Genomic DNA, 230,686 nt, shown 5'->3' on the forward strand with positions numbered 1-230,686 from the left:
GTCTGAAGATCATTCCAGTAGTGGATCAATTCTACTGTTTCTTTTAATCACGGTTATTCAATTCAGCTTGTGTTTTGAGCTTAGCAAACTTTATTATTATACTCTTAGTTGTACTTTTGATCTATTCTTAAATACAATAAAAACGCATTGTTGTTCCTGGCGTAATTTTTTTATTGATATCTAAACTACTCGCTTATATTTGACTTTCTTAAAGACATCTAATTATGATTGCGATAACCAATAGCCAGTTTTTTAATGAGGATCTGTTAATACAGGGTCAAACTATTTTTATTGAAGACGGAAAAATCAAACGAATCTCGAATGAGGTCGTACCAGAGGGATATAAAATTATTGATGCTGCAGGAGATTATGTGAGTCCTGGTTTTATAGATCTTCAGATTTATGGTAGTGGGGGCAACCTGTTTTCTGCTTATCCGACTGCTGATACATTAAAACAAATGGATGAGGACTTGATGACTAAGGGCACCACCGGCTTTTTAGCATGTGTGGCAACGAATAGTCCAGAGATAGTTTATCAATGTCTGGATGCAGCAAAGGCTTACCGTAATCAGGCCAATGGTTTTTTAGGACTCCATTTGGAAGGACCTTATATCAATCCTAAGCGTAGAGGCGCACATATTGAAAAATATATATATAAAGCGACGCTGGATGAAGTCAAACATCTTTTGGATTATGCGGATGGGACAGTTAAAATGATGACGATAGCAGCTGAATTACAAGATGAGGAAGTAATCAATTATCTGGTTGACCAGGGAATAGTACTTTCGTTGGGACATAGTGATGCCGATTTTAAACAGGCTATGGACGCTTATAACAATGGATTTAAGACAACGACCCATTTGTTCAATGCAATGCCGTCGATTCACCACAGGGCGCCTAATCTGCCTGTAGCAGCCATGAATCATCCAACTGCTATGGCAAGTATTATTGCGGATGGTTGCCATGTGGATTTTGAAGTGCTGAAGATGACATATAAAGCGATGAAAGACCGGTTGTTCTTAATTACTGATGCCGTAACTGCATGTGGTATCGGACCTTATCAACATGAATTGAGAGGGGATAAATTTGTGACCACAGATGGTACGCTGTCAGGTTCAAATATCACTCTTTTAGAAGCGGTTCAAAATTGTATAAACCATTGCGATATTCCATTAGTAGAAGCCCTAAAACTCGCCTCAAAAAATCCAGCACTATTAATGGGTATTTTATCTAAAAAAGGGGCTCTAGATGTTGGTAATGATGCTGATTTAGTGTTTTTATCTCCCGAGCTGCAGCTAAAGAAAGTTTTTGTAAAGGGTTTACACATTTGAACCCTGATTAATTAAAACAAATAGTTATTTTTGGACTCATGAAGTATAAACGGATTCTGCTGAAATTAAGTGGCGAGTCGCTGATGGGCGATAAACAATATGGTATTGATAATGAGCGTGTTAGACAGTACGCTGAAGACATTAAAGCGGTACATGATGAAGGCCTTGAAATAGCTATAGTTATTGGAGGGGGTAATATTTTTAGAGGTTTAAGTGCCGAAAAGTCTGGCATGGACCGTGCACAAGCTGATTATATGGGTATGTTGGCTACCGTAATCAACAGTATGGCTCTGCAAGATGCATTGGAAAAAGTTGGACTGAAAACCCGATTGCTTACTGCTATTAAAATGGAGCAAATTTGTGAACCATTTATTCGTAGAAGAGCAGTGCGTCACCTTGAAAAAGGTCGCGTGGTGATCTTTGGTGCTGGTACAGGTAACCCTTATTTCACAACTGATTCAGCAGCTGCTTTAAGAGCCATCGAAATTAAAGCTGATGTGGTTCTCAAAGGAACAAGAGTGGATGGTATTTATACTGCAGATCCTGAAAAAGATCCGACCGCAATTAAATACGAAAAGATCTCTTTCAAAGAAGTTTACGATAAAGGTCTAAACGTAATGGATATGACTGCCTTCACCCTGTGTGAAGAAAATGAACTTCCGATTATCGTTTTTGATATGAATAAAACAGGTAATTTCATGAAAATTGCCAAGGGAGAAGAGATTGGGACACTAGTTAAAGCCTGATTCTAATAAATTTTATATTTTTGGTTAAATTTTACAAAACATGAATGACCTCATAAAGAAACAACTACAAGATGCTCAGGCAAACATGGACAAGGCTATTGACCATTGTGAAGCTGAATTAACAAAAATTCGTGCAGGAAAAGCTTCTGCAGGAATGTTAGACGGCATATTTGTAGATTACTATGGTAGTGCGACTGGTTTATCTCAAGTGGCAAGTATCAATACGCCAGATGCACGTACGATACTGGTTCAGCCTTGGGAAAAAAATATGTTAGTTCCTATTGAACGTGCGATCATGGAAGCAAACATTGGTATCAATCCTCAGAATGATGGTGTGGTGATCCGCTTAGTTGTTCCTCCACTTACTGAAGAGCGTAGAAGAGATCTTGTTAAAAAGGTAAAAGAAGAAGCTGAACGTGGAAAAATTACCATTCGTAATATTCGTAAAGATGCTAACGAGAAAATTAAAAAGTTAAAAGCTGAAAGCGTTTCTGATGATGAAATCAAAACCGGAGAAGGCGAAGTGCAAAAAATAACTGACGCATATATTATTAAAGTTGATAAGCATGCAGAAGCAAAAGAAAAAGATATCATGACTGTTTAAGTCCTGATTTATAATTTACTTGTAATTTAAAGGGAATGGAGCCAATGCTTCATTCCCTTTATTTATTTTTGGCTAGATTTAATTAAATGAAATTACTACTCGAATATTTACGTGCTCATAAATGGGTGGTTGTATTGGCGCTTTTATTGGCCGCAATCAACATTGGGTTTTCCTTATTGGACCCATATATTACCGGACGAATTGTTGACGAATTCATTCAAAAGAAAGATGTATTGAATAGAAGTGAATTTGTCTGGGGAGTGCTTGGCCTAGTGGGGCTAAGTGTAGGAGCTGCTATGGTTTCAAGAATTGCAAAGAATTTTCAGGATTACTTTACTAGTATCATCGTTCAAAAAGTTGGCGCAAGTATGTATGCAGATGGATTAAAGCATTCGCTTGAATTACCTTATCAGGTATTTGAAGATCAACGAAGCGGAGAAACACTTGGTATTTTACAAAAGGTGAGACTTGATTCTGAGAAATTTATCACGGCCTTTATTAGTATTCTCTTTGTCAGTTTAATTGGAATGGTATTCGTAATCGTGTATTCAGTAACGGTAAGCTATAAAGTAACACTGGTCTATTTTTCTGCAATTCCCATCATTAGCTTTGTGAGCTGGTATCTAAGCAGGAAAATTAAAACGATTCAAAGAACGATAGTAGCAGAGACAACAGCTTTAGCAGGCTCTACAACTGAATCTCTAAGGAATATTGAATTAGTGAAAAGTTTAGGTCTGGCCAATCAGGAGATTGAAAGACTGAATAAAACCACCTATAAGATTTTAGGCTTGGAATTAAGAAAGGTCAAATATGTAAGGAGTATGAGTTTTGTACAAGGAACAACAGTTAATTTTGTTCGGAGTACAATGGTGGTGGTGCTATTGATCCTCATTTTTGAAAATACCATTTCTGCGGGACAATATTTTTCCTTCCTTTTCTATTCGTTCTTTCTCTTTGGGCCTTTACAGGAACTAGGAAATGTGATCCTTTCCTGGAGAGAAGCGGAAGTCTCTCTGGGTAATTTCAAGAAGATTTTAAGTACGCCAATAGATGAAAAGCCACTAAATCCCGTTAAATTGGAGAAAATTACGAGGCTCGAATTTAAGGATGTTAATTTTAGACACCTAACCGGTAAACATAACGCCTTGAATGATATTAATTTCCATACTCATAATGGGGAGACGATCGCTTTTGTAGGGCCTTCTGGATCTGGAAAAACTACTTTGGTTAAACTTTTAGTAGGTCTTTATCAGCCAATGGAAGGGGATGTACTTTACAATAATACTTCGAGTAAAGCGATAGATCTGGACATGTTAAGAGAAAAGATTGGTTTTGTAACCCAGGATACGCAGCTGTTCTCGGGAACAATCCGGGAGAATTTACAATTCGTGAGACCAGATGCTACCGATGAGGATTGCTTAAGGGTGATGAAACAAGCAGCGTGTAACAATCTTTTGGCTCGCGCTGATAAAGGGTTAGATACAGTCATTGGTGAAGGCGGGGTGAAGGTTTCTGGTGGAGAAAAGCAACGTTTGTCTATTGCGAGAGCATTATTAAGAAGACCAGATATTCTGGTTTTTGATGAAGCAACATCTTCTTTAGATTCCCTAACAGAGGAAGAAATTACAGCAACAATCCGGGATATTTCTTTACAAACGAATCATATTACGATTTTAATAGCACACAGACTCTCTACAATTCGTCATGCAGACCGCATTTTTGTTTTGGAACGTGGCCATATCATTGAGCAGGGTAAACATGAGGACTTATTGGCTGAAACAGGATTATACTATGCCATGTGGAGACAACAGGTAGGAGAAAGAATAGAATACTAATCTCAGGTTTAAATAAATATTCGGACTAGGTTGATGGGGTTAATTTTGTTGATCATTGATGTCCTGCAATGTTAACTTCATCATTCCTTTGGTCTTTAAGTAGGTGATTCCGGCTACTAAAATGGTCATACTTCCTCCAAATACGACTGCTGGCACTGTTCTCATGAGTTTTGCTGTGAGACCAGACTCAAAAGCACCAATTTCATTAGAAGAGCCAATAAACATGCTGTTGACGGCGGATACTCTACCACGCATTTCATCTGGTGTAAGCAATTGCATAATGGTAGATCGGATAATGACACTGATGCTGTCGAAGGCTCCTTCCATGAATAAAAATAATAAGGTTAAATAGAAGTTTTTCGATAAGCCATAACAGATAATACTGGTTCCAAAACCGGTGACTGCAATTAAAAGATTACGCCATGGCTTGTTCATTGGTGAGAAGCGGGTCATGGCTAACATGGTTATAACAGCACCACTTGAAGCAGCTGCACGCATAAAACCGAGTCCTTCAGATCCTACTTTCAAGATATCATTTGCGAATACTGGGAGTAGGGCCACTGCTCCACCGAAGAAAACGGAGAAGAGGTCTAAGCTCATCGCCCCCAGCATCATTTTGTTTCTAAAGACAAAATGAACACCTTCAGTTAGACTTTTGACGATGCTTTCTTTTGGAATATAGGTAGGAGGATGAGTTTTTAAGAAAAGGATACAAACAAGTGCAATTCCAATGAATGAAAGTATGACACAGTAGGTCGTAGTAATTCCATAGAAGCCATAAATCAATCCCCCTGCAGCCGGACCTAAAATAGAGGCGGCCTGCCAGCTGGAACTGTTCCATGTACTCGAATTGGGATAAAGTCTTTTAGGGATGATTTGTGCCATTAGGGAGAAGGTTGCCGGACTGAAAAAACCTCTGGCAATCCCAATTCCAAATACCATCAGATACATAATGGGTACGATATATTGTTCCGGAACATAAACATGCATTTGTGGGATGGTTACAATCAGCATGATGAGAGAGCAAAGGAATACTCCACTAAAAATTTTGAGCAGGAGACCTCTTTTTTCTGATTTATCAGCTACATAGCCGCCATATAAGGCAATGCATATAGCAGGAATAGCCTCGCAAAGTCCGACAAGTCCAAGTGCCAGGGGATCTTTTGTGAGGTGGTAAATATGAAATCCAATAATGACCGCCTGCATTTGATAGGCAAAGGTGAAAAAGAAACGCATTCCGAGGTAAGATCGAAATTCCGGGTATCGGAGTGCAGCGTATGGGTCTGGTTTTTCGGTAAATTTATGGGCTTCCAAGAAGGTGTTTTTTTAACAAATGTATGTTATGGTATTTCAATAACATACACTTGCCAAAAAAATATTACATAATGTTGTCATAAAAAGCGCTATACGCAGCACTCATATCTTCAGCCTGATTAATCGCGGCAGAAGCGGCAATTCCAAAAATTCCAGTTGCCATTAAAGGGTCTATATCGCTTAAGCTGATGCCACCAACAGCAAGTACAGGTAAATCAATAGATTTTGCTTTTAGCGCTTGCATCGCCCTGGCATATCCTTCCACACCCAGTAAAGGCGCATTGTTAGGTTTGGTGGTCGTTGTGTAAAATGGTCCGAATCCGGCATAATCTGCTCCTTCTTCTGCTAATCTAATTAACCCCCCCAAAGTGTTGGAAGATCCCCCAATGGTGATTGCTTCTCCGAGTTGCTCCCGAAGTTTTACAAAATCAGCATCCATATCCTCTATGTGAAAGCCCTGAATGTCTGCCTTCCCATTCAGATGAATGTGATCTGTAACAATTAAGGTCGCTCCCCAATCGTCACAGATATCTGCAATTGTATTGATATCTTTCAAAAGTTCATCATCATTTTTAGTTAGACAGCGGTATTGGATCCATTTTGCGCCTGCACTACAAGCGATATTTGCTTGTTCAATATGGCTATGTTGATGGATATCATGTGTTATAAAATGTAGCTTTTCGACGAACTTCTTCATAAATGTTAGAATTTGAAATTTAGCGAAAGTAAAAAATTAGTTCCGGCCTGGGCATAATAAAAATTCTCTGTAGTGACATTGTTTTGATAAGCAGTGCTATAGGTGTATCCATTGCTTTCATATTTTTCATTGAAGATATTGTTCACCAATAATCCAAGGTTGATGTTTTTAATGCCCTTTACCTGGAAATCGTATCCTAACCTTAAGTTATTTACCCAATAGGCATCCAGTTTTCTACTGTCGTTCTGGGTATTATCCAGGTATTGTTTACCGACAAATTTGCTTTGTAAAGCCGCAGCAAATCCTTTGAAAGGTTTGTAAACAAGCTCTCCTCCAATAACAGATTTTGGGGAAAAGGAGATATCTGTGTTCTTGTAGTTTGAGGTGATTAAGGTTTCTGTACCATCATCTTCATATTGGGTTACATAATCAACGTAGTTCTGAATTTTATTTTTGCTAAATGCAGCGTTGGCATTGACCGCAAAATGTGAGCTTAGGATGTAAGAAGCATCCAGCTCAAAGCCCATTCGGTAACTTTTATCTACATTCTGACGATAAGCATCTGCGAATTCATTGATCTCTCCAGTAAAGATTAATTGGTCTTTATAGAACATCCCGTATATATTTACACCCAAATTAAGTCTGTTTTCTTTATAACGGTAACCCGCTTCCACATCATGTAGACGCTCTGCCTTTGGTGAAGGGAGGCCCACTTTAAGATTTGTGAAGTCATCACGATTCGGTTCTTTATTCGCTACACTAAATGAAGTATAAAGATTGCTTTGTTCATTTAGGAAATAGGTTGCACCAAATTTTGGATTGAAAAAGTGATAGGTGTTGTTGAAATCTAAGGATCTAAGATTTTTGTCCGTTCCGGAGATTTTATAGTTTACGCTTCTGTATTGGAGGTCGGCGAAAAGACTCAGTTGCTCAATTGGACTATAGCTTACTTTCCCATAGGTATTGAAATCATTTTTGTTTCCCTTACCATCATAGTAATGGTCTGAATTATTGCTGGTAGAAGGATATTTTGCCCAGATAACTTGTCCAAAATGTTTCCCTCTATATTCATTGTAAGCACCGCCAAATGTGAAATTCAAGTTTGATTGTGCCTTGTAATTAAACGCATAAGTAGCGCCATAAAAATCATTATCTAACCAACGACGACGAATCAAATCCGTTCGTTTTTGAACCGCACCATCTGCATTCATGGGTGGTAAACCATATTTGCTAAGTTTCTGATCCAGTTTGAACTCTTCAAAATAACCCTTTCCATCAGTGTAGTGTAGCGCTGTATTGAAAGAGAACTTATCGTTAAACTGCTTGGCATACAATGCTTGATAATGGTTTTGGGCGTAATTATCTGTCTGGTCTTTATAGGTAAATGAGTTATAAGTTCTATTTCCTGAGTTTAATAGGTGTTGTTTTTGCGCTTCGGTAAAACCCTGACGATTGCTGAAATCAATCATTCCTTGAACATCTCCTTTTAATCGTGCTTCAGGAATACCATCCCAGGCCTGGTATGTTTTTTCAGTTCCAGAGAAAACATTCAGACGAAGCAGTTCATTTTTACCGTGATAGGCACCGGAAAGATAGTATGATTTTAGATTAGAGGCTGCGCGATCGATAAAGCCATCAGACTTTATTCTGGAAAGGCGACCATCGAAACTCCATTTATTGTCAATCAGACCCGTCCCAAGTTTTATGGTGTTTTTAAGGGTATTGAATGAGCCATAAGTATTGTTTAGTTCAGCATAAGCGTCAGCTGAAGGAGCTGTGGTTTGGATATTTAAACTTCCACCAAAAGCACCAGCACCATTAGTTGAGGTTCCAACACCACGTTGAATTTGTACATTTTCTATCGAAGAAGCAAAATCCGGCATATTGACCCAAAAGATACCCTGGCTTTCACTATCGTTATATGGAATTCCATTAATAGTGACGTTGATTCTACTGGCATCGCTACCTCTGATTCGGATTCCTGTATAACCCACTCCTGCACCTGCATCTGAGGTTACAACCACACCTGGCGTATTATTTAAGATAAAGGGCAGATCTTGTCCGAAGTTATTTTCCTGAATTTCAGCTTTGCTGATGTTTTTATAGGTAGTTGCTGATTTGTCGTTCGCACGCGTGGCGTTAACAATCACTTCGTCTGCCAGAAATTCGGCTGGTTTTAAGGTGATGTTTTCTACCAGATCTCCTTTTAGTTCCAGATTTCTCTCTGTGGTTTGGAAACCGATGAAGCTCACTACAAGCGTGTAATTTCCTGCTTTAAGATTTTTTAAATGGTATTTTCCCTTACTATCCGTAGTAACACCAAAGGATTTTCCTTTTAAACGGATCGTTGCACCTGGCAGTACCTGTTGACTTGTTTCGGAAATTACTCCTGAAATACTAAACTGTGCCTTTGTTAATACAGGCAGTAACAACATAGCTAGCGCTATGGTCAATAACTTTTTCAATTTTTTGTTTTTTTAGTTAAACCACTGTAAGTAAGGGGGCACTTACAGCCCAGTTAAACTCCATAACTCCAATCCCTCCGCCGGCATTATCCGGATCAGGTGCATATATCTGTTTGTAGATATAATGGGTATGCTCTCAGCCCGTTTTTGTGTTTTTTACAAAACAAGGCACCCCTTTTTGATGGGGTAAAGGTATTGATAAAAATTGAATCTCCACTAGAGATCTCTTATTGGACGTTTTTTAGGATAGATTGATCTTCTTATTTAAGGAAGGATTCTACTGCCTTAATCGCATTATTTAATCGCTCCTTTGTTCCATTAACGACTATATAGTTTGCATTTAAGTTTTGAAGTTCCTGGTGCCATACCTGCATAAAGTGTTCCCGTTTATGGGGGAAATCACGCAGTGGATCTTCTTGCCAGGGGAGATCTATATCCATGAGCAGGTATAAGTCGTAAGTATGAAGAGGCAAGGCATTAAGTACCACTTCCGGAGTATTTCCAAAAACTTCATCACTCCAAATCTTAACCGTGATAAAAGTAGTATCACAAAACACCAGATCTTTTTCTGCGATGGCCAGAATAGACTCTTCTAAAGCCAGTTGACCATGGTACATATTTATTTCATCCTGTAAATTGCAGGCTGCTGTTAAGGCGGCACAATAGTAACGTGCGTATTCGGGTACCCAATGTGTGTGATAATGTCTGGCTAGTTGTTGAGCAATAGTTGACTTACCTGTACTTTCCGGCCCGACGATGGCGATTTTCTTAATTTGTTTGTTCACGGTACGTTTTTCTCCAGTCTATATATCCCTTGATGGCAATTGCGACCAGGAAAGCATAAAAAATGGCACTTAAATTTAGATTTTTATAAATGTATAATGGGATATAGCAAAGGTCAACCACAATCCATAGTATCCAATTTTGTAAAATTTTTCTCGTTAGCATCAGCTGAGCAACAAAACTTAGCGCAGTACAGAATCCATCTTCGTAGGGTACGTTGGTATCTGTAAAGTGATCCAGAAATAGTCCCATTATTAAGGATAAGAAAATCACGGATCCTATCGCAAGCCACCATCCTTTTGTAGATAAATTGGTCACCGGCTTATCATCAACTTGCTTTTTCTTCATCCAAAAATACCAGCCATAAAATGCCGTAAATAGGAAATAGAATTGCAAGGACATATCTCCATACATCTTAGCATCAAAAAACACCCATGCATAGGCAATTACGCTAATGATGGAAATTGGCCAACTGAGTACATTTTCTTTTGTAGCCAGGTAAATGCAAATAAATCCGGATATTACTCCTAGCCATTCCAGCCAGCTGGTATGAACAAACTGATCGGCAATTAACTGAAAAAATGAAGACTCAAGAATTAACATGAGCCAAAAGTAGTTATCCTAAAATTATTTGCAACATAAAGCGGGATGGGAAATGGGTTAATTGTTTGTTTTTGGGGAGGTGCTAAAGCTCAATGATACACGAACACTTACGTCGGTAGTTGTTTTATCTCTTAAGATATATTCCATTCTGATGCGTAAACTGGTTCCTCTCACATAATTATCCAGAAAGCGTGAATTGTCAATATCTAATACTAATCCAGTACCTATATTTTGTTGTACATCACTTCTGGAAGCAACCATAACCTCTTCACCTTTTTCATTGGCTATAAATAACTTTACAGACTTGAACATTCCTAAACTTTTACTAGCTGGATTACTGGCCTCCATTTTTGCAGAAGCAATTCTGATCTCTTTTACATAATCTGTACCATTTTGATTTCCAAAAACCTGATCAAAGCTTGTTGCTGCAGAGCTTGCTGAGATTAAAGTGTTGCTTTTTGAACCAGCAGGAATAACTACAGTTGCATTATATGGAAAGGAAGATTTTATTAGGGATTGTACTGTAGCACAGCTGGAAAGTAGCACTATTGTTGCTATTACTACAGGGAATAGTTTTTTCATTGGGTTGTACATTGTTGTCATTTGATACGGTATATTTCACATAGGAACGGCAAATGTTGTTCCAAATTGTATTATGGAGTGTTTTCAGACGTGTTTTCTCTAATTCAGAATAAGTAGTGAATTTTTTGCTGATCGGCAAATTATGATCATTGAACTTACCTATTCGAATTGAGGGGGGATTTGAATTCATCGGATACTAAATGAAAAATATGACGTTTATAATTTAGGAACAGATAGTCGGAATGTAGACTTAGGCTCCATGCTATTAAAACATTATGTTGTGCCACTTGTATTTATCATTGTAAAAATCTAAATAATTTAAATCTAAAATTGATCATAATGAAAAGGCTTAAATTGAATTTTATCATAGTGGCAGGGCTTTCAGGGGCTTTATTGGCATTTTCAGCCAGTAGAGAAGGAGGAATTCAAGGGAAAGTAAATCCGGCAGAAGGAGCGGCCCAAGTATTGGCTATTTCTGGTAGAGATACTTTACACGCAACAGTGAATAGTGGAAGTTTTGTTTTCAGCAAGGTTAAAGCTCAAAATTACACCATTATGGTGAAGGCTAACCCACCATATAAAGACACATCAATAGAGAATGTTGCGGTGGTTGATAGCGCCACAACTGATGTTGGAGAGATTAAATTACTGCAGTAATTTATAGTAAATGATTAAAAGGGCTTTAGGTTAATTTCAGAGCACCTTTTTTATTTAAACTGTTTTTTAAAAAACAGCATATTTTTAAGGATCAAAAACGTAACTTTGCATCCCGACGGAAGAGTCGGGATATTTCCCTCGCACTGCAGAGATAATCTCTAGACTATTCTGGTCTTTTAGAATGCAATTATTACCAATTTCACTTATATAACTTTAGACTTTTTAAAGCCTTATGCCTAAAGACACCTCCATACGCTCAGTATTAATTATCGGATCGGGACCTATTATCATTGGTCAAGCCTGTGAATTTGATTATTCAGGATCTCAAGCTGCCTTATCCTTAAAGGAAGAGGGAATTGAAGTTTCCATCATCAACTCTAATCCTGCAACCATCATGACCGACAAGGTGATTGGGGACCATGTGTACCTTTGGCCTTTAACGGTAGACTCGATTGAGCAAATCCTAATCGAAAGAAAAATCGATGCAGTTTTACCTACCATGGGCGGACAAACCGCTTTGAATCTTTGTAAAGAAGCAGAAGAACGTGGTGTTTGGGAAAAATATGGTGTTAGAGTGATCGGGGTCGATGTGGCCGCGATTGAGAAAACTGAAAACAGAGAATCCTTCCGTCAATTAATGATTGATATAGGTGTTGGTGTTGCACCATCGAAGATTGCAAACTCCTTCTTGGAAGGTAAAGAAGCCGCTCAGGAAATCGGTTATCCATTGGTAATTCGTCCTTCTTACACATTAGGCGGTTCAGGTGGTGGTTTTGTGCATAAGAAAGAAGAATTCGACCATGCTTTACAGCGTGGATTGGAAGCTTCTCCAACGCATGAAGTACTGGTAGAGAAAGCTGTAATTGGATGGAAAGAATATGAATTGGAATTGCTGAGAGATAGCAACGACAATGTGATCATCATTTGTTCAATTGAGAACTTTGATCCAATGGGTATCCATACCGGCGACTCGATCACTGTGGCGCCAGCAATGACATTATCAGATCGTTGTTACCAGGAAATGCGTAACCAGGCAATTAAAATGATGCGTGCCATTGGAACTTTTGCAGGAGGCTGTAATGTTCAGTTCTCTGTGAATCCTGATAATGATGATATTATTGCGATCGAAATTAACCCTAGGGTATCACGCTCTTCGGCCTTAGCGAGTAAAGCAACAGGATATCCGATCGCAAAAATCGCTTCTAAATTAGCCATCGGCTATAACTTAGATGAGATTGAAAACCAGATTACGAAAACAACTTCAGCTTACTTCGAGCCTACATTAGACTATGTAATCGTAAAAGTACCTCGTTGGAACTTTGATAAATTCAAAGGTGCTAACATGGAACTTGGATTGCAGATGAAATCAGTAGGAGAGGTAATGTCCATCGGACGTACCTTTATCGAAGCCTTACAGAAAGCTTGCCAGAGTTTAGAAATAGGTAGAGCTGGATTAGGTGCAGATGGTAAACATAACAGAAGTATCGATGAGATTATGCACGGTTTAGAGCATCCAAGCTGGAATCGTCTGTTCTTAATTAAAGATGCGATGACTATGGGCGTTCCATTGGAATCGATCCGCAAGGTGACAAAAATCGATAAATGGTTCCTTTCTCAGATTCAGGATTTAGTACATCTTGAAGTTGAGCTAAAAAGGTATTCATTGAATAACATTCCTAAAGATTTCTTCTTCACATTGAAACAAAAGGGATTCTCTGACATCCAGATTGCTTATTTATTAGGTAATGTAACGGAGGATGAGGTTTATGATCGCAGAAAAGCTTTAGGCATCAGACGCGTGTATAAAATGGTAGATACCTGTGCAGCGGAGTTCGCAGCGCAAACGCCATATTATTACTCGACATTCGAAGAGGAAAATGAATCGACCCCAACAGATAACAAGAAAGTAATTGTATTGGGTTCAGGTCCTAACCGCATCGGTCAGGGAATTGAATTTGATTACTCTTGCGTACATGGTTTGCTGGCTGCTAAAGAAAGCGGATTTGAAGCGATCATGATCAACTGTAACCCAGAGACGGTTTCTACAGATTTCAATATGGCGGATAAGTTATACTTTGAGCCAGTATTCTGGGAACATGTTCGTGAAATCATTGAACTGGAAAAACCAGTGGGTGTGATTGTTCAATTGGGTGGACAGACTGCGTTGAAAATGGCTGAAAAGCTTCATGAGAATGGAATTAAAATTATTGGTACTGCTTACAACGACATGGATGTTGCGGAAGATAGGGGCCGTTTTTCAGACTTATTAAAAGAGTTAGAAATTCCTTATCCAAAATATGGTGTTGCTGAAAATGCAGAGGAGGCGATCATTGTTGCTAAAGAAGTAGGATACCCGGTATTGGTAAGACCAAGTTATGTATTGGGTGGACAAGGCATGAGTATTGTGATCAACGACGAAGACCTAGAGAAAGCAGTAGTTAAACTATTGGGTGATCTTCCTGGGAATCGTGTATTGATTGACCATTTCCTGGATCGTGCAGAAGAAACGGAGTCAGATTCTATTTGTGATGGTGAAGATGTGCATATCGTTGGTTTAATGGAGCATATTGAGCCTGCAGGTATCCACTCTGGTGATTCAAGCGCAGTGTTGCCGCCATTCAGTTTATCTGAAAAGGTAATGAATGATATGGAAACCTACTCTAGGAAAATTGCGAAAGCATTAAACGTAATCGGTTTATTAAACATTCAGTTTGCAGTAAAAGACGAGAAAGTTTATGTAATCGAAGCGAATCCAAGGGCTTCGAGAACAGTTCCTTTCATTGCAAAGGCTTATGATGTTCCTTACATTAATATTGCTGCAAAAGTGATGTTGGGTGTGAACAAACTGAAAGATTTCACAATTGAAAGAAAATTGAAAGGGTATGCGATTAAAGAACCTGTATTCTCTTTTGATAAATTCCCTGAGGTAGTTAAGGAATTAGGTCCAGAGATGAAATCTACTGGTGAAGCGATCAGGTTTATTAAAGACCTTGAAGATCCTTACTTCAGAAAATTATACAAAGACAAATCGATGTACTTATCGAAATAAAAATAAAAAAGTCCCGAAAGGGACTTTTTTATTTTACCAGAATTTTTTTAGCAAGGCTTTTATATCTGAATATATAAAGGCTTGATCTTTTGCCAGGATAATAGGCGGAAAATAGTAAAATGAGATAAAAAACCTGTCCGAAAGGGACAGGTTGAAGAGTTGAAAAAAATAAAGCTTAGTCCAGTATGACTACTCCTTTTGCCTCAAAGGCCAGTTCTTTTTTAGGGGCGGTAATTTTTGCAACTTCTGCTGCAGATTTGTGCGCATCTTCTGCATAATGGCGTAAAGTCTCTACAGAGATGGTTTGTTTTTTTGCGATGCCATCAAGCGCTACTTTCTTACCAACGATATCCATTGGCATAAAAAAACCATAATCTTTGAATGTGATGCGCATGGCTTCACCCGTAGGTGTCTTTAGGGTCATCCAGCAGCCTTTTTTCTTGCAAACTTCTACTACTTCTCCGGTGATTTTCATCTCAGCAGTTTTTTTGTCGCCCATAGCAGATTCAATTTTCGAAACCGGAAGTAAATCGCCTGTGGTTACACCACTTCCAAAAGCTCTTCCTGGAAGGCTGCTGCTGTCCTGTGCCATAGCACAAATAGACAATACAGAAAAGCTCAAGCTTAATAATATTTTTTTCATGAGATTGAATTAAGATGTTGAATTTCTTTTACTTATCGGTAAAAATATCAAATATTTTTTGGAATAGGCGCGATAGGAAACGATACAAAGCAAAAAATCCTCGTTATCTATCGATAACGAGGATAATCATCCCTATTGTTGTTAAATCATAAATGATTAACGTCTAATCTATGGCAACTTATAGGCCGGTTTTTTAAAGGCAGGCTGGTTTTTTGTAAACATCTGAATATCAGTTGTTTTTGATGTTAATTTGAGGTTTTGCTATAAATCTGATTGAGGAATATTTTGCCCAATATGTGGAAAGTGTGTTTGTCGTTTCTACATAATGGGGAAAATAATCCATATTTACTTTGTTTTACTCCAGGCTTACTCCTGTAAACATTGTATTCTTAACCAAATAGCAATGCAAATACATCTTCAATTTTGCTGACTGGGCTAAGTTCTATTTTATATCTTTCGGTGATTAAACCTTTCAAGTTGTAGTTGGAGATAAAGATCCTTTCAAATCCCAGTTTTTCTGCCTCCGATATACGTTGTTCTATCCTGTTCACCGCTCTGATTTCTCCGGAAAGACCAACCTCTGCTGCAAAACAGATTTTAGAAGAGATAAATATATCTTCATGTGAAGAGATGATTGCGACTAAAATTGCGAGGTCAATTGCTGGATCTTCAACTTTGATCCCACCTGCAATATTCAGGAATACGTCTCTGGTACTTAACCTGAAACCACATCTTTTCTCAAGGACAGCCAACAGCATGTTCATTCTTTTGGTGTCAAAGCCATTAGAGGAGCGCTGAGGAGTTCCGTAAGCCGCTGTACTAACGAGTGCCTGGGTTTCAATTAACATCGGTCTGGCGCCTTCTAAGGTGGCAGAAATCGCAATTCCACTCAGTTCCTCATCCCTTTGTGACAATAAAATCTCTGATGGATTGGAAACCTGTCTCAACCCAGTGCTATGCATGGCATAAATACCCAGTTCAGCAGCCGCACCAAAACGGTTTTTGATGGAACGTAAAATTCGGTATACATGGTTTCTGTCGCCTTCAAACTGCAGTACAGTATCGACCATATGTTCCAGTATTTTAGGTCCGGCAATGCTGCCGTCTTTTGTGATATGGCCAATTAAGAACACGGGTGTGTCTGTTTCCTTGGCAAATCTTAAGAGCTCCGAGGTACATTCACGTACTTGTGAAACACTACCTGGCGTAGCGTCAATATGGGAAGAATGAAGGGTTTGGATGGAATCTACGATGAGTAGATCCGGTTCTAGTTCTTCAATTTGTTTGAAAATATTCTGAGTAGAAGTTTCTGTGAGGATGTAACAATGTGAGGTAGGACTGGATGTGATCCTTTCCGCTCTCATTTTGATCTGCTGTTCACTTTCTTCTCCGGAGATGTAAAGGATCTTTTTGCCAGGGATACTTAAAGCAAGCTGGAGCAGAAGCGTTGATTTTCCAATTCCGGGCTCGCCGCCAATTAAAATAACTGAACCGGCTACCAATCCGCCTCCTAACACGCGGTCCAGTTCCAGGTCTCCTGTTGAAATACGTTCTTCCATAATGGATGGAATATTATCTACTTTGTTGGGTTTATTTACCCTGGTAGTGGTTGTCGACGTTTTCCAGGCAGGTACTTTGGAGCCGGGTTTTTCGATTACTTCTTCCACAAAAGTATTCCATTCGTTACAAGATGGACATTTACCGAGCCATTTTGCTGCTTCATGTCCGCAATTCTGACAGAAATATGCTGATTTAGTTTTAGCCAATTGATTGGAGTTTTAATGAAGTACGAATTTAAGATAATTCGGAATAAGAGTGGTTTAAAAATGTCCTTAAAGCAAACAGGCCTGTTCCGGAAGGAGCAGGCCTGTTAAAAGAAATTTAACCGTGATTATAATTTAATCTCTTCGTCTTTAGACGAGATAAAATGGAATTCAGTGAGGTTATAAGAAGGAACCGCTTTGATTTTGATTCTTTGTCCGAATTTAAAGAACCATTTCCATTGTAAAGATATGAACCCTTTTTTGATGTAAGCCTCAATATAAGGGTGTACACAAAGTGTAATATTTTTTTCGTTTTGCTCCTGCAAAATATAGGTCAGATTGTTCTCGATATCATCCATCAATACAATACTTGCCTTAATTTCACCCGTACCGTCACAGGTTGGGCATTTTTCACTGGTTACGATGTTCATCTCCGGTCTAACACGCTGACGTGTGATTTGAACAAGGCCAAACTTACTTGGAGGAAGAATGGTATGTTTCGCACGATCCAGGAGCATGAGTTCCTTTAGATAATCAAACAACATCTTACGGTTTGCGGGTTTGTGCATATCGATGAAATCGATCACTACAATACCACCCATGTCGCGTAAGCGCAATTGTCTCGCAATTTCTTTCGCCGCTTCTTTATTTACCTGAAGGGCATTTTCTTCCTGGTTTTCTTTGCTTGCTGTTCTGTTTCCGCTATTTACGTCAACTACATGCAATGCTTCGGTGTGTTCTACCACGAGGTATGCGCCACCGGCCAGGTTTACTGTTTTTCCGAAAGCATTTTTAATTTGCTTTTCAATACCAAAATGTTCAAATATTGGCTCTTTATGCTTGTAGATCTTAACGATCTTCTCCATCTCAGGAGAGATTTCATGTACATAAGAACGAATGTCTTCGAACAAATTACTATCGTTTACATAAACGTTAGTGAAGTCGGTACTTAAAATGTCACGGATGAGCGTGGAAGTACGGTCCATCTCTCCCCAAACACGCTTTGAAGGTTCTGCATCGGGCAACTTTTTAATGAAGTTTTCCCATTTAGTCACAGAGTCTAAAAGGTCTTTTTGAAGTTCGGCAACGCCTTTACCTTCAGAAACCGTTCTAATGATCACTCCAAAGTTTTTAGGCTTGATACTTTCGATAATCTTTTTTAGACGATTACGTTCGGTATTGCTTTTAATCTTTTTGGAAATTGAGATGACATTAGAGAAGGGAACCAGCACAATATAGCGTCCTGCTATAGATAAGTCTGAACTTAAACGTGGTCCCTTTGTTGAAATTGGTTCTTTGGCGATTTGAACTGGTAAAACAAGATTCTTGCTGACCACTTCAGATATCTTTCCAGCTTTGTTAATGTCTCCTTCTAGCTTGAAATTATCTAATAAAGTTCCGCTAACAGAGCCATTACGCTTGATTTTAGTAAGCTTAATTAAAGATTGTACTTGTGGACCAAGGTCGAAATAATGCAAAAATGCATCCTTTTCGTAACCCACATCAACGAACGCAGCATTCAGGCCCGGCATAATTTTTTTTATGCGGCCTAAATAAATATCGCCTACGGCGTAATTGTTATTGATGTGTTCCTTATGAAGTTCTACAAGCTGTTTGTCTTCAACTAAAGCTATGGTTACTCCCGAGGGAGATGAATCTATAATGAGTTCCTTTACCAAAAGCTACAGATTTTAAGGCTATTCGCCTTATTAACACATGGACAATAAAAAAATATTGCTACCAACAATTAAGGCTACGATCAAATCCTAGCCTTAGTTGTTGAGCAAAACATGAAGAAAAATTATTTTTTCTTATGTCTGTTTTTTCTTAAACGTTTTTTGCGTTTGTGGGTAGCCATTTTATGTCTCTTTCTTTTCTTACCGCTTGGCATAATCTTTGGGTTTTAAATATTTTCGTAAATCTGTTTATTATTTTTTATTCTTTAACGCATTCACTTTATCATCGATGAATTTCGACAATGTCGCGTTTGCAGCTAATTTTTTACTTTTTTCGTAAGCTTCAATAGCTTCCGGATTTTTTCCTAGGTTCTCATAAGCCGTTCCCAAATAGAAGTAAGCTTCTGGAGAAGGCTTCATGGCAATAATGTTCTGGAACCTGGTTATTGCTTTATCAAATTGTCCCGACTTCATGGCGAAAGTACCCAAGCTCATATTTGCTTTTAAGTTCTTCGGATCTTTCTTTACAACGTCCATTAACATTGCTATCCCTGCCATTGGAGCTCCCATTCCATTAACAATGGTAATTCCCAGGCCTGTTTTAGCATCATTACTGTTGGAGTCTATTTTCACTGCATTGGTATAAGCGAGATTCGCTTTTTGCAATAATGCAGGTAGTAATACACTGTCACGGGTGTTGTCAAAAGCCTTCATAAAAGTATCTCCGGCCGACAACCAATTGTTTAATGTGGGTTCTTTGCTGGCCACGATTTCCAAATATAAGGCACTTGGAACCGTTTGCTCTAAATCATCCCATTTCTTTGCCAACAATTTAGCCTCTGCAGCTTTTTTGTCTTCAGAAGCGCTGTTGTACGCATTTTCCAGGGAAGTAATCTCAGCAGCTAAACTCGCATTGATGGTGTTTTTAGCAACAGTTGAAATCTCTTTAATGTTGATTTCCGCTGCAGCTGGAGCTTGTGCATTCATCGGAGCACCGGTAGGATTGCTACTGGTTTCATCCTTTGGTTTTACCAAGCCTTTAATATCCCTTGTAAACAAAAAGGCTACAAGCAGTACTACTGCTCCTATCAATATGGCTTGTTTAGTTCGGATATTTTTTATCATAATGAATTAAGCTTCTACGCTAACTATTTTTGAATTATTTTTCACTTTATCAACAAATACTTTTGCTGGTTTAAAGCTTGGAACGAAGTGTTCCGGGATAATAATTGCAGTGTTTTTAGAAATATTTCTTGCGGTTTTTTGTGCACGTTTTTTAACAACAAAACTACCAAAACCTCTTACATATACATTCTCTCCACCAATCATGCTGTTTTTGATGACCTTGAAAAATGCCTCAACGGTTTCTTGTACATCTACCTTTTCAATTCCTGTTTTCGTTGATATTTCTGAAATAATATCTGCCTTAGTCATATTCTCTGTTATTAATTTATAGTGTGTTATATACTTTATAAGTGTTTTGGGGTTGCAAAAGTATTGCTTTTTAATGAGATAGGAAAATAAAAGTGGATTTATTTGCAGCCGATAGTATCACCGAATTGCAAGTTTTGGTAAAAATAAATAATTAGCGTGTATTTTTGTGGTTATGAGTTTTCAGAGAGAAATCGTTAAATGGTATTCCATCCATAAAAGGGAACTTCCCTGGAGAGAGACTACCGATGCTTATGTGATTTGGTTGTCTGAAATTATTTTGCAGCAAACCCGCGTGGAGCAAGGTTTGCCCTATTTTCAGCGGTTTTTACAAAACTACCCAACGGTCAATGATTTTGCCAATGCCACAGAAGATCAGGTGCTTAAGTTGTGGCAGGGATTGGGTTATTATTCCAGAGGCAGAAACATGTTGTTTACGGCCAGGCTGATTCAGGAAAATTACGCTGGTATTTTTCCAACTAAATATGAGCAGTTAATTCTCCTGAAGGGGATTGGGGAATACACTGCTGCAGCGATTTCTTCTTTTTCGGCGAACGAATCTAGAGCGGTAGTAGATGGGAATGTTTTCCGAGTATTGTCCCGGTATTTTGGATTGGAAACTGCTATTAATAGTACCGAAGGCAAAAAGGAATTCACTGCATTGGCCAATGCGCTGATTGAAGGACAAAACCCGGCTATCTATAACCAGGCAATTATGGAGTTTGGGGCGATGATGTGTAAGCCTAAATCTCCGGATTGCAGCGTTTGTCCGATTCAGTCGGGCTGCTATGCCAAGGCTAAAAACCGTGTTCATGTACTGCCATTAAAGTTAAAAAAACTTAAAAAGAGAACCCGCTATTTCAACTATTTTGTGTGCCAGGAAGGGGATAATTTACTGGTAAAAAAACGGACTGCCGGGGATGTATGGCAGGAATTGTATGATTTTCCCTTAATAGAAACGGAAAAAAATTACCTGGAAGATCAGGAGGGTTTTCTACTGGAATTAAAAAATAACTTCGGGATAGACTGTCTGATCAGTCCAATATCTGAGCAAAAGCATTTATTGACTCACCAAACTATATATGTTCAATTTTTTGGTTTAGACAATTATATCATTAACTTTAATAAGAATACAGAAATAAAATGGGTATCCCTGGCAGAATTTGAGGAGCTGCCTCAGCCTAAAGTAATTGCAAATTTTATGAATTCCAATTCAATTAAACAGTAAAAATAGATTCCATGTCAGGTATTAACAAAGTTATTTTAGTCGGACATTTAGGCAAAGATCCTGAAGTTCGACATTTAGAAGGCGGGGTAACTGTAGCTAGCTTTCCATTGGCAACATCAGAAACCTATAACAAAGATGGTAAGCGCGTTGAGCAAACGGAATGGCATAATATTGTTTTATGGAGAGGCTTGGCGGAAGTGGCCTCCAAATATTTGCAAAAGGGGAAATTAGTCTACATTGAAGGAAAGCTGCGCACACGCTCTTTTGAAGATCGGGAAAAGGTAAAAAAATATGTGACAGAAGTAGTGGCCGAGAACTTTACGATTTTGGGTAGGAAAAGTGATTTTGAGCCTACACCGGCTACAAATGAAAATACGACACCAAAGAGTGAGACGGAATACCTGGATCCTACTGAGGTATCGGGTGACCTTCCGTTCTAAACGTAGTGATTAAATCGTTAGGCCAAAACGAGGGTATTTGCCAAGTGTTGATATAATACACTGGTTACATCAGAAATCTGAACAATGCCCTCATGAAATATGTTTAAATTTTGAGTCCGGACAGTATAAAAAATGGCTGGAAGCTTTCCTGAAAATGGGAATGCCTTCCAGCCATTTGCTATTTAAATAGCTTATTTATTCAACAGTTACAGATTTTGCTAAATTTCTTGGCTGATCTACGTTACAACCTCGCATTAGTGCAATATGGTACGATAATAATTGCAATGGAATAGTGGCTAATAAAGGTAGGAATGCTTCACTGGAATCTGGAATTTCGATGCAGTAATCCGCCATTTTCCTTACTTCTGTATCACCTTCAGTAACAATTGCGAGTACAATACCTTTTCTCGCTTTTACTTCCTGAATGTTGCTGATTACTTTCTCATAAGAGGAGTTTTTAGTCGCAATCACTACAACCGGCATTTCTTCATCAATTAAGGCGATAGGGCCATGTTTCATCTCAGCTGCAGGATAACCTTCCGCATGGATATAAGAGATCTCCTTAAGCTTTAAAGCGCCCTCAAGAGCAACAGGGAATCCGCTACCTCTTCCAAGGAACAAACAATTTCTGGAATCCTTGAATTTCGCTGCAATTTCCTTGATCAGATCATTAGAAGCTAAAGCTTTTTGAATCTTATCAGGAATACAGTCTAATTCCGTTAATAATTCTACCAATTGAGAATGGGTAATGGTGCCTTTCTGTTGAGCCATATAGAAAGCCATCAGGGTAAGAACGGTTACCTGTGCAGTAAATGCTTTTGTAGAAGCCACACCTATTTCTGGTCCGGCATGCGTATACACTCCTGCATCTGTTAATCTTGGGATAGAAGAGCCTACTACGTTACAAACGCCGAAAATGGTGGCGCCCTTTTCTTTTGCCATTTCAATTGCGGCCATCGTATCAGCGGTTTCTCCAGATTGGGAAATGGCAATTACGATGTCTTTTTCGGTGATGATCGGGTTTCTATAGCGGAACTCGGAAGCGTATTCTACTTCAACAGGGATCCTTGCATACTCCTCAATCAGGTATTCTGCCACAAGGCCAGCATGCCATGAAGTACCACAGGCTACGATAATAATGCGGTCGATATTTTTTAGTTTATCGGCATATTCTTTAATACCACCTAACTGTACAATTCCTTCATTTGGATATATTCTACCTCGCATACAATCACGGATAGAGCGGGATTGTTCAAAGATTTCTTTGAGCATAAAGTGCTCATAGCCGCCTTTTTCCAACATTTCCAGCTTTAGTTCCAATGCCTGGATGTATGGCGTTTGGATCACATTATCCAATCGTTTGATCAACAACTCATCGCGTTTTACAAGCGCCACCTCATTGTCGTTCAGGTAGATTACATTTTTAGTATATTCAATAATTGGTGTTGCATCTGAGGCAATAAAATACTCGTCTTTACCTACACCAATTACCAGTGGACTACCTTTTCTGGCGGTGATCAATTGATCTGGCTGATCTTCGTCCATTAATACAATGGCATAAGCGCCAGTTACCTCATTTAATGCCAGTCTTACCGCCTCAAAAAGGTCCGTTTTTTCATTCTTATAGATTTCTTCAACCAGGTGTACCAATACCTCAGTATCAGTATCGCTTTTAAACTCATGTCCTCTGTGGATCAGCTCCTCTTTCAGGGTAGCATAGTTTTCTATGATTCCATTATGAATGATCGACAATTTTCCACTATTGGAAGTATGAGGATGAGAATTGCGGTCGGATGGCGCACCATGTGTTGCCCATCTGGTGTGTCCGATCCCGATGGTTCCTGAAAGCACTTTTCCTGCAGAAAAATTTTCGAGTTCCTTGACCTTTCCAGCTTTCTTATAAATATTTAATCCATTCTCGTTGATGAGTGCGATTCCCGCACTGTCATAACCCCGATATTCCAATCTTTTCAGTCCTTTAAGGACGATTGGCCAAGCTTCCCGATGACCAATGTAACCAACTATTCCACACATAGATAAAATGTTTTAAAAAAATAAATCCCCCGAAATTAATGAATCTCGGGGGATATGAATATGGTTGTTGTTAAATTATTTCACTTTGGTATAGAAGATATTAAGCTTCATTCGTTTCGTTCCTACTGGCGCATCTTTCAGAGGTGGGAGTAATATGGAACGTTCTGCTGTAGTTGCGAAAGGATTCAGGTTAAATTCGGTCAGGGGGGTTGGTGCGATGAAAGTACCATAATCCTGAATTTTTCCATTAACTAAGTCCTGTACATAGCCGGTAACACTAAAAATATAACGTCTGTTGACCGAATCAAAGTATCCTCCAAATAACTGAGTGGATGTGGTTGGTCTTGTGTCGCCACCTGGGTTGGATGATGATGCTGGATCATTATCTGGAAGGTTAACCGTAAAGCCAGCTGCATTTTTTCTATATAAAACCAGTCTTTGTGCTGGTTTAAAATAAGTATCATCTTCCGGAGCAAGATAGACGATCAATTCTGCTTTGTTGATGGAAACTTTAGAACCGCCAAGCAAAGTTTTGAATCCGCTAAAATCAAAAGAAATTTTATTTTTTAAGCCGCTTAGACCCTGTACATACGTATTCTCCGGGCTAGTAGGAGCATTGTCCAATTGTGTTTTAACCGGAGTGTTCGCATAATTATGTTTTACCTCTGCTACCACTGGGCTTGTTAAATTGTCTATCGGGAAAATAGCTGAAACGGTATCTTTTGTTCCAGCTGACAATCCATCTTTCCTGTAATAGATCTGTAATTTGGCGCCATTATTCACATCTGTGTTGGTTGCAAAATTAAAGAAGGCCATTGCTCCAGCTGCAGTTGGTGTTTTCTGGGTTACGCTGACATAAAGGCCATTAAATTTGTTGATAAATAAATCATTTCTGGCGTAAACATTGGTGTCCAGGTTTACAATTTTATTCAGGATCATTGTCGGGTCCAGATTAATTCTAATCTGAGGGGCTACTGTAACTGCTGTATCGGGTTTGCCGGTTACAATATTCATCACTTTAAACTTGGTGTTCGGGTATTGCGCTTTCTCTACGCGTTGTCCTAGAACTACAGAAGTTTTTGTACCCCATGGAATAGAGGTTAAAAAGCTCGTTTGTTCGGTTAAGTCTACGGCCAGTTGTTTTACCGTGAAAGTGTACTTTTGTGTAGAATCTCCGTAAAAACTATTGGCATATGGCATTACTAACACAGCCGAATCCACTACAACATTTTTACCAAATCGGTAAGCGACAGAGGGAATATTAACTGTCATTGCTGTTCCAGCCTCGGTATCTCCAAAAACAGAATCATGCATCACACCCAAAGGATATCTTACTAACGTACTTCCTGAGACCGCTTCATCTAATTGAGTACGGGAGCTGAGGATTGTATTATCGTATAAATCTCCGGAAATGGCATCACCATCTGGGGCCAGGCCAATCGTATTGGCATCCTTACACGAAGAAAAAAGAAAAAGACCTATCAACATGGTTAATAAGTCTTGTTTTGTAAATTTCATATTTAAATTAATAATACCTGAGTTTATGCTATAGAAACCAATTCTTCATCCGAAATTTCTTCATATAAAGCATAGAAGTTTTCGAAATCCTCGGTTAAATTAAAGGCTAAAGTTGGTTTATTAGAATCTTTAACAAATTTTAACACATTTGCATCAATCTTATCATGAGCTAATACTACTGCATCTGAGTAAGTAATGGCACCCATGTGTAAGGTATTACAATCTGCATTTTCAAACATTTTAGTGTCCTCAGAGGTCATGGCATTCATCACCGCTTTCTTATGAAGATCTGCATGCAGTTTTTCTGTGAAGCAGTTCTCATAGATTGAATACACTACTTTAGCATTTTTGAAAGTAGGATCATTCTTGTAAGAAGTTTTGATGTAAGCAGGAACCAAAGAGGTCATCCAGCCGTGGCAATGCACGATGTCTGGAGCCCAGCCCAGTTTCTTAACAGTTTCCAATGCGCCTTTGCAAAAGAAGATTGTTCTTTCATCATTATCCGCATAGAATTTTTCTTCTTTGTCTCTAAAAACGTATTTGCGTTGGAAATAATCTTCGTTATCCAGGAAGTATACCTGCATACGAGCAGCTGGAATAGAGGCAACTTTAATAATTAAAGGGTTGTCATTATCATCGATGATAATGTTCATTCCTGAAAGACGTATCACTTCGTGCAATCTGTTCCTTCTTTCATTAATATTCCCGAATCTAGGCATCAAAATACGGATTTCGAATCCTTTATCCTGCATCGCCTGTGGTAGTTGACGGGTTATTTCTGAAATTTTAGTGAGTTCAAGGAAAGGCGACATCTCGTGTGTAACAATCAGTAGCTTCGTTTTGGCCATCTCCATATTCTGTAAATAAATAATTATGTTAAAGAAAAGATTATCAAGGGGCAAAGGTAAGCAAAATAATAACATTTATCAATTATATAGGCAAGATGTTTTGTTTGGAATGGATTATTAACCAACTTTGCCCTTTGAAATTTTATAGGCTAGTTTGAAAGTTATAAACACCATCGCAGCGTTAAAGTCGTTGCTTGAACCAATAAAATTGGGTCAACAGAAAATTGCTTTAGTGCCTACAATGGGTGCTTTGCACAAGGGACATGTTTCCTTAATTAAGATTGCGCAGCAGCATGCTGATGTAGTGGTTTGCAGCATTTTTGTAAATCCAACGCAGTTTACAGATCCAAAAGATCTGGAGAAATATCCCCGCCCTTTAGAACACGATATGCAAATGCTTTTAGCGGCAGGATGTGATGTGGTATTTATGCCTTCAGTAAAGGAAATGTATCCTGAGCAAGAGGAATGGCACATTGACCTGGGGCCTGCAGAGTTTTTACTGGAAGGTGAATTCAGAAAAGGGCACTATCAGGGGGTAACCCAAATCGTAAATAAACTTTTTAATGCGGTAAATCCGGACATTGCTTTCTTCGGGCAAAAGGATTTTCAGCAAGTGCTGATGATTGAAAATATGGTGGCTTATTTTAAGATGCCTGTTCAGATTGTATCCTGTCCGATTATCAGAGAGGATGATGGTTTGGCGATGAGCTCGAGGAACATCCATTTGACAGCCGAGGATCGCCAGCATGCTTTAGTATTAAGCGCTACCCTGAATTATGTAAAAGATCATTTTAATGAATTGAGTATTCCAGTGTTGCTGGAAAATGCAAAAAGTATGATCAAAGCAATTCCCGGAGTGGAGCTGGATTATTTTACCATTGCAAATGGTAAAACCCTGCTTCCTGAAGCGGATAAAAATCAAGCCGATTTAGTGGCTTTAGTAGCCGCAAAGGTGGGTCAGACCCGACTGATTGATAATATGCTGCTCAATTGACAATCCATTATTACACCCTAACTACAAATTTTCGTAACTTTGAATTATGATTATCGAGATATTAAAATCGAAAATACACCGTGTTAAAGTAACACAGGCGGAATTGAACTATGTAGGCAGCATCACCATCGATCAGGATTTGATGGATGCCGCCCAGATCATTGCCAATGAAAAGGTGCAGATCGTAAACAACAATAACGGAGAACGTTTTGAAACTTATGTGATTAAGGGCGAGCGCGGCACAGGTATTGTTTGCTTAAATGGAGCTGTAGCCAGAAAAGTGCAGGTTGGCGATATTCTGATCATCATGTCTTTTGGCTCTCTGCCAATTGAAGAAGCAAAGAAATATCACCCTGTATTGGTCTTCCCTGACGATAACAATCGCCTTTTAAAATAGCATGAAGTTATATCGTGTAAAATAATACTATGCAGCCATAGTAATCTGATCTAGAAATACTAAATTTGGCAGTACGTATATTTTTATCTATATAATTATGCTATTTCAATTAAGTGAAGAACAATTGATGATTCAACAGGCTGCAAGGGATTTTGCAGAGACTGAACTTAAGCCTGGAGTTATCGAAAGAGATGAGCACCAGAAATTCCCTGCCGAGCAAGTTAAGAAGCTGGGCGAGTTGGGATTTCTTGGAATGATGGTTTCAGAGAAATATAGCGGCAGCGGTTTAGATGCGCTGTCTTATGTCCTGGTGATGGAAGAATTGTCGAAAGTAGACGCTTCTGCCTCCGTGGTTGTTTCCGTTAACAACTCCCTGGTTTGTTACGGACTGGAATCTTATGGTTCTGACTTTCAAAAAGAGAAATACCTCAAGCCATTGGCTGCCGGAGAAAAAATCGGAGCTTTCTGTTTATCAGAACCTGAAGCCGGATCGGATGCCACCTCACAGCAAACCACTGCTGTAGATATGGGTGATTATTACTTGTTAAACGGTACGAAAAACTGGATTACGAACGGGAATACCGCATCTACCTATCTGGTGATTGCGCAAACTGACCGCTCTTTGAAGCATAAAGGAATCAATGCCTTTATTGTGGAAAAGGGAATGGAAGGTTTTACTGTAGGTCCTAAAGAAAATAAAATGGGAATTCGTGGTTCTGATACCCATTCATTAATGTTTAATGATGTTAAGGTTCCTAAAGAAAACAGAATTGGTGAAGATGGATTTGGTTTCACTTTCGCGATGAAAACCCTGGAAGGTGGTCGTATTGGTATTGCTGCTCAGGCATTAGGCATTGCAGCAGGGGCTTACGAGCTGGCTTTGGCTTATTCAAAAGAACGTAAATCATTTGGTAAATCTATTTCTGAACACCAGGCGATCGCTTTTAAACTGGCGGATATGGCTACAAGTATTGAGGCTGCGCGTATGTTGGTGTATAAGGCAGCATGGCTGAAGGACCAGGGACAACCTTATACCCTGGCAGGTTCGATGGCAAAGTTATATGCTTCGAAAGTCGCGATGGATGTCACGGTTGAAGCTGTGCAGATTCATGGCGGTTACGGTTTTGTGAAGGAATACCACGTAGAGCGGATGATGAGGGATGCTAAAATCACTCAGATCTATGAAGGGACAACGGAAATTCAAAAAATGGTCATTTCCAGAGAAATTTTAAGGTAAAATATTTTATCAACCATAAAAAACTGAGTATTCCTTTAAATAGGATTATTCAGTTTTTTTTTTGCCTTAAACAAGCCTTTAACTGCAGCTGTTTTTTTGAGTGCTGTAGAAAATATGGGTTAAAAACTGCTGTTTCAATTGTGGTTTGATCGGTAGCTCACCTTAATTTTTGTATCCCGAACTTTAGGTCGTTATAATTTTATGAAAGTTTTTTATGGGAACAAGAGATGTTTTGTGTATTTTTCCACAAATAACGCTCCCAATCATGGAAAATATCAATTCTAATCGCTCAGAAAAGAACAGTATGAAAATCAGTCTTGCAGAGGCAAAGAAAAGAATCAGCAGGTGGTTGAAAGTGCTTTCCGGTATTCCAGAGTTTAAGGAAAAACCAAATGAGATTCCCAGAGCTTTATTTATTCCTTTATCGGATATTAAAGAGTTGCTCGCTGATTATGAAAAGGCAAAGTCAGCTAAAGAATTGGTTGGCATCAGGGTTTATTTCGGGTTGAAAGAATTGATGGGCGCCAAAGAAGAGCCTGTTGGATATGAATTAGATGGGATGCTGGTTCCGGTTCTTTACGAAAGTAAGGAGAAGCCACATGTAGATGGAATTTTTCAGAATAGAAATACTGCCGACCCAGAAAAAACCAATATTTATGACTTTACGGCACCTTGCCCAAGGTATTGTGATAAGGATAGTGAATTGTATCTACCTGTTGAGTAATCACAGAATCGGTAGATGAAACATATCTATGCAACGCTAATTGTTCCGCTGGCGATTCTTATTCCAATAGCGATCGGACTTTTTAAGGGTGTTTATAAGAACGCGCCTTTAAAAACGATATTTTTCTATTTAGTCTTTGCAACGGTAATTTATCTGCTTTCCAGGATTTTAGGCCTTCATGGGATCAATAATCTTCCTTTATTACATTTTTATACGATTGTGGAATACTTATTTATACTCTGGTATTTTCGCAGCTCATTAAACGAAGAAAAAGCATCAAGGGTTATAGGTTTACTGATGGTGGTATTCCCTGTACTCAGTATTCTGGACCTTCTGCTGATCCAGGATATCTTTCAGTTTAATTCCTATCCAAGGCCTGTTGCTGCATTAATCATCATTGGATTATGTATGTATTACTTCTTTAGGTATTCGGGAAATGAAAATAAAAAGTCATGGGCAACTATACCCTTTAACTGGATTAACACTGGCTTGTTGATTTATTTTTGCAGTGGACTGATCTATTTTGCTTTTTTAAGCATCATTACCAAATATGCAAGTGCCGCCACCTATTATTTATTTGGAACCATTCATGCTACCTTAGTCTTACTGATGTATTTGTTGTTTGCAATAGGGTTTTTAAAGGTTAAGGATGAGAGATAATATTTATGTACTGCTGCTGATCAGTATGGGCGGTGTGTTCCTACTGGTCATTTCCTTTATCATCATATTTGTGCGGCATCAAAAGCGTTTGAGGAAGCAACGCGAGGAGTTGCAGCGTTCAGAACTGATGCATCAACAGGAGTTGCTAAAAACTGTAATTGTATCACAGGAAGCGGAGCGCAAAAGAATTGGTCAGGATTTACATGATGATGTAGGGACGGCTTTATCTAATTTGCGCATCACCATCGAAATGTTTAAAGAAAGTGATATGGATCGCCATGCTTTTTCAGACACCTGTAAAAAACTAATCGATAGAGCGATACAGGATACACGTCACATCTCCCATAATTTATCGCCTTCGGGAATCTCACTATATGGATTTATGGGTGCATTGGAAGAGTTGACAGAATTTATTACTTCCAGCGGGAAATTACAAATCAACCTTCATGATGAGACGGGAGATCGGATAGATGAGCTTGGTCCTGATGCCTTAATTTCTTTATATCGTGTTTTGGAAGAGCTGCTCAATAATACTTTAAAGCATGCAAATGCCAGTACCGCTGATATAATCTTTACCTTAGCAGAGAGCTGGCTTCAGATCAATTACCATGATGACGGTTCTGGTATTCCGGCAACTGTGAAAATGGGGAAGGGAATTGGCCAACAAAATATAGAAAGTAGATTGAGCATTATTGGAGCGCTGTTTAGCCTTGAATCTTCTAGTCAAACAGGGTTTAATATGATGATTAAAGTAAAGTTGAGCTCCTAATGGAATACATCCGGATAGCTATAGTTGATGATCAGAACATTTTCAGACAAAGTCTGGCCTTACTCATCCACAGCGTACCAAATTTTAAACTCCTTGCCGATTCCGGCAATGCAAATGACTTTTTAGAAAGTCTAAAAACCTTAAGCTCCTTACCCCAGGTTCTGTTACTGGACATGAATATGCCAGGTATGAATGGGATCGAACTGAATGATATTCTTCGGGTTAATTATCCGGAAATAAAAGTAGTGATCCTTTCTGTTCACGCTCAGGAGCGCCTGATTGCGAAAATGGTTGCCGCTGGAGCTTCTGCATACCTGATTAAAAATTGTGATAAGGAGGAATTGATAGCGGCCATAAATACGGTGCATCATACCGGATTCTACATCAATAAGCAAACCCTTTTAGCCATACAGAGTGCAGAAAATCAGCGATATAAGTCTACTAAAAAACTGAGTAGCATGTCTGTTGACCTGACAGATCGGGAGCTGGAGATATTGTTGCTGATTTGCAAAGAATACAGCAGTACGGAGATTGCAGAAAAGTTGTTTTTAAGCGCCAGAACTGTAGAAGGTCATCGAAATAACCTCTTGTTAAAAACCCAATGCCGCAATACCGCAGGTCTGGTATTGTACGCCGTAAAGAACCAATTGGTAGAATTAATATAGCTTCCCGGAAAACCCAGAATGAGCAGGGGAAGTGTTCCGGAAGAGATGCGGGTTCAGTAGGGGTTCAGAAAGGGTTGCCGAAGAGTTCAGTAGGAGTTGATGTAGGGTTTATCCTTCTGAACTCCTGCTGAACTCCTATTCAACCCGTACTGAACCCGGGTCGGTTTTCGATCAGTTTGTTTGTTTTTTTCGCCTTAAAATGAAGGACAGATTAGTCTTTATCGGTTCCCAGTATGGAGCCAAGTAATCCCTTGATTACTGCTACTACGATAGCCAGTAATGTTGCTGCCCAAAAACCACTGGTATTAAAGGAGCTCATCATATTGTCTACCAATAAAATCATCAGGACGGTGATGATGAAGGAAACGAGTCCTAGGGTCAGGAAGTTAATTGGGAAAGTGAAAATCCTGAGTATTGTTCCAATGGTGGCATTGGCAAGCGAAATTAGTATGGCGGCAAGCACCGCTGTCCAGTAGCTTTCTACATGTACTCCGGGAATAATTTTTGCCCCTAAAAATACGGCAAGTCCTAATAATAAAATTTCTACAATAAGCTTCATAATGTTTAATTTAGTGTCATGTTTAAATATGTTTCCAGGCCAAGCCTGATCTGTGCTGCTGTTCTTTTCTTTGCCGGATGCTCCGAAGCAAATCATAAGCCACTTTCTATAGCTTTCTCTGCAGATAGCTCAAAGATTGTATTTACACACATTGATCCCAGGGGCCTGTTGGAACTACAAGGCCTCAAAAATAGAGATTCTGTTTTAGAAGACCTGGTCTCAGTTTTACAAACACCTACTGAAAAAGATTCAATGATACGGGAAGAACCTATCCCTGGAAAGATCATGGTAACGGACACTGGCCTTGTATACAGTCCTATAACTGCTTTTGTAAAGGGAAGGTCTTATTTAGTGATTACTCATTTGAATATCCAGTTCGCCAGGCCGGAGGAAATTATTAAGGGAAAATTAAGCTATACCATCAAGCCAGAACAAAAGGTGCTGAATCGGTAACAGGAGCTCAGCTGAGGCTGAAGCCCCTGGCGTATCTTGCTGAAAAAGTTGGACATACCTACGACATAAGATCAGTTCCATTTTTATTTTGCAAATATATTTCATACCTTTGCACAGTAATAGAGGGTAAGAGGGGGCAGGAGTCCCCTCTTTTCTTTTATTAGCAAATTGGTTATGCAGGCAGAAAAAAGAGTAACAGAGTTAGTTGAAGAGAAGATTTCGGACAGACCGGAATTGTTTTTGGTAGAAGTTAAAATGCTTCCAAACAATAAGCTTATTATTCATGTTGATGGCGATGAAGGGATTAGTATCCAGGATTGTGCAGCGATCAGCAGACATGTAGGTTTTCATCTGGAAGAAGAAAATACCATTGATAAAGCTTATAATTTAGAAGTGTCCTCGCCGGGAGTTGGTGAACCACTGAAACTTACAAGACAATATGTGAAAAATATTGGCAGAGAGTTAAGTGTGAAATTAACTGGTGGAGAGATTAAAGAAGGTAAGTTGCTTTCTGTTGAAGAGAACGGCATAACCATCGAAGCGAAGGTTAAAGAAAAAGGTAAAAAGGCGACGCTGGAAGTAACCAGTATCGACTTTAGTAGTATAACAGAAACAAAGGTTTTAATTTCATTTAAATAAAAATGAGCAATATTAATTTAATCGATTCATTTCAGGAATTCAAAGAATTCAAGAACATCGACCGTCCTACAGTGATTAGCGTACTGGAAGAGGTATTTCGCAGTATGTTGCGTAAAAAATACGGTACGGATGAGAATTGTGACGTCATCGTTAACCCGGATAACGGGGATTTGGAAATCTGGCGTACTAGAAAGGTGATGGAGGATGGTTTTTCTGAAGATGATGACCTGGAGATCGAACTTGCTGAAGTAAAGCGCTTAGATCCTGATATGGAAGTTGGCGACGATTACATTGAGCAGATCACTTTAGAGAGCTTTGGACGTAGAGCAATTTTAGCGGCACGCCAGACCCTTGTATCTAAGGTATTGGAATTAGAGAAAGACGAGATCTTCAAAAAATATAAAGATAGAGTTGGTGAGATTGTAACGGGAGAAGTTTACCAGGTTTGGAAGAAAGAAACTTTAGTGCTGGATGATGAAGGCAATGAGTTGATGATGCCAAAGACGGAACAAATTCCTGCGGATTATTTCAAAAAAGGAGATACTGTTCGTGCAGTAATCCTTAAAGTAGATATGATCAATGCAACGCCAAAAATTATCATTTCAAGGATTGCCCCTGAGTTCTTACAACGTTTGTTTGAGATTGAGGTTCCTGAGATTTTTGACGGACTAATCACAATCAAGAAAATTGTTCGTGAGCCAGGAGAAAGAGCGAAAGTGGCAGTAGAGTCATATGACGACAGAATTGATCCGGTTGGTGCTTGTGTGGGTATGAAAGGTTCGAGGATACATGGTATCGTAAGAGAACTTAAGAATGAAAATATTGACGTGATTAACTTCACCAACAATATCTCATTATATATTACCAGAGCATTGAGCCCGGCAAAAATCACTTCTATTAAATTAGATGATGAAACGAAACACGCTTCGGTATATCTGAAACCAGATCAGGTTTCATTGGCAATCGGTAGAGGTGGTCATAATATTAAATTGGCTGGTAAATTAACCGGTTATGAAATCGATGTTTATCGTGAAGCAGGCGAAGAAGATGAGGATGTGGATATTGAAGAATTCTCAGACGAAATCGACAGCTGGATCATTGATGAATTAAAATCAATCGGTTGTGATACCGCAAAAAGTGTACTTTCACTTTCAGTTGATGAGTTGGTAAAACGTACCGACCTTGAAGAAGAAACTGTCAAAGAAGTGATGAGTATATTAAAATCAGAGTTTGAATAAAACGTTAACTTGAATAGGTGAAAATTATGTGGCCATTAAAAACAAATCACATACCCATGAAATAAACAAGAATAAACGTTACTTTTGTATAAGAATTAAAGAAAAAATAGGATATCAATGTCAGACGACAAACCAATAATTTTATTTAAAGCAGTTAAGGAACTTAACGTAGGCATAGCTACGGCCGTTGAGTTTTTAGAAAAGAAAGGCTTTTCTGTTGAGAATAAACCCACTACTAAGCTCTCCCGCGACATGTATAATGCGCTGTTGAAAGAGTTTCAGGGCGATAAGATCGTAAAAGAAGAAGCCAATCAGATTGTTATTGGTAAAATTCGTCGTGATGAGCCGGAAGCAGCTGAAAAAGCTGCAGAAGCACCTAGAAAAAATGTAGAATTCGAAAATGAAGGCATCTTAATTAAGAACCTTCATTCGTATACTCCTCCTGTTGAGAAAGCTAAAGAAGAAACTCCGGCAAAACCGGTGGCTCCTGTAGTGGAAAAAACAGAAGAGAAACCTGAAGAGGGAGCATTGCCGGGTGTGAAAATAGTAGGGAAAATCAATTTAGATGATTTAAACACTAAAACCCGTCCGGTAAAGAAAGACGAAGCACCAGAAGTTCCTCAGCCAGTTGCTGAAGTACCTAAAGCGGAACCAACACCAGCCCCTGCTCCAGCGGAGAAAGCACTTGTAGAAGAGAAAGCAGTTGAGAAACCAGTAGAAGCTCCAAAAGCGGAAGTGGTTAAGCCTGTGGAACAACCTAAGGTGGAAGAGACTCCAAAGCCTGTTGAGCAACCTGTTGCTAAAATAGAGCCAGAAGTAAAAGAAACTCCAAAACCAGTGGAAGCACCAAAAATAATTGAAACGCCGAAAGTAGCGGAAGCCCCGAAAGTTGAGAAAACTGATGGTGTGGAAGTTATCAAGGCACGTTCTGTAAAACTATCAGGACCAAACATCATCGGTAAAATTGTATTGCCGGTAACTCCTGATCGTAAATCATCCCCTGTTGCCTCTTCGGCCGACAGCAATGATGCAAAAAGAAAGCGTAAACGTAAAAAGACTCCAGGACATCCTGGCCAGGGAGGTCATACTTCCGGAGGAAATCAGCAGGGAACCGGGGCAGCAGGAACAGGCACAACAGCGCCTAAACCAGCTCCTACATTTACCAACAGACCTGATTTTAGAAACAATACGAATAATACGGCTAACAGGCCAAACTTCAGGAACAATAAACCAGGAGCTCCTGGAAATGGACCTAAAGAAGAGCCTACGGAAAAAGAAATCCAGGATCAGATTAAAGCTACACTTGCACGTTTAAGTGGTGCAGGTAAATCTGGTAAGTTCGCACAACGTGCTAAATTACGTCGTCAAAAACGTGATGATGTGGCACTTTCTGCTGATGAGGCAGCAATGGAACTGGAATCACAATCCAAAGTGTTAAGGGTGACGGAATTTGTTACGGCAAATGAGTTGGCTACGATGATGGATGTACCGGTAACTAAAATTATCGGAACTTGTATGAGTCTGGGAATGTTCGTATCTATTAACCAACGTTTGGATGCAGAAACATTAACCATTGTAGCGGATGAATTTGGTTATGAAATTCAATTCGTAAAACCAGATGATGAAAGCGATATTCTAATCGAAGAAGAAGATAACGAAGAAGATTTGATCCCAAGAGCACCGGTGGTGACGATCATGGGTCACGTCGATCACGGTAAAACTTCATTGCTGGATTATATCCGTAAAGCAAACGTTGTGGCTGGTGAGGCCGGTGGTATTACGCAGCACATCGGTGCGTATATGGTAACCACAGCAACAGGTAAACAAGTAACTTTCTTAGATACTCCAGGTCACGAAGCCTTTACAGCGATGCGTGCACGTGGTGCGAAAGTTGCCGATATTGCCATCATTGTGGTTGCAGCGGATGATGCAGTAATGCCTCAGACTAAAGAAGCAATTCAGCATGCTCAGGCGGCAGGCGTACCATTGGTATTTGCCTTCACCAAAATTGATAAACCGGGTGCAAACTCAGAAAAAATACGCGAGCAATTATCTACAATGAATATCCTGGTTGAGGATTGGGGCGGTAGTTTCCAATCTCAGGAGATCTCAGGTAAGAGCGGATTAAACGTAGACTTGTTATTAGAGAAGGTATTATTAGAAGCAGAAATGCTGGATCTTAAAGCCAACCCTAACAAACGTGCTACAGGTAGTGTAATTGAAGCAACACTAGATAAAGGTCGTGGTATTGTAACTACGGTTCTTGTTCAGGCAGGTACATTAAAAATCGGTGATCCGATCTTAGCGGGTAGTTATAGCGGACGTGTAAAAGCGTTGTTTAACGAGCGTGGTCAGAAAGTTGATAAAGCAGGTCCATCTGTACCAGTACAGGTATTGGGTATGCAAGGTGCACCAACTGCAGGTGATAAATTCAATGCATTGGAAAGTGAAGTTGAGGCAAGAGAAATTGCCAACAAACGTCTTCAGTTAATGCGTGAGCAGGGTCTTCGTACTCAGAAACACATTACACTGGATGAGATCGGTCGTCGTTTGGCTATCGGTAACTTTAAAGAGCTGAACCTGATTGTTAAAGGTGACGTGGATGGATCAATCGAGGCATTATCTGACTCATTATTGAAACTATCTACTGAAGAGATTCAAATCAATATCATTAGTAAAGCGGTAGGTCAGATTTCTGAATCTGATGTATTGTTAGCTTCTGCTTCTGATGCGATCATCATCGGTTTCCAGGTTCGTCCTTCGCCAGGAGCGCGTAAGCTTGCTGAGGCGGAACAAATTGACATCAGACTTTACTCGATCATCTACGATGCCATCAATGAGATTAAAGCAGCGATGGAAGGTATGTTGGCTCCGGAATTTGAAGAGAAAATCGTCGCTAACGTGGAGATTAGAGAAACCTTCAAAATCACTAAAGTGGGTACAATTGCCGGATGTATGGTATTGGATGGTACGATTACTCGTAACAGCAAGATCCGTATCGTTAGAGATGGTGTGGTAATTTACACAGGTGAGCTGGCTTCATTGAAACGTTATAAAGATGACGTGAAAGAAGTTTCAAGAGGCTACGAGTGTGGATTGAACATCCAGAACTTTAACAACATCGAAGTAGGTGATATCGTTGAAGCTTACGAACAAGTTGAAGTAAAAAGGAAGTTATAATCCTTCTTAAACATAAAAAAATCAAACCGCCACAGCCTCTGTGGCGGTTTTTTTGCGCAAAAAAATATATAAATAATAATGACTACCATTAAAGCCGGTTACCTGATTTCTTACGATTACGAGTTTGTAAAAATTTCCTTACCCAGAGTATATGATTTTGTAGATGAAATATATCTTGCCGTAGATAGGGATGGGAAAACCTGGTCTGGTGGTTCATTGGAAATCGATCCCCATTTCTGGGAATGGCTAAAAGCATTCGACAAAGACCAGAAAGTCACGATTTATAAAGACCAATTTTATCTTCCGGAGCTCACAGCGATGGAATGTGATACCAGAGAAAGAAACCTCTTAGGGAAAAGAATGGGCAAGGCTGATTGGTATCTTCAAATTGATTCCGACGAATATTTCGTGGATTTCGAAGCCTTTATAGAGAAACTCAAAGTATACCATCCAGATAAACCGACTAGTGTATGCTGCAGTGTAGTAACATTGTTCAAAGAACTGGAAACGGGTTTTTTATTTATTGATGATTCTTATGAAACCCTTAGTTTTGCGACAAATCATCCAGTATATGACCTGGCCAGAAACAATAGTTCTGGGAATGAGCAGGTACTTTGGGACAATCTAGTGCTGCATCAGAGTTGGGCAAGGACCACTAGTGAGATTCAACAAAAACTTGCTAACTGGAGTCATAAAGATGACTTTAATACCAGGAGCTTTTTTAAACTTTGGGATGCCATTGATGAAGATAATTACGGGTATCTAAGGAATTTTCATCCCCTTACCTTGGACACCTGGCCTAAGTTAAGTTTGTTTAAGGGGACAATACTTGAGGTATTGAATTCAGAGGAGTTGAAAAACTTTAAAATAAAAAAACGACCTCCGGTTAAGCAGAAGTCGTTTTTATCAAAGTTGTGGAAGAAGCTGAAATCTTAAGCTAAATTAACGGAGTTTTTCTAGCTGCCATAGGATAATTTTCCTGATTGCTGAGCGTCCATAAATATTGATACACCTTTTTTTGTAATCATTGATCAGCGCTTTTGAGAAATTAATCAGAAGGTTTGGTGTCCTGCTATTGATTGGCCTGCCAAGATGTTTGTAGATCAGCTGTTCCAGGCTACCAACAATATTTTGAGCTTGATAAGCCTTCAGTATTTTTGCCCTTGAAGCAGAAGAAAGGCGGGTTCTTGCGGCTGTATCTTCATAAAGATATTGCAATGCTTCGGCAATTTGATGCTGGTCGTTGCTGGTGACAATTCCAGTTTCATTATGGTCTATCAATTCGATTTGTGCATTGTCGCGGTCTTCAGTGCTGATGGTCACTACAGGTGTGCCTGAGGTCATCGCTTCTGCAATCACCATTCCAAAGCTTTCCCCAATGGCACTGGCCGCCAGAAAAATATCGATGGTTTTATAATAGTATAACAATTCCTGCAGGTCTGAAGTGTTCTCACATACAATGAGCTTATCAGTTATACCAATTTTTTCTGCATGGGAGATCATCTCAGGGGTTGCTCCCAGTAATAAGAAGCGGGAATGACTGATTTGCTCCGCGAATATTTTGAATGCATCCAGGCTGACCAAATCGAATTTAGCATTGTCAGCACGACCAATCCTACCTACAATAAAGAGGTCATCCAGATTTCTCTGTTTTTTGAAGGCTAATAATGCCGGTTGATCGGGTATTTGCTTGCTGAGCAAGTCCACATCAACAGGGTATGGTAGGACTTTTCTCTTTTCCTCAAATCTGTTTTTTAGTTTTCTGTCGAGTTGCATACGCCTTACCAGAATCATCTTTGAGATGAAAAGATCATAATCAATCACGTCATATGTAGTATTTTCAAAAAATCCAAACACGTTGGTCTGGATGACTAATTTAGGTTTATTTGCCTTAATTATTTCGTAAACATCTTGTTCTAAAATACCATTTCCATGCCAATGCAATACATCTGTATCTTTTATTAATTCGCCAAATTTATTGAGATCTCCATTAAGTACGGTCACGCTTATGCCTAAATCTTCAATGAGTTGTACTCTTGGACCTCCTTCCAATAGGGCAATTACGCTGACTTCAAAATGTGTTTTGTCGAGAAACTTACTATATAATTGTAGCGCATATTCCGTTCCTCCTAAGCCAAGTTGGTTTACGGCCTCTATTACCTTTATTTTATTCATGAAATTGATTATTCTATTTTATTAAAATTTGAAATCTTAGATGCTTTTATGCTCGGGATTTTTATTTGATAGTGATTGCATGTAAACATCCAGGGATTCCATTGCAGTTTTATGCCAACTGAATTTTTTAGCCTGTTCAAGACCTTTTAAGCTATATTTCCTTCTTTGTTCTGGTTCCTCAAGAAGTAGGGTGATCTTACTGGTTAAATCAGTAAGGTTGTTCCATTCAAAATAAACCCCGGCATCCTCGGCAACTTCTGGAAAAGAGCTGTGATTGGCTAGAATAACAGGGCAACCATAAGTCATTGATTCTAATACCGGAATTCCAAAACCTTCATATTCCGATGGAAATACAAAAAAAAGAGCATTTTTATAATAATTGGCTAGCTCATGATCTCTAAAGTTTTGTTGTATAACCTGCTCACTGACCTTCAGTTTCCGGATCAATTGTAATTCATCTACTGTAAATGCATTTCCACCAGCACAAAGTAAATGCGTGTTGGGATGTCGTCTTAAAGCAGGGGCAATTGCCTTCAGAAAAAAAGTGAAATTCTTGTAAAGAGACCTGTTTCCTACAAAAAGTACATACTTTTCAGGTAAATCAGGTTGAATCTTGGATTCTGGTTGCTTAGAATGGGCTAGGTAAACCACTTCAATTTTCGAAGCATCAATATGTGGATAGATCCTTAAGATGTCTTTCTTCGTGTTATTAGAAACGGCGATTATCTTCGTCGCTTTGTTTATAAGTTGCCTTTTGTTTTCGATCGTAATGAGATGATCCGAGAAATATTGGGGAAACAACTCATGTATCATGTCATGTACTGTAAGGACAAAAGGTTTATTCTTTAAGTATTCACTGAAATACGGATCGTAATAAGTTGGGATAAAAAGATTGAATTGTTGCGCTTTCAATAATTCAACAGTCTTTTCTATATTTCTTTTCTTAAGCTTTTTAGGACGAAATGCCCGTAAGATCTTACTCAATTTGATCAGGATGTGCTTTTTCTTTTGGAAACTATCTGAGAAAAATGGACTTTCCTGAAAATGAATATTATCCGTATAAAATAATGGGCACTCTACATCTATTTCACTTATTTCAGTTAGTTGAGTAAATAACTCAATGTAATATCTGGATATACCTCCAAAATTTTGTTCATTAAATATTTGCGGGTCAAAGAGTATTTTAATCATTACTTTTGTTACAATATTGGTAATCCTATGAATATTGCCTGGATGTGCAAAGCAGTTCTAGTTAAATTGGGGCAGCTTTTGCCATTGAAGATTGTAAATGTAGGAAATTTAATGCCTTTTATAACTAAAATTAAGATAAATGGGGTCTAAGGATCTGAAAATTTCTATTGTAACGATTAATTATAATAATGCAGGAGGATTGAAGGAAACGATTCAGTCTGTACTAAATCAGGACTATCCTAGGATTGAGTATATTGTGATTGATGGTGGTTCAACAGATGGCAGTAAAGAAGTTATAGCCACTTACAAAGACCAGATTCATTATTGCGTAACTGAACCTGATGAAGGGATTTATAATGCGATGAACAAAGGGATAAGGGTTGCTACCGGCGATTATTTGCTTTTTCTGAATAGTGGAGATTTTTTAATAGATAAAAATGTTATAAAAGAGGCGGAGGCATCGGGAATGACCAAGGATTTGGTTTCTGGAAATATGATTTTTCATGAGCGAAATGAAAATTGGTGTCCTCCGGAAGTGCTGACTTTTAAAACGTTTTTTGAAGGAACAATTCCTCATCCCTCAACCTTTATAAGGCGAACTCTTTTTGATCAGGTGGGTTTATATAATGAGTCTAATTCTGTAGTGTCTGACTGGGAATTTTTCCTGCTCTCTACCTGCAAATTCAATTGTTCCTACCAGCATATTGACCTGTACATTACCCGGTTTCTGTGTGATGGTTTGAGTTCAGACCCAATAAATATGGAACGTATTTTAATAGAACGTTCGAAAGTGCTAAATACACATTTTCCACTTTTTCTGGCAGATTATAAGGCTTATGTTGCACTATGTGCAGAGATGAAAAAGGTAAGTTACTTTATTAAATACCGCAGATTTGTGAAGCGCTTGTTCAAGTTTAAAAAGAATTAACTGGCGCATAGGAGAAAGATCATTTTTAGATGAAGACAAAGATTTTATTTATCACCCAAGACCTTGCTCGTACCGGGTCCGAAATGGTGTTATGGTATTTGTTAAATAATATGGACAAGAACCAATATTCCATTTATGTGTTGTGCATGAAGAAGGGAGAGTTGTTCGATTTACTTCCGGATCATATTGGAAGGGAAATTTTTTATAAAAAAAGTTCGAGCTGGTATTTAAGAGTATATCGTGGGATCTTAAAGGTTTTAGGGAAAAATGCCGTTGCCATTCAGGTTGATTGTATCATGCGCCATTTTAAAGCGGACCTTTGGTATATAAATACGATCGTTATTCCTGATGTATTTGAAGCTTCCAAAAATTACCCGGTGAAAGTGGTGACCCATATTCATGAGTTACCAGGGGCATTTTCCTTGATTAAGGGACAGGCTTTAAAAAGTGTTTTTTCTCATTCTGATGTGTGTATAGGTTGCTCTGAGATTGTATGTGAAAAAATTGGGGATTTTGGTCACCCAGATATCAGGTTGCAACATAGTTTTATAGATGTGAGCACTATTCAGGTGGATACGGATCGCGTCGTACAGATTAAGGAAAAACTGGGTATTCAGCCAGCAGATTTCGTGTGGGTGATTTCTGGGGGCACCACTTATATGAAAGGAATAGACCAGGTATTACCTATTTTGGAGCATTTTAAGGAAGAACCGGTCAAGATAATTTGGATTGGTAAGCAACTTAATACAGGGCTGGATTTTTATGTTCAACATATCGCTGAGCAAAAATATCCAGGGAAGTTGCTCTTTACAGGTGCTTTATCTGAAGATTATTATAATTATATGTCAGTAGCAAATGGCTTCTTACTATTGTCCAGGGAAGAATCTTTTTCACTGGTGCTGTTGGAAGCAGCATATTTGGGCATCCCAATCGTTGCTTTTAATGTAGGAATTGTGCCTCAATTTTTGCTTAAAGATATGGGAATTATAATTGATAACTGGAACCTGGTGGATCTTTTAGCAGGAATGAGGCGTTGCTATGAACACCCCGAATATGATGCTGCATTACTTAAAAGTAATGCATTGAGATATGATGTACACCAGCAATTGCCAAAGTTTGAGACGCTTTTAAATGAAATTGCCGGTGGTTTTTAGTTCATTTCAGGGATGTGTTTCTTCCAAAAATTGGCATCAATAATCAGCGGCGCATGACATCCGAATGGTAGTTCTCCTCTCATTTGCCTGACTGCATTTTCAGGCTCATATTCCAACGCAAACTTTAAAGCTTCTTCCCAATGAGGAATACGAAACTTACGATTTATCTTTGGAGCTTCTATAGACCAGAATACATCTTCATTGTAATTATGTGAACTAGGATTCCAGTAGGCCTTGTATAATTCTGCTTTGCATAGCTCCAATGTTTTAATTGCGGCTGAGACATTCCGCAAGGATAGTCCTCCATTTCCTACTTTGTTTGCCAACCATCCATTCTTCCTTTTTCTGGCAAGCAGTGGTTGCCAGAAATTGCGATAAAGCCAACAACGTAGAGATCTTTTCTTTAATACAGAAGTTTTATACCATGGAGCGCCTATATAATCATAGGATTGATTACACCAATAATCCAGTTCATTTTTAAAAAGATATACATCTGATTGATGAATTAGTAAATACTCAAAATCAGCAAAACGTTTGTAAAAGTCAGGAGATATCATGAGCCGGTTATAGCCTTCTATGTTCTGGAAGAAATGATTTGGGAAACGTTCTATACGTAACTTAGTCAAGTTTCCATAGGATTCATCAATGATGAGCTGCTCGGGTGCTATAAGCACTTTTTCAAATCCTTCAGTTTTTCGTAGACCATTTTCCACAAAACTAAGCTCAATAGGTTGCAGTTTCCGGTATAGCGGGATCACAACCACACATTTTTTATTGACCATTCGGGGGATTAACTTGATAAGAGATTGTGGTAAATTTCCCAATATTTTTTAGCACTATTTTTCCAGTTAAATTGCCTGGCATGAGCAATAATGGCTTCCTCAGGTTGCGTGCTTTGATGATGATGTATACCAGCATCAAATATTGCGTTCATAGAACTGGCCTCAAAGTTCTCAAAATAATAAGCAAATTCGGCTCCAATTTCAGGGAGGGAAGTTGCCTTGGAGAGAAAAACGGGCTTTCCAAAACTCATGGCCTCAATTACAGGTATACCAAAGCCTTCTGCGAGAGAGGGGAATGCAAAAGCAAAGCAATTTTTGTAATACCAATATTTATCTTCTTTACTCACAGGTCCAAGAATTTTAATCTGATCTATTACCTTATATTTGGCCGCTTCTTTCATAATCTTCTCTACATAAGCTGTATCGGTTTTACCTGCAATAATTAACTCCAGGTTTCTATTTTGAACTAGACAAGGAAGGGTATGAAAATTCTTTTTTGCATTCACAGTTCCCAAAGTAAACAAGAAAGGTTTTGATGGGACGTAAACGGGCTGTTCGTGCTTTGGGAACTCCTCCACATTACAGCCGTTATAAATAACAGTAATGGGTTTGTTGACTTTTAAATATTTAAGAATATCTTTTTTCGTAAATTCAGAAATGGCCACTATATGATCAGCCCGATCTATATTTTTCTGGTGCTTTTTTAAATAGGTAGTTTTTTTTGCCTCAGACTTTTCTTCATATAGGAAATTTAAATCATGAACAGTCAATACACACTTCAGCTTACGATTTGCAGGAGGTATATACCATGAGGTTTGATGTGTACAATGCCAGACATCAATAAGTGGATCTAATTTTGGAAATATAAATTTATGCAGGCTTTTCTGAGTTAAGAAACTAAGATTAGCCGGGAAGTGGTGCTGATCCTTTTGCTGGATGTAGATTCTCAGCTGATCGGCGTTTTTTTTTGTTTCCAGCAGGGCAATACCTAACTGCTGGCAATATTCAAATAGCCCGGTAAAGGGATATTTCATTCGCTCACAATCTAAAATGATTTCCAATGCTCTATTATTTTTTAACCGAATAATTTGACTTATAGCTCATATTGTTGATTAATTCTAGTCAGTAAAGGTTTGCATGTCTATTAATCTTCTATATAATCCATTATGACTAATCAGATCACTATGACTACCTGATTCAATGACCTTGCCATTTTCTACTACCACAATGATGTCTGCATTTTGTATGGTAGATAAGCGATGTGCGATAATTAAAGAAGTTCTGTTCTGCATCAGTTTATAGAGTGCATCCTGTACTAATTTCTCTGATTCTGTATCCAGTGCTGAAGTAGCCTCATCTAATAGCATTAATGGAGGATTTCCAAGTATTGCACGCGCTATACATAGTCTTTGTCTTTGGCCTCCTGAAAGACGAATACCGCGATCACCAATATAAGTTTCATAACCATTTTCGGTATTCATGATAAAATCATGCGCATTTGCAATTCTGGCGGCTGCCATAACCTCATCAGCGGTCGCATTGGGTTTTGCAAAAGCAATGTTATTAAAAATGGTGTCGTTAAATAAAATAGACTCCTGATTCACAAATCCCATATGGGCCCTTAGCGACTCTACTTTAATATCACGTAAGTCTATATCATCCAATAGAATTTTTCCTTCTTTTGGTTCAATAAATCTTGGGATTAAATCCATTAATGTAGATTTACCTCCACCAGATGGGCCAACCAAGGCAACCGTCTTACCTTTTGGTATTTCCAGATTAATGCGATCTAATATCAATTTATCACCATAAGCGAAAGAAACATCTTTCATGATAATAGATTTATTAAATGATTTTATCTCAATTGCGTTAGGACTATCAAGGATTTCTGGTCTTTCATCAATCAGGTCAAGCACTCTTTTTCCCGCTGCTAGACCAGTATGAATTCCACTAAATGCATCAGAAAGGGCTTTTGCAGGTCTCATGACTTGTGAAAATATAGCAATGTATGCAATAAACTCTGATGAAGTTAAGTCTGATTCTCCGGTTAAGACCAATGAGCCACCGAAGTATACAATTCCAGCTACCATCATGACACCAAGGAATTCCGAAACCGGAGATGCTAATTGTTGTCTTCTTACCATTTTTCTGGTAATATTTGAATAGGTTACATTTTCTTGATGAAATCTTTCTTTTACATATTGGGTCGCATTGAATGCTTTGATTATTTTAATTCCGGAAAGTGCTTCATCGAGATATCCCAGCATATTCGCGAAAGTTTCATGAGCCTGAGTGGCCTGCTGTCTTAGACGTTTTACAATCTTCGCAATTATTAATCCAGCAAGAGGGATAATTAGTAAAGAAAAAAGAGTCAGTTTTATGGAGATAGAGAAAAGCAGGACAATATATACAATTAGTGTTACAGGCTCTTTAAATACCACCTGTAGTGTATTAGTTACTGTAAACTGGACAACCTGGACATCAGAGGATATTTTAGAAATAATATCGCCTTTGCGTTGGTTGTTGAAATAACCCAAATGTAAATTCATCACATTGTTAAAGACCTTTTTGCGCAAGTTTAACAAGGTATGCACACGTAGGTCTTCCATGGTTTTTGCTGATAGATATCTGAAAATATTAGATAAGAATACTGAGGCAACGATGACAATACATACAAATTTTAATGCTTGTGTTGGTCCGTAATTGAGGATGTAATAATCTGTCAATTCTCTGAATTTTCCCATGATATCCCACCAGGACTGTTCTTCATTGATACTTGTTTTTGCAGCGATAACTGCAGCTTTATGATTAAATAAAGTATCTAATAAAGGGGCTAATAGGGCCAGATTTAAGGTGTTAAATAAAATATAAAGAAGTGTTGCAAAAACATACGGTATTGCAAACTTTTCTATAGGCTTTGCAAAGGATAATAACCTGAAATAGTCTTTCATTAAGAATTTAAAATTTTCCAAAGGTACATAATTACGCGGACGTTTGAAATATGACTAAAGAAGCCAGATGAAGGGTTGAATGGGCCTGATTCCCAATTTGATTCTTTATTATTCAATATAAATCTGTTTTTTTGTATCAAACCATTCTTAGTTAATGATTCACAAAGAGGAACTTCTGAAAGGAATTAAACATGGGTCTTTCATTTCTTTGGCACGGGCGCTTACTCTGGTCGAAAATGATATTGCTCCTGCTACGGAATTATTGAGGTCACTGGAGTTAAATGAAACGCCTGTAATCGGAATCACAGGGCCGCCGGGTGCAGGAAAGAGTACCCTGGTTAATGCCATCACTACTTATTTGGCAGCTCAGCATAAAAAAATTGCCATACTTGCTGTAGATCCTACCTCTCCATTTAATTTTGGGTCCTTGCTCGGGGATCGGATTCGGATGTCCCAGCATTTCAATAATCCTAATGTGTATATACGCTCTATTGCGACAAGAGGAGCTTTGGGTGGAATTTCTGCCAAAACTATTGAAATGGTAGATGTAATTAAAGCTGCCAATTTTGATCTGGTTTTCGTAGAAACAGTAGGAGTAGGGCAGTCAGAGATTGAGATTGCCGGTTTGGCAGATAAAACAATAGTGGTTTTGGTTCCAGAATCCGGAGATGAGATCCAACACATCAAATCCGGATTGATGGAGATAGCACAGGCCTTTGTGGTTAATAAAGCGGATCGGGAGGGGGCTGATACTTTTGCCAATAACCTTAAAAAATTAATGTATCAGCAGCACGAACAGATTCCGGTCTTTAAGACGGTGGCGGATAAAAATATAGGAATAGCTGAGCTTTGCCATTGGTTAATGGAGCCAATTTTGGCAAACAATGAGCGAAAACCTTTACTACTCGCAGAAAAAGCATTGAAAATCATTGAACATTATCGAATGTCGGACCTCAATAAAAACCAGTTACTGCTAGACCTTAAGGAAGCATTAAAGGCTCCGGATTTTAATATTTACAAATTTGCAGATAAATGGATTTCAGACTAGACCAGGAAATGGCTGGTCGTGTGGGTTGTATGGAAAAAAGGAATCTGAGTAGCAGCTGCCAGGACATTTTTGTCAAATTAGACAGATTTTCGCCAAAAAAAATAATAGGCGTGTATTTTTTACACTTTATACCTTTTTATAAGCATTAATCTCGTTTTTTAGACTAAAAAAACGATTATAATACTGTTTAACAGTGTGTTTTGTTTTTTTAAAACAAAATCATATCCTGATTTGTATGTTCTTATGCCGAAAAATATTGGGATCTTCTGGCCTTAGAATTACTCAATTAGTCTGGCCTCGAAACTTTGGAACGGAGTTTGTATATCTGTTGTGGGAATTTAAAAAATTGTTTAGTTTTGCTACGCAAAAAATTATACAATTAATTTGTTTAACCTTAAAAAAGAAAATTATGAATTATTCTACTTTAAAAAAGGGTCTTGCAGTCTCTTTCGTAGCATTAATGGGAGCAACAACTCTTGCTAGTGCACAAGATGCTCCAGCGACTTCTTCTTCAGCCAAGGTATTTGGTGGAAGAGCACAGTACAGATCATGGTCTATCGGTGTTAACGGTGGTGTTTTATCTCCATTTGTTGCTATCGGTGGTACTAATGATTTCAACCGTGCAGATGTAAACTTAGGTTACGGTTTGTCTTTAAGAAAACAACTAGGTCATGCATTCGGTTTAGAAGGTAACATTTTCCGTGGAAAAGTTTCTGGTACAAACAAACAAGTTGCTGGTGCTTTGCCTGCTAACATCAAAGGTTTTGAAACTGAAATGCAATATGCAGTTGACTTAAGAGGTGTTGTTAACGTTGCAACTGTAGATTTCTTACGTCGTGAGAACTCAGTAAACTTCTTCGTAACTACTGGTTACGGTTTAGTTGCTTACAACCCAATCGTTGACGGTAAAGACAACAAAGGTAAATTCGGTAAAGATGGTGATAAAGACTTCGTTAAAGAAGCTTATATTCCTGTTGGAGCTGGTGTTAAATTTAAAGTATCTGACCGTGTGTCATTTAACTTAGGTTACACTATGCACTTCATCGATGGTGATAACTTTGACGGAGTATACGCTAAAGGAACTACTAAAGATAAATTCTCTTACGGATATGCAGGTCTAGAATTCTCTCTAGGTTCTAAATCTAAACCAAACCTTGACTGGGTTAACCCATTAGCTTTAATGTATGATGAATTGAAAGATCCTTCATTACGTCAGGAAGTTGAAGCGTTAAAAACTCGTGTATCTAGCGTTGAAAAATCTGTTGAAGATTTGAAAAAAGATTCTGATGGTGACGGTGTTGCTGATCAATTCGATAAATGTCCAGGTACTCCAGCAGGAGTTGCAGTTGATGGTTCAGGCTGTCCTCTACCTAAAGTAGAAGTTGCTGTAGTTGATGCTAGCAATGTAACTGGTTTCGAAAGAATCCAATTCGAATTTAACTCTTCAGTTCTTAAAACTGATGCTTACCCTACTTTAGATAAATTATCTTCTGTATTGCGTAATGGTGGTGGTAAAGTAACTGTTAACGGTTATGCTTCAAGCGAAGGTACTGCTGCTTACAACTTAAAATTATCTAAAGATAGAGCTAACTCTGTAAAAACTTACTTAGTAAACTCTGGTGTTAGTGCTAAACAAGTAGTAACTAAAGGTTATGGTGAAGCAAATCCAATCGCTTCAAACGATACTGAAGAAGGTCGTATCCAAAACCGTCGTGTTGAAACTGCTAGAGACTAATTATCTCCAGGTAAATATTTAAAAAAGAGGGCTTCATTTTTGAAGCTCTCTTTTTTTTATGCCTACATTTGTGGACGTATGTATCTATTTAGAAAGAAAGATCCGAACCGACCAACCAATATCAACCTAAAAATCATGCACGTCATTAATGCCGTTGCAATTGCTGTCTTTGTAGCTGGACTGCTCTATAAACTGATCAGCTGGCTTTTCTAGAACAAAATAAACCTATATAATTATGAAGCAAATATTCAATACCGACGATGCACCAGCTCCTATTGGTCCTTACAGCCAGGCTGTAAAAGCAAATGGTTTCTTATTCTTATCAGGACAAATCGCTATTAATCCACAAAATGGGGAATTAACGATGTCTTCGATCTCTGAAGAAACGCATCAGGTGATGAGAAACATTAAAGCCGTATTATTAGAGGCTTCTTATACTTTTGGGGATATCGTAAAGACGACTATCTTTTTAACGGATATGGCTTTATTTGCTGAAGTGAACGAAGTTTATGGTTCTTATTTCCAGAGTAAAAGCAATTTCCCTGCACGCGAAACGGTTGCTGTTAAAGGCTTACCTAAAGGTGTAAATGTAGAGATCTCTATCATCGCTTGTAAAGGATAAGTTTTGGGAAAATCTAATCTCAGGTACTTTTTTGCCGGAATTTTATCTTTTGCCATTTGGGGGTTTTTCTCCATTCCTTTGAGAAATTTAAAGGCTTTTCCTTCCGAGGAAATCCTTTATTACCGGATTTTTACTTCCCTGGTTTTTCTATGGATGGCCATATTGGTGTTTCGAAAAAAGCAAATCAAAAAAGACCTGGATTATCTTGCCGGTTTAACTAAAAAGGAGAAGAATACCGTTGCAGTACAAATTGTAGTTTCAACTGTGCTCCTGACCTCAAATTGGTATACCTATATTTATGCGGTAAATAATGTCAGTCTTCAATCGGCAGCCTTTGCTTATATGGTCTGCCCATTGATTACTGCATTTGGAGGCTTTGTGCTCCTTAAAGAACATTTATCTCGCTTAAAGCTGATCTCTCTGGCTATCGCTCTGCTGAGTATCATCCTGCTGGCAACCGGCTCCTTTGTGGAAGTATTGTGGTCAGTTATTATTGCCTCTCTATACGCCTTTTACCTGATTATTCAGCGTAAAATGCAAAACCTGGATAAGCTGAATGTGCTGGCTTTGCAAATCGGTCTGGCAGTTATACTTATGCTCCCTTTTTATCTTTTCCAACATGGTAGTGTTCCTGATACGGCCTGGTTCTGGACCAATATCATTGTGGTAGCCGTATTTTTTACAATCATCCCACTTTTCCTAAGCCTGTACGCCTTAATTGGAATCCCTTCATCCACTTTGGGGATCATTATTTATGTAAATCCCATTATTGCCTTTAATGTGGCGATCTTCTATTTTGATGAGCATGTAGATTCCCATAAACTAATTGCTTATTTCCTACTAGTAGTCTCTGTTGTGGTATTTAATTGGAGCATCATTAAAGATATCCTTACCTTTAGGAAAAAAAACACTTAACTCTTGTTTGCTTCCAGTTTAGATACCACAATCGAATACCTTAAAGGCGTAGGGCCTAAACGTGCGGAACTCCTGCAAAAGGAATTGCGTATTTTCAGCTACGATCACTTACTCAATTATTTTCCTTTTCGTTATATCGACCGTACCAGGTTTTATAAGGTAAATGAGCTGAACAGTGAATTGCCTTATGTGCAGATTCTGGGCAGGATTACCGGAAAAGAACAGATCGGGGAAAAGCATAAGAAGAGGATTGTGGCCCGTCTGACTGACGAAACAGGTTCTATCGAGCTGGTTTGGTTTCAAAGTCTGAAATGGGTGGACGAAAACGTACAACGCGGAAAAGTGTATATTGTTTTCGGTAAGCCAACAGCCTTTAATGGAGGTTTTAGTATTTCTCATCCAGAGCTGGAAAACTATCCGAGACCAGCTACAATTACTGGGAATCTGAGGCTACAGCCAGTCTACAACTCCACTGAAAAATTAAAGAAGTTCTTTCTGGATAGTAAAGGGATTCAGAAACTTCAGATGCAGGTGATTGAACAACACCTTTCTGAAGTCAAAGAAAGTTTACCAGCTTATATTCTGGATAAATACCAGATGGTGAATAAAAAGGAAGCGCTTTTAAGTATTCATTTTCCAAGGGATGTGAAAGCTTTAAAAGCTGCGGAACGCAGACTGAAGTTCGAAGAACTGTTCTATATCCAGCTTCAGTTGTTACACAATAAACAAGTCAGGGAATGGAAGTTCAAAGGGCATCCATTCAACTCAGTAGGGGAGAGTGTGAATACTTTTTACAAGGAAATCCTTCCTTTTGAACTTACAGGGGCACAGAAGCGTGTAATTAAAGAAATTAGAACGGATACCCAACGTGGTGTTCAGATGAACCGTCTGGTGCAGGGGGATGTGGGTAGTGGAAAAACTGTTGTGGCATTGATGAGTATGTTGTTGGCTAAGGATAATGGATTTCAGGCTTGTATGATGGCGCCTACAGAGATTCTGGCCCGTCAGCATTATGAGTCTATTACTTCTCTTTTAGGGGGGCGTTTGGCGAAAGTCGGTATCCTTACGGGAAGCAGTACAAAAAAGCAACGTACAAAACTACATGAAGAGCTGGAAGCTGGAGAAATTGATATTCTGGTCGGTACTCATGCCTTGATTGAGGATAAAGTTGTATTTAAAAATCTGGCCTTAGTAGTGATTGATGAGCAACATCGCTTTGGTGTAGAGCAACGCGCCAAACTGTGGCGTAAGAATGCCATACCTCCACATATTCTGGTGATGACAGCAACACCAATTCCCCGGACATTAGCCATGACTTTATACGGAGATCTTGATGTTTCTTCAATTGATGAACTGCCGGTGGGTAGGAAGCCCATTGAAACCCGTCATTTTTTTGAAGGTCAGCGTCTGCGCATGTTTGGTTTCATGCGGGAGGAGATCGCCAAAGGCCGGCAGGTGTATGTAGTTTATCCATTGATCAAGGAAAGTGAGAAATTAGACCTTTTGAATCTGGAAGCTGGTATTGAGCAAATGAGTTATCAGTTTCCCAGACCTGATTTTCAGATTAGCATTGTTCATGGTAAAATGAAAAATGTGGAAAAGCAGTTCGAGATGCAACAGTTTATTGATGGTAAAAGTCAGATTATGGTGGCAACTACGGTCATTGAAGTGGGGGTAAATGTACCAAATGCTTCGATTATGATTATTGAAAATGCAGAGCGCTTCGGCTTGTCACAGCTACACCAGTTACGCGGACGTGTAGGTAGAGGTGCTGAACAGTCTTATTGTATTCTGATGTCTGGCAATAAACTGAGTGCTGATGGGCGCCTTCGTTTAGAGACGATGGTAAAGACAAACAATGGCTTTGAGATTTCGGAGATCGATTTGCAATTACGTGGGCCTGGAGATTTAACCGGTACACAACAAAGTGGGGTTTTGGAATTGAAATTAGCCAATCTGGCTACAGATCAGTTGATTTTACAAGAGGCAAGATCTACTGTAATGGATATACTAGCAGGAGATCCACAGCTGGAACTCCCGGAAAATAGTCTGTTGAAAACATACCTCGCTAAAAGAAGCAGAGGTATTGCTCTCGACAAAATTTCTTAAATATGCTTTAATCTTCGTCGCTACCCGGTAGTGATCCTGAACCTGAATAAGCCCCTTTTCTAATGATCGGCATACCAAGGTGTTTGTACAAGTCATCTAAATGCATAAGACTACCATTTGTAAGGTTGCCCAGGAAAATGACCACAATGTTCTTTTGTACATCACGCACATAGATATGTCTGAAGCCATGCCACCAGCCAGTATGATAGACCACCTTTCTGCCATTCTCGCCATCAAACATTCTCCATCCATAACCGTAGTTGAAATGCCCGTTGATTGGCTTGTTATGCCCCTGATAAGCTGAGTCCAGACTTGCTTTTGTCAATAGTCGGCCATTCTTCAGCGCTTTGTCGTATAATACCAAATCATGCAGGGTGCTATAAATACCTTTATCGCCAACAGGTCCATCCAGGAAATTCTGAACTACAGAATACCTCCAGGTACGATCATGCCCGACTACGTCGACCGGGATTTTAGGATATACAGTGGTAGAATACACATGGGTGTTTTTCATTCCCGCAGGTTTGAAAATGTGCTCCATCATATAGTCAGAGTATGGCTTACCAGTCACCTTTTCAATGATCGCTGCCAATACCATGTAGTTTGAATTATTGTAATGAAAACGGGTATCCGGTTTGGCATAACGGTTTGGCTTATACTCGGCAATCAGATTCATCACATCATTATTGCTCATCGCTTTTTTCTTATCCTTCCATATACCATCTGTAAAGTAAACATAATTCATCATGCCGCTACGGTGTGTAAGGAGTAACTTCACATTGATCCCTTCATAAGGGAAGTTTGGATAAAACTTCTTTACATCATCTGTTAGTTTTAACTTCCCTTGTTCTACCAATTGCATAATTGCTGTTCCGGTAAATGTTTTCGTAATGGAAGCCAGTTCAAATTCAGAATTGATCTTTAAGCTGTCGCGATGTAAGTAATCCGCCCATCCTATAGCCTTTTCATATAAAATCTTTCCATCTTTAGCCACCAGCATATTGCCATTAAAGCCATATTTTTTATGCAGGTTTTGTACAAAATCTGCAATGAACTTATCTCCTTTTGCTGGATTATAGACCAATAGCAAGCTGTCGGCCTTATCGTCTTCTGCTGTCCGCTCCTTACTCGGCTCAGAAAGCACTGCGGGTTTTTTAGAATTTGAACAAGAAAAGAATATGAAAGTGGCTACTGAAGCTGCGGCTAGAATATTACGATAATTCATGAATAATAATGGTGCTTTAAAGACCCGAAAAATAAGGAATATTAACCTTTTAAACGTAAAAGAGTTTTAAACATTATCAGTCGCTATTATTTAGCATATGAAATTGTATACATTTGTTCAAATGAGCGATTTATGCTAATTTTTTTCCTGAATCTGGGATCAGGTTTTCAGAAAATTTATTCTTTAGATGCTTTTAACTGTTTCATTTGGGTAAATTTTTCTTTACAGCGAAAGGTGATTAGAGAATAGCGCCACCATTAAATTATAAAAAACTAAATTTGTCATCACAAAAAAAACACTATGAATTTTAGAACTGAACACGATACCATGGGTGAAGTGCAGGTGCCTGCCGATAAATATTGGGGGGCTCAAACCGAACGTTCACGTAATAATTTTAAAATAGGTCCGGAAGCCTCGATGCCAAAGGAAATCATACATGCTTTTGGCTATTTGAAAAAAGCGGCAGCCTTGGCAAATACAGAATTGGGTGTATTGACCGCCGAAAAAGCAGCATTAATTGCTTCCGCCTGTGATGAAGTTATTGCAGGTACTTTAGATGAGCAGTTCCCTTTAGTGATCTGGCAAACAGGTTCTGGAACACAAAGTAATATGAATGCGAATGAAGTGATTGCCAATCGTGCTCACGTGATTAATGGTGGTACACTTGCTGACGCGATTAAGGTTTTGCACCCGAATGATGATGTGAACAAATCACAGTCTTCAAATGACACTTATCCGACGGCAATGCATATCGCTGCATATAAACAAGCGGTAGAAATTACGATTCCCGGACTGGAAAAATTACGTCAGACTTTAAGTGGAAAAGTAGCAGAATTTGGTGATATCGTTAAGACGGGGCGCACCCACTTTATGGATGCTACTCCATTGACATTGGGACAGGAATTCTCAGGATATGTACAACAAATTGACAACAGCATTAGAGCTATCAAAAATGCATTAGTGATGATCTCTGAACTTGCGCTTGGTGGTACGGCTGTAGGAACAGGTTTGAATACACCTAAAGGATATGATGTATTGGTGGCCGCTAAAATCGCTGAGCTGACCGGACTTCCTTTTGTGACTGCTCCTAATAAGTTTGAGGCTTTAGCAGCACATGACGCTATGGTGGAATTGTCTGCGGCTTACAAACGTACTGCTGTGGCATTGATGAAAATTGGTAACGATATCAGAATGCTGAGCTCTGGTCCGCGTTGTGGTATTGGTGAAATCATCATTCCTGATAATGAGCCAGGATCTTCTATTATGCCTGGGAAAGTAAATCCAACACAACCAGAAGCATTAACGATGGTGTGTGCGCAGGTAATGGGTAATGATGTAACTGTTGGTATTGGTGGTAGTAACGGTCATTTCGAACTGAATGTGTTCAAACCTGTGATTGCAGCTAATGTTTTACAGTCGGGCCGTCTGATTGGTGATGCCTGCGTTTCATTTAACGATAAATGTGCAGAAGGAATTTTACCAAACCTACCAGAAATCAAAAAACACCTGGAGAATTCTCTAATGTTGGTGACGGCTTTGAATCCTCATGTGGGCTATGAAAATGCGGCTAAAATTGCTAAAAAAGCTCATAAAGAAAACAAGACCTTACGCGCTGCTGCAATTGAATTGGGTTTACTTACTGGCGAGCAATTCGACGAGTGGGTACGTCCTGAAGATATGGTGGGCAGTTTAAAATAATTATTATAAATACCCGGATATGTGGAAATTGATGTTGTCCCTTTTATTGATTGTAGGTTTGTTTGCTGCATGTAGCAGATTGCCGAATGTACAAGGAAGAGGTGAGGCTTTTTTGCAGGGTGTTTGGAATCAGGATAGTATTGCACATAAAGATCAATTGCTGAACTATACTCAGCATAAGTTTAAATTTACCTGTGATTCATTCTATGTAGATTTAACGACTTATTCTAAGGTGAATTACTATTCTGATTCTTGTTTTAATAATGGGGTTTGGAAGGAGTATGCCAAAGGAGTTTATGAGGTTCGTAATGATAGTCTGATCCTGGAAGGCACCTATACCAAGGCCAATTATAAACAAAAGGTGACCGGTTGCTATCAGATCGGAAGATATGTGAGAAGCTTTTTTGTCAAGTCTTTTGAGCCTAATAAATTGTCTCTGGTGAATGCCAGTGATCAAAGGGAATGCAATTTGGTCTTGAAAGAAAAGATCATTTGTGAACCTAAATCATTGTAAATGAAGAGTCGGTACTAAAATCTCGCCTTAAATAAACCTGAGCGCGTTGATTACCAGAACTTGAATTCTTGCAAATAGCGTTGTAAATATGTATTTTAATAAGAAAAACGCCCTCTAAATATTAATTCTAATGAATACAAAATCGATCAAAAGATCTTTAAAAGTAGCCTTAACCGTAGCGGTTATGGCATACCTTCCTTTAAATGCAAATGCATGGGGAATGCTTGGACACCGTATTGTTGGGCAGGTAGCAGAAAGTCATCTGACTAAAAAAGCCATGAAAGGGGTAAGAAGTGTGTTAGGTACAGAAAGTTTGGCAATGGCTAGTAACTGGGGGGATTTCATTAAATCTGATACTGCGTACAATTATCTGTACAATTGGCATTTTGTTAACCTTCCAGCTGGATTGGATAAAGCAGGAGTATTTAACTTTCTGGACTCAGATCATGAGGCTAATGTTTACAATAAGACACTTGAGATGGCTGCCATCTTGAAAAATCCGGCAAGTACTCCCGATCAAAAAGTATTGGCCATGCGTATGCTGGTTCATATGGTCGGTGATTTAAACCAGCCTATGCACACTGCACGTAAGGAAGATCTTGGTGGCAATAAAGTATATCTGACCTGGTTTGGGGAGAAATCTAACTTGCATAAGGTTTGGGATGAGGCGTTAATCGGTTATCAGCAATTGAGCTATACAGAGTATGCAGATGCCATTAATCATCCGACTAAAGATCAGTTGACGACCTGGAAAAGTAATTCCTTAAAGGATTTCGTATATGGTTCTTATGAAGCCTGTAATAGAATTTATGCAGAAACTAAACCAGAATCTAAATTAAGTTATAAGTATAATTATGATTTCGCAGGACTGTTAGACATACAACTGTTAAAAGGTGGAATTTGTTTAGCCAATATTCTGAACGACATTTATAGCTAAGAGATATGAAAATATTAATGGTTTGTCTGGGCAATATTTGTCGCTCTCCTTTAGCGGAGGGGGTGATGCGTCATTTAGTGGAAGAGCAAGGCCTGGACTGGCAGATTGCTTCTGCCGGGACCGGTGATTGGCACATTAATGAGCCTGCCGATAGAAGAAGTATTGCGATTGCGAAAAAGCATGGATATGACATTTCTAAACAAAGAGCCAGGCACTTTAATGCAGATCATTTTGATGCATTCGACAAAATTCTGGTCATGGATCAGCAGAATCAAAAGGATGTATTGAGACAAGCGGATGAGGTACATCAACGCGAAAAAGTAATGCTCTTTTTGCCAGATGATCTGGAAGTAACAGATCCTTACTTTGATGATAAGTTGTTTGAACCCGTGTTTTTGCAAATTGAAGCCCGTTGTAAGCAAATCATTGAAGAGCTTAAAAAAGAATCTTAATCATTTCCCATTGACCATTATGGAATCTCCTAAACTGTTTATGTTAATGTTGGGTTGTACACCTGCAAATCGTCGGATTGAACAGCATGATATGTTCTTTTCTATTGGAACAGCTTTAAGTGGTTTGAAACAAGAAATTCTTGATTTCTGGCCTGAAGCAGGAGAGAAGATTCATGTGGATGCCTGGCGTGAAGTAAATACAGTGAATGGGTACCATGTTGAGGTGGTTCCTTCAGGTACCGTTAAAGAAAAACAGCAGAAGTTGTTTTTTATGAATCTTGGAGGGTATAAGCCGAATGAGTTTGATGAACCACATTATAAAATGTTGATCGTTGCTCCTGATATGGCAAATGCTATTCAGCAAGCAAAGCAAACTGCATTTTATAAGCATACCGGCTTTGAAGGTGCAAGCTCTCATATCGACGATAAATACGGTGTAGATGTGGATGAGGCCTTTGAGGTTGTAGATGTGCTTCCTGAATTCCTTAAGCATCATTACGAGCTTAAAATCACTTTAAAGGAAGGCCTGGTTGAGGATGAGATCCATCTGGGTTATTTTAAGTTGAGTAGGCTCTAGGCGGGAATAGAACCTAAGAAATTGAGTTAAATGAAAAAGGGAGTTTTTCTTCGAAGACTGGTGAATATTTGCGTTTCAGCAAAAATTCGCGTCTGAAAGGACAACTCCCTTTTTTGCACTGATTTTATTTATACCCCAAATTCTTTATCAAGGTAATCCGTTACTTTAACGATCGCATTGTCAATGGTATCACTTAAAATAGTGAAGAATGAACCAGGACGAGCCGTTGCCATAATGTATTTCAGACAATCATCGCCATTGTTATTGATGATGATATCCATATCAGGTTTAACCTCACGAATTCCTGTAATCAGTATATCAATCAGTTCTTGTGCTGGTCTGCCACGCAGGTATTTCTCCTGACAAATGATAATCTTATCAAACATTTGGGCCGAAATCCTGGCAATCTCTAAGTTATCGGAATCTCTTCTGTCACCTGTAGCAGAGATGACTCCGATATGAGCTGTAGCATCAACACTTTTCAAATAAGATTTGATGCCATTAAATCCGTCAGGGTTATGTGCAAAATCAACCATGATCTTAAACTCCTTGAACTTGAAAGTATTCATTCTTCCGGGGGTTTGTGCAGCCGAAGGAATGAAAGTCTGTAGCGACATTCTGATGTCTTCAATTTTATATCCCCAAAGGAATGTAGCAAGTGTTGCTGCCAACACATTCTGGATCATAAAGTCGACGCTACCGCCAAAGGTTAATGGTACATGAGTTACTTTTTCTACTCTGATTTTCCAATCCCCTTTTTTAACCGTAATGTAGCCGTTTTCATAGATGGCCGCAATACCACCTGCTTTACAATGTTCTACAATAACAGGGTTTTTCTCGTCCATACTAAAATAAGCGATGTTACAATCTGCAGCATTGGCAATTTTGATACAATACTTATTGTCAGCATTTAATACGCCCCATCCAGTTCTTTTAACAGCACCTATGATCACAGATTTTACCCTTGCCAAATCATCCAAAGTGTGGATGTCCGAAATGCCAAGATGGTCTTCCTGAATATTGGTAATGACGCCAATATCGCAATGGTTGAAGCCCAGCCCAGCTCTTAAAATTCCACCTCTGGCAGTTTCCAGAACGGCAAACTCAACAGTCGGATCCCGCAGGATGAATTCTGCACTTACTGGCCCTGTAGTATCACCTTTCATTAACATGGTATTTTGGACATAAATCCCATCTGAGGTGGTGAAACCAACCCTGGTTCCATTGCTTTTCACAATATGCGCAATCAATCTGGTGGTAGTGGTTTTGCCATTGGTTCCTGTTACCGCAATGATTGGAATTCTCGTAGATTTTCCCGGAGGATATAACATATCAATCACCGGAGCCGCTACATTTCTAGGCAAGCCTTCACTAGGTGCAAGGTGCATTCTGAAGCCAGGTGCGGCATTCACTTCTAAAACTACTCCTCCATTTTCCGTCAACGGTTGTGTTAAGTTTTCAGCCATGATATCAATACCACAGATGTCAAGTCCAATCACTCTGGAAATGCGTTCACTGATGAATACATTTTGGGGATGAACAAGGTCGGTAACATCAATTGATGTCCCTCCAGTACTTAAGTTTGCCGTAGATTTCAGGTAAACAATTTCTCCCTGGGGAGGAACACTGTCCAGTGTATAATCTTTTTTCGCTAATAAGTCGAGCGTGTCTCTGTCTACACTGATTTCAGTCAGTACATTTTCGTGTCCATAGCCTCTTCTTGGATCAAGATTTTCTTTGTCGATCAATTCCTGAATATTCAGCTGGCCGTTTCCAGTCACATGTGCAGGGACGCGCAGTGCTGCAGCTACCATTTGATGGTCGATCACCAGGATTCTGAAATCGTAACCGGTGATGAATTTTTCTATGATGACCTTTTTTGAATACTGTTGTGCATATTCAAAAGCGGCTTTTGCAGCTTCATCTGTCTTTACATTGATGGTTGCACCTTTTCCATGATTTCCATCCAAAGGTTTGAATACCATTGGGTAGCCTACCTTTTGAATTGCGTTTTCCAGATCTGCAGGATCCCAGATCGTGACTCCTTTTGCGACAGGAATCGCTGAATCCTGAAGTAAACGCTTGGTTTCGTCTTTATTGCAGGCAATGTCTACTGCTATGGAATTTGTCCTTTCGGTCATGGTTGCCCGGAAACGAACCTGATTTTTGCCATATCCCAATTGTACCAATGAGCTTTTATTTAGCCTGATCCATGGAATATCTCTTGAAATGGCTTCATCTACAATAGATCCTGTACTCGGGCCTAAACGTTCCAGTTCTCTAAGCTCACGCATCCTGTGAATGTCATGTTCCAGGTCGTAATCCTTACCAGCAATTAATGCCTCTGCAATTTTGACCGCAGCTTCAGCAGCATAAAGTCCCGCTTTTTCTTCTAAATAACTGAAAACAACATTGTAAATTCCTTCGGTTTTAGTCTGGCGTGTTCTGCCAAAGCCGGTGTCCATTCCTGCAAGTGTCTGGATCTCCAGGGCGATATGCTCAATGACATGTCCCATCCAGGTACCTTCCTCAATCCTCATGAGTAAGCCTCCAGGTTCTCCTTTTGAACAACGATGTGTATACAAACTAGGTATTAATTTTTCGATTCTTTCTCCAAATCCATCTATCAAATTGGTAGGATACTGTTCCATCTCTTCCAAGTCAAGTCGCATTTGAATTAATTTTTTTCTTTTGATAGACCATATGTTCGGTCCGCGTAGCACCTGTATGCCTAATATTTTCATTCTAGATTTGTTATTTTGTGTTGGTAGTGACCATATTATGGGGAAGTTTTCAGTTTCTTGTATAGGGTCGAACGGAGATATTAAAGTAAGGATTTTTTCCGAAAGATTAATGACGTGTCAGATTAAATCTGAGTAATATTATTTGGGCGAATTAACGGACGGATTATTGTACTAAACCCGAATGTTTATAAGGGACTAATATTGTTAAATAATTCATTGATATTGAGCATTACCCTATATATTTGAAATTTAGCAACGAAAAATTTTATAATGACTCCGAAGGGTAAACTAATAATTATAGGTGGTGCAATTAACACAGGAAGTTTTACAGAAACGACTTTCGGATTGCCTCAGAATATGAATTTCTTTGAAAGAGGAATTCTAAAGAAAATTACGACGGAATCTATAAAAGGTACAACATCTCGTTTTGAAATCCTGACCACTGCTTCTTTAATCCCTGAAAAAGTGGGCGAGGAGTATATCAAAGCATTTGCGCAATTGGATGTTCAGAATGTGGGGGTATTAAATATTACGAGCAGAGAACAGGCGAATTCGGAAGAGAATTGTGCCCGAATTAAAGCCGCTGATGTGATTGTATTTACTGGAGGTGATCAATTGCGTTTATCTTCTATTTATGGCGGGACGGCTATTCATCAGATTTTACTGGACAAATATCAGCAGGAGCCAGTGGTTATTGCAGGAACTTCGGCAGGTGCTGCAGCAAGTTCGAAAAATATGATTTACCAGGGTAGTAGCAAGGATGCTTTGCTGAAAGGCGAGGTTAAGATTACAGGAGGATTAGGTTTTATCGATGGTGTAATTGTGGATACTCATTTTGTTCAAAGAGGAAGAATTGGAAGGCTATTGTATGCCACGGCAAGTAATCCAGGTATTCTTGGAATCGGATTGGGAGAAGATACCGGATTATTTATTTCCGAAGGAAACGTGATGGAGGCTATTGGTTCTGGTATGGTGATTCTGGTAGATGGAAGAAATATGACCGATACTAACCTGACTGATGTAGTTATGGGACAGCCAGTTTCTATCAGCAACATGACTGTTCATGTCATGTGTGATGGTGACATCTATGACCTAAGTTCTCATAAATTGACTATCCATCACCCAAAGGTGCTTCCGATAGATTAACAAGAGTTCAAACCCCAAATTATTAGAATGAAAATTATTATTCATGGCGGCTTCTTTAGCGAGTCTGAAACCAACCAGGAAACAAAAAAGGCGAAGCAGGAAGCGCTATCGGCTATCATTGGCAAATCTTATACTTATTTGAATACCCATACTGCATTGGAAACCGTCGTGTATGCGGTGAGTTTACTTGAAGACGATCCGCTTTTTAATGCTGGCTTGGGTTCACAGATTCAAAGTGATGGGCAACTGAGGTTAAGTGCTTCATTAATGGATGGTAAAAGCCAAAAATTTTCTGGGCTAATCAACATTCAAAATGTCAGAAATCCAATTCAGGTTTCTGAAAAGCTTTTGGCCTATGATGACCGCGTATTGAGTGGCGAAGGTGCATTGAATTTTGCCCGGCAGCAAGGATTTGATTTTTTTGATCCGATCATCCCCCAGCGGCAACAGGAATATGAACATAAGTTAGCACAGTCTTCCCGAATTGGTACGGTAGGCTGTGTTGCTTTAGATGCAAATGGAGATCTGGCTGCGGCTACTTCTACAGGAGGTAAAGGGTTTGAGATCCCTTGTAGGGTAAGTGACTCTGCTACTGTGGCAGGAAATTTTGCCAATGAATTTGCAGGCATCTCCTGTACTGGTGTAGGAGAAGATATTGTAAGCGCCGCACTCGCAGCAAAAATTGTGACCCGGGTGACGGATGGTTTTTCCTTAAAAAATGCCTGTGATAAATCTTTTGAAGAATTGAAAGTCTTTGATGGTTTTGCGGGGGTGATTGGAATTAGTGCCACTGGAGAAATTTACCATACCGATTCCCATCCCTATATGGTTTGGGCGTCATTTGATGGTAGTTTACAGGTGTTTAACTAAATTTGTTATATCTTTACCAGATGAATAAACTCTGTTTAGTTATTCTTTTCCTGTTTTTTTCTGGAAGGGTAATGGCACAAACTAATACTTTTCTTCCTCAGGAACCACCAGTAACGAGCGGAGCCATTAATATTGTCACCTCCAGTTTGGAGGAGGCTGATGGTAATACTTATTTTGCAGAGGCGCTGAAGAATGAAAAGAGAGGTGACCTGAATGATGCCCTGAATTTATACGCAAAAGCAGCATTTGAATTCAATACTTCAAAACTTTTTGTTCGTTACGGAGAAGCTTTACTGAAACTTGGCAATGTGCATTTGATGATGAATCATTATACTGAGGCTGAGCAGGTAGTTTTGAATGTTGCTTTGAAGAATTATTCCAAAATTGGCAGTAAAACAGGTCAGATGGAATCTTATTATCAATTGGGTAGGATTTATTTTGCAGCCAATAAATTAACACAGGCTCTTTGGTTCTATACCCAACAAGGTATCATTGCCAAACAACTCAACAATAACAGTGCTTATGTAGAGTCTGTTATTGGTATTGCTCAGGTGAAAATTAAGAAAAAGGAATATAACCTTGCTTTAAGAGACCTAAATAGAGCAGAGCAATTGTTAAAAACGACTAATAACGCACAATTGAAAAGTCGGATTAGGGAAGTAAGATCGCTAATTCCCTCAAAATTAGTCGCTAAGAAATAGAAGTTAAACCTAAAAAATTATCAATGTCCTTTGTATTTTTGTATAGGTTTTTTAACTACTTTTGATAAGTTTACAGAAAAGAGACGGTAAAAATACTGTCTCTTTTCTGTTTATTCGTGATATTGGTATCATATTAGTTGTGGATTATAAAATGGATTTTAAATTATTCAAAGAAATGTTAAAAAGAACATTACTGGTCATCTTTACCGCTGCTGTACTGGCATGCCAGGCTTCCCCTAAGCCACAACCATTAGTAAAGGGCGTAACTAATATTGTGCCCGATGAACGCCAGGCATTGGTAGTTAGGGAAGTGGTTGGTCTTATTGAAAACTACAACTACAAAAAAATAAAGCTCAATGATTCTATTTCTTCTTTAATTCTTGATAAGTATATTAAGGATTTAGATCCATATAGGTATTATTTTCTAGCTTCAGATATTAAGGATTTTGAACAGTTCAGGTATTCTTTGGATGATGATTTTAGAATAGGTGATCTGAGTGCTCCTTTTTACATCTTTAATGTTTATTTGAAGAGGTATAATGAGTGGCTTAATTATACCCTTGCCCAGGTAAAGGGTAAATATAATTTTGATGAAAATGATACTTATGTATTTGACCGTGAGAAAATGCCTTGGGAAACCAGCATTACGGGCTTACAGGATATCTGGAAGAAGAAGGTGAAATATGACCTGGTGAATTTAAAAATTGCGGGTACTCCAGCGGCAAAAAATATAGAAACACTGACAAAAAGGTATGAAAATCTAAAATCTCAGACTAATAAGGTCAATAATCAGGATGTTTTTCAACTGATTATGGATGCTTTTACAGAAACTATTGACCCGCATACCAATTATTTTAATCCAATAAATGCGCAACAGTTTAATGAAGATATGGCGCGTTCTTTCGAAGGAATCGGTGCAAGACTTAAACTGGAAAATGATATTCTGAAGATTGATGAGGTAATTCCTGGAGGCCCAGCTTTCAAGAGTAAGCTGTTAAGTGCCGGGGACAGGATTGTAGGCGTAGCACAAGGGAATGGTGAATTTGAAGACATTATTGGTTGGAGAATTGACAATTCCGTTTCTAAGATCAAAGGCCCTAAAGGCACCAAAGTAAGGCTGAAAATTATTCCTGCAGGTCGGGATCTTTCTTCTAAACCTATCATTATTGAATTAATGAGAGAACGTATTGTAATGGAAGATCAGTCAGCTAAGAAAACCGTGAAAACGATCCAGTCGGAAGGAAAGCCTTATAAAATTGGTATCATTAGAGTTCCTGCTTTCTACGCAGATTTTAAAGCAGCCAATGCGGGTGATCCCAACTATAAAAGTACTACCCGTGACGTGCGACTATTGATTGATACTTTAAAAAACAAAGATAAAGTGGATGCCATTGTCATGGATTTACGTGCAAATGGTGGTGGTTCGTTAGTAGAAGCAATTGACCTGACCGGACTGTTTATCGACAAAGGCCCGGTGGTACAGGTAAGAGATACAAAAAATGAAATAGAAGTAAATGAGGATACCAATCCAGGAGTGGCTTGGGATGGCCCACTGGGTGTAATGGTGGATCGTTTGAGCGCATCAGCTTCTGAGATCTTTGCAGGTGCAATCCAGGATTATGGAAGAGGAGTAATTATGGGTACCCAAACTTATGGTAAAGGGACAGTTCAGTCTTCTATTGATCTGAACAAACTGGTAAATCCTTCTCTGTTGCAAAGAATCGCCGCTTTGGTAAATAAGGATGCGAAAGTAACCATGACGACTAAAGACGGTGCGCCAATACAATTGGGACAGATTAATCTAACAATGGCTAAGTTTTACCGTGTGAACGGTAGTAGCACCCAACATAAAGGGGTAATGCCGGATATTCAATTCCCTTCCCTTTATCCTTTAAACAAAATTGGGGAAGATACAGAACCATCTGCTTTACCATGGGATGAGGTGCCTAAATCTAATTTTTCACCTGTAGCTAATCTGGCTCCATTGAAACCGGAATTGCAGAAATTGCATGAAGAAAGAATGGCGAAATCTTTGGATTACAAAACCCTGGAACAGGATATTGCGGATATGAAAAAACGCGATGGAGAAATCTCTATCACTTTAAATGAGGCAAAACTTAAAGCAGAGCGTGATAGTCTGGAGACAAAATCATTGGATAGAATCAATAAATTAAGAGCTTCTAAAGGACTTCCTGCAGTTAAAAAAGGGGATAAGGTAAAGAAAGAAGAGAATGTTGATTTTATTGAGGACGAAAGCTTACAAATCATGGCCGACTTAATAAGGCTTACTGATCCAAAGCAGACAGAACTGGTAAAAAGAACAACTACTCCGGTTAACTAAACTTCCGGATGTATATTATAAAAAAGGGTTGTCTATATGGACAACCCTTTTTTATTGCATTTAAATCAGCTTATCCTTCTTTTTCATCTCTGTTTTTCTGAATCTGCATGGCCATCATTTCTTTCATGGTTTTATTCATGCCTTCCGTGGAACCATCAAGAAACACCACATTGCCCTCACTGTTTTCTGCAAAGTGTTTGATTGATTCTGTCCACATGGTAAATAGGATCACGGAAATATCCAGATTTGCCTGCTCCATTTCCTGAGCTGCTTTGGTCATCCCGTGCGCTACTTCTGCACGGAATAAGGCGATTCCCTGGCCTCGCAATTGTGCCGCTTCTCTTTCTGCTGCTGCGGCAATTTTAATGGCATTACCATCTGCTTCTGCACCTTTTGTTTTAGTGATCAATAAAGCCTGACCTTCATTCTCTGCGGCTGCTTTTAGGTTGTTGGAAGCCACAACTCTACTCATTGAACGCATAATCTCTTCGTCAAAAGTAATGTCATTCAGTTGGAGATCCTGTAAATGATAACCCCAGCTTTCCAATACCTGGTCGATCTGGTGTTTTACATGATCTACAATTTCATTACGCTGCGCTAAAACATTCGCCTGTCTTTGTGTCGCAACGTAGGCCCTGATTGATCCCTCAATTGTTCTAATCAATGCCTGCATCAGGTTTGTCGCGTCCACAAATTTAAAAGCGACATTCTTGATGGTTTCTTCATCATGATTCAGCACAGAATACAACAACATCGCCTTAAAATAGACATTAGCCTGATCTTGTGTCACTGCCTGAAAAGAAAGCTCTACAGAGCGGTTTTGTATCGAGATTCTGGAGTGAATGTTTTCAAATAAAGGAATTTTTAAACTTAAGCCTGGTCTTAATAATCTTCTGTATTTTCCAAAAATTGTGACTACAGCAATGGTTCCCTGCTTTACGGTTACAAAGGAACTGATCAAAATAATGAGTGTAATAAACACTATAACGTAAAAGGTATAATTCATAATGAAGCATTTTTGGTTAACATCCTGGCTTCAAGGTACGAAGAATCTTAGCTATTTTTTACGTCCAATTTTACCGTTTTCAGAGAAGTCTAATTGATGGCCGGGAAAATCAGTATCAGTAAGGGTTTTGATCTTGTCAAATGCCGCATCTTGTTTGTCGATTCTGAGGCGATTAACTTTATCCTGTTTTACGGATATTACCTCTGCCGAGATAAAGTCCCCGCTGCTATTTAGTTTGATTTGCAGCAATGGAGCAATGCCATTGGGACCCTTTAAGCTAAACATTCCGTAAGTACAGAAGTTGCCCAGGCTATAGGCGATAAATTTGTTCTTATACAGCTCTACTGCCCTGGTAACATGTGGGCCATGTCCCAATACAATGTCGGCTCCGGCATCTATCACCGCATGAGCAAACTGATATACATTGCCACGGTTTTCGGCGTAGAATATTTCATTTTTTTTAGGGACGTGTTCAAATTTAGCACCTTCAGCTCCACCATGAAAGGAAACGATCACTACATCTGCTTGTTCTTTAAGGCTTGCTACCAATTCTTTTGCGGCTATAAGGTTATTGATCGAAACTGTGTTTTCATTTGGTGCAAAAGCACAGAATGCATATTTTACACTATCTATTTCAAAAATCTGAAAAGGATGAGATTGTAAGCCTGCGTAATTAATTTGCAGGGAATCCAATATTTCCACTGTACGTTTCCGGCCTTTATTCCCAAAATCACCAACATGGTTATTGGCAATACTGAGGACATTAAACCCTGCGCTTTTAACAATCCCAGCATAACGTTCCGGCATCCTAAAAGCAAAACAACTGTTTCCTATAGTATCTTTACATTTGGAAGATTTCCCAGTATTAAGAAAGCAACCCTCCAGGTTTCCGAAAACAACATCTCCTTTTAAATAAGATTCAACATCCTGAAAACTATTTACTGCATCGTCTGTAGGAAGATTCGCTTTGTTTGGATAGGCAGAACCCAACATGATATCTCCTACGGCTGTAATGGTAATCGTGTCTTTCTTAAGTCTAGTCGGAATGGTATCTATATGAGCGATTGAAGCAGGAGGAACACTGGCACGGTTACCTTCACAGCTAAACAACAATAGGGTTGATAAACAAAGTAAGACAAGCGTAGTTAATGATTTCATGGTTAAGTGGGTATTTTTATCATAAAAAAAGTCCTCCCAGAAAAATGGAAGGACTCAATATCTTTTTGTTTATGAAGGGTTATTCCTCCAGCAGGTCATTTTTTACGGGGTCAAGAATTCTGCCGCCCTTGTAAAAATACCTTGAATAATAAGGTTCGTTTAAATTACTAATGACTACTCCACGACTTGATGAAGCATGAGCAAAACGGTTGTCGCCAAGATAAATTCCGATATGCGTAATGCTGCGGCTTTTGATCTTGAAGAATACCAGGTCTCCTTCTTTTAGTTCGTCTTTCGGTAATGGGTCTACCATGCTAAAGATGTCACGTGAATTTCGGAGTATGGTGGTGTTGAAAACTTTATCGTAAATCGCTTTTGTAAAAGCAGAACAATCAATGCCTCTTTTGGTGTTTCCACCGAATCGGTATGGAGTACCAATCCATTCATAAATGAATTTGTAAAGTTTGATGTTAGAAGTTGCATCTACTGCAACGCCCATTACCTGAGAAAAATATTGAGAGGCTAAATTATCAGGATCTTCTAATTTGTTGGTTTCTTTTGATTTTGTCTGTGCTTGTACGGCTGAGAGGCTGCACACGACAATTAGGGTAGAAAACAAAAATTTTTTTATCATACTCTTAAGTTTGGGTAATAGACACTTACACTTAAACGTACACCACTGGGGCTTATTGTCCGGTGCCAAAACTATGTATTTTACAAATGTTATCCAAATGTAAATGGTTTAAATGTAAAAGTTATCCACATTCTGTGTAACCTTAGTGTTCATTTTACAGGTATTTCTTCTATATGTTGCAATAAAAAAGTAGATTTGCTCTTGTAAATAAAAACCAATACCCAAAAATGAGTGCAGTAGAAATTAATAAAGATACCTATCTGAAGTGGTTTGAGTCGATGTTGCTGATGCGCAAGTTCGAAGAAAAAACAGGTCAACTATACGGACAACAAAAAATCCGTGGTTTTTGTCATCTATACATTGGTCAGGAAGCAGTTGTAGCGGGTGCTATTTCGGCATTAAGACCAGAAGATTCTATGATCACCGCATACCGCGATCACGCACACGCTCTTGCAAAAGGTGTAAGTGCAAACAGCATTATGGCTGAGATGTACGGTAAAGCAACAGGATGTTCAAAAGGTAAAGGTGGTTCTATGCACATGTTTAGCAAAGAGCATAACTTTTATGGTGGACACGGTATCGTTGGTGGGCAGATCCCATTGGGAGCGGGTATCGCTTTTGCTGAGAAATATAAAGGCACAAAAAATGTAAACGTTTGTTACATGGGTGATGGAGCTGTTCGTCAGGGCGCTTTGAATGAAGCTTTTAATATGGCAATGCTTTGGAAATTACCAGTGATCTTTGTTTGTGAGAATAATGGTTATGCAATGGGTACTTCTGTAGAACGTACTACAAACATGACTGATATATATAAAATAGGTTTAGGTTTTGATATGCCATGTGCACCTGTAGACGGGATGGATCCTGTAGCAGTTCACACTGCAATGGATGAAGCGGCTCAACGTGCCAGAAATGGTGATGGACCAACTTTCCTGGAGATCAGAACTTACCGCTACCGTGGTCACTCTATGTCTGACCCTGCTAAATATCGTTCTAAAGACGAATTGGAGTCTTATAAAACTAAGGATCCAATTGAGCAGGTAAGAGAAACTATTCTTAAAGAGAAGTATGCTGATCAAGCCTGGATCGAAGAGATCGAAGCAAAAGTGAAACAAATCGTTGATGATTCTGTGAAATTTGCTGAAGAGTCTCCATGGCCGGAAGCATCAGAACTATATACTGATGTATACGTACAAGAAGACTATCCATACGTAAAAGATTAATTAAGAACGCATTTCATTTAATATTATAGAATGGCTGAAGTAGTTAAAATGCCCAAAATGAGCGATACCATGACCGAAGGTGTGATGGCTAAGTGGCATAAGAAAGTTGGAGATAAAGTTAAGAGTGGCGATGTAATGGCCGAAGTGGAAACCGATAAGGCAACCATGGATCTTGAATCATATTGGGATGGTACCGTTTTATACATTGGTGTAGAAGAAGGTAAGGCTGTTCCGGTTGATGCAGTTATCGCTGTAATTGGTAAAGAAGGAGAAGACTATAAAGCGGCATTGGCAGCAGAACAAGGTGCAGAAGCACCTAAATCTGAGGCAGCGCCTGCAGCAGCTCCGGTTGAAGATAAAAAAGAAGCAAGTGCTGGTATTACTGATGCTGATCTTGAAAAGATTGGTGTAACAGTAATCAGAATGCCTTTGCTAAGTGATACGATGACTGAAGGCGTAATTGCCGAATGGCATAAAAAAGTTGGTGATAAAGTGAAGAATGATGATATCCTTGCTGATGTAGAAACCGATAAGGCAACTATGGAAGTGATGGGTTATGCAGAGGGAACTTTATTACATATTGGTGTGGAAAAAGGTGCTGCCGCGAAAGTGAATGGCATTATGGCGATTGTTGGTCCGGAAGGAACTGACATTAGCGAATTCCTTAAGCAAGGTGATGCCCCTGCAACACCTGTTGCTGATAAGAAAGCTGATGCTCCGGTAGCTGAGACTGCAGTAGCCACAGAAACTATAGCAGCTCCTGCTGAAGGTGCTGATCGCGTAAAAGCATCTCCTTTGGCAAAAAGAATTGCAAAAGACAAAGGTATTGACCTTGCTAAAGTTGCTGGTAGTGCTGATGGCGGACGTATCATTAAAAAAGACATTGAGAACTTTAAGCCAGCAGCTGCCCCTCAGGCAGTAAGTGCAGCCCCTGCAGAGAAATCGGCTTCGGTAAGCATTCCTCAGTTTATTGGTGAAGAGAAATATACAGAGAAACCAGTTACACAAATGCGTAAGGTAATCGCTAAGCGTTTATCTGAAAGTTTGTTTACTGCACCTCATTTCTACCTGACCATGTCGATTGATATGGATGGTGCAATTGCTGCACGTACCAAAATTAATGAGTATGCTCCAGTAAAAATCTCTTTCAATGATATGGTGTTAAAAGCAGTTGCGATTGCTTTAAAACAACATCCTAATGTGAACTCTTCTTGGTTAGGCGATAAAATTCGTTACAATGAACATGTGAATATTGGTGTGGCTGTGGCTGTTGAAGACGGTTTATTGGTTCCTGTAGTTCGTTTTGCAGATGGTAAATCACTATCCCACATTTCTGCGGAAGTGAAAGACTTCGCACAACGTGCTAAAGCTAAAAAATTACAACCATCGGATTGGGAAGGATCTACTTTCACTATTTCTAACTTAGGAATGTTTGGAATTGATGAATTCACTGCCATTATTAACCCACCAGACGCATGTATTCTTGCAATCGGCGGAATCTCTCAGGTTCCAGTGGTTAAAAACGGTGCTGTTGTTCCAGGAAACGTAATGAAAGTTACTTTAAGTTGTGATCACCGCGTGGTGGATGGTGCAACCGGATCTGCTTTCTTACAAACACTAAAAGCATTGTTAGAAGAACCAGTAAGACTATTGGTTTAATTAATATCTTAAATAATCTAAAAAGCTGCCTCGGCAGCTTTTTTTATGCCTGTTACTTTTTGTACTTTTGTTGCTATGTCGAATATTAAACCTTCTCTAGTTAAAGGAACCCGTGATTTTTCACCCCAGGAAATGGTCAAACGCAATCATATTTTTGATACTATAAAAACGGTATTCAAAAAATATGGCTATGCCGAAATACAAACCCCAACGATGGAAAACCTGAGTACTTTAACAGGTAAATATGGAGATGAGGGCGATAAACTGATTTTTAAGATTTTAAATAGTGGAGATTTTCTCTCCAAAGCAAAACCAGAACTATTGGTAACAGCCAATTCTCAAGCCTTAACGTCTTCAATTTCTGAAAAAGCGTTGAGATATGATTTAACTGTTCCTTTTGCACGCTATGTAGTGATGCATCAGAATGATATTTCTCTTCCTTTTAAGCGCTTTCAGATTCAACCTGTATGGAGAGCTGACCGACCGCAAAAAGGTCGCTATAGAGAGTTCTATCAGTGTGATGTAGATGTGGTAGGTTCAGATAGCTTGTTGAATGAAGCCGAATTTGTGCTGATCTATCAGGAAGCACTGAGTAACCTGGGCCTTAAAGATTTCACGATTAAATTAAACAACCGTAAAATTCTTTCTGGAATTGCAGAGATTATAGGTAAACCAGAATTGATCATAGATATGACGGTTGCCATTGATAAGCTGGATAAAATTGGCCTGGATGGCGTAAGTAAAGAGTTACTGGAACGCGGATTTACAGCAGAAGATCTGGAGAAACTGAAGCCAGTAATTTTACTGCAAGGTACTAATGAGGAGAAACTGGAGAGCTTGCGGACTGTACTGGCGGATTCGCCAACCGGAATGAATGGTATTGCAGAGATTGAAACCGTATTTAAATATTTACAAGGATTATTGCAAAGTACACCTGATTTGCGTCCGGACCTTGAATTGGATATTACGCTGGCACGTGGTTTAAACTACTATACCGGTTGTATTTTTGAAGTGAAAACGAACGAAGCAGCAATGGGAAGTATCGGCGGAGGTGGCCGTTATGACGACCTGACTGGTATGTTTGGTTTAAAAAACTTAACAGGAGTGGGGATTTCATTTGGTGCAGATCGTATTTACGATGTATTGCTGGAATTGAATCTTTTCCCTGAATCTACTGCTGCAGGAACCAAAGTGCTGATCAGTAATTTTGATGAAGCGGCAGAATTGTATGCACTTCCTATTGTACAGCAATTGCGAAATGCTGGTGTCGCGGCTGAGCTTTATCCTACGGCTGCAAAACTGAAAAAACAAATGAGTTATGCAGATGATAAAAACATCCCTTATGTAATACTGATTGGAAGTGATGAGCTGGAGAGCGGTCTGTTAACTTTAAAAGACATGCACAGTGGTGTACAAGAGAAATTAAAACTAAACGATATTATTGAAAGAATTAAAGACTAAGCCTGGCCTAGTCTTTTGACATATAAGCGGCCAGTTTAGCGCTGGCCTGCTTTCTTACTTTGTTTCTAAGGAAGGAAGTCCAACCCAATAACATTCCGGTAAAACCAAGCGATTGCCTTGACCAGGTATAGAAATTGAAGTGATCCCGGTGCTGAAGAATCTTTCCATTTTCTATGATGAACTCAGCATCAATTTGATTCAATACTTTTCGTCCGGTTGCCGAAAAGGTATAGTAGGCATCCCAATGGGCACTGCCTCCATCTTCCCAGGCCTTTACTGCGCTAAACTCTATGCGCATATCTTTTCCGCTTTGAATCAGCATAGCCCACATTGCACGTAATTCCTGAGCATTCAGATTGCTGAAAACAGGGTCGCTGAAAGTTGCCTGATCACTATAGCAATCCTGCATTCCTTTAATATCTTTGTTTTGAAAGGCCGTATAGAATTTGGTAATCAGTTCATGGTTGGCTTTCATCATTCTAAAAATTAGTAGGTTTTTCCTGCGAGGATGCCCTCGATTCTATCCAGTAAATCGTCAATATCAAAAGGTTTTGCAAGAAAACCGTTGGGTTTAAAAGCACCATGTTGGATATTGGCTTCGGTATATCTTGCTGAGATCATTAATACCGGAATCTCTGCAGTGTTGACATCAGAGCGAAGCTGCGTTAACAGTTCTCTGCCATCACCATCAGGGAGCATAATATCCATAATGACAAGGTCTGGTTTAGACTGTTCAATGTGCGTCATCATGTCTATGCTTTTGTTCAGACCGGTTACTTTATACGCTTCGCTTTGTAAGATTAGTGTGATGACATCAAGTATGGCGTGATTGTCCTCAACGACGAGTATGTTTTTGTGAATTTTAGAGCTTTTTGCCAAAATCGAGGGGGGTTGGATGTAATACAAATATATTTAACAGGATTGATTTGTTTATACAATTCTCTGTTTTTATCAACAGATTCTGGTAAAAATATTTGTCGATACATTCGAATAGCAGCCGCTGTCATGATTAAGGATGGTAATAATTACTGGCTGGACGAAAAAAGTATTTATCAATGAAACCTTTTGCCTTCTTGTGTGTCTTACTATTAAGTTTTAGGTTTTTAAAGAAGGTGCAATTGTGGCGATTGTGCCTTTTTTATTATGCTTTAAATTCTGTGATTCGTTTGGCCATACCATTAAACAGGAAGATGTGAAATGGAAACATCGCATACCAGTATAATCGACCCCATAAACCAGAAGGTCTGAATGTAGCAATCTGAGATAGAAAATATTTCCCATGAAAATCAACAATCTTAAATTCCAGCCAGGCTTCTCCAGGAACTTTCATTTCCGCATATAGCAATAAACGTTTTTTATGCTCATCCGCTAATAAGACCCTCCAAAAGTCGATCACATCTCCAGCATGTAAAAATTGATTATGGGTTCTGCCTCTTCGCGTTCCTACACCGCCCATGAGCTTATCTAAAAGTCCCCTTAAATTCCAAAGCCAGTTGGCATAATACCATCCTCTGTTCCCGCCAATGCTCCAAATATTTTGGAATACTTCCTCTGGATTTCTTTCAAAAGGCATCTTTACCTTGTATTCCAGCGTTCCATTTTGTGGAACTTTTACCTGGTCCATGAAGTTTGTGTCCAGATAACCCCGGTTAAGTGCATCTTTCCAACTGGATACAATGGAATTTTGTTCTATTTTTTCAAAAGCCAGTTCAAGAGTTTTACGATAAGGTAAGCAATCACTTGGCGGAATGAGGCCGATTTGATTTTCCTTACAGATAACTTCATTTTTCATGCTGTCTACTAAACTTCTTGCTAAAGCATAAGGCACCGAAGTAACGAGATTTAACCATAATGAGGACAAGCGGGGAGTAAGCAGCGGTAAGCTGAGGATGAAACGTCTTAGATGGCGTACTTCCGCATATTGCATCATCATCTCTTTATAACTCAGGATGTCTGGACCTCCAATGTCAAAAGTTTGATTTATAGCCTTATGATTTAACAATACACTATTTAAATGGCGAAGTACATCCCTAATTCCGATTGGCTGACATTTGGTATTGACCCATTTTGGCGCTACCATAACGGGTAGTTTTTCTGTCAGATCCCGGATTATTTCAAAAGAGGCGCTTCCTGAACCGATAATAATGGCTGCTCTTAAAATGGTATATGGAATGTCTGAGCGTTTTAATACTTGTTCGACGGCCAATCTTGAGCTTAAATGTTTCGAAAGTTCGGCATCATTAACGATACCAGTTAAGTAGATGATTTGCTGACACTGCCCTGATTTTAGGGCTTTCAGGAAGTTTGTTGCGGAGGTTTTTTCTAATTCAGAGAAGCCGTGTTCACTTGCGGACATAGAGTGGACTAGATAGTAAGCCGCTGCAATATCATTAGGAATGCCAACTAAGGTTTCTGGTTTTAGCAAATCTCCTGTGATAATTTGTACTTGATCACCAAAGTCGGATCCCTCGGTAAAGCGTCTTTTGTCGCGTACCATACAAACCACTTGATGGCCGGCGGCTAATAGAACTGGTAACAGCCTGCTGCCGATATAGCCATTTGCTCCCGTCAACAGAATTTTCATTTTAAGGTATGAGGTTGAAAAGTATCTGTGCGAACCAGTGATTTTAATTCCTGTAAAATGGTGTATAAACCAAAATTGGTACGGTTTACATAAATAAAGTGTTTTACTCCTCTGGCTTGTTTGAATTCCGGCATAGTGGCTACTTTCTCCGCATATCTGTAAAGCTGCTCAAAGAACTCAGGTTTACTGAAGTCGAAGGTTTTGCTGGTATAAGGTCTGGCAAATAACTCAATCATTTCCCGATAGGCTTTATAATAAAATTCAACCTGACTTTCCGTATCTTCCGGGTGGATCATCTCCAGCTGACGGAAAGCGGTGATGGTTTTTGCTTTGTCCTGGAGTACATCTGTAGAGATCAGAGAGAAAAACGGATAGTAGAAATCATCCGGCATTTCCTTGATACAGCCAAAATCAATGACTCCTAGTTTCTCCTCAGGGGTAATCATAAGATTTCCGGGATGGGGGTCAGCATGAACTGCCCTCAGCTCATGTTGCTGGAAATTGTAAAAATCCCATAAGGCTTGTCCTATTTTATTCCTGAGCTCTTGTGAAGGATTGGTTTTCAAAAACTCTTTGAGGTGTAAACCTTCTATCCAATCCATGGTAATGATCCGTTTTCTGGAAAGTTCCGGGTAATATTTTGGGAAGACTACATTTTGAAGATGCTGACAAGCTTCTGAAAATTCGATGGATCTTCGTACTTCCAGTTCATAATCTGTTTCTTCCAATAATCTTTCTTCGACTTCCTTAATGTAAATGTTGAGTTCCTTTTCGTTCATTCCTAAAAGACGAAAGGCGAAAGGTTTTACCAATTTGAGGTCAGAAGAGATACTGTCGCCAACACCAGGATATTGAATTTTAACCGCTAATTTTTTGCCATTAAGTTCAGCCTGATGTACCTGCCCTATAGAGGCGGCATTGCTGGAATGAAGGTTAAATTTATCATAGATTTGTTCCGGAGTTTTTCCGAAATATTTGCTGAAAGTCCTGACAATGAGTGGTCCGGAAAGAGGAGGAGCATTGTACTGCGACTGTGTAAATTTGTCGATGTAAGATTTTGGAAGGATATTCTTGTCCATACTCAACATCTGGGCAACTTTAAGTGCACTACCTTTAAGTTCGCTTAGCGATTTATAAATATCTGCTGCATTATTCTCGTTCAGCTCATCCCTGCTCAGCTCTGGATTAAACAGTTTTTTAGAATAGTGCTTGATGTAATTGCCTCCAATCTGGATTCCAGTTTTTACAAATTTCGCTGATCTCTGTCCCTTGGTAACCGGAATATGCTCTTGTTCTTTCATGAGTTTTATAATCCCATTTTTTCTTTAAAGTTTCCATTTCTGGAAAGAAATTTTCCGTACTCCAGAAGATTGTCTAAGGGGGATCGTTCAAAAAGATCGAAAGTTACATTTACTCCTTTTTCAATCACCTCATCCGTTTTTTCAAATCCGGAACTGTCGTCCGTTATCCAGAAGTTCACAATAAAGCCAAATTGAACCCATATCGCATCCTTATAGCGCTTGCTCAAAAACTTACGATTGGCAAGTTCCCCACTTTCTAATCCTTCATTGATAACGGATTCAGAAAAGTTCTCAAAAATTGGCTTCACCCCAGATAAAACCTCTGGTGTTCCAAACTTATTTCTGTGTTTTTTTAAGCTATAAATGATGAAACTTCTTTGTTTTTTTAGAACTTCTACATAGCTGTAAAAGAAGGAAAGTATTTTTTCTCGGGAGGAGTACTGATTCCAAACTTCTTGTGTTTCGATTGCAGTAATGGTTTCGAGTGTGAGCTCTACCCATAGGTTCTTTTCAATACTATCAAAAGAGGGATAGAAGTCGTAGAAATCTTCTTCAGCAATTTTTAGTTTCTTGACGAAGCTATATACTGAAGCTGGTTGTTCACCATTGAGGAGTACATAGTCAATGTATCCGTTTTTGATTTGCTGAGCAGTTGCCATTTCTTTTTATTTAATAAACGTTAAAGCGGTCTGCTTAGTTTCGCAGACCGCCTAATTTAGCTTATTATTCCATCACGGTTTTGTAATAAAAACGTATTGTGGTAAAGGAAATGTGAATAGGTTCAGGAAAATACGAATTGCTTTATAAGCCAAGTCTGTGTTTTCTCAGGGTGTCTTTTGCAATATCATATCCTGCATCGGCATGTCTGATTACACCCATAGCCGGATCATTATGTAATACACGTTTGATCCGGATTGCCGCATCTTCAGTACCATCGGCAACGATCACCATACCGGCATGGATAGAATATCCGATTCCTACGCCACCACCATGGTGTAAAGATACCCAGCTGGCACCACCGGCAGTATTGATCAGGGCATTAAGTATTGGCCAGTCGGCCACTGCATCAGAACCATCCAACATAGCTTCTGTTTCCCGGTTTGGAGAGGCTACAGATCCGGTATCCAGATGATCTCTTCCAATCACTAAAGGTGCCTTTACTTTGCCATCTGTTACCAATTTATTGAAGGCGAGACCAGCTTTTTCTCTTTCTCCCTGCCCTAACCAGCATATTCTTGCAGGTAATCCCTGGAAAGCAATGCGTTCCTGAGCCATAGTAATCCATTGTTTCAGACTTTCATTTTCCGGGAAAAGTTCCAGGATCAATTTATCTGTTTCATAGATGTCTTGTGGATCCCCGCTAAGTGCAGCCCATCGGAAAGGACCTTTTCCTTCACAAAATAGTGGACGGATATAAGCAGGAACAAAGCCCGGAAAGTCGAAAGCGTTTGTCACACCTACTTCTAATGCTCTTCCGCGAAGATTATTGCCATAATCGAAGGTGATGGCACCACGATTTTGCAGTTCCAGCATCTGACGGACATGCTTAGCCATCGTCTCGTAACTTCTTTTCACGTAATGCTCCGGATCTGTTTTACGCAGTTCATTAGCTGCTTCTACCGTTAGTCCTTCTGGGAAATAACCAATCAGTGGGTCATGTGCAGAAGTCTGATCTGTTAGCGTATCAGGCGTAATGTTACGGTCAATGAGTCGCTGTAATAAATCTACCGCATTACAAACTACACCAATCGATAGCGCTTTTCCATCCTTTTTATATTGTAATGCTTTGTCGATTGCCTTATCGATATCGTATTCAATTTCGTCAATGTACCGTGTTTCCAGGCGTTTTTGAATGCGCCATTCTTCTACATCGGCGGCCAGGCAAACCCCCTGGTTCATGGTAATCGCTAATGGTTGCGCGCCACCCATGCCTCCTAATCCTGCGGTCACATTCAATTTGCCTTTCAGGTTACTGTTGAAATGTTTGCGTGCTAAGGCAGCATAAGTTTCATAAGTTCCCTGAACGATGCCTTGAGAGCCGATATAGATCCAGGATCCTGCGGTCATCTGTCCATACATCATCAGACCTTTATCTTCCAGTTCATCAAAATGTTGTTGTGTGGCCCATTTAGGAACGAGTTGCGAATTTGAAATCAAAACCCTAGGGGCATCCTTATGTGTTGGTAAAACTCCAACAGGTTTTCCGGATTGAATTAATAAAGTTTCTGTTTCTTCTAAATTTTGAAGAGCTTTAACGATTAATGCTAGAGCTTCTTTATTTCTAGCGGCCTTCCCACGACCTCCGTAAACGATGAGCTCTTCTGGACGTTCAGCTACTTCGGGGTCAAGGTTGTTCAGGAGCATACGCAATGCAGCTTCCTGCACCCATCCTTTACAAGTCAATGTATTTCCGGTTGGGGTTTGTTTTTTACTTAAATCTAAACTTAAATCCATTATGCGGTCATGTAAGGGCAATGTTATAAAACAAATGTATGTAATTATGTGAGATTGCGTAATTTAGCACTCGAAATTGAAAAAGCGTCAGCAACATATCCATAAAATTATATCCATAACATTGCTTTGGGTATTTGCGATAGCTTTGACTCCCTTTAGCGCTTTCCATCACCATGAGGAAGAGGTAGCCTGTCAGAATGAAAAAATATGTACTCATAAATTGCATGTTGGGAGTCATGTGGAAACCTGTCTGGTATGTGCTGCACATTTCGAAAAAAATTATTTACATGAGCAGGTTCAGTTTCAGGTTTATCTGGAAAACAAACCTGTCATCAAACATTATCCTGTATTAAGCGGTTCGTATGCAGCGTTAATCAGTACATCCCTAAGAGGGCCTCCTTTCGTATAGTTTTTTCTTTTCCCCGAGGGATCATTTACATTGTTGACCATAGCAATTATGCTAAATTTTATTTTCTGATTTCAGGATTAGTTTGCATTTGGATGCTTTGTTTACAGGGGTATTGGTCCTGCATTTAATTTGCTGATACATGTTGTTGTTGCCAGGAAACACTAATTTGTTGTTCTTGTAAAGTCGTCTTAATCTTGAAGTCTACTCCTTTGTAGGCGTGGGTAAAGATGGCCTGGATGGCAATTAAAATATGGCAGTGTAATAATTTGCCTCAAAGGGATGGCTAATTGCAGCCTTATTATTCAATCTAATATTTACGAAATTGTTGGCTTCGGCCAATTTGATGGTTTGTTGATCTCATTCCATCCAAACACATATCAGCACATGAAAAAGATACATCTGGTATTTTTAGTCTTATGGTACACCTTATTTTCAAGCCCTTTATTTGCCTCTGGATTGGCAGATTTTAAAGGTAGAGTTACCGATGCGGGGGATCATGAACCCTTGGTTGGCGCTACGGTTTATATCAGCGATTTAAAAGCGGTAACGAGTACCAATGTAAATGGAGAGTTTACGTTAAAAAATATACCTTCAAAGGGGAGGTTTCTTCTTGAAGTTCGTTTTGTAGGTTATAAGACCTTTTCACAAATTGTAGACCTAAGTACAATCAATAGATTGAATATTGCGATGGAAACTTCTGCCATAGAAGGTGCGGAAGTGGTGATTACGGGATCACCTTTTAGTGCCAATAATAAAACCAATAGCTTGTCGGTAGTGACAGTAGGGAAAGATAAATTAGCTCAGGCTGCCGGTACAAACTTAGTAGATGCCATTTCAAAAGTTCCCGGAATTTCACAGGTGAGCACAGGGGGAGCAATCTCTAAGCCAACGATCCGTGGATTAGGGTACAACCGGGTGTTGACCATGGTAGATGGAGCAAGAGAAGAAGCTCAGCAATGGGGTGATGAACATGGAATTGAGGTAGATCAGTTTTCTGCTGCAAGAGTAGAAATTCTAAAAGGTCCTGCAAGTTTACTTTACGGGTCTGATGCTCTGGGTGGCGTCATCAACATTATTGATGATCTTGTGCCTCCTCCAGGGTCCTTTAATGGGAATTTTACCAGTTCCTATGCTACAAATAATGGATTAACAGCTTCTTCTTTAATGCTTCAGGGCAACGATGATGGATTCGTGTATCGTGGTCGTGCTTCCTATAAAAATGCGTATGGCTTTGCATATAAAGGTGCTGTAGTCCCAAATTCTGGTTTTAATGAGTTTAATGTGAACGGGATGCTAGGTCTGAATAAGAGCTGGGGATATTCTCATTTAACTTTTTCGCGCTTTCAGACCAATATTGGTTTAGTAGAACGTGGGCCTGATGAGCAAGGAGCGTATTTAGATGAGGATGGTAACGTAGTGAGTAAAGCTGAAGCAAGGGAACGTAGAATAGGATTGCCCTTTCAAAACATTAATCATTATAGGGCAGCATTAAATAGTAATTTCATCCTTGGTACAGGACAGCTGAAAACAACCTTTGCATTTCAGCGTAATATCAGAAAGGAATTTGAAGAAAGTACAACTGAACCGGGCTTGAATCTAAACCTGAATTCTTATACCTATGATGTGAAATACTATTTCCCGAATGCGGGTAAATGGGAGCCAGCCATTGGTGTTCAGGGTATGTACCAAAATAATCTAAATAAAGGGGATGAGTTTTTAATTCCTGATTATAATAGTAACAACATTGGTGCTTTTGTATACCTGAAACGTAACTTCGATAAAGGTGCAATCAATATTGGTGCGCGTTATGATTATAAAAAGATAAATGGAAAGGCCTTAGCCGTAGATGGGGAACCTTTATTTACTGCCTTTGACAACCAGTTTTCCAATGTGTCCGGTTCTGTAGGTTTTGCTTATGAAGTTGCCAAAAACCTGGTGCTAAAAGGAAATGCAGGTACAGGCTTCCGTGCACCAAATATTGCGGAATTGGCTGCTAATGGTCGTCATGAAGGAACATTCAGGTATGAAATTGGAAACTCAAACCTTAAACAGGAAACAAGTTTACAATTTGATCTCGGATTGGAGTATACAGCTAATGCCGTTACTTTCGGACTAAATGCATATGCGAATCGAATCTATAATTATATCTATTCAGGAAATTTCAATAACGAAGTCACTGGTATTAGTGATGGGAATGGGATGACAGAAACATTACCTGTTTATCGGTTTGTACAAACCAATGCAGACTTAATTGGGGGAGAGGCTTCAATGGATTTCCACCTGATTAAATCGCTACATTTTGAAAATTCTTTTGCCTATGTAAAAGGAACAAACCGTGCAAATGATCAGCCATTGCCTTTTATCCCTGCGGCATCTATCAATAATGAATTGCGCTTTGAACCGAATATCAAAGGCCTTGCAGGAACTTATATGAAAGTTGGTTTAACGAATGTATTGAAGCAGGCCCGTTTTGATAGTTTTGAAACTCAAACCGATGGATATACTTTATTGGACGCAGGACTTGGAACAAGCATCAATACCAAAAGAGGAAAATTGAACCTTTGGGTAACTGGTCAGAATTTACTGGATAAAAAGTATTTTAACCATTTGAGCAGGTACAAAATGGAAGGGATTTACAATACTGGAAGGAATGTGACCTTTGGTATCAGTGTGCCTTTTCTGTAACCAGGATTGATCTAAAAAGCGCCTTATCGCGAAAATATATTTCATAAGTTGCCCCAGGATTTTTAAAATCTCTGGGGCATTTTTATGAAGCGGTACTGGAAACCGGTTCTATTCTGATCACAGTCCATTGTTGAATATGACACATGAATAGGTTAATGGAATTATATATTAGGTCAATTCTGTTTTCAAGAGTTCTTCCTTTGTTCTTAAAAATGTAATAGAAGCAGCGATGTCAAGCGCTAGTAAGCGATCGGCCTCATTAAAAGAAACTACGGACCTGTAATTAGAAAGCAGATTTTCTATGGCTTTAGAAGAACGTAAAGGTTTTCTTAAATCTAGAGCTTGTGCTGCAGTGAGTAACTCAATCGCCAAAATTCTTTCCAGGTTATTCAGTACACGTAAACATTTTGTGGCTGCATTTGCACCCATACTTACGTGGTCCTCCTGACCATTGCTGGAGACGATACTGTCTACCGATGATGGGGTACATAACTGTTTGTTTTCGCTGGCAATTGATGCGGCTGTATATTGAGTAATCATTAGTCCAGAATTTAAACCTGCATTTTTCACCAGAAACGGTGGCAGACCTCTTTGTCCTGAAATCAATTGAAAAGTTCTTCTTTCAGAGATTGAGCCTAATTCCGCAAGGGCAATACAAAGGAAATCCAATGTTAAGGCCAAAGGCTGGCCATGGAAGTTTCCGGCTGAAATAATCCGGTCTTCATCAGGAAACACATTTGGGTTATCGGTAACCGAATTGATTTCTGTCTCGAATACCGACTGGATATAGTGGATGCTGTCTTTACTTGCTCCATGAACCTGAGGTACACATCGGAAAGAATAGGGATCCTGTGTTTGTTTCCCACTTCTGCCAATTAGTTCACTTCCTGCAAGCCATTTAGTAATATTGGCTGCGGTATGCAGTTGTCCGGCATGAGGACGAATCACATGGCTAAAGGTTTCAAAAGGATCAATTCTGCAATCAAAACCATCTATAGATATGGCAGCAATCGCATCTGCCCAGTTCATCAGTTTTTGTGCTTTCAATAAGCAAAAAACGCCATAAGCGCTCATAAACTGTGTTCCGTTGATTAAGGCTAATCCTTCTTTAGATTGTAGTTTTAATGCTTCCCAACCTAATTTTTCATACAGTACCGACACCGTTATTTTCTCTCCCTGATACCATACTATACCTTCGCCGATTAAAGGTAAGGAGAGGTGAGCAAGAGGTGCCAGATCACCTGAAGCACCTAATGAACCCTGGGTGTAAATCACTGGCAAAATATCGTAGTTGTAAAAGTCGACCAAACGGGAAAGGGTAGTCAATGCTATTGCAGAATGCCCATAACTTAAAGACTGAATCTTTAATAACAACATCAATTTAACTATTTCAGGTGGCACCTCCTCTCCAGTTCCACAAGCATGGGATAGGAGCAGATTGTGTTGGAGCTGGGAAAGCTTCTCTGATTCAATTTCTACATGTTGTAGGTAACCAAAACCGGTGTTTATCCCATAAATTGGACCTTCATGACGTTGTAATTTATCGTCCAGATAACTCCTGCATTTTTCAATTTTTGCAATGGCTGCGTCGGATAATTTTAGCAATTGTTTTTCGGCGATAATCCTGGAAATCTGACCCATAGTTAACCGCTCCAAACCTATTTGGTGACTGCTCATACATTTTATATTTCCCCAAAAATATAAATAATGCTTAAGTTTAGAACTTTCAGTTCCTATTATTGTTTTTTCTAAAAACCAGTTTATGTTTTATAAAAAAGTTGCTCTTTACCTGTGTTTACTTTTCAGTGGCACAGCGACTTTGGCACAACAAGCCGATACCCTTTCTATCACCTTAGAAAATGTTAAATATCCTTATGCCGTAAAATACTTCCCTATCCATACTGAAGGACAGGATTTAAATATGGCTTATATGGATGTGGCGCCATTGGGTAAGGCTAATGGTAAAACTGTGGTCTTACTTCATGGTAAAAATTTTGGGGGATACTATTGGACGAATACGATTAAAGCATTAGCCGATCGCGGATTTCGGGTAGTTGTCCCGGATCAAATTGGTTTCGGGAGATCTTCTAAAGCCTATATTCATTATAGCTTTCATCAGCTGGCACGTTGGACTAAACAATTGCTGGACACTCTAGGGATACAGAAAGCGAATATCCTGGGCCATTCTATGGGTGGAATGCTGGCTACACGCTTCGCATTAATGTTTCCGGAAAATACAGAAAAATTATTGCTGGAAAATCCGATTGGCCTGGAGGATTATCGCAATTTCATCCCTTATGTGAGTACCGATCAGCAATATCAATCGGAACTAAAAGCAACGGCAGAAAGTGTCAAAAAATACTACAAGACATCTTATTTTACGGTTTGGAAGCCTGAGTATGATGAACTGGTTCGTATTGCCGGAGGTATGACCAAAAGTGCCGATTTTCCAAGATTGGCTAGAGTGAATGCGATGACCTATACCATGATCTACGAGCAACCGGTGGTTCAGGAATTTATTAACATCCGTGTCCCTACTATTTTGTTTATCGGGAAGGAAGATAAGACCATTGTGGGGAAAGCACTATTGAGCCCGGATCAGCAAACCTTATATGGACAATACCGGTTCTTAGGTAAGCAAACTGCTGCTAAAATTCCAGGGGCAAAGATGGTAGAGTTTGAAGCCTGTGGGCACATTCCACATATAGAAGTACCCACAGAATTCAATGTGGCTTTATTGGGCAGTCTATAAAGAATGCCCTCCAGCTATGAAGGCCGGTCTGCTGCCAGATCCTGCGAAAATATCTCGGCCAGGCTTTCATATAACTCAGGGTGTTTCGACTTAAATTGCTCTGGCTTTTCAAAAAAGTATTCAGATACTACAGCAAAAAACTCTGCCTCATTGGTGATGGCATAAGGGTTAATATCCGATTTTCCTTTTTCAATTCTTTTCATTTCCTCATGAATCATCCGAACCCAGGGCATCACATATTCATGCCTCATCAGGTTTTCTGGAATACCGTCTGTTGCACCATCTGATTTATCCAGTAGATGAACAAACTCATGAATGGCTGTATTTTCCTTATCTGCGGCATTGGAAAATCCTTTGATCAGCGCGGCTCTGGATAAGATCATCTGGCCGTTCATATATCCAGAACCCACCATTCCTAAAATATTTCTTTGGCCCCCTTCATATTGGAACTCTTCATTGAAGGTATCCGGATATAAAAGGATATTCGTCAGGTTGCGATAATGCCAGTCCTCAAAGCCAAATACCGGAATCACCGCACTGGAGGCAATCAATAACTTATCAAGTACAGTTACTGGGGTACCTACGCCCTCGATATGAACCTCTGCGAGGAATGCAGAAATACGCTGCTCAAACCTTAAACGGTCCTCTACGGTGAGGTGTTGGTAATAAACGACATGCTGAAAGAGCATTTGTTTATCTTCCTCACTTAGCATCACGTAATTCCGATGACTGTCTTTCCTAAAAATAAAGTAGATCACCAATAACAAAATGGGGATCAGTATGAAAAATGCCTGCATAAGTTAAGCCTCCAAAATTTCCAATTGCGTAATTACCTGCTCTTCTGTTACAGGGTATGGCTGATTATTTACTATACTTTGATATACCGCCTCAAATAAAGGCAGGTAGCTTCCTGCTAATGCTGGGATCGTATGCGTTGTTTTTACTCCAGCCTCATCCAGTAAGTATAGTTTTCCTTCGGTTCCTGGAGCTTCAATACCATAAGCAGGATCATCTAATTTCATGCCTGCAAGTAATTGTGCTTCCTGTGCATCTGTTCTATATTTATGTAAAGAACCATTGGTTCCATTAATTATGAATGCTGGTAAAGCTTCAACAACCATCATATTAGAATGGACAAATACATTTACACTATCAGAATAACTTAAATGAATGGAGAAATAATCATCAACCTGTGTATTTATACGGTTTTTACCTAGAATTTTATGAAAAGATACGGGCTTACCGAAAATGCTAATTGCCTGATCCAATAAATGTGGACCAAGGTCGTACATTAAGCCACTTGCAGCAACTGGTTCTTCCTTAAAACTCTTTACACCAATGGTAGAACGGTATCTGTCGTAACGGAAATGTACCTCACTTAATTTACCCAGTCTACCACTTGCGATGACTTCAGCTACAGCCCTGAAATCACTATCCCATCTCCTATTTTGATAGAAAAGTACTTTTCTCCCCAGTTCTTTAGCCAATGCTAGGATTTCTTTAGCCTCTTCAGCAGTAGCCGTAAATGGCTTTTCTACCAGGATATGTTTTCCGGCCATCAATGCCTTTTTCGCATATTCGTAGTGGGTATTGTTTGGTGTATTGATGATGATCAGTTCGATTGCGTCATCATTGAGTAAATCTTCAATTGTAGTATAGCTGATGATTCCAGGGTAGTCTGCTGCCGCACTTTTCTGATTCCGCTCTGTTACAGCATGCAGTTTAAATCCGGGGTGTGCTGCTACAAAAGGGGCATGAAACACTTTGCCCGACATTCCATAGGCCATCAGACCTGTTATTATTGTTTTTTTCATAGGTATATAATTGTGCTTTCAAGTATTGAGCTGATATAGGCTAAAATAACAAAACCCTTGACTAAACCCTTAATTTTAATGTAATAAAGCGCTGGCGCTAATTTGTATCTTTGTGATATGAAACCTGCAGAAATACACGCAAAATGGAAAACTTTGCAAAAAAAGATAGCTCAGGAGTTTGATTCTGATGAACCCGATTTAAAGGTAATGCTGTTTTTAATCGGTGTGCAGGAGTTAGGCAAAGGACCTGGCAAGTATAGTAAAAGACAAAAGGAAGAACTCATGCATATTGCAACTTGCCGTTTGTTAAGTGAAATGGGCTTTTATGAACTGGAAGGATTAGACCAGGATGGATGGCCGCATTGGAAGCTCATTAAACCCGTTCCTTCATTTGCAATGATGGAGCAGGAATTGTTACTGAAGTCACTTACCGTTACTTATTTTGAAGATATCTACGGTACAGCGGAACAAGAAGCTGAATAAAAAATCTGATCACATAAAAAACCCGAAGTACAAAGTACGACGGGTTTTTATTTATAGGTAGATGTGGATGTGCTAATTATTTGCCTTGTTGTGTAGCTTGTTGTTTCAATTGATCATTTGCAACAATTACCACCTCAACTCTACGGTTGGCAGCTCTTCCAGCCTCAGTACTGTTATCAGCAATTGGCTCAGACATACCTTTTCCAATAGTAATTAAACGTGATGCCGGAACACCCTGAGAAACTGCATAAGCTTTTACTGCTGCTGCTCTTCTCTCAGAAAGGGCCATGTTATAGGCTTCTTTTCCAATGTTGTCTGTATGACCAATTACTTTAATGTCCGTTCCAGGATATTTAGTAAGAGAGGCTGCTAATGATTGGACGTTAGTTTTAGCAGCAGGAGTCAAATCAGATTTGTCGAATCCAAAAAGGATACCACTATCAAATTTCACAATAATACCTTCACCTTCACGGATAACTTCAGCATTAGGGATTGCATTTTGAATCTCTGCTGCTTGTTTATCCATTCTTTTTCCAATAAAACCACCGGCTGTACCACCAACAGCAGCACCAATGATAGCCCCAACAGCAGTGTTACCCGCCTTTTTTCCGATAATAGCACCTAGAACACCGCCCGCAGTAGCACCAATACCTGCGCCTTTTTGTGTTTTAGTTAAACTATCACAGCCCTGAAATGTCATTGCACCCATAGCTAAAGCGATACTAAATGCTGCTATTTTAAATTTTGAAGTAACCATAGTTTTATAATTTATTTTACCCAGACCGTTAATCAAACCTAGTGCCAAATTCATGTTTTGTAAAATTATTGTGTCATTAGAATAATTTATGAGACAAAGGTCAGCACGAAATCAATGAAAGCATCAAAAAATAGTTAAAAACTGACTATAATTCTGTACAATAATTTATGCTATTCTGCAAAATAAGCTTCTAATTCGCTCAATGTATTTTCTGTTTTGTGTATGTCTTTAATAATCAGTCCTTTTTCCATAAGGATGATTCTGTCACATACGTCAGTGACATGGTTCAAATCATGACTGGAAATCAAGGTCGCCATCTGACGTTCTTCTTTTAGGGAGCGAATCAGCGTTTTGAGACGAATCTGTGTGGTTGGATCAAGATTGGCGAAAGGCTCGTCCAGAATCAGGAGTTCTGGGTTCTGCATCAGCGATGCTGCAATACCTATCTTATTCTGATTTCCTTTAGAGAAGTCTCTGATATACTTGCCTTTATTTAGAATTTCACCGTTGAAGAAATCATGAAATTGCAGAAGATAATCGGATACATGCGCTGCGGTCATCTGGTGCAAACTGCCTATAAACATGAAATACTCTTCAGAGGTAAGGTAATCAATCAGAAAACCCTCATCCAGATAAGAGGCAGTATAATCTTTCCAGCTGTCATAACTGCCAACCAATTCTCCTTTGGACTTGATTTCCCCTGCTGTGGGACGAATCAGGTCTAACATCATTCTAAACATCGTGGTTTTACCTGCGCCATTGTTGCCCACAATCCCCACTGTTTCCCCAGCATTAATCTGTAAGGACTCAATATTGACTACAGTTTTGTTGCCGTAAGTCTTTTTTAAGTTTGAAATTTCTAAAATCATGATTTTTCTCTAAAGCCAGCTGCAATTTTGTATTTTCTTTTATTAAACTCTTTTGCTAAAAAATCTACCCAGAACTCACGTGTCAGGAAGGCGGCAAGGCCACACAATCCTAAGGCGAGCAGGCCCCAGTAAGGGTGACCACTCATCGAAAAGGGAAGAAAGATAAGGTATGGACTTAAAAAATAAGGTAGCCCTAATATCCACTGCGCAGCACCTACACCCTGGAAATTAAAAGTAGAACCTTTACTGAGGTCCATCGATTTATAATTTCGTGTGGCAAAGTATAGGACTAAAATGGTTCCTATTCCTATATTATAAAGATACGCGGCAAATTGTACAGCCAATATTTTCCAGCTTATAAACCCATATAAACAGGCCACCAGGGTCGTAAATGTGGAGAATAATGTGAATAACAGAAATTTCGACCGTATAAAATCTCTAACATCAATTTTATTGGCCATCAAGCCATCGAAATGTGAAGACTGCCAGCCAAACATGAATTGTCCATATATACTGATGGTGTTCCCTGTCATAAATACCGCAGCAAAAAGCATCATGGCAAGATGATCCTTGTCTAACAACTCTTTTTTATAGAAGATGAAACCATAAAACAAAAAGATCATACTCATCGTGATCGCAGATCGGCTTCTTTTATTTCTAAGAATGAGCTTAATTTCTAACGCAGCTAAAGCGCCGACCTTTCCAAAGCGATCCAGAAAAGGGTAGTCTGTACTTGTTTTAACTTCTTCAATACCGCTCAACTCTTCTGCATATAGGTTATTTCTCAGGTATCGGGCATTCCATAAGAACATCCCAACCGCCAAAAAGCTAAAGCTCAATGCGGCGAAAGGCTGATCTGTAATGAAGCTAAAAATCTGGTTTGAAATTGCTGCAATAGAAAAGACTTTAAAATACTCCAGTAAACCCAAAGTAACGATGGTTAACAATACAATTGGTACAAGCTTCAGGTGTTGTATGCTCAGCCTTTTGATATATAGAGCGGCATAATTGTTAAAGATCACCAATGAAACAATGGAAATGATGTACATCGTACCTGTAATAGGGCTATATACACTAGAGATTGCGGTTAAGCAGAAGGGGATAAACAAAAACAGGGGCAACAGATTAAATGCAGAAAACAGCGCCCTGACATTTAAAAAATTAACAAGCTTTCTTTTTGGAATCTTTAGGTGAAGGTAAGGAACAACGCTCATGGTTGGCAGATCCTGTAATTGCATCCTCATCAGAAAATCAATCGCAAAATAATAGAGGATGACGCCATTGAAAACTTCAAATACATCTTTTTTGGGGAATGCTTTTGCAATAAATACCTCCAGATTTAAACCAAGGATCAGTGCCAATGCCAGTAGATAAAGGACTACAAAACCAATCAGCAATTGTGTTGCAATTGTTCCGCCTTTATTTTTTGAGCGCCAAAAGGCTTTCCATTGATGGTCTAGGAAGGTTGAAAGCATATTAATAGTTGTATTTATTTTTCCAGTTTTGTCTTAATTTCTCCCTAAGCTTATCTTCTGCAGGATTTTTTCCCGGGTCATATAATTTAGTGCCACTTAAAGTTTCAGGGAAATATTCCTGTTCAGAAAAATTCCCTTCATACCCATGTGAGTATTTGTAGTCCTTTCCATATCCAATATTTTTCATCAATTTGGTTGGTGCATTACGGATATGTAATGGGACGGGTAAATTCCCAGTTTGTTTCACCAATGCCTGAGCTTTATTTATGGCTTCATAGGCAGCGTTACTTTTTACAGAAGAGGCCATATAGGTCACAGCCTGGGAAAGAATAATTCTAGACTCCGGATAGCCAATTACATTGACTGCCTGAAAACAGTTATTGGCCATTAATAAGGCATTAGGGTTGGCATTGCCAATGTCCTCGGCAGCAAGAATCAATAATCTTCTTGCAATAAAAGAAGGATCTTCACCACCTTCAATCATTCTGGCCAACCAATAAACAGCGGCATTTGGATCACTGCCCCGAATACTTTTAATAAATGCTGAGATAATGTCATAATGCTGCTCTCCGGCTTTGTCGTATAGCGCCAGATTTTGTTGGGCATGTTTTAAAACACTTTCATTGGTCAGCACAATTTTATCAGCACCTATACCGTTGATGGCAATTTCCAGTACATTTAATAGCTTTCTGGCATCACCGCCTGATAACCGAATCAAGGCCTCATGTTCTTTGATGGTGATGTCTTTCTCTTTCAAAACGCTGTCCTGTTTAATTGCAGTTTGCAATAAGCCGGAAAGTTCTTCTTCGTCCAGTGATTTTAAAATATAGACTTGTGAGCGTGAAAGTAAGGCGGAGATCACCTCAAAAGAGGGGTTTTCTGTGGTTGCACCGATTAAAGTAACCAGTCCTCTTTCTACGGCACCTAATAAACTATCTTGTTGTGATTTGCTGAAGCGGTGGATTTCATCAATAAAGAGAATGGGGAGGCCCATAAAACTATCTTTTAGCGCTGCTGCCCGGTCGATGACATCTCTGATGTCTTTTACCCCTGAATTGATTGCACTCAGGTTAAAAAAAGGGCGGTCTAAAGTCTGGGATATGATATAAGCAAGAGTAGTTTTTCCAACACCCGGCGGGCCCCAAAAAATCATTGATGGGAGTTGCCCGCTTTGAATGGCTTTACGCAATACGGCATCAGGACCTACTAAGTGCTGCTGACCCACATATTCATCCAGATTTTGTGGGCGCATACGCTCTGCTAAAGGAGGTAGGTTTTGCATAATTGGTAGATTTTGTTCCTATTCATTTGTCGGTGCCGTAGTATCCGACGATGTATTTGCTTTGCTCGCCGGGCTTTCTGAACCTGTTCTATTTGTCTTTGAATCATGATGATTTGAAGCCGAAGTTGCAGAAACAGATTTTTCAGGCCTTGGCTTTGGATTATTACTACCTGTAGCGACATTTACAGCATCAGACTGACTGGCTGCTGCTGTATGACGCTCAGTAGTTTGTCCTGAATTTTTTCCTTTGGGTTTTTTACCCCAGGTTTTACGCTTCGGTTTTTTTCTGTCGTACTTCTTTTCTGTTGACGAATCAACGACATCTGCCGGAACTGCTTCAAAATGTTCAGGAAGTGGCATTCTGTCAATTGTTTTATCAATCAGCTTTTCAATATTTGCAAATTTACGTTTGTCTTTTTCATTCACCAGCGTGATCGCAGTTCCGGTAGTGGCAGCTCTTGCTGTTCTTCCGATTCTGTGGATATAATCTTCCGGATCATGAGGTACATCATAATTAATGACCAGACTGATTCCTTCCACATCAATTCCTCTCGATAAAACATCCGTTCCAATCAATACCGGAACACGTTTATTCTTGAATTCCAATAAAATCGCCTCACGTTCTTTTTGTCCTAAATCGGAATGGAAAGCTTCGGCTTTAAATCCTAAGCCACGGAATACCTTACCCAGGTTCTTCACTTTTTCTTTTGTAGAGGCAAAGATCAACACACTTGGAAAGGCTGAATTTTTCATCAGTTCTGTCAGTAATTTTACCTTTTGACTGTCATGAACAAGGTAGGCCTGTTGGTTGATTCCTGCAGCAGGTTTAGAAATTGCGATGCTAATTTGTTCCGGATTGTGGAGTAAGCGGCCTGCAAGAGTTCTTATTTTAGGAGGCATCGTTGCGGAGAACAATACCGTTTGTCTTTTCTTTGGAAGGAAACTTACAATGCGCATAATGTCATCATAAAAACCCATATCCAGCATTCTATCCGCCTCATCCAATACGAGATGTTGTAACTGATCCAGTTTCAATACTCCAGAAGAAAGATGAGAGATTAAACGTCCGGGGGTGGCAATGATGATGTCTACCCCTTCGCGCATGGAGCGTTTTTGCTGCTCATAGGCGATCCCATCACCACCACCATAAACTGTTAAGGAGCTGATGTTAGTGAAATAGGAGAGTGCTTCTACCTGTAAATCTATTTGCTGAGCAAGCTCCCGTGTAGGCGCCAGGATCAAGGTGTTGTTATGACGATTTTCGGTCATGCTGATCATGTTCATGATCGGCAACAGGTAAGCACCAGTTTTTCCAGTACCTGTTTGTGCGCAGGCAATTAAGTCTTTTTTATCTAGAATTAACGGAATAGCTTCTTGTTGGATGGGTGTCGCATTGCGAAAACCCATGGCTAATAAACCCTCTAATAAATCAGGGTTAAAATTAAAATCTTTGAAATCCAATATACTTCTATGTTGTTAGTATTATCCTATAAAAGTAACCTTTTATTTATTAGTTGTCTAATGTTTTTTAGAAGGTTTAGTACTTACATGGGCTTGATTATTAATTTATAAGCCCATGTTGATTATTTTTTCTGATCAGCGTAACCGAATACTTTTTGTAATAATGGGGTTGACCTTGCACCAAGGTTGTCTCTGATTTTAAGTTCTTCCTGAGCGACCTGGATAAACATTCCGTCGATTGCTTTTTGTGCTACATAGCTGGATAGGTCTGTGTTGACAGGTTTCACCATTGGAATTTTATTGTATTGTTTGGTTGCATCACCCCAATATTTTGCGGCACCAACTTTACTTAAACTATTCGTGATCACCGGTTGAAACTTCTCCATCAGCTGTGCAGAGGTTACTCTTTTAAAATAGTTAGTTGCAGCATCCTGTTGTCCCAATAGGATATTGGTCGCATCAGCGATAGTCATTTGTTTAATCGCAGAAACAAAGATTGGTTTTGCTTCTTTTGCAGCATCTTCAGCGGCTCTGTTTAAGCTCAATACCACATTGTCGGCTAAAGAACCTAAACCAACGCTGCGTAAGGTTTTTTCTACCTTTTGTGCTTCAGGAGGGAAAAGGATTTTTACTGCTGCATTGCCCATAAATCCGTCTTTTGCAGAAAGTAAATCCGCACCTCTGCCTATTCCTAATTCCAAAGCTTCTTTAATCCCAAATCCGATTTCAGAACTGTTCGGTGTACCCGTTGTTCCAGTCACGCTATTTGATGTATTGGTGGTTGCAGGCTTTGCAGCTTCGCTCACCTTTTTTAAAATTTTACCGATTTTTGTCTGACTTTGTGCTTCGATACTGCTTAGACTGATAAAGCAGGTGGCGATCAAATAAATACTAGTTTTTTTCATTGAATTTGTTTGTGTTTTCAATACTAAGCAAATCTTTGGCCAATAAGGCAGTCGACTTTACTAATTTTAAAAACTCAGCACGGTAACCTTCTGTGTCTTTTCCTTGTGCAGCCTGGGCCAAATTAATCACCTGGTCAAAATTGGCTTCCTGCTTGAATTCCGATTGGCGTAAAAGCAGTCCAAACTCTGCCACGGCGGCAGCGAAACGGAAATTGTCACTGGCAGCACTATAGGGGAAAGTGGTATCCAATACTGCCTTTTGGAGTAGTTGACTTTTATCACCATCAGGTTGTTTATAACGAAGTTTTACCGTTAGCATTTCCGGACTTTTATTTTGGAAACGGGTACTTACATTTTCCTGGTATTTTAATGGGTCAACGGATGGGCTAAATGAGCTTTGAACCCCATAAGGGATGACTTCATAAAAGGCAGTTACCGTATGACCGGAACCCATTTCACCGGCATCTTTACGATCGTCATTAAAATCTTTATCCTCTAGTAAGCGGTTTTCATAGCCAATTAACCGATAAGCCTGTACTTTTGAAGGATTGAATTCAACCTGCAGCTTGACATCCTTTGCTACTGTAAACAGGGTGGCTCCAAATTCATTAATTAGTACTTTTCTAGCTTCGCTGATGTTATCGATATAGGCGTAATTGCCATTGCCTTTATCAGCAAGCATCTCCATTTTACTGTCTTTGTAATTGCCCATTCCATAACCAAGAACCGTTAGGAAGATTCCACTTTTTCTTTTCTCTTCAATCAATTTTTTCATTTCCTCATCACTTGAAATCCCAACATTGAAATCCCCATCTGTAGCAAGAATTACCCTGTTGTTTCCCTTAAGGATGAAGTTTTCTGCAGCTACTTTGTAAGCCAGTTCCAGGCCCTGACCACCTGCTGTAGAGCCACCTGCTTCCAGCTTGGTTAAGGCATCTTTAATGGTTGTTTTTGCAGTGCCAGGTGTAGAAGGAAGCACCAAAGCAGACCTTCCGGCATAAACCACAATGGCAACACGGTCATTTTGACGCAACTGATCTGTTAGTAATTTAAAAGATGAAATCAATAAAGGTAGTTTGTTGGCTTGAGCCATAGAACCTGAGACATCGATCAGGAAGACCAGATTGGCAGCCGGCAAACGCTCTGTTTTTATTTTTCTTGCCTGCAAAGCCATCTTTACGAGTTTGTGCTGCGGATTCCATGGCGCATTTGCGATTTCTGTTAGGATATTTACGGGGTCATTTCCTGTAGGTTGTGGATAATCGTAGTCAAAATAATTGATCATTTCCTCAATCCTAATGGCATCTTTTGGTGGTAATCCGCCATTATTCAGATAACGGCGTACATTGCTGTAACCAGCAGCATCTACATCAATTGAAAAAGTTGAAAGTGGATTTTTCAAGGGGAGCATAAAAGTGTTTTCAACGATAGAGGCGTAGCTTTCTGTATTCCAGTTTTGTGAGGAGATTTTCTTACTACCCTCTGGTATTAGGCCGTTATAATGCAGGTCGGAAGGTCTAGGATTTACCCTGCCGATCATTACCCCTGGTGTTCTACCCATCAACATAGCTGAATTGGCAATTCCAGGAAGGGCAAGGGCTTTTTTACTTTGATTCATAGTTATTTCCTTTGTCAGGACAACTATTTTCGATTTTTCCATTCCGGCAGTCAGCTGAACATTTAATATGCTTTTCTTTACAATACTGAGTCGTTGGGGGATATACCCATGACTTTCAAAACGCAATTCTAGATCCCCATTTTCTAAAAAGATCACATATTGACCATTTTTATCCGTGGTGGTCTGTTTACTCCCGGAGAGATTACTTACCAATACACCAGCGATAGGTTTTTTTATACCGATTTCGGTCACTTTTCCTTGTATTTTTTTCAAAGCAGAAGCATTAAATCCAAGAAGTACCAGTACAAAGAAAATGGGAAAGAATAGCTTTTTCATAATTTCGTTGATTTACAGAATGATGTAAGCTTTGAAGAATTTCCATACCATTATCAGAAAATATTTTTATACTTGATCGAATTATGTTCCAAATCGCAATTGAAGTTTATTAAAAATACCACTAGAATTCAGGAGCAGGACGATGCTGCTTTGATTGCTCGATATAAAATCAGCGGCGATCTGGAACCGTTGGGTCTATTGTACAATAAGTATATGCACCTGGTTTTCGGGGTCTGCCTCAACTATCTGAAGGATGAGGAACAAAGCAAAGATGCAGTAATGCAGATTTTCGAGGAACTCGTGGTTAAGCTAAAAGTTCATGATGTGCAGAACTTTAAAAGTTGGCTTCATGTATTGTCCAGGAATCATTGTCTGATGGCCATTCGTAAAAATTCCAAACATACGACAGTCTCCATTGAGGATAATTTTGTGGAAAACAGAGAATTTGTGCATCTTGATATAGATAAAACAAAGGAAGAGAAATTGACTGTGATGGAGCGGTGTATGGAAAAATTGCCGGAAGAGCAACGCATCAGTGTGCAATTATTCTACCTGGAAGAAAAGTGTTATAAAGAAGTTGCAGACCTTACCGGATATGAAATGTTGAAGGTGAAGAGTTACATCCAGAATGGAAAACGGAACTTGAAAATTTGTATAGAAAAAAATAGTGGTGAATAACGATTGGTTGGATATAGGAGTATTAGAAGATTATCTGGACGGTAAGCTGGACGCAAAAACCATGAATAAGGTGGAGCGGGAAGCTCTGGAGGATCCTTTCGTGGCCGAAGCTTTGGCCGGACTTAGTGCTTCTCCTAAGCGCTCTTTAGCATCGATTTCTTTGCTTCAAAAACAGTTGAAAGAACGGATTTCGGAACAGCAGGTAGCTAAGAAAACAAAGGTGATCACCTGGCAAAGGCTGAGTATTGCGGCAACAGCAGCAGTACTATTTATTGCAGTGAGTGTTATTTTCTGGATGAAAGAAGTGGCGCAACAAAATCAATTGGCTAAGCAGGGCAAAGCAATTGATGTCAGCATTAAGCCTGAAAACACAGCATCGGGTGTATCTGCTGCACCCAATGCCGATGTCGTTCCTCCAGCTTTGGCTGATGCAGTAAAAGGAACAATAGCACAAAATAAAAAACCAAAAACAAATGCCACTGAAAAAACTCCTGCAACTGTAGCATCCTTGTCGATTGCAGATGCCGAGCGTAAAGCGCTCATTGTAGAGGGGGCGATTCAGCGGAGCGCAAAATCCAATAGCTATGCTTCAAATGCAAAGAAGAAAGTAGCAAGGGTTAATGAAGAGGCCGGACTTTCAGAAACATTGCCTTCAAGAGTTGCAGGCGTTGAAGTCTCGAGAAGTCCTTATTCTAGTCCGATGGCAAAATCGATACAATCCGCGACGATGATAAGGCCCATGTTATCGGGGAAGGTGATTTCAGATCTGGATGGGAAACCATTGTCAGGTGCAGAAATACGTGTTCTGCCGGCAACAACAGCGGTAAATGCGCTTACAGACCAAAATGGAGAATTTAAAATACCGACCGACAGTATTTCAGAAAATTATAACATTTCGGTTAGCCACCCTGGTTTTGCGTCTAATGTAAAAGTTGCACGAATAAATGAGCCTGTAGACATTATTTTGAAAAAACAACTGATGATTGGCTCAGCCTTCTATCCAACTGGGGGCTGGGAGCAATTCAATAAGTATCTTCAGGAAAACAATCAGCTGACCAGGACACAACAGCTAGGCGCAACTCTAGATATCAGCTTTTTGATTGGAAAAGATGGAAAACCATATGATTTTAAATTCTTAAGATCAATGGGAGAAAAGTATGAGAGAGAAGCCATTAGACTGATTTCTGAAGGACCAAAATGGGAACAACCTTTAAACCCGGAAGGAAGAGTCAGAATAAGCATTAAATTTTAGATTTATTTAATGATACCGATTTAACCGACAGCGATCGGCATAAAAAAAACCGGAATCTATGTTCCGGTTTTTTTTATGGGATATACGCCCAACATGATCTGTATAACTCCCTTGCTGAGCATAGGAGTGTAAAGTTCTAAAAGAAAAGGTGAATCACGCTGTATACTAAAGCTGCAAGTGTAGCAGATACCGGAATGGTCAATACCCATGCCCACAATAAGCTCACTGTAACTCCCCAACGTACTGCGGATACTCTTTTTAGTAAGCCTACGCCAACAATAGATCCTGTGATCGTATGTGTAGTAGATACTGGAATACCAAAGTGCTCTGTGATTCCTAAAGTTACGGCACCAGCAGTTTCTGCGGCTACCCCTTCAAAAGCATTCACTTTTGTAATTTTAGAGCCCATTGTTTTCACGATTTTCCAACCACCACTCATTGTTCCTAATGCGATTGCCGCGTAACAGGAGATTGGAATCCATTCTGGCATTGAATCACCAGTTTTAAGGACGTTTGCAGCTACCATTGCTACGTAGATGATACCCATTACTTTCTGAGCATCATTACCACCGTGCGTAAAACTCAGGGCAGCAGAAGAGATTAGCTGTAATCTTTTGAACCATTTCTCTGCAACAGATGGGCGTGCATTCTTAGAAATATGGAGGATAATAATTGATATAATCACGGAGATCACCATCCCGATGACCGGAGCAAGCACTATAAAGGCTACTACTTTCAGGATTGGAGCAATGTTAATTGCTTCCATTACACCTACACCTAGGGTCGCAGCTTTTGCCATACCAGCTCCAGCAAAACCACCAATCAGGGTGTGTGAAGAACTGGAAGGAATTCCAAACCACCAGGTGAAAAGATTCCAGGTAATTGCTGCCAGTAATCCGGCAAGGATTACTTCCAGTGTGATGAAGTTTTCCACTACCGTTTTCGCGATTGTATTGGCTACTTTATGGTCAGTGAAATAAAAATATGCAGCGAAATTGAAGACCGCGGCCCATAACACTGCTTGAAAAGGTGATAATACTTTCGTGGATACAATGGTTGCAATTGAATTTGCTGCATCATGAAAGCCATTGATATAATCGAAGGCAATAGCCAGGAAGATTACAACAACCAATAAGGTAGTTACCATTTTTATTGAAGGTTTAAGCGTTCTTTACCAAAATAGATTCCAACACATTTGCTGCATCTTCACATTTATCTGTAGCCATTTCTAAGGTCTGCAGTACTTCTTTTTGTTTAATTAGCTCAATCGCATTGGTTTCAAATTCGAATAAACGTGCAATAGCAAGGTTAGTTACATAGTCCGCCTGATTTTCACCACTATTGATTCTTACACAAGCATCAGCAATTACGCGGATGTTTTTGAAACTTCTCAATTCTTTAATGGCTTTATCTAAATCGGTACACATCTCTACTAACAATTCTGCTAGCTTGATCATTGCATCACCAATGTTAACAATATTGTAAAGTTCAATGTTGCTTGCAGAAGCATGAATGTAATCTGCAATATCATCAACTGCACTTGCTAAGGCATGGATATCTTCCCTGTCGAATGGCGTAATAAAATTCTTGCTTAATTCTAAGAAGATCGAATGCGTAATGTCGTCCCCAACATGCTCTAAACGTTCTACTTCTTTAATGTATTCTTTTCTTTTTTCCAGGTCCGTTGAACTTAGTGCAAGTAATAGTGCCTCAGAAATTTTCAATACATTGCTACCTGCCTGCTCGAATAATGGCTGGAATTTTTTGTCTTTTGGCGTGAAGAACTTAAAAATGCTATTCATCTGTTATATTATATTTTGTTTTAATTGTCAGATGAAAACCTGCATAATGCCCTGGCCATCCTACTTATAAAATATGATACAAAAGTATGAGTGTAATGTTAAGTTAATGTTAAGTGTTAAGTTATTTTAAAAAAGCTTTGTCATTGTTAACCAATCTTTTCCAAAGTGAAGGCAAAAGTAGTCCCGATTTGCAAAGTACTTCTTACTGAAATGATCTGTTGATGAGCTTCTAAGATGTGTTTTACTATGGCAAGGCCGAGTCCGGTACCACCTTCCTGTCTGGATCGGTGAGAATCGATTCTGTAGAAACGTTCGAACAAACGGGGAAGGTGTTTTTCTTCAATGCCTATCCCATCATCAGTTACTTCAACCAGATATTGGTCATGAAGTTCGAAAATTTTGATGGCTGTAGAACCATTTTCCTTACCATATTTGATAGAATTTTGGATCAGGTTAATCATCACCTGGCGAATCTTCTCCCGATCGGCATTTACATAAGCAGGATGTGTATATTTATCCTTGAAGGATAAGATAATGTTCTTTGTTTTTGCCTTGTCCTCCAAACCTTCCATTACTTCTTTGGTCAGCAATACAAAATCAAATTTGGTATAATTGATCGGAATCTCTCCGGTTTCTAATTTTGAGATAGAATCCAGATCATTAATGAGATAACTTAAACGTTCTACATTGTTTTCGGCTTTTTTTAAAAACTTCAGTGCCATGTCTGGATCATCTGTTAGGCAATCCTGTAAAGTTTCGATATAACCTTGTATGGCAAATAATGGTGTTTTAAATTCATGAGAGACATTCGATAAAAATTCTCTTCTGAATTGTTCCTGTTTTTTCAGAATATCAATTTCCCTTTTTTTTGCACCTGCCCATTCTTTCACTTCATGTTCCACATCATTAATGGGGTCGCTACTTACATATTCTCCTAAAGCATCTTTTAAATCTCTTCCCAACTTTAAATTGTGGATTAGTTTATAGATCAGTACAATTTTAGAATAGATATACTTTTCCAGAAGATAGTAAAATACGATAAAGCTGGTCATAAAGGCAACACCAAAAGACACGATCATAAAATACCAGCTTTGTTGGAAGTAGAAATTTACCAAACCTATTGATAGGCCCACTGCAAATGCAGCAATTAAAACGAGGACACTTAACTTCATGCAGGCAATTTACAATTTAGATTTAAATTAAATGTTAAATCTTTCCTTCCCATTCTTTATAGAAATGATCGAGATAAACCAGCATAAAATCATGACGTTGAGTGGCAATTTCTTTTCCGGTACTCGTTTTCATGAGGTCTTTTAATTTCAAAAGTTTTTCGTAAAAATGATTGATTGTAGGGGTGGTGGCATTTTTGTATTCCTCCTTGCTCATGTGAAGGTTTGGGGCGATTTCAGGATCGTATAATACCCTGTTTTTGTAACCACCATAGGTAAATGCACGGGCAATACCAATGGCACCGATAGCATCCAATCGGTCTGCATCCTGTACAATATCGAGTTCCTTAGAGTGAAAGGTCACTGTTCCCAGGCTGGCTTTATAGCTTAGATTTCTGATAATTTCCTGGACATGGTGAATCTGCTCAGGATCAAGAGCCTGTTCCGTCAAAAAGTCTCCGGCCATTTTTGGGCCTATTTCTTCATCCCCTTGATTAAACTTAGGGTCGGCTATATCATGCAATAAAGCGGCCAGGGCCACAATTAGTTCGTCACCTTTTTCAGTTTCGTTAATGTGCTGGGCATTCTTGTACACACGTTCAATGTGAAACCAATCGTGCCCGGCTTCCGCACTTGCTAGGGTTTTTTTAACAAATGCGATGGTGTTTTCCAGGATGCTATTCATCATAATCTTGCTTTGAAGCAAAAGTATCTGAAATCATTCGGAAAAAAAATGATATGGAGAATTAACCGGAAGCCCTTAAAGCTTCTACAAATTCTGCGGGCTTAAAATAAAGTAATTGATTGGGTTTGACATCCAGGATATTTGCAATCTGGCATAAGCGCTCTACAGTCAGTTTACTATGTCCTAGTTCAATTTTACTGTAGGCATTTTGAGAGATGTGGAGTTTTGCCGCAAGATACTCCTGGGTTAAGGACTTGATTTTCCTGATCTTTTTGATGGTGGAAGGAATCTCTCTTACGTTAATTTCGAGTTGCTCATTCATGTTTGGGAAGTTTAGTTTACGTTTATTCAAAAGTATAAACGTAAACTAAACAAGAATAGATGTTAAAAAAGAAAAAAAAACAATTTTTCTCTAAATTAATTTGCCGACTCCCTAGGCTCAGCTCTTCTGGTCCCGTCATATAATTCATATTCCAGCATACGGCAATCTAGTTTACCATTGTAGAATTCGATCTTTTTAGTGGCTTTAAGGCCGATTTTTTTCGCCAGATCCGGATTTCCAGTGAAGATGTAACCAAAATAACCTTTGCAATGTTGTTTCATAAAGTCGCCTACTCTTTTATAGGTGGCTTCCAGCTGGGAATGCACACCCAGGCGCTCTCCGTATTCCGGATTGAAAACAACTACACCTTTACCACCTTCAGGAACCACAGTGTCTGCGAAGTCGCATACTTCAAAAGTAATCAGGGTATCCACGCCAGCAGTCTTGGCATTTTTACGACTCACATCTACAGCATCTTCAGAAAGATCGGTTGCGATAATTGTCAGGTCTACATTTTTAATTACCTGATCTTTCAGAATACGGCGTTCTGCAAAGAATACTTCTTCGTCATAACCCAGGATGTGCATGAAACCATAGTTCATGCGAAATAATCCCGGTCGACGGTTTGTGGCCAGTAAGGCAGCCTCAATTGCCAGTGTTCCAGATCCACACATCGGGTTCACAAATGGTGATTTTTGATCCCATTGCGTGCTCATGATTACTCCAGTCGCCAAAGCTTCCAGCATAGGTGCTTTTCCAGGGATTTTACGATACCCGTGTTTGGCCAAAGTCTCGCCAGAGGTATCAATAAAAATATCCGCCTCACTGTCTTTCCAATATAGGTGTACCACTGCTTTATTTGCATCCGATCCTGAATTTGGACGGATTCCTTTTTTGCCTTTAATGCGATCTACAATAGCATCTTTTACTTTTAAATTGGCAAAAAGAGGTGTAGTAATGGTAGGGTTATCCACATTAGAAGTTACCGAGAAATATCCTGAGAAATCAATCAGTGATTCCCATTCCATATCTACCAGTTCCCGATACAATTCTTCCGGGTTATTGGCTTTGAAGCTTTTTAAGCAATATAAAATCTGACTGGCACATCTCAGGTTTAAATTTAACTTGATACATTCAGTAAGGGTTATATTCAACTCTACTCCTGTAGGAAAATCCCTAACAATAGTGTAGCCCAGGGCTTTAACTTCTGCCTGTAGATATGGCGATAATCGCTTGTTGCAGGTTAAGATAACCTTGCTTTTTGTGTGGAAAACTTGCATAATATATTGTGCGAAGTTATCAATAAAAATATAGAGATTTGAACTTTGTACGAGAATAAAACAGTAATAGTTATGGAAATAAAAGGAAAAGTGCATGAAATTGGTGCATTACAGCAGGTGAGTGAGACTTTTAAGAAACGTGACCTGATTATAGAATACGCAGAAAATCCTACTTATCCTGAATACATCAGGTTTGAAGCTTTACAAGATAAAACAGCTTTATTCGATAGCTTAAAAACTGGTGATGATGTGGAAGTTTCTTTTAACTTACGCGGTCGTCCTTGGACTGATAAAACAGGAAAAACATCATATTTCAACAGTCTGGTAGTTTGGCGTATCAATGCCTTAACTCCAGGGGCAGCAGCATCAACACCAGCATATGCTCCACCAGCAGATTTGAACAATGCTCCAGGGGAGGAAGACGATCTTCCTTTCTAAAGAACTTTTTTAAACGATAGACAAATTGACCACGAGCCTGTCCGATTTATTCGGACAGGCTTTATTTTTATGCTTACTTTTTGAAGTTACTCAGCTTGATGACCTCTGGAGATAGTTTTCAGAGGAGGTTCGAGTTATGAGGAAATTATGGCGATTTTGTTGCAGGCTTAAGCTGGGGTTGAAAGGCATTTTAGCCCTAGCAACCCACTAGTAAGGACGTTTTAACGCCCCTTTAATACCCCTGAAAATTAAACTACTTTACCTTCACATTTGTTCTTGACGTTTACCATATTTTAGTGGCGGCTCTCTTAAATAGCAGGATGTTTTGTGAAAATTCTGCTTGTTAAAAAGTGTTAAATAAGCACATTTGTGCCCGGCCTTAGCTATTTTTGATAATTCTGTAATGAAGAAAAGAAGTCTCTGGTTAATCACCGCCTTAATGACCGTAGCTTTGCTTGGCGTGTTTGTAATGCAATTGTATTACATCAGGGAAGCATATGCTTTAAAATCTCAACTCTTTGAACAGGATGTGAGCCAGGCTTTGAATGCGGTAGTGAACAAAGTACAAAAGAGATATGCTGCAACACATCTTTTTAAAAAGGAAGATCAGCTTAAAGAAGAAAGAGAAGCAGAGTTAAGGGATAAAGCACAGATTCTGGTGGAGTTCAAAGAACAGCATAAGGCGAAAGAGGAACGCCGGAAACTGGAACAGCAGAAGAAAATTATTGAGGATCTGAATATGCAGGACAGTGTAATTCGGAACAATTACCTGAATCCAACCATCATTACCGAGAAGGCATATCTATCGATGTCCAGTACAGAGGGTGATATGAAGTCTCCTTTGCAGGTGGATATGAATTTCGGCGTCGATAAAGCAGGAAATGTGATCACGGCTAATGTGAATCAGGTTTATATTCCGGAAAAATCACAAACTTTTAAGGTGTCTACGGATAGGCTCCCGGATAGCATACGTTATCTGGCCTTTAATCCATTTAGTAAAAAACCGTTATTGATCACGTTGCCCCGGATATCTCCAGATATGATAGCGAAATTTAAGAGTGAAGATGAGATCGAAACTCAAAAATTTCAAAGGGCTTTTAAAGATTTGCTAAAGGATACAATTATCATCAAAACGAATAGCCTTAGTTACCTGGAAGATGTGGCTAAGGAAATGCGGCAGGAGAATGTTCCAATTGATGAGCGGGTGCCCAGAGATGTGCTGGATACACTGATAAAAACAGAACTCCTCAACAGAAATATTAAGCTTGATTATGATTTTTGGGTGAAACTGGCACATCAGGATTCTGTAGTTTACCGTAAAGTCTCTCAGGAAAGTATTGTACCTTCCATTTCAGGTTTGCATAAGGTGACTTTGTTTAGCGACGATATATTTAGAGATCCAGGGATGTTGTACCTGACTTTCCCCAAGGAAAATTCTTTGATATTTAGCAACCTGAGTGTGACGATGGCCTCTTCCGCGGCCTTGTTGCTGGTGCTTGTTTTTATTTTTGCCTATACCATTTATACGATCCTAAAGCAAAAGAAAATATCGGAGATGAAAACTGATTTCATCAATAACATGACCCATGAATTCAAGACGCCCGTGGCCACGATTATGATTGCCAGTGAAGCGCTGAAGGATCCGGAAATAGTGGAAGACAAAAACCGGGTGAAACGATTGGCAGGAATCATCTATGATGAAAATGTCCGTCTAGGAAATCATATTGAAAGGGTATTGAGTATTGCCAGATTGGAAAAGAAAGAACTGAAACTCGAAGAGACGCTCCTGAACATAAATGAGCTGATTCTTGTTGTGGTAGATAGTATGGACCTTCAGTTGAAAAAGAAAGGCGCAGAAATGCAATTGGACCTTTCTGCCCAACAACCTATGATATTGGCGGATGAATTGCATCTTTCGAATGTCATTTATAACCTGATTGATAACGCCAATAAATATAGTACCGGAACACCAATCATTAAGATCAGCACAAGGAATACCCATAAGCATCTGGTGATTGAAGTTGCTGACTCAGGAATTGGTATGAGTAAAGAAGAAACAAAACGTATTTTTGATCAGTTTTATAGAGTGCCCACTGGTAATTTACATGATGTTAAGGGATTTGGCCTGGGGCTAAATTACGTGCAGGATATCATAGCGCAAATGGGTGGGCAAATTAAGGTACATAGTGAGAAAGACAAAGGAACTGTATTTGAAATCATCTTATCCAAAACCGTAACTAATGAAAACGTCATAAACCTATGATCGCTTCATTCACCATAAAAAATAATATACGCTGATGAAAAAAATTCTGTTGGTAGAAGATGATCCGAACCTGGGTTTACTTTTGCAGGATTACCTGCAATTGAAAGGGAAATTTGAAGTCGTACTCTGTGTGGATGGAGAAGAAGGATTGAAGGCTTTTTCAAAGCAGGAATTTGACCTTTGCATTCTTGACGTTATGATGCCGAAAAAAGATGGTTTTACGCTGGGCAAAGAGATCAGAAAGATGAACCAGCAGGTACCCATTATCTTTGCTACGGCAAAAGCCATGATGGAGGATAAAGCTTCGGCATATGATCTTGGCGGAGATGATTACATCACAAAACCTTTTCGAATAGAAGAGTTGTTGCTGAGGATCAATGCTCTGTTGAAGCGGGTTTCTTCAAAAGAACCTGTGGATCTGGCGCCGCTGGAAACACAGTTCCAGATTGGTGACTATACATTTGATTATACAACTCAATTGATACACTATAAAGGGGAACAACAAAAGCTAAGCACTAAAGAAGCTGAATTGCTGCAGTTGTTGTGTTTAAAAAAGAATGCGGTGTTGACCAGAGAAGAGGCCTTATTGAGTATCTGGCATGACGACAATTATTTTAACGGTCGGAGTATGGATGTTTTCCTGAGTAAATTAAGGAAGTACCTTAGGGAAGACCCTAAGGTAGAAATCCTCAATGTTCATGGAAAGGGTTATAAATTACTGGTCAATTAAATGGTCAGTGCTTTGAGTATGGTTCGGGCATAACTGCCCCAATCTTTTACTATCCCATTAAGGATGTCGTAAAGTCCTTTTGTATTGAGGACTTTGCCTTTCGCAGGAGCTTTTAGTTCTGCTGCATTGACAGGCCTGTCTTTAACTGATGTGGCAAACCAGCTGATGTTTTCGTGTGGCAGGGCTACACCAAGGATCATCCCCGGTAAACCTGTGAAAGATTCCGGTCCGCCGGAAACAGGAATTTTATCCGTATAAAATGCTACCACATAAATGGAATCCATCATGATTGCATTCGCTCTTCTGCATTCGTATCCGGCAATTTCCCGGGTTTCAGAAGTGAGCTTCCAGTTGATTTTTCTCAAAGTATCGTTGACCAGGAAGGTCTCCTCAAACACCTTCTTCTGCGTAATGAAACTGCCGGAAGAAAAATCACTGAAAATGATGTTATTCTGTGTGCTGTTTGGGTCACCATCCCAAAATTCATTTGCGTTTTTCTGTACTTCCGGAAGGGGGCTGAATAGGGATTTGTCCTTAGAAAAGGCTAATGTGCTGGCCTGAGTTTTAAATTGAGGCTGATTTTTCTTGTATTGGTCATAAGCTTGTTGCATGTAAAATTCATTGTCCTTATTAATACGTTGTTTAAGCACCACATACATGTTTATTTTCTTTTCGAACTCGATCACACCATCTGTGATGAAGCGTACATTTTGGGCGTAAATGCCCGTAAAGAAGAGGAGTAAAGAAAAGGTAATTGTCGTCTTTTTCATTTGATTATTTTTTAGGTGTTGATCCGCCCATTTTGTTAAAGTCCCAAATCAGGGATAACATAAAATATCTTTTTATGGTATTATAGCGTTCTTCGGTCACGAAATTATTGTTGGCATTTCTCTCGAATCCTGTGTTTTGGTTCAATAGATCGTTGGCTGAAAGCGATAGCCTTAAATCTTCTGCCTTAAAAAATTTCTTTGAAATGCTGGCATTCCATATAAAGCGCTCAAAAGTTTGATTGAAGGTCTGGGTTTTTGCTCTGTATTGATAATTCCAATCTGTACCCATCTCTATTTTTCCAGGGAGATAAAGGTTGAAATTCATATTTGCGTTTGCGCCCCAGCCATTGTTTGTGCCTGTAGTTTGCAAGGAACTTTCACTGACCTTATAAGTTGGTCCGCCAGAAAAATAGAGGTCATATTTTTTTTCTTTGCGTTTAGCAAGGCTGATATTTGCATTGTAGTTGTTATTAGTCGTGGTGTTAAAATCGTTGTTCACCATACTATAACTGGTAGATCCGTAGAAACCTCCATTCAAGCCCATATTCAGATCCATAAATTTGATCTTTCTTTCGTAATATAGGTTTAAGCCATAATTGCTGGGTGTCTTCCCATTAAGATTGACAGGTTGGTAAGTGCTCTCTCCCTTATCATTGGTCATGCTGCTATTGGAGATGGCATTGGTAGTCAGGCCGTAATTTGCACTTAACCAGATCGACTCGTTGGTGATCACTTTATAAGAGCTATAACTCATTTCGATGTTATTTTGAAAAGAAGGCTTTAAATTTGGACTCCCCAGATTAATGTTTAATGGATCGGTATTCACTTTTACCGGTTGTAGCTGGTTAATACTGGGTTGAACGGTATTTCCATTATAGTAGACACTAAAGTTTTTTTGCTGGGACAAATTATAACGGTAGTTGGCCTGAGGACTCCAGTTAAGGAAATTCATTTTATAGGTTTCTTTGGTATATTCATTGAGTTGTTTAAAATCTACATTGGCAACTTTTGTCCCAAAGCTGAGGATAGTCTTGCCATTTTTATAGTTGAATACTGCACCTCCCTGATTAGAAATCTGATCCAAATCGAAGCTATTGCTAAATTCCTGATCCAGTTGGTTATAATTTCCCTCTCCATCTTTGTTGAAAGATTTCTTATCGGAACTTCCCTGACTCAAGTTTAAGCCATAATTGAATAAAACAGTCCATTTATCGGATAAGGGTTCTGTATATGTCGCATTGGTGTTGAATTTGGAGGAATTGGTATGACTTGTTTTTTTCTGGTCTACGAGTTTTTCATATTCAAACCCCCCTGTTTCTTTGAAGAACTGATTTTTTGAATATAAATATCCATTGTTATTGTTTTCCGAGATGTTTTGAGCCAATCTTAAAGAAAAGGTACGACCCTTTTTCTTTAATTTCTGTGTATAAAGCACACTGGCATTGAAATCTCTTTGATCTCCTTTATTGTTAAGGGATCTGCTGCTGTTGTTAACTTCAGTTCCATCCTCCCTTAAGCTGTTGGCCTTGTATTCTGTTGCGGAGCTGTTATTTTTGGTAGTTCCGTCCATTGCGATTTTTAAAGTGGCATTTGAATCCAGGTTAATGGTATAGGTCCCGTCTAATTTTTGTCGGAACAGATGTTTGTCAAAGCTTTCATCAGATTCACTATTTATAACCCTGGCATTGCTATTTCCAGTTGCCGGAATGTTTTGCTGTGTCAGGGTGTTATTGTCGCCGGTAACATCAACCATTCCTATTTTATAATTCGCATTGATGCTTTCTTTATCTTTATTCCATTTATTTGAAAAATGCGTACCACCATTTTTGGTTTTAGGAATTCCCTTACCATCATATTGACCACTAAAGGAGTCAAGACCATCATTGGCATCGTCTATATAAACACTGAATGCGCCACTATCATCGATCTGCATGTTGCTAGAACCATATTTGTTGCTATCGCCCCAGGATAATCCGGTTTTTCCAGTATTAGCGATGGTGCCATAAGCGGCAAATTTTTTCTTCCCTTTGAACACGTTGACCATTCCCTGTTCTTGGTAATATTTATCCGTAGCGGCACTGGCACCAAGTTTTCCAAAATACCCCTGCTTTTTATCTTCTTTCAGTTTGATATTGATTGTTTTTGATTTTTCTCCATCATCGATACCAGTAAATGCAGCCTGATCGCTGGTCTTATCATAAAGCTGTACCTTGTCTACCATGTCTCCACGTAGGTTCTTGGTGACCAGGGTTGGGTCATCTCCAAAGAATTCTTCTCCATCTACCAATACTTTTTTTACAGTCTGGCCCTGGGCTGTAATTTTTCCATCTTTATCAATCGAAATTCCGGGAAGCTGTTTGAGCAGATCCTCAACTTTTGAATTGGGTTGAATCACATACGCTGCAGCGTTAAATTCAGTAGTATCTCCCTTCATTTTGATCGCGTTGATCTTCCCTTTAATAATGACGTCGTTGAGTAAGGTTGATTTTAAAAGCAGATTCACCTGACCGAAATCATGTGTTCTTTTTAAGGAATCCAAGCTGAAATCCTCTACATAATCTGCATAACCAGGATAGCTAACGAGTAGGATAAACTTTCCTGCTTTTTGCGGACGTAATTTAAAGGCTCCATCTGTACCGGCCCTTGTATACTTAACAAGGGTAGAATCTTTGGCATTTAAGATGGTAATTGTACTATTGACCATTTGGTAAGTTGCGGCCGTATCGGTGATTGTGCCTTTTACTTCGTAATTACTTTGTGAAAATGAGAAAAACGGGAAATAGCTTATAAAAAATAAGAGGATCAGTTTTAGTTTCATTTGAGGTTATTTGATTAATCTAAGGTATAATTAAGTAATTAAAGATGCGTGTTGATAAATTCACGATTGTGTTAAATTATGTTAAAGAATATTAAATATTGAAGTGTTATAATTCATGCTGATGAAACTGTGAGGTTGTAAAAGGGCTTATAAATTCTTTTTTATGTGCTTGCTTTGTCATGTGTTTCGGCTGGAACTATTTATTACCTTAGTCCAGTAATTATGGGGAATTATAACAGTCTTTCTGATGGAGAATTAGTCGATTTTATCAAAGCTGATAATGAGGCCGCTTTTGTTGCGCTTTATCAGCGATATTGGGAAGGATTGTATAAATTTTGCTTTCAAATTCTTCAGGATCAGGATACTGCTAAAGATGTATTGCAAGAAGTATTTGTCTGGTTTTGGACGCATCGTCTTGAATTGAAGGTCTATTCCGTCAGGAGTTATTTGTTTGTCGCAGTAAAGCATAAGGTGGCAAATTATATTCGAAGAGACCATACCAGGAGTAATTTTTATGAAAGAATCAAAATGGAAACTGTGGATGCCGTTTTTGTGGATTCTTCATTGGAAGTGAAAGAGTTGATTGCATTTATTCGGGAGTTTACTTCAGATTTACCGGAAAAATGCCGACTGGTATTTCAATTGAGCCGAACAGAGTACCTCAATAATAAAGAGATCGCGAAACGGTTAAATATCTCAGAGAAAACAGTCGAAACCCACCTGACTACAGCATTAAACAGGTTAAGAAAGAAAATGGGCAAATCTTCTGCCTGGTTGTTGTTTCTCAGTTAATTTGTTTTTTTTCAATATGACTAAGGGATGTGCTCCTGACAGGTGCCTTATAGATATATGCCACAGATGGAAAGCGCAGATTACTTAAAATTATTAGATCGAATTGCTGATGGTTCTGCCACAGATCGGGAAATTATACAATATAATTTGTGGCTTAGCCTATTGGTAAAACAGGAATTTCTTGCTGAGGATGCTGGAATCGAAGATAAGGATAGTATCGAAAATGAAATTCTAACCAGGATCCTTGAAGAAATCCGAAAGAAGCCTGTGATGAAAACATATAAATTTTGGAAAAGAATTGGTATTGCAGCTTCCTTCGTTTTAATCGCTGGGCTATCGTTCTATACATTTAATTTTCAGACCCGTTTTGGTTCACCAAAAACAGAAATCGTTAACGATGTTCGCCCGGGGACTGAACAGGCGGTCTTGACACTTGCTGATGGGCAACAGATTGTTTTGGATGCGGCGAAGAGTGGAAAAATTGCAGAGCAGGCGGGGATTAATATCACGAAAACTTCGGATGGACAGGTGATTTATTCACTTACTGAACAAGTTGCAGGAAAGGGGGGGCTGAATCCTGATGCCTTTAATACCATTGCTACTCCAAGAGGGGGACAGTATCAGTTGCAGCTGCCAGATGGAACGCATGTTTGGTTGAATGCAGCTTCTTCTTTAAAATACCCAATTCGATTTGCTGCGAAAAATCGGGAGGTAGAAATTCAGGGTGAGGGGTATTTTGAGGTGGCTAAGGATCCTTCCAGACCTTTTAAAGTTAAGAGTGGCCATCAGGAGCTTGAAGTTTTAGGAACACATTTTAACCTCAATAGCTATAGTGATGAATCGGCTATAAAAACGACTTTATTGGAAGGTGCTGTTCGGATCAGTTCCGGATTATGGAACAAGCCCAGATTATTATCGCCCGGACAGCAGTCCATTGCCCTGAATGATGGCTGTAAGATTTTAAATGTGAATCCGGAAGAAGTGCTGGCCTGGAAAAATGGAAGTTTTGTTTTTCATGATGAACCGCTGGAAAGTATTTTAAGACAGGTAGCAAGGTGGTATGATGTAGATATCTACTATCAACGTAAGCCTGAGGACTTGATTTTTACTGGCGTTGTATCGAGAAATAAAAATATATCTGCGGTATTAAATGCCCTGGATAAGACAGGGGAAGTACATTTTAAAGTAGAAGGGAGAAAAGTTACCGTATTATAATACCAGTTAAAAAAACCTATAACCAAATCAAACCAAGTATGAATAGAAACACACCTCCTTAGGGATACGCATTGCCCTTTTTTGAAAATTTGGGAGTGCTCGTTACACCCCCAAATAATTCAGGGTTACTTCAATGTTTTGCTAAACAACTTATCAATTTAACACCTGCTATGCTTCCCTAATCTGTTGGAGGAAAGGGAAGCTACGCGTAAACCAAATCAAATGTATGAAATTTTACCATCTGTTTAGAAGTGGCAAATTAGCTGGTTCTTCTAAAACAATTCTGCGAATTATGAGGCTCACCATGATGATAATTACCACTTGTTTGCTACAAGTGAGTGCTGCCGGTTTTGCACAAAGAATCACGCTTTCTGAGAAAAACACGGCGTTAGTGAAAATTATTCAAAAAATAAGGGTTCAAAGCGGCTATGATTTTATGATCGATAGCAAGCTTTTGAATAAGGCAAAAATGGTGACTGTAAATTTACAGAACGCCACGATAGAGGAGGCAATAAAGGCCTGTTTAGCCGGCCAGGAGATCAGCTTCTCTATTGAGAATAAGATCGTATTGTTAAGCCCTAAAGAAATGTCGGTTGTGGACCGGATCCTCGATTACATCAATTCGATCAACCTGAAAGGAAAGGTTCTGGATGAAACAGGGCAGGGACTTCCCGGGGCAAGTGTCAAAGTAAAAGGGAAGCCTCAAACGGCTGTTACGGATGCAAATGGGGCATTTCTTTTGAAAAATCTGAATGAGGATGATATTTTGCAGATTTCTTATATCGGGTATGTAACTCAAGAGGTAAAAGTTTCAAAATCCACAGAAATTAGTATAAAACTGGTGCCTCAATCGTCTCAATTGGGCGAATTGGTTGTCGTAGGTTTCGGTACACAAAAGAAGGCCAATTTAATCGGATCGGTTGCACAGGTTACTGCAAAAGAGATTAATGATCGCCCGGTAAGCTCATTGTCTAATGCCTTAACCGGGATGTTACCTGGGGTAAACATTATCCAGCGTAGCGGGCAGCCAGGTTTGAGTGGTGCGAGCATCCAGGTGAGAGGAGTAGGCTCTTTTGGTGCCAGTACTGGTGCGTTTATTCTTGTAGATGGAATTCCAGTCAATTCATTTGATGATATTGATCCGAATGATGTAGAGAATATTTCCGTTTTAAAGGATGCCTCTACTGCTGCAATTTACGGTTCCAGGGCTGCGAACGGAGTAATTTTGGTTACCACGAAAACGGGTAAAAGTAGCGATGGAAAGATCAAGATTGCTTATAATGGTTATTCAGGCACGCAAAAGGCAACAGCTTATCCTGAGTTTGTCAACTCTGCAGAATATGCCACCTTAATGAATGAGGCGGTTCCGGGTGCGTATACCCCTGAACAGATTGAGAAGTATAGAAATGGTTCTGATCCGGATAATTATCCAAACGTCAACTATACAGATCTGGTTTTCAAGAAATCTACTTTTCAAACGGGTCATAATCTTTCCTTTTCAAATAGTACTCAAAACACCCAGTATATGTTGTCGCTAGGCTACCTATATCAGAATGGAATTGTGAAAAACAACGATTATAACCGTTATAACCTGCGCTTTAACATGACCAATACTTTTAGACCCAACCTGAAGTTAACCACACGTTTATCTGGGGCGCAATACCTGAATCATGAACCGGCACCACCAGCCACTTTAGATTGGGTGAATATGCTGGGCAGTATCAGCCAGGTGATCAGGGTTCCTGCTATTTATGCGAATAAACTGAGCAATGGGGATTACGGACTGGGGGTTGTGGCTAAAGGGACACCGGTTTCTTATATGGATAATGACTCCTTTTTAAAGATGAAGCAGACCGATCTATTGCTGAATACACGTCTGGATTGGGACCCGATTAAAGATCTGAAATTATCGGTTATTGCTGGCTATACGCAGTTGAACGATAATTCACAGCGTTTTCTAGCCAATCAACGTTTAAATTCAAATGTTACTTTGGGACCTGGATCCTTAACTCAAGGGAATCAACTCGATGCTTATAAAACCTTGCAGCAACTGGCAGAGTATAAAAAAACAATTAATAAACATGAATTTGGCGTGTTATTGGGGCATACCTACGAATATAAAAAGTTCTCTTCCTTTGCCGCCAACAGAACAGGATATAACAGTAACTCCCTGACCGAGCTAAATGCTGGAGATGCCAATACACAAAAGAATAGTGGTACGGCTATGGAGTATGCTTTGGATTCTTACTTCGGAAGGTTAAATTATAATTATGCGGGTAAATACCTTGCAGAAGGAACAATTAGATATGATGGTTCTTCCCGCTTTCCTGAGAATGATAAATATGCTGATTTTTCTGCAATGGCTGTAGGCTGGAGGATTTCTGAAGAGGCATTTCTAAAGGATAGGTTAAGCTGGTTAACTGATTTGAAATTGAAAGCCTCGATTGGCGTACTTGGTAATCAGAATATTCTTTTACCAGATGGCTCACAGGATTATTATCCTTACCAGGGAAAACTGAGTCCGGGGCGAAATTATCCTTTTGGAGGGGCATTGTCTTCTGGTGTTGCTTACCTGACCTTAACAGATCCTAGCATTCATTGGGAGTCTACCAGAACGAAGGATGTAGGGCTTGATGCGACTTTGTTTAAGGGGAAATTAAATTTGAGTTCGACTTATTTTGACCGCTATACTTATGACATTTTAGTGAGTCCGGGTGGCAGTGTCTCCAATGTGCTGGGCTTTGGAGTTGGCGTACAGAATTCTGGAAAACTGAGCAATAAAGGCTGGGAGTTTACTGCAGCTTATCGTGATCAGATAGGTGAACTGTCATTTAATGTCAATACGAATTTCTCCATCATCAATAATAAAGTGATCGATTTAGGTGTAGGAAATATCACACAATTAAATGGCTTAATCGGTAATGGCAGCACGCTGTTTATTGGGGCTCCGATGAACATTTATTATGGCTATGTAGCAGAAGGTTTGTTTAAAGATGCCAATGACATTGCTAATTATGCAGATCAGAAAAGTATCAATCCGAGGGTGCAGCCAGGTGATATTCGCTATAAAGATATTAGTGGACCAAATGGTGTACCTGATGGTAAAGTTGATGCAAATTATGACCGTAAGGTATTGGGTAGTAGAATCCCAAAATATAGTTATGGCATTAATCTGGGAGTAAATTACCATAATTTTGATCTTTCTGTCCTATTGCAGGGTGTGGCTAAGGTAAATGGGTATTTGAGTGACTATGCTGGTTATGCTTTCTATCAAAATGGAAATATTCAAAAATGGCAGGCTGAAGATCATTGGTCGGTAGCCAACCCTAATCCTAATGCCAAATATCCTCGCTTAGAGGCGATCACGAATCAGGGGACACCAAATACACTTACTTCTTCTTTTTGGATGTTAAACGGTAATTATCTGAAATTGAGAAACGTTCAAATTGGCTATAAGTTCGATAGTCCGCGGTTGAAAAAGGCAGGAATAGAAAATCTGAGACTTTATGCTACCGCACAAAACCCATTGGCATTTAGCAAATATCCTAAAGGCTGGGATCCGGAAATCAATACCGGAGGAAGCTATTATCCGATTCTGGCGAATTATACGCTTGGTCTAAATGTTAATTTCTAAAAGCTATTTAAAATGAAGGTTACATATCTATATAAATTTTTATTGCCGGTATTGTTGATATCGGGAACGCTAGGCTCCTGTAAAAAAGAGTTGAATAAAATACCATTGGATCAGTTCTCTACGGAGGGATTCTGGACCAGTCAGGCGAATGTGAACCTGGCATTGGCGGGAATGTACAGAGGGAATATTCAAATGTCAGCAAATCCGACGGGTGCAGAGTATTCTGCAACGGATTGGTGGTCTTATCATGGCTTATTATATACGGAGTTTGCTACAGATAATGCTTACGACAGGCGTGGTGATAATTCTGGCTTCAATACGCTGACGAATGGAACATTAACCGCAACAAATGGTTACCTGGGTAATTATTGGCAGGCGAGCTATGCCAGGATTGCCAGGTGTAATTACTTTCTGGAAAATATTGCGAAGGCAGACATTGCTCCTGCAATCATGGCCAGAATGCAGGCAGAAGCGCGTTTCATCAGAGCTTGCCAGTATTTTTACCTTTCACAGTTTTTTGGTTCGGTGCCATTGGTACAGAAGACCTTGACGATGACGGAAGCCAATACCGTGTCGAAAGCGACGAAGCAGGCCGTCCAGGATTTTGCTGAGCAGGAGTTTAAAGCCAGTGCGACCATATTGCCAAGGTATGGCCAGATGGCTGGCTCGGAGAGAGGCAGGGCTACCGCCCAGGCGGCCTTAGCTTTTCTTGGTCGTTTATATCTGGCAGAAGAAAATTGGGTTGATGCGGCTTCAACTTATCAACAAATCATTGATTTTGGGGATAATAGTATTGACCCCAATTTTGAGAGCTTGTTTAATGGGACCAACGAAACCAGCAAAGAGATCATTTTTGCTACACAGTATCAGCAGGATTTGGCTCCCAATGCCATGATGCAACACAATTATCCGGCTGTTCTTGGTGGTTTTATGCTGCATTGTCCTTTGGGAAGTTTGGTAGAATCTTATGAATTTACTGATGGTACACCATTTTCTTTTAGTGATCCAAGATATAATGCCGCAAATCCAGGACTCAACCGCGATCCGAGGTTAAAGTACACTGTGCTTTATAATGGGCAGTCTTTTAAGAATATCATCTACAATAGTAATCCTGATGCCATCAGTTCTGCTGATCAGCTGACTACTACAAAACAGGGAACCCGTACGGGATTTGCTTTAAAGAAATTTAATAGTGAAGCTTTTAGCGGGGGTGATCTACAAAATTCAGGTATTGATCTGCCAATTATCCGTTATGCAGAAGTGCTATTAGGTTATCTGGAGGCAAAACTGGAAGCCGGACAGGCTGCTGGAAATCAGGCACTGCTGGATGCAACAATTAATAAAGTGAGAGGTCGTAGTACAGTAAATATGCCTCGGGTAACGGAAACGGATCCAACAGCTTTGCGTGTTATTTTGCGTAGAGAGCGTAGAAATGAATTGGCTTTAGAGGGAATTCGTTATTGGGATTTGTTGAGGTGGAAGAATATCGGGCAGGTTTTGAATGGTGATTTTTATGGGGCTGCATTTCCCGGTGCAACGAATCTTCGTAAAAAAGGAAATGCGGTTGATCCATATAGTCGCTGGTATGTTACCTCAAAGAACTTCCGTGTTGGACAGGATGAACATTGGCCTATTCCTCAGTCGGAGCTGAGTATCAATCCGAATCTTAAGTAATTTATCATTAGCCGCCCCTTTTTGTTTTTATCTTAGGGGCTGCTTAAACTAAACACACACATGAAAAAGAACCTATTAACCTTATGTTTTATGGCTCTGGCCTGTACTGCGATTGGGCAGTCGGCCAAAAAAGTTAGGAAGAACCAACCCAATGTCATTTACATTTGTGCGGATGATCTTGGATATGGAGACCTGAGTTGTTATGGGGCAACGAAGATCAGTACACCAAATTTAGACCGCCTTGCAGCAAATGGGATACGTTTTACCGATGGTCATGCTACTTCGGCTACTTGTACACCCTCCCGTTTTGCTTTTATGACCGGTGAGTATCCATGGCGTAAAAAAGGAACCGGGATTTTGCCTGGTGATGCTGCATTGATTATTCCAACGAATAAAACCACCCTGCCGAATCTGTTTAAGAAGGCAGGATACCAAACTGGAATTGTGGGTAAATGGCATTTGGGGCTGGGTGACGCAGTCGCGAAAGACTGGAATAATGAAGTGAAACCAGGACCGAATGAAGTAGGTTTTGACTATTCTTTTATCTTTCCAGCTACCGCAGATCGTGTACCGACCATATTTTTAGAGAATCATAAAGTATTGGCCTTAGATGCTAATGATCCTATTGAAGTGAATTATGCGAAGAAAGTAGGAAATGATCCTACTGGTAAAGACCATCCAGAATTGCTGAAAATGCAGAGTTCACCAGGACAAGGACATAATCAAACTATTGTGAATGGTATTGGTCGTATTGGCTATATGAGCGGTGGTCATATGGCGAGGTGGGTAGACGAAGAAGTTTCTACTACTTTCCTAAACGTTGCACAGGGTTTTATTGATAAAAACCAACATCAGCCTTTCTTTTTATATTTTGCTTTAACTGAGCCTCATGTACCGCGCATGCCAGCAACGATGTTTAAAGGGAAAAGTGGATTAGGTTTACGTGGGGATGCAATCTTACAGTTAGACTGGACAATTGGTGAAATCATGAAACAATTAAAATTACTTGGTATTGATAAGAATACGATGATTGTATTTACCAGTGATAATGGTCCTGTACTTGATGATGGGTATCAGGATGAGGCGGTGACTAAACTCAATGGACATCGACCTGCAGGTGTATTGAGAGGTGGAAAATACAGTGCTTTGGAAGCGGGTACCAGGGTGCCATTTATTTTGAGCTGGCCTGGACAAGTAAAGCCGCAGGTTTCTTCGGCTTTAGTGAGTCAGATGGATTTAATTGCTTCTTTCTCCAAACTAATTCAACAACCGATCCCTGTGGGTGATGCTCCGGATAGTGAAAATGTTCTGGATGCATTGATGGGTAAATCTCAGCAAGGAAGAACTGTATTTGTAGAGCATGGTGCTACGCTTACTTTACTTAAAGATGGATGGAAATATATTGGTCCAAGTAAAGGTGCTGCTTTTATGCAGGATGTAGGGATTGAAACCGGAAATCTGCCTACTGCACAGCTTTACCATCTGAAGGAAGATTTAGGAGAAAAAAATAACCTGGCGGAGAAATATCCTGAAAGGGTAAAAGAAATGGCTGAGCTTCTGGAGCAGATTAAGTCAAAAAAATAATGAGGTCATGAGCCCGGTGTTTGACCGGGCTCATTTTCTATGAGCAGTTTTGCTGATTTTTACCGCGCTCTGTTTATTAGTGCTGGGCTTTGTGAATATCGTTTAACGATTGATTTTTAATCATTATTAATTAACAGCATTCTTCTTATCTTTGGGCACAACAATTTAAAGATGGTTTATTTTTAATTGATGCCTATAATATGTCTGAACAAAACCCCGCCGAACTTGCCGCTAAATTTGTAAACTATACTTCCAAACATATCTTTCTAACCGGAAAGGCCGGCACCGGAAAAACTACTTTTTTGCGTAACCTGATTGAACTGACCCATAAAAAGGCAGTAATCGCTGCGCCAACTGGTATTGCGGCGATCAATGCTGCGGGCGTTACCATTCATTCTTTGTTCCAGCTTCCTTTTGGTACCTATCTGCCAAAAGCTCCGGCTGCAGATGGCGATCATTATAACCAACAATACAATACCCCTAAATCTATTGTCCGGCATTTGAACATGACTTCCTCTAAAAGGAAGGTACTGATTGATATGGAATTGCTGATCATCGATGAGGTGAGTATGCTTCGTGCGGATTTGCTCGATGCAATAGACATGGTTTTACGTTACATTAGAAGGAACAATACCGCTAGTTTTGGAGGCGTACAGGTATTGTTCATTGGTGATTTACACCAGCTGCCACCCGTGGTGAAATCTTCAGAATGGAATCTGATGGGACAGTTTTATAACAGTGCTTATTTTTTCGATGCGCTCGCTCTGCAAAATAATCCGCCAATCTATATTGAACTGGAGAAAATCTACAGGCAGGCAGATCAGGTCTTCATCAACTTATTAAATAACCTGCGTAATAATGAGGTGACGGCTCAGGATGTAGCACTTTTGGATAAATATTATAAGGCTGATTTCAAACCAGCGGTAAATGAGAAGTACATTACGCTAACCACACATAATAACAAAGCGGACGCCTTAAATAAGGAAAGACTGGAAGAGTTGAAATCTTCTTCTTATTTGTATACCGCGAAAATCGAGAATGATTTTTCTGAGTATGCTTATCCTGCAGAGCATATCCTGGAGCTTAAAAGAGGTGCTCAGGTGATGTTTATTAAAAACGACCCAACTGGTGAACAGCGTTTTTTTAACGGTAAGATTGCAGTGGTTACTGAACTCAGGACGGACCTGATAGAAGTGCAGGCAGAGGGTACCAATGAGAAGATCATTCTTGAAAAATACACCTGGAAAAATATTAAATATACTACTGATAAGGTAACCGGAGAGATAGAAGAGGAGCTGGCAGGAACCTTTACCCAGTATCCACTGAAATTGGCCTGGGCGATAACGGTCCATAAAAGCCAGGGTTTAACTTTTGATAAAGCGATTATTGATATCGGGAGTGCATTTGCACCGGGACAGATTTATGTGGCATTATCCCGTCTTAGATCCCTGGAAGGTCTGATCCTGACTTCTAAAATTTCAGGTTCCGGCATCCGACAGGATCAAAATGTATCTTTCTTTTCAAAAACAAAAGAAAATCAGTTGAGCCTGGATCAACAAATTGTCACAGAGCGGGATGCTTTTTTGAGAACTTACCTTCTGCAATGTTTTGATCTGACCCCTTTAGATAATTATGTGTACGAGCATGTACATTCCTATACTAAGGATATTAATAAATCTGCGAAACAAAAACATGTGAAATGGGCTGGTCAACTGTTGAAAGACCTGAGTGAGGTGAAGGCAAATGCCAATAAGTTTTTAGCACAAATTCAAAGGATGTATGCTGTGGATACGCCGGAAGGAAGAACGGCATTACTGGAAAGAACCATTGCAGCTGAAAATTATTTCAATCCGATAGTCGTAGGTTTCTCTAAACGTATTTTTGAACGAATGGAGCTGGTAAAGCAAGATAAGCAGGTTACGGCTTATTTAACCGAATTACTGGAAATGGAAGCCTTGTTTTATGATCAGTATAAGAAAATAAGAAAAGCTACGGCAATGTTAAATTCCAACATTAATGGGACAGAGTTCACTAAAAAGGATGTAACCGCATTGATGAGTCAGGAAGAAAGGGCAGCTACTATGGCGAAAGTGTTTGCTGTTCCGGGTAAGCTAGACTTTACAGCTAAGAAAGCCAAAACTACAAAAGGTAAAACAGCGGCTCCGAAAGTGGAGAAAGCTCCAAAAGTTGATACCAAAGAAGTTTCTTTGGAAATGTTGAAAGCAGGAAAAACACTTGTTGAAATTGCCTCCGCGCGTAAAATGGTGATTGGCACAATTGAAGGGCACCTTGCATTTTATGTAGCTAAACATGAGGTATCGGCCAAAGACATTATCGGGAAGAAAAAACTGGATCAAATTCTGAAAGCAATTCAGGATCTAAAAACCCTCCAGATGAATCCGATTAGGGAACATCTGGGTAGGGATTATACGTTTGGTGAAATTAAAATCGGTGTTGCTGCGCATCTTGCGGATGGGGAGTATTAAGCCTCTACTTCTCCTTTGAATACCTGTACTGCCGGGCCACATAGGAATATGTTACGGAATTTTGAACCATCATAATCAAACTGGATACGCAAATCGCCTCCCAGTACTTTGATTGGAGTTTCAATATGTCCTTCCTGTTTTAAATGTTGTGCCATGGATAAGGCTACTGCGGTAACTCCTGTTCCACAGGCATAGGTTTCATCTTCTACTCCTCTTTCAAAAGTGCGGACAAAGAAATGATCACCCTGGTTTTCTACGAAATTGATATTGATTCCCTCCACTTTATAGGTGTCATTATTACGGATCGCTTTTCCTTCAGTAAATACATCCATGTCCTTTAAGCCGGTCACCTGTTGAACATAATGTGGTGAACCCGTATTTAAAATATAGGCCTCTCCATCTTTTTCAATGGTATCAATGTCGATCATTTGTAAATTTACCCAATCACCTTCAGCGGAAATTTTGGCATAATGCGGGCCATCTACTGCCAAAAATTCAGTTTCTATATCAATGATGCCCAGGTACTTGGCGAATGCAACAATGCATCTTCCTCCGTTTCCACACATACTACCCAATTTCCCGTCTGCATTGAAGTATAGCATTTCGAAATCACGTGTTTCATGGTCCTGCAATAACATTAATCCATCCGCTCCGATACCAAAACGCCTGTTACACAGGTCTAAAACCGTATTATTATCCTTATATTGGAAGGATAGATCGCGGTTGTCAATTAAAATAAAGTCATTTCCTGCACCCTGGTACTTGAAGAACTTGGTTTTCATAATGGTATGTGGTTTTTATTTTAACATTTTTTAACAGTTTTAAAGGACTGTTACTAATGCAAATATCGTTGATCTGGTATTAAATTTGACTAATCCAATAAAAAGAAAAGTTCTTAACAGGTAAAATAAATTAAATACTTCTGGCTTTTCGCCAACCGGCTAGATTGGTAGAATCAGAAGAAATGAAATTAATTAAACATACAAAAAAATAGGAGACAGATGAAAAAAATAGGATTGATAGCATTGGCCGCATTAATGGGTGGAGCGGCTGCACTAGGTGGCTATAAATTATTAGAACGTAATCAGGGAGGAAGATCCATTTCTGAACAGCAAAACGTACTTTTCGCGAATAACCCTGCGAAGATTTCTTCTACGGGCGCGGTAGATTTTGTACAGGCAGCAGCGGCAGTGTCGCCGGGCGTGGTACATATTAAGACAACTTATGGTGGAAAAACTTCCGACCAATCAGGAGGTTCCCCAATGGATATGTTTGAAGAATTCTTTGGTCGTGGTGGCCGTAGTATGCCGCGTGCACCAAGAGCGGCTTCAGGTTCTGGTGTGATTTTAACGCCAGACGGTTATATTGTAACCAATAACCACGTCGTAGAAAATGCAGATAAAATTGAAGTAATTCTTTCTGATCGCCGTAAGGTAGTAGCGAAGGTAATTGGTACTGATCCTAATACAGATCTTGCCTTGATAAAAGTGGAAGAAACTGGTTTACCAGTGGTAAAAATGGGTAATTCTGATAATGTTCAGATTGGTGAATGGGTATTGGCAGTAGGTTTCCCGTTGGACCTTCAAACTACGGTTACTGCAGGTATTGTAAGTGCAAAAGCCAGAAGTATTGGTATTCTTGCAAGACAACAAAACCAATTGACAGAACAAGAGTATGAAGAATATCGCAGAACTGGTAAAGCACCTCAGCGTGTGAACAGCAGTATTGAGTCTTTCATTCAAACTGATGCTGCAATTAACCCTGGAAACAGTGGTGGTGCTTTGGTGAATGCAAATGGTGAGTTGATTGGTATCAACGCTGCGATTGCTTCTCAAACCGGTACTAATGAAGGTTATGGTTTCGCAATTCCTGTAAACCTTGCTAAAAAGATCCTGGAAGATTTCAGAAAATATGGTACGGTGAAACGTGGCTACATTGGAGTTTCTTTCCGTCCTCTGGATGCAGACGCTGCGGAAGATCTAAAGGTAAATGAGATCAATGGTCTATATGTAATGGATGTAGTGGAGAATGGTGGTGGCGCTGCTGCGGGTATCAAAAAAGGTGATATCATTAAAAAAGTAGAAGGTCAGCCAATTTATGACTCTCCTGATTTGCAGGAAAAAATTGGGCGTATGAGTCCTGGTGATAAAATCAACCTGACCATTTTAAGAGATGGTGCCTTGAAAGATATTACCGTAACCCTTAAAGGTGAAAGCAGCGTAAGTACTCCAAAAAATGCGGCATCTGGTAAAGCTACAGGAGCAAGCATCAGTAAATTAGGTGCTACTTTTGCACCTGCTCCGGCAGCACTAAAAGCAAAATTAGGTGCTAAATCTGGAGTAGTGGTTGCTACTGTTGAGCCAGGTAAATTATTCGATTCTTTGGAAATTCCAAAAGGATTGCTGATCACTGGTGTAAATGGTAAACCGGTAAACTCTGCGAAAGATGTAGAAGCAGCATTACCTACTTCGAAAAACGGAATGACTACAATCACTGGTATAGGTGCTGATGGTCAAAATTATTCCTTCACTTTCTAAGGAATAGATTTTCATAATTGACGGAAACGGGAGGCAGTAATAACTGCTTCCCGTTTTTTTTTGCTTGCAGGGGTGCCTTTCGGGAGGAATGGAGCGGGTTTTTAAGAAATAAAGTCTAGAATGTTTCTAAATAGAAGGATTGTCGTTTTTTTATGACAATCCTTAACCAATTAATTCTTTTATTAAATACTTTTGCATGAATAGAACTAAAATACAATCAAATGGCTAGTTTCGGAAACGCTTTTTCCTCGTCTATAGGAAAAAAACTAATAATGGGTATCACCGGCCTGTTTCTTATTTCATTTCTCGCGGTTCACTGCTTTATCAATGCTTTGATCTTTGTGAATGACGGTGGCTTAACCTTCAATCTAGGGGCACATTTCATGGCCACCAACTGGTTTATCAGAGCGATGGAAGTCGTATTGATGGCTGGATTATTAGCACACATTATCCAGGGTTTACGTTTGGTATTCCAAAACCAGGCTGCACGTCCGGTAAAGTATGCGGTAGTTGATGGCGCAGCAAACAGTAAATGGTATTCAAGATCAATGGGTTTATTGGGAACTATCCTTTTAATCTTCCTGATCGTGCATTTATCTGATTTCTGGGTAGTTTCTCGTTTTACAGGAATTCCTACAGTAGATGCGGTTGGACATGAAAACCTTTTTGCGGTAATGGTAGCAAGATTTCAAACTCCATGGGTTGTGATCTTATACGTGTTGGCAATGGCTTCTCTTTGTTACCACCTATTACATGGATTTGCTTCTGCATTCCAGACTTTAGGATGGAACCATAAAAAATACACGCCACTAATAAAAGCATTTGGTGTATGGTATTCAATTATCATCTCTATCCTATTTGCGATTATGCCTGTTGCAATTTACGCAGGTTTTATTAAATAATTTTTGAACGTATATAAAGCTTAAATAAAATGGCTGAATTAAATGCAAATATACCGGAAGGCGATTTAATGGAGAAATGGACCAAATTAAGGTCCTCGATGCCATTAGTTAACCCGGCAAATAAAAGAAGCATAGAAATTATTGTAGTGGGTTCGGGTCTGGCAGGTGCTTCTGCAGCAGCAACTCTGGCTGAAATGGGCTATAAAGTGAAGTGTTTCTGCTTCCAGGATTCACCAAGAAGGGCACACTCTATCGCTGCTCAGGGTGGTATCAATGCCGCAAAAAACTATCAGAATGATGGTGACAGTACTTACCGTTTATTCTACGATACCATTAAAGGTGGTGATTACCGTGCTCGTGAAGCAAACGTTTATCGTTTAGCAGAAGTGAGTGCAAACATTATAGATCAATGTGTGGCACAAGGTGTTCCTTTGGCCAGAGAGTATGGTGGTCTTTTAGACAACCGTTCTTTTGGTGGTACACAGGTTCAAAGAACATTTTATGCTGCAGGTCAAACTGGTCAGCAATTGCTTTTAGGAGCATATAGCGCTTTAGAGCGTCAGATTGGTATGGGTAAGGTAGAAATGTTTACCCGCCATGAAATGATGGAAGTAGTAGTTATCGATGGTAAAGCACGTGGTATTATTGCCCGTAACTTGATCACTGGTGAACTGGAGCGTCATTTCGGTCATGCTGTATTGTTGGGTAGCGGTGGTTACGGTAACGTATTCTATCTTTCTACAAATGCAATGGGTAGTAACGTAACAGCTGCCTGGAAAGCGCACAAAAAAGGTGCATTCTTTGGTAACCCTTGTTACACGCAGATTCACCCTACTTGTATCCCTGTTTCTGGTGATCACCAAAGTAAATTGACCCTGATGTCTGAGTCATTGCGTAATGATGGAAGAATCTGGGTGCCTAAGAAAAAAGGTGATGATCGTTCTCCTATCGATATTCCAGAAGAAGAAAGAGATTACTACTTAGAGCGTAGATACCCTGCTTTCGGTAACCTTGTTCCTCGTGACGTAGCTTCACGAGCTGCAAAAGAGCGTTGTGATGCAGGTTACGGTGTAGGTAAATCTAAATTGGCTGTATATCTGGATTTCAAAGCAAATACAGAACGTTATGGTCGTATTGAAGCCAATAAACATAATATCCATAATCCTGATAAAGAAACCTGCATGCGCTTAGGCCGTGAGGTGATCAAGGAAAAATATGGTAACCTGTTTGATATGTACAAGCAAATCACCGGTGAAGATCCTTATGAGTTGCCAATGCGTATTTATCCTGCTGTTCACTATACCATGGGTGGACTTTGGGTAGATTACAACCTGATGACTACTGTACCAGGATTATATGCTTTAGGTGAAGCTAACTTTTCAGATCATGGTGCTAACCGTTTAGGTGCCTCTGCATTGATGCAAGGTCTTGCTGATGGTTACTTTGTGATTCCATATACTATTGGTGCTTATTTATCTAAGGAACTGGCTACAAAACCGATTCCATTGGATCACCCTGCATTTGTAGAAGCTGAAGCGAGTGTAAAAGGCATCATCGATCAGTTGTTCGCAATTAAGGGAACTAAATCTGTGGATCACTTCCATAAGAAATTAGGAAAGATCATGTGGGATAAATGCGGTATGGCCCGTAATGCTCAGGGATTGACGGAAGCAATAGCTGAAATTCAGCAGTTGCGTAAAGACTTCTGGTCAGATGTACGTGTTCCAGGTGAGGCAAATGAGTTCAATCCTGAATTAGAAAAGGCTGGTCGTGTGGCCGACTTTATCGAATTGGGTGAGTTGATGTGTATGGATGCATTGAATAGAAATGAATCTTGTGGTGGTCATTTCAGAGAAGAGTACCAGACAGAAGAAGGTGAAGCACTTCGTGATGATGTTAACTATGCTTATGTTTCAGCATGGGAATACAAAGGAGATGTAACTTTCAATCTGCATAAAGAGGAATTGAAGTTCGAAAACATCAAGGTTGCACAAAGAAGTTATAAATAGCAAGTACTAAAATCTCAATATCATGAGTACAGGAAATATGAATTTAACGCTGAAAATCTGGCGTCAGAAGAATAGCAAAACCAACGGTAAATTGGTGGATTATAAGTTGTCAGAGATTTCTCCTGATATGTCTTTCTTAGAAATGTTTGACGTGTTGAATGAGGAGTTGATTTCTAAAGGTGATGAGCCGGTAGTTTTTGATCACGATTGTAGAGAAGGTATCTGTGGTGCCTGCTCTATGTACATCAACGGTCGCCCTCACGGACCAAAAGAAGGCGTAACAACTTGTCAGTTGCACATGCGTTCATTTAAAGATGGAGATACTATCGTTGTTGAACCATGGAGAGCGAAAGCTTTTCCGGTAATCAAAGATTTAACGGTAGATCGTACTGCATTTGACCGCGTTATTGCAGCTGGAGGTTTCATTTCAGTGAATACAGGGAATGCACAGGATGCAAACAACCTTCCTATTCCAAAAGTACAGGCGGATTCGGCTTTCGAAGCAGCTGCTTGTATCGGATGTGGTGCTTGTGTGGCTACCTGTAAGAATGCTTCTGCGATGTTATTTGTTTCTGCAAAGATCTCTCAGTTAGCGCAATTGCCTCAGGGACAGCCTGAACGTTATCGCAGGGTACAAAGTATGGTGGCACAAATGGATGCCGAAGGTTTCGGTAACTGTACCAATACTGGTGCTTGTGAAGCGGAATGCCCTAAAGGAATTTCTTTAGAGAATATTGCTCGTATGAATAGAGACTTTTTATCAGCAAAATTTGTATCTGAGGAATCTATTTAATAGCTTTAAGTAACGAGACAAGGATATTAAACACGAAAGCCCGGCTATCATAGTCGGGCTTTCGTGTTTTAAAAGACAAATGAATTTAATAGTTATTGGTTTTTTTTATCTGGTTCATTTAGTTAGACTGAAGTTTATTGGAATATGGAGCTTCACACGTACAATTTTGTTTTTCTGAATACCAGGAATCCATTTTGGCGATTGTTTTAATATTCTGATTGCTTCTTCATCTGTTCCGGCTCCTAATTTTTTTTCTACTTTGATGTCAGAGAGCATCCCGTCTTTTTCTACGACGAAGGAAAGAAACACTTTGCCTTGCACATTCTTTTCCTGAGCTTCCTTAGGGTATTTGACGGTTGACCTTAAATATTTATAAAAATTGGCCATACCTCCAGGGAATGTTGGTGCTGAGTTCACAGAAACAAAATCATAAACTTTGTTGTCATTCGGGTCAATTACGACCCCGTTAAGGCTGGTTGCTTGATTTTGCGGCATTTTAGCTGCAAAGGTCATCAAAGTGATTGTATTTAGAGGTTGATAGCCTTTTAGAACAGTCAATTTAGGGTTTTTTATTGGGCTGTTGTTTCCAGATATTTTAAACAATACAGCTAAAGTATAATTGCCATTCTGGGCAGGACTAAAACTTTGATAGGTAGTCAGGATTTTTAGGATTTCGTCTTCAAAGCCCTCGCCAAGTTTATTCAGGATATTGAAGTTGTTGACCTGCCCGTTCTTCAGATTAAATTTTACCTGACTATAACCCTGGATGCCCTTTTCTGCTGCTTCCGTAGGATATCGAAGGTTTTTTCTGGCAAACTCATAGAATTTAATCCATCGGGGGTGTTTGGGGTCAATTGTTTGAGCAGGCTTTACTTTTGTATTCAGTTCATTTTTTAAGGGCAGATGTATGACTTCTTTTACAATTGCCAGAGGTTCGTTTAGTGGGATCTCTTCTGTTACTGCAATGATAGCTTCATTACTGCGGATAGTGGCAGCAGATAGCATCAGCGTGATGGCAAAAAGAGGAATAAAAAGGCCGTATTTTAGTATGGCAGTTTTGGTTGATCTTTGTTTGTGTAGCATAAATATTCTTTTTTTTATCAGTGATCTGTTAAAGAAAGTATTTGTGAGACTGTTAGGTGCAATTTTAAAGGATCTGCTCAACAATAACAGGACATATTGCTCCTTGTCTCCCTGGAATTTAGCAGCTTCCTCATCTGCCAGGTATTCATGGGTGTTTTTGATGGAAGATTTGTAACCGTAAATGACGGGGTTAAACCAGGTAAAAATGCTCAACAATTCAAAAAACAAGATATCCATACTGTGCAACTGACGAATGTGAATCTCTTCATGCTTATCTATGGTGTCAATCTCAGGAAGGCTTGGATCTATTCTTTTCCTACTGAAAAAAGAATATGCATTTCCGATGGTATTGCGCTTCAATAGTTTGGATACCATGATCAGTTTGTAGAGAAATAGTAAGCTACAAATCATTATACCTGCTAAATAAACGATCACGAGCAAACTTCCAGTGCTGAATCTTTCCTGAGCTTCGGGAGCCATGCTTACCAATGTGACGAAGTCCTGGAGCTGATCCACCCCAGCATAAATGGGCTGGGTTACCGGTTGCTTTGTAAACCACTCGAATCTCAGAAAGGGGATAGCCAATGATAAGATTCCAGACATGACCAGATAAATCCGGTTCATGGTAAAGTAGGTTTCATTTGCCAGAAACAGTTTATAAAAGCCATAGAATACCACTAAATAGATATTGGCTTGCAGGATATAATGGGCCCAACTCATCTCGGTCTGTTTTTAATTTTGTTAATCATTTTTAGAATTTCATCCACATCACTTAAGTCAAGTTTTTCTTCCTTTACAAAGAAAGAGAACATACTTTCTACAGAATTTTCAAAGTAGTTTCCCAACAGCTTTTCTGTTGCATGGCGTTTATAATCTTCTCTGCTAATCAGTGGGAAATACTGGTGGGATTTTCCGAAGGCTTCATGTCCAATAAACCCTTTCACTTCCAGAATTCTTATGATTGTAGAAACAGTATTATAAGCGGGCTTTGGTTCGGGCAAAAAGTCCATTACTTCTTTCACGAAACCTTTTTCAATCTGCCACAGAATTTGCATGATTTGTTCTTCTGCTTTTGTTAAATCTTTAATCTCCATCATGTTTTTTTTTTACCGGTTTTAATGGGTTTTAGGACCATGTCTACTCGTCAGTATTCACTATAACTAAAACCTTAGTATAAACTTAAAACTAATATCTTAGTTTTCAAAATGTTTGTAGCTATTTATTTTTATTTCAAAAAGAAAAACCTCCGTAGTGGAGGTTTTTGTACATCTAACTGATTTAATTTTTTGCTGCTTCTGGGACTTTAGGTAATTCCTTTCTTGGAATTTGCTCCTTACGTTCGGAAGTATGATATACGAATGAGGCTACAATGGTAGCTGCCCTTTTTAGATCTTCTTCGGCTAAACGATCAAAAGTATCCTGATTGCTGTGGTGTGTGCGGGTATTATAATCCATAGGATCCTGAATAAACTGAAATCCTGGAATGCCCAAAGCATCAAAAGCAAGGTGATCGGTACCTCCTGTATTGCTCAATGTCACTGTGCTCGCATTTAGATCTTGAAAAGGACTCAACCATTCTTTGAAAATAGGTGCGGCGGCAGTATTTCCTTGCGCATAAATCCCTCTGATGGCACCCGTGCCATTGTCCAGGTTATAGTATGCACTGATTTTATTCTGGTCTTTAGTCAGCTCCATGGTTTTTGGATCACCGAAATGTTTTGCTACATAACCTCTTGAGCCATATAGCCCCTGTTCTTCTGCACTCCAAAGGGCGATTCTAATGGTACGTTTAGGCTTGAAATTGATGGTTTTTAAAATACGCATTGCTTCCATCATTACTGCTGCACCGGCAGCGTTATCTGTAGCGCCGGTAGCCGAATGCCAGGAATCATAATGTCCACCTATCATTACTATTTCTTCTTTTAGTTTTCGGTCCGTGCCTGGAATTTCAGCAATGACATTATAACCCTGTGGATCCTGATCATAAAAAGAGGTTTTGATATCTGCTTCTATTTCTACTTTTTGTCCGGCGCGTAATAAGCGTAGGATGTGCAGGTAATCTTCAGAAGATATTTCCAGTTCCGGTGAAACTGCTGGAGCATCCAGAGCGTAGGAAGCACCATTACTGGTGAAGAATGTGCCGTAGCTGCCTCTTGCATAAGAAAGAATCATACCTACTTGTTCGTTTTTCATAAAGTCAGCCATCGCGGCACGAGTGGCTCTCATTTTCATCATTTGAGCCATCATGTTGTTGGCGGCGCCTGCTCGCGGAGCACGCTGTCCTGGAGTTTGCGGGCCAGCTTCCGCCATTTTGTTTAAAGTAGAATCTGTATAGCGGACAACATCCGGCTTGTAAGAAGGTGATAAAGGTTGTAAGGTAATCTGATCAAACAAAACGATCTTTCCAGCGAGTTTACCTTTATATGGAGCAAGGTCAGTAATGGTATCTGCTTTGATCAAAATAACTTCTGATTTGATTGGTCCCTTAGTTCCAGGTGTCCAGGCTTTAGGAGCTCCGATGATGGCGTGGTAATAGGGTAGGGTGGTAGCAGCATAATATTTATCAATTTGCCAGCCTTTCCCGAATGTACCCCAAGCTTCCAGGTGAACATTTTTTAGTCCCCATGAGGTAAATTGCTGCACTGCCCAGTCTTGTGCGCGTTTGAGTCCAGGTGAGTTTGATAACCTGGGGCCTGCAACATCTGTGATCTGAAAGGCAATGTCCATCACCTTTGAATTTTCAAGGCCTTCCTTGCGGATTTTCTGTATTGCTGGAAGATCTAATTTTTCCTGTGCAAACAGAGAAATACTCCAGCTGATAGCCAGCACGGTCAATGTCAGTTTTTTCATGTATATATTGTTGTTGTTGTTGTCCTGATGAATAGCTGAATTTACAGTAAAAGATAATGGCTTGTAGATTTTTCGCTAAATTATTACATCTGTCTCCGGCGATTCGGAGACGGTACTAAAACATGAAAAGGGTGGTACTAGACCTCCCTTTTCTGACTATTAACTAAACTAAAAACTATATTTTTCCCTTTCTTATGGCTATGAAGTAGCCGATCATTAGGAATGAGTTTGAATTTCTTTATTTAAAAGAAATGCTGCTTACCTGTGCAATTTCTTTTACGGAAGTACTAGCTTTAGCAGCTATTTCTTCATCTTGTGCATGACTGATGCTGGTTGCAATGGTCAACACCATCATCATGAATACTGGTACCAATAACAATAAGAAAGGTGATACATTTGCTAATCTTTTCATGATGTTTGTATTTATAGATGCAGTTTTCATAATCGTTTCGTTTTGATGAAACAAATAGAATAAAATTTAAAATACTGCTAAAATCTTTTAGACCAAGCACATATTATCCTAGATAAACGCCTATTTCGTATAGTTTTGTGATTGATTGTCCCTTTTGCCGATTTGGTAGAAAAAAAATGCCTGTTCGTCGAAAGCCAATGCTTTAAACAGAGGGAAAAATTTACTTTAGACCTATAAGTAATGGCTTGTGGAGATTCAATAGTAGGAAATGAAGCTGTTTTTATACTTTAGCTAACAAATATATTTCAATGAAAAACAAAGGCCCTCTTATTGTACACCTAATTTTTTGGTCGTTTATCTTGTTCCTTGTCGTTTTGAGTATTCTTTTCTCTAAAGAATCCCAAACGATTTATAAGATTGCCGTTAATTTTGGGTATTCTGGCCTGATTAATATTTCTATCTTTTATATCAATTATACTTTATTAATTCCCTTACTGGTTAAAGAACAGAACAAATATGGTCTGTACATGGGGGCAATTCTATTGCTAATTGTAGTGATGAGTGCGATTAAAACGGTATTGGCGAGTTTAAATTCGGATATCATTTTATTAGTAAATGATCATGGCACCAGGGAATTTGTGACACTTGGTAAATATGCGTTAGCAGCTGTTTTCACCTCAGGTTTCTTTGTTGTGGTGTCTGCTTTACTTAAATTCGGAATTGATTGGTTTGGCAATGAAAGGATTCAAAGGGATTTGGAGTCAGAAAAAAAGGAGATGGAACTTCAATTTTTAAAGTCACAATTGAACCCTCATTTTTTATTCAATTCTCTCAATAATATTTATTCCCTGGCCTATCAAAAATCAGATAAAACTGCTGATGCTATTTTGAAGCTTTCGGAAATCATGCGTTATATGATTTATGAAAGTAACGACAGTTGGGTTTCCCTCAGTAAAGAAATTGAATACCTGCATAGCTATATTGAGTTACAGAAACTAAGATTCAGAGAAGGAGCCTCAGTACAGTTCCAATTGAATGGTGAAATTGATGATCAGAAGATTGTCCCGCTCATCTTAATTTCCTTCGTGGAGAATGCCTTTAAGCACGGAGTGGCAAATGATCCAAAAGACCCGATTAAGATCAATGTGATTGCCAATCAGAAGATCTTACATTTTAGTATCACCAATAGGAAAAACCAACACAATAAAGATGAGGTAGGAGGCGTAGGCCTGAACAACGTAGAACGAAGGTTACAATTGTTATATCCTGATAGATATAAATTAAATATTGTAAATTCGGCTACACATTACACGAGTGAATTAATGCTAGATTTATGACAAAGTTAAAATGTATTGCGGTCGATGATGAACCATTGGCTCTTGATATTATAGAAGATTATGTGTCAAAAGTACCATTCTTAGAATTGGTCAAAAGAACAGAAAATGCAATTGAAGCCTTACAAATGGTCCAGGCAGGAGGGATTGACCTGGTCTTTCTGGACATTCAAATGCCGGAATTAACAGGGATTCAGTTTCTGAAAATTGCGAATGGAAAATCTAACTATATTCTGACTACCGCTTACTCTCAATATGCTTTAGAAAGTTACGACCTGAATGTTTCTGATTATCTATTGAAGCCGATTGCCTTTGATCGGTTTTATAAAGCCGTAGAGAAAGTACACAATCAACAACAGAAGAACGTGGAACAATCAGCTCCGGTACCAGTGCCTGCGCCTGTTGTGACTGCTACTCCCAATGCCCATCCGGTTCAGGATTTTATCTTTGTAAAGACGGAGCATAAAATTCAAAAGATTCAATTGGATGATATCCTTTATATAGAAGGTTTAAAAGATTATATCTCCATCTATACGAAGTCGGAAAGGGTGATTACTTTGCAGAATATGAAAAAAATGGAGGAAACACTACCTAGTAATCAGTTTATCAGGGTACATAAATCTTATATCATTTCCCTGGATAAGATTGAAAGCATTGAACGTAGCAGGATTACCATTTTCGGTAAGGTGATTCCTATTGGGGATACTTATCGCGATGAATTTTTTAGACGAATCGACAATAAGAACATTTAAAATAAGAAAAGGCTATTGACCCAGTTTATGGCGAATGGCCTTTTCTGCCTCCTGAGTTAGTGCTTCAGGATGCTTCCCTGCAGTCTCAATAGGTGATAATACCGTCCAGCGGATCTTTTCCCCAAAACTTAATGGGTAGCTACCATACTGTACCAGTTTCCATGAGTTTTCAATTGCAATAGGCACAATTAATGCGTCTGGAACTTTTTTAAGTAAGGTTGCAATTCCACCCACATGAAAGGGTTTCAGTACGCCATCTTTTGAACGTGTACCTTCAGGGAAAATCATTGCCGACCAGTTATTTTCCTTCATACGTTGGCCCATTTTTATGATTTCTCCAACGGCTTGCTTGCTGTCTTTGCGGTTGATATTGGCACCTCCACCATATTTAAGATTGAAAGAAATAGAAGGGATACCCTTGGTCAGTTCAATTTTAGAGATGAACTTGACATGGTATTTTCTTAAAAACCAGATCAGACCTGGAATGTCATACATACTTTGGTGATTTGCAATAAAGATAATAGGACGGTCTGTAGGCAATTCCTGTGTATTGATAAAGGTAATGGATGAACCTAAGAGCAAATCGCAGTAGGTGAGGCAGAAATTCAGTGCATCTACGGATGCCTTATGTGCTTTATAGCCAAAACAATGATAACAAATCCATTGTATCGGCTGAAAAATCAATAAGCACAGTAAAAATATTATATAAAAAATGGGACTAAAAATATATCCTAAGAATTTATTCATAAAGGGGTAGATGTATCGTTAAATAACAGTTTCCATGAGTAGTATTTTGGTTTTTAGAATGGCAGCAACGCTCATGCTATCGGTGATTTCTCCACTTAATACCATTTGGTAGGCAGTTTCGAAGGGGAGCTTACGGAGCTGGAGTTGTTCTGTTTCTTCTGGTTCGGCCTCTCCCATAGTCAGACCACGGGCAATATAAATGATGGCCAATTCGTCACTTACAGAATTGGATAAATGCATTCTTTGAATTTCCTCCCACTGTGTTGCAATGATGCCGGTTTCTTCTGCCAATTCGCGCTTTGCACTGTCTAGAGGATTTGAATCCAGTGCGCCTCCGCCCTCTGGAATTTCCCAGCTATAGGCTTTGATCGGAAAGCGATATTGTCCAATAAGCCAGGTGTTCAATTCATCGTCTAAAGGAAGGATTCCAATGGCGTAGTTTTTAAAATGTACTTCGCCATATATGCCTTTGCCTCCCGATGGATTGAGCACCTGGTGTTCTGTTAATCCGATCCAGTTATTTTCATAGACCTTGCGGCTTTCCAGAGTGGTCCAGGGATTGTTTTCTTCCATGGACGCAAATATACTTAAAATGACTCTTCATCGGAACGCATTTCAGATTGGTCTGGTCTTTTGGTTTTCTTAGACTTGAAATCTGTTTTTCCAAATCGGTATGAGAAGGTGAGGTTACCCATTGTACCTTGCATATAGCGTTTGAAATCAATCATAGAATTCGCAGTGCTGGTGGTCATGCTCCATGCACGGGTATTGAAAAGGTCTCTAATATTAAGACTTAAAGAAGCCTTTTTATTTTTGAAGTCGTATTTAGCACCAGCATCTACACCATACATCGCATTTCTTGTTCCTTGTGCCATTACCTGACGCGCACGGTAATCTCCTTTTACCTGTAATGTAATACCGTAAGGCAGTACAAAGTTATTTGTTAAGTTCGCATTCCAGGTAAATCCAGAGTTTTCTACAATTCCGAATGCAGGAACACCATTGATTTTACTTTGGTATAAATTGGCATTGGCGGTAAAGTTCCAGGCTTTAAAGACATCAAAACGCCCAATTAACTCTAATCCACTAGACAGTTCTTTAGTTAAGTTTTCAGGGGTAGTGATGGTAATCCCGTTTTGGTCTGGCTCTGTCCTGATTCTTTGAATCACATCATTTGTCTGACGCATGTAAGCAGTAGAAATGAAGGTGATTTTTGGCCAGAATTTACTGTAACTCAATTCGAAAGCATGGACGTCCTCTGGTTTTAAGTTTGGATTCCCCTGACGGTAGTTTAGAGGGTCGGAAACATCCAGAAATGGGTTGGTATCCCAGCCCCTCGGTCTGTTTACTCTTCTGCTATAACTTAGCTGTACTTGTTGTTCTTTTGCTAGTTTCTGTGTTAAGAAGACACTAGGATACAATCGGGTATAGGCTACTTTTCCAGGGATGTAACTCAGCTGTCCGGCTTTGCTAAATACACCTAAACGGGTATCTAGTGTTGCGTCTTCTGCTCTTAGGCCAACCTGGTACCCGAAGTTTTTCACCTGGTTCTGATAATTGGCATAAATCGCATGTACCTGATCTTTGCTGTTGAAATCATTGGTTAAATCAAGATTAGGACGATATTCTCCATCATAATTATTGAATCTTTCAGAGAAAGTACTGTTCTCTGAAATACGTATCTGGCTACGGTATCCTGCTTCCAGTTTTCCTGATTTACCAACTGGTAGGGTATAATCAGTTTGTATGTTATAATTCCTGTTGATACCACTTGCGTCGTTACGAATCAGCTCAGGAAGCTGAGTTACCGGGGTACCATTGAGGTTGTAAATCTCGGTATTGTATAGTTGTAAATTGTCGTTGGTTCCTTCAGAAAAACTCCCATTGAATGTGAGTTCTTCTCTTGGTTTTTTGAATTTATGACTATAATCAAGATTCAGGTCGTAACTACCACCCGATCCAAGGTTAGTATTTGTTCTTCTGCTCAATTCTAATGGTTGATATAGCTGGTTTAACTGATCTATCGTTAAGAATTCGCTTCTATCGTTATCCCTCAGATTAAAGCCTGCAGAGAAGCTAACTACATCTTTGTCGCTTAGGTAATAGTCTATTCCCGCTTTTGCATTGTGTCCTTTATCTAAGGAATTTGAAATGGTATTCTGATTCGCATAAGCTGTGGGGAAAGTCGAGTTCAGGTAGCTGATGTTATTATAACCGCCACCATTTCGGTTGCCATAACGGTAGCTATAGTTTCCGTAAAGGTTTACTTTACTGTTTTGAAAACTTAGACTGGTACTTGCATTGTAATTGTCCCGGTTTCCGGCGGTTAGTGCCAGATTTCCGTTTAATCCTAGTTTCTTGTTTTTCTTTAATACAATATTAATGATCCCTGACTGTCCTTCTGCATCATATTTCGCAGATGGGTTGGTAATCAACTCTACACTTTCAATAGAACTTGCCGGAATAGATTGCAGGATTTGGGCAACATTCCCTCCTGCAATCAGTGATGGTTTTCCATCAATCAGCACTTTAACACCTGTAGAGCCTCTTAGACTCACATTTCCATCTATATCAGAAGTCACAGATGGAACATTTTGCAAAAGATCAGCAGCAGAACCACCTTCACTTACGAGACTTTGGTCTACAGAGAATACTTTTTTATCTACGCCCAACTGTATGGTACTTTTTGGGGCAGTAATGGTAACCTCATTCAAAGCAGTCCCTTTAGCAGTATTCATTTTGATGGTACCCAGGTTGATGTCTTTGATGGTATTATTGATGGAGATGGAATCGCGTACCATGGTTTGATAGCCTACATAGCTCAGTTTAAAAGTATATACACCTTTGGGCAGGGCTACCAGAGACAGATTTCCGTTGATGTCAGTTTGAGCACCTTTAACCAGTGCTTTGGTTTTTCGGTTTAGGATAACGGCTGTTGCAAATGGAATGGTTTCATTGGTCTTTGCATCGACCACTTTTGCAGAAATTTTACCCTCTCCGGTAGATTGGGCATTAAGTTTTACAGTTGTAATACAAATGGTAAAGGTTAAAAATAGTACTTTGTGTAACGGATTCTTCATCGGAACTTTCTCTCTTAGTTTTGGTTTTGTTTAGGATGGACAAAGAAAAGAGGCGGAAGTTTAAAAAGGGAGTCGTAACTATTTTATTACAGCTAAAACAGGATGAATTACAGTAATATTTTTGATAACGAGGGAATCAGCTATGCTGAATACCGGGAATTGGTGAATAAGTTGCTACAAGAAGGCAAAACAACAGGCGTAGATCATAGCGAGGCGATGTTGCATTATACGAAGATGAATGTGCAGAGAATGAACAGGGTAGATAAAACCGTAACGTTAAATTCTGAGCTGCTGAAAGCTACGCAAGACCTGAAAAATCAATATCGTTTTCTGGTAATTTCTGAAGGATGGTGTGGTGATGCGGCGCAGATTGTTCCGGTTTTTAATAAAATTTCGTTAGTTAATCCGGAACATATAAGTCTTAAATTTGTGCTAAGGGATAAAAATTTACCACTCATTGATGCTCATTTAACAAATGGTGGTCGTGCAATTCCAGTATTACTGATATTGGATGAGGCTGGACATGTGATCTGCCAATGGGGGCCCAGGCCGAAAGTTTTACAGTCTTTATTATTGCAATGGAAGAAAGAAAGTACAGACATGATGCTGATTGCAGAGCAACTTCATGGTTGGTATGCTAAAGATAAAACTCAAAGTACACAGGAAGAGCTGTGCAAAATCATTCAAGAGCTCCAATAAAAAGGACCAGATTTGAATTAAGAATAGGAATAAGGGAGGTTTAGTCAACAGTAACGGTTAAACCTTCTTGTTGTAAGATTTTACGGTAAACTTCCATTTCTGTAAAAGAGCCTTCCAATACGGCACATTTCCCTTTATTGTGGACTTCATAAGCAATTTTCTCTGCTTGATTTTCTGAATAATCCAGATATTTCATCATACAATAAATGACATGATCAAAGGTGTTTATATCATCATTCCAAAGGATTAACCGATGCACGGTTTTTAAGGAGGTTAGGATCTCTTCTAATGTAAAGGTTTCTTCTTTTGTTTCTGTTGACATCTTACAAAAATAAGCTAATTTCAAAATAATGTTGTAGTTAAAGTTTATTTTGCTTAAAATTTGTATTAAATCCAAATATGATGCATCGTTCAAAAATCGCCGGAATAGGTTATTATGTGCCTAAGAATGTTTATACCAATGATGATTTGTCCCGTTTTATGGATACAAATGATGCCTGGATACAGGAAAGAACGGGAATAAAAGAACGCAGATTTGCAGACCGACTAGAGGAAACGACCACGACTATGGGAGTTGAGGCCGCAAAAATTGCGATTGAACGTGCGAAAACTACTGCACAAGACATCGATTTTGTCATCTTCGCTACTTTAAGTCCGGATTATTATTTCCCAGGTTGTGGGGTTTTACTACAACGTGAAATGAAAATGAAAGAGATTGGAGCCTTAGATGTTCGAAATCAATGTTCCGGATTTGTTTATGCGCTTTCAATTGCAGATCAGTTTATTAAAACGGGGATGTATAAGAATATTCTTGTGGTGGGTAGTGAAAAACATTCCTTTGCAATGGATTTTGAGACACGTAGCAGAAATGTCTCTGTCATTTTTGGGGATGGGGCTGGAGCTGTGGTATTACAGCCTTCCACAAAAGAAGGACAAGGCATCATGAGTACCCATTTACATAGTGATGGTGCAGATGCAGAAATTTTGGCCATGTATTATCCGGGCGCCAGTGCCAATAAATGGTTGAAGGATAAACCTGGATACCCAGATCAGGAATTAGGTGGTTTATTTATGACTACCGAACAGCTGGAAAGCGGCGCTGCCTTAGCTTATATGGATGGTCCTGCAGTTTTTAAAAAAGCTGTGGTAAAATTCCCGGAGGTAATTAAAGAGGCTTTGGAAGCAAATCATTTAAGCCCGGCAGATCTGGATATGTTGATTCCGCACCAGGCGAATTTGAGAATCAGTCAATACGTTCAGCAATTACTTGGACTGAGCGATGATAAAGTATTCAATAACATTCAAAAATATGGGAATACCACCGCGGCCTCGGTGCCGATTGCTTTATGTGAAGCCTGGGAAGCGGGGAAAATAAAAGAAGGCGACCTGGTATGCCTGGCCGCCTTTGGATCAGGTTTTACCTGGGCTAGTGCTTTAATCAGATGGTAATTTGTTTAGAAATTATCTTTTTGAAGCTAAAAGACTAACTTCCTTTAGCTGATTTTGTCATTTGAGCAAACATATCCCACATCTCATCGGGGATGGCTTCAAGACCATTAAACTGACCGGCACCCTGCAACCATTCGCCTCCATCAATACTGATGACTTCTCCATTGATATAACCGGCGAAATCACTGATTAAAAAAGCGGCGAGATTAGCCAGTTCCTGATGTTCTCCTACACGTTTTAATGGTACCCTGTTTTTAAAATCAAATTTTTCAGCCAGGTCTCCAGGTAATAGGCGATCCCAGGCTCCTTTTGTAGGAAATGGTCCCGGGGCAATGGCATTGGTTCGAATGCCATATTTACCCCATTCTACCGCCAATGAACGGGTCATCGCCAAAACACCACCTTTTGCACAAGCGGATGGAACCACATAAGCAGAACCGGTAAAGGCGTAAGTGGTAACGATATTTAACACGCTTGCAGCTTGCTTTTCCTTGATCCAGTGTTTACCAAAGGCAAGCGTACAGTTCACAGAGCCTTTGAGTACAATGTCAATTACTGTAGAAAATGCATTCGCTGAAAGACGCTCAGTTGGTGAGATAAAATTCCCTGCTGCATTGTTGAGCAAAGCATCTACGCGGCCAAAGGTTTTCAGTGTTTCGGCAAGTACATTTTCTACCTGTTCATATTCGCGGACATCACAAGCTACTGCCAGGACTTTACCCCCGGTTTCTTTTTCCATTTCCCTGGCTGTCTTTTCCAGTACATCGACTTTTCTGCTGGTGATGACCAGATTGGCACCTAATTTCAGAAAGTAGGTACCCATGGCCTTGCCAAGGCCAGTTCCACCACCAGTGATGACGATCGTTTTTCCTTTTAAGGCATCATCTCTTAACATGGGTTGATTGTACATGAGCTATTTTTTTTGAAGGTTGTCAATGATAGTTTTCAAAATATTTCTGGTAGTTGGTGCCCACCATTGCTTTAACATAATGGCGAGTGCCTCCGTTTGGTTGGCACGGCTTGCTGCAATCAGATCTTTTCTAATGTTTAGCTTACTTTGTTCCCAGGTGTTCCTTTCCATAGCCATGTATTTTCTGATCTTGCGTTCTGCTGCGGTCAGGATACTTGCCGGGTTGACCAGCTCATCTACCAGGCCGATGTTAAGGGCTTCATCCGGACTGAACAATTTTCCTTCCAGCAAGCTCCTGGTGGCTTGAGCAGTACCGATCCAAAAAGAATATAAGCTAAAAATACTAGGCGGAACAATAATTCCAACTGGTACTTCATTTAGTCCGATGATTGCTTTTCCTTCCGACATGACTCTATAGTCGCAAGCCAATGCAATGACACATCCTCCTGCGGGACTATGCCCGTTGATTGCGGCAACCAGTGGTTTGCGGAAAGCAGTAATGTTCGCAATAAAGTCCAGAAAAAGATGCCAGAAAGATTCGGCCTCTTCTTCCGAATAACCATAGAGTTCAATTAAATCTAGTCCGGCAGAAAAAAAGTTTTCTTTACCAGTAATGATTACTCCTGCGATATTGGGCTCTGATGCAATACTGTTCAGCATATCATTCAGTTCCGTAATCATTTCACGGTTTAAAGCATTAGACTTTCCGCGGTCTAATGTAATCAGGGCCAGGTGGTCTTTTATAGTGACTTTTATCGTATTCATATAGCTATTATTTTACTTCATATGTGTAAACAGTTCTTGCCAGGTGTCCCATCAGATCCATCCCTTCTAAAACGACTCTGTAGGTTCCAGGTTCATCTGTATTAAAGAACGTGAAATTTGCCTTTCCTTGTGCATTACTGAGCAACTGTGGCCCCCAATATACGGTAGATCTAAAATCAGGAGCATGGTTGGGCTCTGCAACATCGTATTTAGGGGAATAGAATTCCTTGGGAATGGTGTAGCCTTTAGGATTAATAATGATTAGCCCTGGCGTAGGACTACTGGAATAATTACCATTACCACGTTTTGTCGTGATAACCAATACACCTCCGGCACCATTAGAACCATAAATGGCTAGGTTGCCAACGGATTTAAGAACTTCAATGCTCTCAATATCAAATACATTAATGTCATCCAGATTGAAATCATCCAAACGCATGCCATCCAATACGATCGACATCGGAATTCTTCCAGCATTTCTTGTCAGATAAGCCTTCCCATTCATCACGATTAAACCTGCAACACGGCCCTGCAAACACATAGAAAGCTGTTGGCATGTCATCAGTTGCTCTGCAGTAATAACTGCATCAGCTCTGCCTGCTCCATTTAGGTTCTGAGAATTTTTGTTGACCTGTTGTTTCTGTTGGGTAATTTTCACCTCCTTTAATTGCAGTGTTTTTTGTAAAATACCACGTTTACTCTGATCGTCGAAATAGTTATTGCTTTGTTTCAGATAAGCAGACAATGCCTCATTGACATTGATCTCTATGTCGCCCGTATTTTTACTTCTGGTCACCACCTGTCCGGGTACAACATCCATTTTGATATCCAGTCTGTTTTTTCCCTTTTCGGTTCGGGCTTGTATGATGAATTTAGGATCATCCGCAAAAATCAGATTGTCGAAGTTAAACCTTCCCTGAGCATCTGTTAGAGTATCCAATGAGAAAAAGCCCGCTGCAGTAGAAAGCAGTGTCACTTTACTATTAGGGGAAGGCTTTCCTGAATAATTGGTGACTACACCGCTAAAGCCTAATGTTTTTTCAGGTTTGAACCGGATGATTGGTGGAGTATTATTGATGATATTTTTCCATGATATCCTGCGCCAACCTTGAGTTAGCATCAGGTTATCCATGTTTATGGCAACTTCTGGACCTTCTTCTATAAAATAATAATTGGGTTTTTCAATATAGCCGATCAAGTCTGAAGTGAGTAATAGGTTACTGAGGATATTACTTTCTGTTTCAGGTTCCGGTTTTACCGCATTATTATTGGTGACGGAAACCGAGAACATCCCGGCTGCCGGATTTCCATTGAATGTACTGTTGAGTTGGATGGCTACTTTCTCTCTTTTTGCATACACTGTTTTTTCGGTGCTGAGCTGTACTGTTGCACGATCTGCAGGATTGTAAATAAAAACAAGTCGTTCGGCAATAGGTTGATTACTTTCAGAAAGGAGTGTGAGTTGTAAAATACCTTCTATGAGTTGTTTTCTTGGTATGTTCACGATCGAGAGCTGCTCTGTAATTGTGACTTCGGGACTAAACAGTACATTTCCATTGTTTTGTCCAACGAGTCTTAGTTTTACAGGCCCTGTTAAGTTTTCACTCCGTATGATCTTAACTGTTAGTTTCTCCTGATCAGTATTGATTACAGTTAGGTTATACCCTGAGTTTTGTGTAATTGGGAGCGGAATTTCTTTTTCAGAGCCATCTGCAAATTTAACTTTTGCCAGATACCTGGAATTGCTTTGCGGATTAATGATGAAGTTCCCCATGCCCAGATATTTAGTCCCAAATCTGTTGATTTCTGTTCCATTCGGATCAAGGATAATACCGCTGATGTTTTCCCCGAGACCGGAAGAATTCACTGCTTTTACCCCAATTTTAGTCGGCAAGCCTTCTATCAGGTTCCCGCTTTCTGGAAAAAATTGAACATCAACAGATCTTGAAGTTGCTTTGATCGGAATTTCACGGGTTACTTTCCTGTCTTCGGGTAATGCAATCGTAGCAATAATTCTTCCCGTTTTACTAATGTCAGGTAAGTTGTTTATGAAATCAAGTGAAATTTCTCCTTCATTGTTCGTGGTCGCTTTACCTTTAAGTAAACTTTTGGTATCCACTTGGACCTCATATCTGACCTCATTTCCCGCATAAGGTTTTCCTTGTTTATCCTTGAAGGTAATGTTCGCTGCAATCTTTTCTCGGTTGCCTTCTTTACTGTAGTGGTACTGTGTATTGGTAAATACCTGGTTGGTCCAGGAATAACCTATCTTAATGGTCTTGTCGAAGAAGAATTCCGGACCCGTATTTCTCATCCACTGGGTGTAGGCACGTATTCTGTAATTCCCCTCTGTTAAGGTATCTGGAAGGCTAAAATTACCCCAGGTGGCCCCCCCCATAACCGGCAACTTTAACTGTTGTTTTACAGAGTCCCTTTCATTGATGAGTTCTACATATAATATTTTACTGATGTCGGAGGGCTCCTGAGTTGTGCTGTTGTAGAGGTAGGCTTTGAACCAAATGTTATCCCCTATGGCGTAATAAGGCTTGTCCAGATGAAGGTGGACTTTCTCCTGAGGATACTTTTCATTGAAATCCTTCATTCTTTGGAGGAGTGATTCAAAATTATCATCAGTTAGTACTCCTGAGACAAAAGCGAAAAAGACGCTGGTAATTAACAAAAGAGGATAAAGCAATTTACGTTTCATAATTATCAGCATAAACAAACAATAAAGCCTCAATATACAAATATTGAGGCTTAAAGTAAATTTAAAAGAAAGTAAACTAAGGGCTTAGAACTCGTTTTTCCACATCATGCTCTCCACTGGTTTAGTGGTCTTATTGTTATATTTTGCATCTCCTTTACTATTGTACATCGTTTCAATTTCCCCATCTACACCAAAATAGATCAATTGACCAATTGGCATTCCTGCATAAATTCTTACCGGTTGGGCGCAGGAAATCTCCAGTGTCCAGGTATTGCAGAAACCAACGTCACCTTTTCCTGCGGTAGCATGGATGTCGATACCTAAACGGCCTGTACTGGATTTGCCCTCCAGGAATGGAACATGGGCATGTGTTTCTGTATATTCTAGTGTGACTCCGAGGTAAAGTGTACCTGGTTGGAGCACAAATCCATCTTTCGGAATTTCAAAATTTTCAATTTTATTGTGCGCTTTTGCATCCAGCACTCTATCTGTATAAGTAGCCAGGTATTTGCCTAAATGTACGTCGTAAGAGTTTGTACCCAGACATTCGGGCTTAAAAGGTTCAATTATGATGGTACCCTTCTCAATTTCTTCGAGAATTCGTTTGTCGGAAAGTATCATTTTATCAAGTATTGGGCTAAATTATGATTAATTTAAGATACTTTTGCATAGTTTTCTAAAATAGAGATGCCCGTAGTTTTTAATAAAAATATTGACGAGAATACCATACTTGCCGTGTGGAAAATCGAAGAGACCGAAGAGCAGCTGCTTTCCGGCCTACAATTGAAACAGCATGAGCTGGATTTTATTTCCTCTTTAAGCAACGGGAAACGCCTGCTGCACTGGTTGAGTACCCGCGTATTGCTGAGAACCATGCTGAATACTTCTGAGTATATTGATTGTCAGATGGATGAGCATGGGAAGCCCTTTTTGCCAAACCTTGATTACCATATTTCGCTGAGTCATTCTTATGATTATGCAGCAGTAATTATAGGTAAAAACAGAAAAGTTGGTGTAGATATTGAATTGATCAAACATAAGATCAAAGGGATCAGGCATAAATTTCTATCTGATATTGAATTGGCTCAGAAGCAAATTGGGGATAACATCAATGGACTATATGTATGCTGGTGCGCTAAAGAAGCCATCTATAAATGGAATGGTAGAAAAGGTCTTGAGTTTAAGCAGGACATTTACATCAAGCCTTTCAAATTAAAAAATGAAGGTAGTCTGAATGCATTGGTTACACTTCCAGAAGGAATGAAAGAACTAACCGTCAACTATTTTAAAACGGTTGATGGCTATATGCTGGGCTATGTAGTCGCTTAATTTTCAAAAGATGAATAAGAAAGTACAATTCATAGATTGGGGACTGACTGATTATCAGGAAGCCTGGGAAAAGCAAGAGCGGATTTTTAATGAGACGATTGCGATTAAAACCGATAACAGGAATAATAATACGCAACTGGAGACACCGAATTACCTGGTTTTTGTAGAACACCCGCATGTGTATACACTGGGGAAAAGTGGTCACCCGGAAAATTTATTACTGGATGAGAAGGGTTTAAAAGATAAAAACGCTACTTATTATAAAATAAACCGGGGTGGCGACATCACTTATCACGGCCCTGGACAAATCGTTGGATATCCTATTCTTGATCTCGACAATTTCTTTACAGATATTCATCTTTATTTACGTACTCTCGAAGACGCGATCATATTGACGCTTAAAGACTATGGAATTGAGGCTGGCCGATCACCAGGTTTTACTGGAGTATGGTTAGAACCTGATACGGATAAAGCCCGTAAAATATGCGCCATGGGAGTGAGGTGTAGCCGTTGGGTAACCATGCATGGTTTTGCTTTCAATGTGAATGCAGACCTCAATTACTTCAAAAATATTGTTCCTTGTGGCATCGATGACAAGGATGTGACTTCCATGCAACGTGAGCTTGGCAGGGCTTTAGATCTGGATGAAGTTAAAGGTAAACTGAAAAATCATATTGCCAGGCTCTTTCAAATGGAGCTGTTTTAATTTTCCTATTGTTGTTCTTTTTTGTTTTATTTGTTGTAAATATTATATTTATTGTAAAAAACAAATTATGGATTATAACAGCTCTCCCTCTAATATTTTTGGAGGTTTCATGGTAGCATTCTTGCTATTTGGTCTTTTCCTGGTTTTGATGAACATCATCGGCATGTGGAAAATTTTTGTTAAAGCAGGGAAACCCGGTTGGGCTTCACTGATTCCAATCTACAATTCAATTGTGCTGATTGAGATTGTAGGTAAACCAACCATTTGGATCCTTTGGTTGTTAATCCCTTGTACTGCTCCAATTTTTGGAATATGGCTAATGAACCTGTTGAGTAAAAGTTTTGGTAAAGATGAAGGCTTTACCGTAGGCTTGGTCTTATTATCTTTCATCTTCGTTCCAATCTTAGGATTTGGTGGTGCTAAATATTTAGGGCCTTCTGCCGCAGAAGCGCAAAGGTTTAATGGAATGAATGATCCATTTGGCAACAGTAATCCCTTTAATCCACCTCCAACTACACCTCAGGCCTAATTGTTCAGATTATTGATATATTTGCGATCCGCCTGGCCTTTGTATATGGTACAGGCGGATCGCTTTTTTATTCCCTGTCCAATTAAATATCTCACCGGAATAGATTGCCCTGGATGTGGCTTTCAAAGGTCTGTATTGGCTTTACTCAAGGGAAATTTGCAGGATAGTTTTCTGCTTTACCCTCCAACAATACCTCTTATACTAACTTTTAGCATTGCATTGCCTGTGCATTACTATTACAAAGGGAATTCAGACAAACTGATTAAAATACTCTACCTGTTTACAGGAACAATTATCCTGATCAACTACGGTTATAAATTGTTTAACGGACATCTGCATTAATTAGGTTTTCGTAAATGATAATTATGAAAAGCTTCCTGTTATCTCTATCATTATTGGTATTATTGGCCTGCGAAAAAAATACTGCAAAAACCATGAAGCCAACAGATACCCTGACTTATTTAGCCATCGGCGATTCTTATACCATTGGAGAAGCTGTTCCTTTGTCTGCTAGTTTCCCTCATCAGTTGTGCCATCTTTTAAATGCCAAAGGGCTAGGCATAGCGACGCCCAGGATTATTGCGAAAACAGGCTGGACAAGCGCTGAATTACAAGAGGGGATACGATCGTCTGGAGTAAAGGAGCATTTTGATCTTGTTACCTTGCTGATTGGGGTGAACAATCAATATCGTGGAGAATCGGAAAGCAAGTACCGTGAGGAATTCAGGAATTTATTGGAAAGGGCCATACAATTTGCCGCTGGTAAAAAGGCACATGTGTTTGTCATCTCCATCCCAGATTGGGGAGCAACGCCTTATGGTCAGCAAAGTGGTAGGGATACTGAAGTTATTACAGCCGAAATAAATGCTTTTAATGCCATCAACAAAGAAGAAACGCTAGCTCAGGGAATCAGCTATACAGACATTACTCCTGCTTCAGGACTTGCAAAATCTGATGGATCTTTAGTTGCCTCCGATGGATTACATCCTTCAGCGAAAATGTATCTGGAATGGGCGGTTCAGCTGGAACCAAAAGTATTAAAGGGCCTGAAATAGATAAAGCCCTTTAATAAAATTCAGAGGAATTTAACACTCCGGTAAACTGATTGGAATATTAGTGGCTAAACCACCATCCGAGGTCTCTTTATATTTCGAGTTCATATCTAATGCAGTTTCCCACATGGTATTGACAACTGCATCTAAACTTACCTTTGCCTTATCAGGATTACTCTGCAATGCCAGCTGACTTGCAGTAATGGCTTTAATTGCACCCATGGTATTCCTTTCAATACATGGAATTTGCACAAGGCCACCAATAGGATCACAGGTTAAACCTAAATGATGCTCCATGGCAATTTCTGCGGCCATTAATACCTGACGTTGAGAACCTCCTAAACATTCTGTTAATGCTGCGGCAGCCATTGCGGATGATACACCGATTTCTGCCTGACAACCACCCATCGCTGCTGAAATGGTAGCTCCTTTTTTGAAAATACTACCGATCTCTGAAGCACATGCAATAAATTGTGTGATTTTTTCTTCTGTAAAGCCATCACAGAAGGCAATATAATATTGGAGCACCGCCGGAATTACACCTGCTGCACCATTGGTTGGTGCAGTAACTACGCGGCCGAAGGATGCATTTTCCTCATTTACAGCCAGGGCAAAACAGCTCACCCAATCCAGAATATAATTGAAGCCGTTTCCTCCATCTCTGATGGCTGTCATCCAGCTTTCATAATTTGTATAAGTATGATTTCCAACCAGTCGTTTGTTCAGGGCACAGGCTCTTCTCGCTACATTGAGTCCGCCGGGTAGGAAACCTGCAGTATGACAACCTCTATAAGTACAGTCTTTCATAACATTGAAATGCTGCATGATGCCTTTTCTGGTTTCTGCTTCAGTTCGCCAGGATAGCTCATTCTCCATCACCACTTCAGAAACTTTTAACCCGGTAGTCAGGCACCAGTGTAAAAGATCTGCGGCTTTCTCCACCGGGAAGGGAAGATCTACCTGTTCTTTATCACTGCCACTTTCTCCTTCTTTCACCACAAAACCTCCGCCTATAGAGTAATAGGTTTCAGAGATCGCTTTTCCAGTATTTAAGAAGGCTTGGAAAGTAACTGCATTGGGATGGAAAGGAAGGCTTTCAAAGAAAAGGAAAACCAGGTCTTCCTCGTAATCGAAACTGATGTTTTTTTCCCCATTCAAGCTCAGTACTTTATAGGTCTTGATTTCTTCAACGGTTGAATCAATGGCATTCACATCAAATGTAACGGGATCTGCACCATTTAAGCCTAATAAGATGGCAACATCAGTCCCATGTCCTTTTCCTGTTTTAGCGAGCGAACCGTACAATAAAATCTTAATCTGATCAACCTGATTCAGCAGGTCTTTCTGTTTTAATAATGCTGTAAATTGTTGTGCAGCCCTCCATGGGCCTAATGTATGTGAGCTGGATGGTCCAACACCTATCTTAAAAATATCAAAAACTGAGATCTGTTCCCTTTGCATCTTACAAAGCTAATATAGTTCCGGGACATTTTAAGCTATTAGTTGGAGGCTTTGGACTATTAATTCTGCACTGAAAGGATTTTATTGAGGATATGCGAATTAAAAATCAAATGCGATGATCTTTTTATCCTGTAACATCTGGTCTACAAATCGTTTGTGATTTTTCGGACTGCCTATCGCTATCCAGGTTCCACTAATTGTTCCATTGGCCAACTCCTGTTTCCCCCTGCTTAGTCTCAATCCAGAGCCCCTAAGCTCTTCTTCGTATTTTTCCAGACTTTCATTCTCATATTTTTTAACGATGCGGTACACGCGCTTTGTAAAGCGTTGTTCTACCATTTCCTCCAAAAAAGGAAAAACCAGTAGTGCAGCAAGTACGATAAGTGTTACTCCGGTAGCCTGTTCATAGTAGCCTGCGCCGGTGGCCATGCCGATTGCCGCAACGATCCAGATCACACAGGCGGTAGTCAGTCCTTTTACCTGGTTCTCCTCTTTAAAGATAACCCCGGCTCCTAGAAAACCAATCCCTGTGACAATATTAGACGCAATACGGTCGTGACTTGTAAGTCCGATTTTTATCGATAAAATCGTGAAAAGAGTAGAACCCAATCCAATCATGATCATTGTCTTTAATCCCGCCTGCTTACTTCTGAGTTCTCTTTCTGCTCCAATCAGTCCGCATAAAAGTGTGGCGAGTAAAAACTTGTTTACCTCTGTTTGCGTCAGGAAATGACTGCTTTCTAAAATGTTGTTCATAGCTTGTTCTCAGTTAAAGATAGCAAAGGTTCCGCATATAAAGCAAAAAGCCTCAGAATCGAAATTCTGAGGCTTTTAAAAGGTTTATTGGGATTGAAATTACATCATTCCACCCATACCACCACCACCCATTGGAGGCATACCTGCACCAGCAGGAGCATCTTCAGGATCATCAGCCAATACGCATTCTGTTGTTAACAACATAGCTGCGATAGAAGCTGCGTTTTCTAATGCAACACGACCTACTTTAGTTGGATCGATTACACCAGCAGCGATTAAGTTTTCATATACATCAGTACGAGCATTGTAACCGAAGTCAGCAATACCTTCTTTTACTTTTTGTACTACGATTGAACCTTCGATACCTGCATTCTGACAGATTTGACGTAATGGCTCCTCGATTGCACGTTTAACGATTGCAATACCAGTAGTTTCATCATCATTCACACCTTTCATGCCTTCTAAGGCCTCGATAGCACGGATGAAAGCAACACCACCACCTGCAACGATACCTTCTTCTACAGCTGCACGAGTTGCATGTAAAGCATCATCAACACGGTCTTTTTTCTCTTTCATTTCAACTTCAGAAGCTGCACCAACATAAAGAACTGCAACACCGCCAGCTAATTTAGCCAAACGCTCTTGTAGTTTTTCTTTATCGTAATCAGATGTAGTAGTCTCGATTTGAGATTTAATCTGATTAACGCGAGCTTTGATGTCTTCAGACTGACCTGAACCATTGATGATCGTAGTATTGTCTTTATCAACAACAACTTTCTCAGCAGTACCAAGGTAAGTAAGGTCAGCGTTTTCTAATTTATAACCTCTTTCTTCAGAGATAACAGTACCACCAGTCAAGATAGCGATGTCTTCTAACATTGCTTTTCTACGGTCACCGAAACCTGGAGCTTTAACAGCAACAACTTTCAGAGATCCACGGATCTTGTTTACTACCAATGTAGCCAATGCTTCGCCATCTAAGTCTTCAGCAATGATCAATAATGGTTTACCTGTTTGTACTTGTTTTTCTAATACCGGCAACAATTCTTTCATGTTGCTGATTTTTTTGTCGTAGATTAAAATATAAGGGTTTTCTAATTCCGCTTCCATTTTATCTGCGTTAGTTACAAAGTATGGAGATAAGTAACCACGATCAAACTGCATACCTTCTACTGTTTTTACTTCAGTTTCAGTACCTTTTGCTTCTTCTACAGTGATGACACCATCTTTACCTACTTTACCCATTGCCTCAGCAATTAGTGAACCGATCACTTCATCATTGTTTGCTGAAATAGAAGCAACTTGTTTGATTTTGTTATTGTCTTCACCTACAGTTTGAGACTGTGATTTTAAGTTCGCAACGATTGCAGTAACTGCTTTGTCAATACCGCGTTTCAAATCCATTGGATTTGCACCAGCAGCAACGTTTTTAATACCTGCAGTTACAATTGCCTGTGCCAATACAGTTGCAGTAGTTGTTCCATCACCTGCGATATCTGCAGTTTTAGAAGCAACTTCTTTCACCATCTGAGCACCCATATTTTCAATAGGATCTTTTAATTCAATCTCTTTTGCTACAGTAACACCATCTTTAGTAATCGCTGGTGAACCGAATTTTTTGTCAATAATTACGTTACGTCCTTTTGGACCTAGAGTTACTTTTACCGCATTAGCCAAAATGTCAACACCTCTTTTCAGGGCGTCACGGGCTTCTACATTATATCTTACTTGCTTTGCCATTTTAAAATATTGTTATTAATGATTGATTGTAATAAGGTTGAATAGGTTAATTCAACGACTAAAGAATTGCGTATAGATCAGACTCACGCATAATAAGATACTCTTTACCTTCAAAAGTAATTTCAGTACCACCGTATTTACCATATAATACCACGTCACCAGCTTTAACGCTCAATGGGATTAAGTTACCAGTCGCCTCGGCATATTTACCAGGACCTACTGCAACTACTGTTCCTTGCTGAGGTTTTTCTTTAGCTGTATCAGGGATATAGATACCCGAAGCTGTTTTTTCTTCGGCAGGAGCAGCTTCAATCACTACTCTATCTGCAATGGGTTTAATGTTTAAAGCCATAACTTATTCTTGTTTTTAATTTTAAAATTAATGTAAAAGTATTACGTGCGCCAGGTATATCAGTTTTTATGCCAAGCAGGTTTTGCTTGCCAAATTTACACGGCATTGTCAGCTAATAGATTAGACGAAACTATTTTCGTGTCAGAGTGGCAGAATTGTGTATTAAGGAAAAAAAAATGAAAGCATAAAAAAAGTCCGATATCGAGATACCGGACTTTGAATATTTTTTTGAAATCTCTTATTTCTTTACAGAATCAGTAGGAGTGGTTGCTGGAGCTGTAGTAGCCGGAGCAGATGATCCTAGTGGAGATGGTGTTGGTGTTTTGTCCAAATGTTCCTGGATTTTAGAATCCACAGCTGCTGCTGATCCACCTGTTTTTGCAATGGTAGTAATGGATAAAGTAAGCACTACGATTAATGCTAATAATACCCAGGTACCTTTTTCAAGAACATCACCAGTACGTTGAACGCCAAACATGTTGCTGCCTGATCCACCTGTTGCAAGGCCACCACCTTTAGGATTTTGTATCAAAACAAATAGCGCTAAGGCAATGCAGACAATGATTAATAAAATAATTAAAAATAGCATAATCGGTTATATGGTTAAATTTTCTTTTCTATGGATTGGATAAGGTCGGCAAAGTAACGGCTTTTTTCTGGAAACTTCAAACTTAATTTTTCATAAGTCTCTATGGCCTTGTCGTAAAGCATTTGCTCAATGTAGATCTTGGCCAGGGTTTCTGATACAAGGTCATTACGATCTTCAGCACTCTTCTTGGCCTTATTTTCTGTATTGAGGTGTTCTGCTTTCGGAGGACTGATCTGCGGGTCATTTTTAAGGAAGCTATCGATAATATCGGTTCCTTTATGAGTGACATCTCCAGGAACATATTCCGCTGCGGGCTCGTCGGCAAGTGGACTCTGTAAATGAAAGATATGCTCTACATACTGTTGCTGTAATTCGTTGGAATTACCCTCTAAATTATCTTTTGGCTGTTCAGCTTCTTCTACTGATTCTGTTTTTGGAGCAAGTTTAGGCGTAGTATAAGGCTGAAAGATCTGTTGGTATTCTTTTCGGGTTTTATGTAACCACCATAAAAAGGTAAATGGTAACTGATCGTCGTCGTATTTGCTGACTACTACCGGATCTTCCTGTTTTGCAATTTCTTTTTGCAATGCGGCAAGACGTTCCTCCTCTTTCAAAACAGCCTCAGGAACGGGCTCCGGACTAAAGTTATCCTGGAAAGCGAAAAAGTCTGTAGACACAATATTCTCCAGTACAAAGTCGTCGGTTTCAGCAGGCATTGGATCTTCCATTAACAGATTGGTTTCCTCTGATTCGGCAGGCACCTCATCCAGAACAATCTCATCCAGGGTATCTGCCTGATGATTGAGCAGGTCAAAAGCAGGAGATAAGACAACGTTGAAATCGGCGCGGACTAAATAACCTGGTTCATGGAGAAACTGATGTAGCAATTGACCATTGGTATACAATGCGGTAGTAGCAAGTGTATCTTCTCTTTCTGCGCTATCCATATTGGCTTTTGCCAATAATAAATGCAAAGGTTGAAAATAAGGGTACTTCAAGATCAGATCTTTGAGCATAGCCGCATGATCGGGTCTTACCTTTTCAGGTTCCGCTAATAATACTTCCAGTTCTTGTCTCATATCTAGTTCCTGCTCCACGTTGCTAAGTTAACAATTGAATTTTCAAATTCTACCAATTTGCAAATGCACGGTCAAAAATATCCTGTGAAATCAGATCGATCACTTTTTTATTGAGTGCTGGCTCTTGTGCAGCAAAACTGCCACCTGAAGTTGGGAAATCAATGAAACGTTCAATTGGCTCCTCAAAGCTCAGTTTGGGATTCAGGTTGTTCGTGTATTTTACATTCACACGAATGGTCATTCTATTAAGTGGTGAAGTGTTCCCCACACCACGATTATTCGCGTCGATTATCGTGGTTGGACGAATGTCGTAGTTGGTAATACTTCCAGAAAATACCGCATTGGGATCATTGGTAGTAATGTTCAAACTACTCTGGTTACGAATCATATTCTTTAATGTTTCCGTCATATTAGTCGCCATACTCGGCACCACTAATGTCGCGTTGTTTTCAAAAAAGAGTACATTAACAGTCTTCATCTCCGGTGGGATAGATGCTCCGTTAAATTTAATGGAACAGGAATTAAAAATAACCACCACCAGCAGCAACAATATTTTTTTCATTGGATTAATTTAAATTCAGTTCTTTGATCTTTCTATATAAAGTACGTTCGGAAATTCCAAGTTCCTGTGCTGCAAACTTGCGCTTTCCCTTGTGTTTCTTTAACGCTTTCTTGATCAGGTCAGATTCTTTATCTATGAGCGACAAAGATTCTTCTACTTCTTCAGCTTCTTGTGTATAATTATAGTCCAAAGGGGCATTTTGAACTGGCTTTTTAATCGTAAAAGTAGGTTCATTTACCGTTTGGTCTACCTCCTGGTACAGCTGATTGATATAATGAGTATTATCGGCAATGACATGAGAAGTATTTCCTCCGCTTTGAATGATCTCAGCAACGAGTTTCTTCAACTCCATCATGTCTTTTTTCATATCAAAAAGCACTTTGTAAAGAATGTCCCGCTCAGTATAGTCTTCCTTGGTACTGCCATTGATGGCCATAGGTAAATTACTGGCACTTTCATTTGGAATATAATTCAGCAGGGCTGCTGCGGTTACATTACGCTCCTTTTCCAATACACAGATTTGTTCGGCAATATTTTTCAGTTGTCTAACATTCCCTGGCCAGCTATAATTGCTGAGCATTTGTATGGCATCCGGTTCCAGCTGAATTCCCGGACTTCTGTATTTATCACTGAAATCCGCAGAAAATTTTCTGAATAAAAGGTAAATATCCTCTTTACGCTCATGCAAAGCAGGAATGCGCAAAGGCACGGTATTCAGGCGGTAATATAAATCCTCACGGAATTTACCAGATTTAACCCGGTTGTAAACATCAACGTTTGTAGCTGCAATAATTCTGACATCTGTTTTCTGTACTTTAGAAGAACCTACACGCAGGTATTCGCCGCTTTCCAGAATCCTCAACAAACGGGCCTGAGTACCTAATGGCAATTCAGCTACCTCATCTAAGAATATCGTTCCTCCATTGGCCACCTCAAAATATCCCTTACGGGCTTCATGAGCTCCGGTAAATGAACCTTTCTCATGTCCGAAAAGTTCTGAATCTATCGTCCCTTCCGGGATGGCTCCACAGTTAACCGCAATAAATGCACCGTGTTTACGGGTACTCATTTGATGAATGATATGAGAGAAAACCTCCTTACCACTACCACTTTCTCCGGTAATTAATACAGACATGTCTGTTGGCGCAACTTGTCTGGCGATATCTATTGCCCGGTTCAATAGCGGAGAGCCGCCAATGATGCCGAACCGGTTTTTAATGTCTTGTATGTCCAAAGTTATTTGTCTTTATTGATTAAACAATTTCTGGTGTTTCAACAACGGTTCCTAATAAGGTAGCCGATGTACAACGGTCAATATAAACATTAACGTATGTTCCAGCTTTCACACCTGGTGTTGCAGGGAAAACTACCATGGCATTCTGGTCATTCCTTCCACAGAAGTCAAGATCAGATTTTTTTGAGGTACCCTCCACTAAAATTCTAACAGTTTTTCCAACAAATTGTTGTAAGCGCATTAAAGAAGTAGCCTGTGCTTTCAGTAATATTTCTGCTAACCTGCGTTTTTTTACTGGTTCAGGAATGTCATCTTCCAGTTTTCTTGCAGCAAGTGTCCCTGGTCTTTCGGAATAAGAGAAGGTAAATGCAGAGTCATAACCTACATAATCCATAATGCTTAACGTTTCCTGATGTTCTTCTTCTGTTTCTGTACAGAAGCCTGCAATGATATCTGAAGAGATGGCACAGCCAGGAATAATGCGTCTGATGGCGTCAATCCTATTGATGTACCATTCCCTGGTATAAGTTCTGTTCATTAATTCCAAAACCCTGCTACTGCCCGATTGAACAGGCAAGTGGATATAATTACAGATGTTATCGTATTTGGCGATGGTATACAATACCTCGTCAGTAATGTCTTTAGGGTGTGAGGTAGAAAATCTGATCCTTAATTCAGGGCTGATCAACGCTACCTTTTCCATTAATTGAGCAAAGTTTACTTCAATTGCAGCAGTTTCTGCTGCATCAGTACCTTTCCATTTGTAAGAATCTACATTCTGTCCAAGTAAAGTCACTTCTCTATATCCTTTATCGAACAAGTCCTGTGCCTCGATAAGAATGGAATGCGGATCTCTGCTTCTCTCGCGTCCTCTGGTAAATGGAACGACACAGAAAGAACACATATTGTCACAGCCACGCATGATCGAAATAAATGCAGTAATGCCATTGCTGTTCAACCTCACCGGACTGATGTCTGCGTAAGTTTCCTCTCTGGACAACAATACATTGATGGCCTTTTGCCCATCTTCCACCTGATTGATCAGCTGAGGAAGGTCACGGTAAGCATCAGGGCCAACCACCATATCCACTAATTTCTCTTCTTCCAGGAATTTTGATTTTAACCGTTCTGCCATACAACCTAAAACGCCAACCACCAATTTAGGGTTTCTGCGTTTTTCCGCACCAAACTGCGACAGTCTGTTGCGGACTCTTTGTTCCGCGTTTTCACGGATAGAGCAGGTATTGATAAATACGACATCTGCTTCATGATAATCACCTGTGGTTTCGAAACCCTGATCTTTTAAAATCGAAGCAACGATCTCACTATCTGCGAAATTCATCTGACAGCCATAGCTTTCAATGTACAACTTCCGGCCATTAAGGACCTCTGGTGCATCAATAACTAAAGCCTCGCCCTGGCGCTCTTCATCGTGTGTCTTATCTGTAAGCTGTAAATCAATCATAAATGGTTAACATTTTTCTGGGTTTCAAAAATACACAATTAAATTCAGAAATGACAAAGTGGCAGGGTCTTAAAGACAAAGAAAATTTTTGAAAATCTTTTCAGAAAGGTATAGGACCTTTTTCATGATTGGTTGTCATTGAGGTAAAAATGACTAAAATCCCCGTAATATATGTTCAAAAGCCTCTTCGCAAAAAGTCCTAAACAATTATATGGCTGGTTCGGTGATTATGCGAACTGGTTCGAAGTAGTCGAAAAAACCAGCGGATATGACGCAGAACTGATCCTCGAAAAAACAAAAACAGCCATCCTTAAAGTGAAAAACGGGGAAGCAGTGTATGAAAGAGACTCAGTAAACTTTAGTGAAAAACAATACCCATTTCCTTTAATCTCTTTTTTATTACATAGCGCAGCAATACATAAAAAACCACTTCATGTGCTGGATTTCGGAGGCTCATTAGGAAGTACCTATTTCCAGATCAGGGAGTTTTTAACACCGGAAATTTGTGCCAGCTGGAATGTCGTAGAACAGGGGCATTATGTAAACTGTGGAAAAGAACATTTTGAAGATGAATTGCTCAAATTCCACCACAGCATAGCAGATTGCCAGAAAGAGCAGGCGATCGACCTGGTCATCCTGTCTTCCGTAACACAATACCTGGAAAAACCTCATGAGTTTTTAAAGGAACTTGCAGCCTATCAATTTCCTTTTTTACTGTTCGATCGTACCGCCTTTCATTATGGTAAACAGGATCGGCTGACTTTACAAATTGTACCACCGGAAATATATGAGGCTTCCTATCCTTCCTGGTTCTTTAATCAGGATCGGTTTTTAAACCATTTCCAGGATCATTATCAACTCATCGCCGAGTTCAGCTCTTATGTAAAAGGTGAAGAAACGATGCAGATCAATGGCCAGGAACTGGGATACGACAAAGGCTTTTACTTTCAAAACCTATCAGTTTATGCTTAAATTCTGTACACTTTTTAATACCACGTATCTATCCCGTGGTTTGGCGATGTATCGTTCTCTGGAACAATGTTGTCCTGATTTTCATTTGTATATTTTCGCGTTTGATGCACATTGCTACGAAGCACTTTCGAAAATGGCGCTTCCAAAAGCAAGTATCATCTCCCTGCAGGAATTTGAAAATGAAGATTTATTAAGGATAAAACCGACCCGTACAGCCCAGGAATATTGCTGGACTGCCGCCTCAAGTACAATTAAGCATTGTATTGAGCATTTTAATCTGGACCATTGTACCTATGTGGATGCAGATCTGCTCTTTTTTAGTAACCCGGAGATTTTAATCGACGAAATGGGCAATAAATCAGTGTTGATTACAGAACATCGATATACCCCTTGCTACGACCAATCCAGTACTAGTGGAATTTATTGTGTACAATTTATGACATTTAAAAATACTCAGGAAGGGATGGAAGTTTTGAACTGGTGGGTTTCTGCCTGTTTAGAATGGTGTTATTCCAGAGCGGAAGATGGTAAATTTGGAGATCAGAAATACCTGGACGACTGGACGACACGTTTTTCATGTGTACACGTTTGTCAGCATCTGGGAGCAGGAGTTGCCCCCTGGAATATTCAACAATACAAATTTAAGCAGAAGTCAGGGAAATCGACCGGAAAAGTGCTTATTGACCAACAGGATTTCGATCTGGTATTTTATCATTACCATGGTTTTAATTACTCTTCAAAAAATAGCTATTTGATTGCACCAGCTGGTTATCAACTGGATCGGGATCAGATCAAACATATTTATCGGCCCTATGTTCAGGCACTTTCCCAGGCGGAAAAACAAATTGAAAAGAGTGACAATGGACTCATCCCTTACCATATCAGTAATGAACTAGTCTGGGTAAAGAAAGTTTTAGGACGGTTTCTGGTATTTTCTTTGCGTGGTTATTATAAGAATTTCTACACCAAAAGATCTTTTCAATATGGTTTTATATATTAATAAATAGTATCTGCTGCGATCTTCAATAATTTAGTATTTTAGTTGCCTTCTAAAATACAAATATGTGGGATGTTAAAGGTCAGGGATTTACATGGTTCAAAATAGGGGTGTTGTGGACGGTGTTGACTTTCGGAGGATGTAAAAAGGAATCCGAAGGTAGCCAGAAGATTAAACCTCCTGTTAGATCCTATGCAGTTACTGCTAGAATAGATAAAAAGGAGCCAAATACGGATTCAAAGGGTACTGCGATGTTGAAAGGGGCATACGATGAGGGGAGCAAAATGCTGAGCTATTCTCTGAAATATGAAAATCTGCTACCTACCGAAATCAGCCTGAGAACAGGGACGAAAGGTTCAAAAGGAACCCTTGTCCAGGTAATCAAGATACCTGAAGGAGCTAACCAAGCAGCCCCCCTGACGGGCACAATTGTTTTAACGCCACTTCAGGAGCGATACCTGCTGAAAGGATATTGGTTTGTAGCGATGAACACCCTGGAACGGTCGCCGGAGATTTCAGGGATTCTTACCTTGAAACAAATTTAAGGGGGGATCATGAGTATTAAACCTATATATGCCGCTCCTGAGGAGGATTTGTTGCTGATGAATGCGATCAGGAATAAAGATAAAAAAGTGTTTGAAGCCTTTTATAAAAAGTATTATCGGCAGCTGTTTATCCTTGCCTTCAGATATGTAGGAAAAACAGAGGCCGCGGAGGAAATTGTGCATGATCTGTTTATTAATATTTGGAACAAAGCAGCTCAGTTAAATATTCAGTATGCGATGAAAAGTTATTTATTCAGGTCAATTGTAAATGCCTCCCTTAATTTTCTAAAAAGGGAAAAGCAGAATGCGGCAAAACAATTGAGCTATCTTAATCTTCAACATTCTGAAGATTCCGAAGAGGATCGCCGGCATGAGGAAGAGGTATTATTGAAAAACCTGGAGGACGCTTTGGCATTGTTGCCACCTAAATGCAAAGAGGTAATGTACCTGAGTAGATTTGGTAAATTAAAACAACAGGAAATTGCAGATCAGATGAACATTTCTTTAAAGACTGTTAAAAATCATTTGACCTATGGTTTTCAGAAATTAAGGGAACAACTCGGGCAGTCCGGGGCAATCCTGATGTTGCTACTTAAAATGATTTTAAAATAAAACGCCCTTATGAAAAATTCTGAAACCAATGAATCGTTTATATTTTCCCTGATTATTGAAGATCTGGAAGAAACCATTAGTGCCGAAAATAAGGTCATCCTGGATCAGTGGAGGCAAGATGCGGAGGCAAATGAAAAGCTCTATATGGAATTTCGTAGCGTGCAGATTAATCTGGATAAACTGGTAGAGCGACACGATATTGATGCACATCATTCCTGGAACATGTTAGATCAGAAACTGGATCAGCAGGTTTTTCCATTGGATGAGGCCCGGTCAGGTGAAAGTACAGAGGGCAAAGATGAGCAGCCCCTGAAAGTCAGAAAGAACAACTCAATGCCCTATTTCTGGATGAAAATGGCAGCAATGTTATTGATTTTATCGACACTGGGATACGGTTATTTCTTCTGGAAAAATAAAGATATTGTGATCAATACCGGAACAGCATTACTGACCAATGTGGTGCTTCCAGATGGAACAGATCTGAACCTCAATGCGGGGACCAGTATCAGCTATAGTAAAAATAACTTCCTGACAGACCGTAAATTGGTGCTGATCAATGGAGAAGCATTTGTTAAGGTAGCCCCCAACCAGAAGTCACAGTTTAGAGTGGAAATGGGCGGAGTGGAGGCAAAAGACATTGGAACACGCTTTAATATCAGTAGAAATGAACAGCAGTCGACGGTCATCGTAGAAGAAGGAGAAGTGGAGTTCAAAGAAGCTGGGACGACAAGGAAAGTAAATCTGACTGCCGGGAAACTGGGTATTTATGACCATAAAAATCAAACCTTGATGGCTCTGGATAATCCCGATCTGAATTATAAAGCATGGCTGGATAAAAACTTTGTTTTTACAGAAGTTCCACTAAAGGAGGTGGTACAGAAAATGGAAAAAGTGTATCAGGCTAAGATTGAGATAGTAGGAGATGGTTTAAAAGAAAGAAAACTAACGGCGAAATTACAATATCAAAACCTCGACAGTGCACTTGCTGTAGTCTCCGCTTCTTTAGACTGTAAGCTGTCGCAGTCAGATGGTAAATTCCTTTTATCTGAAAAATAATGACCTTCTTTTTTCGGATCTTTTGCATCTGTTTCTTATTTATAGCCGGAACATCAATTGCTTTTGCACAGCATAAAACCATTTTAGATCATCAGGTCAGTATACGCCGGCCAGCCGATTCCCTGATCAAAGTGCTGCACCTATTGGAAGAAAAGACAAAATGTAGCTTTGCTTTTGATCCTGATTTATTACGGAATAAAAGAACGGCTCCCCTGAATTTCTTACAAACTCCATTGTCGGAGGTGCTAAGCCAGCTCCTTTTTGGAACCCATCTGGGCTTTAAACTCGTTGGAAATGACATTGTAATTAGTCCCTTAAAAGAGAAGAAATGGACCATCAGTGGCCATGTTCGTGATCAGGCAAGTGGAGAGGAGTTGATCGGTGCTACAGTATATATTCCCGAAATTGGACAGGGTGTAAATACCAATCAATACGGTTTCTACTCTTTATTTATCACGGAGGGAATTCATAAATTAATGGTCTCAAATACGGGTTTTCAAACAAGAGAAGAAAATATTCGCTTAGACCAGGATTTATCACTCAATCTGGAGCTTACACTGAAGACCAATCGTTTGGAGGAAGTGGAAATCCAATCCAATCCCGTTACCCCAAATCCTATTCTATTGAATGAACTGAATCTTGGGCCGAGCCAGTTGAATAGTTCTGTTTATTATGCAGGAGAAACAGATGTTGTTAAAAAACTGCAAATGCAGAATGGCATCAAATCTTTGTCGGAAGGCAGCTCTGGAATGTTCATTAGAGGAGGAAATTCTGATCAGAACCTGATTTTACTCGACGAAGCCATCGTATATAACCCCTCACATTTATATGGATTGGTCTCCGTTTTTAATCCGGATGTGGTGAATAACGTCCAGGTATACAAAGACTATATTCCTGCAAATTTTGGCGGGCGCCTTTCTGCTGTTGTAGTCAACCGTATGACAGAAGGTAACAATAAAGAGTACCATTTAACCGGAGGACTCAATTTTCTTGCGGCACGTATTGCTGCAGAAGGCCCCATCGTAAAGGATAAAGGCTCTTTTATCTTTGCTTTCAGGAGAAGTTTGCTGGATGTGTTTCGAAGTAATTTTAAACTGTTTAATCCTAATTCTGTTTATTACGACATCAACGCAAAGGCGAATTATAAACTCAATCAGAACAACACTATTTTCTATTCCATCTATGCCGGAAAGGATAGGTTGCTTTCTGAAAATGCTTATACCAACAATTGGGGAAACCTGACTTCCACCTTTCGATGGAACCATATCTTTAACTCCACGATCTTCCAGAATGTATCTTTAATCTATAGCAATTACAATAATGTACTGGATCTAAATGCAGATACCTTATCCCAAAAAACACAGTGGCAAACCCAGGTGAAAGACATTACCATAAAAGCAGATTATACCTACTACCTGAATCCGCAGAATCAGATTAAATTTGGAGGTTCTGGAATCTATCATATGTTCAATCCAGGACAGGTAAAGCAATCCCCAAATGATGAATTTAATATTCCTGAAGATAGAAGTCTGGAAGGAGCGTTGTATTATTCCCAAAACCTTAATCTAAGTTCAGATTTTGAACTGGATTATGGCCTTCGCCTAAGTTTGTTTAAGAATAATGAAGTACGCAATAATGTATTTGATTCGCAAGGAAACAGGATAAAGACAAAAGAGGTTAAATTGTTTGTCAATCCAGAGCCACGTATTAATCTTAGTTATCTTCCAACTGCAGACCAGCGTTATTTTTTCAGCTATAACCGGAATTATCAATACCTGCAGCTGATTCAGAATAGTACGCTGGCCTTTTCATCTCTCGAACCCTGGATCCCAGCCTCAAAAACGATAAAACCGCAGCATTCAGATTACTTCTCCCTGGGATACCGGTACATCCCTGGTCCCTGGATCTGGTCGGCCAATGCCTATTATAAATTTATGGACCACCAGCTGGAGCTGATTGATCATGCGCAGATCATCAAGAATCCAGAGGTGAGAAAACAGTTGAAATCCGGGACGGCCAGGGCTTATGGTCTGGAGCTGGAGTTGACGAAAAAAGAAGGTCAGTTTTCTGGAACTATTGCTTATAGTTATTCCAGGGTATTCCGGAAAATAGCAGAACTCAATTTCGGAAAGGAGTTTGTTGCTAATTATGACATTCCTCATGAGCTGAAAATCACGGCTAAATATGACCTGAATAAACGCTTGTCTTTTCAGGGATTCTTTATCTACTCAACGGGTAGGCCACTAACTCTTCCTGTCGGTTATTATCAGCATGATGGTTTAAATGTGCCAATTTTTGAAGATAGAAATACCAGTAGGTTTCCTGTGTTTCATCGGATGGATGTTTCCGCACAATATCAGTTCCGTACTAAAATGCCAGGACAAAGATTCCTTTCCAGCGTTCTTTCAGTAGGTATTTATAACCTTTATAACCGTAAGAATCCTTTGTATTATCATTTGAATTCCTCTTCCTTTGAAACAAAAAAGAGTAGTATCGAATATAGTTTAGGATTTTATCCATGGATCGCCTATAGTTTCAAAATCTAAGATGAAAAGAGCTCATTATATCATAGCTGTATTGGTTTTACTTCTATTTTCCAGCTGTAAAAAGACGTTGGATGACCGCTTTCTAAACCCTAAGCGCCAGTACGACCTTTCTGTGGAAGGAGGTTTCAATACGCGCAGCACTACCCAGTATATCCGCTTATCTAAGCCAGCTTTAAGCGCAGAAGAAGAACCTAAGCCTATTTCCAAGGCAGTCGTTACCGTTAATGATGGTAAATCGGACATGATTTTTAAAGAATCTGCTACCCCTGGTGTCTATACAACAAGCAATAGGAATGGACCCAACTTTAATGCTGCCTATACACTTAAAGTAGTCTACGATGGACAAACCTATACTGCCGTGGATACCTTAAGGCAGGTGGTCAATATTGTCGATGATTTTTTACCGCTCTCTACCACGTCTCTTGGAAATGGTGTTTATAGGCTGACCATTCCAAAACATACTTTCGGCTACCTCAATCCCAATAAATGGTTGATTTCCTATAAGAATATTCCTATATGGAACCCCGGAAAGTTCGACCAGTCGAAGTATTATAGCTATACCCATTTCCTGGGTTCACCCAATTCTTTGTACCCACTAAATAACCTGAAAAGGACTTATGACCTGGGCAAGGACGATGAAATCATCATTATGAAACTCTCCCTTTCCGAACGTTATGCCAAATATCTATATGACGTGTTTATGGAAACAGATTGGAGTGGATTGTTTTCTGCAGTTCCAGTCAATGCCGTCGGAAATGTGACCGGGAATGCACAAGGCTATTTCTATGCAATTGATGTGGTGGATGGAAAATATAAAGCCAGTGAACTTTAATTCCAGGGATTATGGCCTCGATATTGCAGTACTTCTGTAAAGATACTGCATATGGAACAGGAAAAGTCAGGAAACAAAAGATGGTGGAAATGGTTGCTTGGTAGTTTGATCTTTTTTCTTTTTCTGCTTGGCGGGACCGTAATTTACCTCCATGCAAAATGGAAACCTGTGATTGCTGAAAAGCTAAAAGCAGGAATTCTGGAAGGATCCGGGGGACTATACACCCTGAATTTTAAAGACATTCATCTTCAGTTGTTCAGTGGTACGGCCTCAATTGATGAAATGAGCCTGTCTCCAGATACAGCGGTATTTAATCAGCTCAAATTACAAGGAAAAGCACCGATCCATTTGTTTCAATTAAAAGTTAAAAAGCTTCAGGTGAATCATCTCGGATTAGTCAAAGCTTATTTTAAGAAAACCATCCATATCAACAGCATCGTTCTGGATCAGCCTTCCATCAATATGATCCACTACAAACTGAAAAAGAAAATAAAGGACTCAACAAATAGCAAAACCGTTTATCAGCTATTATCTAAAAGTTTAAGATCCCTTGACATTGATGCCATCCGTATTGTAAATGCCGATTTTGATTATATCGATGCCGCCAGTCAGCAACCTTTACACCGGATTAAAAAGCTGAACTTAAACATAAAAGACCTCCTCATAGATTCCCTTTCGCAATTTGATACTACCCGCTTCCTGTATACAAAGGACATTTCTTTTGAGGTCAATGGCTACCAGGCCAAAGATAAAATGTACTTTAAAAAGCTGGATACCATTACCGGATCATTGGTCAACAGGAATGTCCTGCTCAAAGGTTTTAAAATGATTCCAAGATATCCTGATTTAAAATTTAGCAGGATGCATGCTTATGGAAAGGATCGATACAACCTGGACTTTGATCAAATCAGTCTGAGGGGCGTCGATTTTCCAGGCTTCCTTGATGAGGGAACCTTTCATGCAAAGAAGATCAGCATAGGCCCGGCAAAGCTGGGAATCTTCCTCAACAGGGAACTTCCTCCTCCTCCAAATCTTAATAAAGGAAAGAATTTCCCGCATTTGGCTTTAAGAAGATTGAACCTTCCTGTAATTGTTGATACCTTGAAAATTGACAATATTGACCTGGCCTATACCGAATACAATCCCATCAGCCAGCAAAAAGGAACCATCTATTTTCAGAATCTGCAAGGTCAGGTGCTTCATGTCAGCAACGATTCATTAACTGTGCTAAAAAACAAGTACGCGATCGCCAACCTGAGCGCTCTTGTGATGAAGAAGTCCAGGATTGACATCAAAATTGATTTCAATCTGACTGACCCTAATGGTGCCTTTCATTATTCAGGAGGAGTGGCAGCGATGGACCTGACCGACCTAAACGTCATTTCCAAACCATTGGGATTGATTGAAATTGAGTCCGGGAAAATGCAAAAAGTAGATTTTGATATCCAGGCGAATACCCATGGCTCAAAAGGAAAGGTTCATTTTTACTATAGCGATTTGAAAGTAAAACTGCTCAAAGAAGGGGAGGATGGTGCTCCGGCAAAGAAAAAAGGATTGTTGTCCTTTCTGGCCAATAAGCTCCTGATTGTAGATGCGAATCCTTTAAAAGGGGAGGCGCCAAGAACTGGAATTGTAACTTTTGAACGCTCTCCTGCCGCTTCTTTCTTTAATTTACTTTGGAAAGGGGTGTTTGTCGGAATGAGAGAAACTGTCGGTTTAGGGATTGTTCCGGTTAAAACTCCGGAAAAAGCAATGGAAGTCATTAAGGATAAGAAAGAAGAACGTAAAGAGAAAAGAGCGAAACGGGAGCAGAAAAGAGCAGAACGAAGGAAAAACAAGACATAAAAAAAGTATATTAGGATATCAGGTTCCCGCCTATGATTGAAAATTTACGAAAGCATAAGAAATTATTACTCCGGATAGGCCTTGGCTTGTTGCTGCTGGTGTTGATCATGAGTCTGGCATCCAGATATCTTGCTTACAAGTTTAAGCCAGTAGTTAAAGCGCAAATAAAAGAGTTGGTATTGAAGACTACAGATAGCTTGTACCACATAGAGTTTTCAGGAATCCGAATGAATTTATTGACGGCAAATGCTTCCCTGACAGGGGTTAAAGTAGTTCCTGATCAGCGGATCTTTAAAAAACTGATCGCCTTAAAGAAAGCACCCAATAACATCTATCACCTGGAGCTGGATAAGTTGGAAATCCGGAATTTCCACCTGTATACTTTCCTTAGGGAGCGAAAGCTGGACATTACTGAGCTTCGCCTGGATCACCCGGATGTAGTAATGTTGAACCAGCAATTTGATTTCAATGAGGATAAACCGCCAATGCCCAATTCCTCAGCTTTTGATTACATTTCCCCATACCTGAAAGAGCTTGCCATCCATACCATCAATTTTAATGATATCAGCTTTAAATACATCAATAATAATGCTGAGAAACCACAAGAGGCCTCAGTGAAAAACCTGAACATCACACTCAAAGATTACCTGATAGATCCGCATTCTTCTGTAGATAAGACCAGATTATACCTGTTGAAGGAGGTCATCATTAAATTGAATAATTACACTTATGCTACGCCAGATAGCTTGTACCATATCCGTTTGAATCAGCTCGACTTTTCCTCTTCCACTGGTAAATTGAATATCCAGAGTCTGGGTGTTGTTCCAAGGTATACCGAAATGGAATTTGGGAAATCATTGGGTTATGCAAAAGATCGCTACCAGATTCAAATGAGTGATTTAAAACTCGAGGGGATTAACCTCCCTTTATACATCCTGAAGCAGGAATTGTTTGCCCGGGAAATGACCATCGCCAACGGTTCCATTAAAGTGTTTAACAATAAAGCGCTCCCTGAATTGATTCGGGAAAGGACCGGTCGATTCCCACATCAGTTGCTACAAAGGGTTAATGGAAAGTTAAATATTCAAAAACTCAACTTAAGTAATGTTGATATCAGCTATTCGGAATATGATAATGACAGTCAGCAAAAGGGAACAATTACTTTCGAGAATACCGCAGGAAGTTTTAACAATGTCACCAACATGCCAAAGGATAAGGCTAAGAACCCTTGGATGACAGCCGATCTGACGACTTACCTGATGGGCAGGGGAAGGCTGGATGTTGGATTTAAATTTAATCTGGAGGCTAAAGATGGTGCTTTTTCCTATTCCGGTATGTTGGGAAATATGGACGGACGTGCTTTAAACCGGATTACCCGGCCATTAGGTATGATTGCCATCAAAAGTGGGGAAGTTAAGCGGATGGAATTCCATATTGATGCGAACGATCAGGTCGCAAAGGGCTTGATGAAGTTTGAATACAATGACCTTTCGGTGAACTTATTGAAAAAGGAGAAAGGAGAGAATCGATTGGTGAGGCAGGGCTGGATGTCTTTCCTGGCCAATGCCATTATTCTGAATCCGAATAATCCGAGCAAGGAAGGACAACTGGTAACTGCAAAAATCCAGGAAAAACGTGCCAAGGAGGGTTCCTTTTTTCATTTCATTTGGAAATCATTATTTCAGGGGATCAAGTACAGCGTAGGCGTTACAGAAGAGAAAGAGCAGAAGATTAAAACGCAGATCGCCAGGTTTGAACAGATCAAGCATGATCGTGAAGCCAGACAAGCCAGAAGGGAAAAGAGACGATTGCTAAAAGAGCGCTTAAAAAGAGAAAGGCTAAAAAACAAGAAAAACCACTAAGGCCTGTGCCTGAAATTCCACCAAATGGGATTGAAAAAGCCGGCGACAGGCCGGGAATTGCCTGCCGCCAGCAATAGATTTAACCTGACTAGTTGACTTTTAACATCTTTTGAGCAAGATCTTCCCAGCGATAATATTGAAAAGTTTTGTCGTCACTCATGGCTACAAACAGACCATGTTGAAAGTCTTTGTTTAATGGAGCTGAATAAAGCTCAGAACCATCACTATTGTTGGTGGATACAGGTATACTGGTCAGTAATACGTGGTTGTGCGGTCCTGATTTACCCTCCCTGTTAAACACCTGGAAATGATTTGCTGCCTGATCAGATACCAGGATATAACCAGTAGAATCGGTGGTCTTGTAAATACTGATGCCTTCATTATCCTCTTTAAATCCGGTTTTACCGAATAAAGCCAGTTCTTCATTCCCCTTTGCAGGATCTGCATAGTATTTTCTGATGCCAAACTGCTCATCAGAATAATAAATATACCCCATCTCATTGTCTACCGCAATGGACTCAATTTCTTTCTTACCGCTATATTTCCCGAATTTTCTCTTTAAGCTGGCTTTTAATTTTCCTGTGCCATCATCTTCCAGTAAGTATTGCCATAAATAACCATCAGCCGGACCAGTTTTACGGCCAACAACCGCGTAAATTTGTCCTTTGGGATCTGTATACATGGCAATCCCCATCAGGTCGCGGTACATTTCCTGATTTTCTCCTTCAAACATCGGTAAACCGCCATTGTCAATTGCTTTCATATCTGGTAAAGAGAATACACGCAGCTGATGTGTCATTCTTTCTGTAGTCACCGCAATATCTACCTTTTTTCCTCCAAGATTCAATCCATAGGCTACATCCACGTTGTTCGGTCTTTTTAAGCCTTTTACTACCTTGTCTTTGATGATTTTTCCTTGTAAATCAAATACATAAAGGCCCCCGTTTTCGTCTTTATCAGTCCCAATGACCAAGGATTGCGAGGAATCCGCAGGGTTTATCCAAATCGCGGGGTCATCTGAATCAAACTGAACGGGCTCAGAGGTATATAATGGTTTAACCGCTGCGGGATCTTTTTGTACAGTGGAACAGGAAACATGTAGTGTGAGTAATAAAGCAGAAACAGAAAGGATAAAGTTAGGTTTGTTCATTTTTTGTGAATATTTATAAATAAAGGTCTGAAAATTAATTGTTGCCATAGGCACCGATAAAGCTGGAAGGAATTGGTGAAGCATATAAATTCCCATTGATGTTTAGTCCGGCAGCATGGTGACGGAAAAATTCGGTTTTACCTTTGCCAATCGCCGGAGAACCAGTTGCCAGGTGAAAATTCCATGCCATATTGAAGTCTGGGTTGTCTACAGGGTTGGTTACCGGATAATTTAAGAATTTTGGATCATTTAATCCTGCTGTTTTTCCTATGATATCATCAGTACCCGCAATAATGTCTTTTGAAGGTTGGAACTGATCTGTTGTCAATTGGCTCTGACCATAGTACAGGTTATTCCCAACCAGCGAACGGGCATCTTCGGGGTTTTTAGTATCTCTTTTAATTCCAAATCGGGTATTGGCGAATAAGTTGTTAAATAAGTTGACCCTTACCGTAGCTTCTACCCAAATCGAGCCGCCTTTTGCGGTTGGTCTGCGCCAGCCAGTATTGATAAATGTATTGTTATAGGCCACTACAAATGTCTGTGGATTTCGGTCACCGCTGTTCGAGAGTTTCAGGGCATTGGTATTGGTACTGTACACCAGATTGTAGGCTAGATCTGCCAGACAGCCCGATTTTATGTTGATGGCTTCACCACCAGTCAGTCCGGTGGTATAGAATTGATTGTGAGAAAAAATGATTTTTCCACCTTCAATATAGGTACAATCTTCCTGCAGATTTCTGAAAATACTGTTGCTCACCACCAGTTTTCCATTGACATTGGAGAACCAGATGGCCGGTAAATTCTCTCCGCTTTTTGCCTTGTAAAGGCTCATTTTTACAGAAGTAGAGGCGGCAGTAGTTGTGGAACCTGCATATTCAATCACGGTGTGGTTCAACAATAGCTCCGAACAACTAGGGGCAGCCAGAATACCTCCCCATAATCTGCCAAACTTATTTTTTTCCGTTCTCAGTTCTTCTGCAATGCTGAATTTAATAGGGAATTCTGCTGTGCCTTCCGCATATAGGTTTCCTTTGACGATGATTTCAGGCTTGGCCAATGTATCCATAATGACGGTTACGCCTTCCTCGATGGTCAGTGATTGCCCCTCAGGAATGATAATATCCCCCTTAATGATTTGCGTACTTCCTTTTTTCCAAATGCCGGAAACCTCCCCAATGGCAGAACCATTTCCAGTGTCTGGATCTACATCACTATTGGCTTTTTTACAGCTGCCAAGCCCAAGTAATAATACCGTGAGGCCCATTAATATTTTTGTTGCTTTCATTTTATCGGTCTGTTATGAAATGTTCAAATGTCTGGTTGAATTGAGTTTATAACTTATAGCGTACACCTAGTAAATAAGTTTGTTTGTAATGGTCGTTACGGATCAGGGTTTTTCCATCATATTCCGTTCCGGTGCTGCCATTGGCTTCCGTATTTGTGCCTTTAATGAATAATTTCAAAGGGGTGTTCAAGAGATTTCCTGCTTTCACAAAAACACTCAGGTTATTCTTAAACTTCTTTTCCGCTGAAGCATCCATTTGTATAAATCCTTGTTGCCATAAATCGTTGTCCAGGAACTGGGAAACAGTATTGATTCTTGGACCGGTATAAGACGCCGCTAATTGTCCATCCCAATCACTTTTGCTGTCTTTATAAAGAAGGGATAGGTTGGCAATGTGTGCAGATTGTCCAAATAAAGGTCTGGTTTGGTCGACTAAGATGGGTTGTAAATCGCCATTTTCATCGCGCATTCTTGAAGTTTTCGGGGTGGTAATCCTGGAATGGGTGTAAGTGTAATTGGCTTTAAAACCGAACTTATGGATAAACTTGATGTAATCTAGTTCCAAGCCGTAGTTCTTTGCATTACCAAAATTCCCTGGCGTGTAATAAGTATCCTGCGGACGGATGGGATCTGGCTGGAAACTATATTCTATTGGATTTTTGATGTTTTTATAGAACACACCTACCAATAACTGGTCGCTGCTGTTTGGGAACAATTCATAGCGAAGGTCCAGATTGTCAGCGATCGCACGTTTCAGATCCGGATTTCCCCTTTCCTTATAATCATCCTGAACCACCCCGATTCCCGGTACCAGTTCATAGAAACCTGGTCGGTTTAAAGATCGGAAATAAGAGGCGCGTAAGGCCTGATGGTTACTCAATTGATATTTTAAATTCATGCTTGGCAACAGGTCTGTGTAGACTTGTTTGCCATTTGGGCGTGGCTGTGCACCAGGGAACAGCATCATATAACTTTGATCGGTATGTTCCATGCGCAAACCGCCAATTACCTGTAAATCTTTTAGCCTAAAGTTGAACATTCCATAGGCTGCCCCTAATTTTTCTGCAGCATCGTAAGTCAGTGCATTGTCTACGGCTCCTGTCGGATTTTTAACCGTCCAGGCTACTTCTGTGTAGTTGTTAAAATCCCGTCCAAACAGGGCGTTGGGATTGGAGGCTGTTAAGGTATACTGGTTGAAGAAACTACTGCGTTGTTTATCCCGGTACATTCCTCCGGCAGTAAACAGTACATTTATCCCGCCAATGGCTTGTGTATAGTCAATGTCGAGGTAACCTGCTTTATCTTCTTCTGTACTGCGTTCCCAACGGCGGGTAAGTGCATCACCGATTGCGGGAACAAAAGTGCGGCGATCTACAAAATTTTCACGAAGGCCTAAAACATTGATGTTGGTTTGGTCTGGAACTTCATTTTTTGCTGCGGAATAAACTGCCGACCAGCGAACTTTTAATTTTTCCGGGATCAACTGGTGATCACCTTGTAGTGTGGTATTGTAAATCTGCTGTTCAGTAAAACGGGAGCGGGTAGCATAATTGAGCTTCGCATTTCCCTTTTCAGGATCATACTCGCTGCTGAAATCAGTGAATTTAGCATCCCGTATCTGATAGCTGTTCAGGTCAACATAAGCGTTGTATAAACTCAGTTTATGGTTTTTATTGAAAGTATAATCCAGTTTTGCATGTGCACCATAACGTTTTTGCTGTTCTGAATACTGCCTTTCCTCCCTGCCCATAATCGTACCTACTTTATTTGCGGCAGCCACTACACTGGAATTGTAAAAGGTACTGTTGCTCCCTCTGTAGGTGTTTTGGTAACTTCCAGCGAGTAAAACGCCTAGTTTATTGTCGAGAAAACGTTGTCCTATGGATAAACCGCCTACCACATTTGGGGCAGGGTGTTTTGTTTGGTAATCCAGCATACTGGTTGGGAAATCCAGTGGATTTGCTTTATAATTTTTTCCATATTGTTCATATGGAGATTTGCGATTGATATCGCTATGGTCAAAAGAGGTAAATTCACGGTCTATAAAGAGCTGGCTATAACCTGTTGCCAGATTGGCGTTGATCTTTAATTTGTTAGGTGCATCTTTCATTACCATGTTGATCGCCCCACCAATGGCATCCCCCTCCATATTTGGTGTCAGTGTTTTAAAAACTTCCAGTCTATCCAGCAGTTCAGCCGGGAAGATATCCAGTGGTACATAACGGTATTTATTATCCGGACTAGGGATTTTGATGCCATTCACCAGGGTGTAATTGTATCGTTTATCCATACCACGGAGAATTGCATATTGCCCATCTCCACTATTACTCCTTTCAACGGATACACCAGATACACGCTGAATCACATTGGCTACACTGAGGTCCGGGGAGATCTCCATGGCTCTTCCAGAAACGACATTGACTAGCTGCAGGGCTTTTTGCTCGATTCTTCTGGCCATTTTTTCTGAAGATCCATCTCCTTTTGCAGAAACCATTACTTCATTTAACTCGCCGGCATGGGTTTCCGATAAGTAGATTTTCAATACAGGATTATCTTCTTTAAGAATCAATACCTGTTTAAAGAAGCTTTTGTACATCAGGTAAGATACCTTTAAGGTATAAGTACCAGCTGCAGGGTGTTTAATTTCGAATGATCCATCCAGGCCGGTTAGAACCGCCTGATTTGTCTTTTCCAGCTGCACGGATGCACCTACCATTGCTTCCCCTGTTTTCTGGTCGTAAACATAACCCTTCAAACTGGTCGCATGTGCAACAGTAATGCTAAATAGTAGGGAAAAAAGAACGGGTAATATTGTCTTCATTTTCTGATTAATTTTGTTGAGGTGCTTTGTTTTGATTGCTGAACTGTTCGTTTTAACCAGGTCATTTCTTCGCCCTGGGATTTTTATCTCTATTCATTTTTTTAATGTTCCACAAAATTGAATGCTGGATAGGAAGGCAGGAAATTATGACCGTAAACAAAATGTATACAGCGTTACAAGGTAGGGATACAAAACGCGTACAGCGTGAACATAGATTTGGTAACTCACTGGTAATTAGTTGTTTTTGTGTAACCAGAATCGCCATTACCATTTGATTAGCGTAATGTTAACAAATTGTTAATCACTGGCTTTTCGATGAAATCCATTATAAAGTCTGAATAAAATTGCCCAGATTTTCTCCTTGTGGAAGGTTCAGTTTTTTCCTTAAGCGGTACCTCGCTACACGCAAACTGTCCTGGGAAATGCCAAAAAGTATGGCCATGTCTTTTGAGCTCAGGTTCATTTTGATCAGGGCCACCAGACGAATGTCGTTGGCGGTAAGCTCATCACAATGTGCTTTCAAATGGTCGAAAAATGTTTGGTGAATCTGTTCAAACATCCGGCTGAAATCTTTCCAGTGCTGGTCCTGGTTGATGTTCTGGTTGACCTTCTGAATCAGTTGTTGTAAAGCTTTTTTCTGATCTCTTTTGTCATCTTTCACCAGGGCTTCGATGGTACTGCGGAGTTCTTCTAAAAACTGATTACTTTGGATGGCATGGAGTGTGGTGCTGGTGAGTTCCTTGCTTTTTAGTTCTAAAGCATCCTTGATCGCCTCGTTCTGTGTTTCAAATAAGCGTTGATTTTGTTCATTGAGTTGTTGCTCATTTCGGATCTTCAGGCGTTGTCTGCTGATGATACTCGCCGCCAGACACAGGAGCAATAGGATGATGAGGATCGTGGCAACAAGCAGCATCCTATCTGCCGATTTTTCTTGTTCAAACTGAGCAATCGCGTCATCTTTTTGCTGGATTTCAAATAAGGTCTGAAGTAAAGCGAGTTGTTTGTTGTTGTCCTCTGCAAAGATTTTAAGAAAGATTTCGCGGCCCAATTCGCTATAATGATAAGCACTGTCATAGCGTTTCATCAAGTCAAAAGTTTTAGAAAGATCACGGTAGGCACTGCTCAACTGATATTGATCATTCATGTCTTTTGCCATGTTTTCCGCTTGTCTCGTGTAGTTTAATGCTTCAGAATATCGCCCGGTCTTGCGGTAAACATCACCGATATTATTGATGATTTCGATCTCTGCATGTGGTTTTTTTTCCCTTGCATTTCCTTCCAGTGCCAGGGTATAATATTTTAAGCCTGAATCTAATTCGAGCTTGTCTTCATAAATGCTTCCAATGTTTTCAAAGATCTTCGCGATCCCGCTCTGGTTTTTCTGTTTATGGTATCCCGCTAAAGCCAGTTGTTGATACTTCATCGCCCTGGCATAGTCAAGCGTTTTCTCATAAGTCTGGCCAATCAGTCCATAAGAATCAGCAATCCCTTTCTGATCCCCCAATTGCTGATACAATTTTAAGGCCTCCTGATATTTTTCTAAAGCAATGCGGTATTGCCGGGCATAATAATATGTTTCCCCGATTTTATTCAGGTTTCCTGCGAGAAGTGCTAAAGCATTTTCCTGGCGGAATAGCTGGTCTGCTTTATAGTAATAACTGATGGCCTGGGTATAGGCGGCCTGGAAATAAAACAAGGCTCCGATCTGTTGATAACACAAGCCTGCAGTTAGAAAATCCTCCTTTTCGACGGCGGTTTTTAAGGTCTTTTTGATTTTCAGAAATGCGGCATCCGGAGCTTTCCGGATCAGGGTGTCAATTGGATGGGAACTGGGTTTCTGGACTTCATCAGCAGAGCCTGGAAGGGTATAAAATAAGGCAAGACCTATGGATATGGCGATGAGCTTTCGGTTGGGTAATTTAGCTGGTGATTTCACAGCTTAAAATTACCGGGGAGATGTTAAGTCATTGTTAAATCAGCCATCAAGTTCATAGAGTTTATGGTTTACGATCAGCTTACACTTTTCCGGCAATAAAATCGCCAGATCTTCCAATATTTTTTGGTCCTCAGCATAATAGCTGATAAACAATTGTTTTAGATCTTTAAATACCCCTGCTGCTACCAATGCATTAGGGCTAATGGAAGTTCCTCCCAGATGAAGCAACTCAAGCCCTTTAATCTGATACAAATCGGGGACACAGCCATCATCTATCCCTAGACATTCTTTGAGGCGTAGCTCAGTCAGGTAATCCAGCTTACTGAGCAGTCTGATCCCCTCGTTGGTAATGTCCGTTCCATCTAAATCCAATTGATAAATGCTCAAAACGGCGCTGATCATTCTCTCAATCCCTTCATCATCCGCATGATAATACCTGAAATTCACCCTTTGTAGGTGTAATGGTACCTCATTCAGATGTGCGGGCACATTAAAGAAAAAGAAATCATTCCAAAACTGTTCTTCTTTAAGTTTCTCGGCTTTTTTTCTCCTCATGTTGCGGATGCTTTTAGGTGTTCTGCGCTTTATAAAAATAATAAAAAAACTGGACTAAAAATGAAAGGCCCTGGATGTTTCCACATCCAGGGCCTTGGTGATTTTGCGTTTGCAATTTTATGAAAATAGTGCTTTTACAAGTCTTAGTTCAATAAATCTGCAGGAACAGGCTTCTCTAATAAATGATCATAATAGAAACGAATTCTTTCTGCTTTATCATGAGGGGTTTTTACACCACCCCAGCCATGACGGCCACCCGGATAAATCATCAATTCAAAATGCTTATTGGCATCCTGTAATTTGTCTACCAGCTGAATCGTGTTCTGCATATGTACATTGTCGTCCATATCGCCATGCATGATGCGCAATAAGCCTTTATAATTGTTGACATAAGTCAGCACAGAGCCGTTTTTATAACCTTGCGGATTTTCCTGTGGGGTATCCATAAAACGTTCCGTATAATGACTGTCGTACAATTCCCAGCTTGTTACCGGGGCACCTGCAATTCCAAAATCGAAATCATTGGCACCCATAGTTAAGGCCATACAAGTCATGTAACCACCATAACTATGACCAGTGATCAACAGTTTTTTATTGTCTACATAAGATTTTGCTTTTAGCCATCTCGCTGCAGTGGTATAATCTTTCATCTCCCATTTACCCAGGTTACGGTGCATTAAAGCCACACCTTCTTTTCCGAACTGACCGGAAGCGCGGTGATCTACAGCGATCTGGATGATGCCTTCTTTAGACCAGTATTGAGGGGCTGTGCCTTTCCAGGTATTGGTTACTGTACCTGCATTCGGACCGCCATAAATGCTCATCACCACCGGATATTTTTTGTTGACATCAAAATCTGTTGGATAAGTGATGACAGCTGGCAACTGGTAACCATCTTCTGTAGGAATGCTGATCATCTCCGTTTTACCAAAGTTGTATTGTGCGAAATCTGCAGATTTACTATCCGCTAATTCCTTGATTATTTTTCCATTATTGTCTAATAAAGTTCTTTTTGGAGGAGTGCTTACATTAGAATACGTGGTAATGAAGTAACGTCCATTTGGAGAAAGTTGTACCTGGTGATTGTAATCGCCAAAAGTCAGTCTTTTTAAGTTTTTACCATTGTAATCTACGCGGTAAAAATCAGAACGTGTAGAAGCCTCTTTGCGGGCATTGAAATAAACCACCTTGTTTTTTTCGTCTACATGAACCAGACTGGTCACCTGCCACTTACCAGAAGTGATCGGATTGATCAGTTTTCCGGCTAGGGTGTATAGGTAAAAGTGTGCCCATCCGGTTTTATCACTTTTCAGGATATAGTGTTTTTTATCCTGTAGGTATTCAATACGGCCATCATAATCCAGGTCTACCCATGAAGATTGTTTCTCATCATAAATTTCCTTTTTCTTTCCTGTAGCTGGGTTTACGGAATAGAATTTCAGGTTATCCTGACCACGGTTCATCCATTGTACCATCAGGTTGCTGCCATCATAGCTCCAGTATGGTGTACCGAAATACTGATCGTCTTTTTCATTGAAATCTGCCCAGGTAATGGCACCACCATTAACTGGCACAAAGCCTATTTTTACTTCCGGGTTGGCATCACCAGCCTTAGGATATCTTGTTTTTTCCACATAACCATGTTGACCAGTGGAACCATTAATTGGAAACATTGGAACTTTGGTGTCATCGAAATGCATGAATGCAATATTTTTGCTGTCTGGCGACCACCAGAAGGCTTTGTAATTGGTAGCGCGGCCCAGGATTTCTTCATAGTATACCCATGAAGACCAACCATTATAGATCACATCAGTACCATCAGTGGTATATCTGGTTTCTTTTCCTGTTTCTACATCAAGGGCGTATAGGTCATTATCGCGGGTAAAAGCGATGTATTTACCGTCCGGAGATAGGGTAGGGTTCTTTTCTTCGGCTTTAGTATTGGTCAGTTGTTTTGCAGTTTCTTTTCCATATTGGATGAATACATCATTGTTTCTGATGTTTACATTGACACTGCTTTTTGGAGCGGGGGTATATGGAGTTCTCTCTCCTGTTTTTATATCTACAGTATATAATTTACGATCCTTGGCATCCATCTCAATATAGTGGTTGTCGTCCGACCAGCCATTTACCATATTCATTGCTTTGGTTAGCGATGGCTGGCCTCCTAAGGTTTGTTGCTGGCTCAACCTTTTCAGCTGTGCTTGTACCGTATAGCTGAAGCAAAATGATGCCGCTAAACTGAGAAGTACTGTTTTTTTCATTTTGAATAATTGATTTTTAATGGTTAAGAATGATCATCAACACCTGCATGGCCATTTGTCAGTAGCCTGCTGATGCTGGTTTCATTTATTTATAATTGTGTGTTTCGTTGAGGAGGTTAAACCTAATAAAAAAAAGGCGCCCTGGTTCAAAGGCGCCTCACAAAAATTATTTACAGCATTGTGCTGTAAACTTACAAGATGAAATTCCATCCGAATTCATCCGGAGCAAGTCCGTAACGGATGTCATTTAATGTTTTTGCAATACCAGCAGATACGGTACGTGTAGAGGGATCTGTTAAGGTATACAATTTGCCTTCGTAACCGATTTCACCGATTGGCGTTACTGTAGCGGCAGTACCAGCTGCAAAAGCATCTGTTAAACGGCCGTTTTCAATGCCTTCAATAATTTCTTTTACGCTGACACGTCTTTCTTCTACTTCAATACCTGCGTGTTTAGCCAGTTTGATAATGGTATCACGTGTAACACCATCCAGAACTGTACTTCTTACCGAAGGAGTAACCAGTTTACCATCGATCACAAAGATCAGGTTTGCGGTTCCGGCTTCTTCGATAAATTCATGAGATACCGCATCAGTCCAGATCAATTGATCGAAACCTTCTTTTGTAGCCTCAGCAAATGGGAATAAAGAACGGGCATAGTTACCTGCAGTTTTTGCAAAGCCTACACCACCTTCATCCGCACGCGTATATTCAGTTTCAATTTTTACTTTTAAAGCTTTACTGTAGTAAGGACCTGTTGGGGTCGTTAATAAACAGAAAGTATATTTATCAGATGCTCTTACACCCAGGTAAGGATCTGTCGCAAACATCACCGGACGAATGTATAGAGAGTAACCATCCTGATTAGGAACCCAGTTTTTGTCGATTTCAATCAGCGCTGCAATACCTTTCATGAAGACATCCTCGTCAATCGCTGGCATCGCCATGCGTGCCGCTGATTTGTTAAAACGCTCAAAATTTTTGTCTGCTCTGAAAACACTCACTGTATCGTCTGGCTGACGGTAAGCTTTCATGCCTTCAAAAATCGCCTGTCCATAGTGAAGGGCAGAAATTGCAGGGCTCATAGGAATTGGGCCATAAGGAAGAACCTGTAGGTTTTTCCATGCGCCATCTTCATATTCGGCAATAAACATGTGGTCGGAAAACACCTTTCCGAAGGGAAGTTGTGAAAAGTCTGTTACAGTTAATCTGCTTTGTTCAGTTTTCGTGATGGTTATATCCAGTGTCTCGTTCATTTCAATTCGTATTTCTACAGGCAAATCTACTAAAAAATGGCCTGCTTACATCTTTTATTTGTATTTAAAAAAGGGCTTATTTGGTGTTTTAAGTACACTAAGTGCCCCCTGATCTTCAGCTTATCCCTTCAGGTCTTTCAACACATTGATGACCCATCCTTTTCCCCATTCTTCCATTTGAGCTTCCGTCCATAGGAAGGGGTAGAAGATTCTCTTTTGAAAGCGCGGAGGCAGGTATTTCTGCCAGTTTGTACCACCGGTAGCGGCAATATCTACTGGATCTCTTTCCAGGTAACGTACGGCTGATTTATAATGAGAAAGTGGCCATTCCACATTCACAAACAGATCCAGCTTTCTCAGTTCATCTTCCAAGGCACTGACATCAGCTCCCTGAGCTTTCAATTGATGGTATAGTGCAGAAAAATTACTGTCTTGTCTGTCTTTCACCAGTTGCAGGAACTGAGCCGCATACTTGTGGATGAATTGTTTTAAAGTCAGCGTTTGTTGACCAGTCGCCAATTCTGTAGCACCGGCTTTCCAGTAAATATTTTCGAACTGTTCTTCTACTGAAGCATTTTTCAATTCTTCTCTTTTGTCTTTCTCCACCAGGCTGATAAAATCTGTTGCACAGATTTCAATCATGCGGTATTGACCGGATTGAAAGCCACTGGCAGGAAGCAATGACATCCGGAATTTAAGAAACTGTTCTTTCTCCATGCCGTTCACCATGACTTCAAAAGAAGAAACCAGGGCGGTAAAATAGGCATTGATTCTTTTTACCCGATCCGTAAAGAAGGTAACGGTCAGTGTTTCTTTGGCCGCCGCAATCTGACTGAATTCATGTAAACAAAGCTTAAAATACAACTCTGTAATCTGGTGATACATGATGAAAATTTCTTCGTCCGGGAAGGAAGTCTTAGGATGCTGCAAACTGAGCAGGGTATCCAGGTGAATGTAATCCCAATAGGTTAAGAAATCTGCATATAACAAGCCATCCAGATAGGCCGACATATCCTGGCCCATTGCTGTGTATTTTTCCTGCAGCTTGTCCAGTTTGTCTTTAATTTGTGGGGTAAGTTCCATTATTTAATTTCTAGTACAATACCCTGAACTTGATGGTATGTTCAATTTTTTTCAGGGATTTAAAAAGTTGTTTGTCGTATTCCGCATTGATATCGGTGATCACATAACCGATATCCGGATTGGTCATCAGAAACTGTCCGACAATATTAATGTCGTGTTTTGCGAAAACGGTATTGATCTTTGCCATAATTCCAGGAACGTTATGGTGTATATGGATCAGACGGTGTGATTTCTCAATTCTTGGCAATTGCAGATTCGGGAAGTTATTGCTCAAATGTGTGGTTCCGGTATTCATAAAATCAATCATTCGCTTAGGAATGAAAGTCAGGTTTCTCGGGTTCGATTTTAAATCGTCAAACACCACCACACCTTGTTTGGTACATGCCGTCAGGTCGATTTTATTCTTAGCCTGTCCCAGGTAACCAATGGTTTTTAATTTTACCGCCCGGTTCAATTGATCCAGACTCAGTTTCTCGCCATCGGCCAGTAACAACATATGAACATCGGCCACATATTTCTCTTCAAATGAAGCTTTATGACGGATTGAAAAGCCATCCTTTTTCAGCAGAGCGATACTTTCTGTATTTACCGCTCCAATCACCAGGCATAAGATCCTGTTCTTCGGATAGGAAATTGCTCTTGGCAGGTTGTTGACGTATAAAAACTCGTCGAAGCTAGGGGTCACGTGATCCGCCTTTTTGACGATACTCTCTCTGGAGATGTTTTCTGTGAAGGCATAAAACTTTTTGATCAGTCCACTTTCCCTCAATTGAAAATCAGAGTAACCATCTCCAATGCCATAAAGGTTCCCTTCCAGGTTCAGCTGCTGCATTAATTTCACTTTACCCCCCTCCTCACTTAAAGGATTGGAATGGTCGTAATCTATAATTTTGCCATCGCCAGTGGTGACAAAGGTATTGGCATAAATATTTTCTTTTTTAATGTGATACTGGCTCACCACGGGGGTGATAAATTCTTTAAAACCACCAGAAACGATCAATACTTCATCTGCATGTTTCTTGAAAAAATCTGCATTGCGGGAGAAAGAAGCCGAGACTTTTTTCTTTAAATGTCTGATCAGTTGCTTCAAATGCTCGTCTGTAGCTTCTAATAGTTTCACACGCTGCGCTAAGCTCTCGCCGAAGGAGAGTTTGCCTTCCATCGCCAGATTGGTATAATCCTCAATCTTTTTGAAGATGGCTTCTTTTTCAGGATGCTTTTTCAGGGAGATACGGGCCAGCTCATCCAATGCCTCTACCTGGGTAAAGGTGCTGTCGAAATCAATGATGTAAATGTTCTTCTGGTTCATAGTTTTAATGAAGTGAAACCTGTTTCAGTGCCTGACAAGTTTCTGCCACGCTTTGGTTCAGGGGCTTAAAGGTTATTCCAATCGTATCAATTATCTTTTTATTGCTGTATAAACTTTCATTCAGGCTACTTCTGGCAGCGTCACTGGTTAAGGCAGCAGGCTTTCCCGTAAATAGGGAAGCCAGTTTTGCAGCCCTCCAGGCGATGCCCAGCATCCATGGTTTGGCCTCTTTTGAAGGTGCTTTTACACCGAAACCCTTAGCGATCTCAGCAAAAAAACGCTGATAATTATAATTTTCCGCTGAGATGGTAAAGCGCTCCTCGCTGATGTTTGTGTTCATTAAAGCGATCATGCTTTTGGCTACATCCTGCACATCTACCAGCCCTGTAGCGCCTTTGGTATAATAGGAAAGGCCATCTCTGACCAGTTTAAAAATCGCACCGCTACCTTCAAATCCGGCAGCGCCACCAATGATGACAGATGGATTTACAATCACCGCTTCCAGTCCTTCCGCAATTCCACGCCAGACTTCCATTTCTCCCTCATATTTGGAAATGGCATAACTATGCGCCTTTGAATCGTATTCCCAGAAGTCTTTTTCAGTAATGAGCGCGCCTTTTTTTGCATTTCCTAAAGCGGCAACAGAGCTGACATGTAAAAGTCTGGCCTGATGCTCCACACAAAGATTCACCACATTACTGGTGCCCTCAATGTTAACTTTCAATAATTTTGCCTTGTCTTTTGGGTCAAAAGAAACCATTGCTGCACAATGATACACCTGAGTAATGCCTTCAAAAGCATCCTCCAGTGCAGAAAAATCGTTCAGGTCTGCAATTACCCAGCTGATCAGGGTATTGTCTTTCAGGAGGACAGGAACCACAGAATGTTCACGTTTAATCGCTCTGAGCTTAATTCCTTGTCCTGTAAGTTGATGTATCAATTCTGCCCCTAAAAATCCAGTAGCACCGGTAACCAATATCATTTCATTATTTTTAGGATGTTCATTAAAATATGATCTCAAAAATAGATATTTGACAGATACATTTATAATAGAATATGTCATTATCAGATTTTTTCTCCCCGGTTAACCCAGACAAATTTGCTCCGAAACAAGGATTCTATGCCAGTCAGTTAGGTTTACGGGTAGGTTTTTACAGGGATAAATTTCCGGAACTTGGAGAAAATCAATACGATATTGCCATTTTTGGCGTACAAGATGACCGTGCTGCGGTGAATAATGAGGGCTGTGGATTGGCGCCAGACTATTTCAGAGCTCAGTTTTATTCCTTACATGAAGGGGCTTTCGACAGCAGGATCATTGATCTTGGGAACATCAAACCCGGCGCTACTATTGCCGATACTTATGTGGCGCTAAAAATGGCGGTAGGGGAACTGATCAAACTCAACATTATTCCGGTAATTATTGGCGGCGGCCAGGACCTTACCTATGCACAATACCTGGCTTATGAAAGTCTGGAGCAAAAGGTGGATTTGGTAGTAGTAGACAGTAAATTCGACCTGGATGAAGAGGATCAGGAAGGCCTGGCTGCAAAATCAGATACTTATTTGAATAAAATCCTGTTGCATCAGCCCAATTACCTTTTCAATTTCAGTAATGTAGGCTATCAGACCTATTTCGTGAATCAGGACAGTCTGAAAGTCATGAGTAAGTTATACTTTGATGCCCACCGCTTAGGAGAATTTACCGACGACATTACCTTGACGGAGCCTATTATCCGCAATGCAAACATGATCAGTTTTGATATTGGGGCCATCAGGTCTTCTGATGCCGGGGCGAATGCCAATGCCGGGCCAAACGGGTTTTATGGTGAACAGGCCTGCCGGATTACCCGTTATGCAGGAATGAGTGATAAGCTGACTTCCATCGGTTTTTATGAGTTTAATCCGGCATTCGATCATAATGGTCAAACCGCTTTATTACTGGCACAAATGGTCTGGTATTTTGTAGAAGGCTTTTATAATCGTAAAAAAGATTTCCCATTGACCCCAAAATCGCAGTACCTGATTTACCGTGCCAGCCTGAATGATGGTTCGGGGGATATGCTGTTTGTGAAAAGTAAAAAATCAGATCGCTGGTGGATGCAAGTGCCTTACCCATCGGGGATTACCAAGAATGAACGTTACCATCTGGTACCTTGCAGATATGATGACTATACCATGGCAGTTAACGGGGAAATGCCTGATTTATGGTGGCGAACCTATCAGAAACTATTGTAATTTTATATAAATTCTCGCGTTATTCTGTACAGGCTTCCTTATATTTGAAATATAGAGGCTGTAAAAGCTTTGTTTTCGCTGAAATGCGTATAGATAATTTAAACTAACGAAAATCCATATTAAATGAAAAGAACACTAATCGCTGCAGCGTGCTTATTGCCAATAGCAGCAATGTCGCAAGGCAAATTTACCGTCCAGGGTAAAGTAGGAAATTTAAATGCACCTGCAAAAGCATATATTGCTTACAGAGCAGGCTCAGAGCAAAAAACTGATTCGGCAGCGATTGTAGGTGGAAAATTCAGTTTTCAAGGCGAAGTTGCGGGAGTTTCTCAGGCACAGATCAGAATTAAGCACGACAATGCAGTGGCAGATCCTGCTAAACGTGTAGCAGCAGATGTAATCTCTTTTTATTTAGAGCCAAATGTTCAAATTACTGCCCCTAAAGACTCTATCAAATATGCAACGGTTAAAGGTGGTAAATTGAATGCAGATAACGATAAATACAAAGCACTAACGAAAGCTGTTAATGCAAAAGGTGCTGCTTTGATGGCAGAATACCGTAGCAAATCGGAACAAGAGCGTAAAGATGAGACTTACATGAAAACGGTATACGCCCGTGATGAAGCAATTCAGAAAGAACTTGAAGCCATCAATAATACATATATCGCTGCTAACCCGGATTCTTATGTTGCTTTAGTTGCTTTCCGTTCTGGATTGAGTGATATTGATCCCTCGGTTGTAGAACCTCAGTTCAATAAATTCTCAGCTGCCGTTAAAGGTACTGATTTAGGTAAAAGCATTGCCGGTATGATTGCTTCTGCGAAAAATACTCAGGTAGGTCAGCAGGCAATGGATTTCACGCAAAATGATGTGAATGATAAACCAGTGAAATTATCTGATTTCAAAGGTAAATATGTATTGCTTGACTTCTGGGCATCATGGTGCGGACCTTGTCGCCAGGAAAACCCGAACGTTGTAGCTGCCTTTAATAAATATAAAGACAAAAACTTTACCGTTCTTGGTGTTTCTTTGGACCAGCCTGGTAAAAAAGAAGCTTGGTTAAAAGCGATTGAAAAAGACGGTTTAACCTGGACAAACGTTTCTGATTTAAACTTCTGGAATAACGCTGCAGCTAAAATGTATGGTATCCAGTCTATTCCAGCAAACTTCCTGATTGACCCAACAGGAAAAATTATTGCTAAAAATGTGAGAGGAGAAGAATTGCAGTCTAAACTGGCTGAAATTCTAGCTGACGCAAAAACTAAATAGTTTTACTGTTTAGACCTCATTTTAATTTTATATACCTACGAAAGGCTGCTCATTGGGCAGCCTTTCGTAGGTATAAGCATTTACATTAAACATCAGACTTTCGCAATTATTCCATTCAGCCTATGCCTGAATATGGTAGTCTACTGCTCCGCTACTTCAGTATAAGGGGGGATTAGTACTTCCTTAAAGCAGGGTTGCCGGGGCCTTATCCGGCATTATAGCCCAGCAATCCCAGTTATTGCCCATGATGCTCCTTTTTATTCTGCAGCTCATTATCAGCTCTCTTTATGCGCTTCTCTTTAGAATAATTACTAAATTTTTTAGGTATAAAACTACTTATTTTACCTGCCTTTTTTAGGTTAATTTATTGATGTTGTGGTATTTGGGTGTTTTGTGGGCTGAGGCTTGTGTTGTTTGATGATTTAATATTGTGCATTTTAGATGATATAAACACTAAAAATTATGGCAGTATTAAAAAAGGGCCCTCATGGATGGTCAACCGGTAAACTCGGTGATGTAGTCTCTTATATGTTGCGTGGGCAATATGTTCAACGAACGATTGGGAAGCCAGGAAAACCAAGTCTGAAGCAACAGGAAAATCACCAGAAAATGGCGGTTACGACCCATTTTTTGCGTAACCTGAAAGATTATCTGAACAATGGATTTGATCTGGAAGCACGTGGAACGGTTAGAAACCAGCATAATCTGGCAGTTTCACACATCAAGAAAAACGCATTGAAAGGGACCTATCCCAATATCAGCATAGATTATGCTAAAGTACAGCTCAGCAAAGGCAATTTAGCGATTCCAAAGGATCTTCGAATGGAGAAAAAGGAAGGTGGTTTACAAATCAGTTGGAATTCTTTGAAATATGATGGGGAGGGGGCGCAATATGACGATTGCCTGCAGCTGGCAATTTGTTTTCCAAAAACCGGGCGTAAGAAGTTAGAATTGAATTTTTCTAAAAGGGAACAGGGCACTGCCTTTCTGGAACTGCAGCCTGAGCAATTGGAGCAATCTATGGAAGTTTACCTGTTTCTAAGGGCTTCAAACCATGATTCTGTTTCTGATACCATCTATCTGGGTAACCTGAATGGGAGCTATGAAAATCCGAAAATCAAAGCCCTAAAAGAAAAGGAGGAGCCAGAAGAGTTGAAGTTGAAGAGTCGGTTGGAGCAGATCAGTGCAAAATATCACGCGCAATTGAAGCTGGATAGGAGGGAGAGAATGCCAGATAAGTCCTTTCGCTCTCTTGAAAAGGAATACCAGGTTCTAGCGGAAAATTGGCGCTTACGTCAAGAGAAACCAGGTTAATCTTTGCATATTTTTTAATTGCCGACTAGTATAATTATTCTAATTTTGGTTGTCGTTTTATTTTAACGATTTGAAACCAAAATTAACCTATGCGCATTCGCTTTATACTAACTTTTGCTGTGCTGTTAACAGCCATTACGACTACCTATGCCCAAAATTTAGAAGGAAACTTAAACTTTCATGGTTTTGCCGACAATAGGGAGTACGCGAAATCTAATCGCTATTCTGAAACTATTTTTGGGATGAGGGTAGCGCCTGAAGTTGGTTTGCTTATGGATAGCACCCATAGGATCAGGATTGGTTTTAATGCACTTCATGAATTTGGTTCCTCTAAATTCACGACGAATATCGCGCCAGTGGCTTATTATCAGTACATGAAGAAGAATTGGAATTATTATTTGGGGGCATTCTCCAGAGAAGGACTGATTTCCGATTTTCCTCGTGCGATATTAAACGATACGCTAAATTATTACCGTCCAAATATCGAAGGGATGTTGCTGAAATATGAAAATGAAAATTGGAAACAAATCATTTTTATTGACTGGACCGGTAAACAAACGGCCACAAATAGGGAAAAGTTTATTTTTGGTTTCTCAGGTAGGTATAAAAAGGACCTGTTCTTTGTTTCACATCATGCGATGATGTTACATTATGCCTTGCCTGCCGTTTCTAATCCTGATATCCACATCGAAGACAATGGAGCGGCCACTGTAAAAGTAGGATTGGATTTGTCTAAGAAGACTTTTCTTGATTCCCTGACGCTGAGTGCCGGCGGACTGGTTTCTCTGGAACGTATGCGTACAGTTGGTGGTTGGAAAGCTCCAAAGGGACTGCTGCTGGAAATGAGTTTGGAATACCATAAATTCGGAATCGTTAATTCCTTTTATAAAGGAGAGGGCCATCACCTGATTATGGGAGATAAGTTTTATACAGCCAAAACCTATAATAGAATGGACCTGACCTGGCGTCCGATTGTCTATAAAAATCTGGAAGCAAAACTGGCTTTATCCTTCCATTTCGTGGATGGGGTAATTGATAGCCAACAGGCTTTTTCTTTGAGGTACAATCTTTTTGGGACTAAAGCCCTGAAGAAGAAATAAGTCAAATTCATGTCGCAGTAGTAAAACTAATTAAATTTTTGTAGATTGACGGCTTTTTTTGATAAAAAATAAATTAGATTTGAGTCTATAAATGAGCCGTGTTCCTTGTTTAAAATTTAATTAACGTAAAAAATAATGAAAAAATTACTACTCTCATGTATGTTGCTTACTGCGGCCATCTCGGCTTCTGCACAAAACAATCCGATTAAAATCGGCCTGAAAGCAGGTTTTAATGTTCCAACCTTTACTACCGGAGAAGGCTTAAATGGTGTAAAGCCAAATCCTTCTTTCTATATCGGAGGTACCCTGGATTTTCCTGTAAATGAAGGTTTTTCTTTGCAGTCCGGACTGACTTTTTCAGGTAAAGGAGGAAAACCAGAACGGATATGGATTGGTGGTTCTCGTGTGGATGTGGACGCCAGAACAAGATTGTGGTATCTTGAAGTGCCTGTAAATGCGGTTTTCTATTTTCCTGCTGGCAGGGCTAAGCTATTCCTTGGTGGAGGACCATATTATGGTTATGCACTTAGTGGAAGGGATAAAACTACGCTAACTTTTACATCTGAGGAGGGTATCCAAACTAAAAAGTCAACTTCCAATGATATCGGGTTTGGTAAAGATGGTTCAATGAAGCGTAGTGACTTCGGCCTTAACTTTTTAGCAGGCTACCAGTTGACCTCAGGATTAAACATCCATGCAGGTTATGGTCTGGGTTTGACAGGTATCGCTCGAGATTCAGATTTTATACGCAAAAATAGGGTATGGTCTGTTGGTGTAGGTTTTTCTTTCTAAGCTGATTCCAAAAAATAATTAAGAAAAAACCGGTTTGTTCTCTGAATAAGCCGTTTTTTGGTTTTTATGAATCTTGTTTTTGGTTTAAATAACTGAATATGAGTTGTGTGCGAGGGTGTTTTTATGATTTTTTTTAAAAATACATGGAGTTTTTCAGCTCTTATTGTAAGAATTGAGTTAAATTAGGTAAGTAAAGGAGTTGTCTATCTTACTTAGAACTTAATTAATGTAAAAAAATAATGAAAAAATTAGCACTCTCCTGTCTGATGCTTGGGGCAAGCCTATCTGCTTCTGCACAAAACAGCCCAGTTAAATTCAGCATTAAAGCAGGTGTTACCATCCCCACCATCTCTGGTATTGGAGAGGGATCTGATGAAGTAAAGCCAAATCCCTCTTTCTATTTCGGAGCTACAGTAGATTACCCTCTGACTGAAATTTTCTCTCTGCAATCCGGACTAACCTTTTCAGGTAAAGGTGGAAAAGGCGATGCAAAATTGATCACAACTGGTTGGCCTTCGGATTTCAATAGGAAAACAAGATTATGGTACCTGGAAATTCCGGTAAATGCGGTCCTTTATCTTCCGGCGGGTAATGGAAAGGTGTTTCTTGCTGGAGGTCCATATTTTGGTTATGCAATGAGCGGAAAAAATAAAATTGGAGGAACTTCTTCTGCCCCAGATTATAATAATGATGGAAAACTATCCACGTCTATCGTGTCTTTTACAGAAGATGTTAAATTTGGTAAAGATGGCTCAGTGAAGCGTAGTGATTTCGGACTCAACTTTCTGGCAGGTTATGAATTGAACTCAGGATTAAATATCCAGGCAGGTTATGGTTTAGGGCTGACAGGGATTTTTGAGCATGTTTACACAAAGAATAAAAACCGGGTAATTTCTGTTGGTATAGGCTTCTCTTTCTAAACTAATCTCTAATAAACATCCATAAAAAAAGGGGCTTGTTCAAAGAACAAGCCCCTTTTTTTTGTCATCAGCTTTCTGAAACTTACATTAAGTCGAAACCAATGTCTTCCCTGAAATATTTGCCATCAAAGTAAATGCGTGCTGCATCACCTGTAGCGCATTGCAATGCTTCAAACTGGCTGTCTTGTAAACTTGTTACCGCAAGTACTCTACCACCATTTGTTTTCACAATACCACCTTCTAAAGCTGTTCCTGCATGGAATACAATCGAATTACGTACGTTTTCAATACCAGTAATGGTTTTTCCCTTTTCGTAATCACCAGGGTAGCCACCTGCAACAATCATTACCGTTGCTGCATGCTTAGGGCTGATGCTTAATTTATAGTCTTTTAATTTCTTTTTACTGGTTGCCATGAACAGTTCTACCAGGTCATTTTCAATTCTTGGGATCACACTTTCCGTCTCCGGATCGCCCATTCTGCAATTGTACTCAATTATTAATGGCTCATCGCCTACTTTGAATAAACCAAAGAAGATAAAGCCGGTATAATCAATTTTGTCTTTCTTTAAACCATTGATCGTAGGGATGATGATTTTCTGCTCAACCTTGCTCAGGAAGGCTTCGTCTGCGAAAGGTACAGGAGATACCGAACCCATACCACCTGTATTCAGGCCCGTGTCTGCTTGTCCGATACGCTTATAGTCTTTGGCTTCTGGAAGGATTACATAGTTCTCCCCATCAGTCAATACAAAAACAGAAAGCTCTATACCAGTCAGGAATTCCTCTACTACCACAGTACTTCCGGCATTACCGAATTTACCACCCAGCATCAATTTTAACTCAGCCTGGGCTTCTTCAATTGTGTCCAGGATTAACACACCTTTTCCTGCAGCTAAACCATCTGCTTTTAACACAATTGGAAGGGCATGAGTAGATAAATAGGTCAATCCTTCTTCCAGATTTTCATTGCTGAAAGATCTTGATCCCGGAGTTGGAATGCCATGGCGTGCCATGAATTGCTTGGAAAAATCTTTACTTCCTTCCAGAATCGCACCTTCTTTTTTAGGGCCGATTACCGGGATATGCGACAGTTCCGCATCTTTCGCAAAGAAATCATGAATGCCATTTACCAGAGGTTCTTCCGGGCCAACTACTAAAAGTTCGATGGCTTCTTTTAATGCAAAAGCTTTTACAGCTTCAAAATCATTAGGATTCAGGCTGATATTTTTCCCGTAAGCACCGGTACCACCGTTGCCTGGTGCAATAAACAGTTGAGAACATTGAGAAGATTGGCTCATTTTCCAGGCTAATGCACTTTCTCTGCCGCCAGAACCTAATAGTAAGATATTCATCTATATATGATTTGTTGTTTGAATGATGAGGTGGATCGGGTACCTGCCCGCTTCGTACTGGCAAATATACCGCTTTAGCTAAATTATCACAGTTTAACTTGAATATTAAAATGAAAGTGGATTAACCATTGTCTGAAAAAGTAGTCAGGTTTCGCCCCAGAAGGGATTTTGGGCTGGATCGGGCAGTGGTTATGAAAAATTTTCCCTAAAAATATTCCTTTTACCGAACACCTGAAACTGTGCATTGTTTATCCTTTGTTGTCGAATTTGGATATCTGATTGTTGCCTAGTGCTTTACTGGACATTGTAAAGGTGTTTTACGATTTATCAAAGATTTTTAAATAAAATTGCGATGCTAAAGCAAAGTACAGGATATTTTGTAATTTTAGCGCCCGACGACTGCCATTCTGACTCATTGTCTGTAATGGCTTGGTTGTTGTAAATCGTACCTTTTTCAATTAGTAATAAACAATAAACACAAACATAAAAGATGTTAGGATTTTTAACCAAAGTATTTGGAAGCAAATCGGAAAGAGATATCAAGGCATTACAGCCTATCGTTATCAAAATCAACGAAGAGTATTCGAAGCTTTCTGTACTGAGCAATGACGAATTGCGTAACAAAACGGTTTATTTTAAAGATGTTATTGCACAGGCTTTAGCGGATATTGATGGTAAAATCGACGGCTTAAAAGCTGATGCTGAAAGTCAGGATTTGTCATTGGCGGCAAAAACAGCTTTATATGATCAGATCGATGAGTTGACTAAAGAGCGTGATAAAGAATTAGAAGTAGTATTATTAAATATATTACCACAGGCATTTGCAGTGGTGAAAGAAACTTCAAGACGTTTCTCAGAAAATGAGCGTTTAGAGGTGACTGCTAGTCAGCACGACAGAGATTATGCGGTGCGCAGAAGTAATGTGGTGATTGAAGGCGATAAAGCTTTCTGGGCAAACACATGGGATGCAGCCGGAACACAGGTGAAATGGAACATGGTGCATTACGATGTTCAGTTGATCGGTGGTATGGTATTACACAGTGGTAAAATCTCGGAGATGGCTACGGGTGAGGGTAAGACCCTGGTAAGTACATTGCCTGCTTATCTGAATGCACTTGCTGGTAAAGGAGTTCACATTGTAACCGTGAATGATTACCTGGCACGTCGTGACTCGGAGTGGAATGGTCCATTGTTTGAATTCCATGGAATTAAAGTGGATTGTATTGATAAGCATGAGCCGAACTCTCAGGAACGTCGTGATGCTTACCTTGCAGACATTACTTATGGTACCAATAACGAGTTCGGTTTTGACTACCTGCGTGACAATATGTCGCAGACTCCAGATCAGTTGGTACAACGCAAATTGCATTTCGCAATGGTGGATGAGGTCGATTCAGTTTTAATTGATGATGCCCGTACTCCTTTGATCATCTCTGGTCCGGTTCCTTTTGGTGATCAGCATGAATTCCATGAGTTGAAACCAAGGATCGAAAGATTGGTCGCAGCTCAAAGAGAGTATGTCACCAAAGCGCTAAATGAAGCTAAGAAATTAATTAATGATGGTAAAGCCGGAACTGAAGAAGGTGAAGGTGGTTTAGCGCTTTTACGTGCACACCGTGGTTTACCTAAAAATAAAGCATTGATCAAGTTTTTAAGTGAGGGTAGTGTAAAGCAAACCTTATTGAAAACTGAAAATCATTACATGGCTGATCAGTCGAAGAACATGCCGAAAGTAGATTCGGAATTGTACTTCTATATTGATGAGAAAAACAACCAGGTAGAACTTACAGAAAAAGGGATTGAGCTGATCACCAAATCAGGTGAAGATGCACATTTCTTCGTATTGCCTGATGTAGGTACGGAGATCGCTGAGATTGAAAAATCTAACCTGAGTAATGAAGAGAAAATTGCACAGAAGGATGCCCTGATGCGTGATTACTCGATTAAGGCAGAAAGAATTCACTCGGTAAACCAATTGTTGAAAGCTTATACTTTGTTTGAGATTGATGTAGAATACATCATCGATGAAGGAAAGATCAAAATTGTAGATGAGCAAACTGGTCGTATCATGGATGGTCGTCGTTATTCTGACGGTTTACACCAGGCGATTGAAGCAAAAGAAAATGTGAAAGTAGAAGATGCTTCACAAACTTATGCTACGGTTACGCTTCAAAACTTCTTCCGTATGTACCATAAACTTTGTGGTATGACAGGTACAGCAACTACAGAAGCTGGTGAGTTCTGGTCGATCTATAAACTGGATGTAGTGGAAATTCCTACCAACAGAGTGATTTCAAGAATTGACCACCAGGATTATGTTTACCGTACAGTTCGTGAAAAATACAATGCAGTAGCAGAAGAGATCGTTAAATTAACTCAGGCAGGCCGTCCGGTATTGGTGGGTACTACCTCAGTTGAGATTTCTGAATTGCTGAGCAGAATGCTGAAACTTCGCGGAATTAAACACAATGTGTTGAACGCGAAGATGCACCAGAGAGAGGCAGATATTGTAGCTGAAGCTGGTCAGGCCGGACAGGTAACAATTGCAACCAACATGGCTGGTCGTGGTACGGATATTAAACTAGGTGCAGGTGTGAAAGAAGCTGGTGGTTTGGCCATCGTAGGTACAGAGCGTCATGAGTCCCGTCGTGTAGACAGACAGTTGCGTGGACGTGCTGGTCGTCAGGGTGATCCAGGTTCATCTCAGTTCTTTGTATCTCTTGAAGATAACTTAATGAGGTTATTCGGTTCTGAAAGAATCTCTAACATCATGGTGAAAATGGGTATCGAAGATGGTGAAGTGATTCAGCATTCAATGATCACCAAATCTATTGAGCGTGCACAGAAGAAAGTAGAAGAAAATAACTTTGGTATCCGTAAGCGTTTATTGGAGTATGATGATGTGATGAATTCACAACGTACGGTAATTTATGCGAAACGTAGAAATGCATTGTTCGGTGAGCGTTTAGACGTAGACATGAACAACATGACTTTTGACGTTGCAGAAGATATCGTTACAGAATATAAAGAAGAAGGAAATTACGAAGGTTTCAAACTGGAAGTGATCAAAAACTTCTCTGCGGATACTTCAATTGATGAAGCAGAATTCAGCTCGAGAAATATACACCACCTAACGGATAAATTGTTTGAAGAGGTAACGGCATTCTATGCCAGAAAATCTGAAGGCATTATCCAGCAGGCAATGCCGGTATTGAACCAGGTATATCAGGAACGCGGCGAGCATATTGAGCAGATCATTGTTCCTTTCACAGATGGTATACGTAGCATCCAGGTGCCGGTAGGCTTGAAAAAAGCAATCGACAACAATGGTCGCGAGGTAACTAAATCATTCGAAAAAACAATTGTACTTGCCCTGATCGATGAATCATGGAAAGAGCATTTGCGTGAAATGGATGAATTGAAACAATCGGTTCAAAATGCGGTGTATGAGCAAAAAGATCCATTGATCATTTATAAAATGGAAGCCTTTAACTTGTTTAAAAACATGTTGAATGCGGTAAATAAAGAAGTAGTGAGTTTCTTATATAAAGGTGGTATTCCAATCGAAACCGATCCTAATGACGTTAGAGAAGCTCAGGCGCCAAGACAAGCTCCTAGCAAATTGAAAATGTCGAAACCGGATTTCGAAATTTCAGCAGGCAATGAGCCGATGACTATGGAAGATACACGCGAAGCAGCACCACAACAGCCAATCCGTAAAGAAGTAACGGTAGGCAGAAATGACATGTGCCCTTGTGGAAGTGGTAAGAAATTCAAAAACTGCCACGGCGCAGGATTGTAATTTGTAATACACATTTAGAATGCCGATTTTTGTAAAAAAAATTCGGCATTCTTTTTTTTAAGCCCTTTCATGAAGATATTATTCACCAGTATATTTTGTTGTTTATCCATCGCCCTTTTTGCACAACGTAAAGGAGAGGTGGTAGTGGTTAAGGATCCCATGATTGATAGCCTGATTGCAAAGCGGATCGCTTTGTACATGAAGTCTGCTGGTTCCCAGGCCGGAACTCCGGTTAAGCCTGGATCAGCTATTGTCAGCCAGATGGGATATCGCGTACAGATATTCTATGGTTCCGACAGACGTCAGGTATTTGCGGAACAAGCCCGGTTTAAATCGGCATACCCGAATCTAAATACCTATATTACCTATAAAGAACCCAATTATTATTTGCGTGTTGGTGATTTTAGAACCCGCCTGGAAGCCCAGCGGCTATTAAATGAACTGAGACCAATGTTCCCAACCCTATTTATTTTTAGGGAGAAAATAAATGCACCTAACCTAGATTATAGCAATGACAATGAAAGATAAGATCCAAACCCTTGCGCTTGATATTTTTGATCAGGTGAGAGGCTACCGTCAGCATTTACATGCCAATCCTGAACTTTCCTTTAAGGAGTTTGAAACTTCAGCCTATATTAAAAGTCACCTGGAAGAATGGGGAATCCCTTATACCGAGATGGCCAATACAGGGGTAGTTGGATTGATTACTGGTGGGATTCCATCGGATAAGGTCGTCGCTTTGCGTGCGGATATGGATGCATTGCCTATCATTGAGGAAAATGATAAACCTTATGCTTCAAAAAATCCAGGTGTGATGCATGCCTGCGGTCATGACGTACACAGTTCTTCATTATTGGGAACCGCTTATATTCTGAATAGCCTCAAAGCGGAATTTGCCGGAACCATCAAATTGATCTTCCAGCCTGGAGAAGAAGTATTGCCAGGTGGTGCAAGTATCATGATCAAAGAAGGGGTATTGGATAATCCTAAGCCACAGGCGATCCTTGGACAGCATGTGATGCCTTTGATTGATGCCGGTAAGGTTGGTTTCCGCTCGGGCATTTATATGGCTTCTACAGATGAATTGTATGTGACTGTGCATGGCAAAGGTGGCCATGGTGCACAACCACATCAGAATATAGATCCGGTAGTGATCGCTTCGCATATCATCATCGCTTTACAACAAATTGTGAGCAGAAATGCAGATCCACGCTTGCCTTCTGTACTTTCTTTTGGAAAGGTACAGGCCAATGGTGCTACGAATATCATTCCTAATGAGGTGAAACTGGAAGGTACGTTCAGAACACTAAATGAAGACTGGCGCAGGGAAGCCAAAAAACTAATGAAAAAAATGGCTGAAGGTATCGCTGAAAGTATGGGTGGCAGTTGTGATTTTAATATCATGGATGGTTATCCATACCTGATCAATGAGCCGGAATTGAGTGATCATGCCCGTGCACATGCAGAAGATTATTTAGGGAAAGAGAATGTGCTGGAACTGGACATCTGGATGGCTGCGGAAGATTTCGCCTATTATTCCCAGGTAACGGACGCCTGTTTCTACAGGTTAGGGACCGGAAATAAGGAAAAAGGCACGAGTTATTCTGTACATACGCCAAACTTTGATATTGATGAAGATGCCTTGAAATTGTCTACGGGCTTAATGGCTTACCTGGCCTTAAAGCAACTGGGTAATTAATGAGGAAATTACTTTTATTAACGGTTTTTACCTTGTTTTTTGCGAGGAGCTTTAGTCAGGAAATTCCCCGATTTAACCCGGATACGATTAAAACGATCCAGTTGGATTCAGCGGTGAGCATCGTGTCGCAAAAATTTGGCGTGGAGACATTTATCAATGCCATTATTACTGACAATAGCTTTTATCAGGCTTTTAGGAATATGAAGAAATATGCTTTTCTCGCTGAAAACAGGATTTATACCTATGATAAAAAGAATAAAGTAAACGGTAGGATTTACCGAAAAATCAGGCATAACCCGAAGGGGCCGGTCAAAATGGAATACCTGGTCAGACAAGATACCGGAAAAGTCTACAAGAAAAACGGTAAATACCAGTTGTACACCATAGAAATGTTTGATTACATTTTTATGAATGCTTATCAGTCGGAATTTGTGGCTGAAGGACCAATGACCACCGGTAAAGGTGCCGAGAGTAATGAGTCTTATAAAGATAAATTGAAGACTTTGATTTTTGCGCCTGGCAGACCAATTAAAGGCTTGCCGTTTATTGGCAGTAAAACGCAGATTTTTACCGCTAATATGCGCCAGTATTACGATTATAGCTATGCTAGCGGAACTTATCTGGATTCTATTCCAGTGTACCGTTTCAAGGTTACAGTGAAGCCGGATTTAAGTAATGGCACCAAAGATGGCCTGATGATTAAGGAGCTGACTACTATTTTTGATCAGCGGACTTTTGAGATTCTTGGTCGTTATGTAGACATGAAATACAGCAATATGCTGTTTGATTTTAATGTACAGATGAATATTGAGATGAGTTATTTTGGAGGAGAGAAATTGCCCACAAAAATTACTTATCAGGGGAATTGGGATTATCCTTTTAAGAAGGAAGAACGGGCGAGTTTTCTGATTGTTCATAAGGACTACCAGATTGCCAGATAGGTTTCCGAATTTAAAAATATATTTGATAGACAAATGCTGCTATTATGAGAAAAATCAGGTTCATCGTTATTGCTTTTGGGCTTCTTATCGCCACATCGCATTCAAATGCACAGGTACTGAGCAGTAAACAGCTGGATAGCTTAGTGGAGAAGACACTGACTACCTTTAATGTCCCGGGGATTGCGCTTGCCATTGTAAAAGATGGGAAAGTGATTCATTCCAAAGGATATGGGCTCCGTTCTTTGAACACAAAAGAACCGGTCAACGAAAACACCTTTTTTGGAATTGCCTCTAACAGTAAGGCTTTTACAGCAGCAGGATTGGCAATTTTAGTGGACGAAGGAAAACTAAAATGGGAAGATAAAGTCGTAGATCTGATTCCTGGATTTAAACTGTATAATCCTTACGTGACCCAGGAATTTACGGTTAGGGATTTGTTGACGCATCGGAGTGGTTTGGGCCTGGGTGCAGGGGACCTCATGATTTTTCCGGATTCAAATCGGGTAACTAAAGCGGAACTGATTCATAATATGCGTTATCTGAAACCTGTCTCGGGATTCAGAACAAAATTTGATTACGATAATCTGCTGTATATTGTTGCCGGTGAAGTACTGGCAAAAGTATCTGGCATGAGTTGGGATGACTTTATAGAAAAAAGAATCATGCGTCCGATCGGAATGAGCGGAAGTGCTGCGGGATATCCAGCTTTGAAGGACAAGATGAATTCGATTGATGCGCATAGTTCGATTGATGGAAAATTAAGGGTGATCAGTAAAGCTTTTCCAGAGATTTCCAATGCAGCAGGTGGCATCTGGTCTAATGTGACTGAGATGAGTAAATGGGCAATCCTGCAGATGAACGATGGAAAATATGGACAGAACCTGGAGAAGCAATTGTTTAGTCCGGAAGTCCATCGCGAAATGTGGAGTCCGCAAACGATTATTGAAGGTGCTCCTTTTAACAGTTATGGACTTGGATGGTTTCTCAGTTCAGTGAATGGAAAATTGCAGGTTTCGCATACCGGTGGTTTGAGTGGGATTGTCACTCAGGTAACTTTAATCCCTGAGCTGAAACTGGGTATTATTGTGCTGACCAATCAGGAGAGTGGTTATGCTTTCTCTTCGATTACGAACACGATTAAAGACGGATATTTTGGCATCAAAGGAAAAGATAGAATCGCTGTTTATAAATCAGATTTTCTGGCGGATGAGGCAGAAGCTAAAAAGGTCACTGATCAGGTTTGGGCGGCAATTGCAACAGAACAGCTGAAACATTCCGGGAAAATTGACCTGAGCATTTATGAAGGATCTTTTACGGACCCCTGGTTTGGTGAGGTGATCATTAAAAAACAAAATGGTAAAGCCTGGTTCCAATCTGTCAATTCTCCAAAACTTAGTGGCGAAATGCTGCCTTATAAAGGAAATGCCTTTGTGGTTAAATGGACGGACAGGAGTATGCATGCAGATGCTTTTGCGATTTTCTCCTTAGATAAAGAGGGAAAGGCATCTGGAATGAAGATGGAAGCTCTGTCTCCTTTAACTGATTTTAGTTATGATTTTCAGGATCTTGATTTTTCCCGTTCCACTAAAAAATAATGTTCATGAAAAATATCCAAAAATTAGTTTGCTTACCAGTGGCCATGTTGCTGCTTATTGTTTTTACCGCAATGAATGTGAAGCCTAAAAAGATTATTTTCTTTGGTGACTCGATTACCCAGCAGGGCGTAGCACCAGGAGGTTATGTAGACCTGATCCGTAAATCCCTTGACCCTACGAAATATGAGGTGATTGGTGCTGGAATTGGTGGGAATAAGGTCTACGATTTATACCTCAGGATGGAGGAAGATGTGCTGGCAAAAAAACCGGATCTGGTGGTGATTTACATTGGTGTAAATGATGTATGGCATAAACAGTCGATGCATACCGGAACGGATTATGATAAGTTCATTTCTTTTTATCAGGCATTGATCAATAAGATCCAGGCCGCCGGAGCAAAGGTAGTGCTATGCACACCCGCGGTGATTGGGGAGAAGAAAAATAACGCCAATGAAATGGATGCCGATCTGGATAAATATTCAGGAGCGATCAGGGATTTGGCAACGAAAAATAAACTGCCCTTATGTGATTTGAGGACGCTTTTTAAAAACTATTCGGAGAAAAACAATAGCTCAGATGTAGCCAAAGGAATTTTAACAACTGATGGTGTACATTTGAACGATAAAGGGAATCAGACCCTTGCAGAAGTATTAATCCCTTTTCTGAAATAGTACAGGGATTTACAGGAGATGAGTGTAAGCGATAAATAAAAATATTAAAGAATGATTAATCAGGATACCATTAGCAAAATCATGGAAACCGTCCGCATTGAGGAAGTGGTTGGTGATTTTGTGTCTTTAAAAAAACGTGGTACCAGTTTGATAGGGAATTGCCCTTTTCACAATGAGAAAACACCTTCTTTCCACGTTTCAGTGGCAAAAGGGATTTACAAATGTTTCGGTTGTGGTAAAGGTGGTGATTCGGTCCATTTTATCATGGACCATGAGAAGTATTCCTATCCGGAAGCCTTAAAGTTTCTGGCTCAGAAATACAACATTGAGGTGGAGGAGACGGTACAGTCCCCACAAAATATCGAAGCCCAGAATGCCCGCGAAAGCTTATATATTGTTTCGGAATTTGCGGCAAATTTCTTTGCCAATGAACTGTGGACAGGGGATCAGGGCAGAGCCATTGGTCTGAGTTATTTCAAGGAAAGGGGCTTCAGGGAAGATATTGTCAGGAAGTTTCAACTGGGTTATTCCCCGGATGTCTGGGATGCGCTGATTCAGCATGCGGTTGCAGCTGGGCATAAAGAAGAATACCTGGAGAAAACGGGCTTGTCGATCAGAAATGATAAGGGCAAGTTGTATGATCGTTTCAGGGGGAGGGTGATGTTCCCGATCCATAATTTCACTGGTCGGATTATCGGTTTTGGTGGCAGAACACTGAAGACCGATAAAAATGTTCCCAAATACGTCAATTCACCGGAAAGTGAGATCTATCATAAGTCGAATGTCCTGTATGGTTTATTTCAGGCCAAAAAAGCGATCAGAGATGCCGATAACTGTTATCTGGTGGAAGGATATGCGGATGTGCTTGCTGCACATCAGGCGGGAATAGAAAATGTGGTGGCCTCTTCGGGTACTTCATTGACGACAGAACAGATTCGTTTGATCGGTCGCTTTACAGAAAATGTGACCATTCTTTATGATGGGGATGCCGCCGGAATTAAAGCTTCCTTGCGTGGATTAGACATGATCCTGGAAGAAGGATTGAACGTCAAAGTGGTTTCTTTCCCAGATGGTCATGACCCTGATTCTTACATGCACCATGTAGGCTCCGGAGCTTTTAAAAAATACATTGAAGAAAACCGTAAGGATTTTATTCTTTACAAAGCAAATATACTGCTGAAAGAAGCGGGTACAGATCCGATTAAAAGGGCAGGAATTATCCGGGATATTGTAGAGAGTATTGCAAAGATCCCTGACGATATCAAGGCTTCGATTTTCATTAAGGAATGTAGTGGTCTGTTACAGGTAGAAGAGCGAATTTTACTTTCTGAGCTGAATAAAATCAGAATGGCCAAATTCAGGAAATCAGGTTCAGGTCAGTCCGGAGCCGGAAATTCCGCTGTAGGTTCTTCAGGTTTTCCCGCACAAAATCAAAACCCATATCAACCTTATCCTGATGGCCCACCCGATAATCTCTTTGAGGTTCCCGGTGCAGGAGCCGAAGCTGCGGAAGCGGCAGCAGCCGAAGACAGTGACTTGTTGCAGGAGCAGGAGGTGGTCCGTCTTTTACTGGCTTATGGCCACGAATTGGTGAGTTGGGATAAGATCGACAATATGTATATTGGTTCTTTCATTATGCAGAACCTGGCGGATGTTAGTTTTACCGATCCGGTCTGTAAAAAGATTATTGATACCTATAATGAAGAAATAGAAAATGGCCATTTACCAGTAGCCAGTCAGTTTATCAACAATGAAGACCGGAAAATTGTGGAGTTGGCTATCACGCTTTCTACTTCTCCATATTCCTTAAGTGAAAACTGGTATAATAAGCACAATATCTATGTCAGAGATGAAAGTGTGAATCTAAAAGCAACGGTCCTGGGTGGGATATTTCACCTTAAAAAAGGAAAGGTTGCCCGGATGTTGAAAGACATTTCCAGGGAGATCAAAACGGAAGCTGATCCGGTAAATCTGGAAATTCTGATGCAGCGCTTTATGTTTATGAAAACAGTAGAAAGAGAGATTTCAAAGTTCCTTGGAACGGTGATTTTAAAATAGATGGCGGTACACAATGAACTTGGCCAACGGGGGGAGCAGATTGCCAGAGCATATCTGGAAAATGCAGGATACCGGATCTTAAATGTAAATTGGAGATACGCCAGGGCAGAAGTTGACGTTATAGCTGATCAGGGTGGTACCTTGATTTTTGTGGAAGTGAAAACCCGAAGCAGCACCGATTTTGGGGAGCCGGAAGATTTTGTAGACCGTAAAAAAGAAAAGCAGCTGGAGTTTGCTTCTGCGGCTTACATTGAATTGAAACAACATCAGGGAGAAATCCGTTTTGATATTATTGCCATTACTTTTGAGCATAAAAACCTTTTTAAAATTAATCACATTGAAGATGCATTCTGGCCAAGTTAAAAAAATCATGAGTTTATCTAAATTAATCCTGTCGGCTTGCTTATTATTGAGCATATCCCTGGTTATTTCCTGTAAAAATAATCCATCACCAGGTTCTGGTGTAAGTTTCAAATCTCCGGAACAAGGACAAAGTTTCCCTCTGGGAACGGAAGTGAAGGTGGCATTGGAGGTTCCTTCCGGAAGTAATGTCACTTCCGCAGTATATACCCTGGATGGGAAGCCTGTGGCTACAAAAAGCAATGCAGATCCTGTTACTATTCCGACTACCGGACTGAGCTTAGGTTACAAGCTGATTACAGCCGTTATAGAGAACGATGGGCAGAAAGATACATTAACGATCAACTTTGAGCTAAAGTCGGCTGTAACGCCTGCGCAATACAGTTATAAGGTCGTTAAAACTTTCCCTCATGATACTTCTGCCTATACACAAGGCCTGGAATTCCATAATGGTCGTTTTCTGGAAAGTACGGGGCAGGAGCAACATTCTTCAGTGAGATGGGTAGATGTGCCTACAGGTAAAGTATTACAACAGACAAAACTGGATGATCAGTATTTCGGTGAGGGATCAAGTCTGGTAGGAGATAAGATTGTGATGCTGACCTGGCAGAACAGACTGGGTTTAGTATTTGATGCGAAGAGCCTGACCCAGCAATCTACTTTTCCTTATCAATCGAGCATGGAAGGTTGGGGCTTATGTTTTGATGGCCAGAGGTTGTATAAATCTGATGGAACCAATAAAATCTGGTTCCTGAATAAAGACAATTATAAAGAAGAAGGATCGATTGAAGTGTATAACAATTATGGTCCGGTACCTCAGCTGAATGAGCTGGAATATATTGATGGTAAGATCTATGCCAATGTTTACACAAAAAATGTAGTGGTGGTCATTGATCCTGCAACGGGTGTAATTGAGAAAGAGATTGACTTCTCTGGATTGTTGCCCGCCGGATATTATAAAGATGAGATTGATCAGGCCAATAATGTGCTGAATGGTATTGCCTGGGATAAAGCCGGAAAACGTTTATTCGTAACGGGTAAGAAATGGCCTCATATGTTCCAGGTGAACCTGGTTCCAAAGCCATAACGCTATATTGCTATTCAATAAAAAAGCCGTCATATCCTTGATATGACGGCTTTTTTATACCTTCTTATTATTCTTCAGTGGTTTTACTCTCTACTTTTTTAGGTTCTGAAATGACACCGTTAAAAGTGATAGGCTGTCTGTTGGTGCTATTCACACTTAAGGTAGCATAACCAGCGCTAGAGATACTTAAAGACATGCTACGTACATCTTTGGTATCTTTAGGTGTAATATCAATGATCCATCCTCCTTTTTTCCTGGCGGTGGTTTTATAACCGAATTTTTTAGATTTAAATTTTATACCTGATTCATCAGGGTTCATCGTGCTGGTATAAGCTCTTCCATAGTATGGAAGGTAAGCTTCTATGCTGTCCTTGTTAATGATCAGTTGGTACTGAGAGCCGTTGAGTTGAATTACTCCAGCGCCTGCTGTACCTGGCATTTTGCTCAGTACCTTATTTAAATCAGCATTAGCCATGGGAATCGCAGCCGTTGCATCAAAAACCAGATGCTTGTCAGCTACCAGTCTGGCTGTGGTTTCTTTATCTGTTTGCGCCATTACCTGAACGCTTGAAAAAACAATAAGAAGTGCTAACAAATTTTTAAATGTTCTCATGATCATATCCTTTTATTTGGTTAGAACAATATAGCGCTTAAAAGGTTTAATTTCCAAGCGCTATTTTTTTGAGTTTATCTCCAGTTTTTATACTGATTGATTAATCCATTTGTGGAAGCATCATGCGACTGAACCTCTTGATTTCCTTCTAGTTCTGGTAGAATGCTTTTTGCCAGCTGTTTGCCGAGCTCCACACCCCATTGGTCGAAGCTGAAGATGTTCCAGATGATGCCCTGAACGAATATTTTATGCTCATAAATAGCAATTAAACTGCCCAGGCTAAATGGAGTTACTTTTTTCAACAGAATAGAGTTAGTAGGTCTGTTTCCTTCAAACACTTTGAAAGGTGCCAGTTTTTCTATTTCCTCCTTGCTTTTGCCTTCTTTTTCCAGTTCCGCAACCACCTGTTCTTTCGTTTTACCATTCATCAGGGCTTCTGTTTGTGCGAAGAAATTAGACAATAGGATGGGATGGTGTTGGCCCAGTGGATTTAAGCTTTGTGCAGGGGCGATGAAATCACAAGGAATTAAACGGGTTCCCTGGTGGATCAGCTGATAAAAAGCATGTTGTCCGTTGGTACCAGGTTCTCCCCAGATGATCGGTCCGGTTTCATAAGAAACATCGTTGCCGTTACGGTCTACATGTTTACCGTTACTTTCCATATCTCCCTGCTGGAAATAAGCTGCAAAACGGTGCATGTACTGATCGTATGGTAAAATGGCCTGAGTTTCTGCATCAAAGAAGTTGATGTACCAGATGCCGATTAAGGCCAGAATTACAGGGACATTGTGCTCGAAATCTGCATTTTCAAAATGGCTATCTGTAGCATGTGCACCTGCAAGCAATTGTTTGAAATTGTCGAAGCCGATACTCAAAGCGATAGGAAGGCCAATGGCACTCCATAAAGAGTATCTTCCACCAACCCAGTCCCAGAATTCGAACATGTTGTTGGTGTCAATCCCAAATTCAGATACGTCTTTTGCATTGGTAGAAAGTGCGGCAAAATGCTTAGCAACATCGCTTTGCGCAGCACCGCTATTTAAGAACCAGTCCTTTGCGCTATGGGCATTGGTCATGGTTTCCTGTGTCGTAAAAGTTTTTGATGCAATCAGGAACAAGGTAGTTTCCGGATTTACATTTTTTAAAGTTTCCGCAATGTGCGTTCCGTCAATGTTAGAGACGAAATGCATATTCAAATGGTTTTTATAAGCTTTTAGTGCTTCTGTTACCATTACCGGCCCTAAATCAGAACCACCAATACCAATGTTCACCACATCAGTAATGGCTTTCCCGGTATAGCCCTTCCATGATCCGGAGATGATGTCCTGACTAAACTTATCCATCTTTTCCAAGACTTTATTCACCTCTTCCATGACATTTTTGCCATCTACAAGAATGGGGTCATTGCCCTGGTTACGTAAAGCGATGTGGAGTACTTGCCTGCCTTCAGTCTGGTTGATTTTATCACCCTTAAACATGGCTTTAATGGCCTCATCTAATTTACACTCTCTGGCCAGTTGCATTAACAGGGCCATGGTGGTATCATCAATTCTGTTTTTTGAATAATCCACAAGAATGTCTTCAAATAGAATGGAGAATTTTTCAAAACGGGAAGCATCTTCCGTAAAAAGATCCTTAAGGCTTTTTTCATTGATCCCGATGAAATGATCTGTCAGGTATTTATAAGCCGCAGTTTCTGTAAAGTTTATCGTTGGTAGCATCATATTGGGGTTTTTGTAAATGTAGGGCTTTATTTTATTTGCTGAAAATGACCTTGATAATATTTCTATTCGAAATGAATATCCACTCATTATCTTATATTTAACGTAAAAATTATTGGTTTATGAAGAGATTTTACGTAGGACTGTTGGTTTTGTGTAGCGCTACTGCGGTTGCCCAAAAGCAGAATTTGAGACCAGAGGTTTCAAAAAAGACTTTAAGCATCACACAGAAAGTACTGGATTGGCGTCGGGATTTGCATGAGCATCCGGAACTGGGGAACCAGGAAAAGCGAACCGCTGCGCTGGTGGCAAAACATTTAACATCATTAGGGATTGAGGTGCAGACCGGGGTCGCTAAGACAGGAGTAGTGGGAATTCTTAAAGGAGGGAAACCAGGACCGGTGGTTGCCTTAAGAGCCGATATGGATGGTTTGCCAGTCACTGAGCGGGTAAATTTGCCTTTTGCATCCAAAGTAAAAACAATGTACAACGGACAGGAAGTAGGCGTGATGCATGCCTGTGGTCATGATAGCCATGTGGCGATTTTAATGGGAGTAGCAGAGGTTCTTGCTGCTTTGAAAAAAGACCTTTCCGGAACGGTGAAATTTATTTTTCAACCGGCAGAGGAAGGGGCTCCTCATGGGGAAGAAGGTGGTGCAGAACTGATGGTAAAAGAAGGCGTTTTGGAAAACCCGAAAGTGGATGTGATTTTTGGTTTACACATCAATTCCCAGACCCCGGTAGGTGACATCACTTATCGCCCTGCTGGGATCATGGCTGCGGTAAATGATTTGAAGATTACGGTAAGCGGAAAGCAGGCACATGGTGCTTATCCATGGAGTAGCGTAGATCCCGTGGTGATTTCTGCACAAATTGTGAATAACCTGCAGACGATTGTGAGTAGAAACCTGAATGTCACAGAAAATCCAGGTGTAGTTACCATTGGTGCAATTAATGGCGGTATTCGTTCGAACATTATTCCTGAAAAAGTGGAAATGTTAGGAACCATCAGGAACTTTAGCAAAGAAGATGAAGCGATGTTTATTGAAAGGGTAAAAACGATTGCGACCAAAACCGCAGAAGCTGGTGGTGCAACTGCAGAAGTGAAAATTCCTTACAGTAATCATTATCCCGTTACATTTAATGATGTGGCATTAACAGAGAAGATGTTGCCAAGTCTACAGGCGACTGCCGGTGCAGCTCATGTGAGGCTGAAACCTCCGGTTACCGGTGCAGAAGATTTCTCATTCTATCAGGAAAAGGTGCCAGGTTTATTTTTTTTCCTTGGCGGAATGCCTAAAGACCAGGATCCTTTAAAAGCGCCATCACACCATACCCCTGATTTCTTTATTGATGAAAGTGGTTTTGGCCTGGGAGTGGAAGCGCTTAGTAACCTGACACTTGATTACATGAACATGAAAAAATAAGCATGCATTTTTGATTTAGGGATCATTTTAATTGGTTATATTTATTAGACTAATATTAGTACATCACCTAGAAAACAATTTTATGTTAGAAAATTTGAATGAACTGGTTAAACAAAGTGCTCAGGATGCAATTGTGAACAATTCAGAGATTCCAAATGAGCAAAATGAAGCGGCCATTCAGGCAGCTTCCGGTTCAATTTTTGACTCCCTGAAACAACAATTATCGTCCGGAAATATTGGTAATCTGGTGGATGCCTTTAAAGGTGGAGATGTGGCAAATTCTGCAGTAGTGCAGGACGCCTCTTCGGGCTTTATTGATAAGCTATCCGGTATGGGCATCAATCTGGATTCGGCGAAAGCCATTGCAGCTTCCATCATTCCAGGAGTTATGGGGCAGTTGGTGAATAAGACCAATGATCCGAACGACAGCTCTTTTAATCTTCAGGATATGCTGACGAAGATTTCAGGACCTGACGGAAAGTTTCAGTTGTCAGATCTGACAAACCTGTTTACTGGTAGTAATGAAGCAGGAAAAGAAGGGGAAGGTGGCATCGTTGATAAGTTAAAAGGACTTTTTAGTTAAGAAAGGAAGGGGATTAGAGAGGTTCTGTGCTTGTTTTTGAAAACAGGTGCAGAACCTCTTTGTATTATTATATATTTGTGATTATGACAAAAGAACAAATACAGGATTTAAGGGACAGAGTAGCGTCGCTGAGGAGGCATCTTTGACGTCGAAACACGACTAGAGGATATTTATATTGAGCAGGAACTAACCCTGCAGCCCAATTTTTGGGATGACCCTAAAAAGGCAGAAAAGCATTTGGCAGGAATTAACGCTAAGAAAGTGTGGACTGATGCCTGGCAGGCCGTAAATAAGGAACTGGAAGATACAGAGGTGATGTTTGAATTTTTGCAGTCTGGCGATGCCAGCGCTGAAGAAATGCAGCAACAGTACGACCGTTGTCTGAAAATGGTGGAAGAGCTGGAACTGAAAAACATGCTGAGTAGCAAAGAAGATCAGCTTCATGCAGTGATGCAGATTACTGCCGGAGCTGGTGGTACTGAAAGTTGCGACTGGGCAGCGATGCTGATGCGGATGTACATCATGTGGGGTGAGAAGAATGGCTATAAGGTAACAGAACAGGATTCGCAGGAAGGAGAGGTAACAGGGATAAAATCGGTTACACTTCAGTTTGCCGGCGACTTTTCCTATGGATACCTGAAAGGAGAAAATGGGGTTCACCGTTTGGTGCGTATATCTCCTTTTGATTCGAATGCCCGCCGGCATACTTCTTTTGCTTCTGTGTATGTTTATCCATTAGTGGATGATACCATAGAAATTGAGGTGAAAGATTCGGAAGTTGAATTTGAGACTTTCCGTTCCGGAGGTGCTGGTGGACAAAATGTGAACAAAGTGGAAACGGCGGTTAGGTTGTACCATAAACCATCGGGTATTGTGATTAAAAACCAGGAGTCCCGTTCACAGCTACAGAATAAAGAGAATGCGATGCGTTTGCTAAAATCGCAATTGTATGAAGCGGAAATGCGTAAACGTATGGAAGCAACGGCTTTAATTGAAGGTTCCAAAAAGAAGATCGAATGGGGATCGCAAATCAGAAACTATGTATTGCATCCTTATAAACTGGTGAAGGATTTACGCACAAATTATGAGACCTCTAATGCACAAGCGGTATTAGATGGAGATTTGAACGAGTTTTTGAAAGCTTACTTAATGGAATTTTAAATATGAGATACCTTATTGTACTTATGATGACTGGTCTTTTTGCTGCAAATGGCGCAATTGCGCAGGAAAGTGTTTTGATTTATCCAGGGGAAATTCCAGGTTCAAAACCTGTTCCTGCAGATTTCAAAGAGCTTTCCGAAACAGGAAAGGATGGGATCATTAGGGTCAGTAAGGTATCTGTACCAACAATGAAGGTCTTTTTACCTGCGAAAGGAACAGGTGCGGCGGTGATCATTTGTCCGGGCGGTGGCTATGGAATTCTGGCCATTAACCATGAGGGGGACCTTGTGGCTCAGCGTTTCAATGAAATCGGTGTTGCCGCATTTGTATTGAAATACCGTTTGCCGGATGATGCGATTATGGCGGATAAGTCTTTCGGTCCTTTACAGGATGCTCAACAGGCCATGTACCTGCTGAGAAGGGATGCGGCTAAATATGGTATTGATCCTTCAAAGATTGGGATCATGGGTTTCTCTGCAGGTGGGCATCTTGCCTCGACGCTGACCGTCCATTATAAAGATGTAAAAATAGAAAATAAAGAGGGCTTAAGTCTCCGGCCTGATTTTTCGATGCTGATCTATCCGGTGATCTCCCTACTGGAGTCGCCACATACAGGATCCGCAAAAAACCTGACCGGACCTGAGGCTAGTTATGCCCAAAAGGAATACTTTTCAAATGAGCGGCATGTGGATGCCCAGACTCCGGCTACGTTCCTGGTACATGCGAATGATGATACATCTGTTCCAGTTGAAAACAGCCTTTCTTTTAACCGTGCAATGGTTAAGGCTGGGAATAAAGTAGAGTTACACGCGTATCAGGCTGGCGGACATGGTTTCGGTTTAAACAATAAGACGACAACTGATCAATGGTTTGATCGTTTGGTCAACTGGATGAAAGCCAATAAAATCATTTAAGCTAAATATTGGTTTTATCCAGTATATTCTGAAGTTCTTTCAATTCGGTAACTTTATCAGTTGAGCCAAGATGTTCATATGAAGAAATCAGGTTTCTAATGATTCTCCTAATGATTTCTACATTACTGCAAGGTGCATAATATCCTGGCATAGGTTCCAGGCCTAATTGGCGTAGGAACTGGTCTACATCATGTTTGCCGAAGATCGCTCCTTTATTAAAGGCGTTGATATAGAAAAGCACACCAAATTCATGGTCTTCCCTTTTACCTTCATCAATATAGCCAAGGATAAAATGTTGTGGCAGATTGACTCCGTACACGGGAATATCCAGTTTTTGGGCAATGGTGGAGTAGATGATGGCTAATGAAATCTGATTTCCTTTTTTGCTATCCAATACCTGATTGATATAGGAGTTTTGAGGATCGTGGTGATTTTTGGTATTTCCACTGAAGCCATATACATTATAGAACACATGATTGATGAGTTTGATCTTTTCAATAGAACTCATTTCATATTGTAAGCCCAACCAGATTTCCCTCTTGATCTCTTCTATCTGGAATTTAATCTTTTCTTCGTCGAGGTCTGGATATTGGTATCTGTTGAGGACCAGCGCTCCCTGAAGTAAATCGAAAGCTCCGCTTTGATACCAGAGGTTCAGGTCTTCTTTGACGCTGTTGAACTGGATTTTATGGACTACGTTTTCAATTCGCTCCTGGAGTAGGGTATCCAGAGACTGCTCCCATGCATGTTCAAGAAAATGAACCACCTCTTCTCCATATTCCAGCAAGCGTTTTTCAATATGTGCAAAGATCTCCGGATCGGGATCGTCCAACAATTTGACTAATGCGCTTATTTCTTTACTATTTTCCATTAAACATGCAACTTAGAATCATGTGATTGCTTATTTTTGTAGCTATGGTTTTCAATTTTATCAGCGACTATCTAAAGCACCGATTGACTTCAAAAAGCAGACATGGTACTCATTCTCCTTTCGTTTATAAGCTCACAGATGAGGTAATTTACGATTTTAACGCTAAAAGTGATTACAAAAGCATTGAAGCGCAAAGAAAAAAACTTTTAAATGACGATTCTTTAATTACTGTTACGGATTTGGGCGCAGGCTCTCATTTGAATAAGAACAGGACGAAAAAGCTGCGAGAGATTGCCAAAAACGCATTGAAGAGCCCGAGGTTGGCTCAATTGATTTATCGCCTTGCGAAAGACAATCAGCCGGATCATATCCTGGAATTGGGAACATGTTTGGGTTTAACCACCTCTTACCTTTCTAAGGCTTGTCCGGCCGCAGATATTGTAACGATTGAAGGTTGCCCTGAAACCGCAAAAACTGCTTATCGAAACTTTCAGGATCTGGAATTGGAGAATGTAGAGCTTCGGGTAGGTAATTTTGATCATTTACTTCCTGATTTCATTGAGCAGTCAGATCGGCTGGACTTTGTCTATATAGATGGAAATCACAGAAAAGATGCGACCCTCAATTACTTTAACTGGTGTTTACCGAAAGTGCATGAAGGTTCGCTATTGATCTTTGATGATATTTATTGGAGTGAAGGGATGAAAGAAGCCTGGGAAGAGATCAAGCGCCATCCTGAGGTTACTGTAACCGTAGATTTATTTTGGATCGGCTTGGTATACTTTAAAAAAGGGCAGGCAAAAGAACATTTTAAAATTAAGTTCTAGAATGCTTCAGCCAGGGTGAAATAAAAACCGCTCTGGCGTTTTTCATTGATGCGTTTTTCTCCAACGGCATAATCCATACGTACACTCAGACCTTTTTCCGGATCGAAGAAATATCTTCCGCCAACTCCGTATGATGGTTTGAAGTTTTTGGTGGCAAAATTCCCATTGGCAAAAACCTGTCCAGTTCCGGCAAACACGACTGCACCGAAGCGGTTGTTGTAACGATAACGGAGTTCTGCCTGGCCAGCTATTAAATTCTGATCGCGGTAGCGGCCGGTATAGTATCCCCTCATCATTTCGTCGTTCCCCATTTGAGGCAGGAGATAGAAAGGAATCTTTTTCCCCTGAACGGTATGGAACAATGCATTTACGCCCAATACGAATTTAGGGCTGAGCGACCAGAAATTTCTGACATTTGCTTTAATGACACTTCCTGTGAAATTTTCTCCGCTCCATAGGTCTGGTGCATACTGGTAAGCGATGCGTCCAAGAAATCCTTTGGTAGGGTAGTTGTTGGAATTTCTGGTATCGTAGCTTTGAGAGATACCTATATATGCTACGCTGCCACCCGATCGTTGAATGAGGTTTGGATCAGTACTAAATAGCCCACCTGTGATTTCATCTTTATAGTTGTAATTGTCGAATCCAATCGAAACTCCGGTATAGGCATGTGGCAATATTCTTTTTTCTGCTTCGAGCATCACCCTGGATTGTCTTTGTACAAGGCGATCTGCATTTGCAAATAAGGTTTCATTGCCAATTCCGAAGAAGTCGAATGGCATTCTTTTAAATCTGAATTCAGAAATGAAATGATATTCGTTGCCTTTGGTCCAAATATCGCTCTTTAACGAAAAGTTGTACTGTCCTTTGGTGGATACTGAGGCTACTCCTGAAAAGTTGGAGCTGCGGTTGCTGCTGTCTTTTCTATCCAGGTAAGTAGAATACAATGCACCCAGGCCAAATTCTGCACCTATTTCCTGGGAATATCGGAAAATAGGTACCGGCATAAAACTCGCCCTGCGTGAGCTGTCGGTTTTTTCAGATAAATATCTTTTGATAAACTTTTTTTGTGCAGATGTGTTAGTGATGCTAAAGATCAGTATAGTGATACAAAGCGAAATTCTCTTCATTGGCCTAAAATAGGGAAAGATTTATATAAATTCTGTTACTCGCGAACCCCTAGCAAGATTAGCGCCAGTAATTCCCCTGCTTTCATTTTTAAAGCGGGGTTAGGATTAGTCCTTTACGAATATTTGCCTATTTTTGCGCTAACAACAAAATTTAATCAAAAATGAGTACGAAAAGAGGACCTATCTCGCAATTCATGGAGACGAATTATCTCCATTTTAATGCGGCAGCTATGATGGATGCGGCTAAAGGATACGAAACACATTTGGATGAAGGTGGTAAGATGATGATTACGCTTGCAGGCGCAATGAGTACTGCTGAGCTGGGCATCTCTTTAGCTGAAATGATCCGTCAGGATAAAGTTTCGATTATTTCTTGTACTGGCGCCAACCTGGAAGAAGACATCATGAACCTTGTTGCGCATTCTCATTACAAAAGAGTGCCTAACTACCGTGATTTAAGTCCACAGGATGAATGGGATCTTTTGGAAAACCATTACAACAGGGTTACGGATACTTGTATTCCTGAAGAAGAGGCTTTCCGTAGATTACAGAAACACATCAATAAGATCTGGAAAGATGCAGAGGAAGCAGGAGAGCGTTTCTTCCCGCATGAGTTCATGTACAAAATGTTATTGAGTGGTGATCTTGAGCAATACTATGAGATTGATCCTAAGAACTCATGGATGCTTGCTGCAGCAGAGAAGAACCTGCCGATTGTAGTACCAGGATGGGAAGATTCAACGATGGGTAACATCTTTGCTTCTTATGTGATGAAAGGTGAAGTTAAAGCGACTACTGTAAAAGGTGGTATTGAATATATGGGATATTTAGCAGACTGGTATATTAAAAACAGTGCTGGTAAAGGAATCGGATTCTTCCAGATTGGTGGAGGTATTGCGGGCGACTTCCCAATTTGTGTGGTTCCGATGTTGTATCAGGATATGGAAATGGAGAATATTCCATTCTGGAGCTATTTCTGTCAGATTTCTGATTCAACGACTTCTTATGGATCTTATTCAGGTGCAGTGCCAAATGAAAAAATCACCTGGGGTAAATTAGATATCAACACGCCAAAGTTCATTGTAGAATCTGATGCAACAATCGTTGCACCATTGATCTTTGCATGGATATTAAAAATGTAAATTGAATTTACAAATATTGTCCATGTGAGGTTGGCTGAGGAGAATCAGCAGTTTTTCGAAAATTGCTGATTTTCTTCGTTTAAAGCCCCAAAAACAAACTATTTAGATTGATTATAAATTGTATTTACTGTCATTTATTTGTCATTGGTAAGTTAATAAATTTTACTTTTGTGGACGTTTTGGTGTAGAACCTAAGTTCGATTGCCAAAGGCGGTTTACAAGTTTTTTAAAAAATAGCATAAAATACTCATTATGAGGGATATCTCATTGATCATTAGAAGAGTTTGGAAGTCGGCATTCATGTTTACGGCTTTATCTGTTTTAATCGTTTCTGCAACACAAGCGCAAGATGTAGTGGAAGGAAGGAAAATATTTAAGGATAAATGTTCTTCTTGTCACCAGTTAGACCGTAACAGTACAGGTCCGGCTTTAACACCTAAAATGAACGAGCTTGACGAAGCCTTTACCATTAAATGGGTAAGGAACTGGAAAGCTTTAGTTGACGCTGGTGATAAGCAAGCGATCGAAGCAGCGAAGTTCTCTCCTTCGGAGATGACGACGTTTCCAACATTAACGGACGACCAAATTAAAAACGTTATCGCTTACGCTAAAGCGGGCGAGCCTAAGAAAGAAGGCGAAACTGCAGTAGCTGCTACTGAAGATACAGGTGTATCTAATCTCTCTATCGCAGGTATCGTTGCTATTATATTAATATCGATCGCGATATTGGTAGTATTAGGACGTGCGATTAAGATGTTAGAGCGTTTGATCTTAAAGAAACAAGGTGTTGAAATCTCTGAAGAGGACAACGTTTCTTTAGCTGTAGGTGTTCGCAGATTATTCAAAAACAAAAAATTTGTATTCTTCTTCATTCTATGTTTAGTAGTGAGCTTAGGTTCATTCGGATGGATGAGCATGTGGAATACAGGTGTACACACTGGATATCAGCCGGTACAACCGATCAAGTTCTCTCACGAATTACACGCGGGTACAAACCAGATCGACTGTCAGTACTGTCACTCAGGTGCATTTAAATCTAAGAATGCTTCTATTCCTTCTGTGAACGTTTGTATGAACTGTCACAAATCAGTACAAGCTACAGAGAAGTATAACGGTGAGATTTCTCCAGAGATTCAAAAGATCTATACTGCGATCGGTTACGATCCTGCAACTTTGACTTACGACAAGTCTAAAGAGAAGCCAGTGGAATGGATTCGTGTTCACAACCTTCCTGATTTTGCTTATTTCAATCACTCTCAACACGTAGTAGTAGGTGAAGAAGCGATCAGAAAACAAAAAGGTCTTCAGCCAAATGAGCCGGTATGTTTTGCATGTCACGGTCCGGTGAATACCATGGAAGAAGTTTATCAATTCTCTCCGCTAACAATGAAATGGTGTATCAATTGCCATAAAGACGCTGAGATTTCAGGTAAAGACAATGCTTTCTACACGAAAGTGATTGAAGCCCATGAGAAAATCAAAAAAGGCGAAAAAATCACTCCTGCATTATTGGGTGGTTTAGAATGTGGTAAGTGCCACTATTAATAAGAGTTTAATAAGAACGTTCGATAAACAGTAATATAGCTTAAATGGAAAGCAATAAAAAATACTGGAAAGGCTTAGAGGAGTATAAAAACACTCCCGATTTTGTTGAAAACAACAAAAACGAATTTGCTGAGCCCCTTCCAATAGAAGATGTTTTAAATGAAGCAGGGTTAAGTACGGTAACCCCGCGCCGGGACTTTTTGAAAGCATTAGGTTTCGGCCTAGGAGCGGTAACGCTTGCAGCTTGTCAGACTGCTCCGGTTCATAAATCAATTCCTTATGTGATTAAACCTGAAGAGGTAGTTCCGGGTATCCCGAACTACTATGTATCAAGTTTCAATGGCCAGAGTGTATTGGTGAAAACCAGAGAGGGACGTCCAATTAAAATTGACGCAAATCCTAATTCAGGAGTATTCAATACGGGTACAGATGCACAGGCGCAAGCTTCTGTTTTAGATCTTTATGATGTTTCTAAATTACATGGTCCTGTTTTAAAGGATGATGAGAAAGCAACATGGACTAAAATCGATGAGTTTGTAAAAGCAGAGTTAAATAAAGCTCAGGCATCAGGTAAGAAAATCCGTGTGGTTTCTTCTACAGTAAGCAGTCCTTCTACTAAAGGAGTAATTGCTGACTTTACTGCTGCCTATCCAAATACGAAGCACGTACAATACGATGCAGTATCTTATACTGGTATTATCAAAGCAAATGAAAATAGCTTCGGTAAGGCAGTAGTTCCACAATATAGATTTGATAAGGCTGACCTGATCGTAAGTTTCGGTGCAGACTTTTTGGGTACCTGGATCAGCGGTGAAGAATTCACTGCCCAGTATGTTGCGAACAGAAATCACAAGTCTTTAAAGGCTGGTAAAATGTCACGTCACTTCCAGTTCGAAGCTGGTATGAGTGTAACTGGTACTAACGCTGATACGCGTGTTCCGGTTAAACTTTCTGAAGAGGGACCTGCATTAATTACCTTATATAATACCATTACCGGAAATAATTTAGCTGGTGCTGCTTTGCCAAATAACGTAACTGCTGATAAAGCAATTAAGTTAGTGGCTAAAGAATTGTTGCAAAACAAAGGAAAAGCATTAGTAGTTTCAGGTTCAAATGACGTATCTACTCAGATTCTGGTAAATGCGATCAACTCTGCAATTGGCAGTTATGGTACAACGATCGATTTAGACAATCCTTGTAAACGTTACGCAGGTAATGATGCAGAGTTTGCTGAGTTTATCAATGAAATGAACAGGGGAGAAGTTGCAGCGGTATTCTTCTTAAATACAAACCCTGGTTATGATGTAGCAAATGCTAAAGCTTTTACAGAGGCATTGGCTAAAGTAGCATTAAAAGTATCCTTCGCAGATCGTAAAGATGAGACGGCGAGCTTATGTGATGTGATTGCAGTTAACCATAACTATTTAGAGTCATGGGGTGATGCAAGTGCTTACGAAGGTTCTTACTCTATCGTTCAGCCTACCATTAACCCTGTTTTCAATACCCGTCAGGCAGAAGAGAGTTTATTGATCTGGTCTGATAACGCAGTTAAGGAATACTTCCAGTATGTACGTAATAACTGGGAGAAAAACATCCTTCCTGTATTCGGTAAAACCTGGAAAGAAGTATTGCAAACTGGTGTATTCACTGCAGCGGCTAAACCAGCAGGAACTTATAACTTCAGCTTGTCATTGGCAGCAGTAGTTCCTACGATTTTAAATAACAGCAAAGCACTAGCAAAAGATATCGAGTTACAGGTTTACGAAAGTGTAGCAATGCGCGATGGTAAACATGGAAACAATGCATTCTTATTAGAATTACCTGATCCGGTTTCGAAAGTTACCTGGGACAACTACATTGCAATTGCACCTAAATTTGCAGAGAAATTAGGTTATAAAGAATTCGATGTGGTATCTGTAAAAGCAGCAAACGGTCATACTGTTGACTTACCTGTGTTGATTCAACCTGGACAAGCTCAGGGAACTGCTTCTATCGCTTTAGGATATGGTAGAACAAAAGCTGGTAAAGCTGGAAATAACGTAGGTCAGAATGCTTTCCCATTCGTAACTTTCAGTAACGGTACTTCTCAATATGCAACTACGGTTCAATTGACAGGAACTGGTAGAAGAGAAGAATTGGCGCAAACACAAACGCACCATTCATTCGAAGGAAGAAACATCATTCGTGAGGCGACTTTCGCAGAATACAAAAAGAATCCTGCGGCTGGTTCAGGTAATGACCACGCAAAACATAAAACTTACGATTTATGGCCTGCTTATGAGAAACTAGGTAACAACTGGGTAATGGCAATCGATTTGAATGCTTGTACTGGTTGTGGTTCTTGTATTGTAGCTTGTAACGTAGAGAATAACATTCCTGTTGTAGGTAAAGATGAAGTTCGTAAACGTAGAGATATGCACTGGTTGCGTATCGACCGTTACTACAGCTTTAATGTTGAGGCAGGCGAAGCACATGCAGAAGCAGGACATGGTCACCACAATACAGGTATCAATGCGGTAACTAAAGAGAAAGAAATTGCTCATTTAGATAACCTTGATAATGTATCAGTAGTACACCAGCCAATGCTTTGTCAGCACTGTGACCACGCTCCATGTGAGACAGTTTGTCCGGTATTGGCAACAGTTCACTCTTCAGACGGCTTAAACCACATGGCTTATAACCGTTGTGTAGGTACACGTTACTGTGCGAACAACTGTCCGTATAAAGTACGTCGTTTCAACTGGTTTAACTACTGGAATGATTCTCGTTTCGACAACTATTTGAACAATGAATTTACTCAGTTGGTACTTAACCCTGATGTAACTGCCCGTTCAAGAGGTGTTATGGAGAAATGCTCTATGTGTATCCAACGTATCCAGGCTGGTAAATTAACTGCTAAGATGGAAAAACGTCCACTAAAAGACGGTGATATCAAAATGGCATGTCAGCAAGCGTGTTCGGCAAATGCGATCATCTTTGGTGATGCCAATGATCCTGAGTCGGAAGTATCTAAAGCATTACGTAGTGAGCGTATTTACTATGTATTGGAAGAGATCAACGTACAACCGGGTATAGGTTATATGACAAAAATTAGAAACACAGATACAACAGTACAAGCGTAAGCTGATATTAAAGAAAATAAATTATGTCAGGACATAAGGAATCAATATTAAGAGAGCCATTAATCACCGGCAATGATATCACGTATGCAAAGATTACGGATGATATTTTAATGCCAGTTGAGAACAAGCCTAACAGGGCATGGTGGATAGGATTTATACTCGCACTTTGTGGTGCCACACTTTGGTTGGTGTCCGTTGGATATACCTTCTGGTTTGGTATCGGTGCATGGGGATTAAATAAAACAGTTGGATGGGCATGGGACATCACCGGATTCGTTTGGTGGGTAGGTATCGGTCACGCAGGAACACTGATCTCTGCAGTACTCTTACTCTTCCGACAAAACTGGAGGAATTCCATTAACCGTTCTGCAGAGGCGATGACCATCTTCGCCGTAATCTGCGCGGCGACGTATGTAGTATCCCACATGGGTAGACCATGGTTGGCTTACTGGGTACTTCCATTACCGAATCAATTCGGTTCATTATGGGTAAACTTTAACTCTCCCTTAGTTTGGGATATGTTTGCCATCTCTACTTACTTCTCGGTATCACTATTGTTCTGGTATACAGGTTTACTACCTGATATTGCAACTATCCGTGACCGTGCAATTGGAACGAGACGCAGAATCTATTCTATCCTTTCTTTCGGATGGTCTGGTAACGTAAAAACATGGCAGCGTTTTGAGGCGGTATGTATCATCTTAGCAGGTATCTCTACGCCACTGGTACTTTCGGTACACACGATTGTATCTATGGACTTTGCAACCTCGGTAATTCCAGGATGGCATACCACGATCTTCCCTCCATATTTCGTAGCAGGGGCGATCTTCTCAGGATTTGCGATGGTATTAACATTATTATTAGTTGCACGTAAGGTATTAGGTCTTGAAAACTACATCACGATGTTCCACATTGAATCGATGAATAAAATCATCATTCTTACAGGATCAATCGTAGGTGTGGCTTATATCACTGAGTTTTTCATTGCCTGGTACTCAGGTTCAGAATACGAGCAGTACGCTTTCATTAACCGTTCAACTGGTCCATACTGGTGGGCTTACTGGATGATGATGACGTGTAACGTAATCTCTCCTCAGTTGCTTTGGTTCAAAAAGATCCGTACCAATATTGCCGCTACATGGATTTTATCTATCGTTGTGAACATTGGTATGTGGTTCGAACGTTTCGTAATTATCGTGACTTCATTACACCGTGATTATATCCCTTCAAGTTGGGCAATGTTCTATCCAAGCTGGGTAGATGTGGGTGTCTTTGTAGGTTCAATCGGAGTGTTCTTTACCTTGTTCCTTTTATTCTTAAGAGTATTGCCATCTATTGCAATTGCAGAGGTGAAACTATTACTTAAGACTGCAAGTGAGCAATCTAAAATGGAGCAAATTAAAGAAGGTCATCTGGACAAAGAACACGTAGCTGAATACGTTGAATCTTTAGAGAAATTTGATAGTGTTAAACAAGAAGAATACGCAAAAATATAACAATGAGTAATATCAAATATATTTTAGGCAGTTTTGGTGATCCTGACGAAATGATGCACGGCATCGAGAAGTTACAGGCAAACAACATTAAAATACATGATGTTTATACACCAATGCCTATTCACGGCATCGAAGCTAAATTAGGGATCAAAAGATCCAGGTTGGATATTCTTGCATTCTTTTGCGGGATTACAGGAACCATTTCTGCATTCGCATTGATCTACTTAACCTCGGTGGTAGATTGGAAAAATAATATTGGTGGTAAACCTGCTTTAGCACTTCCGGATTTTATTCCGATTATGTTTGAAGTAACGGTTTTATTCTGTGCATTCAGTTTAGTGGGCGCTTATTTTGCTTCAACGCATTTATTCCCAGGAAGAGCACCTAGAGTAATGGACTTAAGAGCTACAGATGATAGATTTGTTATCGCTGTAGATGCTAAAGAAAATACCGATCACAATAAAATTGATGGTTTATTAAAAGATGCAGGTGCTTTAGAGATTAAGCACAATGAAAGGAAGTATGTTAGCTATGAATAAGAATAAAGTAGTTTTAGCCTCATTTTGTATTCTTGCCAGTGCTGTTGTCTTTTCAGCATGTAAAGATCCGCAAAGTACAGGTTTAGAATATGCAAGGAACATGTATGATCCGATTGCCTATAATCCAGATCAGCCAAACAAAAACTTTAAAAATGGATCAACGGCGCAAACGCCGCCAGCTCATACTACCCCGGTAGGGTTTAACAAGTATGACGATTATCCTAATACTAAAGAAGGATATGAAGCTGCTGGTGCTAACCTGGTAAATCCTCTTGCTGAAAACGAACAAAATCTAATCGCAGGAAAGCACTTGTTCACCGTATTCTGCTCACCATGTCATGGTGAAAAGGGTGATGGACAAGGCCACCTGGTAAAAATTGATAAGATCAGCGGTATTCCTTCTTACCATGGTGATGCAGCTTCATCACGTGGTGGTTTGATGAAAGACCTTTCTGCAGGAAAAATTTATCATACAATTGAGTATGGTTTAAATAACATGGGTTCACATGCCTCTCAACTATCTCCTGATGAAAGATGGAAAGTAGTGATGTATGTTCAACAATTACAAAAAATACAATAGAAAAGCACAAATAAATGGGAACTCACAATTATAATTTAACTGAGCAGTTTGAGTTTACAGGTAAAGCAAAAACCTTAAGTCTGATCGCTATTGTCCTAGGGGTACTAGCTATAGGATATGGCTTTTCGGCAAAGGCGCTTCATGAGCGTACTTTTGCTAACTTGTTACTGATGGCTTATTACTTCGCATGTGTTTGCATGTCAGGTGCATTCTTTCTTGCTGTTCAATTTGTAGCACAGGCTGGTTGGTCTGCTTCTATATTACGTGTACCACAGGCAATGGCTAAAACCTTGCCAATCGCGGTTGTTATCTTAATCGCAGTAATGGCTGCTGGTTTGTACACACATAACTTATATCATCACTGGAATGCTCCGGGTTTAACTGACCCAGACAGTCCTCATTATGATAAATTAATCGCTGGTAAATCCGCTTTCCTAAATGTGCCTTTCTTTATGGCGCGTCAGGTGGTCTTCCTGGGAGTTTATTCCTTTTTCGCAGTTTGGTTCGCTAAATTATCAGTGAACGAAGATTTAAAAGGTGGTCTGGATTCTTATAGAAAAAGCTTTAAATACTCTTGTATTTTCTTGGTAATCTACGGTTTTACTACGCCAATCTTTGCTTTTGATACCATCATGTCTCTTGAGGCACACTGGTTCTCTACAATGTTTGGTTGGTATAACTTTGCAGCAATGTGGGTAAGTAGTTTAGCGACTATGGCCATCATCATTATCCTGTTGAAAAAAGCAGGTTACATGAAGTGGGTTAACAATAGTCACTTGCATAACTTAGGTCAGTTTATCTTCGGATTCTCAATTTTCTGGACTTATGTATGGTTCGCTCAATTTATGTTGATCTATTATGCAAACATTCCGGAAGAGACGGTTTACTTCTACAAAAGATTTGATCATTACCAATTCTGGTTCTACCTTAATTTGGTATTGAACTTCTTAGCTCCTGTTTTATTATTAATGGACAGAGACAACAAGAGACAAGAAAACATCATGTTAACGGTTTGTATCATTGTACTTTGTGGTCACTGGGTAGATTATTACCAAATGATTATGCCGGGTACTGTTGAAGAACACCATGGTTTCGGTTTTATTGAGATTGGAACTGCTGTAGGTTTTGTAGGATTGTTTACCTTTACCGTATTAAGCGCACTAAGTAAGCAGCCTTTAATCGCAAAGAACCACCCGTTCTTACAGGAAAGTTTGAATCATCACTTGTAATAGGTGATCTTAATAGAGTATATAAAATAATAGTATAATAGAAGTACAGCGTTACTACTTTTAAGGAAATGAGTTTAAGAAAATTTATAAGTAACAAAACAATAGCGGCACTAGCAGTGATTCTTACTGTTTTTGCAAGCACAAGCGCATTTGCACAAGCTGCCGGCGCTGCCGCTGAGACCGTAGCCAAGCCTGTTGATATGGGTCCGGTTTATAAAACGGCTATATTTTATACCATGGCATTTCTACTGGTTTGCTTATTTGTAGCAATTATTGGAAAAGCATTAAAGGTATATGAATTGACCCGTGAGGCTCAGGACCAACCAAAAGGCATCAACTGGAACACCGTAAATGGTGTTCTATTTGCCCTATTTCTGGTAGTAGGTCTTTACGGTGTTTATTGGGAATATACGGTTCATGGTAACATGATCCTTCCTGAAGCAGCTTCAGAGCATGGCAAGAAAATTGATCAGATGTTCAATATTACGTTGATCATCACTACGATCGTATTTATTGTTACGCACATCATCCTATTTGTTTTTGCTTATATCTATAGAAGCACAGGTAAAAGGAAAGCATATTACTATCCGCATAACAACGCTTTAGAGCGTATCTGGACTATCGTTCCTGCATTGGTATTGACCGTATTGGTTTTGATGGGTTTCTTAACCTGGAGATCGATTTTCTACAAAATTGAAGATCCAAACAATAAACCTTTAAACATTGAGATTACCTCTTCTCAGTTTGCATGGGCGATCCGTTATCCTGGAGCTGATGGTATTGTTGGTGTTAAAAACTACAAATTGATCAACTCTATTAATGCTTTAGGTATTGATTTTAAAGACAAACACACATTAGATGATCAGACTGCTGATGAGATGGTGATTCCTGTAAACAAACCAGTTCGTTTAATTTTGACGAGTAAGGATGTGTTGCACAGTTTCTATATGCCTCACTTCAGAATTCAATTGAATACAGTACCTGGTATGACTTCTTACTTTGAGTTTACGCCAACCATCACTACTGAAGAGATGAAAGCGAAAACTAATGATCCTAAATTTGCTTACTTATTCTTATGTGCTAAAATTTGTGGTGAAGGTCACTACAAAATGCAGAAAGAAGTTAGAGTGGTTTCGCAAGCTGAGTATGAGGCATGGGTTAAAAAACAGGGAACTTATTTAACTGACGATTTGAGAAAAGAGTTTAACCTGCCAGTAGCAGCAGCACCAGCTGCAGTTGCACCAGCAGATAGCGTAGCAAAAGACACTTCTGCAGTTAAAACAAATCAATTAGCTTTAAAAAAATAATAATACTGGAATAGCACATTATGTCAACTATATCATTACACGATACACATAACCACGATAGCCATGATGATCATGGTCATCACAAAGAGACCTTCTTAACGAAGTATGTCTTTAGTCAGGATCACAAAATGATCGCTAAGCAGTTCCTGATAACAGGTATTATTATGGCTGTTATTGCGATGGGTTTATCTATCCTGTTTCGTTTGCAACTGGCATGGCCAGAGAAAAGTTTTCCAATTCTGGAAACATTCCTTGGAACATGGGCTGAAGGCGGACGTATTAAACCAGATTTCTATTTGGCATTGGTAACAATCCATGGTACCATCATGGTATTCTTTGTTTTGACTGCCGGACTGAGTGGTACATTTAGTAACTTATTGATTCCTCTTCAGATAGGGGCAAGGGATATGGCCTCGCCATTCCTAAACATGTTATCTTACTGGTTCTTTTTTGGAGCTTGTGTGATCATGATGAGTTCATTCTTTATTCAAACTGGTCCTGCAAGTGCTGGATGGACTATCTATCCGCCACTATCAGCTTTACCAACAGCAATTAAAGGTTCTGCATTAGGTATGACTTTATGGTTGATCAGTATGATCATGTTTGTTGCTTCCTCTCTTATGGGTGGTATCAACTATGTGAGTACTGTATTAAACATGCGTACTAAAGGTATGGATCTTTGGAAAATGCCATTAACCATCTGGGCTTTCTTCTTAACAGCGATCTTAGGTGTACTTTCCTTCCCGGTTTTAGTGGCAGGTGTGGTACTTTTAATCTTTGACCGTAGCTTTGGTACAAGTTTTTACCTTTCTGATATTGTAATGGGTACTCAGGTATTACCTAATGAAGGTGGTTCCCCAATCCTTTGGCAACATTTATTCTGGTTCTTAGGTCACCCTGAGGTTTACATCGTAATCATGCCAGCTTTAGGTATCTCATCAGAGGTAATTTCAGTAAACTCAAGAAAACCAATTTTCGGTTACCATGCGATGATCTATTCATTGATTGGTATCACAGTATTATCATTCATCGTTTGGGGTCACCACATGTTTGTGACGGGTATGAACCCGTTATTGGGTGGGGTATTTATGATCACTACCTTGATTATTGCGGTTCCTTCTGCGGTAAAAACTTTCAACTACCTGGCTACATTATGGAGAGGTAATATCAGATTCACCCCAGCAATGTTATTTGCTATTGGTTTGGTTTCTTTCTTCATTTCTGGTGGTTTAACCGGTATTTTCTTAGGTAATGCTTCATTGGACATTAACTTACATGATACTTATTTCGTTGTTGCTCACTTCCACCTGGTAATGGGTTCAGCTGCGATCTTTGGTATGCTTGCAGGTGTGTACCATTGGTACCCAAAAATGTTCGGTAGAATGATGAGCACGAAATTAGGTTACCTTCACTTTTGGTTAACTTTCATTTCTGCTTACCTGGTATTCTTCCCGCTTCACTTCTTGGGTCTGGATGGTGTACCTCGTCGTTACTATGCATTTACTGAATTTGAGTTCATGCAAAAATGGTTAACAGTGAACGTATTCGTTACATGGGCTGCTATCATTGGTGCATTGGCACAGGTAGCGTTTTTATGGAACTTCTTCTATTCTATCTTTAAAGGAAAGAAAGCGCCACAGAATCCATGGGAATCTAATACATTGGAATGGACTACACCAGTAGAACACCTTCATGGCAACTGGCCAGGAGAGATCCCAACAGTTTACCGTTGGCCATATGATTATAGCAAACCAGGTTCTGAAACGGATTTCATTCCTCAGACTGTTCCTTTCTCTCAGACCATGTCTTCTAACATGCCTCACGATTTTGAAGGTAATACAGAAGCTGAACGTATCCAAAGAGAATGGGAAGCTAAAAATCCTGCAGTAGCAGAAAAATAGATCATACATCGTATTCAAAATACACAATGGGGTATCTGCAGTAGGTAAATACTTACAACAGATGCCCCATTTTTTTTAATTCAACACCAACCATGGTTCTTAGATCTGAAAAGAGATTTATCAGGCTTAACCTTCTCACCATTGTCGTGACCTTATTGCTGATTCTGGCAGGAGGAATCGTACGAAGTACAGGTTCTGGTATGGGTTGCCCGGATTGGCCAAAATGTTTTGACCAATATATCCCGCCAACTCATGCATCACAGTTACCTGCTAATTACAAAGAAAAATATGTAGCTGAACGCGTAGCGAAAAACGAGCGTTTTGCTAAAACATTAGAAAAGATGGGTAAGGCCCATCTGGCGGATAGCATTCGTCATGATGAATCAATATTGCAGCCTGAAACTTTTAATGTTGCTAAAACATGGACCGAGTATTTAAACCGTTTAATGGGTGCGATTACTGGTTTTTTTCTGGTAGGTCTTTTGGTCTATTCTTTTTCTTATCGTAAAACTGCTACTAGAATTCTGGTATTGAGTATTCTTAACGTGATTATTGTTGGCTTCCAGGCCTGGTTGGGATCAATAGTCGTTTCTACTAATTTAATGCCCTGGATTGTGACCGTGCACATGTTATTGGCATTGGTCATCCTTGCAATATTAGTTTACACCTACAATTATGCGAAACAATTACATGAGCAGAAAGTAGTGATCATGTCTAACATTACCTGGTTAAAAGTTTTGGCTTTAATTTCTGTAGCCTTGAGTACCGTACAGGTTGTATTGGGTACGGAGGTGAGAGAAGCAATTGATGCAATTTCAAAATCAATGATGTACAATGATCGCGGCAGTTGGGTAGCTAAAGTCGGGGATGTGTTTTCCTATCACAGGGACGTGGCTATCCTGGTATTGATTTTAAATGTCGTGATTTACAAAATTGTAAAGGATAAGTTTAATGGTAAAGCTACTGCCCTTTTAGTTGGTAATGGAATTGCCATAGTTTTGATTATCCAGATTGTTACCGGCTTATTATTGTCTAACTTTGCGCTGCCGCCATACGCGCAGGCATTACACATTCTGTTTTCTACTGCATTGTTCACCTTACAGTATTATCTGTATTTACTGGTGTATAGAACAGATACTTACCATCAATAATAATTTTATATAAATTGAAACAGTTTTTAGCAGATTTTTCAAAGCTCATTAAATTCAGACTAACTTTTCTGGTTGTATTTTCCGCATCAGTTACTTTCTTAATTGGCTCTAAAGTGCCTGTAGATGGCATTAGCCCAGACATCAACTGGACCAACTGGTTGATATTAATTGTGGGTGGTTTTCTGGTTACTTCCGCTGCTAATTGCTTTAATGAAGTAATTGAAGTGGATCTGGATAAACTAATGACCCGCACTAAAGATCGTCCAATGCCAGCAGGTCATATGACTACAGGGCAGGGATTGGTTTCAGGTTTGGTGATGGGTTTATTAGGAACCTGGTTATTGGGTAAACTAAATATTGAAACCGGTTTACTTTCGGTTTTTTCTATCTTCCTATATGCTTTTGCCTATACTCCTTTGAAAAGGAAAAGTCCAATTGCAGTATTTGTTGGTGCGATTCCCGGCGCTTTACCTCCACTAATTGGTTATGTTGCTGCACATGGTAAAATTGATCAGATCGCGGTTATTTTATTCCTAATCCAGTTTGTTTGGCAATTTCCGCATTTTTGGTCCATCGCCTGGGTTCTGGATGATGATTACAAAAAAGCAGGATTTAGATTGTTACCTACCACAAAAAGGGACAAGACTAGTGCTTTTATTACTTTTTTGAGTACACTTATCCTAATTCCAGTAAGCTTAATGCCTACGTTTTATGGTTTCGGTGGTTATTATATTGCAGGAGTATCTATCCTCGCAGGACTGATTTTTGCGGTGCTTGCGTTCAAAATGTGGATGAATCTGGATCTGGTAAGTGCAAGAAAGGTGATGTTTTGCTCTTTCTTTTATCTGCCCATTGTTCAGTTGGTTTTATTGTTTGATTTTATAGCTTAATAATTTAAATATGGTACATACGTTAAAAGAGCAGGATGTAAAATATGAAGAGGTGGTTAACTCAAAGCCTAAGAAGTTTATTCTTTGGTTATTTGTAGTGTCATCAACGATCATGTTTGGAGGCTTTACGAGTTTTTACATCGTATTCGCGGCATCAAAAGGTAAAGGTCATGGATTGGTTCTTCCAGACGCCTTTATGTACAGCACATTGATTTTAATCGGTAGCAGCATCTGTCTGTTTCTTGCCGCCAAGGCATTGAAAGCTGGAAATATTAAATCTGAAAAAATTCTTCTTTGGGGAACTATGGCATTAGCGCTGGTTTTTGCCTATCTTCAGGTAGACGCCTGGAGTGTATTATACCAAACTGGTGCCACATTAGTGAACAACAACGCTGCAATATCATTAATTTATATTGTTTCTGGATTTCACTTATTGCACATTTTTGGTGGACTTTGTTTCATACTGAATTGTATATTCGGGGCTTATGGAGGTATACCTGTAGCCAGAGCGAAATATAGAATGGAAATCGCCTCTATATTTTGGCATTTTATAGATATATTATGGATATATCTGTATGTTTTTTTACTTTTGAACAGTTAGATTTGTTAACAAACTATTACAATTTATAAAATGAATTCATTATCACAATTAGATCAGGTAAAAACTACTCCTTGGAGCGGAGGTCGCTCGCCGTGGTCGGTAGAGTACGGTAAATTAATGATGTGGTTTTTCTTGCTATCTGATGCATTCACATTCTCGTCATTATTGGTTTATTATGGAGCGCAACGTTTCACTAAGTTAACCTGGCCAGATCCGGATTTGGTTTTCCAATCGATCCCTGGTATTGTAGATACTGGTGCACCATTGGTGTTCGTAGGTATCATGACTTTTATTCTGATCATGAGTTCGGTTACCATGGTATTGGCTGTGGAAGCTGGTCACAGACGTGCTAAGAAAGAAGTAATCTGGTGGATGGTAGCCACTATCATTGGTGGATTTATGTTCTTAGGCTGTCAGGCTTTAGAGTGGACACACTTATTCCATGAAGGATTTGGATGGGGTAAAATTCCTCCGATGGAAACACTTCACCACTTGTTTAACGGAGAGGTTTCTACCGTATCTGCTTTACAGTTCTCAAATCTATTCTTCACAATTACAGGATTCCACGGGTTTCACGTATTTACTGGAGTACTGATCAATATCATTATCCTGATCATGACCATTAATGGTACGTTCGAAAAACGCGGACATTACCTTATGGTGGAGAAAGTTGGTTTATACTGGCACTTCGTTGATTTGGTATGGGTATTTGTATTTACATTCTTCTATTTAGTTTAATCATTCAAAAAAAATATTATGTCAGATCACGCACATAACACAGAGCACGGAGAGCACGAAGGTTTATCTAAGAAAAAAATATGGCAGGTATTTGGTATTCTTTTACTGATTACAGTAATCGAATTCTTTATCGCCCTTTGGGTATTGCCACATGGTTACATGAGCCATGGTGTAGGTAACTTCATTTACATCGCGCTTACTTTATTAAAAGCATTTTATATTGTTGCTTACTTCATGCACTTAAAGTATGAGAAACTTGGCTTACAATTATCATTAACCGTATCGTTTATTTTTATTTTCTATTTTACAACACTAATGCTAATTGAAGGTGGATATCTGCATCTTCATATGCCCCTTGTTTAATGAGTAGTTCACAAATAAAAAAAATATTAATCCTGGTCACCATTTTAGCGGTACCAGGATTTTTGTATTATTTACTACAGGAAAAGGGAAAAAACAGATATAAACCACTTCCTGTATTTGGGCCTAAAGAAGTGGCCTCCACCTTTCATTCTGTAAAGGGTAAACAGATTCCTGACACGATTTATCATATTGTTCCAGATTTTAAGTTACTCAATCAAAATGCGGATAGTGTCAGCTGGAAAAATTATGAAGGGAAAATTCTGGTACTGAATTTATTCTATACCACTGGTAATCCTGGTGCTGTAAGTTTTGCCAATAAGGCGATGAA

The 230,686-nt window shown here is 39.8% G+C and carries 196 protein-coding genes and 1 pseudogene (1 of these 197 cut by a window edge); 111 read left to right on the forward strand and 86 right to left on the reverse strand.

What is annotated here, in order from left to right; genetic code table 11:
• Positions 1 to 224: 224 nt before the first annotated feature.
• From nagA to R2Q94_RS13760, 4 genes are all read left to right on the forward strand, one after another.
• Positions 225 to 1,331 carry an N-acetylglucosamine-6-phosphate deacetylase gene (gene nagA / locus R2Q94_RS13745; protein WP_316822043.1) on the forward strand — a complete coding sequence of 369 codons (1,107 nt, stop codon included), beginning with the start codon at positions 225 to 227 and terminating at the stop codon, positions 1,329 to 1,331.
• 38 nt (positions 1,332 to 1,369) lie between these two features.
• Entirely contained in the window at positions 1,370 to 2,077 is a 708-nt protein-coding gene (gene pyrH / locus R2Q94_RS13750; RefSeq protein ID WP_316822044.1) for a UMP kinase, read from the forward strand.
• A gap of 40 nt (positions 2,078 to 2,117) precedes the next feature.
• A complete protein-coding gene (gene frr, locus R2Q94_RS13755; RefSeq protein WP_316822045.1) occupies positions 2,118 to 2,681 on the forward strand; it encodes a ribosome recycling factor in 564 nt (187 codons plus the stop codon).
• An 86-nt stretch (positions 2,682 to 2,767) separates the two neighbouring features.
• Positions 2,768 to 4,516, forward strand: coding sequence for an ABC transporter ATP-binding protein (locus R2Q94_RS13760; protein WP_316822046.1), 1,749 nt, complete (start codon positions 2,768 to 2,770; stop codon positions 4,514 to 4,516).
• 39 nt (positions 4,517 to 4,555) lie between these two features.
• On the opposite strand, the gene R2Q94_RS13765 is transcribed toward R2Q94_RS13760, so the two are convergent.
• From R2Q94_RS13765 to R2Q94_RS13790, 6 genes are all read right to left on the reverse strand, one after another.
• On the reverse strand, positions 4,556 to 5,830 hold the full coding sequence (locus tag R2Q94_RS13765; RefSeq protein WP_316822047.1) for an MFS transporter: 1,275 nt from the start codon (positions 5,828 to 5,830) through the stop codon (positions 4,556 to 4,558).
• A 64-nt stretch (positions 5,831 to 5,894) separates the two neighbouring features.
• Positions 5,895 to 6,527 carry a thiamine phosphate synthase gene (locus R2Q94_RS13770; protein WP_316822048.1) on the reverse strand — a complete coding sequence of 211 codons (633 nt, stop codon included), beginning with the start codon at positions 6,525 to 6,527 and terminating at the stop codon, positions 5,895 to 5,897.
• 5 nt (positions 6,528 to 6,532) lie between these two features.
• Positions 6,533 to 8,962 carry a TonB-dependent receptor gene (locus R2Q94_RS13775; protein WP_410478549.1) on the reverse strand — a complete coding sequence of 810 codons (2,430 nt, stop codon included), beginning with the start codon at positions 8,960 to 8,962 and terminating at the stop codon, positions 6,533 to 6,535.
• 290 nt (positions 8,963 to 9,252) lie between these two features.
• The gene (locus tag R2Q94_RS13780) at positions 9,253 to 9,777 is read right to left on the reverse strand and encodes an ATP-binding protein (RefSeq protein ID WP_316822050.1); all 525 of its coding nucleotides are present in this window, start codon (positions 9,775 to 9,777) and stop codon (positions 9,253 to 9,255) included.
• Positions 9,761 to 10,378 (reverse strand): nicotinamide riboside transporter PnuC, encoded by a 618-nt coding sequence (gene pnuC, locus R2Q94_RS13785; protein WP_316822051.1) that lies wholly within the window; start codon positions 10,376 to 10,378, stop codon positions 9,761 to 9,763. Before pnuC ends, R2Q94_RS13780 begins: the two co-directional genes overlap by 17 nt.
• Positions 10,379 to 10,435: 57 nt before the next feature.
• Positions 10,436 to 10,960 carry a hypothetical protein gene (locus R2Q94_RS13790; protein WP_316822052.1) on the reverse strand — a complete coding sequence of 175 codons (525 nt, stop codon included), beginning with the start codon at positions 10,958 to 10,960 and terminating at the stop codon, positions 10,436 to 10,438.
• Between the two features lie 339 nt (positions 10,961 to 11,299).
• On the opposite strand from R2Q94_RS13790, the gene R2Q94_RS13795 reads away from it, so the two are divergent.
• Positions 11,300 to 11,617 carry a carboxypeptidase regulatory-like domain-containing protein gene (locus tag R2Q94_RS13795; RefSeq protein ID WP_316822053.1) on the forward strand — a complete coding sequence of 106 codons (318 nt, stop codon included), beginning with the start codon at positions 11,300 to 11,302 and terminating at the stop codon, positions 11,615 to 11,617.
• Between the two features lie 232 nt (positions 11,618 to 11,849).
• Positions 11,850 to 14,666, forward strand: coding sequence for a carbamoyl-phosphate synthase large subunit (gene carB / locus R2Q94_RS13800; RefSeq protein ID WP_316822054.1), 2,817 nt, complete (start codon positions 11,850 to 11,852; stop codon positions 14,664 to 14,666).
• Between the two features lie 175 nt (positions 14,667 to 14,841).
• Here carB and R2Q94_RS13805 read toward each other — a convergent pair whose 3' ends face one another.
• The 5 genes from R2Q94_RS13805 to R2Q94_RS13825 form a co-directional block, all read right to left on the reverse strand.
• Positions 14,842 to 15,309 carry a DUF4920 domain-containing protein gene (locus tag R2Q94_RS13805; protein ID WP_316822055.1) on the reverse strand — a complete coding sequence of 156 codons (468 nt, stop codon included), beginning with the start codon at positions 15,307 to 15,309 and terminating at the stop codon, positions 14,842 to 14,844.
• Positions 15,310 to 15,698: 389 nt separating this feature from the next.
• Positions 15,699 to 17,075 (reverse strand): DNA repair protein RadA, encoded by a 1,377-nt coding sequence (gene radA / locus R2Q94_RS13810; protein ID WP_316822056.1) that lies wholly within the window; start codon positions 17,073 to 17,075, stop codon positions 15,699 to 15,701.
• Between the two features lie 125 nt (positions 17,076 to 17,200).
• Positions 17,201 to 18,751: a ribonuclease E/G gene (locus R2Q94_RS13815; protein WP_062550759.1), complete on the reverse strand. Its 1,551-nt coding sequence runs from the start codon at positions 18,749 to 18,751 to the stop codon at positions 17,201 to 17,203.
• 249 nt (positions 18,752 to 19,000) lie between these two features.
• Positions 19,001 to 19,873 carry a tetratricopeptide repeat protein gene (locus R2Q94_RS13820; RefSeq protein WP_316822057.1) on the reverse strand — a complete coding sequence of 291 codons (873 nt, stop codon included), beginning with the start codon at positions 19,871 to 19,873 and terminating at the stop codon, positions 19,001 to 19,003.
• A gap of 6 nt (positions 19,874 to 19,879) precedes the next feature.
• The gene (locus R2Q94_RS13825; protein ID WP_062550757.1) at positions 19,880 to 20,182 is read right to left on the reverse strand and encodes an HU family DNA-binding protein; all 303 of its coding nucleotides are present in this window, start codon (positions 20,180 to 20,182) and stop codon (positions 19,880 to 19,882) included.
• A 172-nt stretch (positions 20,183 to 20,354) separates the two neighbouring features.
• Between R2Q94_RS13825 and mutY the strand changes: the two genes are divergently transcribed.
• The gene (mutY, locus tag R2Q94_RS13830; protein ID WP_316822058.1) at positions 20,355 to 21,407 is read left to right on the forward strand and encodes an A/G-specific adenine glycosylase; all 1,053 of its coding nucleotides are present in this window, start codon (positions 20,355 to 20,357) and stop codon (positions 21,405 to 21,407) included.
• Positions 21,408 to 21,418: 11 nt separating this feature from the next.
• Positions 21,419 to 21,847: a single-stranded DNA-binding protein gene (locus R2Q94_RS13835; RefSeq protein ID WP_316822059.1), complete on the forward strand. Its 429-nt coding sequence runs from the start codon at positions 21,419 to 21,421 to the stop codon at positions 21,845 to 21,847.
• A 195-nt stretch (positions 21,848 to 22,042) separates the two neighbouring features.
• On the opposite strand, the gene glmS is transcribed toward R2Q94_RS13835, so the two are convergent.
• The 3 genes from glmS to R2Q94_RS13850 form a co-directional block, all read right to left on the reverse strand.
• Positions 22,043 to 23,881 carry a glutamine--fructose-6-phosphate transaminase (isomerizing) gene (glmS, locus tag R2Q94_RS13840; RefSeq protein WP_316822060.1) on the reverse strand — a complete coding sequence of 613 codons (1,839 nt, stop codon included), beginning with the start codon at positions 23,879 to 23,881 and terminating at the stop codon, positions 22,043 to 22,045.
• A gap of 75 nt (positions 23,882 to 23,956) precedes the next feature.
• Complete coding sequence (locus R2Q94_RS13845) at positions 23,957 to 25,399, reverse strand: DUF4270 domain-containing protein (RefSeq protein ID WP_316822061.1); 1,443 nt, start codon at positions 25,397 to 25,399, stop codon at positions 23,957 to 23,959.
• Positions 25,400 to 25,422: 23 nt separating this feature from the next.
• On the reverse strand, positions 25,423 to 26,247 hold the full coding sequence (locus R2Q94_RS13850) for a glycogen/starch synthase (RefSeq protein ID WP_316822062.1): 825 nt from the start codon (positions 26,245 to 26,247) through the stop codon (positions 25,423 to 25,425).
• A gap of 154 nt (positions 26,248 to 26,401) precedes the next feature.
• Between R2Q94_RS13850 and panC the strand changes: the two genes are divergently transcribed.
• The 7 genes from panC to R2Q94_RS13885 all read left to right on the forward strand — a co-directional run bounded on the left by panC (position 26,402) and on the right by R2Q94_RS13885 (position 31,693).
• Positions 26,402 to 27,241, forward strand: coding sequence for a pantoate--beta-alanine ligase (panC, locus tag R2Q94_RS13855; RefSeq protein ID WP_316822063.1), 840 nt, complete (start codon positions 26,402 to 26,404; stop codon positions 27,239 to 27,241).
• Positions 27,242 to 27,287: 46 nt separating this feature from the next.
• Entirely contained in the window at positions 27,288 to 27,638 is a 351-nt protein-coding gene (gene panD, locus R2Q94_RS13860; RefSeq protein ID WP_062550751.1) for an aspartate 1-decarboxylase, read from the forward strand.
• A 97-nt stretch (positions 27,639 to 27,735) separates the two neighbouring features.
• Positions 27,736 to 28,875, forward strand: a complete 1,140-nt coding sequence (locus R2Q94_RS13865) for an acyl-CoA dehydrogenase (RefSeq protein WP_316822064.1) — start codon at positions 27,736 to 27,738, stop codon at positions 28,873 to 28,875.
• 265 nt (positions 28,876 to 29,140) lie between these two features.
• Entirely contained in the window at positions 29,141 to 29,599 is a 459-nt protein-coding gene (locus tag R2Q94_RS13870) for a hypothetical protein (RefSeq protein ID WP_316822065.1), read from the forward strand.
• Positions 29,600 to 29,614: 15 nt separating this feature from the next.
• Positions 29,615 to 30,259 (forward strand): hypothetical protein, encoded by a 645-nt coding sequence (locus tag R2Q94_RS13875; protein WP_316822066.1) that lies wholly within the window; start codon positions 29,615 to 29,617, stop codon positions 30,257 to 30,259.
• Entirely contained in the window at positions 30,249 to 31,028 is a 780-nt protein-coding gene (locus R2Q94_RS13880) for a sensor histidine kinase (protein ID WP_316822067.1), read from the forward strand. Before R2Q94_RS13875 ends, R2Q94_RS13880 begins: the two co-directional genes overlap by 11 nt.
• A complete protein-coding gene (locus R2Q94_RS13885) occupies positions 31,028 to 31,693 on the forward strand; it encodes a response regulator transcription factor (RefSeq protein ID WP_316822068.1) in 666 nt (221 codons plus the stop codon). Before R2Q94_RS13880 ends, R2Q94_RS13885 begins: the two co-directional genes overlap by 1 nt.
• 211 nt (positions 31,694 to 31,904) lie before the next feature.
• Here the strand turns inward: R2Q94_RS13885 and R2Q94_RS13890 are convergent, their stop codons facing one another.
• On the reverse strand, positions 31,905 to 32,252 hold the full coding sequence (locus tag R2Q94_RS13890; protein ID WP_316822069.1) for a phage holin family protein: 348 nt from the start codon (positions 32,250 to 32,252) through the stop codon (positions 31,905 to 31,907).
• A gap of 18 nt (positions 32,253 to 32,270) precedes the next feature.
• Here R2Q94_RS13890 and R2Q94_RS13895 point away from each other — a divergent pair, with 18 nt between their 5' ends.
• The 5 genes from R2Q94_RS13895 to R2Q94_RS13915 all read left to right on the forward strand — a co-directional run bounded on the left by R2Q94_RS13895 (position 32,271) and on the right by R2Q94_RS13915 (position 38,698).
• Positions 32,271 to 32,705 (forward strand): hypothetical protein, encoded by a 435-nt coding sequence (locus tag R2Q94_RS13895; RefSeq protein WP_316822070.1) that lies wholly within the window; start codon positions 32,271 to 32,273, stop codon positions 32,703 to 32,705.
• Between the two features lie 174 nt (positions 32,706 to 32,879).
• A complete protein-coding gene (gene rimP, locus R2Q94_RS13900) occupies positions 32,880 to 33,344 on the forward strand; it encodes a ribosome assembly cofactor RimP (RefSeq protein WP_316822071.1) in 465 nt (154 codons plus the stop codon).
• Positions 33,345 to 33,346: 2 nt separating this feature from the next.
• The gene (nusA, locus tag R2Q94_RS13905; RefSeq protein WP_316822072.1) at positions 33,347 to 34,582 is read left to right on the forward strand and encodes a transcription termination factor NusA; all 1,236 of its coding nucleotides are present in this window, start codon (positions 33,347 to 33,349) and stop codon (positions 34,580 to 34,582) included.
• 117 nt (positions 34,583 to 34,699) lie between these two features.
• Complete coding sequence (gene infB / locus R2Q94_RS13910) at positions 34,700 to 37,762, forward strand: translation initiation factor IF-2 (protein ID WP_316822073.1); 3,063 nt, start codon at positions 34,700 to 34,702, stop codon at positions 37,760 to 37,762.
• A 78-nt stretch (positions 37,763 to 37,840) separates the two neighbouring features.
• Positions 37,841 to 38,698: a hypothetical protein gene (locus R2Q94_RS13915; RefSeq protein ID WP_316822074.1), complete on the forward strand. Its 858-nt coding sequence runs from the start codon at positions 37,841 to 37,843 to the stop codon at positions 38,696 to 38,698.
• 6 nt (positions 38,699 to 38,704) lie between these two features.
• Here R2Q94_RS13915 and R2Q94_RS13920 read toward each other — a convergent pair whose 3' ends face one another.
• Complete coding sequence (locus R2Q94_RS13920) at positions 38,705 to 39,937, reverse strand: glycosyltransferase (RefSeq protein WP_316822075.1); 1,233 nt, start codon at positions 39,935 to 39,937, stop codon at positions 38,705 to 38,707.
• Between the two features lie 36 nt (positions 39,938 to 39,973).
• Positions 39,974 to 41,128, reverse strand: a complete 1,155-nt coding sequence (locus R2Q94_RS13925; RefSeq protein WP_316822076.1) for a glycosyltransferase family 1 protein — start codon at positions 41,126 to 41,128, stop codon at positions 39,974 to 39,976.
• 139 nt (positions 41,129 to 41,267) lie between these two features.
• Here R2Q94_RS13925 and R2Q94_RS13930 point away from each other — a divergent pair, with 139 nt between their 5' ends.
• Together R2Q94_RS13930 and R2Q94_RS13935 are read left to right on the forward strand one after the other, a co-directional pair.
• On the forward strand, positions 41,268 to 42,056 hold the full coding sequence (locus tag R2Q94_RS13930; RefSeq protein WP_316822077.1) for a glycosyltransferase family 2 protein: 789 nt from the start codon (positions 41,268 to 41,270) through the stop codon (positions 42,054 to 42,056).
• A gap of 29 nt (positions 42,057 to 42,085) precedes the next feature.
• Positions 42,086 to 43,210 carry a glycosyltransferase family 4 protein gene (locus R2Q94_RS13935; RefSeq protein ID WP_316822078.1) on the forward strand — a complete coding sequence of 375 codons (1,125 nt, stop codon included), beginning with the start codon at positions 42,086 to 42,088 and terminating at the stop codon, positions 43,208 to 43,210.
• Here R2Q94_RS13935 and R2Q94_RS13940 read toward each other — a convergent pair.
• The 3 genes from R2Q94_RS13940 to R2Q94_RS13950 all read right to left on the reverse strand — a co-directional run bounded on the left by R2Q94_RS13940 (position 43,207) and on the right by R2Q94_RS13950 (position 46,943).
• Positions 43,207 to 43,992 carry a DUF5672 family protein gene (locus tag R2Q94_RS13940; RefSeq protein WP_316822079.1) on the reverse strand — a complete coding sequence of 262 codons (786 nt, stop codon included), beginning with the start codon at positions 43,990 to 43,992 and terminating at the stop codon, positions 43,207 to 43,209. The two genes, R2Q94_RS13935 and R2Q94_RS13940, sit on opposite strands and share 4 nt — an antisense overlap.
• 8 nt (positions 43,993 to 44,000) lie before the next feature.
• On the reverse strand, positions 44,001 to 45,026 hold the full coding sequence (locus R2Q94_RS13945; protein ID WP_316822080.1) for a glycosyltransferase family 1 protein: 1,026 nt from the start codon (positions 45,024 to 45,026) through the stop codon (positions 44,001 to 44,003).
• An 84-nt stretch (positions 45,027 to 45,110) separates the two neighbouring features.
• Positions 45,111 to 46,943 carry an ABC transporter ATP-binding protein gene (locus R2Q94_RS13950; protein WP_316822081.1) on the reverse strand — a complete coding sequence of 611 codons (1,833 nt, stop codon included), beginning with the start codon at positions 46,941 to 46,943 and terminating at the stop codon, positions 45,111 to 45,113.
• 154 nt (positions 46,944 to 47,097) lie between these two features.
• Here R2Q94_RS13950 and meaB point away from each other — a divergent pair, with 154 nt between their 5' ends.
• From meaB to recG, 6 genes are all read left to right on the forward strand, one after another.
• Positions 47,098 to 47,991 (forward strand): methylmalonyl Co-A mutase-associated GTPase MeaB, encoded by an 894-nt coding sequence (gene meaB / locus R2Q94_RS13955; RefSeq protein ID WP_316822082.1) that lies wholly within the window; start codon positions 47,098 to 47,100, stop codon positions 47,989 to 47,991.
• 409 nt (positions 47,992 to 48,400) lie between these two features.
• Positions 48,401 to 49,726, forward strand: coding sequence for an OmpA family protein (locus tag R2Q94_RS13960; protein ID WP_316822083.1), 1,326 nt, complete (start codon positions 48,401 to 48,403; stop codon positions 49,724 to 49,726).
• 78 nt (positions 49,727 to 49,804) lie between these two features.
• Positions 49,805 to 49,939: a DUF6728 family protein gene (locus R2Q94_RS13965; protein WP_316822084.1), complete on the forward strand. Its 135-nt coding sequence runs from the start codon at positions 49,805 to 49,807 to the stop codon at positions 49,937 to 49,939.
• Positions 49,940 to 49,961: 22 nt separating this feature from the next.
• Positions 49,962 to 50,348, forward strand: a complete 387-nt coding sequence (locus R2Q94_RS13970) for a RidA family protein (protein WP_316822085.1) — start codon at positions 49,962 to 49,964, stop codon at positions 50,346 to 50,348.
• Between the two features lie 3 nt (positions 50,349 to 50,351).
• Positions 50,352 to 51,263, forward strand: coding sequence for an EamA family transporter (locus R2Q94_RS13975; RefSeq protein ID WP_316822086.1), 912 nt, complete (start codon positions 50,352 to 50,354; stop codon positions 51,261 to 51,263).
• Between the two features lie 3 nt (positions 51,264 to 51,266).
• Positions 51,267 to 53,372: an ATP-dependent DNA helicase RecG gene (gene recG, locus R2Q94_RS13980; protein WP_316822087.1), complete on the forward strand. Its 2,106-nt coding sequence runs from the start codon at positions 51,267 to 51,269 to the stop codon at positions 53,370 to 53,372.
• 7 nt (positions 53,373 to 53,379) lie between these two features.
• Here recG and R2Q94_RS13985 read toward each other — a convergent pair whose 3' ends face one another.
• Positions 53,380 to 54,597 carry a serine hydrolase domain-containing protein gene (locus R2Q94_RS13985; RefSeq protein WP_316822088.1) on the reverse strand — a complete coding sequence of 406 codons (1,218 nt, stop codon included), beginning with the start codon at positions 54,595 to 54,597 and terminating at the stop codon, positions 53,380 to 53,382.
• Between the two features lie 300 nt (positions 54,598 to 54,897).
• On the opposite strand from R2Q94_RS13985, the gene fumC reads away from it, so the two are divergent.
• The 5 genes from fumC to R2Q94_RS14010 all read left to right on the forward strand — a co-directional run bounded on the left by fumC (position 54,898) and on the right by R2Q94_RS14010 (position 58,775).
• The gene (gene fumC / locus R2Q94_RS13990) at positions 54,898 to 56,295 is read left to right on the forward strand and encodes a class II fumarate hydratase (RefSeq protein WP_316822089.1); all 1,398 of its coding nucleotides are present in this window, start codon (positions 54,898 to 54,900) and stop codon (positions 56,293 to 56,295) included.
• Positions 56,296 to 56,314: 19 nt separating this feature from the next.
• Positions 56,315 to 56,809, forward strand: a complete 495-nt coding sequence (locus R2Q94_RS13995; RefSeq protein ID WP_316822090.1) for a fumarate hydratase — start codon at positions 56,315 to 56,317, stop codon at positions 56,807 to 56,809.
• 130 nt (positions 56,810 to 56,939) lie between these two features.
• A complete protein-coding gene (locus tag R2Q94_RS14000) occupies positions 56,940 to 57,746 on the forward strand; it encodes a S1/P1 nuclease (RefSeq protein WP_316822091.1) in 807 nt (268 codons plus the stop codon).
• A gap of 5 nt (positions 57,747 to 57,751) precedes the next feature.
• Entirely contained in the window at positions 57,752 to 58,198 is a 447-nt protein-coding gene (locus R2Q94_RS14005; protein WP_316822092.1) for a low molecular weight protein-tyrosine-phosphatase, read from the forward strand.
• A 19-nt stretch (positions 58,199 to 58,217) separates the two neighbouring features.
• On the forward strand, positions 58,218 to 58,775 hold the full coding sequence (locus tag R2Q94_RS14010) for a DUF1543 domain-containing protein (protein ID WP_316822093.1): 558 nt from the start codon (positions 58,218 to 58,220) through the stop codon (positions 58,773 to 58,775).
• A 128-nt stretch (positions 58,776 to 58,903) separates the two neighbouring features.
• Here R2Q94_RS14010 and cphA read toward each other — a convergent pair whose 3' ends face one another.
• Positions 58,904 to 61,519: a cyanophycin synthetase gene (gene cphA, locus R2Q94_RS14015; RefSeq protein ID WP_316822094.1), complete on the reverse strand. Its 2,616-nt coding sequence runs from the start codon at positions 61,517 to 61,519 to the stop codon at positions 58,904 to 58,906.
• A gap of 270 nt (positions 61,520 to 61,789) precedes the next feature.
• On the opposite strand from cphA, the gene R2Q94_RS14020 reads away from it, so the two are divergent.
• The 4 genes from R2Q94_RS14020 (at position 61,790) to R2Q94_RS14035 (ending at position 66,577) form a co-directional block, all read left to right on the forward strand.
• Entirely contained in the window at positions 61,790 to 62,665 is an 876-nt protein-coding gene (locus R2Q94_RS14020) for a cyanophycinase (RefSeq protein ID WP_316822095.1), read from the forward strand.
• 27 nt (positions 62,666 to 62,692) lie between these two features.
• Positions 62,693 to 63,535, forward strand: a complete 843-nt coding sequence (locus R2Q94_RS14025) for an isoaspartyl peptidase/L-asparaginase (RefSeq protein ID WP_316822096.1) — start codon at positions 62,693 to 62,695, stop codon at positions 63,533 to 63,535.
• A gap of 20 nt (positions 63,536 to 63,555) precedes the next feature.
• Positions 63,556 to 64,236, forward strand: coding sequence for a hypothetical protein (locus tag R2Q94_RS14030; protein WP_316822097.1), 681 nt, complete (start codon positions 63,556 to 63,558; stop codon positions 64,234 to 64,236).
• Between the two features lie 175 nt (positions 64,237 to 64,411).
• Complete coding sequence (locus tag R2Q94_RS14035) at positions 64,412 to 66,577, forward strand: carboxy terminal-processing peptidase (protein WP_316822098.1); 2,166 nt, start codon at positions 64,412 to 64,414, stop codon at positions 66,575 to 66,577.
• A 70-nt stretch (positions 66,578 to 66,647) separates the two neighbouring features.
• On the opposite strand, the gene R2Q94_RS14040 is transcribed toward R2Q94_RS14035, so the two are convergent.
• From R2Q94_RS14040 to R2Q94_RS14050, 3 genes are all read right to left on the reverse strand, one after another.
• Complete coding sequence (locus R2Q94_RS14040; RefSeq protein ID WP_316822099.1) at positions 66,648 to 67,583, reverse strand: SPFH domain-containing protein; 936 nt, start codon at positions 67,581 to 67,583, stop codon at positions 66,648 to 66,650.
• 51 nt (positions 67,584 to 67,634) lie between these two features.
• Positions 67,635 to 68,741 carry a CapA family protein gene (locus R2Q94_RS14045; RefSeq protein ID WP_316822100.1) on the reverse strand — a complete coding sequence of 369 codons (1,107 nt, stop codon included), beginning with the start codon at positions 68,739 to 68,741 and terminating at the stop codon, positions 67,635 to 67,637.
• A 79-nt stretch (positions 68,742 to 68,820) separates the two neighbouring features.
• Positions 68,821 to 69,375 carry a C40 family peptidase gene (locus tag R2Q94_RS14050; protein ID WP_316822101.1) on the reverse strand — a complete coding sequence of 185 codons (555 nt, stop codon included), beginning with the start codon at positions 69,373 to 69,375 and terminating at the stop codon, positions 68,821 to 68,823.
• 227 nt (positions 69,376 to 69,602) lie between these two features.
• Here R2Q94_RS14050 and pdhA point away from each other — a divergent pair, with 227 nt between their 5' ends.
• The 3 genes from pdhA (at position 69,603) to hisS (ending at position 73,718) form a co-directional block, all read left to right on the forward strand.
• Positions 69,603 to 70,598, forward strand: coding sequence for a pyruvate dehydrogenase (acetyl-transferring) E1 component subunit alpha (gene pdhA / locus R2Q94_RS14055; RefSeq protein WP_316822102.1), 996 nt, complete (start codon positions 69,603 to 69,605; stop codon positions 70,596 to 70,598).
• A 30-nt stretch (positions 70,599 to 70,628) separates the two neighbouring features.
• Positions 70,629 to 72,257 (forward strand): 2-oxo acid dehydrogenase subunit E2, encoded by a 1,629-nt coding sequence (locus R2Q94_RS14060; protein ID WP_316822103.1) that lies wholly within the window; start codon positions 70,629 to 70,631, stop codon positions 72,255 to 72,257.
• A 75-nt stretch (positions 72,258 to 72,332) separates the two neighbouring features.
• Positions 72,333 to 73,718, forward strand: coding sequence for a histidine--tRNA ligase (gene hisS / locus R2Q94_RS14065; RefSeq protein ID WP_316822104.1), 1,386 nt, complete (start codon positions 72,333 to 72,335; stop codon positions 73,716 to 73,718).
• Between the two features lie 7 nt (positions 73,719 to 73,725).
• Here the strand turns inward: hisS and R2Q94_RS14070 are convergent, their stop codons facing one another.
• The 6 genes from R2Q94_RS14070 to hutU form a co-directional block, all read right to left on the reverse strand.
• The gene (locus R2Q94_RS14070; RefSeq protein WP_316822105.1) at positions 73,726 to 74,196 is read right to left on the reverse strand and encodes a nuclear transport factor 2 family protein; all 471 of its coding nucleotides are present in this window, start codon (positions 74,194 to 74,196) and stop codon (positions 73,726 to 73,728) included.
• A gap of 8 nt (positions 74,197 to 74,204) precedes the next feature.
• Entirely contained in the window at positions 74,205 to 74,597 is a 393-nt protein-coding gene (locus R2Q94_RS14075; protein WP_316822106.1) for a response regulator transcription factor, read from the reverse strand.
• Positions 74,598 to 74,859: 262 nt separating this feature from the next.
• Positions 74,860 to 76,302: an SDR family oxidoreductase gene (locus tag R2Q94_RS14080; protein ID WP_316822107.1), complete on the reverse strand. Its 1,443-nt coding sequence runs from the start codon at positions 76,300 to 76,302 to the stop codon at positions 74,860 to 74,862.
• Positions 76,299 to 77,603 carry an AarF/ABC1/UbiB kinase family protein gene (locus R2Q94_RS14085; protein WP_316822108.1) on the reverse strand — a complete coding sequence of 435 codons (1,305 nt, stop codon included), beginning with the start codon at positions 77,601 to 77,603 and terminating at the stop codon, positions 76,299 to 76,301. Before R2Q94_RS14085 ends, R2Q94_RS14080 begins: the two co-directional genes overlap by 4 nt.
• Positions 77,604 to 77,608: 5 nt before the next feature.
• A complete protein-coding gene (locus R2Q94_RS14090) occupies positions 77,609 to 78,262 on the reverse strand; it encodes a TetR family transcriptional regulator C-terminal domain-containing protein (RefSeq protein WP_316822109.1) in 654 nt (217 codons plus the stop codon).
• Between the two features lie 142 nt (positions 78,263 to 78,404).
• Entirely contained in the window at positions 78,405 to 80,057 is a 1,653-nt protein-coding gene (gene hutU, locus R2Q94_RS14095; RefSeq protein ID WP_316822110.1) for a urocanate hydratase, read from the reverse strand.
• A gap of 793 nt (positions 80,058 to 80,850) precedes the next feature.
• Between hutU and R2Q94_RS14100 the strand changes: the two genes are divergently transcribed.
• Entirely contained in the window at positions 80,851 to 83,151 is a 2,301-nt protein-coding gene (locus R2Q94_RS14100) for a TonB-dependent receptor (RefSeq protein ID WP_316822111.1), read from the forward strand.
• 168 nt (positions 83,152 to 83,319) lie between these two features.
• On the opposite strand, the gene hutH is transcribed toward R2Q94_RS14100, so the two are convergent.
• Positions 83,320 to 84,828 carry a histidine ammonia-lyase gene (hutH, locus tag R2Q94_RS14105; protein WP_316822112.1) on the reverse strand — a complete coding sequence of 503 codons (1,509 nt, stop codon included), beginning with the start codon at positions 84,826 to 84,828 and terminating at the stop codon, positions 83,320 to 83,322.
• 85 nt (positions 84,829 to 84,913) lie between these two features.
• Between hutH and R2Q94_RS14110 the strand changes: the two genes are divergently transcribed.
• A complete protein-coding gene (locus R2Q94_RS14110; RefSeq protein ID WP_316822113.1) occupies positions 84,914 to 85,903 on the forward strand; it encodes an alpha/beta hydrolase in 990 nt (329 codons plus the stop codon).
• Between the two features lie 14 nt (positions 85,904 to 85,917).
• Here R2Q94_RS14110 and R2Q94_RS14115 read toward each other — a convergent pair whose 3' ends face one another.
• Together R2Q94_RS14115 and R2Q94_RS14120 are read right to left on the reverse strand one after the other, a co-directional pair.
• Positions 85,918 to 86,700: a zinc-dependent peptidase gene (locus R2Q94_RS14115; protein ID WP_316822114.1), complete on the reverse strand. Its 783-nt coding sequence runs from the start codon at positions 86,698 to 86,700 to the stop codon at positions 85,918 to 85,920.
• A 3-nt stretch (positions 86,701 to 86,703) separates the two neighbouring features.
• Positions 86,704 to 87,717 carry a Gfo/Idh/MocA family oxidoreductase gene (locus R2Q94_RS14120; protein WP_316822115.1) on the reverse strand — a complete coding sequence of 338 codons (1,014 nt, stop codon included), beginning with the start codon at positions 87,715 to 87,717 and terminating at the stop codon, positions 86,704 to 86,706.
• Between the two features lie 117 nt (positions 87,718 to 87,834).
• Between R2Q94_RS14120 and R2Q94_RS14125 the strand changes: the two genes are divergently transcribed.
• Positions 87,835 to 88,200 carry a hypothetical protein gene (locus R2Q94_RS14125; protein ID WP_316822116.1) on the forward strand — a complete coding sequence of 122 codons (366 nt, stop codon included), beginning with the start codon at positions 87,835 to 87,837 and terminating at the stop codon, positions 88,198 to 88,200.
• Positions 88,201 to 88,276: 76 nt separating this feature from the next.
• Here the strand turns inward: R2Q94_RS14125 and R2Q94_RS14130 are convergent, their stop codons facing one another.
• The 7 genes and pseudogenes from R2Q94_RS14130 to R2Q94_RS14160 all read right to left on the reverse strand — a co-directional run bounded on the left by R2Q94_RS14130 (position 88,277) and on the right by R2Q94_RS14160 (position 96,903).
• Positions 88,277 to 88,957: an OmpA family protein gene (locus R2Q94_RS14130; protein ID WP_316822309.1), complete on the reverse strand. Its 681-nt coding sequence runs from the start codon at positions 88,955 to 88,957 to the stop codon at positions 88,277 to 88,279.
• Between the two features lie 170 nt (positions 88,958 to 89,127).
• Positions 89,128 to 89,826: an ABC transporter ATP-binding protein gene (locus R2Q94_RS14135; protein ID WP_316822117.1), complete on the reverse strand. Its 699-nt coding sequence runs from the start codon at positions 89,824 to 89,826 to the stop codon at positions 89,128 to 89,130.
• On the reverse strand, positions 89,823 to 91,301 hold the full coding sequence (locus R2Q94_RS14140; RefSeq protein WP_316822118.1) for a DUF5687 family protein: 1,479 nt from the start codon (positions 91,299 to 91,301) through the stop codon (positions 89,823 to 89,825). The genes R2Q94_RS14135 and R2Q94_RS14140 overlap by 4 nt, the downstream gene beginning before the upstream one ends.
• Before the next feature lies 1 nt (position 91,302).
• Positions 91,303 to 92,583: a replication-associated recombination protein A gene (locus tag R2Q94_RS14145; protein WP_316822119.1), complete on the reverse strand. Its 1,281-nt coding sequence runs from the start codon at positions 92,581 to 92,583 to the stop codon at positions 91,303 to 91,305.
• 237 nt (positions 92,584 to 92,820) lie between these two features.
• Positions 92,821 to 94,044: pseudogene (locus tag R2Q94_RS14150) on the reverse strand (DEAD/DEAH box helicase); the annotation flags it as partial.
• A gap of 122 nt (positions 94,045 to 94,166) precedes the next feature.
• Positions 94,167 to 94,949, reverse strand: a complete 783-nt coding sequence (locus tag R2Q94_RS14155; protein ID WP_316822120.1) for a DUF4197 domain-containing protein — start codon at positions 94,947 to 94,949, stop codon at positions 94,167 to 94,169.
• Positions 94,936 to 96,903, reverse strand: coding sequence for a YfbK domain-containing protein (locus R2Q94_RS14160; RefSeq protein ID WP_316822121.1), 1,968 nt, complete (start codon positions 96,901 to 96,903; stop codon positions 94,936 to 94,938). The genes R2Q94_RS14155 and R2Q94_RS14160 overlap by 14 nt, the downstream gene beginning before the upstream one ends.
• A 99-nt stretch (positions 96,904 to 97,002) precedes the next feature.
• Between R2Q94_RS14160 and R2Q94_RS14165 the strand changes: the two genes are divergently transcribed.
• The gene (locus tag R2Q94_RS14165) at positions 97,003 to 97,581 is read left to right on the forward strand and encodes a sigma-70 family RNA polymerase sigma factor (RefSeq protein ID WP_316822122.1); all 579 of its coding nucleotides are present in this window, start codon (positions 97,003 to 97,005) and stop codon (positions 97,579 to 97,581) included.
• Positions 97,574 to 98,833 (forward strand): carboxypeptidase-like regulatory domain-containing protein, encoded by a 1,260-nt coding sequence (locus R2Q94_RS14170; protein ID WP_316822123.1) that lies wholly within the window; start codon positions 97,574 to 97,576, stop codon positions 98,831 to 98,833. The genes R2Q94_RS14165 and R2Q94_RS14170 overlap by 8 nt, the downstream gene beginning before the upstream one ends.
• Positions 98,834 to 98,969: 136 nt before the next feature.
• Here R2Q94_RS14170 and R2Q94_RS14175 read toward each other — a convergent pair whose 3' ends face one another.
• The 6 genes from R2Q94_RS14175 to R2Q94_RS14200 form a co-directional block, all read right to left on the reverse strand.
• Positions 98,970 to 99,980, reverse strand: coding sequence for an inorganic phosphate transporter (locus R2Q94_RS14175; RefSeq protein ID WP_316822124.1), 1,011 nt, complete (start codon positions 99,978 to 99,980; stop codon positions 98,970 to 98,972).
• A gap of 13 nt (positions 99,981 to 99,993) precedes the next feature.
• Positions 99,994 to 100,635 (reverse strand): DUF47 domain-containing protein, encoded by a 642-nt coding sequence (locus tag R2Q94_RS14180; RefSeq protein ID WP_316822125.1) that lies wholly within the window; start codon positions 100,633 to 100,635, stop codon positions 99,994 to 99,996.
• A 146-nt stretch (positions 100,636 to 100,781) separates the two neighbouring features.
• Complete coding sequence (locus R2Q94_RS14185) at positions 100,782 to 101,807, reverse strand: sensor histidine kinase (protein WP_316822126.1); 1,026 nt, start codon at positions 101,805 to 101,807, stop codon at positions 100,782 to 100,784.
• 34 nt (positions 101,808 to 101,841) lie between these two features.
• Entirely contained in the window at positions 101,842 to 102,489 is a 648-nt protein-coding gene (locus R2Q94_RS14190; protein WP_316822310.1) for an HD domain-containing protein, read from the reverse strand.
• A 61-nt stretch (positions 102,490 to 102,550) separates the two neighbouring features.
• Positions 102,551 to 102,811 (reverse strand): helix-turn-helix transcriptional regulator, encoded by a 261-nt coding sequence (locus R2Q94_RS14195; RefSeq protein ID WP_316822127.1) that lies wholly within the window; start codon positions 102,809 to 102,811, stop codon positions 102,551 to 102,553.
• Between the two features lie 95 nt (positions 102,812 to 102,906).
• Positions 102,907 to 104,091 (reverse strand): class I SAM-dependent RNA methyltransferase, encoded by a 1,185-nt coding sequence (locus tag R2Q94_RS14200; protein WP_316822128.1) that lies wholly within the window; start codon positions 104,089 to 104,091, stop codon positions 102,907 to 102,909.
• Between the two features lie 72 nt (positions 104,092 to 104,163).
• On the opposite strand from R2Q94_RS14200, the gene R2Q94_RS14205 reads away from it, so the two are divergent.
• The 3 genes from R2Q94_RS14205 to R2Q94_RS14215 all read left to right on the forward strand — a co-directional run bounded on the left by R2Q94_RS14205 (position 104,164) and on the right by R2Q94_RS14215 (position 107,522).
• On the forward strand, positions 104,164 to 104,529 hold the full coding sequence (locus tag R2Q94_RS14205) for a DUF3127 domain-containing protein (RefSeq protein WP_316822129.1): 366 nt from the start codon (positions 104,164 to 104,166) through the stop codon (positions 104,527 to 104,529).
• Between the two features lie 403 nt (positions 104,530 to 104,932).
• Positions 104,933 to 106,792 (forward strand): ATP-binding protein, encoded by a 1,860-nt coding sequence (locus R2Q94_RS14210; RefSeq protein ID WP_316822130.1) that lies wholly within the window; start codon positions 104,933 to 104,935, stop codon positions 106,790 to 106,792.
• A 34-nt stretch (positions 106,793 to 106,826) separates the two neighbouring features.
• Positions 106,827 to 107,522 (forward strand): response regulator transcription factor, encoded by a 696-nt coding sequence (locus R2Q94_RS14215; protein ID WP_316822131.1) that lies wholly within the window; start codon positions 106,827 to 106,829, stop codon positions 107,520 to 107,522.
• On the opposite strand, the gene R2Q94_RS14220 is transcribed toward R2Q94_RS14215, so the two are convergent.
• Entirely contained in the window at positions 107,519 to 108,292 is a 774-nt protein-coding gene (locus R2Q94_RS14220) for a GLPGLI family protein (RefSeq protein ID WP_316822132.1), read from the reverse strand. The two genes, R2Q94_RS14215 and R2Q94_RS14220, sit on opposite strands and share 4 nt — an antisense overlap.
• Before the next feature lie 4 nt (positions 108,293 to 108,296).
• Positions 108,297 to 111,110 (reverse strand): outer membrane beta-barrel family protein, encoded by a 2,814-nt coding sequence (locus R2Q94_RS14225; protein WP_316822133.1) that lies wholly within the window; start codon positions 111,108 to 111,110, stop codon positions 108,297 to 108,299.
• Between the two features lie 222 nt (positions 111,111 to 111,332).
• Here R2Q94_RS14225 and R2Q94_RS14230 point away from each other — a divergent pair, with 222 nt between their 5' ends.
• From R2Q94_RS14230 to R2Q94_RS14255, 6 genes are all read left to right on the forward strand, one after another.
• Positions 111,333 to 111,902, forward strand: coding sequence for an RNA polymerase sigma-70 factor (locus R2Q94_RS14230; protein WP_316822134.1), 570 nt, complete (start codon positions 111,333 to 111,335; stop codon positions 111,900 to 111,902).
• 66 nt (positions 111,903 to 111,968) lie between these two features.
• Entirely contained in the window at positions 111,969 to 113,117 is a 1,149-nt protein-coding gene (locus tag R2Q94_RS14235; RefSeq protein WP_316822135.1) for a FecR family protein, read from the forward strand.
• Positions 113,118 to 113,343: 226 nt separating this feature from the next.
• On the forward strand, positions 113,344 to 116,751 hold the full coding sequence (locus tag R2Q94_RS14240) for a TonB-dependent receptor (protein WP_316822136.1): 3,408 nt from the start codon (positions 113,344 to 113,346) through the stop codon (positions 116,749 to 116,751).
• A 12-nt stretch (positions 116,752 to 116,763) separates the two neighbouring features.
• Complete coding sequence (locus R2Q94_RS14245) at positions 116,764 to 118,425, forward strand: RagB/SusD family nutrient uptake outer membrane protein (RefSeq protein ID WP_316822137.1); 1,662 nt, start codon at positions 116,764 to 116,766, stop codon at positions 118,423 to 118,425.
• Positions 118,426 to 118,485: 60 nt separating this feature from the next.
• The gene (locus R2Q94_RS14250; protein WP_316822138.1) at positions 118,486 to 120,009 is read left to right on the forward strand and encodes an arylsulfatase; all 1,524 of its coding nucleotides are present in this window, start codon (positions 118,486 to 118,488) and stop codon (positions 120,007 to 120,009) included.
• A gap of 200 nt (positions 120,010 to 120,209) precedes the next feature.
• The gene (locus R2Q94_RS14255) at positions 120,210 to 122,495 is read left to right on the forward strand and encodes a helix-turn-helix domain-containing protein (protein ID WP_316822139.1); all 2,286 of its coding nucleotides are present in this window, start codon (positions 120,210 to 120,212) and stop codon (positions 122,493 to 122,495) included.
• On the opposite strand, the gene dapF is transcribed toward R2Q94_RS14255, so the two are convergent.
• A complete protein-coding gene (dapF, locus tag R2Q94_RS14260; RefSeq protein WP_316822140.1) occupies positions 122,492 to 123,277 on the reverse strand; it encodes a diaminopimelate epimerase in 786 nt (261 codons plus the stop codon). The genes R2Q94_RS14255 and dapF overlap by 4 nt on opposite strands.
• 219 nt (positions 123,278 to 123,496) lie before the next feature.
• On the opposite strand from dapF, the gene R2Q94_RS14265 reads away from it, so the two are divergent.
• The 4 genes from R2Q94_RS14265 (at position 123,497) to R2Q94_RS14280 (ending at position 128,736) form a co-directional block, all read left to right on the forward strand.
• The gene (locus tag R2Q94_RS14265) at positions 123,497 to 125,032 is read left to right on the forward strand and encodes a Do family serine endopeptidase (RefSeq protein WP_316822141.1); all 1,536 of its coding nucleotides are present in this window, start codon (positions 123,497 to 123,499) and stop codon (positions 125,030 to 125,032) included.
• A 221-nt stretch (positions 125,033 to 125,253) separates the two neighbouring features.
• A complete protein-coding gene (locus R2Q94_RS14270) occupies positions 125,254 to 125,934 on the forward strand; it encodes a succinate dehydrogenase cytochrome b subunit (protein ID WP_316822142.1) in 681 nt (226 codons plus the stop codon).
• Between the two features lie 29 nt (positions 125,935 to 125,963).
• Positions 125,964 to 127,943 carry a fumarate reductase/succinate dehydrogenase flavoprotein subunit gene (locus tag R2Q94_RS14275; RefSeq protein ID WP_316822143.1) on the forward strand — a complete coding sequence of 660 codons (1,980 nt, stop codon included), beginning with the start codon at positions 125,964 to 125,966 and terminating at the stop codon, positions 127,941 to 127,943.
• A gap of 22 nt (positions 127,944 to 127,965) precedes the next feature.
• The gene (locus R2Q94_RS14280) at positions 127,966 to 128,736 is read left to right on the forward strand and encodes a succinate dehydrogenase/fumarate reductase iron-sulfur subunit (protein ID WP_222537285.1); all 771 of its coding nucleotides are present in this window, start codon (positions 127,966 to 127,968) and stop codon (positions 128,734 to 128,736) included.
• A 114-nt stretch (positions 128,737 to 128,850) separates the two neighbouring features.
• On the opposite strand, the gene R2Q94_RS14285 is transcribed toward R2Q94_RS14280, so the two are convergent.
• The 4 genes from R2Q94_RS14285 to R2Q94_RS14300 all read right to left on the reverse strand — a co-directional run bounded on the left by R2Q94_RS14285 (position 128,851) and on the right by R2Q94_RS14300 (position 133,081).
• Positions 128,851 to 130,539, reverse strand: a complete 1,689-nt coding sequence (locus tag R2Q94_RS14285; protein ID WP_316822144.1) for a TonB family protein — start codon at positions 130,537 to 130,539, stop codon at positions 128,851 to 128,853.
• Positions 130,536 to 130,913: a BlaI/MecI/CopY family transcriptional regulator gene (locus R2Q94_RS14290; RefSeq protein WP_316822311.1), complete on the reverse strand. Its 378-nt coding sequence runs from the start codon at positions 130,911 to 130,913 to the stop codon at positions 130,536 to 130,538. The genes R2Q94_RS14285 and R2Q94_RS14290 overlap by 4 nt, the downstream gene beginning before the upstream one ends.
• 184 nt (positions 130,914 to 131,097) lie before the next feature.
• Complete coding sequence (locus tag R2Q94_RS14295) at positions 131,098 to 132,669, reverse strand: M28 family metallopeptidase (RefSeq protein ID WP_316822145.1); 1,572 nt, start codon at positions 132,667 to 132,669, stop codon at positions 131,098 to 131,100.
• A gap of 238 nt (positions 132,670 to 132,907) precedes the next feature.
• Entirely contained in the window at positions 132,908 to 133,081 is a 174-nt protein-coding gene (locus R2Q94_RS14300) for a hypothetical protein (protein WP_316822146.1), read from the reverse strand.
• 308 nt (positions 133,082 to 133,389) lie between these two features.
• Between R2Q94_RS14300 and R2Q94_RS14305 the strand changes: the two genes are divergently transcribed.
• Together R2Q94_RS14305 and R2Q94_RS14310 are read left to right on the forward strand one after the other, a co-directional pair.
• Positions 133,390 to 134,418, forward strand: a complete 1,029-nt coding sequence (locus R2Q94_RS14305) for a sensor histidine kinase (RefSeq protein WP_316822147.1) — start codon at positions 133,390 to 133,392, stop codon at positions 134,416 to 134,418.
• Positions 134,415 to 135,167 (forward strand): LytTR family DNA-binding domain-containing protein, encoded by a 753-nt coding sequence (locus R2Q94_RS14310; protein WP_316822148.1) that lies wholly within the window; start codon positions 134,415 to 134,417, stop codon positions 135,165 to 135,167. Before R2Q94_RS14305 ends, R2Q94_RS14310 begins: the two co-directional genes overlap by 4 nt.
• A gap of 12 nt (positions 135,168 to 135,179) precedes the next feature.
• Here the strand turns inward: R2Q94_RS14310 and R2Q94_RS14315 are convergent, their stop codons facing one another.
• From R2Q94_RS14315 to R2Q94_RS14325, 3 genes are read right to left on the reverse strand one after another with little or no spacing between them, the layout of a single operon-like run.
• Positions 135,180 to 135,914 carry a lysophospholipid acyltransferase family protein gene (locus R2Q94_RS14315; protein WP_316822149.1) on the reverse strand — a complete coding sequence of 245 codons (735 nt, stop codon included), beginning with the start codon at positions 135,912 to 135,914 and terminating at the stop codon, positions 135,180 to 135,182.
• Between the two features lie 18 nt (positions 135,915 to 135,932).
• A complete protein-coding gene (locus R2Q94_RS14320) occupies positions 135,933 to 136,487 on the reverse strand; it encodes an NUDIX hydrolase (protein WP_316822150.1) in 555 nt (184 codons plus the stop codon).
• Between the two features lie 14 nt (positions 136,488 to 136,501).
• Positions 136,502 to 138,994, reverse strand: a complete 2,493-nt coding sequence (locus R2Q94_RS14325; RefSeq protein WP_316822151.1) for an outer membrane beta-barrel family protein — start codon at positions 138,992 to 138,994, stop codon at positions 136,502 to 136,504.
• Between the two features lie 102 nt (positions 138,995 to 139,096).
• On the opposite strand from R2Q94_RS14325, the gene R2Q94_RS14330 reads away from it, so the two are divergent.
• Positions 139,097 to 139,693, forward strand: coding sequence for a thioredoxin family protein (locus R2Q94_RS14330; RefSeq protein WP_316822152.1), 597 nt, complete (start codon positions 139,097 to 139,099; stop codon positions 139,691 to 139,693).
• A gap of 40 nt (positions 139,694 to 139,733) precedes the next feature.
• Here the strand turns inward: R2Q94_RS14330 and R2Q94_RS14335 are convergent, their stop codons facing one another.
• Positions 139,734 to 140,015, reverse strand: a complete 282-nt coding sequence (locus R2Q94_RS14335; protein ID WP_316822153.1) for an ATP-dependent Clp protease adaptor ClpS — start codon at positions 140,013 to 140,015, stop codon at positions 139,734 to 139,736.
• Positions 140,016 to 140,092: 77 nt separating this feature from the next.
• Between R2Q94_RS14335 and R2Q94_RS14340 the strand changes: the two genes are divergently transcribed.
• Positions 140,093 to 141,142, forward strand: a complete 1,050-nt coding sequence (locus R2Q94_RS14340; protein ID WP_316822154.1) for a beta-ketoacyl-ACP synthase III — start codon at positions 140,093 to 140,095, stop codon at positions 141,140 to 141,142.
• A gap of 34 nt (positions 141,143 to 141,176) precedes the next feature.
• Here R2Q94_RS14340 and R2Q94_RS14345 read toward each other — a convergent pair whose 3' ends face one another.
• The 4 genes from R2Q94_RS14345 to dcd all read right to left on the reverse strand — a co-directional run bounded on the left by R2Q94_RS14345 (position 141,177) and on the right by dcd (position 146,145).
• Positions 141,177 to 142,052 carry an SDR family oxidoreductase gene (locus R2Q94_RS14345; protein WP_316822155.1) on the reverse strand — a complete coding sequence of 292 codons (876 nt, stop codon included), beginning with the start codon at positions 142,050 to 142,052 and terminating at the stop codon, positions 141,177 to 141,179.
• A gap of 3 nt (positions 142,053 to 142,055) precedes the next feature.
• On the reverse strand, positions 142,056 to 142,817 hold the full coding sequence (locus R2Q94_RS14350; RefSeq protein WP_316822156.1) for an enoyl-CoA hydratase/isomerase family protein: 762 nt from the start codon (positions 142,815 to 142,817) through the stop codon (positions 142,056 to 142,058).
• Positions 142,818 to 142,824: 7 nt separating this feature from the next.
• On the reverse strand, positions 142,825 to 145,524 hold the full coding sequence (locus R2Q94_RS14355) for a TonB-dependent receptor plug domain-containing protein (RefSeq protein WP_316822157.1): 2,700 nt from the start codon (positions 145,522 to 145,524) through the stop codon (positions 142,825 to 142,827).
• A gap of 84 nt (positions 145,525 to 145,608) precedes the next feature.
• Positions 145,609 to 146,145 (reverse strand): dCTP deaminase, encoded by a 537-nt coding sequence (dcd, locus tag R2Q94_RS14360; RefSeq protein WP_182960564.1) that lies wholly within the window; start codon positions 146,143 to 146,145, stop codon positions 145,609 to 145,611.
• 66 nt (positions 146,146 to 146,211) lie between these two features.
• On the opposite strand from dcd, the gene R2Q94_RS14365 reads away from it, so the two are divergent.
• From R2Q94_RS14365 to R2Q94_RS14385, 5 genes are all read left to right on the forward strand, one after another.
• Positions 146,212 to 146,853: a 4'-phosphopantetheinyl transferase family protein gene (locus tag R2Q94_RS14365; RefSeq protein WP_316822158.1), complete on the forward strand. Its 642-nt coding sequence runs from the start codon at positions 146,212 to 146,214 to the stop codon at positions 146,851 to 146,853.
• A gap of 10 nt (positions 146,854 to 146,863) precedes the next feature.
• Positions 146,864 to 147,559, forward strand: coding sequence for a lipoyl(octanoyl) transferase LipB (gene lipB, locus R2Q94_RS14370; RefSeq protein WP_316822159.1), 696 nt, complete (start codon positions 146,864 to 146,866; stop codon positions 147,557 to 147,559).
• A gap of 67 nt (positions 147,560 to 147,626) precedes the next feature.
• A complete protein-coding gene (locus R2Q94_RS14375; protein ID WP_316822160.1) occupies positions 147,627 to 148,088 on the forward strand; it encodes a DUF5684 domain-containing protein in 462 nt (153 codons plus the stop codon).
• A gap of 45 nt (positions 148,089 to 148,133) precedes the next feature.
• Complete coding sequence (locus tag R2Q94_RS14380) at positions 148,134 to 148,430, forward strand: DUF2752 domain-containing protein (RefSeq protein ID WP_316822312.1); 297 nt, start codon at positions 148,134 to 148,136, stop codon at positions 148,428 to 148,430.
• 23 nt (positions 148,431 to 148,453) lie between these two features.
• Complete coding sequence (locus R2Q94_RS14385; RefSeq protein ID WP_316822161.1) at positions 148,454 to 149,143, forward strand: SGNH/GDSL hydrolase family protein; 690 nt, start codon at positions 148,454 to 148,456, stop codon at positions 149,141 to 149,143.
• 30 nt (positions 149,144 to 149,173) lie between these two features.
• On the opposite strand, the gene R2Q94_RS14390 is transcribed toward R2Q94_RS14385, so the two are convergent.
• From R2Q94_RS14390 to miaB, 9 genes are all read right to left on the reverse strand, one after another.
• Complete coding sequence (locus tag R2Q94_RS14390; protein ID WP_316822162.1) at positions 149,174 to 150,601, reverse strand: L-serine ammonia-lyase; 1,428 nt, start codon at positions 150,599 to 150,601, stop codon at positions 149,174 to 149,176.
• A gap of 99 nt (positions 150,602 to 150,700) precedes the next feature.
• A complete protein-coding gene (locus tag R2Q94_RS14395) occupies positions 150,701 to 151,357 on the reverse strand; it encodes an MgtC/SapB family protein (RefSeq protein WP_316822163.1) in 657 nt (218 codons plus the stop codon).
• 99 nt (positions 151,358 to 151,456) lie between these two features.
• On the reverse strand, positions 151,457 to 153,097 hold the full coding sequence (gene groL / locus R2Q94_RS14400; protein WP_316822164.1) for a chaperonin GroEL: 1,641 nt from the start codon (positions 153,095 to 153,097) through the stop codon (positions 151,457 to 151,459).
• 58 nt (positions 153,098 to 153,155) lie between these two features.
• Entirely contained in the window at positions 153,156 to 153,449 is a 294-nt protein-coding gene (gene groES / locus R2Q94_RS14405; protein WP_182960577.1) for a co-chaperone GroES, read from the reverse strand.
• A 238-nt stretch (positions 153,450 to 153,687) separates the two neighbouring features.
• Positions 153,688 to 154,038, reverse strand: coding sequence for a preprotein translocase subunit SecG (gene secG / locus R2Q94_RS14410; RefSeq protein ID WP_316822165.1), 351 nt, complete (start codon positions 154,036 to 154,038; stop codon positions 153,688 to 153,690).
• A 14-nt stretch (positions 154,039 to 154,052) separates the two neighbouring features.
• Entirely contained in the window at positions 154,053 to 155,135 is a 1,083-nt protein-coding gene (locus R2Q94_RS14415) for a hypothetical protein (RefSeq protein WP_316822166.1), read from the reverse strand.
• 31 nt (positions 155,136 to 155,166) lie between these two features.
• Entirely contained in the window at positions 155,167 to 155,679 is a 513-nt protein-coding gene (locus tag R2Q94_RS14420; protein WP_316822167.1) for an LptE family protein, read from the reverse strand.
• Positions 155,680 to 155,683: 4 nt separating this feature from the next.
• Positions 155,684 to 156,913, reverse strand: coding sequence for a sigma-54 interaction domain-containing protein (locus R2Q94_RS14425; RefSeq protein WP_316822168.1), 1,230 nt, complete (start codon positions 156,911 to 156,913; stop codon positions 155,684 to 155,686).
• A gap of 19 nt (positions 156,914 to 156,932) precedes the next feature.
• The gene (gene miaB, locus R2Q94_RS14430; RefSeq protein WP_316822169.1) at positions 156,933 to 158,378 is read right to left on the reverse strand and encodes a tRNA (N6-isopentenyl adenosine(37)-C2)-methylthiotransferase MiaB; all 1,446 of its coding nucleotides are present in this window, start codon (positions 158,376 to 158,378) and stop codon (positions 156,933 to 156,935) included.
• Between the two features lie 171 nt (positions 158,379 to 158,549).
• Here miaB and R2Q94_RS14435 point away from each other — a divergent pair, with 171 nt between their 5' ends.
• The 9 genes from R2Q94_RS14435 (at position 158,550) to R2Q94_RS14475 (ending at position 169,645) form a co-directional block, all read left to right on the forward strand.
• Complete coding sequence (locus R2Q94_RS14435) at positions 158,550 to 159,350, forward strand: methyltransferase, TIGR04325 family (RefSeq protein WP_316822170.1); 801 nt, start codon at positions 158,550 to 158,552, stop codon at positions 159,348 to 159,350.
• A complete protein-coding gene (locus tag R2Q94_RS14440) occupies positions 159,343 to 160,350 on the forward strand; it encodes a glycosyl transferase (protein WP_316822171.1) in 1,008 nt (335 codons plus the stop codon). The genes R2Q94_RS14435 and R2Q94_RS14440 overlap by 8 nt, the downstream gene beginning before the upstream one ends.
• Positions 160,351 to 160,412: 62 nt before the next feature.
• A complete protein-coding gene (locus R2Q94_RS14445) occupies positions 160,413 to 160,892 on the forward strand; it encodes a hypothetical protein (RefSeq protein ID WP_316822172.1) in 480 nt (159 codons plus the stop codon).
• A 9-nt stretch (positions 160,893 to 160,901) separates the two neighbouring features.
• Positions 160,902 to 161,504 (forward strand): RNA polymerase sigma-70 factor, encoded by a 603-nt coding sequence (locus R2Q94_RS14450; protein ID WP_316822173.1) that lies wholly within the window; start codon positions 160,902 to 160,904, stop codon positions 161,502 to 161,504.
• 9 nt (positions 161,505 to 161,513) lie between these two features.
• Entirely contained in the window at positions 161,514 to 162,560 is a 1,047-nt protein-coding gene (locus tag R2Q94_RS14455; protein ID WP_316822174.1) for a FecR domain-containing protein, read from the forward strand.
• Positions 162,560 to 165,106 (forward strand): TonB-dependent receptor, encoded by a 2,547-nt coding sequence (locus tag R2Q94_RS14460; protein ID WP_316822175.1) that lies wholly within the window; start codon positions 162,560 to 162,562, stop codon positions 165,104 to 165,106. The genes R2Q94_RS14455 and R2Q94_RS14460 overlap by 1 nt, the downstream gene beginning before the upstream one ends.
• Position 165,107: 1 nt before the next feature.
• Positions 165,108 to 165,938 (forward strand): hypothetical protein, encoded by an 831-nt coding sequence (locus tag R2Q94_RS14465; RefSeq protein WP_316822176.1) that lies wholly within the window; start codon positions 165,108 to 165,110, stop codon positions 165,936 to 165,938.
• A 51-nt stretch (positions 165,939 to 165,989) separates the two neighbouring features.
• Positions 165,990 to 167,783, forward strand: a complete 1,794-nt coding sequence (locus R2Q94_RS14470; RefSeq protein WP_316822177.1) for a hypothetical protein — start codon at positions 165,990 to 165,992, stop codon at positions 167,781 to 167,783.
• Positions 167,784 to 167,815: 32 nt separating this feature from the next.
• Positions 167,816 to 169,645 carry a hypothetical protein gene (locus R2Q94_RS14475; protein ID WP_316822178.1) on the forward strand — a complete coding sequence of 610 codons (1,830 nt, stop codon included), beginning with the start codon at positions 167,816 to 167,818 and terminating at the stop codon, positions 169,643 to 169,645.
• 88 nt (positions 169,646 to 169,733) lie between these two features.
• On the opposite strand, the gene R2Q94_RS14480 is transcribed toward R2Q94_RS14475, so the two are convergent.
• The 10 genes from R2Q94_RS14480 to R2Q94_RS14525 form a co-directional block, all read right to left on the reverse strand.
• Positions 169,734 to 170,795 carry a phytase gene (locus tag R2Q94_RS14480; protein ID WP_316822179.1) on the reverse strand — a complete coding sequence of 354 codons (1,062 nt, stop codon included), beginning with the start codon at positions 170,793 to 170,795 and terminating at the stop codon, positions 169,734 to 169,736.
• Between the two features lie 34 nt (positions 170,796 to 170,829).
• Positions 170,830 to 172,083: a right-handed parallel beta-helix repeat-containing protein gene (locus R2Q94_RS14485; RefSeq protein ID WP_316822180.1), complete on the reverse strand. Its 1,254-nt coding sequence runs from the start codon at positions 172,081 to 172,083 to the stop codon at positions 170,830 to 170,832.
• A 46-nt stretch (positions 172,084 to 172,129) separates the two neighbouring features.
• Positions 172,130 to 174,904, reverse strand: coding sequence for a TonB-dependent receptor (locus R2Q94_RS14490; protein WP_316822181.1), 2,775 nt, complete (start codon positions 174,902 to 174,904; stop codon positions 172,130 to 172,132).
• Between the two features lie 325 nt (positions 174,905 to 175,229).
• The gene (locus R2Q94_RS14495) at positions 175,230 to 176,840 is read right to left on the reverse strand and encodes a tetratricopeptide repeat protein (RefSeq protein WP_316822182.1); all 1,611 of its coding nucleotides are present in this window, start codon (positions 176,838 to 176,840) and stop codon (positions 175,230 to 175,232) included.
• A gap of 39 nt (positions 176,841 to 176,879) precedes the next feature.
• Positions 176,880 to 177,395 carry a hypothetical protein gene (locus tag R2Q94_RS14500; protein WP_316822183.1) on the reverse strand — a complete coding sequence of 172 codons (516 nt, stop codon included), beginning with the start codon at positions 177,393 to 177,395 and terminating at the stop codon, positions 176,880 to 176,882.
• A 143-nt stretch (positions 177,396 to 177,538) separates the two neighbouring features.
• Positions 177,539 to 179,659: a S9 family peptidase gene (locus R2Q94_RS14505; RefSeq protein ID WP_316822184.1), complete on the reverse strand. Its 2,121-nt coding sequence runs from the start codon at positions 179,657 to 179,659 to the stop codon at positions 177,539 to 177,541.
• A 191-nt stretch (positions 179,660 to 179,850) separates the two neighbouring features.
• A complete protein-coding gene (locus tag R2Q94_RS14510) occupies positions 179,851 to 180,915 on the reverse strand; it encodes a branched-chain amino acid aminotransferase (RefSeq protein WP_316822185.1) in 1,065 nt (354 codons plus the stop codon).
• Positions 180,916 to 181,035: 120 nt separating this feature from the next.
• The gene (locus R2Q94_RS14515) at positions 181,036 to 181,998 is read right to left on the reverse strand and encodes a tryptophan 2,3-dioxygenase family protein (RefSeq protein ID WP_316822186.1); all 963 of its coding nucleotides are present in this window, start codon (positions 181,996 to 181,998) and stop codon (positions 181,036 to 181,038) included.
• A 10-nt stretch (positions 181,999 to 182,008) separates the two neighbouring features.
• Positions 182,009 to 183,307: an HAD-IB family phosphatase gene (locus R2Q94_RS14520; protein ID WP_316822187.1), complete on the reverse strand. Its 1,299-nt coding sequence runs from the start codon at positions 183,305 to 183,307 to the stop codon at positions 182,009 to 182,011.
• 4 nt (positions 183,308 to 183,311) lie between these two features.
• Positions 183,312 to 184,289 carry an NAD-dependent epimerase/dehydratase family protein gene (locus R2Q94_RS14525; RefSeq protein WP_316822188.1) on the reverse strand — a complete coding sequence of 326 codons (978 nt, stop codon included), beginning with the start codon at positions 184,287 to 184,289 and terminating at the stop codon, positions 183,312 to 183,314.
• Positions 184,290 to 184,363: 74 nt separating this feature from the next.
• Here R2Q94_RS14525 and R2Q94_RS14530 point away from each other — a divergent pair, with 74 nt between their 5' ends.
• The 6 genes from R2Q94_RS14530 to R2Q94_RS14555 all read left to right on the forward strand — a co-directional run bounded on the left by R2Q94_RS14530 (position 184,364) and on the right by R2Q94_RS14555 (position 190,940).
• Positions 184,364 to 185,545 carry a formimidoylglutamase gene (locus R2Q94_RS14530; protein WP_316822189.1) on the forward strand — a complete coding sequence of 394 codons (1,182 nt, stop codon included), beginning with the start codon at positions 184,364 to 184,366 and terminating at the stop codon, positions 185,543 to 185,545.
• Positions 185,546 to 185,668: 123 nt separating this feature from the next.
• Entirely contained in the window at positions 185,669 to 186,814 is a 1,146-nt protein-coding gene (locus tag R2Q94_RS14535) for a TlpA disulfide reductase family protein (RefSeq protein WP_316822190.1), read from the forward strand.
• Between the two features lie 462 nt (positions 186,815 to 187,276).
• On the forward strand, positions 187,277 to 188,128 hold the full coding sequence (locus R2Q94_RS14540) for a DUF6266 family protein (protein WP_316822191.1): 852 nt from the start codon (positions 187,277 to 187,279) through the stop codon (positions 188,126 to 188,128).
• A gap of 89 nt (positions 188,129 to 188,217) precedes the next feature.
• Positions 188,218 to 189,228, forward strand: a complete 1,011-nt coding sequence (locus R2Q94_RS14545) for a hypothetical protein (protein ID WP_316822192.1) — start codon at positions 188,218 to 188,220, stop codon at positions 189,226 to 189,228.
• A 135-nt stretch (positions 189,229 to 189,363) separates the two neighbouring features.
• Positions 189,364 to 190,020 carry a porin family protein gene (locus R2Q94_RS14550; protein ID WP_316822193.1) on the forward strand — a complete coding sequence of 219 codons (657 nt, stop codon included), beginning with the start codon at positions 189,364 to 189,366 and terminating at the stop codon, positions 190,018 to 190,020.
• A gap of 239 nt (positions 190,021 to 190,259) precedes the next feature.
• The gene (locus tag R2Q94_RS14555) at positions 190,260 to 190,940 is read left to right on the forward strand and encodes a porin family protein (protein ID WP_316822194.1); all 681 of its coding nucleotides are present in this window, start codon (positions 190,260 to 190,262) and stop codon (positions 190,938 to 190,940) included.
• Positions 190,941 to 191,022: 82 nt separating this feature from the next.
• Here the strand turns inward: R2Q94_RS14555 and purD are convergent, their stop codons facing one another.
• Positions 191,023 to 192,294: a phosphoribosylamine--glycine ligase gene (gene purD / locus R2Q94_RS14560; protein ID WP_316822195.1), complete on the reverse strand. Its 1,272-nt coding sequence runs from the start codon at positions 192,292 to 192,294 to the stop codon at positions 191,023 to 191,025.
• Between the two features lie 490 nt (positions 192,295 to 192,784).
• Here purD and secA point away from each other — a divergent pair, with 490 nt between their 5' ends.
• The 9 genes from secA (at position 192,785) to R2Q94_RS14605 (ending at position 204,507) form a co-directional block, all read left to right on the forward strand.
• Positions 192,785 to 196,096, forward strand: coding sequence for a preprotein translocase subunit SecA (gene secA / locus R2Q94_RS14565; RefSeq protein WP_316822196.1), 3,312 nt, complete (start codon positions 192,785 to 192,787; stop codon positions 196,094 to 196,096).
• A 69-nt stretch (positions 196,097 to 196,165) separates the two neighbouring features.
• Complete coding sequence (locus R2Q94_RS14570) at positions 196,166 to 196,624, forward strand: SPOR domain-containing protein (protein WP_316822197.1); 459 nt, start codon at positions 196,166 to 196,168, stop codon at positions 196,622 to 196,624.
• Complete coding sequence (locus tag R2Q94_RS14575; RefSeq protein ID WP_316822198.1) at positions 196,608 to 197,795, forward strand: M20 family metallopeptidase; 1,188 nt, start codon at positions 196,608 to 196,610, stop codon at positions 197,793 to 197,795. Before R2Q94_RS14570 ends, R2Q94_RS14575 begins: the two co-directional genes overlap by 17 nt.
• Positions 197,795 to 198,736, forward strand: a complete 942-nt coding sequence (locus R2Q94_RS14580; protein ID WP_316822199.1) for a hypothetical protein — start codon at positions 197,795 to 197,797, stop codon at positions 198,734 to 198,736. The genes R2Q94_RS14575 and R2Q94_RS14580 overlap by 1 nt, the downstream gene beginning before the upstream one ends.
• Before the next feature lie 44 nt (positions 198,737 to 198,780).
• A complete protein-coding gene (locus tag R2Q94_RS14585) occupies positions 198,781 to 200,331 on the forward strand; it encodes a serine hydrolase (protein WP_316822200.1) in 1,551 nt (516 codons plus the stop codon).
• A 5-nt stretch (positions 200,332 to 200,336) separates the two neighbouring features.
• Complete coding sequence (locus R2Q94_RS14590; RefSeq protein WP_316822201.1) at positions 200,337 to 201,002, forward strand: SGNH/GDSL hydrolase family protein; 666 nt, start codon at positions 200,337 to 200,339, stop codon at positions 201,000 to 201,002.
• Positions 201,003 to 201,053: 51 nt separating this feature from the next.
• Positions 201,054 to 203,060, forward strand: coding sequence for a DNA primase (dnaG, locus tag R2Q94_RS14595; protein WP_316822202.1), 2,007 nt, complete (start codon positions 201,054 to 201,056; stop codon positions 203,058 to 203,060).
• Complete coding sequence (locus R2Q94_RS14600; protein WP_316822203.1) at positions 203,061 to 203,423, forward strand: YraN family protein; 363 nt, start codon at positions 203,061 to 203,063, stop codon at positions 203,421 to 203,423.
• A gap of 7 nt (positions 203,424 to 203,430) precedes the next feature.
• Positions 203,431 to 204,507, forward strand: a complete 1,077-nt coding sequence (locus R2Q94_RS14605; protein WP_316822204.1) for a glutaminyl-peptide cyclotransferase — start codon at positions 203,431 to 203,433, stop codon at positions 204,505 to 204,507.
• 67 nt (positions 204,508 to 204,574) lie between these two features.
• Here the strand turns inward: R2Q94_RS14605 and R2Q94_RS14610 are convergent, their stop codons facing one another.
• Positions 204,575 to 205,120, reverse strand: a complete 546-nt coding sequence (locus tag R2Q94_RS14610; protein ID WP_316822205.1) for a DUF4251 domain-containing protein — start codon at positions 205,118 to 205,120, stop codon at positions 204,575 to 204,577.
• A 74-nt stretch (positions 205,121 to 205,194) separates the two neighbouring features.
• Positions 205,195 to 206,841, reverse strand: coding sequence for a glucose-6-phosphate isomerase (gene pgi / locus R2Q94_RS14615; RefSeq protein ID WP_316822206.1), 1,647 nt, complete (start codon positions 206,839 to 206,841; stop codon positions 205,195 to 205,197).
• Positions 206,842 to 206,963: 122 nt separating this feature from the next.
• On the opposite strand from pgi, the gene R2Q94_RS14620 reads away from it, so the two are divergent.
• The 4 genes from R2Q94_RS14620 to R2Q94_RS14635 all read left to right on the forward strand — a co-directional run bounded on the left by R2Q94_RS14620 (position 206,964) and on the right by R2Q94_RS14635 (position 210,926).
• Positions 206,964 to 208,268, forward strand: coding sequence for an amidohydrolase (locus R2Q94_RS14620; protein ID WP_316822207.1), 1,305 nt, complete (start codon positions 206,964 to 206,966; stop codon positions 208,266 to 208,268).
• A gap of 82 nt (positions 208,269 to 208,350) precedes the next feature.
• Entirely contained in the window at positions 208,351 to 208,851 is a 501-nt protein-coding gene (locus R2Q94_RS14625; RefSeq protein ID WP_316822208.1) for a hypothetical protein, read from the forward strand.
• An 83-nt stretch (positions 208,852 to 208,934) separates the two neighbouring features.
• Positions 208,935 to 210,012, forward strand: a protein-coding gene (gene prfB / locus R2Q94_RS14630) for a peptide chain release factor 2 (RefSeq protein ID WP_316822209.1) whose coding sequence is annotated in 2 segments (ribosomal slippage) — positions 208,935 to 208,994 and positions 208,996 to 210,012 — 1,077 coding nt in all. Because the reading frame shifts where the segments join, the coding sequence is not laid out codon by codon here.
• Positions 210,013 to 210,014: 2 nt separating this feature from the next.
• Positions 210,015 to 210,926: an alpha/beta hydrolase gene (locus R2Q94_RS14635; RefSeq protein ID WP_316822210.1), complete on the forward strand. Its 912-nt coding sequence runs from the start codon at positions 210,015 to 210,017 to the stop codon at positions 210,924 to 210,926.
• A gap of 1 nt (position 210,927) precedes the next feature.
• Here the strand turns inward: R2Q94_RS14635 and R2Q94_RS14640 are convergent, their stop codons facing one another.
• Entirely contained in the window at positions 210,928 to 211,797 is an 870-nt protein-coding gene (locus tag R2Q94_RS14640) for a transglutaminase-like domain-containing protein (RefSeq protein ID WP_316822211.1), read from the reverse strand.
• A gap of 44 nt (positions 211,798 to 211,841) precedes the next feature.
• Between R2Q94_RS14640 and R2Q94_RS14645 the strand changes: the two genes are divergently transcribed.
• Complete coding sequence (locus tag R2Q94_RS14645; RefSeq protein WP_316822212.1) at positions 211,842 to 212,624, forward strand: class I SAM-dependent methyltransferase; 783 nt, start codon at positions 211,842 to 211,844, stop codon at positions 212,622 to 212,624.
• On the opposite strand, the gene R2Q94_RS14650 is transcribed toward R2Q94_RS14645, so the two are convergent.
• Positions 212,621 to 213,754, reverse strand: a complete 1,134-nt coding sequence (locus R2Q94_RS14650) for a BamA/TamA family outer membrane protein (protein WP_316822213.1) — start codon at positions 213,752 to 213,754, stop codon at positions 212,621 to 212,623. The two genes, R2Q94_RS14645 and R2Q94_RS14650, sit on opposite strands and share 4 nt — an antisense overlap.
• 161 nt (positions 213,755 to 213,915) lie before the next feature.
• Here R2Q94_RS14650 and R2Q94_RS14655 point away from each other — a divergent pair, with 161 nt between their 5' ends.
• From R2Q94_RS14655 to R2Q94_RS14725, 15 genes are all read left to right on the forward strand, one after another.
• Positions 213,916 to 214,896, forward strand: a complete 981-nt coding sequence (locus R2Q94_RS14655) for a deoxyhypusine synthase family protein (protein ID WP_316822214.1) — start codon at positions 213,916 to 213,918, stop codon at positions 214,894 to 214,896.
• Positions 214,897 to 215,148: 252 nt separating this feature from the next.
• Entirely contained in the window at positions 215,149 to 216,441 is a 1,293-nt protein-coding gene (locus R2Q94_RS14660; RefSeq protein ID WP_316822215.1) for a cytochrome c3 family protein, read from the forward strand.
• A 44-nt stretch (positions 216,442 to 216,485) separates the two neighbouring features.
• On the forward strand, positions 216,486 to 219,563 hold the full coding sequence (locus R2Q94_RS14665) for a TAT-variant-translocated molybdopterin oxidoreductase (protein ID WP_316822216.1): 3,078 nt from the start codon (positions 216,486 to 216,488) through the stop codon (positions 219,561 to 219,563).
• A 23-nt stretch (positions 219,564 to 219,586) separates the two neighbouring features.
• A complete protein-coding gene (gene nrfD / locus R2Q94_RS14670) occupies positions 219,587 to 221,059 on the forward strand; it encodes an NrfD/PsrC family molybdoenzyme membrane anchor subunit (RefSeq protein WP_316822217.1) in 1,473 nt (490 codons plus the stop codon).
• 2 nt (positions 221,060 to 221,061) lie between these two features.
• A complete protein-coding gene (locus R2Q94_RS14675) occupies positions 221,062 to 221,598 on the forward strand; it encodes a DUF3341 domain-containing protein (RefSeq protein WP_316822218.1) in 537 nt (178 codons plus the stop codon).
• Entirely contained in the window at positions 221,582 to 222,178 is a 597-nt protein-coding gene (locus R2Q94_RS14680) for a cytochrome c (protein ID WP_316822313.1), read from the forward strand. The genes R2Q94_RS14675 and R2Q94_RS14680 overlap by 17 nt, the downstream gene beginning before the upstream one ends.
• Positions 222,179 to 222,192: 14 nt before the next feature.
• Positions 222,193 to 223,407, forward strand: coding sequence for a quinol:cytochrome C oxidoreductase (locus tag R2Q94_RS14685; RefSeq protein ID WP_316822219.1), 1,215 nt, complete (start codon positions 222,193 to 222,195; stop codon positions 223,405 to 223,407).
• 68 nt (positions 223,408 to 223,475) lie between these two features.
• The gene (locus R2Q94_RS14690) at positions 223,476 to 224,714 is read left to right on the forward strand and encodes a cytochrome c oxidase subunit II (protein ID WP_316822220.1); all 1,239 of its coding nucleotides are present in this window, start codon (positions 223,476 to 223,478) and stop codon (positions 224,712 to 224,714) included.
• 20 nt (positions 224,715 to 224,734) lie between these two features.
• Positions 224,735 to 226,615, forward strand: a complete 1,881-nt coding sequence (locus tag R2Q94_RS14695) for a cbb3-type cytochrome c oxidase subunit I (RefSeq protein ID WP_316822221.1) — start codon at positions 224,735 to 224,737, stop codon at positions 226,613 to 226,615.
• A gap of 92 nt (positions 226,616 to 226,707) precedes the next feature.
• The gene (locus tag R2Q94_RS14700; protein ID WP_316822222.1) at positions 226,708 to 227,766 is read left to right on the forward strand and encodes a COX15/CtaA family protein; all 1,059 of its coding nucleotides are present in this window, start codon (positions 226,708 to 226,710) and stop codon (positions 227,764 to 227,766) included.
• A 14-nt stretch (positions 227,767 to 227,780) separates the two neighbouring features.
• The gene (gene cyoE / locus R2Q94_RS14705; RefSeq protein ID WP_316822223.1) at positions 227,781 to 228,656 is read left to right on the forward strand and encodes a heme o synthase; all 876 of its coding nucleotides are present in this window, start codon (positions 227,781 to 227,783) and stop codon (positions 228,654 to 228,656) included.
• A gap of 10 nt (positions 228,657 to 228,666) precedes the next feature.
• A complete protein-coding gene (locus tag R2Q94_RS14710) occupies positions 228,667 to 229,257 on the forward strand; it encodes a cytochrome c oxidase subunit 3 (protein ID WP_316822224.1) in 591 nt (196 codons plus the stop codon).
• 30 nt (positions 229,258 to 229,287) lie between these two features.
• On the forward strand, positions 229,288 to 229,995 hold the full coding sequence (locus tag R2Q94_RS14715) for a cytochrome c oxidase subunit 3 (protein WP_316822225.1): 708 nt from the start codon (positions 229,288 to 229,290) through the stop codon (positions 229,993 to 229,995).
• Between the two features lie 18 nt (positions 229,996 to 230,013).
• A complete protein-coding gene (locus R2Q94_RS14720; protein ID WP_316822226.1) occupies positions 230,014 to 230,358 on the forward strand; it encodes a cytochrome C oxidase subunit IV family protein in 345 nt (114 codons plus the stop codon).
• On the forward strand, positions 230,358 to 230,686 hold the beginning of the coding sequence (locus R2Q94_RS14725; protein WP_316822227.1) for an SCO family protein. 379 nt of this gene lie beyond the right edge of the window; the window shows 329 of its 708 coding nt (coding positions 1-329); the start codon lies at positions 230,358 to 230,360; the stop codon falls past the right edge of the window. Before R2Q94_RS14720 ends, R2Q94_RS14725 begins: the two co-directional genes overlap by 1 nt.

The sequence above is a fragment of the Pedobacter gandavensis genome, assembly GCF_032678465.1.
Lineage (GTDB): Bacteria > Bacteroidota > Bacteroidia > Sphingobacteriales > Sphingobacteriaceae > Pedobacter > Pedobacter gandavensis_B.

Bases quoted from the DNA above. Each gene is read 5' to 3' on its own strand.
- nagA (WP_316822043.1), top strand. From the start codon at position 225: ATGATTGCGATAACCAATAGCCAGTTTTTTAATGAGGATCTGTTAATA.
- pyrH (WP_316822044.1), top strand. From the start codon at position 1,370: ATGAAGTATAAACGGATTCTGCTGAAATTAAGTGGCGAGTCGCTGATG.
- frr (WP_316822045.1), top strand. From the start codon at position 2,118: ATGAATGACCTCATAAAGAAACAACTACAAGATGCTCAGGCAAACATG.
- R2Q94_RS13760 (WP_316822046.1), top strand. From the start codon at position 2,768: ATGAAATTACTACTCGAATATTTACGTGCTCATAAATGGGTGGTTGTA.
- R2Q94_RS13770 (WP_316822048.1), bottom strand. From the start codon at position 6,527: ATGAAGAAGTTCGTCGAAAAGCTACATTTTATAACACATGATATCCAT.
- R2Q94_RS13775 (WP_410478549.1), bottom strand. From the start codon at position 8,962: ATGTTGTTACTGCCTGTATTAACAAAGGCACAGTTTAGTATTTCAGGA.
- pnuC (WP_316822051.1), bottom strand. From the start codon at position 10,378: ATGTTAATTCTTGAGTCTTCATTTTTTCAGTTAATTGCCGATCAGTTT.
- R2Q94_RS13790 (WP_316822052.1), bottom strand. From the start codon at position 10,960: ATGAAAAAACTATTCCCTGTAGTAATAGCAACAATAGTGCTACTTTCC.
- R2Q94_RS13795 (WP_316822053.1), top strand. From the start codon at position 11,300: ATGAAAAGGCTTAAATTGAATTTTATCATAGTGGCAGGGCTTTCAGGG.
- carB (WP_316822054.1), top strand. From the start codon at position 11,850: ATGCCTAAAGACACCTCCATACGCTCAGTATTAATTATCGGATCGGGA.
- R2Q94_RS13805 (WP_316822055.1), bottom strand. From the start codon at position 15,309: ATGAAAAAAATATTATTAAGCTTGAGCTTTTCTGTATTGTCTATTTGT.
- R2Q94_RS13820 (WP_316822057.1), bottom strand. From the start codon at position 19,873: ATGATAAAAAATATCCGAACTAAACAAGCCATATTGATAGGAGCAGTA.
- R2Q94_RS13825 (WP_062550757.1), bottom strand. From the start codon at position 20,182: ATGACTAAGGCAGATATTATTTCAGAAATATCAACGAAAACAGGAATT.
- mutY (WP_316822058.1), top strand. From the start codon at position 20,355: ATGAGTTTTCAGAGAGAAATCGTTAAATGGTATTCCATCCATAAAAGG.
- R2Q94_RS13835 (WP_316822059.1), top strand. From the start codon at position 21,419: ATGTCAGGTATTAACAAAGTTATTTTAGTCGGACATTTAGGCAAAGAT.
- glmS (WP_316822060.1), bottom strand. From the start codon at position 23,881: ATGTGTGGAATAGTTGGTTACATTGGTCATCGGGAAGCTTGGCCAATC.
- R2Q94_RS13845 (WP_316822061.1), bottom strand. From the start codon at position 25,399: ATGAAATTTACAAAACAAGACTTATTAACCATGTTGATAGGTCTTTTT.
- R2Q94_RS13850 (WP_316822062.1), bottom strand. From the start codon at position 26,247: ATGGCCAAAACGAAGCTACTGATTGTTACACACGAGATGTCGCCTTTC.
- panD (WP_062550751.1), top strand. From the start codon at position 27,288: ATGATTATCGAGATATTAAAATCGAAAATACACCGTGTTAAAGTAACA.
- R2Q94_RS13865 (WP_316822064.1), top strand. From the start codon at position 27,736: ATGCTATTTCAATTAAGTGAAGAACAATTGATGATTCAACAGGCTGCA.
- R2Q94_RS13870 (WP_316822065.1), top strand. From the start codon at position 29,141: ATGGAAAATATCAATTCTAATCGCTCAGAAAAGAACAGTATGAAAATC.
- R2Q94_RS13875 (WP_316822066.1), top strand. From the start codon at position 29,615: ATGAAACATATCTATGCAACGCTAATTGTTCCGCTGGCGATTCTTATT.
- R2Q94_RS13880 (WP_316822067.1), top strand. From the start codon at position 30,249: ATGAGAGATAATATTTATGTACTGCTGCTGATCAGTATGGGCGGTGTG.
- R2Q94_RS13885 (WP_316822068.1), top strand. From the start codon at position 31,028: ATGGAATACATCCGGATAGCTATAGTTGATGATCAGAACATTTTCAGA.
- R2Q94_RS13890 (WP_316822069.1), bottom strand. From the start codon at position 32,252: ATGAAGCTTATTGTAGAAATTTTATTATTAGGACTTGCCGTATTTTTA.
- R2Q94_RS13895 (WP_316822070.1), top strand. From the start codon at position 32,271: ATGTTTAAATATGTTTCCAGGCCAAGCCTGATCTGTGCTGCTGTTCTT.
- rimP (WP_316822071.1), top strand. From the start codon at position 32,880: ATGCAGGCAGAAAAAAGAGTAACAGAGTTAGTTGAAGAGAAGATTTCG.
- nusA (WP_316822072.1), top strand. From the start codon at position 33,347: ATGAGCAATATTAATTTAATCGATTCATTTCAGGAATTCAAAGAATTC.
- infB (WP_316822073.1), top strand. From the start codon at position 34,700: ATGTCAGACGACAAACCAATAATTTTATTTAAAGCAGTTAAGGAACTT.
- R2Q94_RS13915 (WP_316822074.1), top strand. From the start codon at position 37,841: ATGACTACCATTAAAGCCGGTTACCTGATTTCTTACGATTACGAGTTT.
- R2Q94_RS13920 (WP_316822075.1), bottom strand. From the start codon at position 39,937: ATGAATAAAATAAAGGTAATAGAGGCCGTAAACCAACTTGGCTTAGGA.
- R2Q94_RS13925 (WP_316822076.1), bottom strand. From the start codon at position 41,128: ATGATTAAAATACTCTTTGACCCGCAAATATTTAATGAACAAAATTTT.
- R2Q94_RS13930 (WP_316822077.1), top strand. From the start codon at position 41,268: ATGGGGTCTAAGGATCTGAAAATTTCTATTGTAACGATTAATTATAAT.
- R2Q94_RS13935 (WP_316822078.1), top strand. From the start codon at position 42,086: ATGAAGACAAAGATTTTATTTATCACCCAAGACCTTGCTCGTACCGGG.
- R2Q94_RS13940 (WP_316822079.1), bottom strand. From the start codon at position 43,992: ATGGTCAATAAAAAATGTGTGGTTGTGATCCCGCTATACCGGAAACTG.
- R2Q94_RS13945 (WP_316822080.1), bottom strand. From the start codon at position 45,026: ATGAAATATCCCTTTACCGGGCTATTTGAATATTGCCAGCAGTTAGGT.
- R2Q94_RS13950 (WP_316822081.1), bottom strand. From the start codon at position 46,943: ATGAAAGACTATTTCAGGTTATTATCCTTTGCAAAGCCTATAGAAAAG.
- meaB (WP_316822082.1), top strand. From the start codon at position 47,098: ATGATTCACAAAGAGGAACTTCTGAAAGGAATTAAACATGGGTCTTTC.
- R2Q94_RS13960 (WP_316822083.1), top strand. From the start codon at position 48,401: ATGAATTATTCTACTTTAAAAAAGGGTCTTGCAGTCTCTTTCGTAGCA.
- R2Q94_RS13965 (WP_316822084.1), top strand. From the start codon at position 49,805: ATGTATCTATTTAGAAAGAAAGATCCGAACCGACCAACCAATATCAAC.
- R2Q94_RS13970 (WP_316822085.1), top strand. From the start codon at position 49,962: ATGAAGCAAATATTCAATACCGACGATGCACCAGCTCCTATTGGTCCT.
- R2Q94_RS13985 (WP_316822088.1), bottom strand. From the start codon at position 54,597: ATGAATTATCGTAATATTCTAGCCGCAGCTTCAGTAGCCACTTTCATA.
- fumC (WP_316822089.1), top strand. From the start codon at position 54,898: ATGAATTTTAGAACTGAACACGATACCATGGGTGAAGTGCAGGTGCCT.
- R2Q94_RS13995 (WP_316822090.1), top strand. From the start codon at position 56,315: ATGTGGAAATTGATGTTGTCCCTTTTATTGATTGTAGGTTTGTTTGCT.
- R2Q94_RS14000 (WP_316822091.1), top strand. From the start codon at position 56,940: ATGAATACAAAATCGATCAAAAGATCTTTAAAAGTAGCCTTAACCGTA.
- R2Q94_RS14005 (WP_316822092.1), top strand. From the start codon at position 57,752: ATGAAAATATTAATGGTTTGTCTGGGCAATATTTGTCGCTCTCCTTTA.
- R2Q94_RS14010 (WP_316822093.1), top strand. From the start codon at position 58,218: ATGGAATCTCCTAAACTGTTTATGTTAATGTTGGGTTGTACACCTGCA.
- cphA (WP_316822094.1), bottom strand. From the start codon at position 61,519: ATGAAAATATTAGGCATACAGGTGCTACGCGGACCGAACATATGGTCT.
- R2Q94_RS14020 (WP_316822095.1), top strand. From the start codon at position 61,790: ATGACTCCGAAGGGTAAACTAATAATTATAGGTGGTGCAATTAACACA.
- R2Q94_RS14025 (WP_316822096.1), top strand. From the start codon at position 62,693: ATGAAAATTATTATTCATGGCGGCTTCTTTAGCGAGTCTGAAACCAAC.
- R2Q94_RS14030 (WP_316822097.1), top strand. From the start codon at position 63,556: ATGAATAAACTCTGTTTAGTTATTCTTTTCCTGTTTTTTTCTGGAAGG.
- R2Q94_RS14035 (WP_316822098.1), top strand. From the start codon at position 64,412: ATGTTAAAAAGAACATTACTGGTCATCTTTACCGCTGCTGTACTGGCA.
- R2Q94_RS14040 (WP_316822099.1), bottom strand. From the start codon at position 67,583: ATGAATTATACCTTTTACGTTATAGTGTTTATTACACTCATTATTTTG.
- R2Q94_RS14045 (WP_316822100.1), bottom strand. From the start codon at position 68,741: ATGAAATCATTAACTACGCTTGTCTTACTTTGTTTATCAACCCTATTG.
- R2Q94_RS14050 (WP_316822101.1), bottom strand. From the start codon at position 69,375: ATGATAAAAAAATTTTTGTTTTCTACCCTAATTGTCGTGTGCAGCCTC.
- pdhA (WP_316822102.1), top strand. From the start codon at position 69,603: ATGAGTGCAGTAGAAATTAATAAAGATACCTATCTGAAGTGGTTTGAG.
- R2Q94_RS14060 (WP_316822103.1), top strand. From the start codon at position 70,629: ATGGCTGAAGTAGTTAAAATGCCCAAAATGAGCGATACCATGACCGAA.
- hisS (WP_316822104.1), top strand. From the start codon at position 72,333: ATGTCGAATATTAAACCTTCTCTAGTTAAAGGAACCCGTGATTTTTCA.
- R2Q94_RS14070 (WP_316822105.1), bottom strand. From the start codon at position 74,196: ATGATGAAAGCCAACCATGAACTGATTACCAAATTCTATACGGCCTTT.
- R2Q94_RS14080 (WP_316822107.1), bottom strand. From the start codon at position 76,302: ATGAAAATTCTGTTGACGGGAGCAAATGGCTATATCGGCAGCAGGCTG.
- R2Q94_RS14085 (WP_316822108.1), bottom strand. From the start codon at position 77,603: ATGAAAGAACAAGAGCATATTCCGGTTACCAAGGGACAGAGATCAGCG.
- R2Q94_RS14090 (WP_316822109.1), bottom strand. From the start codon at position 78,262: ATGGCAACTGCTCAGCAAATCAAAAACGGATACATTGACTATGTACTC.
- hutU (WP_316822110.1), bottom strand. From the start codon at position 80,057: ATGGATTTAAGTTTAGATTTAAGTAAAAAACAAACCCCAACCGGAAAT.
- R2Q94_RS14100 (WP_316822111.1), top strand. From the start codon at position 80,851: ATGAAAAAGATACATCTGGTATTTTTAGTCTTATGGTACACCTTATTT.
- hutH (WP_316822112.1), bottom strand. From the start codon at position 84,828: ATGAGCAGTCACCAAATAGGTTTGGAGCGGTTAACTATGGGTCAGATT.
- R2Q94_RS14110 (WP_316822113.1), top strand. From the start codon at position 84,914: ATGTTTTATAAAAAAGTTGCTCTTTACCTGTGTTTACTTTTCAGTGGC.
- R2Q94_RS14115 (WP_316822114.1), bottom strand. From the start codon at position 86,700: ATGCAGGCATTTTTCATACTGATCCCCATTTTGTTATTGGTGATCTAC.
- R2Q94_RS14120 (WP_316822115.1), bottom strand. From the start codon at position 87,717: ATGAAAAAAACAATAATAACAGGTCTGATGGCCTATGGAATGTCGGGC.
- R2Q94_RS14125 (WP_316822116.1), top strand. From the start codon at position 87,835: ATGAAACCTGCAGAAATACACGCAAAATGGAAAACTTTGCAAAAAAAG.
- R2Q94_RS14130 (WP_316822309.1), bottom strand. From the start codon at position 88,957: ATGGTTACTTCAAAATTTAAAATAGCAGCATTTAGTATCGCTTTAGCT.
- R2Q94_RS14135 (WP_316822117.1), bottom strand. From the start codon at position 89,826: ATGATTTTAGAAATTTCAAACTTAAAAAAGACTTACGGCAACAAAACT.
- R2Q94_RS14140 (WP_316822118.1), bottom strand. From the start codon at position 91,301: ATGCTTTCAACCTTCCTAGACCATCAATGGAAAGCCTTTTGGCGCTCA.
- R2Q94_RS14145 (WP_316822119.1), bottom strand. From the start codon at position 92,583: ATGCAAAACCTACCTCCTTTAGCAGAGCGTATGCGCCCACAAAATCTG.
- R2Q94_RS14155 (WP_316822120.1), bottom strand. From the start codon at position 94,949: ATGAAAAAAACTAGTATTTATTTGATCGCCACCTGCTTTATCAGTCTA.
- R2Q94_RS14160 (WP_316822121.1), bottom strand. From the start codon at position 96,903: ATGAAAAAGCTATTCTTTCCCATTTTCTTTGTACTGGTACTTCTTGGA.
- R2Q94_RS14175 (WP_316822124.1), bottom strand. From the start codon at position 99,980: ATGGTAACTACCTTATTGGTTGTTGTAATCTTCCTGGCTATTGCCTTC.
- R2Q94_RS14180 (WP_316822125.1), bottom strand. From the start codon at position 100,635: ATGAATAGCATTTTTAAGTTCTTCACGCCAAAAGACAAAAAATTCCAG.
- R2Q94_RS14185 (WP_316822126.1), bottom strand. From the start codon at position 101,807: ATGAAGTTAAGTGTCCTCGTTTTAATTGCTGCATTTGCAGTGGGCCTA.
- R2Q94_RS14190 (WP_316822310.1), bottom strand. From the start codon at position 102,489: ATGAATAGCATCCTGGAAAACACCATCGCATTTGTTAAAAAAACCCTA.
- R2Q94_RS14195 (WP_316822127.1), bottom strand. From the start codon at position 102,811: ATGAATGAGCAACTCGAAATTAACGTAAGAGAGATTCCTTCCACCATC.
- R2Q94_RS14200 (WP_316822128.1), bottom strand. From the start codon at position 104,091: ATGCAAGTTTTCCACACAAAAAGCAAGGTTATCTTAACCTGCAACAAG.
- R2Q94_RS14205 (WP_316822129.1), top strand. From the start codon at position 104,164: ATGGAAATAAAAGGAAAAGTGCATGAAATTGGTGCATTACAGCAGGTG.
- R2Q94_RS14210 (WP_316822130.1), top strand. From the start codon at position 104,933: ATGAAGAAAAGAAGTCTCTGGTTAATCACCGCCTTAATGACCGTAGCT.
- R2Q94_RS14215 (WP_316822131.1), top strand. From the start codon at position 106,827: ATGAAAAAAATTCTGTTGGTAGAAGATGATCCGAACCTGGGTTTACTT.
- R2Q94_RS14220 (WP_316822132.1), bottom strand. From the start codon at position 108,292: ATGAAAAAGACGACAATTACCTTTTCTTTACTCCTCTTCTTTACGGGC.
- R2Q94_RS14225 (WP_316822133.1), bottom strand. From the start codon at position 111,110: ATGAAACTAAAACTGATCCTCTTATTTTTTATAAGCTATTTCCCGTTT.
- R2Q94_RS14230 (WP_316822134.1), top strand. From the start codon at position 111,333: ATGGGGAATTATAACAGTCTTTCTGATGGAGAATTAGTCGATTTTATC.
- R2Q94_RS14235 (WP_316822135.1), top strand. From the start codon at position 111,969: ATGGAAAGCGCAGATTACTTAAAATTATTAGATCGAATTGCTGATGGT.
- R2Q94_RS14240 (WP_316822136.1), top strand. From the start codon at position 113,344: ATGAAATTTTACCATCTGTTTAGAAGTGGCAAATTAGCTGGTTCTTCT.
- R2Q94_RS14245 (WP_316822137.1), top strand. From the start codon at position 116,764: ATGAAGGTTACATATCTATATAAATTTTTATTGCCGGTATTGTTGATA.
- R2Q94_RS14250 (WP_316822138.1), top strand. From the start codon at position 118,486: ATGAAAAAGAACCTATTAACCTTATGTTTTATGGCTCTGGCCTGTACT.
- R2Q94_RS14255 (WP_316822139.1), top strand. From the start codon at position 120,210: ATGTCTGAACAAAACCCCGCCGAACTTGCCGCTAAATTTGTAAACTAT.
- dapF (WP_316822140.1), bottom strand. From the start codon at position 123,277: ATGAAAACCAAGTTCTTCAAGTACCAGGGTGCAGGAAATGACTTTATT.
- R2Q94_RS14265 (WP_316822141.1), top strand. From the start codon at position 123,497: ATGAAAAAAATAGGATTGATAGCATTGGCCGCATTAATGGGTGGAGCG.
- R2Q94_RS14270 (WP_316822142.1), top strand. From the start codon at position 125,254: ATGGCTAGTTTCGGAAACGCTTTTTCCTCGTCTATAGGAAAAAAACTA.
- R2Q94_RS14275 (WP_316822143.1), top strand. From the start codon at position 125,964: ATGGCTGAATTAAATGCAAATATACCGGAAGGCGATTTAATGGAGAAA.
- R2Q94_RS14280 (WP_222537285.1), top strand. From the start codon at position 127,966: ATGAGTACAGGAAATATGAATTTAACGCTGAAAATCTGGCGTCAGAAG.
- R2Q94_RS14285 (WP_316822144.1), bottom strand. From the start codon at position 130,539: ATGAGTTGGGCCCATTATATCCTGCAAGCCAATATCTATTTAGTGGTA.
- R2Q94_RS14290 (WP_316822311.1), bottom strand. From the start codon at position 130,913: ATGGAGATTAAAGATTTAACAAAAGCAGAAGAACAAATCATGCAAATT.
- R2Q94_RS14295 (WP_316822145.1), bottom strand. From the start codon at position 132,669: ATGAAAAAACTGACATTGACCGTGCTGGCTATCAGCTGGAGTATTTCT.
- R2Q94_RS14300 (WP_316822146.1), bottom strand. From the start codon at position 133,081: ATGAAAAGATTAGCAAATGTATCACCTTTCTTATTGTTATTGGTACCA.
- R2Q94_RS14305 (WP_316822147.1), top strand. From the start codon at position 133,390: ATGAAAAACAAAGGCCCTCTTATTGTACACCTAATTTTTTGGTCGTTT.
- R2Q94_RS14310 (WP_316822148.1), top strand. From the start codon at position 134,415: ATGACAAAGTTAAAATGTATTGCGGTCGATGATGAACCATTGGCTCTT.
- R2Q94_RS14315 (WP_316822149.1), bottom strand. From the start codon at position 135,914: ATGAATAAATTCTTAGGATATATTTTTAGTCCCATTTTTTATATAATA.
- R2Q94_RS14320 (WP_316822150.1), bottom strand. From the start codon at position 136,487: ATGGAAGAAAACAATCCCTGGACCACTCTGGAAAGCCGCAAGGTCTAT.
- R2Q94_RS14325 (WP_316822151.1), bottom strand. From the start codon at position 138,994: ATGAAGAATCCGTTACACAAAGTACTATTTTTAACCTTTACCATTTGT.
- R2Q94_RS14330 (WP_316822152.1), top strand. From the start codon at position 139,097: ATGAATTACAGTAATATTTTTGATAACGAGGGAATCAGCTATGCTGAA.
- R2Q94_RS14335 (WP_316822153.1), bottom strand. From the start codon at position 140,015: ATGTCAACAGAAACAAAAGAAGAAACCTTTACATTAGAAGAGATCCTA.
- R2Q94_RS14340 (WP_316822154.1), top strand. From the start codon at position 140,093: ATGATGCATCGTTCAAAAATCGCCGGAATAGGTTATTATGTGCCTAAG.
- R2Q94_RS14345 (WP_316822155.1), bottom strand. From the start codon at position 142,052: ATGTACAATCAACCCATGTTAAGAGATGATGCCTTAAAAGGAAAAACG.
- R2Q94_RS14350 (WP_316822156.1), bottom strand. From the start codon at position 142,817: ATGAATACGATAAAAGTCACTATAAAAGACCACCTGGCCCTGATTACA.
- R2Q94_RS14355 (WP_316822157.1), bottom strand. From the start codon at position 145,524: ATGAAACGTAAATTGCTTTATCCTCTTTTGTTAATTACCAGCGTCTTT.
- dcd (WP_182960564.1), bottom strand. From the start codon at position 146,145: ATGATACTTTCCGACAAACGAATTCTCGAAGAAATTGAGAAGGGTACC.
- R2Q94_RS14365 (WP_316822158.1), top strand. From the start codon at position 146,212: ATGCCCGTAGTTTTTAATAAAAATATTGACGAGAATACCATACTTGCC.
- lipB (WP_316822159.1), top strand. From the start codon at position 146,864: ATGAATAAGAAAGTACAATTCATAGATTGGGGACTGACTGATTATCAG.
- R2Q94_RS14375 (WP_316822160.1), top strand. From the start codon at position 147,627: ATGGATTATAACAGCTCTCCCTCTAATATTTTTGGAGGTTTCATGGTA.
- R2Q94_RS14380 (WP_316822312.1), top strand. From the start codon at position 148,134: ATGGTACAGGCGGATCGCTTTTTTATTCCCTGTCCAATTAAATATCTC.
- R2Q94_RS14385 (WP_316822161.1), top strand. From the start codon at position 148,454: ATGAAAAGCTTCCTGTTATCTCTATCATTATTGGTATTATTGGCCTGC.
- R2Q94_RS14390 (WP_316822162.1), bottom strand. From the start codon at position 150,601: ATGCAAAGGGAACAGATCTCAGTTTTTGATATTTTTAAGATAGGTGTT.
- R2Q94_RS14395 (WP_316822163.1), bottom strand. From the start codon at position 151,357: ATGAACAACATTTTAGAAAGCAGTCATTTCCTGACGCAAACAGAGGTA.
- groL (WP_316822164.1), bottom strand. From the start codon at position 153,097: ATGGCAAAGCAAGTAAGATATAATGTAGAAGCCCGTGACGCCCTGAAA.
- groES (WP_182960577.1), bottom strand. From the start codon at position 153,449: ATGGCTTTAAACATTAAACCCATTGCAGATAGAGTAGTGATTGAAGCT.
- secG (WP_316822165.1), bottom strand. From the start codon at position 154,038: ATGCTATTTTTAATTATTTTATTAATCATTGTCTGCATTGCCTTAGCG.
- R2Q94_RS14420 (WP_316822167.1), bottom strand. From the start codon at position 155,679: ATGAAAAAAATATTGTTGCTGCTGGTGGTGGTTATTTTTAATTCCTGT.
- miaB (WP_316822169.1), bottom strand. From the start codon at position 158,378: ATGATTGATTTACAGCTTACAGATAAGACACACGATGAAGAGCGCCAG.
- R2Q94_RS14435 (WP_316822170.1), top strand. From the start codon at position 158,550: ATGTTCAAAAGCCTCTTCGCAAAAAGTCCTAAACAATTATATGGCTGG.
- R2Q94_RS14440 (WP_316822171.1), top strand. From the start codon at position 159,343: ATGCTTAAATTCTGTACACTTTTTAATACCACGTATCTATCCCGTGGT.
- R2Q94_RS14445 (WP_316822172.1), top strand. From the start codon at position 160,413: ATGTGGGATGTTAAAGGTCAGGGATTTACATGGTTCAAAATAGGGGTG.
- R2Q94_RS14450 (WP_316822173.1), top strand. From the start codon at position 160,902: ATGAGTATTAAACCTATATATGCCGCTCCTGAGGAGGATTTGTTGCTG.
- R2Q94_RS14455 (WP_316822174.1), top strand. From the start codon at position 161,514: ATGAAAAATTCTGAAACCAATGAATCGTTTATATTTTCCCTGATTATT.
- R2Q94_RS14460 (WP_316822175.1), top strand. From the start codon at position 162,560: ATGACCTTCTTTTTTCGGATCTTTTGCATCTGTTTCTTATTTATAGCC.
- R2Q94_RS14465 (WP_316822176.1), top strand. From the start codon at position 165,108: ATGAAAAGAGCTCATTATATCATAGCTGTATTGGTTTTACTTCTATTT.
- R2Q94_RS14470 (WP_316822177.1), top strand. From the start codon at position 165,990: ATGGAACAGGAAAAGTCAGGAAACAAAAGATGGTGGAAATGGTTGCTT.
- R2Q94_RS14475 (WP_316822178.1), top strand. From the start codon at position 167,816: ATGATTGAAAATTTACGAAAGCATAAGAAATTATTACTCCGGATAGGC.
- R2Q94_RS14480 (WP_316822179.1), bottom strand. From the start codon at position 170,795: ATGAACAAACCTAACTTTATCCTTTCTGTTTCTGCTTTATTACTCACA.
- R2Q94_RS14485 (WP_316822180.1), bottom strand. From the start codon at position 172,083: ATGAAAGCAACAAAAATATTAATGGGCCTCACGGTATTATTACTTGGG.
- R2Q94_RS14490 (WP_316822181.1), bottom strand. From the start codon at position 174,904: ATGAAGACAATATTACCCGTTCTTTTTTCCCTACTATTTAGCATTACT.
- R2Q94_RS14500 (WP_316822183.1), bottom strand. From the start codon at position 177,395: ATGAGGAGAAAAAAAGCCGAGAAACTTAAAGAAGAACAGTTTTGGAAT.
- R2Q94_RS14505 (WP_316822184.1), bottom strand. From the start codon at position 179,659: ATGAAAAAAACAGTACTTCTCAGTTTAGCGGCATCATTTTGCTTCAGC.
- R2Q94_RS14510 (WP_316822185.1), bottom strand. From the start codon at position 180,915: ATGAACGAGACACTGGATATAACCATCACGAAAACTGAACAAAGCAGA.
- R2Q94_RS14515 (WP_316822186.1), bottom strand. From the start codon at position 181,998: ATGGAACTTACCCCACAAATTAAAGACAAACTGGACAAGCTGCAGGAA.
- R2Q94_RS14520 (WP_316822187.1), bottom strand. From the start codon at position 183,307: ATGAACCAGAAGAACATTTACATCATTGATTTCGACAGCACCTTTACC.
- R2Q94_RS14525 (WP_316822188.1), bottom strand. From the start codon at position 184,289: ATGATATTGGTTACCGGTGCTACTGGATTTTTAGGGGCAGAATTGATA.
- R2Q94_RS14530 (WP_316822189.1), top strand. From the start codon at position 184,364: ATGTCATTATCAGATTTTTTCTCCCCGGTTAACCCAGACAAATTTGCT.
- R2Q94_RS14535 (WP_316822190.1), top strand. From the start codon at position 185,669: ATGAAAAGAACACTAATCGCTGCAGCGTGCTTATTGCCAATAGCAGCA.
- R2Q94_RS14540 (WP_316822191.1), top strand. From the start codon at position 187,277: ATGGCAGTATTAAAAAAGGGCCCTCATGGATGGTCAACCGGTAAACTC.
- R2Q94_RS14545 (WP_316822192.1), top strand. From the start codon at position 188,218: ATGCGCATTCGCTTTATACTAACTTTTGCTGTGCTGTTAACAGCCATT.
- R2Q94_RS14550 (WP_316822193.1), top strand. From the start codon at position 189,364: ATGAAAAAATTACTACTCTCATGTATGTTGCTTACTGCGGCCATCTCG.
- R2Q94_RS14555 (WP_316822194.1), top strand. From the start codon at position 190,260: ATGAAAAAATTAGCACTCTCCTGTCTGATGCTTGGGGCAAGCCTATCT.
- purD (WP_316822195.1), bottom strand. From the start codon at position 192,294: ATGAATATCTTACTATTAGGTTCTGGCGGCAGAGAAAGTGCATTAGCC.
- secA (WP_316822196.1), top strand. From the start codon at position 192,785: ATGTTAGGATTTTTAACCAAAGTATTTGGAAGCAAATCGGAAAGAGAT.
- R2Q94_RS14570 (WP_316822197.1), top strand. From the start codon at position 196,166: ATGAAGATATTATTCACCAGTATATTTTGTTGTTTATCCATCGCCCTT.
- R2Q94_RS14575 (WP_316822198.1), top strand. From the start codon at position 196,608: ATGACAATGAAAGATAAGATCCAAACCCTTGCGCTTGATATTTTTGAT.
- R2Q94_RS14580 (WP_316822199.1), top strand. From the start codon at position 197,795: ATGAGGAAATTACTTTTATTAACGGTTTTTACCTTGTTTTTTGCGAGG.
- R2Q94_RS14585 (WP_316822200.1), top strand. From the start codon at position 198,781: ATGAGAAAAATCAGGTTCATCGTTATTGCTTTTGGGCTTCTTATCGCC.
- R2Q94_RS14590 (WP_316822201.1), top strand. From the start codon at position 200,337: ATGAAAAATATCCAAAAATTAGTTTGCTTACCAGTGGCCATGTTGCTG.
- dnaG (WP_316822202.1), top strand. From the start codon at position 201,054: ATGATTAATCAGGATACCATTAGCAAAATCATGGAAACCGTCCGCATT.
- R2Q94_RS14600 (WP_316822203.1), top strand. From the start codon at position 203,061: ATGGCGGTACACAATGAACTTGGCCAACGGGGGGAGCAGATTGCCAGA.
- R2Q94_RS14605 (WP_316822204.1), top strand. From the start codon at position 203,431: ATGAGTTTATCTAAATTAATCCTGTCGGCTTGCTTATTATTGAGCATA.
- R2Q94_RS14610 (WP_316822205.1), bottom strand. From the start codon at position 205,120: ATGAGAACATTTAAAAATTTGTTAGCACTTCTTATTGTTTTTTCAAGC.
- pgi (WP_316822206.1), bottom strand. From the start codon at position 206,841: ATGCTACCAACGATAAACTTTACAGAAACTGCGGCTTATAAATACCTG.
- R2Q94_RS14620 (WP_316822207.1), top strand. From the start codon at position 206,964: ATGAAGAGATTTTACGTAGGACTGTTGGTTTTGTGTAGCGCTACTGCG.
- R2Q94_RS14625 (WP_316822208.1), top strand. From the start codon at position 208,351: ATGTTAGAAAATTTGAATGAACTGGTTAAACAAAGTGCTCAGGATGCA.
- R2Q94_RS14635 (WP_316822210.1), top strand. From the start codon at position 210,015: ATGAGATACCTTATTGTACTTATGATGACTGGTCTTTTTGCTGCAAAT.
- R2Q94_RS14640 (WP_316822211.1), bottom strand. From the start codon at position 211,797: ATGGAAAATAGTAAAGAAATAAGCGCATTAGTCAAATTGTTGGACGAT.
- R2Q94_RS14645 (WP_316822212.1), top strand. From the start codon at position 211,842: ATGGTTTTCAATTTTATCAGCGACTATCTAAAGCACCGATTGACTTCA.
- R2Q94_RS14650 (WP_316822213.1), bottom strand. From the start codon at position 213,754: ATGAAGAGAATTTCGCTTTGTATCACTATACTGATCTTTAGCATCACT.
- R2Q94_RS14655 (WP_316822214.1), top strand. From the start codon at position 213,916: ATGAGTACGAAAAGAGGACCTATCTCGCAATTCATGGAGACGAATTAT.
- R2Q94_RS14660 (WP_316822215.1), top strand. From the start codon at position 215,149: ATGAGGGATATCTCATTGATCATTAGAAGAGTTTGGAAGTCGGCATTC.
- R2Q94_RS14665 (WP_316822216.1), top strand. From the start codon at position 216,486: ATGGAAAGCAATAAAAAATACTGGAAAGGCTTAGAGGAGTATAAAAAC.
- nrfD (WP_316822217.1), top strand. From the start codon at position 219,587: ATGTCAGGACATAAGGAATCAATATTAAGAGAGCCATTAATCACCGGC.
- R2Q94_RS14675 (WP_316822218.1), top strand. From the start codon at position 221,062: ATGAGTAATATCAAATATATTTTAGGCAGTTTTGGTGATCCTGACGAA.
- R2Q94_RS14680 (WP_316822313.1), top strand. From the start codon at position 221,582: ATGTTAGCTATGAATAAGAATAAAGTAGTTTTAGCCTCATTTTGTATT.
- R2Q94_RS14685 (WP_316822219.1), top strand. From the start codon at position 222,193: ATGGGAACTCACAATTATAATTTAACTGAGCAGTTTGAGTTTACAGGT.
- R2Q94_RS14690 (WP_316822220.1), top strand. From the start codon at position 223,476: ATGAGTTTAAGAAAATTTATAAGTAACAAAACAATAGCGGCACTAGCA.
- R2Q94_RS14695 (WP_316822221.1), top strand. From the start codon at position 224,735: ATGTCAACTATATCATTACACGATACACATAACCACGATAGCCATGAT.
- R2Q94_RS14700 (WP_316822222.1), top strand. From the start codon at position 226,708: ATGGTTCTTAGATCTGAAAAGAGATTTATCAGGCTTAACCTTCTCACC.
- R2Q94_RS14710 (WP_316822224.1), top strand. From the start codon at position 228,667: ATGGTACATACGTTAAAAGAGCAGGATGTAAAATATGAAGAGGTGGTT.
- R2Q94_RS14715 (WP_316822225.1), top strand. From the start codon at position 229,288: ATGAATTCATTATCACAATTAGATCAGGTAAAAACTACTCCTTGGAGC.
- R2Q94_RS14720 (WP_316822226.1), top strand. From the start codon at position 230,014: ATGTCAGATCACGCACATAACACAGAGCACGGAGAGCACGAAGGTTTA.